This window comes from Shewanella sp. GJ50-10, from assembly GCF_055808815.1.
Genome location: NZ_JBVVSS010000001.1, coordinates 1,903,157 through 2,133,842, shown reverse-complemented (window position 1 = coordinate 2,133,842; position 230,686 = coordinate 1,903,157). Strand labels below are relative to the sequence as shown.

Genomic DNA, 230,686 nt, shown 5'->3' with positions numbered 1-230,686 from the left:
GAATTAATTCTATGGAAGGATTAAGAATAAAAACCAAAGGTTGATCAATCATGTTTAAATCGCTTTCAGTAAAAATATTTGTGGGGATGTTTGCTGGCTTGTTTATTGGAACCTTATTCCAATACGGCTTCGCAAATGATGGTTTTGTTAATGGGACTTTGGTGGATATTGCTGCAGGTATCGGCAGTATGTTTGTTCAGATGATTATGATGTTGGTTGTGCCACTGGTTTTCTTCAGTATCGTAACGGGCATTATCGAATTAAATGATCTTAAATCTTTTGGTCGCTTAGGCAGTAAAACCTTCGTGTTGTATTTATTAAATACCGTGATAGCGATTATTGTAGCTATTGCATTGTCAGTTTGGTTTGCACCAGGCGCGGGTTTATCACTCACTGGCGATAAAAATGCAGAGTTGGTCACCACAGAGTTACCAGGCTTTTTAGGTATGATTGTGGATATCATTCCACGTAACCCTATCCAAGCTTTTGCCGAAGGCAACATGCTACAAATTATCTTTATGGCACTGATGACAGGCGGCGTAATTAAAGCGCTAGGCGATACAGTTAAGCCTACTATTACCTTTTTTCAGCAAGGTAATAAAATCATGTTAAAGATGATCACTGTGGTTATGGGATTAGCGCCTTACGGTGTATTCGCATTAATGATTCAATTAGCCGCAACTTTTGTTCCTGAAGCCTTTATGAGTGTATTAAGTTACATGGTATTGGTGATTGGCTTACTCGCATTTTGGGCGCTTGTTGTATACCCAACCATTATTGGTTTAACGACTTCAACCTCAGCCACTGATTTCCGTCGCCATACTCGTGAGCAGTTCTTGTTTGCACTGTCTACTGCAAGTTCGAATGCGACAATTCCTGTTACGATGCGCACATTAATTGAAAAGATTGGTGTTAAGAAAAGTATTGCTGGTTTTGGAGTACCAATGGGCGCCACCATGAACATGAGCGGCGCTGCTATTTACATTACTGTGGGTATATTCTTCGTTGGTAATGCTTTTGGTAACCCAATTGAGATGAATCAATTGCCGGTTTTGGCTTTCACTGTGTTTTTATTATCGATTGGCGCTGGCGGCGTGCCTGGTGGCGGAATTGTGATGATAGGTGTACTTATACATCAACTTGGCCTTCCGATTGAAGCGATTGCAATTGTGGCAGCGCTTGATCGCATCATTGATATGTTCTGTACCAGCACCAATGTAGTGGGTGATGCTGCTGTTGTGACTATGGTTGATCATAGCGAACAAGTATTGGTTCAAGAGCAAGGAGTTAAGCAACAAGCGGGTAACTCTGCGCTGGCTTAAACAAACTAACCTGAACTTTGGTTAAGCGATATATTAACCAGAATTCAAGTTAAATATATACACGGTTTATAAAAAGCGGCTTAAGCCGCTTTTTTATTTTTGGAAGATCGTTTTAAGTATCTGCATTTAATGGATGTTACTTAGCCAGTTCAGCATGAGTATGGTTTGGCTGTGTAAGGTTTTTATTTTGCAGGTAATGTTGGATAAGCCCTTTAGATAAAATCATAATGGTCATGACTTGATACAGTATTCCTGACCATGACATCAAATATATTGATAGCATTAAGTTCAAGCCATTACTGGCCAGCATTGCGACTCTTAATTGACTTCCTGCAAAGTAGAACAAGCTAAAGCTCATAACGACAGCAGCAGCCACGGCGCACCATTCACTCCAATGCTCAGCCCACAGTAAACCTTGTATAAGAGCTACCGAACTAAACACTATTGTCATGATTGAACGTGAGAATAATCGCGAAAATAATGCTGAGTTAAATGGCATTATGGTCGTATTTTGTTTATTCATGCTTTGACAACAGCGAAAGCGAATAACATTGACGAGTTGGTTCGCCATGCCTAAAAAACTACCTAATAAGCCTAAATGAATTGCCGTTAATATTGCGGCTATCATATTGCCGTGAATAAATTTGCAGTCTTGTTTTTGAGTGTTTGCCCACCAGCCAATCGCCATTGAGACAAATCCAAGCAGTTGAACAAAGAACAGTTGATTTAAAGCAAACTCAGGCACGCACAATAATCCGAAAAAATTTGAAGGTGCGTATTGTCTATATTTTCACCGCCAAAACAATGATCCCATCGAGGTTTATGCATATTGGAGGTGTTAAACGCTAAAAACAGCATTAATTGATCAGGTTAGGTGGTTAGTCTGTTGCTCAAATGTTTATTTGCGGGGTTTTTAATGTTGCTGGTGGCTTGCTATCAAACTAGCTTGTTATCCAGATTTTTTACTGCTTGAGATCAACGACAGCTCACTTGAGGAATGTCTTGCCAGCAAGTGGTGTATTGGGGAGTAAGCAAATCTCGGCGCATATGCCATTTACCGCTAATGCCCTGTGCAGCAACAAATACTGAGTCAGTACCGTAACGTTGATTAAGGGTGTCGCAAACTTGCATCAAAGCGGGATCTTTAGGTGGAGTAAATAAATCGCCTTGCAAATGCTGAACTGGCGATAAGTCGACCAATCCCACCCCGATTTTGTAATAACGAGTTCTAGGGTTAAATAACTGGCTACCGATACGTGTAGCATGACCTATTAACTCACAACTGTCATTTGTTGGTGAAGCGCAGCGATAGTGGTACTTAAAACCATTAGGTTGTTCATCATAGGGCGAGTTCTTGGCAAAAATCAGTAAGCTACTGGCAGCTGAACCTTGTTTTCTTGCTTTTGCTGCGGCAATCGCGGCATGTTTACTCAAGGCTTGAAGTAAAGATTCTTTATCTGTGATACGTTCGCCAACACTACGGGTTGAAAAGATTTGTTGTTTATCTGTGCGAGCGCTATCCCAGCCTTTACATTGCTCACCGTTAAGTTCGCGTACTGTGCGCTCTATTTCAATGCTAAAACTTTTTCGCGCAAGCCCGGGTTGAAGCTTAGACAGTGCCAGTGCATTGTGGATCCCCATTTGTTGCAGTTTTTTACCAATGCGAGAGCCAATTCCCCATACATCAGTGACTTGCATGCTGGCTAAAATATTGTGCCGCTGTTGGACAGAATCGATATAACACACGCCGTTATAACCACTGAGCTTTTTTGCCGCATGGTTAGCCACTTTGGCCAAAGTTAAGGTTTCACCTATGCCCACACAAACGGGTAAGCGAGTCTCTTTCCATACCGCACGGCGAATGTGCGCAGCATGGGTAAGCAGGCAGGGAATGGCCGGATAGCTTTGCTTGAAGGATAAAAAGGATTCGTCGATGGAATATATGTGTTGCTCGGGGGCAAAACGGCCAATCACCTCCATCATACTGTTAGAAAGTGAGCCATATAATTCATAGTTAGACGAGAGTGCGATGACTCCAAGCTTTTGACAGAGGTCTTTTACTTCAAAGAAAGGGCCAAACTTACCAATGCCTAAGGCTTTTGCTTGGCGATTAGCTGCGACAATACAGCCATCGTTGTTGGATAACACGACAATAGGGCGTCCACGCCATTCAGGTCTAAAGACTTGCTCAGCACTGCAATAAAAAGAATTGGCATCGACTAAAGCGTACATCAATTAATTACCTGCAAGTATCGGGCTTTGACGATGACAACGGATAGATCGGATCACCACACCTTCAACGCTAAAATTATCGTGTTCTTGGATTAAGACACTATTGTGATTGTCGTTGGCTGAAAGTAATAATCGACGTTTAGTATCAATTAACTTACAGACAAAGTTGCCGTTATAGTTGGCCACGATGACATCATGGTTTTCAACACTGACATGGCGATCCACAATCAAAATGTCTTTATCAAATATCCCTATTTTTTCCATTGAGTCTCCGCTAGCTTGACCTATAAAGGTGGCACTTGGGTGTTCAATTAATAGCTCATCTAAACTTAATGGTAGCTGTCGATACTCGGCGGCAGGGGATTCAAATCCAGTGATCCCAGCGCTAGCCAAAATAGGAATGACATTCATAAATTTCACATTCTAAAGAAACTGTATATTTATACAGTATTATAGTGATCCCCGTAAAATTGGCAATATTTTCCGTTTATTCGTGCAAATGTTAGACAGTTCGCTGGTTGTTTGTTCGCAATTGAAATAAGGAAAATTTAGAACGCCTTTAGTGAATATAGAAAGTTAACTACTTGTTCAGCTTAGGTTTAGCAAAAGTAGGTAAAATAATCATCAAGTTAGCTTATTAACAAAGCGTGATTGTGTTGAAAGGCAGTTTGACGCAATTCTTTAGCGGAAATGTTTAGAAAATTTTTTAGCGCAACAGAATAGCGAGAACATGATTAGTGGGAACATGGCTAGTGGGAACAAGCAGCAATAAGTGACGAACTAGGTTCAGACGAAAGCTAAAAGCTAGAAAAAATAGAATTTACTGGCATATAAAGGTAACTAACTTAATTTGGAGTTAGATAAAGTAGTAACAGTAAACCACAACACTTGCATACAAGAATCGACGTAAAAGGAAAACAATATGAAAAGATTAATGATGGTCGCCATGTTTGCTTTTTTCTCTGTGGCAGCTAATGCCAGCTACTCAACTCAACAATCAGTGGTTATCCAAATCGATCAGGCTAGAGCCAATATTGAATCAGCGGTAAGTTGCTCAATTGTCTACTCTCATACGCCTATGGCGACAGAAGCTGACTTTTACAAAGGCGTCGTCTATGAGAGCTACTCTAATCTTGTTGAGCAATTAGTGTTAACGGGTCAATCGGAAACTCAAGCAAGACAAATGGCTATGGAGCAGGTAGTTTCACAAGCACAGCACATGGAAAAACTACTCGATAATGAAAGAGCAGGTGGTAAGGCACAGTTTACTCAACTGTTAAAGCAAACTGCAGTACAAAATCAGTGTGTTCATTATGCCAACCTTTGATGCTAGTTAAGGCTGCTCTCAATAGCGATGTATTGAACATGGTGATGTTTGATTAATTTAGCATCGTTATGAGCAATTATTAAACACATAACGATGACCGGGCATAGTAACTTGATTAATGCCACTCTACTTAGTTTGTCTATGTTGATAGATGATTGAATTAATGACTCAAACGTTGCCATTGCTGGATAAGTCCAACCAAATGAAATAAACCAATGACAAGACAAATCAATCAACTCCACATCCAAAACTCTGGAGTTCTCCCCAGCGGATTGCTGACAAAGTAAAAACCTGCTAAACCACGCAGTAAATAAATAGCGGTAATTAACACCAGTATGAGTCTAACTAGCGGCAACTTAATGATTAGTCCAGCGGCAGATAAGGCATAACAAGACCACACGCAAAGCACAGTGAATATCACTAAAGTTATTATCGTCGGTTGTAATTGACCTTGCGCAGCCATTAATGCCATCTGTTCTCCTGCACCAAAAAAGCGATACCATGAAGCGCCAAAATAAATACAGCCTAAATGTAAAAAGGCGGCGGTCGCGCTGAGTATTGCGCCAATCAGTAAGCTTGTGTTCATAAAGAATGCATTCCGTTTGCGTGTGTTGATAAGACTTATGATAAAGAGGATTAAAAACGTCAGCTAAAATGGTTAGTTCAAGCTTTAATGTAAGGAAGCAACGACTTTATGTTGCTGAAAGCCCCTAATGATAGTGTCGTTTACTTGTAATAAAGGGATTCCTTGACCACCGAGTGCTTCGTAGCGCTCATTTGCCTCAAAAGATTTTTCAATATCGTAGTCGACAAATGCAATGTTATTGTCATTAAAGAAGGCGCGCGCTTTTTTGCAGTAGCCACACCAATCCGTTGAGTACATGACCACGACATTACTTTCAGCGTAAGCTGCGTTGACAGGTTTGTCCGTTAAGGCATCCCAGTTTTGATATACGGCATAAAGCACTAATAAAACAAATAGCTTTTTCAATTTACACCTTCCATGGAGTATCTGAATAATAGGTAGTGGGTTGAGTTTTTAGCTTCCAACATTCAACTTTCGACTTTCGACTTTCAGCAGTAGCAAAGGCTAATATAGTCATTAAACCCGCGGTAGCTTACCAATAAACACTAAATAAACAACAAATAAATCAGTTATTAATGCTTAATATTGGCGATAGGAGCAGGTCATTGTAAAAAACGCTGATTGTTATCAATAATGCACTGGCTGACGGCTGACGGCTGACGGCTTGCGGGTTATTGTCTCTATTAACGAGCCAACACTCATCATAAATGGAGCAATAGCATAGCTCTATCGTAATTAAATTATCTACAGCTAGAATGTCGTCAACCTTATCGCCACGATAAATGATAGGATTTATTGATTTCTGGGCAGGTAAGACTGTCTTTCCTACATGAGATTGCACGATTGTTTTAAAAATATCGAGTCACGCCACTTTGAAAGGTATTGTTTGCCGTGCTTTATTTTGGCGTACTTAATGATGGCAGGACCAGTGCCATTGTTAGAAATAATATATTTAAACAAGTCATTATCATGGCTTCGGGCAATTTCAACACTAGGCCATACTGACGCACGGGCATAGGCTCGATCGACAGAAGCGGAATAGATTGAAGTGAATGTCGTCACTATGCCGATGACTAACGCTGAGAAAGCGACAATCATTTCAGGGTTTTGATACCAAGGTTTTTTATCCAGCTGCTGCAGTAATTGCTGATTTAGGCGTTCAATTTGCTGTTGATTATTAGATAATTGTTGTTGGATATCTTGGTCATTGTTTTGCTGAGTACCACTTCCCATGTAGTTCAATCCCACTCTTGTTTTTATAAATTAACTTTCTTAAATGATTCTACAGATGTTAATGAGTTGTGATGAATTAATCAAATTGAATTCCTGTGAACTAATTTATAAAGGCCTAATAAAAACTCCAATAAAATCAGATGTGTGATGAACCGCAAATTAGCCTGTGACACTTTGTCGCACTGTGGAACTTTCTGGTTGAGCCCTGTTAGAAATTTGAGAAAGATGGCCTAAACCAATAATAAATGGGCGTCACAATGAAATTTCACACTAGCGTTTTAGCAGCATTAATAGCAACCATTCTTACTCCACAACTGGCGTTAGCAGAACACTCAACACAAGAACAATTAAAAAATTGTGATGGTGAAAAATGCGATGATTATATTGTGGTAACAGGAGAGTTGATGCGTGAGCCGACTAAGGTCACCACAGATCCTAAAAAACCACGTTTACCGTTACCTGCTTATGATGGTGCAGGTTTTTTAAAAACTATTCCAGGTTTTAGCATTAGTCGTAAAGGTGGTGCTGGTGGCGATCCTTCATTAAGAGGCATGGGCGGTTCAAGAGTCAGTATTGTGGATGATGGTCAACACGTTTACGGTACTTGTGGAGGGCGGATGGATCCGCCTACAGCCTATATCTATCCTGAAGCTTATGATGCTATTACTGTGATTAAAGGGCCGCAAACAGTTAAATATGGCCCTGTAGGCTCAGCTGGCACCGTTTTGTTTGAAAAAGACCGCCATAGCTTTTCTGAAAAAGACATAGAAGGGCGCCTTAGCATGACAGGCGGGAGTTTTGGCCGTGAAGATTATTTGGTCGAAATGAAAGCGGGTACCGAGACCCATTATATTGATTTTGATATGAATAAATCTAAAAGCGATCATTATGAAGATGGAGATGGCAACACAGTACAGTCAAGCTATGACCGCAGTAATGTCAATGTCGCACTCGGTTGGACACCGGATGAAGATACTGTGGTTGAATTATCATATGGCACATCTAGCGGTGAAGCAGAATATGCCGATAGAGCAAACAAAGCCCGTGTTATCGACAATGAAAATATCACATTATTAGCAAAAAGAGATGTTAACTCTTCATGGCTGAATAATGTCGAGTTTCAAGCTTATACCAACGAAAACGATCACGTGATGGACCAATTTGATCAAGGTGTTAATTCGGGTACCAATGTCCGCCGTGAAACATCTGGTGGTCATTTATGGTTTGACCTTGCCCTAAGTGAAAGTTGGGAAACGGTTGTGGGTATTGATTACATGGACAGTCGTCATGAAGGTAGAAGCATAGATCAAGAAGTTGATAACGGCCTTGATGATTTGCTAGCTAAACCTTTTAAGCAGAATATGAGTTATCAAAACCTAGGACTGTTTATTGAAGCGAATTACAGCTTAGATTATCAGTCGAGCCAAGGAAAAATCTTGACTGGATTAAGAATGGATCAATGGGATACAGAATTGCATGTTGGCCAGCAGGGGCAACGTGACGATGACTTGTTTAGTGGCTTTATTCGTTATGAGCACACATCTGGTAATAGCCAATACTATGTTGGTGCTGGTCGTGCTGAGCGTATTCCAGATTACTGGGAGTTCATGAAAGCGGATGATAGCAACATGTCTAACAAGGCATTTGACTTAGAACCAGAGAAAACGACTCAACTCGATGTAGGCTGGATTTATCAAAATGAATTTGAAATCTCGACGGCATTTTACTACGGCAAAGTCGATGACTACATTTTGATTGATTCAAATACCACTAAAACCTCTGCATATAATGTAGATGCCACCATTTGGGGCGGTGAAGTCGGCGTGTTATATCCATTTAATGAGCAATGGTCAGCGCAAACGACGGTGAGTTATAGTCATGGAGATAATGATACCGCTGATACACCTCTAGGCCAGATATCGCCGCTAGAAGGGCGTGTGTCACTAAACTACGAATCGAATAATTGGACAGCAGGACTGTTTTGGCGTTTAGTGGCATCACAAGATCGAGTGGCCATTGGTCAAGGCAATATTTCAGGCCAAGATTTAGCAGAAAGCAGTGGTTTCGGAACTTTATCGGTTAATGGCTCTTGGAAACATGATGATTTATTGGTGAGCTTCGGAGTAGAAAACTTATTTGATATTACCTATGCAGAGCATGTTAGTCGCTCTGGCGCAGGTAATGATATTCCGGGCAGCGATCCAATGTTTCAAGTGAATGAACCAGGGCGTACAGCTTGGATAAAAATGGACTACACCTTTTAAGTATAACTAACTTAAATATATCAATCAGGATAAAAAATACAGATTGCAGAACACCCATTATTGCTCTGCAATCGTATGTATTTGAACAAAATTAGGACAGTAGTTAGATTAATACGTAAGGAATTTCTTAATTAGAAATAGAGACATGGAAATCATAAAAACGTCAGTTAAAGCACTTACTTCGTTGAATGAGCCTAATATAAGCATAAGTAACATAGTCGCCCCTGAAAATGTTACTAAAACAAACTTTAATCATCCTCTACATTTACTGAGGGGGCTAGCTATCATTGCTATTGTCGGCGCGCATGCGTGGTCTTTTATGATTTTTTGGACTGGGAGTTTGGATTCATTGGGGCTTGAAGTACTATTTTCAGTCACTGAAATGCTATTTCACGGTTCGACATTGTATTTTGCGCTGATCTCAGGGGTGTTATTTAGCTTAGTGCTAGCTAAGCGTTCATGGAAGCAGTTTTATCTTAGTAAGTTGTTCAATGTGGTTTTGCCTTATATTACGATGTCGCTGTTTTATTTCTCGCTCTATAATGGCTGGCAAAGTGATCTTGGATTACAAGAGTTCTTCCTGAGTTTATGGTTAGGCAAAGCCTCTATTCATATGTGGTACATTCCGGTTTTAATGAGCTTATACCTATTAACCCCTTTGCTTTGGGAAATAGTGACTAGCCCCAAATTGAAGTGGGTTGCTTTACTATTGATAGTGATCCCATTATTTATTTCCCGTAGTCCTTTCCCTGATTTTATAAAACTTCAAACGTTTATCTATTTTGTTGGTGCTTATACCACTGGTATTTTTGTTGGTTGTCATTTACAGCAAGTCTTACATTGGATAGGGCAACATATTATCAAGCTATATTGTGTACTTTTCGGGTTATGTGTAACCATTATTATTAGCTATTATTTTGATTATATTGATATTGGCTGGTTCTCGGTAAGGCAGTCACTGATTTATATGCAAAAGCTAATAATTAGCGGCGTGGCATTATATGGATTGCATAGGCTTTTTGGCAATACAGATGACAAACATGCTAAAACCACAATAAATCAGAAAGTTTATCAAGACGTATATTCAGAAAGAAAACAAACGTTAACTCACTCGATGGTATGGAAAGTGATAGGGCGTCTAGGTGATATGGCATTTTCTATCTATTTTTTACATGTATTTTTCATGGGGTGGATAATTTACGCTGCGCAAAACTGGTTAATAACGGATAGAAATGCTTTAGAGATAGCGCTATATGGTCTAGTCAGTTTAATTGGGTCAATTGTTTTAAGTATCATTATTTCAATGATTGCACAAAAGCTAATATCGAAACATTCACGTAAAATAATCGGTGCATAATTTTTAAAACTATCAACTATGGCAAGCTATAACTGAGTAATGTATGAATCCAGAGCTACGACAACACATAATAAGTGTGTGTGATAAAAAAATATTACAAAAAGGTGAGTCAGTTGGATTGTCTTTTTACGCTTTTTTTGCAAATAAAAATGATAACCCAAAGTTGCTGATGCAAGCTGCGACTTGGTGGATTGAAACTCATCAATTAGATCATTTTGAAAAGGCTTACAAAATTAAAAAGATGATTGAAATTGAGTATTAGAAGCGAGCGGCTTCTTAAACTTAGACCCCTAAGCATGGGAAGCATAAATGTAAGGGGTTTTAACGCGAGTTAGTTGAAGTCGATATGATTCAAATGTTAAATGAGAAACCTAAGTTAATGGCGCTGAATTGATAAGCGGCCAGTGTTATTTTTGATGAGTTTTAGTTCTGAGTAAACATGACAACAAATTAACTCTTAGCTTATTTCCTGAAAGTTTTTACTACATTCTGTTTAATCATCATTGATACCTTAACCTTAGTGTTAAAACTTTCTATCAAATCATCGAGTCAAGTCTAATATTTAAGTAGTTTTGCGTTCAACTTGTTCATTAATCGACAGTTTGTGACATAATACATCAATTTTTTTGAGTTGTTTGGAATTGATTATGACTAGAATATTGATAGTTGGAACAATGTGCTTAACCCTAAGCGGCTGTGACATCATTGAAGATATTATTCACCCACCATCTAATACACCTGATGCAGAAATCGATTCTGGATTTAAAGATGAAGCTAGGCAGCTTGGCTTATCAGATAATGTTATTGAACGCTTATGTGTCGCAACTAAAAAAATTGAAACTCACTGTATAAATAGCGTGGATAGTGATGGTACACGCGAAGTTAAAGTTCAATATATTATGGATGAAGCTGTTATCAAAAACGGTAACGCAAAAAGCTACAATGTCAGTACTGTAGTGTTTCATTTAAGTACTGTTAAAGCATCATCAAAAGTCTATTTTGAAAATACCCGTACTTATAAGCAAAATGGTGGCTTTACTTACACTTGGGAAGAACCTGAAGATTTTGCAACGGCAAATATTGTCCTTTCTAGTGATTCTGAAAACCCAATAGTGTTAACCAATAATACAAGTGTCGAAGAAGTATCAGCAGATGAATTAGCCGAAATAGCCTTTATTGAGCTTAGCAATGATGATTTTAAAAGAGTTACTGCAGCGGAAATTATGGATGATGCGACATTGGTCCAATTTCCGTCTTTGATATATTATTTAACAGCAGATGATGAAAGTGCGGCAGAAGATAACTCATTTGCTATGTACACTGGTGGCCAAAGTAATATCATCGGTAACTTTGGTGGTGTAATTGCTGATGCAATTGAAGAAGTATGGTTTTAATTAGAATTCACTCCATTATAAACGGCCTTAATGGCCGTTTTTTATTTGGAATCTCACTGGCTGTAATGAAAAGAGAATTATGAGATTAGATAAGTTTGTACTTCGCAGCTGTTCTCTAGACAAGTCTGCCGTTAAAGATGTGATTGAGACGGGGCTAGTGACTGTCAATGGCCTGGTTGTTCGTGATTGTCGGTTTCAGGTACACGAAAATAACCAAATAAAAATGCAACAAGAGGTACTAACTCCTAGGCCATTTCGGTACTTAATGTTTCATAAACCGATAAATACCATTTGTTCGAATGTCGACGGTGACTATCCTTCAATACTGAATCAAATTGATATTAAAAATAAAGATGAATTACATATAGCTGGTCGCTTAGATGCCGATACAACAGGGCTTGTATTCATTACCGACGATGGACGTTGGTCATTTAATATCATGCGACCAGAGTTATCATGTGAAAAAACTTATCGCGTAAACCTATCAAAACCAATTGATGAAGGTCTTATCAACCAGTTTCAACAAGGTTTAATGTTAGCTGGTGAGACTAAGATAACTAAACCTGCAAAATTAGCCCTGTGCACCGATAATCAGAATGTAATGGAGTTGAATCCTCAGCTTAAAAATCAGGTGTGGTTAACGATTACAGAAGGTCGATACCACCAAGTCAAAAGAATGTTTTTTTCGGTAGGAAATCGAGTGAATCAATTGCATCGACAGCAAATAGGCTCGGTGGCACTTGATATTCCCGAAGGGCAATGGCGTTTTTTGACGCAACAAGAAGTTAAATCGCTCAGTTACTGAGTTAAATTTAAGCAAGCGCAATTAAAATCTATAAATAAGTTATCTAGATTATGTAAAGACTCTAGCCTAAGGTATTATCTTTGATACAGCCTTAATCACTGACTTACTGAGTCAATGACTGTCTTTAAATAAGCATCACTAAAACGATCTCTAAACAACAAGCCGATGAAAATAGAAATAACCGAAATTTTAAGTGTCGATAGTACAGATATTGATACCAGTATCGCATGTACAGATTGCAAAGCCTGTTGCTGCAAACTAGAAGTGATCCTTATATCTGATACTGGTGTGCCTGAAGAATATATCGGTGAAGATCAATGGGGCGGTGAAGTCATGCAGAGACTAGATGATGGTTGGTGTGTTGCAGTTGATAGAGAAACCTTGATGTGTACTATTTATGAAAATAGACCATGGGTGTGTCGTGAATTTGAAATGGGTTCGTACGAATGTGTCGAAGAGAGAAAGCAGCTGTAATGCTTGAGAACTGATAGATTATTATTACGTATTTTTGTATCTATTTTACCTTCCTCATATACTCATTTATCAAGTTTTAAAATATTAAAGTATTCAACTTTTCTCTGTAATGCTAAATCTCAAACAGAAATTATTTCACCCTAACTAACAAATCTAAAGGCAAAGGATATGTCTGCAAAAGTAATATTATTTGATTGGGGTGGCACCCTAATGATCAATTTTTCGGATTCAGATGGCAAAATGTGTGAATGGAAAACCGTTGCTGAGGTTGATGGTGCAATACAAACACTCAGTAATTTACGACAATGTGGATATCAGATTTACTTGGCAACAGGTGCTGATGATTCAACTGAAGGTGAAATTGTTAATGCTTTAGAGCGTGTAAAACTTGCGGAATATTTTAGCGGTATTTTTTGTAAATCAAATCTTGGGATACCTAAAGGCACAGCTGAGTATTTTACTCAAATTTGCGCAGCGTTAAATATTGATTACCTTAATGTGATCATGGTGGGGGATTCATTAGAAAGAGATTTTGAACCAGCTATCACCGCAGGGGTTAAGGCTATTTGGTTTAACCCTAAAGTATTAAAAACGCCTAATAAGCCATGCATTTCAATCTCTTAGTTAACTGAGTTACTATCTATAGTCGATTAACTCGCCAAATCATTTATCTTAAACAGTAACTTGGCAATCAATAAAAGTTTATAAATTTTAACAAAGGATATGTGAAAACTAATGAATGGAATGCAATTTTTTATCGAACTGTTGGATAAGTTAGTATGGCCAATGGTGTTTATCTTTAGTGTAATCACTCTTCAAAAACCATTGTCAGCCTTAATTCCTTTAGCGAAAAAGCTTAAATTCAAAGATTTCGAAGTGGAGTTTGGCCAAGATTTAAAAGCGGTATCTAAAAAGGCAGAAGGCGCATTTCCTGAACTTGAAATTGATAGAAAGTCAGTTTTAATAGCATCGGTTGAAAACCTGCCCAGCTCTTCGATTTTAGAAGCGTGGAGTGAAGTCGATAAAGCTGCCGAGAACCTTATTAGCACTAAATTACCGAATGTGATTCTAGATTCAAATACACGCTATAAAGATATTGAAGAAACATTGGTTAGTGAAAATATTATTGATACCAAAAAGGCAAAGTTATTCAGCGAATTACGTGTACTTCGCAATAAAGTCGCCCACGCTAAAGGTTATGAAGTGGGTAAGGTTGAAGCCATACAATATATTGAACTTTGCTTCGTGATGGTTGATCACTTGAATCATCTAAAACAGCGTTAATACCGCTTTAATGAAGCTAAGTTAAATAAAGGCAGGTTTAATCATGACAAGTCTAATTAAAATCAGGTTTAAATAGAAAATGCCATACCAACTCGTAGCTCCAAGCCCTGAACATATCAAACTTTTAATGACTTGGTTTCCTGATCAAGACAGCTTGTTCCAATGGGGCGGTCCAGTCTTTAGTTTTCCCTTTAGTGCCGATTCATTCAAACGAGATCTTAACCTAGCTAATTTATCTTCATTCACACTTACCGATGAAAGTGATTCTTTACTGGGATTCGGTCAATATTACCAAAGATTAGATAAGTGTCATTTAGCCAGAATTGCAGTTTCTCCAGTAATGCGAGGAAAGGGAATTGGCCAAGTGTTACTTCAACGATTAATAAATAGCGGCTTAACACAATTAAGCTTAACTAGTGCTTCTTTATTTGTGCTAGCAGACAATAAAAAAGCGATTAAAGCTTATGAGTCATTTGGTTTTATTGAGACCCAATACCCAGAAAGTATTGGGCTACCAAACTGTTTATATATGACTAAAAACAACGCTTTATAAAAAAGGCTAGCTAAATAAATAGCAATCTAACTTTCTTTCAAATCCAAGAAGTAACTTCTTGGTTGATATTTGAGTAGACAAATATGTTAGCTTATTTGTAGAGCAGATAGGGAAGACCTTCTATCTATATTAGTTTTGGATAATGTTTTCAAGGAGCTTAAAATGAATGATGTAACACATGGCTTTTCTATTGGTATCGAGAGAGTAAACAGTGATATTTTCCTTTCTTTAAAAGCAAAAGGTACGTTAACCCATCAAGATTATCTGGCTATCACTCCCATAATTGATTCAGCATTATCAGAAGTTAAACACCCGAAAGTAAATGTTTTTATTGATGGTATTGAGCTTGACGGTTGGGAAGCAAGGGCGGCTTGGGATGACTTGAAACTTGGTTTAAAGCACGGTAATGAATTTGAAAAAATTGCGATTTATGGCAATAAAGGCTGGCAAGAATTTGCTGGTAAAGTCGCTAAATGGTTCATTCATGGAGAATCTAAATATTTTGAAGATAAAGCAGAAGCACTAGCTTGGTTGACAGAGTGATTTGACTAAACCTAGTAATTCGAAAAGCTTCATCCAGTAAAACTCATTGCTTTTAATGCCGATAAATAACGTTATCGGCATTAACTAATTAATGTATAATATACTAATTATTTCAATTAGATAAGATTATGCATAACGATAAGCCACCGGTATATCCACTATTTGATTCTGCTGAATTTATCCTGTCTGGTAATAGTTATATCAATCAACATATCACCACTATATCACTGAAAAAAGTACCAGATGCAGGTCTTATTATAGAGCATTGCTCAGACTGGCTATTTGAACAAAGGCAATCTGAAAACAACTATAAAGCTTATCGGAGTGAGCTGACCACATTCCTTCATTGGTGCTTTGATGTTGTCAGTTTATCGCCAATTCAAATAACCCGTAAGGATATGGCTCGCTATATTAATTATTGCGAGAACCCACCTTTAGAATTAGTGGGTTACTTTAATGTCGCTCAGTTTAAAACTGATAAACAATCAGGTGTTAGATATCCTAATTCTACCTGGAGACCATTTGTTGGGAAGAAAAAACTAGGTGAAAAACTTCCTTATAGCTTAAGTGACAATGCACTCAAAACTAAAGTAGCCATTTTGTCTTCATTTTATGGCTACTTAAATAGTGAAGAATACACCGAACGTAATCCAGCACAGCTTTGGTTAAAGCACAGTCGTTTTGCGCAAAATCGTAAATATGTAAAGAATGAAGATGATAATAATCATGCATTTACTAAGTTGCAGTGGTCATATGTCGTAAGCACTGTATCGGATTTGGCAGATAAAGAACCTGCTAAACATCAGCGAAGCCTGTTCTTAATTAATATTATGTACAGCTGTTATTTACGTATTTCAGAAATAAGCGGTCGTGCAGGTTACTCTCCGATGATGAGCCAGTTTAGAAAAGACGTGCATAATGGAATTTGGTATTTTTATGTACCTTTTTCAAAAAGTGGTAAAGCGAGAAACATTGCAATATCGTCCTCATTGTTGGATGGCTTAAAAAGATATCGTAGGTTTTTGGGCCTAAGCGAATTACCAAGTTTGAATGAACAGCACCCGATATTCATTAGACATAAAGCCGCAGCTCACGGTCGTGAAGCTGGAGTGGTAAATGCAAATCTTGGTATAAGACAAATACGTGAAGAGATCGACACCTTAATTAACCTAGCTGCAGACAATGCTTTAGCTGATGGATTTGAGCATGATAGTGAACTCATGCGGCAGCTAACTGCGCACAATATCAGGCATACCGGTATTACGCATGATATTAATATTAATCAAAGACCATTATCACATGTCCAAGCTGATGCTGGTCATGAAAGTATTGATACCACATCGCAATATCTGCATACCACACAAACAGAACGACATCAGAGTGCCGCTAACAAACCTTTAGATCATCTAGCGTAAAACATAAGCGCTTGTACGTGAAATCTGAGAAACAACCAAGGTGTTGAGCTTCAGATTTCACGTACAAGCACCATTTAAAATAGACTTTTGTTACTCTGATAGCTGAAACTGTTTAATTATCCTTAAATGCAACCTAAACCAATACCTGATCATGGTTATTTATAACTACGCACAATGTATATTATGTTAAATAGAGTTTCATCTAATTATAAGATAAACCTAAAATTCTAATCCTCACCTCTAATTTAATGACTGAAAGAAATACATAACCTATTTTGAAACTTGGAACTTGAAATTTGATTTGATGAGTTTATTTTCTAAGATGGTTTAATGCAGCTTAACTTCTGTTTTAGTGAACTATTCTCAATGAACTTTCGATAAGATTATATTCCGCGAGTTGAAATAATTTAGTTTGCTTCGCTAGCTTTACATCAATTGAAATTAGTTAATTCTTTATCCAGTTTAATAGCTATAGTTCATAACCTAACTAAATATAAAATTAGGAACAATAATTACCTAATGCATCATTTGAATCATATAACATTTACTCTATTTGATTCTTTAGTCGTTACTCTATCAATGAATTTGAACATCACTCACTAAAACGCATGATTAGTTGCTACACAATCTATTGATAGATTTGATTGCTGTAAGCGATTAAATCCATTTAACTTTGTGCCAGTTTAAAAATGCTATTAACTATTTATGGTTGTATGACTCATTGTATATTAGAGTTTTTTTGGTTATTACGAGTGCACTTTGTTTGATTAACTAGCTTGAAACATCGATATTAACTGCTCATCTATCATATCTGAAGATGTATTGTTTAGCGTTATCGGTTCATCGCAATGTACTCGTTTGTTACAAGACAATAAGCATAATTGCCACAATTGTTTTTTGGTTTCTATATCTAAGCTTTTCACGTCTGCTACGCAAAGATGGCCACTTTGGATTAATGAGGCCATTTTGTCTAACGGAATGGATATGTTTAATTTAGTCATGATAATTACCTCAATATTCATTTGAGGTAATTATAACTTAATGAGAATGATTATCAACACGATTTATAGTAATTTAGATTGCTATGTTCGCTTTTAGTGATTATCTGCTAAAAAATCAAACCAAGTAGATTTTACTTCGCCGTTTAATTCGAAACTTATGATTGTTCGCCAAACCATATAATCACTGCTACATGAGCCGTATATAGCTTGGCCTGAAAAGGACTTCGAGTCATCTGATGTTAATTTAACGGGAATAATGCCCATAAACATATCTCTACCTTCTATTCTTACATCAACATTAGTTACAGCTTCTGAAAAGTTAAGCTTAACCTGTAAAGGTTTTTCACTAGGGGCAAAAACAGGATCGATAAGCAATGAAACGGTCATATTATGTACATTTTGTTTACACTCTCCTTCACTAAATTGGCATAAGGTCTCATCGACAATTCTGCCTGGACTATTAGATTCTTTAACTTGTGAATCGCATCCTACTAAATTAGCAATAAAAAATAACAAGAAAACAGACTTTGTTAAAAAGTGCACAAATAATAACCTCATGATTCAAATTGATAACATTATCTTTAGGAAATTGATCTGGATCAAGTTTACTCGGGCTCCCTGAGTATCTTTTTTGACACAGCTCAAGTATCATTGCATTGCCTCATGATAGATATAAAAAACATGAGGTAACACCTTGACAACGCGTTAAAAAGCAACTTCATTTTGGTTTGTTTTTTCAACTATTGTCGCCTAAACAGGTAAAGTTCCGCTTTACTATAATTAAAAGTAAAAGTAATAAGCCGTGGAAGCATTATGATGAATCATTCCCAGCCTACAGGCGCTGATTACAACTACACTATTGTTCGCCAATTCGCATTAACCACAGTTTTGTGGGGAATCGTTGGTATGGCAGTAGGTGTATTGATTGCGGCCCAGTTGATCTGGCCACAACTAAACTTCGAAACCTCATGGTTAACGTATAGTCGTCTTAGACCACTACATACGAATGCCGTGATTTTCGCGTTTGGTACTTCAGCCCTTTTCGCAACATCCTACTATATCGTACAACGCACCTGTCAAACCCGTTTATTTGCACCTAAATTAGCTGCATTTACATTCTGGGGTTGGCAAGCCATTATCCTCTCTGCTGCAATCACCTTACCTATGGGGTTCACCTCAGGTAAAGAGTATGCTGAATTAGAGTGGCCTATTGATATTGCAATCACCATTGTTTGGGTTGCTTATGCAGTAGTGTTCTTTGGCACAATCATTAAACGAACAACATCGCATATTTACGTTGCGAACTGGTTCTTTGGTGCTTTCATTATCACGGTAGCAGTGCTGCACATTGTTAACTCAATGGCCGTACCTGTCAGCTTATTCAAATCATATTCCATGTACTCTGGCGCAGTTGATGCCATGGTGCAGTGGTGGTATGGACATAATGCGGTTGGTTTCTTATTAACTGCAGGTTTCTTAGGGATGATGTACTACTTCGTACCTAAGCAAGCTGGTCGCCCTGTTTATTCATATCGTTTATCAATTGTTCACTTTTGGGCATTGATTGCGTTATACATTTGGGCTGGTCCTCATCACCTTCATTACACAGCTTTACCTGATTGGACTCAGACTCTAGGTATGGTGATGTCATTAATCTTATTTGCCCCTTCTTGGGGTGGCATGATTAACGGTATTATGACCTTATCTGGCGCTTGGCATAAGCTACGTACAGACCCTGTTCTACGTTTCTTAGTTGTTTCATTGTCTTTCTACGGTATGTCTACCTTCGAAGGGCCAATGATGGCAATTAAAACCGTTAACGCCTTATCGCATTATACTGATTGGACTGTTGGTCATGTTCACTCTGGTGCTTTAGGTTGGGTTGCGATGGTTTCTATCGGTTCTCTATATCACCTTATCCCTGTTTTATTCGGTCATTGCCGTATGTACAGCACTAATTTAGTGAATGTTCATTTCTGGTTAGCGACAATTGGTACTGTGTTATACATCGTAGCAATGTGGATTTCTGGTGTGATGCAAGGTCTGATGTGGCGTGCAGTTAACTCTGACGGTACATTAACTTACAGTTTTGTTGAGAGTTTAGAAGCGTCTTATCCTTTCTACTTTGTTCGCTTTATTGGTGGTGTGTTCTTCTTAACTGGTATGTTTATTATGGCGTACAACGTCATCCGTACTGTTAATGCACCTAAAGATTCTTTACCACCATTAACTGAAGAAAAAGCATAAGGAGCAGAACGATGAAATTTAATCATGAATTAATCGAGAAAAACATCGGTCTGCTAGGTATCTTCACTGTAATCGCGATTAGTTTCGGCGGTTTAGTTCAGATTACCCCGCTACTTTTCTCTAAAGATACAACTGAACCAGTTGAAGGGTTAATCCCGTACAATGCTTTACAGATTGAAGGGCGTGACATCTATGTCCGTGAGGGTTGTTATAACTGTCACAGCCAAATGATCCGTCCTTTACGTGCTGAAACTGAGCGCTATGGTCATTACTCTGTAGCTGGTGAATCAGTATGGGATCACCCATTCCAATGGGGTTCTAAACGTACTGGTCCTGACTTAGCCCGTGTTGGTGGACGTTACAGTGATAAGTGGCATGAAGTTCACTTAATTAACCCACGTGATGTTGTACCACAGTCTAATATGCCTGCTTACCCTTGGTTAGCAAACAACAAGTTAGACGGAAAGCTCACTGGTAATAAGATGCAAATCTTAAGCAATTTCCATCCGGATCATAATATGTATACCGAAGAAGAAATTGCTGGTGCGCAGGCTGCTGTAGAAGGCAAGACTGAATTAGAAGCGTTAATCGCTTATCTTCAGTCACTTGGCCACGCACTGAAATAAGGAGGCAATTATGGATTACGGAACGTTACAAGGCATTCTTACCATTATTGTTATGGTCGTATTTGCCGGTATATTTTACTGGGCTTACAGCTCTAAAAGTAAACCTAAATTTGATGAAGCTGCTAACCTGATTTTTTCTGAAGATGAAATCGCTAAGCAAACTAACCATTCAGGAGATAACAAGTAATGAGTATCTTTTGGAATGTTTGGATTATTTTTCCAACTTTGTTAGTAATTGCAGGTTGTTTCTTCCTTTTACGTGCTTGTTCAAAAAACAAGACCGGAATTGAAGAAGGCGAATCAATGGGTCACACCTTTGACGGTATTGAAGAATTAAATAACCCGCTTCCTAAGTGGTGGGCTTATATGTTCTACATCAGTATTGTCTTTGGTTTAATCTATCTTGCACTTTACCCAGGTCTTGGAAGCTACCAAGGTTTATTTGGTTGGACTAGTTCTAATCAAAGTGTCGGTTATGAACAAGGTATTAAAGAAGACTCTAAAGCGGCGGTTGAGTTAGCTAAAGCTGAGAATCGTTTATCACAGTATGACCGTGAAGTTGCTGCTGCTGATGAAAAATATGGCCCTATCTTTGCTGCATATCTAGCGACTCCGCTAGAAGAGCTAGTTAAAGATGAAGAAGCTCTTAAAGTAGGTGGTCGTTTATTCCTGCAAAATTGTGCTCAGTGTCATGGTTCAGATGCCCGCGGTAGTATTGGTTTCCCTAACTTAACTGATGGTAATTGGTTATATGGTGGCGAACTTGCCACTATTAAAACTTCAATTATGAACGGTCGTAACGGTATGATGCCGCCTAAAGGTGGTTTACCAATCGAAGACAGTGAAATTCAAGGTTTAGCTGAATACGTATTTAAATTATCAGGTCGTGATCATGACGCTACTCTCGCAGCGCAAGGTCAAGCTTCATTCATGAAAGGTTGTTTTGCTTGTCATGGTATGGACGGAACCGGTAATAAATTTATGGGTGCACCTAATTTAACTGACGATGCTTGGTTATATGGCAGCAGTCGTTTGCAGGTTATGCAATCAATTGCAAACGGACGAGCAGGTGTAATGCCTGCATGGGACGATATACTCGGTGAAGAAAAAGTTCACGTGATATCTGCGTACGTTTATAGCTTATCAAACAAATAGTTACAACACGGTAACATCAAAGGCTTCGTGAAAACGAAGCCTTTTTTTAAGTGATTCTTAAGCCTTTTCGAGTTAAAATATCACAATAATAATTCTTAATATTTAGGACCGTTTTATGTCTGCTCCTCTTCCCTGGTATAAACATTTTTGGCCTTGGTTTATTGTCGTTTTACTTCTTGTTGTGGTCATAAAAAGTATGGTTGCAATGAGCATCGCAATTGATAACGCAGACTCGCTTGTTTCAGATGATTATTATAAAGAAGGTAAAGCCATCAATATGGATTTACGTAAAATCAAACAAGCTAAAAATTTAGGTATGCAGTTTTTGGTTGAAGTTGATGATCATGAATTAAAGATTACTCAGCATGGCGGACCTGAATATCGCGCGGCATTAAAAGTCGATTTTATTCACCCTACTTTAGAAGAAAAAGATTTCAGTATTAACGCGACTGCAGATGGAACTGGTGCGTATCGTATCGGATTATCTGATGCCATTTCTGGAGCTTGGAATGTGCGCTTAGAAGGTTTTGATGCCAGTTGGAGAATCCAGCAACGTATTGAAATTACAGACGATGTAGAATACTGGTTAAATTAATTTTTCATGCGAAGTTGCTTTCATTGTAATGAACCCGTACTAACGGGAAATGAGTTTACAACTGTTATTAATAATCAGGAGCAGCTTATGTGCTGCCCTGGTTGTCAGGCTGTCTCTCAAGCTATTATCGATTCAGGTTTAAGTAGTTATTATCAATTCCGTAGTGAACCTGGCAGTAAACAAACTGCGTTAGTTCCCAGCGAATTAGCTCAGTATTCAGCATATGATTTGCCTGAAATCCAACAAGATTTGGTTTACTCAAAAGATAATGAGAAAACCCTTTCAGTGTCAATTGAAGGGATAACATGTGCAGCTTGTGCGTGGCTAATCGAACATAAATTAAAGCCAATTTCAGGCGTTAATAAAATCGCTGTAAACTCGACAACTCAACGTGCTTTAGTTAGTTGGGACGACTCCCAAATAAAACTCAGTGAAATATTATCAACTATAAGCCGTATTGGTTATCAAGCTGCGCCGTACCAAGTTGATGAACAAGAAAAACAAAGTAAAGTAGAAAGTAGAAAGTTTTTGTTAAGACTCGGTTTAGCGGGCTTTGCGACTATGCAAGTTATGATGTTCGCCCTTGCCCTTTACTCTGACTATTTTGTAATTCACGATACTGAAATGCGTGATTATTTTCGCTGGGTCAGTATGACTTTAGCTGCACCAGTTGTTTTTTATTCCGCTCAGCCATTTTATTTTAGTGCCGTTCGAAGTTTACTTGGCGGCAAGATAAATATGGATTTATCTGTGTCTCTGGCTATATGTGGCGCTTATATTGCGAGTTGTATTGCGACGATAAATGGCACAGGTGAAGTGTATTTCGAGTCCGTCACCATGTTTACCTTCTTTTTGTTATTGGGTAGATTCTTCGAGCAAAAAGCCAAGCAAACTGCCTCTGTAAGTTCGAGTAACTTACACAAATTAATTCCTCTTACTGCAAATCTAAAAACCACTACGCAAATAGACTCAAACAGCGATTTAATAGAAGAAATTACTGAAATACCTGCTAAACGTCTTAAAGTTGGCGACATCATATTAATTAAACCCGGTGAAGTTGTTGCAGCTGATGGCATCATTCTAGAAGGTAAATCAGGCTTAAATGAATCAATGTTAACTGGCGAGCAAATGCCGTTAATTAAGTACCAACAAGACATGGTTTATGCTGGAACTATCAATGTCGACCAGCCTTTAACTGTCGAAGTTACCGCTCTAGGGCAAGATCAACTCGTCGCAGAAATTATCCGTTTACAAGAAGTCGCCTCAAATACAAAACCTAAAATTGCTTTAATGGTTGATAAATCGGCAAGCTACTTTTCAACGGCAATTATCGCTATAGCAGCAATTACATATTTTGCCTGGTTGTTTATCTCTCCTGCCGACGCTTTTTGGGTAATGCTGTCAGTGTTAGTTGCTACCTGCCCTTGTGCATTAGCACTTGCTACGCCAACTGCAATTACTTGTTCAACTGCAATTTTTACAAAGCTAGGCATAATAGTTCAAAAACCAGGTGTGTTTGAAAAACTTCCTCTATTGGAGCACGTGGTTTTTGATAAAACAGGAACGTTGACTTGCGGGACAGTCTCTATCGAAAAAACAATCATTTTCGACAATGATTATACAGAAAGAGAACTTCTGCAATATGCTGCTGCATTAGAGTTGGGTTCACTTCACCCAATTGCTCATGCATTTTCAGTATTTTACAGTAAGCATGTTGTTGCATCAGAGATTTCCCATCACGTAGGTTTAGGCATTTCTGCAAAGATAGAAGAGAAAACAGTTAAAATTGGTAACGCACAGTTTATTGGTTTAGATGCTTCACAGTGTAAAGGTCAATTACTTTGGTTATCGATTGATGGTTTAGTAACTGCATGCTTTATTCTGCAAGATTTAATAAGGTCAGATAGTCAGCAAACGGTAACGGATCTGCAAACAGCAGGCATACAAGTCAGTATGGCGAGTGGCGATACGAGCGAGCATGTCAATGACATTGCGCAGCAATTAAATATTCAACACGCTTATTCTGGTTTAAGTCCTAACGATAAACTTGAATTAATTAATACCTTACAGAAAAAACAACATGTAGCTATGTTTGGTGACGGGATTAATGATGCTCCAGTGCTTGCTGGTGCAAATTTATCTGTCGCTATGGGCAGTGGCAGTGCTATTGCAAAAAATAGTGCAGATTTAATTTTGTTGGGCGATCATCTATCAAAATTTAATCAAGCGATTAACCTTGCTAAACTAACTAATAAAATAATAAAACAAAACTTAATCTGGGCATTTGCTTACAACATCATTATTCTTCCTTTAGCTGTAACAGGTCATGTAGTGCCATATATAGCAGCGATTGGTATGTCTATTAGCTCTATTATCGTTGTTTCAAATAGTCTCCGCCTGCTAAGGGTAAAAATATGAGTATCATCTACGTTTTAATTCCTATTGCCATGCTGTTTGTGGTTGTCGCCGTGGCGGTTTTCTTTTGGGCAGTAAAATCAGAACAATTTGACGATTTAGATAGACAAAGTGTTTCTATATTATTTGATGAAGACAACACTGCGCCAGATTCGAATATACAATCAAAAGACCAAGCAAATACCTTAAATGAAGAGCCTGTTTTAAATAACACATCTACCAATAAGCCAAATAACCTTGATTGAATTTAATGTTTGGGGGGCTTTCCTTGTAGGTTTAATGGGCGCAGCACATTGTTTTGGTATGTGTGGCGGCCTAATCGGTGCTTTTGCTACGAACTTGCCTGCAACATCTTCTAATCGTTTAGCCAATCAGTTGAGCTTTTTACTTAGCTATAATTTAGGTCGGATCCTAAGTTATACCATTGCCGGTGCACTAGCAGGTGCCAGTAGTGCAGCGTTAGGTTATATGTTTGACCTAGATTCTTACCTTATTGGTTTAAGAATTTTTGCTGGAGTTATGATGATAATTACCGGTTTATACATTGCTCAGATTTGGTTCGGTGTTGTTCATATTGAAAAACTCGGAAAAGGCCTTTGGACAGTATTAAAGCCGCTAGCAAACAAATTGTTACCTATTAAAACCCAATTTCAAGCAACTATTGCTGGAATGATTTGGGGATGGTTACCCTGTGGATTAGTCTACAGTACTTTAACTTGGTCGGTAGCTGCTGGAGATGCATTAAACGGTGCTATGGTAATGTTAGCTTTTGGTTTAGGTACCTTACCAGCTCTATTAAGTGCAGGATTAACCGCAAAAAAATTGGCAGGATGGGTTCAAAAAAAGCAAGTACGACTATTAAGTGGGATCTTGATTGTAGTATTTGGCTTACAAACTATTTATATCGCCATCATGCAGCTAAACTAGCTGTAGCATTGTTATTAGTTTAACATGGTACGGTAGTAATTAATTGAGAGTATATATGCCTACAGATCAAACGAAACAGCTTCGCGCATCTACTGGTGGTTGTGCAATTCATTGTCATGATTGCAGTATGGAATCGCTTTGCATTCCTTTTACGTTAGATAGTAACGAGCTCGATAGACTTGATGATATTATCGAACGAAAAAAGCCTGTTCAAAAAGGTGATCAGATATTTAAATCTGGTGATCCTCTCAAATCTTTATTCGCTATCCGTTCAGGTACCATAAAAAGTTTTACTATTACTGAGCAAGGTGATGAACAAATTACTGGCTTTCATTTAGCCGGTGACGTCATTGGTTTTGACGGCATTCACTCTCAAATTCATCAAAGTTTCGCCCAAGCTCTTGAAACAGCAATGGTTTGTGAAATTCCTTTTGATACCTTAGATACGCTTTCAGGCACTATGCCCAAATTAAGACAGCAAATTATGCGCTTAATGAGTAATGAAATCATGGGCGATCAAGAAATGATTTTATTATTATCTAAGAAAAATGCCGAAGAACGTTTAGCCGCTTTTATCAACAACCTTGCTAATCGTTTTGGAAGTCGTGGTTTTTCTCCACATGAGTTCAGACTCACGATGACCCGTGGAGACATTGGAAATTACCTTGGATTAACTGTCGAAACAATCAGTCGTTTATTAGGTCGTTTCCAAAAAGCAGGTTTAATTGAAGTTAAAGGCAAATACATCACCATCGTTGATAATGTTGCACTAAGCCAACTTGCAGGCAACTCTAGAATCGCAACTTAATGAGTTAATTTGGATTTTATGATCTAACGCAACGACATCACCTTGGATAAAAGTGATAGTTATATAAAAACAGCTTGGAGGTTTTATGAAGGATTATAATAAAATTTTGGTAGTCATTAACCCAATGACTGACAATCAACCTGCTCTTGCTAGAGCCGTTGAACTTGCTTCCAAGTCCAATGCATCAATAACAGCTTTTCTCACCATATTCGACTTCTCATATGAAATGACATCTATTCTTTCTAGCCATGAAAGAGAAGCTATGCGCCAAGGTGTCATTGACCAGCGAGAAACTTGGTTAACAGAAGCTATTGCGCCATACATGAAAAATGGTTTAACTATTGATACGAAAGTGGTGTGGCATAACAGACCATTTGAAAGTGTTATTAAATATGCCATTGAGCAAGAAGTCGATTTATTAGTAAAAAGTACACACGAACACGATAAATTAAAGTCGATTATCTTTACTCCAACTGACTGGCACTTGCTGCGTAAAGCCCCTATTCCTGTATTAATGGTTAAAGATCACGATTGGCCAGTAGCAGGGAAAATCTTGTGTGCTGTAAATGTTGCATCAGAAGATGATGAGCATTCAACATTAAATACTAGAATTATCGAAAGTGCATTGAATCTTGCAGCCAAGTTTTCAGCTCAAATTCATTTAGTAAATGGGTACCCTGGTACACCAGTAAATCTAGCAATCGAACTACCTGAATTTGATGCTGCAAGTTATAACGATACAGTGCGAATGCAGCATGAACAGCGTATTCAATATTTAGCTAACAGTTTCAATATTCCATTAGAAAACTGTCATGTTGAAGAAGGCTTACCTGAAGATGTTATTCCTGAATTAGCGCTCAAACTCGATGCTGAACTGGTGATATTAGGCACTGTTGGACGTACCGGTTTTTCAGCTGCATTAATCGGCAACACAGCTGAACATGTAATTGATAGTATCAATTGTGATTTGCTTGCTGTTAAACCTGAGGGTTATAAATCACCACTTGAAGACTAAAGTCTTTACCAGCGGCTAGAATGCTGGAATAATACGCGCCCTGAAACGATAGTTACTGGGCGCTTTTTAATGTCTGATATGCAACAGCAAGAAAAACTTTTGGCAGATCGCCAAGTAAAATTAGAAAAGAAATTACGTCATGATGTAGGTCGTGCGATAGGTGACTATCAAATGATTGAAGATGGTGACGTCATTATGTGTTGCCTTTCCGGCGGTAAAGACAGTTATGCAATGCTCGACATTTTGTTGAACTTGCAAAAACGCGCACCAATCAAATTTGAGATTGTGGCTGTTAACTTAGATCAGAAACAACCTGGTTTCCCAGAAGATATCTTGCCAGCTTACCTTGATACTTTGTCTGTGCCTTATCATATTTTAGAAAAAGACACTTATTCAATCGTCAAAGATAAAATTCCTGAAGGTAAAACTACCTGCTCGTTATGCTCTCGCCTTCGTCGTGGTACATTGTATGGTTTTGCACAGCGTATTGGAGCAACAAAAATTGCTTTGGGTCATCATAGAGATGACATTATCGAAACGTTATTTTTAAATATGTTCTTCGGTGGCAAAATGAAAGCAATGCCACCAAAGCTGTTATCTGATGACGGTGCTAACATGGTGATTAGACCGTTAGCTTACTGCAAAGAAAAAGATATTGCTGAATATGCTGAACTTAAGAAGTTTCCTATCATTCCTTGTAATTTATGTGGCTCACAAGAAAATCTAAAACGCGGCGCAGTAAAAGATATGCTCAATCAGTGGGATGTAGAATTCCCTGGACGCATAGAAACAATATTTACAGCAATGCAAAACACTTCTCCTTCACAGGGGGTTGATAGAAATGTATTTGATTTCTTAGCACTACAACGAGATGCTGATGCGCCTCTTTCTGGTGATGTAGCCGAATCTGACTTACCCGCTTTTGATTTTTTAGATACGACGAATAACGGACATATCAATTTGGATGACGCGGCTAAGATTGATATTGTGGCCACTTATAAGCCTTAAAAATGTAGATTCATTAATTTGAACCTAGTAAAAAGCCCTCAATAGAGGGCTTTTTTGTTTAAGCATATGCATAGTTACAAAACGTACGGACTCACAATACTTGGCTTTACATTGAACTTAAGTATTTGTAAGTTTTGAAGTTGCTCAGATGTCAGCTGAAGTTGGTTTTTTATTGCCTGCGTCTTACCATCAATCTCTACAGTAACAAATTGCTCAGACTCAGCAAAACTAAAGGTTAGCCCTGAAATAGGCTTTCTAAAGTATTTCATTGGAAAACCTTGTTGGCCATCGAGTAACGCATCCATATCATTTTTAACAGCAATAAGTGTGTCGTGTTTATATTCTTGCTGAGTTGTTTTGGCACGGACTTGCATTGCTACGCCACACTGGGATGCATCACCTTTTACTTCAATGTTTAATAAACCTCTATCTGATTTTAACTGCGCATCATATGGAAGATATAAACGTTGTTGCTTATCAAAGGTCAGAGGAAATTCATCTTTCTCAGTGGTAATGTTACCTGAAAGCATTTTACAGTTATCAGTTTTCGGTACGCTAAAAGCTATTTCAACCAGTTGATAATTGTTTTTATTGACTTGTTTTAACCTTTCATAAAATCCTGCATATGGAATAGAAACAGAATCGGCAATGACGGTTGGGCTTAGTAGCAAAGCTGCTACTAGCGTTGAAACATTTTTAAAATTCATTTTATAACCCTGCTAAATACGCCTTATTTTGGCGTAACATCTCTAGTAGTTCATCTATGTAAGCATCTTTTCGTTCAGAATAGTGAATTAATCCAAAGACTAACTCTTCAGCTGAAGGCTCTTTGTTTTGTGAACGTAAATCAGCTCTGATTGAACGTAACAAACTGTATGCTGAATTGGTATTGAGGTTCAACATATACGCAGCGATCGAATCCTCTGGAGTATCAAAAGATGCAACCTCATGGTTCAAACCGGGCTTTCTAGAGAGAGGGACAAGTCCGCACCCTTTAGAGAAACACCATTGACCAAAATAGTTATTACCTTCTTTGGCGAACCTTGAACTACCCCAACCTGTTTCATTCGCTGCTTGTATCAACACCATTTTTGCAGGTACCGTATCTACTCTTTCAAGTAGTGGAGAAAGGGTCGTTGTATTGAAGTTTTTGACAGAGTATTTATATTTTGTTGTTAGTTGCTCAAGTTTAAAAATTTCAGCATCCGTTAAGTTCTGTTTATTCTCTAGATTAACCAGTATGACTTTTAAAAAGTTTCTTTCATTTTGAATTAGCGCGTTTTGATGATTAACTGCTGGGGCCAGGTAATCAAAAAAAACTTGTTTTTTAGTTGGAATATCACTGATATCTGTAAAGTTCGGAACGGCGTCTTCTTCTATTACATTTTCTTGGATTTCAGGTGTCAAAATTAATATTTTTTCCAGCGTAGGCACTAACCAAACACGGATTAAAATAATACCGATAATAATAAAACCTAAACCAAGGGTAAACTTACCTACTCTACCTGTTCTCAAGTACGAACCTTCCTTTCTAAAAGTTTGAATAATTATACCGAGTTATTACACTAAAAGCAGTGTAGTGTTTATGGTATTATTTTAAAGGATGCCTGATAAGCATCGAATCATAGTTAATTTGTATTATCACTATAGTAGTTTCAAAAGTCATCAAGAGTATGAAAGGAATCAAAAAATGATGAACCCAGAGTTTAGCCAATTAGATCACGTTGTCGCATTAGGTGGTGGTCATGGTTTAGGTCGAGTATTAGCATCGTTATCTTTTTTAGGTCCTAAATTAACAGGTATTGTCACGACAACAGATAACGGTGGTTCAACTGGTCGTATAAGGGAAGACGAAACCACGATAGCTTGGGGGGATTTAAGAAACTGTTTATCTCAACTCGCTCACAGACCTTCTATTGGCACTATGTTGTTTGATCATCGGTTTAATGGTGATAATGAACTTAATGGTCATAATCTTGGCAATATAATCTTATATGCTCTTGAGCAGCTTTGTGTCAGACCTTTAGAAGCAATAAAACTCATTCGAACAATTCTGAAGATTGATACTAGAATCATTCCAATGTCTGAAGAGCCGACTCATTTAACTGCTTTGAATATTGAAGGAAAAACAATATTTGGTGAAACCAATGTCGATGGTATGAATGAAATCCCAAGCTCTTTAGGGCTTGAGCCACAAGTTAGTGCTACGTGTGAAGCCATAGAGGCTATCAAGAAAGCGCAATTAATTATCATAGGACCTGGAAGTTTCCTAACGAGTGTACTCCCCCCATTGCTACTACCTGCAATTGCAGATGCCATTTCACAATCAAATGCTCAAATTATCTTTATCGAAAATTTGACTAAGGAAGGTTGTGCCGCGAATAAAATATCACTTGAAGAAAAAGTTAATTGGATTAATCAATTAGTTGGTAGAAAAGCGATTAATAATGTTATCAGTCATGGTAAAAGCATAGATATTGGCGAGTTTGTAAGTAATTTCCCTTTAGTTAGTGACCATCATGCTGGTTTGCATCATAAACAGGCATTGGCTGATGCGATTGCATCAACAATTCAAGTATCAAAATAAGTTATAAAATAAAAATGCCGCATCGTTTAGACAAGCGGCATTTTTATCAGCAATCAAGCACTTGTTATTTCTAACTTAGAGTACTTTTGCAATGGCTTTACAAATAACAGGGATGTTTTGTTTCGTCATCCCTGCAACACTTATTCTGCCCGAACCTACAATGTAAACTGCAAACTCTTCTTTCAATCGATTGACCTGTTCTTTATTTAAACCCGAGAAACTAAACATTCCGTTTTGGCGCGATATGAAACTGAAATCTTGCTCAACGCCTTCTGACTTTAATGTCTCTACAAATAAGGTACGCATTTCAGCGATACGTTGTCGCATTTCAGTTAATTCAGCTTCCCACTCTTGACGAAGAGTATCGTCAGATAAAATTGTACTTACGATTAAGCCACCGTGTGCAGGTGGATTTGAATAGGTAGCGCGAATAGTCTTTTTGATTTGGCTAAAGCTTTTTTGCGCTGCAGTTTCGTCTGCCGCTACAATTGTCACTGCACCAATACGTTCATTGTATAAACCAAAGTTTTTAGAAAATGAATTTGCGATTAATAGTTCAGGTACTTTAGCCGCAACAATTCGTAAACCTTGTGCATCTTCTTCAATACCTGCCCCAAAACCTTGATAAGCGAAATCAAACAAAGGAACTAATTCTTTGTCTGCGCATAACTGGCCAACAATTTCCCACTGGGATGCATTTAGATCAATTCCCGTTGGGTTATGACAGCAACCATGTAATAACACTAAATCGCCAGCTTTCGCTCCTTGTAAGTCTGTTATCATTGCATCAAAATCCATTTCATGGGTTTCTGCTTTATAATAACCGTACTCTTTTATTTCTAAACCCGCAGTTTGAAAAATGTTTTGATGGTTTGCCCAAGTTGGGTTACTTACCCATAGGGTTTTAGAATCGGTATTTCTAACAAGAAATTCAGCTGCAACTCTTAAAGAGCCTGTTCCGCCAGGGGCTTGAGCTGTAAATGCTCGTTTATCACCAATAATCTCACTGTCTTGTCCAAACAGTAAGGTTTGAACAACAGCGTTGTATTGTTCAACACCTTCAATACCTAAATAGTTTTTTGTTTTCTCAGCTTCTAATAATATTGCTTCAGCTTTTTTTACAGATTTAAGCACAGGGGTTTGCCCTGCTTCATCTTTATAAATACCAACACCTAAGTTGACCTTTTCTTTACGAATGTCTTTTTTAAATGCGTCTGTTAAACCTAAGATAGGATCGGCTGGAGCTTGAGGGACCTGAGAAAATATCATTACTTCTTTCCTTCGTATGAAGTGAACCACTATTTTATGGTATTTATACCACTGAATAACGCTTTGAAATAGTGACTTTTGGTAATGATGGAAGAATTAGTTCACAGTTTGAACATTTACTAAAAAACTAACCCCTAAAATGAATAATCAATAACTTATAAACCATTCACCATGATACAAATAGAGGTTTGACTGCTTTTGCTTATAGTTTGATTAACTGTGTAATTCGTTTATCACTTTTAAATTGCTCTAGTCGTTTCTAGCTATTAATAAGTAGATAAAATTAAAATTTTATCTAGATCCAAAATAATGCTGCCTAAGGCTAGACATGAATTAGCACACCCTATTTTAAAACGACGAGGGATTTTACTTTTCTTCTATGAATCATTTCTATAAATTCAGATACAAAAAAGCCCCAACTTTCGTTGAGGCTTTTTCGCACCATACTCTTAATACAATAAGTCGTATGTAAGCTCTTCATGGAAGAATAATGGTACCCGAGGCCAGACTTGAACTGGCACGCCCTATTTAAAACGACGAGGGATTTTGCTTTTATTCTGTGAATCATTTCTATAAATTTCAGATACAAAAAAGCCCCAACTTTCGTTGAGGCTTTTTCGCACCATACTCTTAATACAATAAGTCGTATGTAAGCTCTTCATGGAAGAATAATGGTACCCGAGGCCAGACTTGAACTGGCACGCCTATTAAGCGAGGGATTTTAAATCCCTTGTGTCTACCGATTCCACCACTCGGGCATAAGTGTTGTTTTAACCGTCCTGCTTAAATAGCATTACAATTAAACAAAATTGTGGAGGCGCGACCCGGAGTCGAACCGAGGTCGACGGATTTGCAATCCGCAGCATAGCCATTCTGCCATCGCGCCGTTGTTTGATTGGAGCGACATATCGGGTTCGAACCGATGACCTATACCTTGGCAAGGTATCGCTCTACCAACTGAGCTAATGTCGCATATCAAACAAAACACTTAGATAAAACTGTTAACCAACTTGTCTCTGAGTGCGGAATGGAATTCTACCGTTTTACGCAAATGTGTCAATGCGCAATTACACTATTTTAAAGCTTTACGAACTGTTTGATGTATTAATCAACGTATTGCGCAATTTATATCTATTTATCAATTAAAACAAATAAAAAAGCACTTCAGTTGAAGTGCTTTTTTGAACAACTAAGATAATAGTTAGTTTATGCTTCAGGTAAAGACAAAGTCGTTAGACCAAGCATCTTCTGCATTACACCAACAACTTGGCAGCTATAACCAAACTCGTTGTCGTACCAAACATATAAGATTGCACGTTTACCATCAGCAATTGTTGCTTGAGAGTCAACAACACCAGCATAACGTGAACCTACTAAGTCGCTAGATACAATTTCAGTTGAATCCGTGTAATCCACTTGGTTCTTAAGCTCAGATGTTAATGCGATATCTTTAAGATATTCGTTTAATTCATCGCGATTAGTTTCACCGTTTAGGTTAACGCTAATAATTGCCATTGAAACGTTTGGTGTTGGAACGCGAATAGCGTTGCCAGTTAACTTACCTTCCATTACAGGTAATGCTTTAGCTACAGCTTTTGCAGCACCTGTTTCAGTGATTACCATGTTTAATGGTGCACTGCGTCCACGACGATCAGCACTATGATAGTTATCAATTAAGTTTTGGTCGTTAGTGTATGAATGAATAGTTTCTACATGACCGTTTTCAATACCGTATTTATCATTGACAGCTTTAAGTACCGGCGTAATCGCATTAGTTGTACAGCTAGCTGCTGAAACAATCATATCTTCAGGTAAAATATCGTTTTCGTTTACGCCGTAAACAACATTCTTAATCGCACCTTTAGCAGGAGCAGTTAACAATACTTTACTTGCGCCTTTACTCTTAAGGTGAAGACCTAAACCATCTTCATCTTTCCAAATACCGGTATTATCTACCACTAAAGCATCATTGATACCGTATTGGGTATAATCGACTTGATCAGGTGAGTTAGCGTAAATAATTTGAATGTAAGTACCGTTGGCAATAATTGCGTTATTTTCTTCATCAACTTCTACAGAACCATTAAATGGTCCGTGAACTGAATCACGACGAAGTAAACTCGCACGTTTTTCTAAATCACCTTTTTTACCGCCACGTAATACAATAGCGCGTAAACATAGTTTGTTGCTTTTACCAGTCTTTTCAATCATTAGACGAGCTAATAAACGACCAATACGCCCGAAGCCATAAAGAACAACATCTTTAGAATCAACGTCATCACCAAAGTTTAAGCCTTGTTCTAGCTCTTTGGTCATGTATGCTTGAATTTCTGATGCATCAGCATTGTCACGCCAGTAATTAATGGCTAATTTGCCTATATCCACTTTACAGTGCTTTACTGATAACTTACTTAATGCTTCAACGAATGGAAAGCTTTCACGTAGACGTAGTTTTTCGCCGATGTGACGACGAACAAGTCGATGCGCTTTAATAATTTCAATTGTAGATGCGTTTAAAAGTGGTTTACCATAAACTAAGACTTCAACGCCTTGATTACGATAAAGTTTACCAAGTAAAGGCTGCATAGCCTCAGCCATTTCGAAACGTTCTTGCCAACTTTGTAGGTGTTTATCAGCGCTCATTAAAAAGATCCTTTATCTCATATTTCAGCATATGTTTGCAGAAAGGTTTGAGTAACAAAAAGAAAAGACCAATAATCATTATTTGGTAGGGATATCCCCTTTTGGTCGGCGACATTGTAATGAAATTTCCACTTTTTCGCCAGTAAGAAATTTTTAGTAAACCTGTAATTTTATTAGATAAAATGCCATTTTGGAGCCTGTTTTGAATAAAAGTTTAGTAATAATTACATCATTTTCCGTATTTGCTGCTTTATTCGGCTTATTTGGTTGTGATGTTGGCCGAAATAGTGCCAGCATATGTAAAAAAATCCTGAACTTTGTGCGGATTTACATAAAGATAGTTGGTGTTTAGTGGAAAAAGGTGACTTAATCCGTAGTCGTTATCAATTGAAGCTGATTGATAGCCCATCAGGTAAGCAACTTTATGACCAATTAATTAAACTTGAGTCCTATAGTAACTGCATTGAATTGGCGGCCGGTGTAAAACATATAATAAATACTCACCGCACCGAGGATAGAGAACGAGCTTATGCGGTAAGCACTCAAAACTTAGCCCAATTACAAGAGTACACCAAAGACAACCCTGATATTTATCTTGCCTATTACCGTTGGACTAAATTTAATGACTTCCCTTCACGCGATATCGTTATAAAAACCGAACAAGCCGGGGAGCTAACAGAAACCTTTATGATTGCCCAAGTAGCCTCTCACTATATAAAAACAGATTTAGCCAAAGCTAAGTTACTTTATATTCAATTACTCTCGGACGTTAAAGCAAAAGATATTGATTCTGATTGGCTGCTCGCACTGGCGACCATTTATCGCAGAGAACAAAATTCGGAAAACGAATACCTGTTAACTAAAGCAAATACTTTAATGAGTATCAACACCGCCTCAGAAGATAAATTACTCGCATTAATAGCTAATGATAGTGAACTAGCAAAACAATTGGATATAGACGCTGCAGAACTTGTTAAACAACTAAATAACGGCAAGTTCGATACAAGTGAAATTAAATTAAGATTTGAATAAACAAACCATCGCTTGTTGGCTACACTGAAACTCAATTAATTAACAAGTTTCAATGTATTGCACTTTCAAAAAAGACGTTCAAAAGTGTGAGTTGTCGTATTTTGTAAATAAAATACATATATTTTAGCTTTTATTGCCGTTTTGAGGCTTTTTTACTTGACGAAAATCGTTAATTTGGTAATTTTACTACCATATGATTTACGTAACAGATTTATAATCACTTGAGGGATATGCAATGACTATCCGTGTAGCAATTAACGGCTATGGCCGTATCGGTAGAAATGTTTTACGTGCGCTTTATGAAAGCGAAAAGGATTACCCAATTGAAATCGTTGCTCTAAACGATTTGGGTGATGCTTCAATCAATGCTCACCTTACCAAATATGATTCAGTACATGGTCGTTTCAACGCTAAAGTTGATCATGATGATGAAGCTATCTATGTTAATGGCGATAAAATCCTGACTTTCCAAGAAAGAGACCCTTCTAAATTACCTTGGGCAGAATTAAACGTTGATGTTGTTTATGAATGTACAGGTATCTTCACTTCTAAAGAAGCAGTACAACCTCATTTAACTGCCGGTGCTAAGAAAGTTATCATTTCAGCTCCTGGTAAAAATGTTGATGCTACCGTTGTATACGGCGTGAATAATGAAGTATTAACTAGCGACATGACTGTGATTTCAAATGCTTCATGTACAACCAATTGTTTAGCTCCTTTTGCAAAACCGCTTAATGACTCAGTTGGTATTGAATCTGGTTTAATGACAACCATTCATGCTTACACCAATGACCAACGTCTATCAGATGTTTATCACACTGATTTACGTCGTGCTCGTGCAGCAGCGATGTCAATGATCCCAACACAAACTGGCGCAGCTGCAGCTGTAGGTCTTGTGGTTCCTGAACTTCAAGGTAAGTTTGATGGGTTAGCTGTTCGTGTACCTACAGTTAACGTATCACTTGTGGATTTAACTTTCCAAGCTTCTCGTGACACAACGGTTGAAGAGATTAACAAAATCGTAGCTGATGCAGCAAAAACTTCACCATTGAATGAAGCCCTTGCTATTAATGTTGAACCTTTAGTTTCTATTGATTTCAACCATAATGCATTTTCTTCAAACTTTGACGCCACTCAAACACGCGTTAATGGCCGACTAGTTAAAGTTATGGCTTGGTATGATAACGAATGGGGTTTCAGTAACCGCATGTTAGATAATACAGTTGCATTAATGACAGCAAAATAATTTGTTTTAATTGATAAAGTTGAAACACTAAAAAGCCCTGCACTAGCAGGGCTTTTTGTTTGTTAATTTTGCAATAAAATTACGCGTTACCCTTCACTTTCATATTTAAGGTTTTAGCAAAATTAAGCATTCTGTTTAATGGTACTAGAGCATCATCACGCAAAGCATCATCTACAAACACTTCATGATCAGTTTTATCTGTTGCAGTTAGTGAGGCTTCAATAGCTTGTAATCCATTCATCGCCATCCAAGGACAATGGGCACAGCTTTTACAAGTTGCACCATTACCACCCGTTGGTGCTTCAATTAATGTTTTACCAGGTGCTGCTTGCTGCATTTTATAAAAAATACCGCGATCAGTTGCGACAATGAATTCTTGATTATCCATTGTTTGCGCAGCTTTTATTAATTGGCTAGTTGATCCGACTGCATCAGCCAGTGCGACGACATTGGCTGGTGACTCAGGGTGAACCAAAATAGCAGCTTCTGGATGCTGAATTTTTAGCTCTCTTAAGGCTTTTGCTTTAAATTCGTCATGAACAATACAATCGCCCTGCCACATCAACATATCTGCGCCAGTTTCTTTAGCAATGTAACTACCTAGATGACGGTCTGGACCCCAAATAATTTTTTTACCTTCGCTATCTAGATGTTCAACAATCTCTAGCGCAATACTAGACGTCACCACCCAGTCAGCGCGGGCTTTAACAGCGGCAGAGGTATTGGCATAGACAACCACTGTATGATCAGGATGGGCGTCGCAGAACTCTGAAAACTTGTCGATAGGACAGCCAATGTCTAATGAACATGTTGCTTCTAAAGTTGGCATCAATACTGTTTTTTCAGGGCTTAAAATCTTAGATGTTTCGCCCATAAACTTAACGCCAGCAACAATTAATTTTTTTGCTGGATGATCACGGCCAAAGCGCGCCATTTCTAATGAGTCCGAAACACAACCACCGGTTTCTTCAGCTAGCGCTTGGATTTCAGGATCTGTGTAATAGTGTGCAACTAAAACAGCATCTTGGTCGATTAACAGCTGTTTAATTCTTGCTTTTGAAGCCGCTTTTTCAGCATCTGACAATAAAGCAGGTTTTGCAGGAAAAGGATATTCGATAGATTCGATATTCGGTGCCGAAGTGATCATTATGGTTCCGAGAAGTTACAACGTCCGGCGATTATACAAAAACGCTTAACAAAATTAAAGGACGCATTAGCGTCCTTTATATTGTTAAAACATTAGCAAGATTGATTTAGCGCATTGCTAATAACATTTCTTGTGGCTGCTCTAAATATTGCTTCCATAAATTACAGAAACGAGCAATGGTTCCGCCATCGATAACGCGGTGATCACCAGACCAACTAACTTGCATTATTTTGCGAGCTTCTACTTCACCGTTAGCATTAAAGCGCGGTAAGGTTTGTAATTTACCTAAAGCGACAATGGCAACTTCTGGTTTATTGATAATAGGAGTCGCAACCGTTCCTCCCAAAGCACCAATATTTGAAATTGAAATTGATCCACCTTTTAAATCAGCAGGGCTGACTCTACCGCTTCTTGCTGCTGTAGTGAGACGGGTAATTTCTGCTGCTACTTCTAAAATCGATTTATTTTGTACATCTTTCACATTAGGTACTAATAAACCCACTTTTGAGTCCACAGCCATGCCGATATTATGGCTAGCTTTATAGGTAAGCTCAGTACAATCTGCATTGACTTGGCTATTTAGTACTGGGAATTCATTAATGGCTAATGACATCGCTTTCATAAAGAAAGGCATCATAGTCAATTTCACTTCATCAGATGAGTAGCGTTGCTTCATTTCAGCACGTAATGCAACTAACTCAGTTAAATCGAATTCTTCACAATAAGTAAAATGTGGGATTGTCGAAACTGACTCAACCATCATTTTAGCCATAACAGCTTTAACGCCTTTTATTGGCTCAACTCTGTCAGATGCTGTCACTACATTGCTTGAAGTATTCGATACTGCAGAAGTACTTGCCGCTTGTGCATTCACATTGGATTGTGATTGAGAAGCGACTGGCTGAGTTGCTGTATTGCCATTGGCAAAGTTTTCGATATCTTCTTTGTAAACTCGGCCGTTCTTACCTGTACCTGGTACATTGGCAATGTTGATATCTAAACTACGTGCTAAACGGCGTACTGCAGGACTTGCTAATGCTTTACCCTGTGCCACTGGCTCAGCTGTAATTGACGTTGCTGTATCAGTGCTTACTTCATTAACTGATTGAGTTACTTCTGCCACGTGTCCAGCTGATTCCACTTCAATAGCAAATAGTGGTTCATGGACTTTTGCAAGCTGACCTTTACGATAATGTAATTTTACGATTTTACCGTTTTTAATCGCAGGTATTTGAACAAGTGCCTTATCAGTCATCACATCTGCAATCGGTTGATCTTCAACAACCATATCGCCTTCTGCGACTAACCACTCAACTAATTCACATTCGACAATACCTTCACCAATATCAGGTAACAAAAACTCTTCGATAGCATTAGTATTAACGTTTGTAGTTGGTTGATTGACTATTTCAGCAGGCTCTTCAACTGAGTCAGCAACAACTGATTCAGATTCTGTTGTAACAGCTGTTGTTGCATCAAGTTCTACCGCGTACAAAGGTGCATGTACTTGCGCAATTTCACCTTTAGCATAATAAAGCTTTGTGATAACACCTGCGTGAGGTGCAGGAATTTGCACTAATGCTTTATCTGTCATCACGTCAGCAATTGGTTGGTCTTCAACGACAACGTCGCCTTCTTTTACCATCCAATCTACGAGTTCACATTCCACGACGCCTTCACCAATATCAGGCAAAATAAAATCTTTAATCATATCTTGCTCCTAGAAATTGACTGAAGCTTTAATTGCTTCGTAGGTTTTAAGTTCATCAGGCATATATTCTTTTTCAAGAATAAGTGGATAAGGTGTATCTAAACCACACACGCGACTAATTGGAGATTCTAAATGTAAGAAGCACTCTTCTTGAATTGTCGCTGCAATTTCACCTGCAAAACCACCTGTTAAAGGCGCTTCGTGGTTAATCAATAGACGACCTGTTTTCTTAACTGAGGTAGCTACTGTATCAATGTCCCAAGGAGCAAGCGTTCTTAAATCGACAATTTCACATGATATACCGTCTTTTTCAGCCATTTTAGCTGCTTTTTCAAGTATTTCCATCTGAGCGCCCCAACCCAGTAATGTTATATCATTACCAGTCTTAACGACTTCAGCCTTACCAATTTCTATTTCAAAATCACCGGCTGGAACTTCACCTACAGATGCACGATATAGGCGTTTTGGTTCAAAGAAAATAACAGGATTCGGATCGCGAATTGAAGCTAGTAATAACCCTTTAGCTTGTTCTGGATTACGAGGAATAACCACCTTCAAACCCGGTGTTTGTGTAAAGTAAGCTTCAGGCGATTGTGAGTGGTAATGACCACCCGCAATCCCGCCGCCATATGGCGTTCTGAATGTTAAACCACCAACATTGAACTGATTACCACTGCGGTATCTGAACTTTGCCGTTTCATTCACTATTTGGTCAAATGCTGGAAAGATATAATCAGCAAATTGGATTTCAGCTACGGCTGTCATGCCATTTGAAGCCAGTCCGTTAGCAAAACCTGCAATGCCTTGTTCGGTTAGTGGCGTATTGAAACAACGTTCACGACCGAATTTTTCCTGTAAACCTGAAGTTGCGCGGAACACTCCGCCAAAATGCCCAACATCTTCGCCAAACACTACCATTCTTTCATCAGCAGTCATTGCAATTGCAAGTGCATCATTGATGGCGTGTAACATATTCATTTCAGCCACAATTATATTCTCCCTGCGCTTTTAGGATAAGACTTTGGATATTTTTTAATATGTTGTTTTAGCTCTGCAAGCTGCTTTTCTAACACAAGTGTAGGCTTATTCAATACGTCTGTAATCAAACCATCTATGTGCGGTAAAGGTACTTTCTCAGCTACTTTAACGGCGCTAAGTACTTCTTCACGGTATTTTTCATAACGTGCTGCATCATCAGCTTCGTTTAACCAATCTTTGTTGATCATCCAAAGCTTAAAGCGCTTAACTGGGTCATGTTGCTCCCACTTAGCTTCTTCTTCTTTAGAACGATAACCTGATGGATCATCCGATGATGAGTGAGCACCTAAACGATAAGTCATCGCTTCGATTAACACTGGTGCGTTATGCTCTAGCGCGTGGGCACGAGCTTGCTGAGTCGCTGCAAGTACAGCTAACATGTCATTACCGTCAACACGAATTGTATGCATACCGTAACCTACACCGCGACTAGCAATGCCATTACCTGCAAATTGTTCTTCTGTTGGAGTAGAAATCGCATATCCATTATTTCGACAAAAGAAGATAGTCGGTGATTTAAGCACTGCAGCCATATTTAGGCCCGCGTGGAAATCACCTTCAGAAGCTGCGCCCTCACCAAAGTAACAAATGGCTACGTTACGCTTGCCTTGTAACTTAAATGCATGGGCAACGCCGGTTGCTTGTGGGATTTGAGTTGCAAGTGGTGATGAAATAGTTTGGTAATTAAGTTCATTACTACCGTAATGAATTGGCATTTGACGGCCTTTACCTAAATCTTTTTCATTACTGAACATTTGATTCATAAATTGTTCAGTTGTGAAGCCACGGTAACGCAAAGAAGCATGTTCACGGTATTGAGCTAAGATAACGTCTCCATCATCTAATGCTGCTGTGCTACCAATAATAGATGCTTCTTCACCAGTACAAGTCATGTAAAAACTAATACGGCCTTGTCTTTGAGCACTGAGCATGCGCTCGTCTAATACTCGGGTAAAAACACAAGTATCATGAATTTTTTCTGCTAATGCTTTATCGATTACTGGCATAACAGCATTTTCGTATGTAGTGCCATCTGCTTGCAGAATTTTTAAAATAGGAATGTGCAAGGAAGCTTTGTCTAAGAAGCTGACACGATGCACTGTTTCATTATTCAGTGGTGCGTTGCTCATATTGTGCTCTTATTATGTGAGGCCTTATAAAATAAAGCTTAATTATTATATGCGAACGAACATTACGTTAACGTAAACTTGCGATCAACTAATGTTCATTCCATCTGGTGAATAACCTTTCACTAATTTTGTATATCTAGCTTTACAAATTAGTGAATATCTTCGTTAGGCGCTGGTATCAAACATAATACCGTGCGTTGTCCTACAGGTACATTTTCATTTGGAAAAACGATAGCTTCATACGGGTATTCGATTTTAATTTCTTTACCACCCTCTGTTGCTAAAGTCTGCCCTTGTTCGAAACCAGTAAAGTTCACAGTTGATTTAGGAAAAGAGAAAGTAAAATCATCGAAGTGTTTATTGACTGAACGAGAGACTTTATACAAATTAACTTTATTACTATCGAATACTTCTAGCTCAATATTTTGTTGAGTTATCAATTGATTCAACATTTTACGAGTGTTAGCGAATTTCTTCATATCATTTTGACCGAAAGGCATCACTTTACCCAGTTCAACGGTAAATGCATCAGCTTGGAACTGCTCTGAAGAATAATAGCTAAATGTTGTTGTTGGTTCATGGTGGAACAAAATAGTATCCACATCACAGCCTGCTAAAAACATAATTTGTTGCTGACTGAAACTTCTACCTGGTCTATAAGGATAAATAGCGAATTTCTCGTGTTTAGATGGCTTTATCGCAGTATGTAAATCGTAATGAATACGTTGAGACTCTTCATTGTCTAAGAAAAAGTCACGTACATAATCTTCTAGATTTTTAGCCCGTATTCTTTCTTTGTTACATAAGCCCTCACCCATTGAATGAGCGCCGCTAAATAGACGATTCATATTTTCTTCTACAAATCGTGTTTCAGTTAAAATTGATTCAGGGTTACCAATTAAAAACAAAACCCGATGCGCAGTTTGTATCTTTTCTTCTAGCAATGCTTGAATAAGTTCGTTACAAATTTCTATCGGCGCAGTCTCATTACCATGCACAGCACACGATAAGACAATATCTTTGGTTGAACCAGCATGTGGGGTAAAACTGATGACACCGTTATCTATTATTTTTACTGTTGTTTGATTAGATAAGGTGAAACTGTGTTGGGAAATGTGTTTATCGATGTTAGCTAACGTAAAAGCTAGAAAATCTTTTTCATCCATTAATTGTTGAAACACGAAGACTCCTTGAAAGACGGTTAAAACTGATTTGGTTTCAATCACAAGTGTTGATTCTAACACAACTGAGGGAAGCTAACGTTAAGAGACAATTACCATAGTGTAAATCTTTACTTGCATTCTGTTTCAGAATAAATATAATTTTAGCCATCTAGACTTCTTTATGGATATATTATGACATTAGCGACATTTGGTGCAGGCTGTTTTTGGGGTGTTGAATACTTTTTTAAACAAGTAGAAGGCGTTCTTGATGCAAAATGTGGTTACATGGGTGGTAAAGATCAGTTTCAAACATACGAAGAAGTTAAAGCAGGTCAAACAGGTCATGCAGAAGTTGTTCAAATAGAGTTTGATGAAAAGGTTGTGTCTTATGAAACCTTACTGGCTGTTTTTTGGCAAAACCATAACCCTACTACCTTGAACAAGCAAGGTGATGATGTTGGTCATCAATATAGAAGTGCCATATTCTTTCACGATGTAAATCAACAACAACTTGCACAAGATTCAAAACAGCAACTCACAGAGAGTGGTAAATGGGGTGTGCGCCAAATTGTAACTGAAATTGTGCCGTTACAACAATTTCATCAAGCGGAAGAATATCATCAAAACTATATAGAAAAGAATGACTTACCTAGCTGCCACATAAGCTACTAGAATATGAACACGGTTAAGGCACTTTTAAAGGTGCCTTTTGTTTACAGAATCGATTAATACAATCTATATCTTAGACTCTTCTGCGCTTTACCCCATCCTTTAAATTCCCTACAATCCATGCAAATTGCTAAAGGCATGAATACGGAGAAATACAATAATGAGTCAAGCTCGTCATATTAACCTACTTATCTTAGGTTCAGGTCCTGCTGGTTATACTGCTGCAGTTTATGCTGCTCGTGCTAATTTAAAGCCAGTAATGATTACCGGTATGCAACAAGGTGGTCAATTAACCACGACGACTGAAGTTGAAAACTGGCCTGGTGATGCTGAAGGCTTAACTGGCCCTGCGTTAATGGAAAGAATGCAGCAACACGCTGAAAAATTCGATACCGAAATCATTTTCGATCATATTAATGAAGTGGATTTCAGTGAACGTCCTTATAAATTAAAAGGCGATAATGGCGAATTTACTTGTGATGCATTGATCATTGCAACTGGTGCATCAGCCAAATATTTAGGCTTACCTTCCGAAGAAGCATTTATGGGTCGTGGTGTCTCAGCTTGTGCTACTTGTGATGGTTTCTTCTACCGTAACCAAAAAGTAGCCGTAGTTGGCGGCGGTAACACCGCAGTTGAAGAAGCACTTTACTTAAGTAACATCGCATCAGAAGTTCACTTAATTCACCGTCGTGATACTTTCCGCTCAGAAAAGATTTTAATTAATCGACTTATGGACAAAGTAGCAAACGGAAATATTATCCTTCACTTAGATCAAACTCTTGATGAAGTGACAGGTGATAACATGGGTGTTACTGGTTTGAATATGAAGAGTACTAAAGATGGGTCAATTTCGTCTCTAGACGTTGCAGGTGTATTCATTGCCATCGGCCATAGTCCAAATACAGGTATTTTTGACGGTCAGCTTGATATGAATTACGGCTACATTACCGTTAACAGTGGTCTGCAAGGTAATGCGACACAAACAAGTGTAGAAGGTATTTATGCTTGCGGTGACGTAATGGATCAACATTATCGTCAAGCAATTACATCAGCTGGGTCTGGTTGTATGGCTGCTCTAGATGCTGAACGATTCTTAGATGCACAGTAAGATTATTCTAAGTTTAATGTTAGAGGCATGAATAGTTTCATTTAGCCGAACATAATTAAACTTAATAAAATTAAAGCCAGCATTAGCTGGCTTTTTCATTTTAGTTTTTAAGTAATTAGTTTGAGTTATTTGTAAGACTTAAAAACGTTGAGTACAAAACCACATCGACGTCCCCTTCAACATCTGGATGTAATATCGTTTCTATATATTCCATACCAAGTTTTTTCATAATACCAATTGATGCAGTGTTAAGTTCATCCGCTATCGCTGAAAATTTAATAATGTCTGGGTGTTGTTCTACAATATGCTCAATAACTGCTTTAGCACTTTCAGTAGCAAAACCCTTACCCCATGCAGTTTGCTTAAAACGCCAACCAATCTCTAAGTTTTTAAATTGTGGCTTGTCTGTAAAGAAATCCATTGGCCTGATTAGAATCCATCCCAAAAAATAATCTTCTTTATTGAATACTTTCCACAATCCCCAACACTTTTCGGAATTTAAATAACTTGCGAGTCGTGGAATAAAAACTTGATCAATTTCTTTGCGTGTTGTTTTTCTACCGCCATTGATATATTTCATGACAGCTGGATCCTGATCTAATTCAAAAAGTAAATCAGCATCATTGAGTGTCATGAGTGAGATGTTAAGGCGGGAAGTTGAGATTACAGTCATAAAATTATTCCGTTAATAATGACGATTTAATAATGTCAGACGTTACAGCATATTTAAAAATAAATGATAGGCATAAAAAAAGGAACCCGAAGGCTCCTTTTTTAAAGCATTTTAACTAATTACTTAGCTAAAGCTTCTTTTGCTTTTTCAACTAAAGTTGTAAATACAACTTTGTCGAATACAGCGATGTCAGCCAAAATCTTACGATCGATTTCGATTGATGCTTTTTTAAGGCCGTTAATGAAACGACTATAAGAAAGACCATTTTGACGAGAAGCCGCATTGATACGTGCAATCCAAAGTTGACGGAATTGACGTTTCTTTTGACGACGGTCACGGTAAGCATATTGACCAGCTTTAGTTACTGCTTGAACAGCAACGCGGTAAGTACGTGAGCGAGCTCCGTAATAACCTTTGGCTAATTTAAGTACTTTCTTGTGACGAGCACGAGCGGTTACACCACGCTTAACTCTAGGCATTGTTCATATCTCCTTTAATTAAGCGTATGGTAGTTGACGTGCGATTGCTGGCACATCAGACTTTGCAACTAAACATTTAGCACGTAAGTGACGTTTACGCTTAGTGCTCTTCTTTGTCAAAATATGACGTAAGTGTGCTTGTTTACGCTTGAAACCATTAGCGGTTTTTCTGAAGCGCTTTTGAACACCCTTATCTGTTTTCATTTTAGGCATTGCTAAAACTCCGCATTGGGACATTAATAAAACGTAAGGCGAGCAAAACCCTCAAAAGGACTTTGCTACTTTTTAGTGGGTTGCCCTACTATTTCTTTTTAGGTGCGAGGACCATAACTGCTTGTCGACCTTCCATTTTCGGGAAAGATTCAACAACAGCATATGTTTCCAAATCTGCTTTGATACGGTTCAAAAGATCCATACCTAAGCTTTGGTGTGCCATTTCGCGACCACGGAAACGCAGCGTAATTTTCGCTTTGTCCCCATCTTCAAGAAAACGAATCAGGTTGCGTAGTTTTACCTGATAGTCGTTTTCATCAGTGCCAGGACGGAATTTTATTTCCTTCAGCTGGACCTGTTTCTGCTTCTTCTTTTGTTCCTTTTGGGCTTTAGCCTTATCAAAAAGGAACTTACCGTAGTCCATTATGCGACAGACAGGTGGCTCAGCATTAGGACTGATTTCAACCAGGTCTACACCTGCTTCATCAGCTAATTCCTGTGCCTGTGAAATACTAACGATTCCAACTGCCTCACCATTGATATCCGATAATCGAACTTCTGGTACGCCAGTGATTTCATCGTTAATACGATTAGGGGCTGGCTGTCGCCCTGCTGCTCTCTTGATCTTTATGACCTATTCCTCCAACAATAATAGACTACGGCTAGAAATTTGTTCTTGTATCTTGGCAGCGAAATCATTGATTTTCATCTTGCCTAAATCGATACCGTCACGTGTTCTTACCGCAACTTCCTTATTTTCCATTTCTTGATCGCCTACGACCAATAAATAAGGTACACGCTTTAACGTATGTTCACGTATTTTAAAGCCTATTTTCTCATTCCTCAAGTCTTTAGATGCACGAATGCCACTTTCTTTGAAAGTTTTAACAATTTCGTCAACATAATCAGACTGTTTATCAGTAATATTCATAACAATTACTTGCTGTGGTGCAAGCCATGTTGGGAATTTACCTGCATATTCTTCAATAAGAATACCTAAGAAACGTTCAAGAGACCCTAAAATCGCTCTATGGATCATAACTGGTGTCTGACGCGTGTTGTCTTCAGCAACGTAAGTTGCCCCTAAACGAGATGGTAATGCGTAATCTAATTGCACAGTACCACACTGCCATGCACGGTCTAAACAGTCATGAAGTGTAAATTCAATTTTTGGACCGTAGAAGGCACCTTCTCCCGGTAAAATTTCAAATTCTATTTCATTTGCAACAAGTGCTTGTTTAAGTGCTTCTTCAGCTCTATCCCACATATCGTCATCACCAATACGCTTTTCTGGGCGAGTTGATAATTTAACTACGATATTGTTGAAACCAAAGCTACCATAAGTGTCATATACCATTTGGATACATTCACTTACTTGCTCTTGAACTTGGGCATCGGTACAGAATACATGGGCGTCATCTTGGGTAAAGCCACGTACACGCATTAAACCATGTAAAGAACCTGATGGCTCATTACGGTGACAACAACCAAACTCCGCCATTTTAAGCGGTAAATCACGGTAAGACTTTAACCCTTGGTTAAAGATTTGCACGTGACCAGGACAGTTCATTGGTTTAATTGCATATTCACGGTTTTCACTATTAGTTGTGAACATCGCATCCGCATATTTGTCCCAGTGCCCAGAGCGTTCCCACAAGTTACGATCCATCATCAATGGACCTTTAACTTCTTGGTAAGTGTATTGGCCTAATTTTTGGCGAATAAACTTCTCTAACTCAAGGTATAAGCTCCAACCGTCGTTATGCCAGAAAACCATTCCTGGTGCTTCTTCTTGCATATGGTAAAGGTCTAACTGCTTACCAATTTTACGGTGGTCACGTTTAGCCGCTTCTTCTAGACGGTTTAAGTGTACTTTTAATGCTTTTTTATCAGCCCATGCTGTGCCGTAAACACGTTGCAGCATTTTGTTGTCTGAATTACCACGCCAATATGCACCAGCAACACTCATTAATTTAAAGTGCTGACAGAACTTCATGTTTGGTACATGAGGTCCACGACACATATCGATATATTCTTCGTGGTGGTATAAAGCTGGAGTCGCATCTTTACTGATGTTTTCATCTAAGATCGCGATTTTGTATTCTTCGCCACGTGATTCAAACGTATCACGCGCTTCTTGCCAAGAAACAACGTTCTTAACAACACTATAATTTGTTTTTGCAAGCGCAGTCATACGCTTCTCAAGTGCATCAATATCATCTTGAGTTAATTTGTGGTCTAAGTCGATGTCATAGTAAAAACCATTATCGATAACAGGACCAATAGCCATTTTTGTTTCAGGCCACATTTGCTTAATAGCATGGCCTAATAAATGTGCACAAGAATGGCGAAGGATTTCAACACCCTCTTCATCTTTAGCCGTAATGATAGAAAGTTCTGAATCAGTGGTGATTAAGTCACAAGCGTCAACAAGCTCGCCATTTACGCGACCAGCGATACACGCTTTCGCTAAACCAGGACCGATGTCAGCAGCGACATCTAAAGTAGAAACAGAATCTGCAAACTCACGTTTGCTGCCATCAGGCAATGTAATAATTGGCATTTAATTTCCTTATCCAGTGGTGACCCACACGTAGGGCCACTTGGTAATAAATAATAAATAAAAGAAATGCCACCGAACTACAGACATTACAGGAGTCTGAGCTGATAGTGGCATGAACTTGCATTGTATGTGAAAAGGCCTTTTGCAAGCAAGGGATGTACATATCTAAATCAGATTTAACTGCACATTATTGGTTTATTTAAGCCATTGATAACCATAAAACAGTTAAAAGAAAGTTTGATTGAGCTTAAATATCAAATACAGATGTTCTTTGACACCGACAAGACTCAACTATAATCACTAATGTGATTAAAAGACCCGTAACAAAATAATGGATTAAGGCTGTGATTAAACTATTTATAAGGAGTTATATATGAATTTAGTTAGCCGCGTTATTAGCTGTCCCCATTGTGGACATAATCAGCATGTGCACATTGATACAAGCTTGGGTGATCAAGAGTATTATGATGATTGCCGAATTTGTTGCAATTCAATCCACATGAGATTGCAGGTCAATGACTCTAATAGAACCATTCAACTGTTTATTGATTCAGATAACGAGCAGCTGTATTAACTGCTCGTTGCATGAACAAAGGTAATATTTAAATTAGATTAGTTATTGTTGAGCATTTTTTTAGCTAGAACACGTTCAACAGTATCAACGATAACTTGAGTTTGACTGTCGATTTCTATATTGATTTTATCGCCAACTTTGCTGTCACTTAAGTTGGTTAGTTTTAGTGTCTCTGGAATGAGGTGAAGCATAAATCTGTCATCATTAATTTCACCAACAGTTAAGCTGCAGCCATTTACACCGACAAAACCTTTATAAAAAATATAATCCATCCACTTGGTTGGAATACTCAGTGTTAAATTGTAATGACTATCTGTTTCACTCACTTCAACTACAGTTGCCATAGCATGAACGTGGCCTGATAAAATGTGGCCACCAATTTCTTTTCCAAAAGTTAATGAGCGTTCTATATTGACTTTGTTACCTGGCTCAACAAAATTTAAGTTTGTGACCTCTAACGTCTCTTCCATTACGTCGAAATAAACACTATTATTCGCAAGTTTAGTGACAGTTAAACATACGCCATTATTTGCAACACTTGCACCGGTTTCTAAACCTTGTTGCAGCTCTTCTGGAATTTTGACTTCAAACGTTTTTAAACCGCTTTGCTCTTTAATCGAAACCACATCGCATGTGGCTTGCACGATACCAGTAAACATATTTTCACTCGTTAGTTAAAAGGTTTTCTAATGAATCACACAGGCTTTCAAGCCAAAAAATTAATTCAACTGGCATTACCAGTATTAATTGCACAAGTTACCCAAACAATGATGGGCTTTATTGACACCGTAATGGCAGGCCGAGTCAGTGCTGTTGATATGGCTGCCGTCGCAATCGGTACCAGTTTATGGTTACCAGCCTTACTTTTTGTACAGGGTCTTATTCTCGCATTTACACCAGTATTTGCCCACCATCATGGTGCTAATAACCCTAAAGCAATACAACCACTAATGTCACAAGCATTCTATATTGCCATATTCGGTACTATCGGTGTTCTGCTGTTCCTCTCATTTGCGAAAACAATTTTTGCAATGATGGAACTGGATCCTGAATTAGCAGATTTAAGTGCGGGATATCTACATGGATTTATGTGGGGCGTTCCTGCTTTCATTTTATATCAAATATTGCGTGGCTGTGCAGAAGGTATTTCTTATACCTTACCTACTATGGTAATTGGTTTTGTAGGTCTTGCTGTAAACATTCCTGCAAACTATATCTTCATTTATGGACACTTTGGTATGCCAGCTATGGGCGGCGCGGGTTGTGGTGTCGCTACGGCACTTGTTTTTTGGGCAATGTTAATTGCCATGATGATCTATATGCAATTCCACAAAAAGTTTGATGAAATAGCACCGTTCAGTCGTTTAAACAAACCTAACTGGAAAACAATCTGGCAAATGACTAAACACGGTATGCCGATTGCTATGGCATTATTTTTTGAGGTGAGTTTATTCGCTGTTATTGCGCTATTACTCGCCCCGCTTGGCGCGACGGTTGTTGCTGGACACCAAATTGCACTGAATTTTTCATCTATTGTGTTTATGTTGCCACTATCTATTGGTATCGCAGTATCAATCCGAGTGGGATATTACTTAGGGCAAGACAAATTAGAGATAAGCAATTTAGTGACAAAAATAGGCTTATTTATTGCTTTCTCTTTAGCGGTATTTACCGCCGTTATTACTGTACTTTTCAAAACCCAAATTGCTTTACTTTATAACAACAACCCTGAGGTTGTGGCTTTAGCAGGTAGTTTAATGTTCTTAGCTGCATTGTATCAATTATCTGATTCAATTCAGGTTGTTGCTGCAGGTGCATTACGTGGCTACAAAGATACTCAAAGTGCATTTTATATCACTCTAATCTCGTATTGGGCTATCGGTATGACTTTAGGTTACACATTAGCAAGAACAGACATCATCGTTCCTGCAATGGGGGCTCATGGTTTTTGGATAGGTTTAATTGCTGGTTTAACGAGTGCTGCAGTGTTGTTTGCAATTAGACTTCGCTATATTCAAACTTCAGGCAAACTAAAAGCTGTGATTTCAGACAATCATCATTAAGTGGTTGATGTGGATCAAGTTCGATTCACAGCTCCAAAATACTGACTAACAGCATATAAGCTACGCATTATTAAGCTTATATGCTGTAATTAACTCCAAAATGAACAGCAAATCACCACTCAATCATTTTTTTGTCATTTTTGCTTGCATCAATCACGGTATACCGTAATATATCGCTCGTTCCAAAGATTACATGAATTTGTTTTCTTTAAACGATACAACTGTAGCTCAGCTGGTTAGAGCACCACCTTGACATGGTGGGGGTCGGTGGTTCGAATCCACTCAGTTGTACCATCTCTTTAGAGATTGATTTAGATATACAACTGTAGCTCAGTTGGTTAGAGCACTACCTTGACATGGTAGGGGTCGGTGGTTCGAATCCACTCAGTTGTACCAAATCATTCTTAACATTAAACCAGCTGAAGCTGGTTTTTTTGTGCCTAAATCTAAACAAACTGCTCACTAAATAAAAGCTCCTAGTGTTTTCAAATAGTAGCGGAAAGACTTAAAGAAAAAAGCGACACTTATCAAAGGATCGCTTTTACTTTACTGAATCAATTCTCAGTTACTCACTATCATAACCATTAGGATTAGTAGATTGCCAGCGCCAGGTATCTACCATCATTTGTTCTAACGTCCGACTCGCCTGCCAGTTGAGTTCTTTATTCGCTTTTTGCGCGTTAGCCCAAAAAGCTGGTAAATCACCGGCTCGACGAGGACTAACTTCATATGGAATTTTATTATCAACGGCTTGTTCGAATGCATTGACGATTTCAAAGACAGACACACCATTACCAGTACCTAAGTTGAATGCTTCAACCCCCGTGAAGTCTGTATTGGTATTTAACCAATTCATAGCCGCAACATGACCTTCCGCTAAATCCATTACATGTAAGTAATCACGCTCACAGGTACCATCTTTAGTTGGGTAATCTGAACCGAAAATACTCAGTTTTTCGCGTTTACCCACCATGACTTGTGCAACATAAGGTAATAGATTGTTTGGAATACCTTTAGGGGATTCACCAATTTGGCCACTTTCATGGGCGCCAATAGGGTTGAAATAACGCAATGACACGCCTCTAAATGCAGGATTTGATGTCGCAGTATCAGCCATAATTCGCTCAACCATCACTTTAGTTGCACCATAAGGACTTGAAGGAGTGCCTAGTTTCATCGACTCAACATAAGGCACGTCATTCTCTTCACCATAAACAGTGGCTGATGAGCTAAATATAAAATTGTTGACTTGATGTTCGGCCATTGCTTCAAGTAAGCACACTGAGCCGTGAACATTGTTCTGGTAATATTCTAAAGGAATTTGAGCCGACTCTCCTACCGCTTTTAACGCAGCAAAATGTATCACCGTATCAATGCTATGATCTTTGAATACTGAAGATAGTTGTGTTTTATCACGAACATCACCTTGCACGAACAACACTGATTTTCCCGTTAAGGTTTCTACTCTTTTGATGGATTCAATATTTGAGTTAAACAAATTATCGAAAACAACCACACTGCAGTTGTTTTCTAATAATGATAGAACAGTGTGCGAGCCGATATACCCTGCACCACCTGTAACCAAAACATTCATTGCTATTCCTTTTAAATTTACCCTACTTAGGCCTTAGCTATAGCCTATCTATTCAGCGCGTTCTTGAAAGCTATTTAATTTCATTAGTCACTATAACAATTCAAAATGTCATTCAATTGTCTTTTATCGCTTCGAAATTACTCATAGATGACTTCCTGAGAAATGGAGTTTACAAGTAATTAACATTTGTATGTCTATTTCAATAAAACAAAGGCTTATTCGCTGACGGTTATTATATGTTTTAAATTGATTTACGTAAAACGAATTGAGTTAACTTACTAATATTTAATGATAATCAACATTTAAAAACAAGATTAACCATCAGACACAAAAAATTACACATTGAAACAGTAAGGGTTTAACAATCCCTGTAACATGACCGTATAATAATATTAACTAATTTTGTCATGGGCAAAGCCTATGATTAGCTTCAACAAGAGGAAGTGTCGTGGCTACTGCAAAGCAAATTATTCTACCTATAGGCATCATAGGTGTTGGCGTACTCATTACTGGGCTTTTGGTTTCAATGCAAAAACCGCCAGAAGAGAAACCGCCTGTAGATAATACTCCTTTAGTTTCAGTTGAAACCATTAACTACAAACCAATGAAGTTTACTGTAAGTTCTTACGGTGTGGTAAACGCTAAATACCACACTGAGCTAGTGGCACAAGTCAGTGGTGAAATCACTTATCTATCCGATGCTTTTGTCAAAGGTGGCTTCATTAAAAAAGGAGACGTACTCGCAAGGATTGACCCAAGTGATTACGAGTCAGCTTTATTAGATGCCCAAGCGAATCTTGCTTCAGCTAAAGCCACGTTAGTCCAAGAAAAAGCAAATGCACAAGTTGCAGAGCGTGAATGGGCTGAGATTACAGATAGTAAACCAAGCGATTTAAGTTTACGTAAACCCCAACTTGCACAAGAAATTGCCAAACTTAAAAGTGCTGAAGCAGGATTGCTTCGCGCCCAGCGCAATCTTGAACGAGCCATCATCAAGGCACCATATGATGCATTAATTGGCAGTAGAAGTATTGGCTTAGGTGCATACGTCAGTAACGGTTCGCCAATAGGTTTAGTTTATAACACTGATAAAGCTGAAGTACGTTTACCACTAGCTGATAAAGAAATGCAGTATTTAGATCGTAAAGGTGCAAATGCAGAGGTCACCTTAGTCGGTAATTTTGCAGGTGAAAAACAAGAATGGATCGGCACCATAGTCCGCAGTGAAGGCGTGATCGACAGCAAAAGTCGCATGACTTACCTCGTAGCTGAAATTGATGATCCATATGGACTGAAAAAAGATCATAAAGAATTACGTTATGGCACGTACGTAACCGCACATATTGGCGGAACTCATGCAGGCCAAGTTGCAGTCGTGCCCCGTCACCTTATTGTTAATGGTTTAGTTGCCACAATGGATGAGGATAAAAAGTTACGTTACTTGCCAGTTAATATCATCAGACAAGATGGCAGTAATGTGATTATTTCAAGCGGTTTGGAAAATGGTATGAATATCATTACTTCAGCACTGGATTACCCTGTTGAAGGCATGACCGTAGCTTTACCTGAAGACAAAATTCTCCAAAAAGAGCCTAAAGTAGGTGTTGATTCAGACACTGCTATCGCCATGGAAGACAAGGAATAAATCATGGAAGATACTAATAAAGGCTTAATTGCGTGGTTTGCGCGCAACAGCGTTGCCGCAAATCTATTAATGATCATTATTTTACTTGGTGGTTTACTCACAGCTAACACTATTCGTAAGCAATTTTTCCCTGCAGTTGAAATAAACTGGATTGAATTTAGTGCAGTTTACCCGGGCGCAGCTCCGCAGGAAGTTGAAGAAGGTATTACGGTAAAAATTGAACAAGCATTAGAAACAGTTCAGGGGTTACAGCGTGTAATTACCTATTCAAATCGAAATCAGGCAAACGGCTATTTCCGCATTGAAGATTCCTACGATCCGCAAATTGTGCTCGATGAAGTTAAATCTGAAATTGGTTCGGTATCGACCTTCCCTGCTGGAATGGAATTTCCAAAAGTTGAGCGAATTAAAATTCGTCAAGAGGTGATGTATTTAAGCCTATATGGCGACTTATCTCAGCGCCAATTAAAAGATTTAGGCGAAAAAATCCATAAAGAAATCATGCAACTTCCTAACGTTAATATTGCAGATTTCTATGGCGGATTAAATTATGAAATTAGCGTAGAAGTCAGTAAAGATAGACTCCGTGAGTTTGGTCTTAACTTTAATGATGTTGCAGAAGCCGTTCGCGGCTATTCACGTAATATGTCTGCAGGACAAATCAAAGCTGAAAATGGTTACATTAACTTGCGGGTTGAAAACCAAGCTTACGTTGGTTATGAATTTGAAGATTTACCGCTTCTAACATTAGATGATGGTACCAATCTATTGTTAGGTGATGTTGCCACTGTAAATGATGGGTTTGAAGAAGGGATTCAATACTCAAAGTTTAATGGCCAAAATGCAGTAACCTTTTTTGTCGGCGCAGCTAAAAATCAAAGTATTACTGATGTTGCAGATACGATGAAAGACTATATCGCAAAGAAACAAGCCTTATTACCTGAAGGCGTAACCCTAGAGCCATGGGTTGATATGACCTATTACCTTGATGGTCGTCTTGATTTAATGCTAGATAGCATGAAAACCGGTGCTGTATTGGTATTTTTCATGCTAGCGTTATTTCTACGCGTTAGGTTAGCCTTTTGGGTCATGATGGGGCTTCCTGTTTGTTTCCTCGGTACCCTACTCTTTATGCCAATGGCATTCATTGATGTGACAATTAACGTCATCAGCTTATTTGCGTTTATTTTGGTACTCGGTATTGTCGTCGATGATGCCATTGTTATGGGTGAAAGTGCCCACACCGAATGCCAAGAAAATGGCCAAAATATTGATAGTGTTATTCGTGGCGTGAAACGAGTTGCCATGCCAGCAACGTTTGGTGTTCTGACCACCATTGCTGCTTTCTTACCTATCACTTTAGATGACGGCCCTTCGTCAGCATTTGGCCAAGCTATTGGTTTTGTGGTTATCTTATGCCTGCTATTTTCATTGGTCGAATCTAAATTGATTTTGCCTTCACATTTAGCCCATATGAACAAACCTAAGGTTGTCCAACCTGGTTCTAAAAACCCATTAGACTGGCTACGTAACGGGGTTAACTTTGTTCAAGGAAAAATCGAAAAAAATCTAACTTGGTTTATTGGCAATATTTACAAACCAAGCCTGACACTTGCCGTTAAATATCGCTATGCCGTTATATCAACCTTCGTCATGCTAATTGTTATTTGTGCAGCTTTATATATCAGTGGATTGGTTCGTTTTATAGGCCAGCCTAAAATCCCACATGATTTCCCACGCATTAGTCTCGAGATGAATGTCGATGCAGCAGAAACAGCAACACTTGATGCCGCCCATGCGATTGAAAAGGCATTAAGAGATGTTGAAACGCAACTAGAAGATAAATACGGTCAAGGCATGATTGCGGAACTGCAAGTTGAACTTCAGGGACGAACTCGCGCTGAAGTGAGAACTAAACTAGTAGATCCGAAATTAAGGCCAATTAACACCTTTGAAGTGGCTGAAATGTGGCGACAAGCCATGCCAAAAATTCCTGGTGTTAAGTCATTTGAAGTTCAAGACAGTCTATTCGGCGGCGGTCGTGATGACGGTGACATCAGCTTTAGGTTAGAAGGAAACGATGATGCACAGCTTATTGCAGCATCCCAAGCGCTAAAAGAGAAACTAAACACCCTTAAAGGTGTTAGTGATGTCAACGATAGCCGTCAGTCATCAGCTAAAGAAGTGCAATTTAACTTAAAACCTCTAGCTCACAGTTTAGGGTTAACCCTTGCCAATATTGCATCCCAAGTAGGTAATAGTTTTTACGGGCTTGAAGCTCAACGCATTATTCGTAATGGTGAAGAGATAAAAGTCATGCTTCGATACCCAGAGGAGCAGCGTAATTCAATTGCACTTGTGCAAGAGGTTTTGATCAAGACTCCACAAGGCGCTGAGTTACCTTTATCTGAAGTTGCCAACATTGAAGTGGTTCAAGGTGTAAATAGTATCCGCCGTGAAAATGGTAATCGTACTATTAACGTATGGGCATCGGTTGATGCTGAACAAGCTGAGCCTTTCAAATTAGCCAAAGATATTCGTGATAACTTTATGCCAGAGTTATTAACTAAGTATCCACGAGTAAAAAGTGAAGTTTCAGGTAATATTCAAGAGCAACTAGACAGTGCAGACACTCAACTTAGAGACTTTATCATCTCAATGTTAGTCATTTACAGCCTGCTAGCAATACCGCTTAAATCATATATCCAACCGTTTATGATCATGTCGGTTATTCCGTTCGGTGTGATTGGCTCAATGCTTGGACATATCATTTTAGGCATCGATTTAAGTGCCCTATCGGTATTTGGCATTATTGCTGCGGCTGGTGTAGTGGTAAATGACTCATTAGTCATGGTCGACTATGTCAATAATTCCCGCAAGCGTGGTATACCGTTAAACGAAGCTGTTATTAATGCAGGATGTCGTCGATTCAGAGCCATTATGTTGACTTCGTTAACGACATTTATTGGTTTAATGCCGATTATGACTGAAACCAGTATGCAAGCGCAGATGGTTATCCCAATGGCTGTATCATTAGCATTTGGTGTACTGTTTGCCACTGTCGTAACTTTATGCCTAATCCCTTGCCTATATATTGCTATTGAAGATATGCGCAAAATAGTCCGTAGTATTTGGAGAATGTATGTCCCAGAAACTAAGGAAGAAATACAGGCAGGCATAACGACACAAACGCCACATGGCATGAACTAAGTTAGTGCTAATCAGTTCATACAGTTAGTTAAATGTAATAGATAACACAAAAAGTGAAACGAAAGTTTCGCTTTTTTTATGTCTGGTTATATTGAATAATTTGATGTTGTAAATGTAAGCAGTAGTCGAGGGGTATACTAAATTGACTATTTGATTAGGCTATCCTAAGAATGTCATAAACAAAAGCTATTATGATAAACCGATAAATACATTAAGCTAATATCTAATCGAGTTATCGAATCAAACTGTATCATCGAAATATTCCATTTCTTATTGATTAGCTTTTATTAGTTACTGGTATTTATCAATTATTTTTTATCCATTATTTTTTATCCATTACCTCAAACATTCATGCAAAGGGAACAATCGTGTTCAGAAATCACAAGCTCACAAGATTATTATTAGCTACAAGTGGACTGCTTTTTTCTTTATCCATTTTTGCAGCAAACAAGTCATCAATTCCAACTCAAAAAGATGATGTACAATCAAACCAGCAATATGTATTACTGGTGTCTATCGATGGTTATCGCCACGATTATAATGATTTACATTCCCCAAAAAACATCAATCAGTTTGCAGATAAAGCTGCGACAGTAAAGTCCTTCATCCCATCTTTTCCAACAGTCACATTTCCTAATCATTTAACTTTAGTGACTGGGCTTTATCCGGCTAATCACGGGATAATTTCTAATCGCTTTTATAATCCAATACTAGAACGTGACTACGCTATGAGTATTCATGATGCTGTGACAGACGGACAGTTTTATCAAGGCACACCGTTATGGTCTTTAGCTCGCCAACAAGGTTTGAAATCAGCCACGTATTTTTGGCCAGGCTCGGAAGCAGAAATAGCCGGTTTTAGACCAAACTACTGGTTAAAATATGATGGAAGAACACCAAACGAAGAGCGAGTTCAGCAGGTAATTGATTGGTTTAATTTACCAGTAGACGAGCGACCACAATTTGTTACTTTGTATTTTTCTGATGTAGATAGTGCTGGCCATCACCATGGCCCTGAAGCACAACAAACTTACGATGCAGTTCAATATATAGATAAAATGATTGGGGATCTGTTAACTGGTATAGATGCCCTTCCATTTGATGTTAATGTCATCATCACGTCAGATCATGGCATGGCTAAAGTTGATGAATTCGATCGTATGTATACTGATAAACTTATTGCAGAAAATGAACAACTTATAGAAAAGTTTACCTTCAACAACGATGCAGCATTTTCCTTAGTTACAGCGACAGGCAAAAACAAAACAGCAGATTTATTAGCACTGAAGTTGTTAGTCGATAAAGTTGAAGGTCTCGAGTTTTATTTACAGAAAGATGTTCCAGCACATTTGCACTTTACAGATAATCCATCTATCGGTGATGCCATTATCATTAGTAATAACCACTATATTACTAGTTCCGACGCAAGACCGGGCGTTATTGGTAAACATGGCTATGACCCAAGAGTTATTACAGATATGAATACCGTTTTATATGCGCAAGGGCCTGCATTTAAAAACAAAGCATTAGTAGAAAAAGCTGAAAACATACATCTATATCCACTAATGGCTCAAATTTTAGGCTTAACCATCACAGAAGAAATTGACGGTGACTTATCAGTACTCAATCCCCTACTAAGTCCACAACTCACTGACAAGTAAGCTTGATAGTAGATATGATTAACTTATTATTGGAAATTAAATAATCATGCTCAAGCTTGCCTAGCAAAATAAAGGAAGACTCTTCACTTTTTTGCTAAGTTTAGTGTTAAAAATAAAGCCAGAAGAACATATTGTCTTCTGGCTTTTTTGTCATAATCTAAGGTGGCTATTTGAAAAGAATTACGATTTTTCCGAAGCCATAATTTTATGGTATAGCTTGTCTTTCATATCTACACGGTGTTGCTTTAAATCATGTATAGATTCATCTGATATTGGAGAATCTTTTAATTCAAGTTCACGAATTTGTTGATCTAGCTTGTCATATTGTTTCAACACTTCGGCAAACTCAGCATCGCTGTTATTAAGGGATGTAATGGTATCTAAGTGATCTGGAAATTCATTTCTAAGAGAGTGATTTTCACCTAACATAAAAGCCTCTTTTTTGTTGATTAATCAGTAATACACGAATAAAAACACATCTGTTTAAGTAGCAATTGAAAGCTTATATAAAATGTAGATCAACCAGATTAAAATACAAGCACTTTTTTACTTCACAAGCCAGTTAGAAAAGTCCAATTGACATAGATAACCAGCAGAGAGTTCGTAGCGACGTTTCTAATCAAACATATGTCTAAATCATAAAGAAAAAACAGTTCGAATTTTATAAAACTTGCATATAAACCAAAGAATCACTGTAAAATAGATAACTTATCTCTTTTAGCTAATATTTCATTTGGTCTTAATATGTTGCCTATCGAACAATCTCCTTTCAAAAAAGTTACCATTATAGGGAACGCAAATGGCGACTGGGCAGCGGCTAAACACGGTTATACTATTATTTTCAATGGTACAGTGGCTACTGGTAACCAAATAATCAATGTGTGTAATGGACCTTATGCGGGATCAACTGAAGATTTTGTTGTTACAGGTGAACACAGCCAATGGTTAACTCAGCAATTATCCCGCGTCGCAAAAGAGCTTGAAACAAAGCTCCAATGCTGGCCTTCGTCAGGCCTAGTGTGCTTTGCATTATTCAGCCAATTAGGTATCGAATTATCTCTGTCAAGAATGTCTTTGCTACCAAGCTTAAATCGAGGCGGTGCGCTAACGGAATCAGAACATTTACCTTGTGTTGTTCATAATTGGCTAGGCGAACGTAGAATAGCAATTGAATATCATTTGAATGCTAAAGAAAAAAACATTGAAGGTGCAAATAGCCTAGCAGATTGGCCAGAATTACTACTTACTGAGGAATCTTCATCCTCTAAATCAACTCTTGAACAGACTAAAGAACAAAACAGAGCGCAAATAAAACCACGTAGTTCAATGAGCTGTGACAATTTAGATCCCTTTACACTATTTATTCGTTTGTCAGAGCAGAAGCACAAGACAGAATCTGGGCTACAAAACTTAGTTTTATTAAGTCAACTGCAACTATCGACTTGGTTAAATGATTTATCTCAGCAAAAGTTACTTGTTATAGAGCAGCTTTTGTTTAATCAACATCCTCAAACAACGACAGGTTTTTGGTACCTATCGGATAATGAAGCTTCAGCCTATTTAGATCCAATTAGGTTTAAATTAGCATTGTGTCAGCAACACCTACTTGGCTATAACTAATCTGTTTTATTTAATTCTTTAAGTATTTTCAAGACTAAATCCAACTATCAACACCAAAGCCTTATTTATCATTACTGTATTCTCTGCTAAAACTATTATTACAAGGAATTGTGGTTACAACCTATTTTAAAAGGAAGATTTAATGAAATGGCTGCCAAATTTGTCACTAGTAGCACTAACAACTATTACAGCACTCTCTATTAGCTCATCTATAAATTATGCCTATGCTGAACAGCCTAAGTTAATAGTTCAGATAACGGTTGATCAACTTCGTGGAGATTTACTGCCTCGTTATCAACAACACTTTTCAGATGAGGGTTTTGGTTTTTTAATCAACGAAGGTATCTATTACAAAGAAGCTCATCATCAACATGCCATTACTGAAACCGTAGTTGGGCATACCACATTAGCAACAGGCGCTCATCCTTCTGCACACGGTATGGTGAGTAACTTATGGTTTGATAAACAACTACAACAGCCTATTTATAATGTGCAAGATAAAGCTCACCCACTATTAAGCGCTAATGCTGCTGTAGACGCTAAAAATGAGATTGATCCCACACAAAAAGCCAGTAAGGTTGAAGGACGTTCGCCAAAAAATATTATGGCAACTACATTCAGTGATGAACTAACCGCAAGCAATAATGGCCAATCTAAAGTGTTTGCTGTTTCAGTTAAAGATCGAGGTGCGATTACACTCGCAGGTCACACAGGGAAAGCTTTTTGGTTTTCAAAGTCAGCTGGCGAATTTGTTAGTAGTGATTATTACTTTGGCCAATATCCTCAATGGGTAACGAATTGGAATAAACAAAATCCAATTTCTCAGTACGCCGATACTCAATGGACACTGACTAAAAACAAAGACCAATATATATTTGGCGACAATAAAGCCCATGACTGGAAAACAAAGTTACCAGGTTATGGTGTTACCTTCCCGCACAATTTTGGCCCTAGTGATAACCCTTACTTCAGTACATTTTTAACCGTCAGTCCCATTGGTGATGAAATGACGGCTAACTTTGCCAAACAAGTCATTATTGAAAACAAACTAGGCCAACGCCAAATCAATTCAAGCAAACAAAACAGCAATCCTGTCACTGATTACCTATCAATAAGTTTTTCATCTACAGATTATGTCGGTCACATTTTTGGCCCGTCGAGTCTAGAAGCTGAAGAAAACTTATTAAGGCTTGATCGCACCTTAGCTTCCCTATTTGAATTTATTGATAACAAAGTCGGTTTGGATAACACACTAATAGTATTGTCTGCAGATCATGGCGCACCTGAAGCGCCTGGGTATTTAACTCAATTTGGAATTAAAGCTGAGCATTTTGATTTATCCTCCCTTGAAACAAATAAGGAGATTCAATTACTTAAATCAAAATGGAATATTAAAGGTAACCTGTTTGCCAATGCTTGGCAGCCATATATCAATTTAGACCATGATAAATTGGTTAAACAAAAGGTCTCTTTAGCACAAGCATCTAACGAAGTAGCACAAGTGCTAAATAGTGTTGCAGGCATTCACCGTGCCTACAGTTTTGACAAGCTTTTAAACGGTAATGTACCTAAAGATGAAATTACTCAAAAGGTTCAAAATAGCTTTTATCCCAGTCGCTCGGGTGATATTTATTTAGTATTTGAACCTAATGTGTTTGTTGCAGATTTTGATGGATTAAACGTTGCATCTGTACACGGTTCGCCTTGGCGGTATGACACCCATGTTCCTATCATTTTTGCAGGCTTTAGACTCAAACCACAAGTAGTCAATAGACCAGTAGCCACTGTTGATTTAGCACCGACCTTAAGCGCGATTGTTAATATCAATGCCCCTTCCAGTGCTGCTGGTTACCCATTAAAGGAAGTGATCAAATAACAATCTAGTTTTAATGATTCTTTTAACACATTTCTGACTACGGTATTTAACGGCTGAATTTATTCAGCCGTTTTTGTGCTTAATAACTATTGTTCACAGTACTCAATAAATTAACAGTAAATTTTAATATTGATATTTTCATAAGTGCGAATCCATTTTTCTCAAATAGACACAGCTTAGGTGTTGGATAATTGTTAATTAGACCTTAGACTGGGGTTAATTAATTAAAAATGCAGTTTTAATATGAAATTCAATCAGCTAGTTACCATTATATGTATAACCGTGCTTTCTTTTTGTTATCACAAAAGGGCTTATTCTGCTGATTATGTCGGTGTCGAACAATGTGTAGACTGCCACCAGCAAGAGTATAACGATTGGAAAACTTCACACCACAACATGTCTATGAGACATGCCACTGCAGAATCTGTTTTAGGTGACTTTAACAATGCAACATTGGTTGTAAACACACAAACCCATCGTTTCTTCAAAAAAGGCACCGATTATTGGGTTAGTACTAAAGGACCTGATGGCCAGTTTCATGACTATCAAATCAGTTATACCTTCGGATATGAGCCATTACAGCAATATATGGTCAAATTTCCTGACGGACGTGTACAACTGATTCCACTAGCTTGGGACAGTCGTGATAAATCACAAGGCGGTCAAGTTTGGTTTCACCTTTACCCTGATATGGACATTCATGATGAATTTTTTTGGACCAATAATGGACAAAATTGGAATTACATGTGCGCAGATTGTCATTCCACAAACATCAATAAAAACTATGACGGTAAAACAAATAGCTATGATACGACTTGGTCTGAAATCAATGTCGCTTGCGAAGCTTGTCATGGGCCTGCAAGTGACCATATTAAGTGGTCAAAACAACCAAGCGAACAAAACAGTAATATGGGGTTTAATCGTAACTTAAAACCCAAAGTTAACTCTTGGGAATTTAATAAAGGACAAAAGATACTCCAACCTAAGCAGTTATCAGACTCAGACCAATTGAACACTTGTGGTCAATGTCATAGTCGTAGAGCGCAATTAAATAATAATCATGACCATGTAAAATCCGATTTTTATGATAAATACATGCTTAACGCCATCACTCCAGAATTGTATTATCCTGACGGCCAAATTTATGATGAAGTTTTTGTATTAGGATCATTCAAGCAGTCTAAGATGCACAAAGCTGGCGTCGTATGTACTGACTGTCATAATCCTCACAGTAATAAACTAGTAGCACCTAAAGAAGCTATTTGCTTTAAGTGTCATGTCCCTAATGAATATACATCGGCTAAACATAGCCAACATCAAGATGGCAGTGAAGCCTCATTATGTGTCACTTGCCATATGCCCAAAACAACTTATATGGAAATCGACCCAAGAGCCGATCATAGCTTTCAAATACCAAGACCAGACATCAGCCAGCAAATTGGTACACCAAATGTTTGTACAAGTTGCCACACCAAAGAAACCAATCAATGGGCTATTAATGCACTAGCGAAACAGTTTCCTAATTCTAGTTACCAACAAAGCGATCATTTCGCGATAGCATTTGCACAAGCTGGCGCAGGAATACCAACTAGTGGTGACTCGCTGTCTTACATTGCTCAAAATAGTCTCGAAGCTAACATTATTCGTGCTTCTGCTCTTTCAAGAATGGATAGATTCCCTGGTCAAAATGCCATGGTTGCAATAATGCGCGGGATAAAACATCAAGACCCTCAAATTAGAATAGGCGCCGTTGCAGGTTCTGCAGCTTACCCATTTGAAGATCGCTGGCAAATTATCAGCCCATTATTACAAGATCCTGTTTTTGCCGTTAGAACAGAAACTGCAGGCGCATTAGTTATTAATTGGCTAAATATGAATGCTAGCCAACAAGCATTGTTGACCCCTGCTTTAAATGAATACATCGAAATTCAGCAATTTAATTCTGACAGAGGTTTTGGGTTAATGAACCTCGCTAATATCCACCGTGCTAAAGGTGAAGTTAAACTAGCAGAACAGACTTATTTAAAAGCGATAAAGGTTGAACCCATTTTTGCCACCAGTTATGTCAATCTCGCTGATTTATATCGACAACTTGGTGATGATGAAAAAGCACTAGCGCTACTAAAGAAAGGAATTAAAAACCAACCTCGATCAGCAACATTACGTTATAGCGCAGGTTTAAACTTATATAGGCAACAGCAACTTAATGGTGCAATTGATTACTTCACTCAAGCAACTGAAGTTGAATCAACTAACGCTCAATATTGGTACGTTTTAGGCTTAGCCCAAGAAAAAATAAATGTTAGTAAAGCAATGGTATCCATATCGAAAGCTTATGATGTGGGTAGAAACCCTCAACACCTTTATGCCTTATGTGAATTTAAAATTAAGTATCGCGCCCCAACAACTCAAGCGTGTTTAGATAAACTCGCTAAAATTGTTCCGCCGCAGGTTATAAAACAGCTTACAGGTGGTTAAAGGCAGGTTTAAAATCACAATTTATGCTATTAAAACTTTGCCCATGAACTTCTACTTCGATTATAAGGGCAAAGTTATTTTATTGATTTGTTTGCGAGCTAACTTTTAACCACTGAAACTAAGAAAATTGTTTCCATTAAAATATTAACTAATCAGAACAGTTTTCAAATACAATAAAATGTGTGTTTACAGCTATTCAATAATTGCATTTCCACAAAATGCAATCCACATTACGAAAACTGCAATAAGCGACTGTTTAATTTGACCTAGCACAGGATTCAGAATTAAAACGCCAACACATCACTGCTCACTAAATTAGCGTTTTTTGATTAAAATCAAACCAACAATCATTGTTTCGAATAAAATCCAATCAAGTGTTTTAATATTGATTCAAATCAATATGACCATTTTTTTACTCTTTATATTGTGTTGACGCAGTTTAATCCTCCAACATGGAAAAGGTTAAAACATGGATACACATGCAGCTTTATATCAGCGGTGTAAAACCCGCCTAGAACAATTAAAACAAACAGCGCCTCGTCAAACCGTAACACTCGATGAAAAACTAAAAGAAAACGGTATTACGAGACGTGAGTTTATGACCTGGAGCGCATCCGTTACCGCTCTACTTGCACTACCACTTCCATTTACAAGTTTAGTTTCCGAAGCCGCCGAGCTTGCAGATAGAGTCCCCCTTATTTGGTTACATATGGCCGAGTGTACTGGTTGCTCTGAATCCCTTATACGTACCGACACTCCAAATCTTGATAGCTTGATATTTGATCATATTTCCTTGGAATATCATGAAACCTTGATGGCCGCATCAGGTTGGCAAGCGGAAGAAAACCTAGAACACGCAATGGAAGCCTATAAAGGTAACTATCTTTTGGCAGTTGAAGGCGCTATTCCAACAGCAAATAACGGTGCATTTTTAACCGTGGGTTGTAAAGGCCATACAGGTCTACATATCGTTAAAGAAGCTGCAGAAGGCGCTGCCGCAATTATCTCAGTAGGTACTTGCGCAGCATTCGGCGGTGTTCAAGCTGCTGCGCCAAACCCTACAGGCGCGAAAGGCGTTCAAGATGTGATTAATAAACCAGTCATTAATTTAGGTGGCTGTCCTCCAAGTGAAAAGAACATTGTTGGTACATTAATGTACTTCATCATGTTCGGAAAACTCCCAGCTTTAGATATGTTTAACCGACCTAAATGGGCTTATGGCGCACGAGTTCACGATAACTGTGAAAGACGTGGACGTTTTGATGCTGGTGAGTTTGTAGAAACCTTTGGCGATCAAGGCGCAAAAGATGGTTACTGCCTTTATAAAGTAGGTTGTAAAGGCCCTTACACTTACAACAATTGCCCAACAGAGCGCTTTAATCATCACACTAGCTGGCCAGTATTAGCAGGTCATGGATGCATTGGCTGTTCAGAGCCTAACTTCTGGGACGATATGGCTGATTTTGAGAAACCATTAGGCAGACAACTATTACATGGGGTAGATGCTACAGCAGATACCATTGGTGCAGTCATACTCGGTGCGACTGTTGTTGGTATCGGTGCACATGCCGTTGCAAGTCTTTTTGCTAAGCCTTTAGAGGAATAACCCATGAACAAACGTGTCGTAATTGATCCTATTACTCGAATTGAAGGCCATCTGCGTGTTGAAGTCGAGGTTGATGAAAATAATGTCATTAAAAAGGCTTGGTCATCTTCAACCCTTTGGCGTGGTATCGAAGTTATTTTAAAAGGCCGTACACCAATGGATGTTGGTCTAATCGTACAACGCATTTGTGGTGTTTGTACCTATTCTCATTATCGCTGTGGTACTGAAGCTGTTGAAAACGCGCTAGGCGTTAAAATTCCTCTTAATGCCAAATATTTGCGTTCGTTAATGCAAACATCATTGTATATGCATGACCATATTGTTCATTTCTACCATTTACATGGATTAGATTGGGTCGATGTGGTTTCTGCGCTAAGCGCAGATCCTGCACTCGCTGCCCAAGAAGCACTTAAATATACTGCTAATCCTATTGCAGCTGGTGAAGGTGACTTACGTGCAGCGCAAGAGCGTGTAAAAGGCTTAGTTGATACCGGTAAATTAGGCCCATTTGCTAATGCTTACTGGGGCAATAGAACCTATAAATTCACACCAGAACAAAATCTAATCGCGTTATCTCATTATCTTAAAGCACTTGAAGTTCAGCGCATCGCAGCGGAAATGCTTGCAATATTCGGTGGTAAGTCCCCTCACCCTCAGTCTTTAGTTGTCGGTGGTGTGACATCGGTACGTGACATGCTTAGCCCTGCACGATTGCAAGAATGGAAACAAAAGCACGCAATAGTTCAAGACTTTATTTTACGGGCTTATAAAGCCGATATCGTCATGGCAGCTGCCGCATTTGGTACAGAACCGAGTGTGCTTGGCGGAGTCAATGTTAAAAACTTCATGGCAACCAATGATTTCGTATTAGCTGATGGTCAATACATGTTCGATCAAGGCGTTATCATGAACGGCGATTTAGCTGGCGTTAGCGATATTGACCCTGACTCGATTAAAGAAGATGTCACTCATGCATGGTATGACGCTGATGAAGCACAACATCCATATGAAGGTACTACCGTGCCAAACTATACCGGTTTTGTTGAACGCGATACGGTTTACGGCAAGTTACCTACAGTTGATGGCGACGGCAAATATTCTTGGGTCAAATCACCACGATACAAAGACGAACCCGTTGAAGTTGGACCGCTAGCATCATTATTAGTGAGTTACGCCCGCGGCAATAAGGTCGTCGTTGATTCAGTTAATGGTTTACTTGAAGCAACTGGATTACCCATTGAAGCTTTATTTACCACATTGGGACGTACAGCCGCTCGCATGCTTCAAACCGTGATTGTTGCTGAAGAAGGTTTAAAAACCTTTGATGCAATGCTGGTGAACATGCAATCAGATGAAAGCACCTTTGTTACTCCCGAAATTGATTCCAGCAAAGATTATGTGGGACATGCCATGATTGAAGCGCCGCGCGGGATGCTAAGCCATTGGATTAGGATCAAGGGCGGTAAAATTGAAAACTACCAAGCCATCGTACCGACCACATGGAATGCTGGACCTGTAGATGTAAATGGCAAAGTGGGTCCTTATGAAGCATCTCTCATTGGTTTAGAGCTTGAAGATCCAAGTAAACCGCTAGAGGTCATTCGTATTATTCACTCTTTTGATCCATGTATGGCTTGCGCCGTTCATGTCATGGATTACAAAGGCACCAGTTTAGGTGAGTTTAAAATCGATCCCAACGGATTTTAACCAATTAGCCAATCAAAGAGGAATTAATTATGACTCAGGTTGCTACCCACCATAGAGAATTGATTTTCTCGCCTGCTATCCGGATTTTTCACTGGATAAGGGCGTTATCAATCGTGGTGCTTATTGCTACTGGATTTTATATTTCTTGGCCATTTTTAGTGGCGCCAGAATCATCTGATGTATTAGTACAAGGATGGATCAGATTTGCCCATATTATTTTTGGCTTTGCATTAACCAGCATTACTATTATCCGTTTTTACTTGTTTTTCTTTAGTAAAAGCTCGATAGAAAGACGTTCAATGAAAGATGTTCTGAGTATTAAAAGCTGGGTTACCCAGATTAAGTCTTACATCTGGATGGGGCATCTAGACAAAGCAGGTGTATATGGTCCATTGCAGTTTGTTACCTATGTGGCCATTTCGTTTGTGGCCTTATTTATGTGCATTACTGGTTTAGTACTCTATGCCAATGTCTATCATGAAGGTTTTGGCGGATTAATTTGGGATGTTTCTGCGTGGTTTACTGCTTTAATGGGCGGTTTAGCACAGGTTAGGATCTGGCACCACATTCTCACTTGGGTATTCATTGCGTTTATGGTGATCCACGTTTATATGGCCGTTTGGTCAGGTATTCGATTTAAACATAACTCTGTTGATTCAATCGTATCAGGCTATGACTACCACAAGGATCATTAAACTTTGTCTACTACCCTACTTATCGGGATAGGTAACGTATTGTACGCCGATGAAGGTATCGGCGTACATTTCGTTAATTATATCCAAGAAAAATATCAGTTTTCTCATCCGACTGATCAATTAGATTTACTGGATGGCGGCACATTAGCCCAAGGCCTCATTCCAATCCTATGTAAATACGACAATCTAATTGTGGTCGATACCGTTAATAGTCCAGGCGTTAGCCCTGGTGAAGTGTATTCATTTAATTTTGACCAAGCGCCACCAGAAATCGATTGGCAAGGCAGTGCTCATGAAGTTGAAATGCTGCAAACCCTTATCATGATGGAAATGGTTGGCGATAGACCAAACACCCATGTTGTTGGAGTAACACCTACAGTAATCGAACCAATGACACTAGGGCTTACTGCAACAATCCAAGCAGCCGTCCCTACTATGGAAAAAGTATTGCTCAAGCACCTTAAAGAACGAGGCTTTAGTTACCAGCAACAAGCAGAAGTTGATATCAACGCACTTATCCCTGATTCATATAAACGCGGGAACTTACAATATGCCTAAAATCAGTTTTAATTTTCATTGTTATCGCGACATTCCCTTATATGCAGATCTCTGTAATCTTTATCTCGCTGATAACCGTTTTGACTTTACCGTTGGTCACCTCATTAATAATGACCAACACACTAAACATGCCCAGTTTGAACAAGTGCATACTTATTTTTTAGAAGTTGAAGGTTTAGAGGCCGAACTCAGTGCACTAGCAGACGAAATTGCGGCAAAATTTCTCTACTCGATTTGGCTTAAAAGCGCAGAAGTCATAACTATTGAGCATAGAGTCGGCACTAAAACTTGTTTACAACATCAAGTGGTGAATCAACAGTTCTGCAGTGAATGTGAACCTAAGTTGTCAGATATAAGTACAGTCTACGATATCTCTGAAACCTGTCCACAATGCTTTGGTCAACAAAAGCTACAAGGCTATGAACTTGGTTTTAAACAGCAAGATATATGTGACATTGTCGACAGAATAACTCAAGGAGAAGAAGTTTGTTTAGGTCAAACAGATAATCAAATTTACCTGAGTCTTAAACCAATTGTTCAGACAAAATCCTCTCAAGCTTTTGAAGGTCAAACAAGCTCATTACAACAAGTATTGGTTAGCCATCCACAAGTCATCACTTCATCATTTGTTGTCAATAAACAGCAAGCATTAGCCTTATCTAGTTATGAAAAACCATTTATCAAACTCGCACCGATTAAAAATTTCAATACTGGCACTGAACTTAACAGCACTGAACTTAACGATAATGAGCTTAAGGGCAGCGAACTTAACAGCTGTGAACTTAAGAATAGACAGTTAACGGCCAGTTATTACGATGTCACTTTTGCTGATAGTCGTCTGCTCATTAAAATAGCTGCATTACTAAAACATCAACAAATTAACTGGTTATTCATCAATAAACCCGACACAAATACCAGCAATAATTTAACAGTGACATGGTTGAACAATGCTTGGGTTCAAACTAAAACTCTGAGTGATATAACCTTTGAAGCACCAATGCCGAAGCACGATAACAATCGCTACCTTCAATATGATGTTTCATACAAAAAAAATGTGCTCTCTTGTATCAAAAATAACCATGACGAAACCTATAGTACTAGTCATATAGCAAGTAAACCGCTACCAGGTATTGATGCTGCAACATGTGCAATGCACTCAGGTTTATTAAGTACTGGCTGTATTACAAGTGCTAAGGGCTTTTTTGAAGCCACATCAACACTAAAAAGACTCGCTTGTATTTACTGCTCAAGTGAGCAATCAAGTTCTGTGATTACACAAAATGATCAAGGCGATATTAGCTCATTCCTACAATTACCGCTCCTCCCTCAAAGCGGAGCTGAATTGATTAAAGAGTTAACCTCTTCTGATAAAAGTACCATCTTCAAAAAATACTACGACGCTTTTCCAGACACCTTAGCGCAAGTTACAGAGTTCAATCTTGCACCTAATGATCTTCTCGATAGTTTACGAACATTTCTGGCTTATGCTGCGTTAATCGTGCTCCCGACTGAAGAATTAGCTTCTAGCGGTCACAATTCGGTAAATTTATCGACGCAGGAACTAGCAGATAAATTCCACGCATTAGCTCAAACCTATCAAGGTAACAATGCTCCTAGAGTCGACTTTCCATTGTGTGCTATCAATAGCGACGACGATTCGGCCATTCATAGCCGTTCTATCAACTGGAAAAAAACACTGGCTAGTTTAATGAGCTTCAAATTGGCTGGGGCAAATCCAGCTATTTTAGCTTTCGGCTTTTTCGACTCATTTACTGATTATTTAAGTAATTGGATCGATCACCTAGAGCAGCAACAAGGCATAGACGCTGTTGTTTTAGCGGGTAGCGATTTCAGTTATGAGGTATTCGCCAACCGATTATGTATTCGACTAGGTAAAAACTATCCATTAGTGGTCAATAGACAACTTGACTTGGATGGAGCCAACATCGCGATTGGCGGTATGTACCTTGCTAAGCGTCGTCGTTAGGAGCAGTTTATGACAATACATAGTGGTTATCGTCAACAAGTTATTCTGAATATTAACGGTATCGTACAAGGTGTTGGCTTTAGGCCATTTGTTTATCGTCTTGCCACTCAGTCAAATTTGTATGGTTCTGTATTAAATAATCAACAAGGAGTGTGTATTCATCTGCAAGGGATGAATACTGACATAAATAAAGTTGTCCACCAGCTTAAAGTTAATCCACCGCCTCTAGCGCGTATTGATAAGCTATTAATTAAAGAAGAAGCCATAGATTATTCATTAAACGATTTTGTTATTGAAACCAGCAGTAGCCATGAAGATGCAATAGTGTCGATATCTGCTGATAAAAGTGTTTGCGGAGATTGCTTAGTTGAAATGCGCAATCCTAAAAATCGTCATTATCAATATCCATTTACTAACTGTACTAATTGCGGCCCGCGCTATAGCATTATAAATAACTTACCTTATGACCGTTTCAATACCTCAATGGCAGATTTTGTCATGTGTGATGAATGCGCCCATGCCTATAACGATCCTCTTAATCGGCGCTATCACGCTCAACCTGTAAGTTGCCCCAAATGTGGCCCGCAACTGAGTTATGTTCAAAGTAATTCTCAACAAGAAAAAGCATCAACCGTTAATGGTGATATCAGTACTAAGCAAATTATCCATCAGATCGTAAATGATTTGAATCAAGGAAAAATCTTGGCAATTAAAGGGCTTGGTGGCTTTCATATTGTCTGTGATGCAACGAACGATGCGGTAGTTAAGCAGCTAAGGCAGCGTAAACAACGTAAAGCCAAACCCTTTGCAGTAATGGCTACTGACTTAGCTAATGCTAAACAAATGGTTGAAGGGACAGCTAAAGAGTGGCAAATCATCAACTCGGCCGAAAAGCCTATTACGTTAATGCGTAAACGGTCAGATATTAAAATTAATTTAAGCCCTGCCATTGCTCCTGAGCTTGATACATTAGGTGTGTTTTTACCCTATACACCATTACATCACTTATTACTTGAAGCATTCAAAAAACCAATCGTTGCAACAAGTGCAAATGTATCCGGATTGCCCATCATCATCGATGGTAACGAAATCAAACAACAACTTGCACATGTCGTTGACGGTATAGTGGATCATAACCGCCCTATCGTTAACGCGTGTGATGATAGCGTTGTACAGGTTATCGATGAAAAAATACAAGTAATACGCCTAGCTAGGGGCTATGCACCACTGAGTATTCCACTTACGAATAAATTACAGCATCAACTCCTCGCCGTTGGTGCTCAGCAAAAGAACACTCAGTGTTTTGCCTTCAATGAAAGTGCATTTGTGAGCCCGCATATTGGCGATTTACATAATCTTGAAACCAGTGAATACTTTGAACAAACTCTAGCCACATTTAACCGTTTGTATCAGTTTAATGCTGAGCAAATCATCGCTGATAAACATCCTGAATATACCTCTAGTCAGTGGGCCCAAACGCAATCCATTAAGCAACACTTACCACTTGCCAACATACAACATCATTATGCCCACGTATTAAGCATTCTTGCAGTTAACAACTATCAACAACCAGTATTAGCATTTAGCTTTGATGGAACTGGACTCGGGGATAATGGTGAGCTTTGGGGCAGTGAATGTATGCTTGCTGATGCACATCGATATGAAATTAAGTCACATTTTAAATCATTCAAACTGATTGGCGGCGAACAAGCGATAAAACAGCCAGTGCGAATATTATTAGCCCTGTTATTTGAAACCATGTCTGTTGCTGAAATTATGTCACTGCCAATTAATGCCATACAGCAAATGGATAGCTCTACGGTTAACAACTTATTTAATATGTGGACGAATAACAGCGCCTGTATTGAATGTCGATCAGTTGGTCGCATATTCGATGCCGTAGCTGTGGCGCTTAATTTAATCAATCAAAATGATTTTGAAGCACAAGCCGGTATGCTTATTTCAACTCACGCCAATCAAGCGGTGGCTTCAAATAATCAGCAACCCATTTCGAATAATGACGCTACAAACACCTTAAGTTTAATACCAGATATCAAACTCAACAGTCATGAAATTGATAAAGCCGCTAAAGATGCCCACATTCAGGTATTCGAGCCCGCCAATCTTGTCAACCAACTCATTACCCGATTAATTCAAAATAAATCAGAAACATGCACCCAAGGTTTACCACAGTTGACTAATCAATTGTGCTTGGAGTTTATCGACAGTATTAGCCAAACGGTAGCGAATGTAGCCGAGAGATTTCCTAGTCATAAAATCGTGTTATGCGGTGGAGTATTTCAAAACAAACTCTTGTATGAGATGACGTTACGCAAACTTTCTAAGCTAGGTAATGCCAATGGCAACGGCAACGGCAACCAATTTGGATTAGAAGACCGGATATTACCAAGCAGATTAGTACCGATTAACGATGCAGGTATATCCCTTGGACAAATTTGGTATGCATACCAACAGCTAAATAGATCACAAACACAGCATTAAGGCATTAAAGAGTTTCACTTTGCTGATGTTAATCAAAGAATCAATTAAAACCCATGTTAATACTGAATAAGTACAGGTTAAATCGGTTTTTAAAGGAGTATAAAAATGTGCCAAGATTGTGGATGTTCATTAACGGATCACTCAAGCCTACATTCGAATCCTCAACTGAACGATACTAAAACCTTATCCGTCATACATAAGATTTTGGATAAAAATGATCATGAAGCGCAACATAATCGCGAGCACTTTGAAGCGAATAACGTCCGTGCGTTTAACCTTATGAGTAGCCCAGGCAGTGGCAAAACTACACTGCTTGAGCACTTACACGAATACTTACCTAAAAAATACGCTGTGATTGAAGGCGACCTAGAAACATCAAGAGACGCCGATAGATTGATTGCTAAGGGCATTGAAGCCTATCAAGTACAAACAGGCTCAGCTTGTCACTTAGATGCCTTTATGGTGCATCAAGCGCTGCATCACATTGATTTAAAACCTATCGATGTTTGTTTTGTAGAAAATGTGGGTAATTTGGTGTGTCCAGCCAGTTATGATGTAGGTACCCACCACAACATCGTCTTATTATCTGTCCCTGAAGGCGATGACAAAATTGAAAAATACCCTGTCATGTTCCGCCGTGCTGATTTAGTCCTGATTACAAAAATGGATTTAGCTGAGCATTTTGACTTCTCATTAGTTGAATGTCGTAAACAACTTGAGAAGTTAAATCCTGAAGTCACCTTAATGCCCGTTTCAGTTAAAGATCCACAATCAATTACCGCTGTCGCTAATTGGATCCAAAAACACCAAGGGGAAAAATGATATGTGTTTATCTGTTCCTTCTCAAGTTACTGAGCTACATGAAGATGCCACTGTCACAGTCAATACATTAGGTGTTAAAAGGCGTGTGAGCAGTCATCTTATGACAGATCCTTTAGCCATTGGTGACTTTGTTCTTATACACATCGGTTTTGTCATGAATAAAATTGATGAGGTTGAAGCCAATTTAAGTTTAGAGCTCTACAAGGAAATTGTGGAGAAACTCGAGCTTGAGGAGCAGGTTTAATGGAACTCACCGACTTATATCAACAATTCAGAAACCCTGACACAATAAGGGCTTTATCTGAATCGATTAATAGTTTGGCTTCTGAAATTGATTCAAATATAAATATTATGGAAGTATGTGGCGGACATACCCATACGATCATGAAGTATGGGCTTAATCAACTTCTGCCAGATAATATCAAATTTATTCATGGGCCAGGTTGTCCTGTATGTATCATGCCAAAAGAACGAATAGATCATGCTGCTACCCTAGCCCAACTCCCCAAAGTCATCTTGTTGACATTAGGCGACATGATCAGAGTACCCGGCTCTAAAGGTAACCTTGCTAAGTTTCGTGCAAAAGGGGCTGATATCAGACCGCTTTACGATCCAATGGATGCATTAACTATTGCTAAAGAGAATCCAGACAAAAAAGTTATCTTTTTTGCCATAGGTTTTGAAACATCGACCCCCATGACTGCTGTGCTGATTGACCAAGCTGAAAAACAGCAAATCAACAACTTACTATTTCACATTAATCATGTACTAGTACCTCCCGCTATTGATGCTGTTATGGCTGATACCAAGAGTAAAGTTAATGCCTTTATTGGTCCGGCTCATGTCAGCGTCATAAGCGGCGCTAAGATTTACAGACCAGCCGTCGAACAGTATCAAACCCCTGTCGTTGTATCTGGGTTTGAACCAGTAGATGTAATGGAGTCGATACTTCGAATTATTAAACAAAAACATGCAGACATTGCAGAGCTTGATATTCAGTACAGCCGTGCTGTTACAGAAGAAGGCAACCTGACAGCCCAATCGTTAATTAATCAATACCTAACGATTAGAGATACCTTTAGATGGCGCGGATTAGGTCCTATCCCTAATTCAGCTTTGAAGTTAAAACCAGAATTAGCTCATCGCGATGCTGAAATCATCTACATGACAGCACTTCCTACGGCTGAAATTGACGATCATAAAGCCTGTCAATGCGGTGATATCTTACGCGGCTTGTCGAGTCCACCAGATTGTAAGGTATTTGGCCGAGGTTGCAGTCCTGAAACCCCGTTAGGTAGTTGTATGGTGAGTTCAGAAGGTGCGTGTAACGCTTATTATCGATATGCAGGAGTAAACCATGTCCATCCATAAGTTTGATCAAGTTCAACTCAGTCATGGTGGTGGCGGCAAAGAAATGAATAGCCTGATTAACGATATGTTCTTCAAAGCATTTTCAAACCCTATTCTAACCTCACAAGAAGATGCTGCGCATTTACAACTATCAGGTGCAACTGCCTTTACTACAGATTCATTTACCGTAGAGCCTTTATTTTTTGCTGGTGGCAATATTGGCAAATTAGCCATCGCAGGCACAGTTAATGATCTCGCGATGATGGGCGCAATCCCAGAATACTTAAGTTGTAGTTTTATCATTGAAGAAGGCTTTGCAATAAAGGACTTACAAACCATCGTCACCAGTATGGCCGATGAAATGCAACTTAGCGGCGCTCATATTGTGTGCGGCGATACCAAAGTGGTACCTAAAGGCTGCGCAGATGGTATTTTTATCAATACATCAGGTGTTGGCAAAATTATAAAACAAGATATATCGGTTAAGAATCTACAAGCCGATGACGTCATTATCGTATCAAGGGATATCGGAAGACACGGCGCTGCAATTTTAATGGCACGTGACAGCTTATCGTTAGATTCTGAATTAACCAGTGATTGCGCCACTTTATGGCCAATCGTCGAGCAATTAATTGCAGCCAATATTGATATCCATGCCATGCGCGATGCAACTCGTGGGGGCTTATCTGCGGTATTAAACGAATGGGCTAGCGCATCCGACGTTGGAATTAATGTTGATGAAAAAGCAATTCCAGTCTCTTCTGAGGTACAAGGCCTATGCGAACTCTATGGATTTGAGCCTTTCGATTTAGCTAATGAAGGGACATTTATTATCGCCCTACCTCGCGCAGCCGCTGACAAAGCATTAGAAATAATGACTCAATACTGTCATTGCGATCATGCCGCGGTCATCGGCTATGTAACTGAAGAACACAACGGCAAAGTTATCTTGAATACTCCTTGGGGGAGTAGTCGTTATTTAGATATTCCTCAAGGTGAACTACTGCCAAGGATTTGCTAATGCATGAGTACTCAATTGTTATGTCTTTAATGGAGCAAATAGAACAATTAGCTAAAGATAATAACGCAACTGAAATTGTCAGAGTTGATATCAAGGTCGGCGTATTAAGTGGTGTAGAACCACATTTACTACAAAATGCATTTGATACTTTTAAGCTTGAAACCATTTGCCATCAAGCCTTATTAAATATGCAGCTGCAACCATTAGTGATTGAGTGCCGACATTGCCAAGCTCGCTCAGAATTAACTGAACGAAATGTCATCTGTCCCAACTGTAAAAGTCATGATACTCGGGTTATTGACGGTGAGGACATGATGTTGATGCAGTTAGAAATGAATGCAAACTGAGTTATAAACAGAATTTTTTAAGCCGCTTGTTTTTTAAACAAGCATAGAACGAATGTCGTTAAGAAACACAGATTACGATTTGTAAGATTAAAACAATTTATCAATAAACTATTTTTACAAAAGGAAACTATCATGAAAGCAAAACTAACAGCACTACTTTTAGCTGCAGCCCCAACACTCGCATTAGCACATGAAGGACACGGTGGTGTTGGCATATTTCATCACATGTATGAATTAGCGCCTGCAATTGCATTAGTGGCGATTGTGGCCTTTATCTTCTATAAAAAATCTAAGTAATGTTCTTAAATTAAAACCATAGAATAAATAAAGCCCTCAAGTGAGGGCTTTATTAATTGTTTCTATTTTATTTGTAATGCTGTTTGAAATGGTCAGTTAAGCTTTTAACGCCGTATCTATCATAACTTGCGCTTGACTGATAATCTCGTTTAAATGTTCTTCACTGATAAAACTTTCAGCATAGATTTTAAATAATGCTTCAGTACCCGATGGGCGTGCAGCAAACCAGCCATTTTCAGTGGTTACTTTAATGCCACCAATAGCAGCATTATTACCTGGAGCATGAGATAAAATCGCAGTGATATTTTCACCAGCTAAGGTTTTATCAGTAAAGCTATCTGACGATAACTTTTCAAATTTGGCTTTTTTCTTCAAGCTGATTGGGCTATCGATTCTCGTATAAAAGCTTTCACCGAATTGCTCTGTCAGTTCAACATATCTTTGTGCTGGAGTTTTACCTGTGACAGCTAAAATTTCTGCGGCAAGTAACGCCAAAATAAAACCATCTTTGTCAGTACACCAAGTGCTACCGTCTTTATTTAGAAACGCAGCGCCTGCACTTTCTTCGCCACCAAAAGCAATAGAACTATCAGCTAAACCTTCTACAAACCACTTAAAGCCAACTGGAACCTCTAAGCAATGGCGATCATGGGACTGACAAATTCTATCTATGATTGCACTAGACACTAGGGTTTTACCTATCGCTAAATCAGCTGACCAATCCTTACGATAAGTCAGTAAATAATCAATAGCGACTGCTAAGTAATGATTAGGGTTCATTAAGCCAAAACCTGGACAAACGATACCATGACGGTCGTAGTCAGGATCGTTACCTACACACACATCATAGTTTTCGCTGTGAGCAAGTAGACCAGCCATTGCATAAGGAGACGAACAATCCATGCGGATTTTGCCATCTTTATCTAAAGTCATAAACCCAAATGATGGGTCTACTTTGTTATTTACAAGGGTAATGTTTAGACCATGTTGTTTAGCAATATGCGACCAATAATAAATACCTGAACCGCCTAGCGGATCGACACCGATTTTGATGTTTGCTTTTGCTATCGCTTCTAAATCAATAACATTTGAAAGTGACTTAACATAAGGAGCAATAAAATCGACTTCATCAATCCAACCAGAATCAACCGCCACACCATAGTTAACTTTTTGTACGCCAGATAATTGATTTGCTAGATATTGGTTTGCATTGGCTTCTATTTGTTTAGTAATTTCAGCTTCTGCGGGGCCGCCATGAGGAGGATTATATTTAATCCCGCCATCTTGGGGTGGATTATGCGAAGGCGTAATAATCAATCCATCGGTTAATAAGGCAGTATTAGATCTGTTAGCAGCAATAATGGCTTGAGACACGACTGGAGTCGGGGTAAATCCATCATTTTGCTGAACTTTAACAGCAACTTGATTGGCAGTTAGCACTTCAAGTACCGACATATAAGCCGCATAAGACAAGGCGTGAGTATCAAAGCCTACAATCATAGGACCAGTAATACCCGCTTGCTCACGATAATCAACAACGGCCTGGGTAATTGCCCAAATGTGGTTTTGATTGAAACTTGCTTTTAACGAACTGCCGCGATGTCCAGATGTGCCAAAAGTCACCTTTTGCAGAACATCGTCAACGTTGGGAGTAATGCGATAATAGTGACTCATCAATTTTGGTAAATTGATCAAATCCGTTTGTAATGCCACCTTTCCTGCTCGATTGTGAATCGCCACGCTTAATCTCCCTATAAAAATTTAAATTCTTTCAGCTATCGATTTTGCCAGCTCTTCATTACAACCTAATTGCAACAACACTTCTGATAAAATCGTACGCTTTTTAGCGGTATTATTATTGGTGGTTACCCAATAACCGCTATCTCCAATTTCTTTTGGATTAGCCGATTGACTCGCCGATAAAAGTTCAGCTTTTGAGCGGGCAAAATACAAACGACCACGACCCTGAATTTTTAAAATTTGATCAAATGTCGCTGGCGTTAATACTGATAGTGATTCCAGCAAGTACATAAAGCGCCCTACTGCACCTTTCTGTTGAGACAACATATGCTCGTGAACAACATCTTTAAAATTCGCCGCTGTGACTTCTGTGACTTGCTCAGGTTCAACAACTTCCGTTTCAGCAAGGTCGTTATGTTCAGCTAGGTTTGACTCTTCTACAATTTCTTCAGTTACAGTTTCATGAGCAGCTTCTAAACTTGGGTGACTAATAGCAAGGGGTTCCGCTGGCTCAGCAGTGTCAACAGAGAGGTCTAACAATCGACGTAAAATATCTGATGCGCTTTCGCCAATACGTTCGGTTTTACTTGCAATATAACGATAGAGTTCTTCGTCTACCTCAATATATTTCATATTAGTCTGCTTCCTTAGGTCTTTGAACGAATACCACCTAATACTTGTTATTCTTTATATGCAACTGTCGAATCGTTGATATTGAATAATGGCGGTTTAAGGATCGATTTTGATCGATCAAAATATTACTCACAGTCTACCCATGTGTCGCAGTAGGTTAAAGAGCAAAAGTCACTAAATCTTTCAATTTAAGTCAATTTCATTAAATCATTTAACGAGTGGATTGATTAATGAACATAAGTTCTAAGGATAATTAGCGCCTCCTATTGAAATCATATCTATTTTGCAGGCAAAATCACCGCCTCATTGATTATGACAACGGAAGACAAGCCATGCATTATGTTTCTTCAGGCGAAGGCCAACCGGTAATTTTAATTCACGGGTTATTTGGAAATCTCGATAACCTTAAAAATCTTGCCAATGCATTAGAAGAAAATCATCAAGTTATCCGTGTTGATTTACCAAACCATGGTAAAAGTGATCACTGGCAGCATATGGACTATCCAAGCCTTGCAGAAGAGTGCGTTAAACTATTGCATGAACTTAATTTAACCCAAGCCCACTTTGTTGGTCATTCCATGGGCGGCAAAGTTGCTATGGCATTAGCGTTAATCCATCCAGAAATGGTTACCAGCCTTGTCGTTGCAGATATTGCCCCCGTAGCATACAGCCCACGCCACCAAAAAGTATTTGCCGGATTGACTAGCATGCCTATGGAGCAAGTCACATCACGAAAATTTGCACTTGACCATCTCACTAATGCTGACATTGATGTTGGGACATCACAATTTTTATTAAAAAATTTACAACGCACCGATACAGGGTTTGAGTGGAAAATGAACCTTGATGGTCTCATCGAAAACTACTCACACATAATCGGTTGGGAAATGCCAGATTCTGTTTACCCAAAGCCATGTTTTTTTATCCGCGGTGGAGAGTCAGAATATGTTTTAGCTGAACATACCAATGCGATAATGAATCAATTTCCTAAGGTCAGCGCTAAAACAATTAATGGCACAGGTCATTGGTTACATGCGCAAAAACCAGAAATATTTAATCGTCTTGTGGTTGAGTTCATCGATAAGCACTCAAGTTAACTCTTGGTACATTTAATTAAACAAACCAACTGCGTAAATTTTTAAAAATGAACTAAGCAGATATAGCCCACGTATCATCATTGTGGTATATTCCCGCCCTCTTTTAGCCTTAAAAGTAAAACTGAAGGTAAAAACATGTTGAATCAATACATGGATCAAATTGAGACTCTCGGTCTAAACTTGTTTTTTGCTTTAATTTTTTCTTTATCGGCATGGCGATTCACGATGTACTCAAACAAGGTAAAGTGCCTAAGTTTGGTCGATATATCGTTTGGTTAGTATTATTCCTTGGCTGTGCCGGGTTTGTAGCAAAAGGTATTATTCAGATGACCTGGGAAGGCTCAGGCATCGGTTAAACAAAACGATGGCAAAAGAATCAACAGACAGAACAACGATTGACCTGTTTGCTTCTGAAAAACGTCGTGGACGTCCAAGAAGCAATCCCTTAAGTCGGGAACAGCAGCTAAAAATCAACAAGCGTAACCAGATCCAACGTGATCGCGCTAATGGATTAAAACGAATAGAGTTAAAGGTGTCACAAGTTTTGTATGACGCCTTGAACGAACAAGCATTGGCCAGTAACATCAGCCGTAGCCAGTTAATCGAATTAATCCTGCAACAACAAATCGACAACTGAACCATATTTTATAATTCGCAAAGCGAACTAGATATTTAAAGGATAGCAAATGGCAACTGTAGGTCTTTTTTTCGGTAGTGACACTGGTAATACCGAGGCTGTAGCCAAAATGATCCAGAAGAAACTGGGTAAGCAAATGGTTGATGTAAAAGACATCGCCAAGAGCACTAAAGAACAAATCGCTGAATTCGATTTAATTCTATTCGGTATCCCAACTTGGTATTACGGTGAAGCACAATGTGATTGGGATGATTTTTTCCCAGAACTTGAGCAAGTAGACTTTACTGACAAGTTAGTAGCGATATTTGGTTGTGGTGACCAAGAAGATTATGCTGAATACTTCCTTGATGCCATGGGCATGGTAGGTGACATCGTTTCTGCACGTGGCGGCATTATTATTGGTCATTGGCCAACCGAAGGTTACGACTTTGAAGCTTCTAAAGGCTTAGTCGATGATAAGCACTTTATTGGCTTAGGTATCGATGAAGATCGTCAACCAGAACTCACAGAAGAGCGTGTAGACGCTTGGGTTAAGCAAATCTACGAAGAAATGTGCTTAGCAGAGTTAGAAGACTAATATTTGTCAGTGCTCTACTTTTAAGTAGCATTAGCAAATAACAAAAAGCGGCATTAGCCGCTTTTTTTGAATCCGTATTTTAACGAGAAAAAATTAATTTATTTGCACTAGCTATATCGTTAACTTCGCTTGATTCCTTTATAAATAAAACCTGTTGAGGCAAAACCGAATGGCATCTGAAACACAAACAGTATCTTCGTTTCATTCACCACATTGGGATATATTCTGTGTTGTTGTCGATAATTATGGCGACATAGGTGTAACTTGGCGTCTTGCTAAACAATTGGCCGCTGAATATCACATTGACATCAATCTATGGGTTGATGACCTTAATAGCTTTTCACATATTTTACCTGAACTAGATAAATCATTAGCTCAACAACGCTTTTATGGTGTGAATATATTTAAATGGAACCAACCTCTAGATATAAACTATAAGCCGGGAGCCGTCTTAATTGAGGCTTTCGCCTGTGAATTACCATCACAGGTCACTTCGTTAATCGATTCATTGCATCAAAAGCAAAAGGCAAATGATAGCATTACTAAGCCACCAGTTTGGTTAAATCTAGAATACTTGTCAGCGGAAGATTGGGTTGATGGATGTCATGGCTTACCTTCTATGCAAGCAAGTGGAATTAAAAAACATTTTTATTTCCCTGGATTTACATCGAAAAGTGGCGGTCTTATATGTGAGTCTGAATTGTTTAGGCAGCGTGATGAATGGCAATCTAATGCCAATAACAAATTAGCATTGTTTAAAAAGCTTGGGTTATCAGGTATCGCAGTAACAGATTTTGTTATTAGCGTTTTTAGTTATGAAACCACTGCCCTAACTGCACTATGCAAACATTGGATTCAGTGTAATCTAGCGTCACAAAAAACAACACCAGCAAGTCAACGTATTCATGCATTATTCCCTGTAGGTAAAAGCTTAAGCAGTATCCTTGATTTACTAGACGTGCCACTAGAATCAATAAAAGCTGGGCAACAGTTTTGTGTAGGTAATTTAGTCATTCATATAATACCAATGACAGATCAAACTCAGTTCGATCGACTGTTATGGAGTTGCGATTTCAATATTGTTCGTGGTGAGGACTCATTTCTACGCGCGCAATGGGCTGCAAAACCCTTTATTTGGCATATATACCCGCAAGAAGATGATTATCATCTAGTAAAATTACAGGCTTTTGTTAATATCTACAGCCTGAAACTTGAAAATGATGTCGCAAATACTTGGTCTAAAACCAATTTTGCTTTCAATCAACAAGACTCCAATGTTGTAGAACATTGGCAACAACTCATTTCAGCCCAATCGACTATAGAGCAACATGCGAAACATTGGCCGATTGATGCTAAAAAGAATGCAGATCTCGCTTCTCGACTGGTTGAATTTGTAAAAACCAGCTAAGATACTGCGCAATTAAAAATTAATACCTAAAATATAGGAATAAAGTAATGAAAACTGCTCATGAACTCCGTCCTGGTAACGTGATCATGTTAGATGGCAGCCCATGGGTTGTTCAGAAAACTGAAACAACTCGCTCTGGCCGTAACGCTGCAATCGTTAAGATGAAGCTTAAAAACGTTCTTCAAGATTCTACCACTGAAACCACCTTTAAAGGTGAGGACAAAATGGAAGATATCATCCTAGAACGTCTTGCATGTACTTATTCTTACTATGCTGATCCTATGTATGTATTCATGGATGCAGAGTACAATCAATACGATGTTGAAGCTGACAACTTAGGTGATGCTGGTGCTTATATCGTTGATGGTATGGAAGAAGAATGTTCAGTGACTTTCTATGAAGGTAAAGCGATTTCTGTTGAACTGCCTGTCACTATCGTTCGTGAAGTAACATACACTGAGCCAGCTGCTCGTGGTGACACTTCAGGTAAAGTAATGAAGCCTGCAACCATTACTGGTGGCGGTACTGTTACTGTTGCTGAATTCGTTAAAATTGGCGACAAAATCGAAATCGATACTCGTACAAACGAATTCAAAAAGCGCGTTTAATCACCCGACTTTTTATCGCTATAGCGAAAAAGACAAAAAGCCAGCTATTGCTGGCTTTTTTTATATTTTTTAATTGCTTAAACATAATTAATCAATAACAGAGACTTGTACTTCAAACTCTCACCTCAAAAGCGTTATAAACTAATTAACATCCTCCAACCGAAGCTTTCAACTATTTAAGCACAACCTCGAACTCACCTGCAGAATAAAATCCTAAATAAACAATGAAATCTACTAAATAAACCTTTTATCTACTCAACAAATTCGTTATTGTTCGCAGACTTAAGACGTATTAGTAATGTTGAGGCAAGTATGCGCCCTATAATCAAATCCAATAAACTCGATAGCGTTTGCTATGACATCCGTGGCCCAGTTCATAAAGAAGCTCGTCGCCTAGAAGATGAAGGTCACCGTATTTTAAAATTAAATATCGGCAACCCTGCCCCATTTGGATTTGAAGCACCTGAAGAAATTGTACGTGATGTCATTTTAAATTTGCCAAGCGCACAAGGTTATTGTGAATCAAAGGGCTTATTCTCCGCCCGTAAAGCCATTGTGCAGCACTATCAAGCACAAGGTATTCACGGTATCGATATCGAAGACGTGTATATCGGTAACGGCGCGTCTGAACTTATTTGTATGGCGCTGCAAGGCTTACTTAACACTGATGATGAAGTATTAATACCATCGCCTGATTACCCTTTATGGACTGCTGCGGCAAACCTAGCTGGTGGTAAAGCTGTGCATTACCGCTGCGATGAAGAATCAGACTGGTTTCCAGATTTAGAAGATATAAAAAGTAAAATTACACCACGTACTCGCGGCATAGTGATTATTAACCCTAATAATCCGACCGGTGCGGTTTACAGTAAAGAATTATTGTTAGACGTGATTGAGCTTTGTCGTCAGCACGACATCATTTTATTTGCTGATGAGATATACGATAAGATTTTATACGATGATGCCGTACACACCCATGCAGCGTCGTTATCTGATGATATTTTAACAGTCACCTTTAATGGTTTATCAAAGGCCTATCGCGCTGCAGGTTTTCGTGTGGGTTGGATGGTTCTTAGCGGTAACTTAAAATCTGCAGCTAATTATATTGAAGGCTTGGACATGTTGGCTTCAATGCGTTTGTGTTCAAACGTACCTAATCAACACGCGATTCAAACCGCATTAGGTGGTTATCAGAGTATTAATGAGTTAATCCTGCCTAACGGTCGTTTAACGGCTCAACGTGACGTGTGTTTCGATGCACTAAATAGTATCCCAGGTGTCAGTGTTAAAAAACCTAAAGGTGCTTTATACGCTTTCCCTAAACTGGATATGAAAAAGTTCAATCTACGCGATGATGAACGTTTAGTGTTAGATTTGCTCAAATCACAAAAGATTCTACTGGTTCAAGGTACTGCTTTTAATTGGCCAGAACCTGATCATGTGCGTGTGGTGTTTTTACCCCACAAAGAAGATTTATCCAAAGCATTAACGGACTTTGGTAACTTTTTAGAAGATTACTCTCAGTAGTGTTTTAAAAACTAATAAAATATTTATCAGATAAAAAAGCCACTGACTTCAGTGGCTTTTTTATTGATACTTAATCAAACAGAAAATTCCCAAGCACCAGTTACCTAAACATTCTGTACTGTTACAGCAAAGGGCTAAACAGATAAAACACTTGCTCAATGACACGTTTATACATTGGCCGTTGCTCCCATTCTTCAGCTGTCAAAATATCTGAATCATCCATATAACTTTGTAGCAATATCCCCAACCTAGAAGCAAACTTCACATCATCAACAGCCAAGGTTAATTCAAAATTGAGCCATAAACTGCGCATATCCATATTAACGGTGCCAATAAGGCAATGTTCATCATCTATCAAAATAGATTTGGTATGCAGTAAGCCACCTTTAAATTGATGAATGCTCACACCTGCATTTAATAACTCAGTAAAAAATGAACTACTGGCCCACTTAACCATGGTTGAATCATTTTTACGGGGAATAATGATATTGACGTCAACACCACGTAGAGAAGCTGTCACCAACGCATCTAATAGCTGCTCACTTGGTACAAAATACGGCGTTGTAATTACTATCTTGTGCTGCGCTTGATATAAGCTTTGCAATAGTACCTGATGAATGACTTCTTCAGGCATTCCAGGGCCAGAAGGAATAGTCTGAACTAAAGATGATGTATCAGAGCAATGCGCTTCTGGTGGCATAGCCGGCATAATGCGCTGATTGGTTTCAACTTCCCAATCCCATGCGCTTACGGTATTCATAACTGGTACTACAGGGCCAGTTATTCTAACCATCATATCAATCCACTCACCTACACCATCTGATTGTTTAAAACATTTAGGATCAACTAAATTCATTGAGCCTGTATAGCCAATGGTATTATCGATAACCACTATTTTACGATGTAATCTTAAATCCATTCTGCGAAAGAACATTCTTAATGGACTAACAATTAATGCTGCAACAACATTAATTCCAGCAGACTTCATATCCGCTGGCCAATGTGATTTAAAAAATTGACGACTTCCTGCAGCATCTAATAACAGTTTAATTGCAACACCACGTTTAGCTGCATTAATTAAGGCTAATGCCACTTCATCAGCTAAACCACCTGGGTGCCATATATAAAACTCAATATCTATTGAAGTTTTAGCAGCATTAATATCGTCAATTAATGAGTTTAGTATTTGTTCAGGTGTGTGTTGCAATACCAATTCATTAGCCATCAATGATGGGATGTTTAACTGCGCATCGCATAGTTTACTAATAGAACGTGCATATTCACTTTGGCGTTTAGGCTGATGGGCATTGTGATGGTATAGAGCTGAAAACCATTCGGCATAAGGTTTGTACATACCTTTAGAGCGACTAGAGCGAGCTTTACCAAGGTGTAATTCACCAAATAGCATGTACGCTATAACACCGACAAAAGGTAAAAAGTAGATAATCAACAACCAAGAGAATGAAACACCCACGCTGCGCCTTTTAATCACAATACGTGTAGCAACACCGCCCAATATTAACCAATAAAGGAAAACACCGAGCACTGCCATAATCTGGGTTATTTGATCCATAGGTATTTGATTCGCCCTAAGCTTTATAGTGAATAAGCGATAAATAAATAGTAAAGTCTGATTGTACTGAATTATCCATCAAACGTCATAAATAGCGTCGTTCGTGAAATAGTTTTAATGTTGGGCTTAAAATAATAACTTTAGCAAACAGCTATGTTATAGATAACACTTTTAAAGAGGGTATTTTGCAGATTAAACATTTTAAGTACCCTTTTATCCTGTTGCTGGTTAGTGGATTACTATTGGCTTATAACAGCATCATTTCTAATTTTAATGGTAAGCCAGAGGTAATGATGAGTGAACAACCGCCTTTTTTTGTATCTCAATGCTCTTCGTCATCAAACTCTGTAGCAATTGATCGTAACGGAATGTTAAATATTGCGGTTTGGAATATTTACAAACAAAAAAAGGTCGATTGGCAACCTGTCTTAACAAATCTAACGCAACAAAATGATCTTGTGCTGCTTCAAGAAGCTAAGCTAAACCGAAATTTTCAACAATATCTTGAAGATAATCAATTTCATGTGCTCATGGCCAAAGGTTTTAAGTTAATGAATGTGCCTATGGGAGTAATGAACCTATCTACAGAACCTGCTAATGAGGCTTGTGCATATCAAACTACCGAGCCGTTAATCCGTTTTGCTAAATCAACCTTAGTGAGTCGATACCCGCTATCTTCTGGCGAGCAACTATTAGTGATTAATTTGCATGGCGTCAATTTTGATGTTCGATTAACCAGTTTCGAGGCACAGTTTAAGCAAATCCTGCATAAAGTGACGATACATCGTGGACCTGTGATCCTCGCGGGAGATTTCAATACATGGCGCGACGGAAGACTAGATATTGTAAAACAATTGGCTCATGGTTTAAGGCTTGAGGAAGCTCAATACAAAGTTGATTTTAGAAAGCGTGTATTCGGCTTGCCATTAGACCACCTTTATTATCGTGGTTTAACCTTAATCGATGCCAACTCAGATAAAACAACTGCATCCGATCACAATCCCATTCAAACCCAATTTAAACTAAAGTAATGGCAATGCCCGTTCTGCAACTGCCATTATCTATAATGTGCAGAACAGTCCTTAGTCAACAAGTTGCTTTAAAACAAGATTAACAATTAAAATACTTTGAAACAGACTAAGCGAGGTTCATTACAAGTAAAGCGGTAAAAGTCTTCTTCACGATCTTGCTCACCAACAAACGCCATCAAAGCTTTTTTGTCTGTACCTTTCACTAACTCTCTAATTTGCGCTAATCGCTCTGTAAATTTGGTTAGTACATTAACTTGCCAGCCTTGAGTATTAATTTCGACATAATACGGTCTAAGGTTTTTTTCTTTCCTTCACTTTGTTGCCACCAGCCAGCTGACAATTTTATTTTTATTTTGTTGTCGTCTATTTCTGGCTTATCCCAAGACAAGGTGCTAAAAAATATTTTTGTTTCAGCTTGCTCAGTCTGAAAGCGAAATTTTTGTTTGCCAACGGGGTTATTGATCTTTTGAAAAACACCTTGGTACTGATTACCACTGATACCTTCGAAGGTTAATTCTCGATCTCGATCAAACGGGAAATTAAAATATTGGTCAACTATGGTTTGAAATGAACTGGTGAGATAGTTTTGTTTCGCTTTCTTTGGACTTGAATTTGAAGCGGTTAATCCCCCTGCCTGAAACTCTCTTTGATCATCCTTTACTGGCGCATTAACAGGTTTAATTGATTTTGCAGCCACGAGATTAAAACGATTTGGATAAGCTAAAGGAAAACCTTCATCCGTTGATATACGGCCAGTCTTAGCTTGCTCACGTATTTTTGAGGTTGCTTTAGCGTAGCAATTTATTAGATGTTCAGTGTTTTTACCGGTTTTAAAGTATGGCTTACGTAGATTAACCGCTTTTTTATAAGAACAAGGAATTAAACTCACGCCGCATTCGTCGCATTCAAAGCTATAGGACTTTACATTGTCTAATAAATACAAATCTTCATTTGTAACCAGTTTATTTAGCTCAACACAACGGGCATCATCCATCTTGGCACTCTTCTAATAATCCAATAAGTTAGAGTAAAACTAAGCAATTCCAAGATCAAATTTTAGTTATAAAATATTGAATAAAAACAAATTGATTATCTGGCGATTCAAGATTAACTAAAGTAATGTTATAGCTATAGTAGGATTAATACATTCCGTATTCAGCGAGTATCGACTCTCTAGGGGACGCAAATGAAACCAAGTACATTTATGGCATGGATCACCCGAATGCCACTTCTCGAACGATGGGCATTAATGCATTGTTTTCAAAAAGAGAACGTTTCAGAGCATTGTCATCAAGTTGCCGTAATAGCCCACTTATTAGTTGTGATTAAAAACAAACGCTTTGGCGGCAATTTAAACCCTGAAAAAGCAGCAACCATTGCCCTTTACCATGAAGTATCAGAAACCAAACTTCAGGATATTAATTCAAATACCAAGTATCACAGCCCTGAATTTACTAAAGCATTTAAAAAACTTGAAGATTTAGCTGAAAAAGAATGCCTAGCGTCACTGCCAGCTGATTTACGAGAAGAAATGGAACCATTACTGGTTCAATCAGAAGTCGACCCAGAGTATAAAGCGATTGTTAAAGCGGCTGACATATTACAAGCTTATGTAAAAACGATGAATGAGCTCAGGTTTAATAACGATGAGTTTCATCATGTTAAAGACAATCTTGATAAAAAGCTTAATGAAATACAGCAACAATTACCTGAAGTAAAATGCTTCATTGATATCTTTTTAGATAGCTGTACTTCTACTTTAGATAAATTGACTGAAAACGATCCGCATATTTAAACGCGCAACCATTTTGATTAATCACTGAGACACAGTTAGCCGCCTTTGATGAAGGAACTAAAATGCCAGATACGATTTCTTTTAAAAAACCTGATAATGAACAAGTCCATAATCCTTGGCATGACAGACGTTTAGGTGAAGATAAGCTGAGACGTAATGATCATCGTAGCCCTTTCCAGCGAGATCGCGCTCGAATTTTGCATTCTGCAGCATTCAGACGTTTACAGGCTAAAACTCAAGTTCATGGTATTGGCATGAACGACTTTTTTAGAACAAGGCTGACCCACTCATTAGAAGTATCACAAATTGGAACTGGTATTGCCGCGCAGCTGAAACGTAAATATCCTGAAATCAATGATCTATTAGACTCAATGAGTTTAATAGAATCCTTATGTTTAGCTCATGATATAGGTCATCCGCCTTTCGGTCATGGCGGCGAAGTAGCACTCAATTACATGATGCGCAATCACGGTGGATTCGAAGGTAACGGACAAACCTTTAGGATTCTCGCAAGGCTTGAACCCTATACTGAGTATTGGGGAATGAACCTAACTCGACGAACTTTATTAGGGATCCTTAAGTACCCTGCTCTATATAACCAATTACATGTTGATTTAGGCCAGCAAGAAATTAAAAACCATCGTCAACTCAAACCCTCTGAGTGGCCGCCAGTTAAAAGTTTATTCAATGATGATAAAGATATTTATGATTGGGTATTAGCAGGTTTATCAACGAGCGATCGTAATCGCTTTATCAGTTCAAAACCTAGCCCCACTGACTCATATCCACATCATCGAACACAATTTAAATCATTCGATTGCTCCATTATGGAACTAGCCGATGACATTGCGTACGCTGTACACGATTTAGAAGACGCCATAGTCATGGGGATTGTCACTCCAGCACAATGGCAGCGTGATGTCGCTATGCATTTATCGGAAAGCGAAGACCCATGGCTCAGTAATGAATTTAAAACCATTGCTGATAAGTTATTCTCCCATCAGCATCACTTGCGCAAAGATGCAATTGGCACCTTAGTAAACGGATTTGTTACCGACATCATCATTACTGAAGACCAGCCATTTGAAGAGCCACTACTGAGATACAATGCAACGCTACAACCTGCTTTTGCAAATGCATTGGATACCCTTAAAAAATTCGTGTTTAAGTATGTAATTCGCAAGCCTGAAATACAAATGCTTGAATACAAAGGTCAGCAAATCGTGATGGAGTTATTCGAAGCTTTTGAGTCAGATCCATTGCGCTTATTACCGCTCAATACTCAAGAACGGTGGCAGCACGCTAAAGACAATAATTTAAACGAGATGCGCATCATCGCAGATTATATTTCGGGAATGACAGATGAATTTGCAGGACGCCTCCATCAGCAACTTTTCGGTCCTAAATCAGCTGGGATATTTGAGATAAGCCTAGAGAGATAGTCACTCCATAACTCACAAGGTATAAGGGCAAGCATTTGCCATTATTAATGACTACAAGTGCCTACAACGTAAGATAAAGTGAAGCGATATCGCTTCACTTTATTCTGGTTTCATCACGATAAACTACGTAATAATTAATTTATCTTCAAAACGGCCTTGTTCTACTTTCAGTTGATTTAACTGTAATCAAACTTTAAACAATCTGAATTAAGTTTAATATGTGATCAACACGATAATTACCTGTCTAACATCGTAATAAAATTACCAATAACACCCAAAGCGTGCAGTTGATCACGATAATAATGCCTCCAAAGAGGTAATTTTATAACGAAGATTAAGAATTCTTATAGATAAACAAACTCACATATAAGAGTCGTTACCTAAAGCTGTTTAGTTAACTATTTTTTAAGGAAGTGATTATGACTGTCACCAACACAGAGCAACTTAACCAACTTGTTGACCGAGTCGCTAAAGCGCAAAAAGAATTTGCTAACTTCAGCCAAGAACAAGTCGACAAAATATTTCGAGCTGCTGCGCTCGCAGCCACTGACGCACGTATTTCACTCGCTAAGATGGCTGCATCAGAAACAAATATGGGCTTATTAGAAGATAAAGTGATTAAGAATCACTTTGCATCTGAATACATCTACAACAAATACAAAGATGATAAAACCTGCGGAATAATTGGCGAAGATGTGACTTTCGGAACCATCACAATTGCTGAACCCGTTGGAATTATTTGCGGGATTGTACCTACTACAAACCCTACATCGACTGCGATTTTTAAAGCCTTAATTAGCCTTAAAACCCGTAATGGCATCATCTTCTCGCCTCACCCTCGAGCTAAGCAATCAACAACAACAGCTGCACGCATAGTACTTGAAGCTGCAATTGAAGCTGGTGCACCTAAAGACATTATCGGTTGGATCGATGAGCCTTCGGTTGCTCTGTCTAATCAACTAATGACTCATGAAAAAATTAACTTAATCCTCGCCACTGGTGGCCCAGGTATGGTTAAGGCTGCATATTCATCAGGTAAACCAGCTATTGGCGTTGGCGCAGGTAATACACCTATTGTGATTGATGAAACCGCTGATATTAAGCGAGCTGTTAGTTCAATCTTAATGTCAAAGACATTCGATTACGGCGTAGTGTGCGCATCTGAGCAAGCTGTAGTAGTCGTTGATAGCATATACGAGCAAGTGAAAGAACGTTTTGCAACTCATGGCGGTTACATGTTGTCGGTTGCAGAAACTCAAGCAATGCAAGATGTGATACTTAAAAATGGCAACTTAAATGCTGACATCGTAGGTCAAAGCGCAGCGACAATTGCTGCAATGGCCGGTATTGATGTACCTAGCTGGACCAAAGTATTAATCGGGGAAGTAACCGAGATTAGTGATGCAGAAGCTTTTGCGCACGAAAAACTTTCTCCTTTACTTGGAATGTATCGCGCAACTGACTTTAATGATGCCATGGATAAAGCTGAAGCTTTAGTGACTTTAGGTGGTATTGGCCATACGTCAGGTTTGTACACAGACCAAGATGGACAAAGTGAACGGGTTAAAGCCTTTGGTTTTAGAATGAAAACCGCCCGTATCTTAATTAATACCCCAGCATCTCAAGGTGGTATTGGTGACTTATACAACTTTAAACTTGCCCCATCGTTAACCTTAGGTTGCGGCTCTTGGGGTGGTAATTCAATCTCAGAAAATGTTGGACCAAGTCATTTAATCAATAAGAAAACTGTCGCTAAAAGGGCTGAGAATATGTTGTGGCATAAACTTCCATCATCTATTTATTTCCGTCGTGGCAGTTTGCCGATTGCTCTTGAAGAGTTAGAAACCAAAAAACGTGCGTTAATTGTTACCGACAAATACCTATTTAATAATGGATATTGCGACGAAACAATCAAGATTTTAAAAGCTCAAGGTTTAGAAACTGAAGTCTTTTACGAAGTAGAAGCCGACCCTACCTTAGCTATCGTAAAACAAGGGGCAAAAGTAGCTCAAAGCTTCCAACCTGATGTCATCATCGCTTTAGGTGGTGGTTCACCAATGGATGCAGCAAAAATCATTTGGGTGTTATACGAACATCCAGAAGTGGATTTTGCTGACTTAGCACTCCGTTTTATGGACATTCGTAAACGTATCTACAAATTCCCAAAACTCGGCGTTAAAGCGCAAATGGTAGCAATCCCTACAACATCTGGTACAGGTTCAGAAGTTACTCCATTTGCGGTCGTAACAGATGAAGTCACCGGTATGAAGTACCCTATTGCCGATTATCAATTAACACCAAACATCGCCATTGTTGATCCTAACCTTGTGATGGATATGCCTAAATCATTAACGGCATTTGGTGGTATTGATGCTGTCACTCACGCACTTGAAGCCTACGTAAGTGTCATGGCGAACGAGTTTAGCGATGGTCAAGCACTACAGGCATTAGACTTGCTTGTCGAATATTTACCAGCGGCTTACGAGCAAGGCGCAAATGCTCCAGTTGCACGTGAAAAAGTGCACAACGGCGCAACGATTGCTGGTATTGCATTTGCCAATGCTTTCTTAGGCATTTGTCATTCGCTTGCACATAAACTTGGCGCAGAGTTCCACTTGGCACATGGTTTAGCTAATGCACTGCTTATCAGTAATGTAATTAGATTTAATGCGACTGATATGCCTACCAAACAGGCATCATTTAGCCAGTATGACCGCCCTAAAGCATTGTGCCGTTACGCAACGATTGCCGAACACTTGAAAATTGAAGGCGTAGATTCTGCTAAATCAGATAATGACAAAGTCGAGTTGTTAATTGCTAAAATTGATCAACTTAAGTCTGTGGTGGGTATCCCAGCATCTATTCAAGAAGCTGGTGTTAACGAAGCTGATTTCTTAGCCAAATTGGATGAATTAGCAGAACACGCATTTGATGATCAATGTACTGGTGCTAACCCGCGATACCCATTAATTAAAGAGCTTAAACAAATCTTATTAGACAGCTTTTATGGTACTGAATATCAAGATAAGTAAGTTTACTTATTAGTTCAGTTATTCATGAGTAAATAAGATGTATTTTCAAACGCTAATCATTCATCTGAATTGATTAGCGTTTTTTTATCTCGCTAAGAAAAACGCCTAAATAACGCTGCTGCTTTAGCTTTAAGTAGTTAGTTACGAGCAAGCAGTTGTACTTAAGTTATAACAAACAAGCTATTGCTGTTCACTTTCCCTTCTGATTTACTTACAGCTGATTATTAAATTCAAGAAGTGAACATTTAATGAAGCGTCGAATATTTCTAAAATCCATTTTAGCTGGCAGTGCAATGACTTCTTTAGCAATTGGTGTCACTTGGATTGTAATCGACGCTGAAACTGAACCATTAACGATTGAATCGACACTTGTGAAAATAGAAAAGCTAAAACAAGTCCTTCAAAAGGAACAACAAGCTACAGCAATTAAAACGACTGGCATTTGGGATTTACAACAAATTCTGGCTCACTGTGCTCAAAGTGTTGAATACTCATTAACTGGCTATCCTGAACATAAATCCGAAGTATTTAAACAAACTGTCGGCAGTGTAGCTTTTTCAGCCTTTGCAGCTAAAGGAAAAATGACTCACAAATTAAGTGAAGCAATACCTGGCGCACCGCAACTATTAATAAAAGAAACTCAAGATAATGTTGAGATATTGATTCAATTAGATCGATTTAAACAATCATTACTGGATTTTGAATCTTATACTGGCGAACTAAAGCCCCATTTTGCTTATGGAGTGCTTACTAAAAATGAATACGCCATGGCTCATGCAATGCACTTTAATAATCATTTATTAGAAATCACAACCTAATAAGCACTTTAATACAGTAATTTAATTCAGTAATTTAATACAGTAATCTGACCGTTATTCAGCCGATACATGCAATTTCATTTCGACCATAGACGCTTCAAAACCTACTTTTTCATAAGCTTTTATTGCTGCATCATTTTGTGCATATACATCGAGGTAAAAATCTAATACTCCTTGGTTTCTACTCCAATGGATCAATTTATCCATGATGAGTTTATTTATCCCTAGCCCGCGATGTTGTGGCGCAACATACATAAAACCTAAGTAACCATGTTCAGCATGCTGTAATGATTTTTTTGATGCTCTGATTTGTACATAACCAGTAGCAATAATTGAATTGATATCTTCTGCGACCATTAAGTAACTGTTTTCTTGAGTTAATAGGCTATCTAAATCGTAATAAGTGGCAGCAACACTTTTAATTACTGAATTAAATGGCCTTTCCGCCTCGACCACTTGTTGCTCAAGATTGAGTAAAACACTTTTATCTGCCAACGTCGCTTGTCTGAAAGTAATGCTTTCTAAGCTAGTTTCTAATCGATTCAATTTTATGCCTTACAGTTAATTTAAAGTCTTAGATTGATGTGTATGATTGATAGCTAATGCACTAACCAAACTATTAGGGTTATCTATGCCCAGATATACTGTTTCAACATCATTGTTATTTAGTTGGTAGCTTATACAGATGTTAGGATTACCACTGAAGTTAAAACGTTTTATATTTGGACCACGTCGAATATAGCCCGAGCTTAACTTAATCATTGTAATGTCACTAATGGGAATTGATAAACAATTAAAAACTCCGTAGCGGACATATAAGAATTTGCTATCGATACTGATGGGACGACGCGACATCGCAAGGTATTCAGCCACAAAGAACACCAAACTTAAACAAGTAACGATTGTTATCACATTCGCTGCAAATGCAGACCAAACAAAATGGATGACAAGATGCATCAAAGGTATTTCAAAACAGATCATCAATATAAAACCAAGCGCGTTTGACTGATTAGCTTCTTTTAAATGATAACTAAAATGCTGCTCACCTCGATATGCTGACGGTTTTATAAACCGACTACAAAATACAAAACTCCAAACCCGTGTTTCAAACTTCAAAAGACTGGCCAACACTCCATTGCCAACTAACTTTTTTATCGGTTTCCCAATGGCAATATCAGGATCATTATTCCTAAGAATTGCTTGCCTAATCGCAAAAATAACGCAACTAATCACACTTAATTCGATAAAGACAAACCCGAACAATAATATATAACGTAGTTCAGTTAAATGTGGCCATATCACTTGGTGTTGTTTAGGAATAATGTAGCTACCTATAACAACAAACAATGCGAAGTAACTAAGTGATTTTAATAGCGCTAGCTTTTTGGGATTAATACACACAATGCAAATAATAGGTAAAGTAATTGCCATATCAATCAATAACAACCAATCACTTTTCGCTTCGCCATAGTCTTTCAGCCATAAATCATGGTTAAAGAAATACCACCAAACTATGCTAAATACTATTAAGCATATTAGTGGCATTTTACTCATTAGCTTTGTCGTACTTGATTCCATGAATATCCTTATTCAAAAGTTTAATTTTTGAGTCGCTAGTGGTGAGTAATTAGTAGTAATAAATTAGTGTGAAAAATGAGTGACTAGGTTCTCTTTAAGTACATGAAGCAATCAGTGGCTTGCTTCATTCCATCTACAATATAATCTTTAGTATATTGTTCTATCACTTCAAATCCCTTATTTGTAAATAAGCGGCCTAAATCTTCAGCTTGATAATAGTACATGTGTACCCTATCACCTGCAGCTGATTCTTGAGTCATCGAGTTTTGGTAATCGCCTGCCATAAAACTGATAAACAATATGCTGTTTTGTGCCAGCAATTGCGGCAAGTCATCGATAAATTGATTCAATGCCTGTTGGTTTAAATAGGGAACACTAAAAGCGCATACAGCAACTTTGAACAAGTCACCTTTAGACTGCTCCTTCAATGCCAAAACCTCTCGCATATCTAAAACATCATAATGATGCTGTGGGTTATTTACACTAGCAAGCTTGACCATATTTGGCGCCAGATCGAAACCATGGATTTTAATAGGCAAAGATACTCTGTCAGGGTTTCGCCAATTTGTAAGGTAACGACTGACATTTCCAGGGCCGCAACCGACCTCTAGCACTGGTATATTTTTTATGGATTTATTAATCTTATTGCTTTTATTATCCTTAGCATCAGTAACTTGTATCTTAACAATATACTCACATAACTTATCCAGACTGTGACTATATAAACTGCAGTCCATATATTTATCTTGATACTGTTGCGCCATTTTATTAAAAGTGGCGACAGTTTCTTGCACCTTTTCCATAAGAGATACATTCCACAGTTATCTTAAATTCTATCAGACGTTAAATAGCCAATATTATTAACGTCATCATTCATAGTTACTCTACTAAAAAAAGTAATAAAAAAACCACCCGAAGGTGGTTTTGTTTGTTTTGACTAAGCTAGCATTTAAAGAGCGCTAATTGCATCTTTACATAATTGAGTAATACGTTCCCAATCACCTTGTTCCATTGCATCCGTTGGCGCAATCCAACTGCCACCGATACAATCAACGTTTGGTAATGCTAAATAATTTTTGTAGCTTGATGGCGTGATACCACCAGTAGGACAAAAACGAATATTAGCTAATGGGCCAGAAAATGCTTTTAGCGCATTCACACCGCCAGAGGCTTCAGCTGGGAAGAATTTGAAATGGGTGTAGCCCAATTCCATTCCAACCATAACTTCAGAAATACTTGCTACACCAGGAATTAAAGGCACATTACCTTTTTTCGCAGTTTCAAGTAGTCCCTTTGTAGCGCCTGGAGTAATAATAAATTGTGAACCCGCATCAATTGCTTGTTGTAGATGTAGTTCATTTAAAATTGTACCTGCACCCACAATTGCTTCTGGTACTTCTTTAGCAATTAATTTGATTGCTTCTAAAGCACACTCTGTGCGCAAAGTTATCTCTAAAACACTTATTCCACCTGCTACCAATGCTTTCGCTAACGGTACAGCATGCTCAATTTTATTGATAACCATTACAGGAACAATCGGACTGCGTTTAAAAATATCTTGTGGCTGTATTGTCCAGTTATTCTCAAGCATTCGTTAATCTTCCTTAAAATTAGTAAATTTCGTCAATGGCACTGGTACTGCGAGCGCCTGTTTCAGGACTACTTAAACTATTACGTAAAGCACCAAATAGTTCGCGTCCCATGCCATAACTTGAATGATGTAAATCCACTTTACCGGCAACACGTGCTGCTAAGGTTGCTTCATCCACAAGTAAACTTAATTCGCCAGTATCAGCATTAACACGGATTAAATCGCCATCTTCTACTTTGGCAATGATTCCACCATCTAATGCTTCTGGAGTTAAATGAATTGCTGCTGGTACTTTACCTGACGCACCTGACATACGGCCGTCAGTGACCAATGCAACTTTGAAACCTTTGTCTTGTAAGGTACCAAGATACGGAGTTAGCTTATGTAACTCAGGCATACCGTTAGCTTTAGGACCTTGTCCTTTCACGACAACAACACAATCTCTATCTAACTCACCTGCTTTGAAAATCGCATCAAGTTTGTTTTGATCGTCAATAACAACTGCAGGGCCTTCAACGATGCGGTTAGCACTCGGCACAGCTGAGACTTTAATCACTGCTCGACCTAAATTACCTTTAAGTAATTTTAAGCCGCCATTATTTTGAAAAGGCGTATCAACATTAGTTAATACTTCTTTATCTAAACTGTCAGTCGGTCCATCAACCCAAGTTAATTTTCCATCAAGTATGCGTGGCTCTTGGGTATATTTTCGTAAACCAAAACCAGCAACCGTATTAACATCCTCATGGATAAGGCCTGCATCCAGTAATTCTTTAACTAAAAATGCCATGCCGCCAGCAGCGTGGAAATGGTTAATATCAGCGTGACCATTTGGATACACTTTTGCCATTAATGGCACACAATCTGATAAGTCAGAGAAGTCATCCCAGTTCACAATAATGCCTGCTGCACGTGCCGCTGCAACAATATGCATGGTCAGGTTAGTTGAGCCACCCGTGGCGAGAATACCAACAATGCCATTAACTACTGACTTTTCATTAACCACTTCACCGATTGGGGTATACTGAGTACCCATTTCGGTTAAACGACACACTTGTTTAGCAGCCATAGCGGTTAATTCATCACGTAGTGGATCGTCAGGATTTACAAATGAAGAGCCAGGAAGCTGAAGCCCCATTATTTCTAACATCAACTGGTTTGAGTTTGCAGTACCATAGAAAGTACAAGTACCCGCACTGTGATACGAGCTAGATTCAGCCTCTAATAAAGCAGCGCGATCAACTTTACCTTGGGCAAATTGCTGACGAACACGGGCTTTTTCTTTGTTTGGAATACCAGACTTCATTGGACCTGCTGGTACAAACATCATTGGTAAGTGACCAAAACTTAACGCACCAATCAAAAGACCTGGAACGATTTTGTCACAAATACCCAGTAATAATGCACCATCAAACATATTGTGAGATAAACCCACAGCTGTAGACATTGCAATCACTTCACGGCTAAGTAAGCTTAATTCCATGCCTGGCTGACCTTGAGTTACACCATCACACATTGCTGGCACACCTGCAGCAACTTGCGCAACGCTACCCACTTCCTGACAAGCTTTCTTTAAAAAGTTCGGATAGTCTTCATATGGCTGATGCGCTGAAAGCATGTCATTAAACGCAGTGACAATGCCAATATTGGCTTTAGTCAACTGACGTAGAGCATCTTTATCAGCGGGCTGACACGCTGCAAAGCCATGGGCTAAATTGCCACAGCTTAACGCACTACGATGAACGCCTTTTGCGCTGGCATCGTTAAGTGCCTGTAAATATTTTTTACGAGAATCTTTGCTGCGTTCGATTATTCTATCAGTAACAGCTTGAACTACTGAGTGCATAATGGACTCCTTTAAGCGCTATAGAACACATCAACGGGCGTTTTACGCTGCGCTAATACGGCTCTGATAGGCATTTCGTTCACATCGTCATTTTGTAGCGCTTGGCGATATACGGATAATTTAGACTCACCTACAAGGTGAAGATAAACTTGGCGACTGTTTAAAATTGCTGCCTTCGATAACGTTATACGTGCATGAGGTGCTGTTGTAGGATTAACAGCAGCGCATAAAGCATCAGTCGTAAATGCATTATCTAGCTCTTCACTACACGGGAACCACGAACATGTGTGTCCATCGGTACCCATACCTAGTACCACTACATCGAATGGTTTAGGAAAATTAGCTAAAGATTCAATCGTCATATCACAGCCCTTCTCAGGACTTTCAAACATATTTTTTAAACCACGGAATTTGGCACTTGCAGCGCGATTTTGTAATAAATGTTCACGAACTAAACGTTCATTTGAATCATTATCTTCAGCATCGACCCAACGTTCATCGGCTAAAGTGATATACACATCACTCCAATCAATGGCTTTGTTACTTAATAACTTAAATAACTTCAGCGGCGTAGAACCACCTGAAACCACAAGGCTTGCTTTGCCACGGCTATCAACAGCATCTTGTAACTGACTTGCAATTTTTTCAGCCAATTTAGCTTCTAAATCAGCTGGCGTATCAAACGACTTAAATACAGATTCTTTAATCATCATAAATCCTTACTCGTCCCAAGAACGGCCGTCTTTAGTGATAAGTGCTACTGAAGCCACAGGGCCCCATGTACCAGCAGGATAAGGCTTTGGTTTTTCGCCGCCGTTTTCCCAAGAATTCATGATGCCATCAACCCAGGTCCATGCTTCTTCAACTTCATCACGACGAACGAATAAAGCTTGGTTGCCAATCATGGCTTCTAATAGCAAACGCTCATAAGCATCAGCAATACGTTCATTTTTGAAAGTATCAGTAAAACTTAAATCAAGTTTAGTCGTTTGAATGCGCTGCTTCTCTTCAAGACCCGGCACTTTATTCATCATTTGGATTTCTACACCTTCATGGGGCTGCAGACGGATAGTTAACTTATTCGGTGGTAAGTTACGCATACTATCGCGGTAGAGATTTAAAGGTGGGTTTTTGAAATAAACAACAATTTCAGAACTCTTAAATGGCATACGTTTACCGCTACGTAAGTAGAAAGGTACGCCAGCCCAGCGCCAGTTGTCGATATCGACTCGAAGAGCTACAAAAGTTTCAGTGTTAGATTTTACGTTAGCGCCTTCTTCCTCTAAATAACCAGGAACTGGGCTACCTTTTAAGAAACCTGCGGTGTATTGACCGCGAACTGTATTCTCAAATACGTTATAAGGAGTAATTGGACGTAATGATTTAAGTACTTTTACTTTTTCATCACGAATGCTGTCAGCATCTAAATTAACTGGAGGGTCCATAGCTACAAGCGTTAACACTTGCAATAAATGGTTTTGGATCATGTCTCGCATTTGGCCAGCAGTATCAAAGTAACCCCAGCGGCCTTCAATACCCACTTCTTCGGCTACAGTGATTTGTACATGATCAATAGTTCGGTTATCCCACTTCGATGCAAATAAAGAGTTTGCAAAACGAAGCGCAATCAAATTTTGTACTGTTTCTTTACCTAAGTAATGATCGATACGATAAACCTGATTCTCATTAAAGTATTCTGACACCTTGTCGTTAATCACTTTAGATGATTCAAGACAAGTACCGATTGGCTTTTCTAGCACAATACGAGTATCAGAGTGAATAAGGTTTTGTTCGTTAAGACAGCGACAGATATCGCCAAAGATTGAAGGAGGTGTAGCAAAGTAACTGACCATGACACGCTTTGTAGGCTCTAACAAGTCATGGAATGCTTTATAACCATCAGCTTCAGTAAAATTAGTGCCGATGTAATGGCAACGAGCAATAAATCTTTCTAGGGTTTCTTCACACAACTCGTCTTTAACAAACGTGTTCAATGCTTTCTGTACTAAGGCGATAAACTCTTCTTGAGTGAAGGCATCTTTGGCGACCCCAATCACTTTTGTATCTTTATCTAGCAGGTTTGCTTTATCGAGTTGATAAAGTGAAGGCAGTAATTTACGTCTCGCGAGATCGCCCTTCGTACCAAAAAGTACAAAATCGCAAGCCTTAGCCCCTGATGATGAGTTACTCATTGCTTTACATACTCCTTTATATTGTGTGCCCATTGGCTATTATTTTGTGCTGCCGATGATTTAAAACACACTTTTGTTGTAATATAACAACAGAATTAGATTTGTGCATCTTTAATTTGAAAAAATTCGTTTGTCTTGTATCTAGCCTTTTTAACATAAAACCTGCTAGTATTTTGGTGATTAAATTACTGTACTATCTCTTTATAGTTACAGAATAACGCTGTAAAGTGACTACAAAACGTTTATAGAAGTACGAAAATTACTTCATTTACTATTAAAATGTAATTTATGATATAAAATTACATCATCCATTTTAGCGGACAATTGCTTATGAATACCCTTGAAAAGGTGCAAAAAAGCCTTACACAATTTAGTAAGTCAGAGCGTAAAGTGGCAGAAGTTATCTTATCTTCTCCACAAACAGCTATTCACTCTAGTATAGCTACGCTCGCGAAAATGGCTGACGTCAGTGAGCCAACGGTAAATCGCTTTTGTCGTCGTTTAGATACTAAGGGTTTCCCTGATTTTAAATTACATCTAGCACAAAGTCTTGCTAACGGAACACCTTATGTTAGCCGTCACGTAGAAGAAGATGATTCACCAGAATCTTACACCACAAAAATCTTCGAATCTTCAATGGCATCCCTTGATACAGCTCGCCAAAGCTTGGATGTAGTTGCTGTAAATAAAGCGGTCGATATTCTTACCCAAGCTAAAACAATTTCTTTTTTTGGACTCGGTGCATCCTCATCGGTCGCACACGATGCACAAAATAAATTCTTCAGATTTAACGTGCCTGTCATTTGTTTTGATGATGTGTTGATGCAACGTATGAGCTGCATCGGTTGTGATGAAGGCGATGTCGTTGTTTTAATATCACATACAGGTCGTACTAAATCACTGATTGAAATAGCCCGAATAGCCCGTGAAAACGGCGCTGCGGTTATTGGTATTACCGCTCGTAACTCTCCTCTTTCTCACGAATGTACTCTCCCAGTGACTATGGAAGTCCCAGAAGACACTGACATGTATTTACCAATGGCATCACGTCTTGCACAGCTAGTAACTATAGACGTACTTGCCACTGGCTTCACACTTCGTCGAGGCCCACGTTTCCGTGATAATTTGAAGCGAGTTAAAGAAGTATTGAAAGAATCTCGTGTAAACAAAGACCTTACTATTTAAATATTGCTTTAAAATGACAGGTCTAAAAAGCCGAACAGTATTGACTGTTCGGCTTTTTTTATTCTAAAGATCGATTCTGTCACAAAAATAAAACACAAAAAGCGATCATTTTGTTTGTAACTTTCCTACATAATGGCGAAATCTCTGTTAATATAGTTTCATTATTTGTACCGAATTCTTTTTCTTTAAATTAACGGAGTATCTTATGTTCCGCAGAACTAAAATCGTTACTACACTTGGCCCAGCAACTGACCGTGATGACAATTTACGTAAAATCATCGCAGCGGGTGCAAATGTGGTACGTCTTAACTTCTCACATGGTTCACCAGAAGATCATCTTAAACGTGCAACAGACGCTCGTAACATCGCTAAAGAGTTAGGTGTTCATGTTGCAGTATTAGGGGATTTACAAGGCCCCAAAATCCGCGTTTCTACTTTCAAAGATAACAAAAAAATTCAATTGAATTTAGGCGATACCTTTGTTTTAGATGCGGCGCTTGGTAAAGGCGAAGGCGACGAAAAGCAAGTTGGTATTGATTACAAAGAATTACCAAATGATGTTGCTATCGGCGATATCCTTATGCTTGATGACGGTCGCGTTCAGCTACGAGTTGATTCAGTAGATGGTCAAAAGGTTTTCACCACAGTGACTGTTGCTGGACCTTTATCAAACAATAAAGGCATCAATAAGCAAGGTGGTGGTTTAACCGCTCCTGCATTAACAGAAAAAGACAAAGCAGACATTTTAACTGCTGCGCAAATTCAAGTTGATTACCTAGCTGTTTCTTTCCCACGTACAGGTGCAGATCTAGATTTAGCACGTAAACTTGCGGAAGATGCTGGTAGCTTCGCGTTAATCGTATCTAAAGTAGAGCGTGCTGAAGCTGTTGGAACTGATGAAGCAATGGATGATGTGATTAAAGCATCTGACGCTGTAATGGTTGCTCGTGGTGACTTAGGTGTTGAAATTGGTGATGCTGCTTTAGTTGCAGTTCAAAAGAAACTTATCAAGCGTTCTCGTCAACTTAACAAAGTTGTTATTACAGCTACGCAGATGATGGAATCTATGATTTCAAGCCCTATGCCTACTCGTGCAGAAGTCATGGACGTTGCTAACGCCGTTCTTGATGGGACCGATGCAGTGATGCTTTCAGCTGAAACTGCTGCAGGTGACTTCCCTGAAGAAACCGTACTAGCCATGAGCAACGTATGTAAAGGTGCTGAACAACATCCATCAGTGATGTCTTCTAAACATAGACTTGACCAAAAGTTTAACTCTATTGAAGAAACAATCGCCCTTTCGACTATGTATGCTGCTAACCACCTAGAAGGCGTTAAAGCGATCATTAGCTTAACTGAATCTGGTGAGACAACTAAGTTAATGTCTCGCATCAGCTCTGCATTGCCAATCTTTGCTTTATCTCGTCACCAGAAGACTTTAGCGAAATTAGCTTTATTCCGCGGTGTTATGCCTGTTCAGTTTGACTCTACTGCTGTCGCTGCTGATGCGTTAGCAACAGAAGCACTTAAAGCTGTAGCAAAAGCTGGTTACCTAAAATCAGGTGACATGGTATTAATGACTAAAGGTGATGCTATGGAAACTGTTGGCGGCACTAACACTTGTAAGGTATTAGTCGTAGCTTAAAGTGTTGATACTTTGCCTTTAACTTTAAACCTGGTTGTTCACAGTTTAACAGTTATAAAAAAACCACCTCATTGAGGTGGTTTTTTATTGGGTGTGTTTTAAATAATCTTTAGGCTAAGTCATTTGATGCAACTAAGCCCGAATAAAAACTAACGTGCAATTACAACGTGTAATCTAAGATAGCAATTATAAAGACTCAAAATCATTAACGTGTATTGCCTCTAAACGTTTAGCGTCGGCATCAATCAACAAATCATATTCTTGTTGATCAATAGTATTGTTTGCTAATGCTTCACTAAATGTCGCTAACGCAGGTAGTTTTGGTGTTAACTCACCTGCCTTCTGCGCTTTTCTAATCCGAGCGTATAATGGCTTACAGTTAAGTTTTGCAAGAAATGCATTTTCAACTTCAGCTATACCACTCTTATCACCTTCAAAATCAGCACATAAGAAAGTGATACGATCGCGGGCTGGAGAAGTCTGCAGGAAGTTTTCAGCTAACGTCGTAGCCTGTTTATCCGTTGGTGCATTGAAATGATTTCCAATCGGGAAAATAATAACTTTAAGTAAAATCCCCACCATTCTATTAGGAAAGTTACGAGCAGCCTCTTCTAATGCTTTAGCAGCAAGGTGTAAGCGCTCAGTCATCACATAATGAACAATGGATAAATCATCTTGTTGACGGCCATTATCTTCAAATTGTTTTAACGTAGCGGACGCAAGATAAAGTTGGCTTAATACATCGCCCATTCTAGCGGAGATCATTTCTTTGCGTTTTAAATCGCCGCCCATAATAAGCATTGATAAATCGGTCATTATGGCTAAAGCAGACGAAAGACGACTCATATCCTTGTAGTACTGTTGAGTTGTGCCGCTAACCGGTGATGTATTGGTTTTACTTGCCGTTAATGCATTAAAAAACGCCATCACACCATTTCTAGCAGCGTAACCCATGTGACCCATTAATAGAGAATCAAAACGGTTTATAGCCGCCTTTTGATCTTCCATTGCTGCTGTTTCCATTTCAGCAAGCACATATGGATGACAGCGGGTGGCACCTTGACCAAAAATCATCAATGATCGAGTCAAAATGTTAGCACCTTCAACCGTAATTGAAATTGGGCTAGACATGTATGCATGGCCTAAATAGTTTTTAGCACCAAGCTGGATACCTTTACCAGACTGAATGTCCATTGCATCTTCAACCACATCACGACCAAGTTCTGTCATGTGATATTTCGCAATAGCTGTAACAACAGACGGTTTAACTTTTAAGTCGATACCGGTTGTCGTTAAGCAGCGAGCGGCTTCAAGTTGATAAGTGTTAGCAATAATACGTGCTAAAGCTTCTTGAACACCTTCAAACTTACCAATCGGCATACCAAATTGTTGTCGAACATAACTGTAAGCAGTGGTTGTTTTGGTTGCCATTTGCGCTGATGCAGTAGCTAAAGCAGGTAATGAAATTCCACGGCCAGCAGACAAACATTCAACCAGCATACGCCAGCCTTTACCCGCAAACTGAGGGCCGCCAATAATCCAATCTAGCGGAATAAACACGTCTTTACCGCTTGTGGTACCGTTCATAAACGCCATCATCAATGGGTTGTGACGACGACCGATTTCAACACCTTGATGATCTGTCGGAATTAACGCACAAGTGATACCGATGTTTTCTTCATCACCCAATAAGCCATCAGGGTCACGCATTTGGAATGCTAAGCCAAGTACTGTAGCAACAGGTGCTAGCGTAATATAACGTTTGTCCCAGGTTAAGCTTAAACCTAAGGTATCTTCACCGTTAAACTCACGGCGACAAACAACGCCTACATCTGGAATAGCGCCCGCATCTGAACCTGCTTCTGGACCTGTTAATGCAAAACAAGGTAACTCTTCACCCACAGCTAATGGCGGTAACCATCGATCTTTTTGCTCTTGTGTACCATAGTGAGTCAGTAACTCGCCAGGACCTAAAGAGTTTGGCACCATTACAGTCACAGCCGCACTAATACTTCGAGTAGCAATTTTACTCACAATCGTAGAATTGGCATATGCAGAAAACTCTCGGCCGCCAAACTTCTTAGGAATGATTAAGGCAAAAAAGCCTTCTTTTTTAAAGTAATTCCATAACTCTGGCGGTAAGTCTTTAAGATTATGAACAATGTCATAATCATCAATCATAGTGAGTGCTGTCATCACTTGATTATTGATAAAGTCTTGCTCTTCAGCTGATAAGGTTGGCTTGCCGTAATTATGTAGGGTATTCCAATTAGGATTGCCTCTAAATAATTCACCTTCCCACCAAACATCACCCGCTTCCATTGCTTCTTTTTCAGTGCTAGAAAGTGGCGGTAATACTTTCTTAAAGAAACTAAAAACAGGACGCGTGATAAAACGCATCCTTAAATTACGCACACCAAATAGCACGATTAGTGCTATTAATACTAGTATTAGGACAGTCATGTTAATCCCTTATTCCTTTGCTAAAATGGGTACTGATACGCCAGCAGCCATATAGGGTATTACTTTACGTATAATTGCTTCTGTATCGTTGTGTTCACCATAATCCGCTGCAGCAATCTCATTTAATGCATCAGCAGAAGCCATAGTGAAAACAATTGTTCCTAAGGTAAAGTGTAGACGCCAAAACATTTCAGCTGGAGGAATATGTGGCGCACTTGCTGACACAGCTTTTACAAACGCTTCAAGGTATTGACCATAATGCGTGGTAATAAACCATCTTAAATGGCCTTGGCTTTCAATATAGCCACGACCTAGTAATTGTAAAAATATTGTCGTGCCACCATGTCGAACTTGGTTTAACTCTAACAAAGGCTTAATTAGTGATGAAAATATTTCATTCAAATTTGCCAGTTCTGGATTTTTAAATAACCGTTGTATTTCAGCAGCTGCACTTGGCATGAACACATCTAAGTATCTTGCAAGTACGGCTCGAATTAGTTCTTTCTTTGAACCAAAATGATAGTTAACAGAAGCTAGATTGACTTCCGCTTTACTAGTTATTAATCTTAACGATGTTTCTGAAAAGCCTCTTTCGGCAAATAATTTTTCAGCGGCATCAAGAATTCTTGTTTTTGTATCTGTTCTGCTTGCCATTCCATGACCCATTTCAATTTAAAACACTCGTTTAAATTAAACATTGAGCGCACAGTTGTCAATCTTATTTACCTAAGTCGCACTAAAGAAACCATATGATTCATACCATCACAGCTAGATAGTTTAACAAAAATGCAATAAACGCCTTATTTATGTAAACTGACGCCGACATTAAAATAAGGAAACCTGTAAGATGAAACAGCCTTTTAAACAGCCGTCTACAATTGCTCTTATTATTTCAATTGCATTAGGGCTTACAGCTTGTCAGCAAGTTGAAGAAGAAATCATCGTTTCAACAGCAAAAGGAAGTGACACAACAAATCCATCAGCTGTTATTGATGGCTCCCCTATTGACTCGAAGTCAGCGATCAAATTTATAAACAATGCAGAAGCCGAGCTTGCAAAACTTTCCGTAGAAGGCGCAAGAACAGAATGGGTTTACAGTAATTTTATTACTGAAGACACAGCAGCGCTATCAGCTGCAATTGGTGAAAAAATAACTGCTCGTTCAGTGAGTTTTGCAACAGAAGCTGCTCAATATGCCAATGTAGAATTGGATCCTATAAATGCACGAAAGCTGCACATACTACGCAGTAGTCTAGTGTTACCTGCACCATTAGATCCGATTAAAAATGCTGAATTAGCTCAAATAAGCTCTGAATTAAATGGCTTATACGGTAAAGGTAAGTATTGCTTTGACGATGCTCGGTGTTTAACACAGCCTGAGCTTTCTGCATTAATGGCTGAATCTAAAGATCCTGCGGTGTTGCTTGAAGCTTGGCAAGGCTGGCGTGAAATAGCTAAGCCTATGCGCCCGCTATTTGAACGTGAAGTTGAACTTGCTAATGAAGGAGCAAGGGATCTTGGTTTTGCTGACTTGTCTGAATTATGGCGAAGTCAGTACGATATGAAGCCAGATGATTTTTCAGCTGAGTTAGATCGATTATGGAGCGATATCAAACCTTTATATGATTCATTACACTGCTACGTACGTGGCGAACTGAATGAACAATACGGTGATGATGTTGCGCCTAAACAAGGCCCTATTCCAGCACATTTACTTGGTAATATGTGGGCACAGCAATGGGGAACCATATATAATTCGGTTGCTCCCGCTGATGCCGATCCAGGTTATGATGTCACCGCCCTGTTGGCTCAAAACAATTATGATGAAATCAAAATGGTAGAACAAGCAGAAAGCTTTTTCTCATCACTCGGTTTTGATGAGTTACCAGACACATTTTGGACTCGCTCCCTTTTTGTACAACCTAAAGATCGCGATGTAGTATGCCATGCTTCAGCTTGGGATTTAGATAACCAAGATGATATTCGTATTAAGATGTGTATCCAAAAAACGGCTGAAGATTTTACTGTTATTCATCACGAATTAGGCCACAACTATTACCAGAGAGCTTATAAAAACCAACCTCACCTGTTTAAAGGTTCGGCCAATGATGGTTTCCATGAAGCCATTGGCGATACTATCGCACTATCAATTACACCAAGTTATCTAAAACAAATTGGCTTACTTTCTGAAGTTCCAGATGAATCAAAAGATATTGGCTTATTACTCAAGCAAGCATTAGATAAAATTGCCTTTATGCCTTTTGGCTTAATGATTGATCAGTGGCGCTGGAAAGTATTCAATGGTGAAATTTCACCAGAGCAATACAACCAAGCATGGTGGGATTTACGCGAAAAATATCAAGGTGTCGCAGCTCCTATTGAAAGAACAGAAGCAGATTTTGATCCAGGCGCTAAATATCATGTTCCAGGCAATGTGCCATACACTCGCTACTTTTTAGCTCATGTACTTCAATTTCAATTCCACAAGTCCTTATGCGATATTGCGGGCAATGAAGGGCCAGTTCATCGTTGTAGTATATATGGTAACGAACAAGCTGGAGCTAAATTGAACCAAATGCTGGAATCAGGCTTAAGCCAGCCTTGGCCCGAAGCGTTAAACATTGTGACTGGTACTAAATCAATGGATGCAAAAGCGGTACTTGATTATTTTGCGCCGTTACAGGTTTGGTTAGACCAACAAAACAAAACTGAGAATCGTCAGTGTGGTTGGTAATCAATTAAAGTAATTCATCCAAATATTATATATCGAAGAGCATCTATCTATGAAAATGGATAGGTGTTCTTTAAAAGTTTGTTTATATCCATTATCTCGCAATGAACGTAAGCAACACTAAGCGCGCAACATCAATTTAACACCATCAAAACAACCCGCTAAATGATTATTAACGTCATTAAAGTGGCACCTGTCAATCTTTCCACTAACGTGACCTACCTCACACTAAAATCGCTTTTTGTGACTAAAAAATATGATAATTTACGCCTGTACACAAAGTGAATGGAGTTACTTGTACCGCTATTTGTATTTAATAGTCATAGGCAAAATTTATTATTGAAACTTGTTCATCCATAAAGTTAGTTCCTCTATCTAATTTAATTGAAACAAATCTCTGACTTTTTATTATTTGCCCTATTTAGTACATTCTTCATCATTTTGGTATAGCTTCATGTCGCATGAAGCTGGGAGTGTTTGTGTGAAAAAAGAAATTACGTAAAGCTAAGAAATGGCAGAGCTAAACGCATCCGTAAAGGATCGACACTCAATTACAGCAATCACAAAAACAGCATTCATTTGTTATTTGTCACTATCGCTATTCTTTATTTTGTCATGAGATGATGAGATAAAATCTACGGAATTAGATTTATGCGTAAAATACCAGTTCATATCGCCAACTGACGCAACAATAAGCCCCTAAAAATTAACCCAACAGAAACCAAGAGGCAACACAAACTATACACATAGGTCATTGTCTTAAAATAGTTTTTACTATTTTCTGTGTATTGGTAGGTCATTTCATTTAAATCACATCAATGCTCACATAAGAGAATAAAACTAGGTTATTTTTGCAGAGTTAAATGACAAAGTAATTGATTCAATTGTTTATTATAAAATTTTTCAACTTGTTGAATGACTTTTAGTTTATTAACTCATTTCATACAGTCAGCAGCAATTGTTTAAGTCCATAACCTATCAGTTCGGTTTTCCAGATTCGAAAACCAAGGCATTATATGAAAAAAAGTAGTTACCAAAAACTTCGCAATCAACGTGCAAAGCGTTTAAACAACGAAATCGAACCAAAGGAAAACAACTTACCTACAGTCTTAATCTTTGTTGTATTAGTTTTAGTACTCGTTTATTTTTTAATTTAACCATTTTATGAACAATACCTTTTACTCATAACAGGGTATCTTGCCCAATAATATCAGCCTTTATCTAAGTGCCAAACTTAAATGCTAAGAGTCAAATTAGTTTAATTTATCTAAATCCACTGCCCTTTCTGTTAGTTTCACTTGCGACAACACGCTGTTGATCATTTTTAACTAGCATGACAAATATTGCGCCTGTTCCCCCCTGTTCACGGGTCGCACTATGAAATGCCTGCACTTGCTCTAATTGAACTAACCAAGTATTCACTGCAGATTTCATTAGGGCTGGAAACGGCTTACTTTTAAACCCTTTACCGTGAATGATGAGTAAATTCCGCTCACCTCTTTCATAAGCCAATAAAATGGTATTTATCAGCTCTTCACGCGCCTTAGATAATCTGTAAGCGTGTAAATCTAAGATTGTTTTGGATTTATATTTCCCAAGACGTAAATGACGAAACACTTCCTCTTGAACGCCATTTATTTTATGACTAATAATTTCTTCTGGTGTCACAACGGTCATCATGGCAGGTTCGATTGTTAATTTTTGTAAGTACTCGTTCTGCGCTGCTGCCGCTCTTCTTGCTAGTTGCGCCTCTGTAACAGGCTGATTTTGAATTCTAAAATGATTGTCGCTTTCCTTTAATGGCTTTACATTGGCCATTTCTGCTAAAAATAAATCATTATCTTGTTCTTGCATGAACCACTCCTACACACTTTGTAAAGATTCGTTGCTTTTGATACTGGATAGAATAATTTATAGTGTCATTCATATTATGAACTGCAACGGCATTCATTCATCACTCATTATATTTAAGAGCATTCTATTTGCATGAGCCATATCAAATTATTTTTTATTAGCTTCTTCTCTATCATGAGCTTTTACGTATCTGCCGAGCAATTATCGGATAACGATGTAATCAATGCTAACTATAAAGTCTTCTCTAGTGGATTCGAAAATTTAGATCTTGATAGTATCGACATCATTTACGCTGATGATGCTGTTTATATCTCAGAAACACTAGATAAAGAAATAGTGACAGGTAAAGACGATATTCAAGCGCTTTATAGCGTTTTTTTAAAAAAATCGCTAAGAAGTCAGCTCATATTGATGTTGATTTTAGAATCATCAACAGAGAGCTCAACGAGAAAACCGCGACTGATGTTGGTTACTACCTAGTGCGCTTTCATCCTCGTAAAGAGACCGGTGAACCTACTAGCGTATTTTCTGGAAAATTTGTTTTAGTATCACGCAAAGTGGGCAAGCAACAATGGCAGTTTATTGTTGACTCTAATACCAAAGCTAATCCAGAATTTTATTTCGCAGCAAAACCAGTATCTAACTTATACTATGGTCGTCAATTTAATCCAAAGCTTAATCAATTAGACGAATCAGAACATAATGTTGAATTGGAACTTGAAGAGCATAATGAATCAGATGGCCACAACCATTAACTACGATGCTGATATTCTAAAAACAAAAATGAATAAATGAAAATAGAAAACAAAACCCCATGCCCTTGCGGCTTAGCAAAACAATATCAAGATTGTTGCCAACCCTACCACCTAAAAAGTCAGTCTGCTGATAACGTAGAATCACTCATGCGCTCACGTTACTGCGCATTTGCACTACATCAGTTTGAGTACTTAATTGAAACCCATCATCCTCAATTTTTAAACGGGCTAACCATTAACATGCTTGCACAAGGCGCTGATGATACCCAATGGTTAGGTTTAGACGTCGAACACACATCACAAGATGTTAATGCTCAAACTGGCTCTGTTACATTTAAAGCTTGGTATCTTAATGGTGGCGAGATTGATGCAATATATGAATGTTCACAATTTCAATATTTGGATGGTAAATGGTACTACACTGAGGGAAAACAAAAGGTTGTACAATTGCCCAAACGAAACGATAAATGCATTTGTCATAGTGGCAAAAAATTTAAAGCGTGTTGCATGACAAAGATGGCCTAGTGCTTGGGTTCACTAAACAACTGATGAATTAGTGAATCACTTCATTTTGTTCAAAAATGAACTTTGAAAACTCATTTTCTCGAATAGCTGGACTATACAAATAGCCTTGAGCATGGTGACAGCAGCTATCTTCTAAGAACACTTCCTGCTCTTTAGTTTCAACTCCTTCTGCAGTTAATGAAATATTCAGTGCTTTAGCCATGGCGATGATAGCACTGACAATTTCACGACTTTCATGACTTGTAGTTAAGTCAGAAATAAATGAGCGATCAATTTTCAATTTACTGATTGGAAATTGTTTTAAATAACGCATAGAACTGTAGCCAGTGCCGAAATCATCAATAGCTAGCCCAACACCTAAATCAGCTAACTCTTGGCATAAACGGGTCGCATGACGGATATCACCCATTAATTCAGTTTCAGTAATCTCTAGTATTAAACTTTGTGGCTTTAAGCGGTAACGAGTGACTAAATTCCACACTTGTTCAAATAAATTACCACTGAAAAACTGTCTTGCTGCAACGTTAACATGCATAACGATATCAACGTTTTTGTGTTGCCATAAATTAAGTTGTTTACAAGCAGCCTCAAGCACCCAATCACCAATTGCGTTGATCATGCCAGATTGTTCTGCTATTTCTATAAATGCACCTGGGTATAGCACCCCTTTTTTAGGATGGTGCCAACGGATCAGCGCCTCAGCACCAATAAACTTATGGTTTTTTAAATCCATTAATGGCTGATAGTAAAGCTCAAATTGTCTGCCACGAATTGCAGACATTAAATCACGTTCAATATCGGCATTATTTTTGAAGGTTGCTAATAAATCATCATTAAAAATTTGATAATTCATCATGGCTTTCTTTTTTGCATACTGCAGAGCAATATCAGCACAAGATAAAGGTGAAAACTGATGAGCAACTGCGCTTACATCGACAACCGCAATCGCAGCTTTTGGATCCACTTTCTCACGACCAATCACAGATGGAACTGCCAGCTTTTGATATAGTTTAAAGACTTGCTCTTCAAGAATATCACTCGATGCTATTTCTGGTAGTAAAACCGCAAATTCGTCACTTCCTACACGGGCAACATCAATAGCATCATTGCTTTTCGCAAAATGTTTTAGACGTCTAGCAACTTCAGTGAGTAATGCATCGCCTTGTTCGTGACCGCTAGTATCATTAAAGCGTTTGAAGCCCATCAAATCGATTAGGAACAAAACACCTGAGGTTGCACGATCTAACTGCTGAGTAAAATGAAGACGATTGTGTAATCCGGTTAACGTGCAGTTCCATGCCAAGTTTTCTAACTCATCTTTATGATGTCGTTGCTCTGTAACATCAATACAAGAAACTAAGGCATAATAGTTCCCTTGCTGTGTAACAAAGCGGTTTGCTTGATATTGAGCCCAATATTTGGTGCCATCAATTCTTTCTAATTCAGCTTCACCTTTGACCATTTCACCAGAGATGAGCCTTTGAGTTAACTCATTGGCTAACTCACGTTTACCTCTAAAGAAATCCAGTGTGATTAATTCATTGTCTTGCACTACATTGCGACTTAACCCTGTCATTTTTTCATGGGCAGGATTAATGTATTCAATGATTTGTGTTTTAAGATTAACCAACATGAGTACGTGCTGAGCTTGCTCGGTCGCACTATGAAATAAGGTTAAACGTTCGTCATTATCATAGGCATAACGAGTCGCCAGCGTCAGTGCAAGCTGATCTGCAAACTGGCAAGCAAACTCAATTGTAGGGATGGACAATTCAACATGACTGTCAAATTCAATGCATAACAAACCTTCTATGTGTCCGTTAATGCGAATAGCAACGTCTAGATTAGATTGAATGCCGGATTGCTTATAATATTCTGAAAAGCAGCCGAGTCGTTTATCGGTTGCTGAAATGCTGCTGGCAATATGTCGATAACGACGTATTTCATCGAAATAGCTTTCTGAGGCGAAATGTTCATCTCTTAATTGCTTAATCGCATGACTGATTTCAACGGTAGGAGAGAGGCAGGCAATAACTTTTTGCTCTAATGCTTTATCACGCAAAGAGATAACTGAAACACAAGTAGCATTAAAATATTTTAGTAACAATTTACATGCTAATTCAGAGGTTCGGGTAAAATCCCCTTTCTCTTTAGCGACAGAGTTTACAATTAACTCTAATAAATGTTGTTGCTCACTTTGTTTCATTATTATTCCCAACAAGACAGCTTAGCAATCGGGTTGACCTCATTCTTAGGAGGTATTATCGCTTTAAAGTCAGGGTAAATTAGTTTACCCATTTAAAATTACAGTCAAAACTGCAATATAGGACAGGCAAATTAACCTATTCCAAAAAAAGTAGTAATGTTACTTAGGTTACACTTGCAACAAAAAATTGCAAGATGTAACCATCAAATATACATGATAATCAAAGACTTTACTGTTTAAAGACTATTTTCTAGTTGGAATATCATTTTTTCAGCAGTAAATTCGAATTCGAGAAAAACAGTATAATGCTTTTCTGATTTATCAAAGCTTGTTTTGACACTATCAAAACGTTGTTTTGCTTTATTGATAATACTTTGAGTATCGGCTTCAGCGTTTTCGCCCTCTATCTGAAGTATCAATTGGGTATCTTGCTCGTCAATCACAGTGCCGATATCCACAAATGAGCCGCAGTCATTGCAACTATCACTAACTTGAACTTCTTGCTTAGTAATTGTTTTAATCATCTTAATCGCCTTCCACTGCTTTAAAAGCGTCAGCATAACGTAAAAACTGTAATTAATTGTCTAGCTAGTTCACACAATTAGCAGAACATGATATTCAACAAATGTTACAAGGATAATTTTTAGTGTCTAAATATCAAGCGACTGCATAAAGTTGACTCGCTAAAGTTTCACTTATTTTACGTTGAGTGGTTAATTGATCTAAAAAATGGATTTGATTTATCTCAGAAATTTCAGGTACAGATTGCTTATGTTTAAGTTTGGTTAACTCATCACAGTTAGCCAATACTATTTGCATGTCATCTTGATACTGACCACGTGTGACTATTGCTTCAGGTCGTAGAGCTTGAGTTAAATGGAATTGCGATGCACCACCACGCTGAAATTCCTGTGCATTATTAACTGCTTCTTGTTGTGATAAATCACAAACCAATTGCTGCTTTTTAGGTAACTCAAAAGATTTGTACAGTTTTTCATCAATATTGAGTTCTTTATCTAACTGAAATTGAGACATATCACGTGCATCAATAGAGAGCATAGATAAAAGAAGGCCAAATTCACCACGGCGATCATGTTCAATCGCATCATTTAAGCGATTGCCCAGTTGTAGTTCATTGACTAAAGGAAACTCAATTTGCATATAAAAACATCATTAAATACTGCGATTGTTATTTTATCGACCACTTGAACAAATACTTGAGACTTATTTTCGATTTTGGCTTTACTTATATTTAATTCGTGACTATTATTCTCGCCGCAATTGAGGAGGGGTTCCCGAGTGGCCAAAGGGATCAGACTGTAAATCTGACGGCTCAGCCTTCGAAGGTTCGAATCCTTCTCCCTCCACCATTTGCACCAGTGATAAATATACCGTTTCGTGGAGGGGTTCCCGAGTGGCCAAAGGGATCAGACTGTAAATCTGACGGCTCAGCCTTCGAAGGTTCGAATCCTTCTCCCTCCACCATTTATCGTTATGGTTATCACTAAAAAATTATATTGTTGTGGCCAACAATATAAGCAATTAAGTAAAAGATAGATTAGTAAAAAGATAAGTAAGAAAATGTGGAGGGGTTCCCGAGTGGCCAAAGGGATCAGACTGTAAATCTGACGGCTCAGCCTTCGAAGGTTCGAATCCTTCTCCCTCCACCACTTCTTATTTAACGAATCAGATATTGTTTTAATATCTTAAAATAATTCACTTGCTCAAACTCTCAAACTCTCAAACTCTCAAACTCTCAAACTCTCAAACTCTCAAACTTCAAATTATCTGCTCTTTATAGAGTAATCAGTTAATTCAATTTTAAATCCTAAATATGTTTCATAAAAATTTACACTTGGCATTGTTATATCTATGTTAATTAATGATTTTTCATAGGATTAGGCTTTTATGCCTCTTTAAGCTATGAATAAATAAGACTATGATAATGGCCTCTTTTCTATTAAAGGTTCCATTATGTCTAAACAATGGGTTAATCAGGCTATCGCTAAAATCGAAGCCGACTTCCAAAGAAGCGCTGACACACATTTAATTAAGTTAGACCTCCCACAACTTGATGGCATAGATATATACCTTAAAGATGAAAGCACGCACCCTACGGGCAGTCTTAAGCATCGCCTAGCCCGCTCACTGTTTTTATATGCTTTATCTAATGGTTGGGTAAATGAAAATACCACTATTATAGAATCTTCATCAGGTAGTACTGCGGTTTCAGAAGCCTACTTCTCTCGTTTATTGGGTCTGCCTTTTATTGCTGTTATGCCCTCTTCGACTGCCAAGACCAAAATCGAGCAGATCGAGTTTTATGGCGGGCAATGCCATTTTGTAGACCACAGCAGTAAAATATATGCAGAATCAGAACGTTTAGCAGATGAGTTAAATGGTCACTATATGGATCAGTTTACTTTTGCAGAGCGTGCTACCGATTGGCGTGGCAACAATAACATTGCTGATTCCATTTTTAATCAAATGCAAAAAGAGCCGCATCCAATTCCAGCTTGGATTGTAATGAGCCCAGGTACAGGTGGTACATCAGCCACTATCGGTCGTTATCTTAACTATCAACAACTGGCCACTCAATTATGTGTTGTAGACCCTGAAAACTCGGTTTTCTTTGATTACTTCCATAAACGCGATCATTCAATTACTTGTGAGAATGGCAGTAAAATTGAAGGGATTGGTAGACCAAGAGTTGAGCCTTCCTTTATTGCTGGCGTGGTCGACGAAATGATAAAAATTCCTGATGCCGCCTCCCTTGCCACCATGAACTGGCTAGCTGCGTTAATTGGTCGAAAAGTAGGCCCATCGACAGGGACCAATCTTTACGGCGTGCTGCAATTGGCTTGTAAAATGAAACAACAAGGAAAGAAAGGGTCATTAGTGACGTTATTGTGCGACTCAGGTGAGCGTTACTTAGACACTTATTACAATAATAAATGGATTGCAGATAATATTGGCTCAACTAAACAGTATGACGATTCACTGCTTGAATTTAATGATTCGGGTTGTTTGAATCATTCTAAATAGCTTTTATCGTTCTTTACAAAAAAACCGCTTAAATAGCGTTTTTTTTATGACGAAATATTATCAAATCGCACAATAAGGTAGTCGCCTAATCGATATCTAAATACTTATGTGTTTGAATAGATAAACGCCAATTACGCGCGATGCAGGTTTTCATCGCAAGCTCAGTTGCCCTAGGCTTTTGACTGATGGGTTGAAGACAAATAGTTTTACCCTTGGTATCAATGGGGCTCAATAAGGCATCCAGTTCATCAATATGTTTTTGCGTTGCAATCGGGTGCTTAATTTCATTGGCACGTACCAAGGCTTGCTCAAGCACTTCATAACCGCCCTTCATGTTGACTTTAGGTGACACTGTCACCCAAACATCTTCGTGGCAAATTACTTCAAACGTGCCACTGGTTTCAATCTGAATAACATATCCAGCAGCAATAAAGTCGTTAGTCATGGCAGTCAAATCATATAAACAAGGCTCGCCACCAGTTAATACGATATGTTTTGCAGTAAAACCTTTGGCTTTAAAGGCATCAATTAAGCTTGAGGCATTATGTTCAGCCCAACGACCGATTGTGCCATCAACTTGTATTACTTGTTCTTGAGTCACCTTATTTTCGGCTAACACGTCCCAAGTCTGTTTAGTATCACACCATGAACAACCAACAGGGCAGCCTTGAAGACGCACAAAGAGTGCTGGGACACCAGTAAACGTACCCTCGCCTTGGATTGTTTCAAATACTTCATTTACTGGATAATTCATTAGCTAACCTTTTCTAAATATCACTCAATCAAGGACATGTTGTTAAGTTTACAGCGTTTCAAGTTTTAAGTTGTTGAAATACTGCTCACTTCACGGGCGCATCTCTCGCTTCTCGGGCGCATTTATAGATGATTTTCAATTCAGCTGCAAGTTTTTGCTATCAAGACCTGCAATAAGATAAAATATACTAATATTGATAATTATTTGACTCATAACTGTTTAATTTAACAACTCTGAATGAATACATCCGTCAGCGACCAACAGTTATGAATTTTTACGGTGAAATTAATGTCCAAAGCAATTGTTGTATTTAGTGGTGGCCAAGACTCCACAACCTGTTTAATTCAAGCGATGACACAGTACGATGAAGTTCATGCCATTACCTTTGATTACGGCCAGCGCCATCGTCAAGAAATCGAAATCGCTCAATCATTAGCTAAACAATTAAATATTGCGAGTCATAAAGTCATGGATGTTAGCTTACTCAATGAGTTGGCTATTTCATCTCTTACCAGAGACGCAATTCCAGTTTCCCATGAACTGATGGACAACGGCTTGCCAAGCACTTTTGTGCCAGGACGAAACATTTTATTTTTAACTCTCGCAGGTATCTACGCCTACCAATTAGGCTGCGATGCCATCATCACAGGCGTTTGTGAAACAGACTTTTCTGGCTATCCAGACTGTCGAAATGAGTTCATTAAGTCTATGGAACAATCACTGGTTTTAGGTATGGATAAACCGCTCAAAATTGTGACTCCATTAATGTGGTTAAATAAAGCAGAAACATGGGCTTTGGCAGATAAATACCAATCTCTTAAGTTAGTAACTGAAGAGACATTAACTTGTTATAACGGCATTAAAGGAAATGGTTGTGGTGACTGCCCAGCTTGCCACCTTAGACAACGCGGTTTAGATGATTACCTCAATAATCAGCACACAGTAATGAATGCACTAGAATCAAAATTATAAATGCGCTTATTAACTAACAAGATTCTTAATTAACGAATTAAACGGACTTTATTTATGGCATCAAGAAGCCAGAGCAGCGCAAATACTTACTACTTTGCAATTTTGATTAGCATTGTTTCATGTGTAATGTTTGTCATGGCGATGACACCGCTTGGTGCTAATGATATCGACAATTTTTTAAGTTATCGCTATGACAATATTCAGGCTGGTGAGTATTGGCGGATTATTACAGGCAATCTGCTCCATACTAACTTGTGGCATTTATTAATGAATTTAGCAGGCTTTTGGGTCATTTTGTTTCTTCACGAAACACATTATAAAAACCAGGCCAGCCAATTCATTGCCTTATTCATCAGTTTATGTATTTTGGAAGGATTAGGGCTTTATTGGTTTTTCCCAGAGTTAAAAGGTTATGTTGGCCTTAGCGGTCTGTTGCATGGTCTGTTTACATTCGGCGCTTTACTAGATATCAGAAAAGACTATTTTTCTGGTTACCTTCTTTTGATCGGAGTGTTTGTCAAAGTTGGTTACGAGATGTATTTTGGCGCCAGTGAAAGTGTTAGTGCCATAATCAATGCCAGAGTAGCCACAGAATCACACTTTATTGGTGTTATCAGTGGCTTAATTTGTGGTCTTGTATGGATACCTTTGATTCGATTTATCAAACAGCACAAAAACGCTGGCAATTAGATTATTATCAAAAACTTATATGGTCTATTACATGAAAGGGAGCATTTGCTCCTTTTCATATTTTAATCCTTTTTAACGTATGCCAACATCATCAACAACACAAGCACACCAATCAGCCCTATCGGTAACCAAGTGTTAATTTGCAACACTGTATCCACACTTGAACCAGTATGAATTCCGGTTGAATTGATAAATCGTTCAATTTTATTCAAGCCTAAATAATCACTCCAAATACTGATTAAACCAAGTATCTGAATACATGAGATAATAAACAATATTTGATTTTGACGACGATTAGCTTGCTCAGCTTTTCTTGCATACGCACGCTCAAGATAATCTTTAAAAAAACTCACGTAAGTTTTAGCATGCTCAAGACTGCTTTCAACATTCCACTTACTTTCTATTTTTTGATAAACATCTTCATTGTCTGACTCTATAGCCAATTTAAAGTTTTCATTGTTCATCCGTAATAATTCAATTTTATTGATATATTCATCAATAACATTTCGTTTTGAATTAAGTGTTTTCTTAGAGTCATTAGCCAGAATGTGGCTGTTCAATTTATCTAAAACACGACTATAAAAACTGACATAGTACCAAGTTGATTGAATATGATGTTGAATAGGCGCAAAGCGATAATAACGACCTATATCTTTGGTGATGATTGTGTGGAATCGACTAAAGAAAGCGTAATGAACACAGTCATTATCAATAATGGTGGTGTTATTACCTTTTACTCTTTCAGCTATTGCATTGCAGTTTAGGAACTGTTGTTTAACCGCCTTATTTTGTGGACTTTCATCAACAAAAAAAGTGACATTCCCTGAGTTATTACCAATATAAGCAAGTGGACGAGTGCTTCCACGCAAAGAAATATGGCTGATGCTTTGAATTTTTTTACACACAGCTAAACGCACTGCATTGCCCCACTCGCTTAACTGCGAGTCATCATGCTCTTTGACTAAAAGGTTTCTTAATGTGTTGTAAAAATCTACACCACCTTCAACTAAATTGGTTGCTAAAATTGCCTCAAGTATTTCATCTGGTATAGCTAAATGCAGCTCTACAACAAGTACAAAATTAAAAAACCGCTGGTCGAAAACCAATTCATATGTGGTATTTTTTAAATCAACATATTCACTTATGTCATGTTGACCATTCACTAAAAATCTTTGTTGTGTTAAATCATTTTTAAGTAATTCATTGGAAATTTTAGTGTCTTGCGCACCGTAGATACTTTTATAGTTTGATAAATCTCGGTGTAACTTATTGAATTGTTGTAACCACTCAATTTTGAAGTCATTTTTATCAAAAGTACCAATTAATCGGCCTATACGACTCTTTTTACTGATGAGCTGTTCATACTGCTCAGCATCAACCTCAATAGGCTGAACGCACATAACACGTAATTTAGGCATATCTCGTTCTTATTATTTTAGTGATTGACTGTGAGATTATAAAAATTGTTTCTCAGGGTTCGTTAGATAATCATCTGATAATTGTTCTTTTCGATAATCAATCGTTAACTCTTCACCGATAGCAATCTCGCTAAGTGTCACTAACCTCATTGGGTGATATCTGATCTCAGTATTCGGCGTTCTAGAATGGTTAATGTAACTGTATTTGGTTCTAAAATTTCTGACCAAAAGCGTTTTATTGTTAAGGTAATTACATTCCATAAAAATATAATTTTTATAAGGTTCAATTTGTTGAGCCATTAAATTTTCGATTTTTTCATAATCTTCAATCGACACAACTTGGCCATCAAATAGATAAAGAATTTGCTCGCTGCTCATTGTGCCAGTGGCAAACAAACCAAAACCATGAAGATCACTTTGTTGAATATCCGTTTTCGCTATCGTGTTTAGCGTTGCTGCTTTTACGAAATCTAAATCCTGAGTTTTATCTACCACTTGAGAAGCTGACATATCGTAACCTGATAAATTATTTAACATGTGTAATAACTAGTTAGCTTACTTTAACGGATCAATTGATGCTTTTAAATATCATTAGTTTAGATGCATAAAAAATAACCAGCCTTATTGATAACTGAAATTAAACTAATTTGATTATTTGCTGTTGGTTATTGAGAGTTGACTATTAGCGGATGGGAGTTGGAAATGTGTTGGTAGCTCTAACAGTAAAAAATACTATCCTTTCGTATTTGAATAAATATTAGGCTGCCAAATCTGCATTAGAATTTCTGGATTACCAATAGGTAAAAAACCAAATTGAGCATACAAACCATGGGCATCACTGGTTGCTAGCATCATTCTTCTTAAGCCGGTAATTTCAGGATGACTGACAATAGTCTTAATTAACCATTTACTTAACCCTTTACCTCTATGCTCATCTACAACAAATACGTCCGCCAAGTAAGCAAATGTCGCCTCATCTGTAATGAGTCTGGCAAAACCTACTTGTTGATTACCCTGTGCTAGCACACTAAAACATAACGAGTTTTCGATTGCTTTTTGCAACACGGTAAGCGGAATATTTTTAGCCCAATAGGAAGTTGCAATAAACTGATGAACAACTTTGATATCAATACACGTTTTGTCAGTGGTAATATTGTAGCCATCAATGGCTTTCACATTGTCAGTTTCAAGGTTATTGGTACTTTTCATCATTTCATTACCATTGTATTCCAAAATGCTTCCATTATTTAAAGCTATGCCGTTTGGTATAAGCTAACAAGGCTTTATCATCAAACCGTTGAGAAAGTGATAACCCTGTAATAACACCTTGTTGATCGGCATCAGATCTGTGTTGCCCAAGTTTGAGCTTTCCCTCTATTTCAGTAATGGTGATTTTAAAGCCAATAATCGCTTTCGATAACTTATCTTTGTAATCTTCTGGGATAAAACCTTGTTGCTCTGCATCTGAAGCATCTAACGGTTTTAATAAGTTTGCTTCGTAAGTTTTGACTGTATCAGTCAATATTTTCAACGTGGTCTCTTCATCAGTCAAGGTCACTTCACCTTTAATATGAACAGCTGCATAGTTCCAAGTCGGTACTGCTGGGTAGCTGTTATACCATGTAGGTGATATATAGCCATGTGGGCCTGAAAACACCACCAGTAACTTCTGCATATCCATCGACTTCCAATGGCTATTAGCTTTGGCAAGGTGACCATATAAGGTGCCGAACTCACCTTCCTCACGCTTTAATAGTAATGGTAAATGAGATGCCGTTAAATCTGCGGTTGTTAACACGGCAAAACTAAATTCTTCGATAAAGTCGTGCATCTGCTCAATTGATTCAATCGCCAACTTTTTGGGTATATACATTGTGCTTCCTGCTTATGTTTATTGGTTCGACAAAGACGATTTATATTGCACTTAATTATATAAGTAGGCCTAATTTTTTTGGTGGCCTTAATTCGATTAAAAATGTGCTTTTAACAGCTTGTTAAAATCTAAGGATATCTAGCTTTATTGTCCAATAATGGTCTCAAGATACATTCTTAACCGTTGCTGCAAAGGCAAAATAGCTTCATCACATTGCAGATATTCCACGATTGGCATTAGTTGCCAATATTGACCTTCGTCGCCAAATTGAATTGACTCAATTTCTTGTTGACTTGCCTTTGCTACGAAGAAATATGAAATACCATCTGCCGTTTGGTTAGTTCCACCTTGCTTATATATCAATCTATCTTGAGTTAACGCAATTGAGAATTCTTCATCTAGCTCTCTTAGTACACATTGCTCAGGGCTTTCATTTCCTTCTCGCCCGCCACCTGGGAAGTCCCACAGGTTTGGAAATGGGATTGATGGGATATTGTCTCTGCGATATACCACTAATTGATCATGAAACAACAATGCCAATTTACAACCAGTAAATAATGGCTTCTCAGAAGACTGTTGAACTGCCATCATTGTTATCCTCTAAATAAAAAACCAGTGATAAGCACTGGTTTTATTTATACAGCAATGAAATATTAACACTCAAGATTATCAGGCTATAACAATAAACCCTATAAATGTAATTGCAGCTGCAATTAGTGTGTAAGGTAACTGTGTTACGGCATGACTCACTAAGTTACATCCTGCACCTTGGGCCGCAAGCACGGTCGAATCACTGTAAAAGCAAGCTTGGCTACCAAATGATGATGCAGATAGTAGCGCACCAATTACTAATGGTATATCAGCATTAACAGCTTGAGCCAATGGCATCACAATTGGAATCGACACAGCAAAAATGCCCCAACTTGAACCGGTAGCAAACGCAAGTAATGCCATAGCGACGAATACTACAGCTGGCAATAAAGAAGCTGTCATATAAGGGCTTAAACTTTCGATTACAAATTGCGGTAGCAGAAGTTGGTCGCATACATCTTTAAAGATAAATGCCGCAATAACGGTACCGATTGCAGGCAGCATACTTTTAAAACCATCTATCATTTGTTCCATCATCTCTGCGAACGGCATGAGCTTTTGAACCGCATAATAAGGGATCGTTACCAACATTGTTGCCAATAAGCCGAGCCATACATCAATATCAAAATAAACAGTAAAGCCCACTAACATAACGATAGGCACTAAAAAATTGTGCAGTTTACCTTGGTGATCAGCTGTCTTAAACTCATCTTCCATTGCTTTCACAGCGTAATCATTACTGGTTTGAATGTCTGTAGAGTCATCAACGGGTATTCCTACCCCTTGCTTCGCTTTTAACTCCGCCTTTTTCATTGGTCCAAATAAAGGAATAACTCCCATCACCACTAACGGCACCATAATTACAGCAACCCACGCATAAAGCATGTACGGTATTGCTGACATATAAACCGAAATAGCTTCGCCCGTACCTGCGATACCGTTATCAACTAGCAAGCCACCAAAGAACACAGCCCATGTAGATAGAGGGACAAGTACACAAATAGGCGCTGCAGTTGAATCAACAACGTATGCCAGCATTTCACGGGAAATACGAAACTTATCAGTGACACGTTTCATCGTTTCACCAACGGTTAATGCATTCAAGTAATCGTCGATAAATATCGCGACACCCAACACATAGGTCATCATCAAAGATGACTTAGGTCCTTTAGCGACTTTTAGTGCATTTTTACCAAATGCGAATGCGCCGCCGGTTCTGACCAGTAGTGCGATTAAAGCGCCAAAAGTACCACACACTAAAATGAGCCAACCAATGGTTTCGTCAGCCATCACTTTTAGTGAGATTTCTGAAAAGTTATTTAATGCTTCAGTCGGATCGAGCATTAATAAACCCACAACAGCACCTATCACCAATGCGAGGATAGGTCTTCTTAATAATATTGCTAATATCAAAACAACCACAGGCGGGATCAAGCTGATCGCAGATGGTTCTGTCATGACGTCTTTCCTTGTTTAAAATAGAGTATGAAAATGGATGTGCAAAATAATGTCGTTATGTCATTGAGTCAACATAAATTAAACATGAACAAGAAATAAAATAAAAATTTTTGACAGATAAATCAACTTTGAATAATTCAACATGAATCATTTAAAGAATAATCAATCTCAATAACCACAAACATTAGAAACCAGTTACTTTGGTTACTTTTCAAAACAACAAGATTATAATCCATTCATTGGAACCAATAGCTACTTGCAAGCAACATTTAAAGGTCTCGCATGAACGAACTGACACTAGATAAAATCGATTTTGCGATTCTTACACAACTACAAAGTCACGGCCGATTATCAAACCAAGAACTAGCTTTAAAAGTTGGACTGTCCCCTTCACCTTGTTCTCGTCGAGTTAAAGCATTAGAAGATGCCGGTTTCATTTCGGGTTACGCCACGTTACTCAACGCTGAGCACTTTGATTTAGCATTAACGGTTTATATTCAAATACGCTTAGAAAAACATACAAGTGTAATTTTAGATGCATTTGAAGCGGATATTTCTCGCTATGAAGAAGTGCAAGAATGCAGTTTAATCACAGGCAGCGAAGCAGATTACCACCTTAAAGTGCTGGTTAAAGATATGCAGGATTACAAGTTATTTTTACTAGATAAACTCACCACTAATCCTCATATCGCTGGGGTAAATTCAAGCTTTGTGCTTAAGAAAGTAAAAAGTAGCACTGCGATACCGCTAGGTTAAATGTGCACTAGATCAAACTTTACTATTCAAGGTCTGAAAATATAAAATTGCACAAACTAGCCACACGATGAGCTATAGCCATTTAAATTTTAACTAACCCTATATTCTTGTGATTTAATTTCACTTTTAACCAATAAAGCCATTAGTTATTTCATCGCACTAGACAAACCCGCAATTAATCATTGTTGACGAAAGATCTCAAATCACTACTATTCGCGCTCTTTTATATTTCTAACTCATCAGAGAGTCATAATGAGCGCACAAGCAGACGGACATTTCAGTTCACGTATCGGATTCATCATGGCGGCAGCGGGTTCTGCTGTCGGCGTTGGTAATATTTGGGGTTTCCCAACTCAGGCTGCCACTCACGGCGGCGGCGCTTTTTATTGGTGTACGTTCTGCTTATTGTATTATTAGGGTATCCAATGTTGATGGCTGAACTCATGGTCGGGCGCCATGGACAAACCAACCCTGCTGATGCCATGGCAAAACTTGGACATTCAGCGAAAACAAAAAAGATCGGTAAAGCAATAGGATTCATTTCAATTGTTACCGCGACTTTAATCTGTACCTTCTACAGTATTTTATCTGGCTGGTTTATAAGTTTTGCCATTGCACCAATGGCGCAAATGGCTAATCAACCCCAAATAGCGAGTTGGTTAACTGACTTTTCAGTCTCTCGTAATCTTGTATTTACTCTCGTGTTTATCGCGTTAGTGATATTAGTGATTAGACAAGGGGTTCAAAAAGGTATCGAGCGCTGGTCAAAACGTTTAATGCCAATGTTATTACTGATGCTAGTTGGCGGCGCTGTCTACATACTAAGTCAGCCTGGTGCAATTGAAGGTTTAAAAGTGTTATTGGTACCCGATTTTTCGATGGTATTCCATACTGATGTTTTAGTTGGCGCACTAGGTCAAACCTTCTTTTCTTTGTCAGTGGGTACTGGCGCTATGATGGTGTACGGGGCTTATTTAAATAAGCAAGAAAACATAAGCCAGCTAACAGCATACGTAACTCTTACAGACACTATGGTGGCTTTTCTAGCCGCATTAATGATCATTCCAGCAATGTATGTTGCTCAGCATAATGGTGTACAGATATTTGCAGAAGATGGCAGTTTACTTAACTCAGACACCCTAGTTTTCAGTGTATTACCAGCGTTATTCGATTCTATTGGCGGTGTTAGTCAGTATATTTTAGCTATTGTGTTCTTCGTATTAATGACGATTGCAGGCTTAACATCCGCTATGTCGATTGTCGAAGTTCCGACCAGCTATATAGTTGAAAAAACCTCAATGAGTCGCAGTAAAGCTACCTTAATGGTTGGCGCTGTTATCGCGGTAATTGCCTCAGTAATTGTATTTAACTTTAGCAGTTTATTTGGCTTAATTATTACTCTGACAACAGAGCGTGCACAGCCTTTAATCGCCTTAGGCATTGCTATCTTTATGGGCTGGGTGTGGCATAGAAATGAATTACTTGCGGAAATTGCACAACAAGATGGTGCAAACAAGGACAACTTTTTCTGGCGCATATGGCCTGTTTACGTGAAGTTTATCTGCCCACTATTAATTATCGTCATCATTATGCAACTGTTTAATTAAATAGATAAAAGTCAGTCACTTAACATGTTAAATGCAAACCTGTCATAACCAAAAAACAAAGACAGGTTTGCTTACCAAGACGCCCATCTTAAAAAGGGTTACTTAACCCGTGTACTAATCCATTTAGACATAGGCTTAGCTGAAACGCCATGAACGATTAAACTTATAAACACCGTACAAATTACCGTCATCGCCATGAAGTCTCCGCCAGGTAAATCACGTTCAAGCATAATGATGACAAACACAATTGACGCTAATCCGCGTGGCCCAAACCAACCTAAAAATAGTCGTGAAGGAATATTTTCCCCTTTTCTACCCAAGGCTATAAATATCGGTAACATTCGTACTAAAGTTAAGCTCAGTAAGGCGTAAAGCAGCATCGTCCAAGTAAAGGCTTCAAAAGCTGAACCAATAACGATAGCCCCAAATAACATCCAAGTAAGTAGTGCTAAGATTTCTCCAATACCTTCTGTGGGCAAAATCATTTTATGTTTAACGTCTTTCATCAAGTGACCAAAAAGCAGCCCTCCTGAAAATGCCGCAATGTAGCCACTTCCGTGAAGTTCTTGTGAAATAGCAAAACAGCACAAAGCTAAACTGAGTACTATATTTTGACTCCAGATATCGGTAATCCAGTTCTTATGGTAGCTATATTTTATCAATTTAGCCGCTATAAAACTGGCTGACAGCCCTACCATTAAGCCAATGCCCAACTCTTCAAGTAAATAGGTAAATGCAATATGTGACACTTGCCCTTCTGCAACACTGCCTGCTGCTAGTGCTAAAAAGACGAACAAAATAGGCACACAAATACCGTCATTTAATCCACTTTCAATGTTTAAGCCTTCACGTAATTTAGATGGCACTATTGGACTTGAAACCACAGCCTTACCCAAAGCAGCATCGGTTGCGGCGAGCATGGTTGCTAAAGCTGCAATCTCATAAACGCTTAAATTAGGAAACAGCAGATAACCCACTACGAATCCCAAAGCAATAGCGCCTGGTAAACCATACAAAAGCATGCGAGTAGGAATACTAATATATTTTTTTAATACCGATAAATTACTATTTGATGCATCACAAAATAACACCACAGCCAAGGTTAAATCGGCAAATACTCGCATACCGGTATTGCCAAACTCACCACCTAACCAGCCAAGCACAGAAGGACCCAAAATAAATCCGACCACCACAAATACCATTGGACCCGAAATCATCGAGGTCTCAACGCGGCCTGCAATTAAACTGTAACTAAAAGCAAAAATAGCCAAAATGGCCAACTCTAAATACATTGCTCAATCTCCATATTGAGTTAATGACTCACTTATTGCTGTGATATCAGATTTATTAGGTCATATGACATTATTTACTAAGCATTTTGTAATGTATACGAATTAACAACATTAACATTTTATACCTCATACAGCGTGACCGACTTATTTACTCACTAGTTCGCTGACTTGTCGCTTTTGTTCAATATTAGTCTTTAGGTAACCATTAAAATGAACTCTATAAAATCAACTTAACCCTATTTATGGGGTTAAAAATATCAGAATTAGTAATATGAAAATAGAAATCAGACAGTACCGTGATAAAGATTTGGCAGAAGTCATGTCCGCTTGGGAAAGTGCTTCAAGAATCGCACACCCGTTTATGAACGAGGTTTTTTTGAACAAGAGCGCTACAACATCCCTAACCTCTACTTACCTAATGCTGACACTTGGGTTGCGATTTATGACAATAAAGTCGTGGGATTTATCGCATTGATTGGTAGTGAAGTTGGCGGACTATTTGTTAATACTGACAGTCATGGCAAAGGCTTTGGCAGAGCATTAATGAATAAAGCCGTGCAAATTCATGGCGACTTACAAGTACAGGTCTTTAAGCAGAATGCGCTCGGACGTAAGTTTTACCAATCATACGGTTTTTCATTTGACAGTGAGTTAACATGGCCTGCTACTGGCGATATCATCTACAAATTGAATTACCTAACCCAATAAACAAGTTTTTACGTAAAAACAGGCATTAATTATTAAAGGTCAATTTATGCATTCTTCACCTCTTTCTTTAGCACAACTAGGTTGGCGGCCTTATTTTCAACAACAACTGTCGTTACAAGTGGTCGAATTAATGGCTTCGAGTTCAATTAACGAACGCCTATATATTGGCAGAATTATTGAGCAACATCGCAGTGGTGTTATCGCATTAACAGAAACAGGTGTATTCCAATTAACACAGACACCCATTCAAGCTTCTGAAACCGATAAACTGTGTGTCGGCGACTGGGTTATATTTGATAATGAACAAAGATTTATACGTTTATTAGATAGGCAATCTTTGTTCGAACGTAAAGCACCAGGAAGCAAAGTTGATACTCAGCTTATATCATCTAACGTCGATAGCTTATTTATTGTTTGTTCATTGAACCAAGACTTTAATTTGAGTCGAATAGAACGTTATCTCGCGTTAGCAAAAGAAGCTGAAGTAGAGCCGGTAATTGTACTCACCAAAGCTGATCAATGCCCTACCGTAGATGAAAAACGCGCGCAAGTTCAGTCTCTGGATCCTTTTATGATGGTTCATGCGTTAAATGCGCTAGAACCTGAAGAATTAATTGAGTTGAATGGCTACTGCAAACAGGGCAAGACCATCGCTTTACTTGGTTCATCTGGTGTAGGTAAATCGACTTTGGTAAACGGTCTTATGGGGTTTGAAACACAACTCACTAGCTCGATTAGAGAAGATGACAGTAAAGGTCGTCACACAACCACAGCACGTGCATTAAAAGTAATGCCTCAAGGCGGTCTAATATTAGATACACCGGGTATGCGTGAACTGCAATTGAGTGCTTGTGAGCAAGGGGTAAGTGAAACCTTTAGTGAAATCACCGAACTTGCAAACCAATGTCGATTTGCTGATTGTCAGCATGGCGCCGAGCCCGGCTGCGCGGTTCAACGAGCCATTGCCGATAGCGTTATTACCGAAAGACGTTTTATTAGTTATCAAAAACTTATGCGAGAACAAGCCTTTAATAGTGCAACTTTAGCGCAAAAACGAGCTAAAGATAAAGCATTTGGAAAAATGATTAACTCCATTCAAACAGAGTCACGTTCTCGTAAGAAAGATAACTTTTAACCGATATTTTGGCCTTCAAGTGCTGATAGGACATAACTGAGACAACAAAGATAGGCCTAGTTCAATCGACTTCTCAATCATAAGTTTTAAATAAGAAATACTGTTCGGGACAGCCTTTGAAACCAGGTGCTGTCCCAATAATTTCAAATCCACATTTTTGATAAAAGCTAGGCGCTTGAAATTCCAATGTATCGACTTGTGCGGCCTTGCACCCTTGATGCTTAGCTTCTTGTTCAGCCTTTTCCATTAACTGAAAACCCAAGCCTTGCCCACGGTATTTATCATTAACCCACAGGACATTTATCAAAAACTTATGATAAATAGTCCTCCCTGACAGACCCGCAATAATCGTGTCATTTTGATCCCGAATTACAACTGTCAAAGGTTTAGAAGTTTCATTTCCCATTTGGTTGAAATTAAACTCTCTTACACCATTAACTAAATGATCTACAATCTGTGGTTGCTCTGATTCTAAAACTTGTACCTTCACACCTTTTCCTTATGGTTTAATTTAGCTCATTCAAGGTTCAAATAATTTATTTTAAGCTTTGATTAAATGTCATTTCACCTACTGAATTGATATTTACAAACGAAAAACTAGTGAAATAGAGGATTCTTTTTAACAAAAGTACCTGGAAAAAAAGCATTCGCTAAAGACTGAAAGCATAAAAACCAAACACCAATCAGTAAAAACCAATTCATTTGAAATGATTTAGTTTGCTGTTTATAAATAGTTTTCTTCATATATGTATAGGGCAATACAACTCCTTCATTACTTGCTACTTGATAAACAATTCCTTGAATATGCCACACAGAAACTTCGCTCTTATCAGTTAAAGTACGCGCTAATTTTTGACACTGGCTTTTACTTATCCCAATTGCAGTAAATGTGTCAGGATAAGACTCTATATAAAAGTCATAATAGCGGGTTACTGTATTTGTCTCGTTATTATGTACCGTTTCAGTTTTGCATACAGCACTGTCTATAACGGTTCTAAACTCGTGAATTTTCGCTAACGGTGTAACATTATATTTTGGAATAGCCCACCACAAAAACACAAAATTAATTGAAATGAATGCGATGATAAAAAATAATCTTATCTTTTCGTCACCTTTAGCATCGAACTCAAGAAAATCTATTCGTCTGTAGTAATTCTGTTCATTTTCAAATTCAACTCGCTTTTGTTTAAGTTGCTTTTCTTCAGGAGTGTTCCTACGGAGATCAATTTCTTCAATTAAGTTTTTATATCGTTGTGCATATTTTTCTGAATCAATATTTTCTTTTACATCTAATAACTCTTCCAATGAGTATTTTGAATAATCAATGAGCATTCAACATCCTGTTTAAATTAGTTTTATTATTTTGACTTTCTTTATCTACGTTTAAATTTTTGAATCTGCTTCCGTTCATCATCAGTTAATGCCTGATACCCTCTTGGATATGGCCAACCATAACCCCATCGATACGGAGTCGGAAAATAAGGACTACCACCAAGCCTTACGCCTGCCAGCATGATGTTAGCAATAGAAGGTTCACCAACTGCTGCCACGCATTGTTTCAAACGTTTATCAGATTCAAGTCGCTGCTTAAACGTCCCGCCTTGCCAATAATCATAGTCATGGGCAGTGCAACACGCTAACCACAACTCGTTTTGAGTAAAAGTACCATCAGGAAATACACTACAACCATCTGAGGTAAACGGCTTAATCTCATTGGCATTAACACCTAACGAAACAAACAAAAGCAGCGAAATAAAGATTACACGCATTGATTTTCCACTAGATAAAAATATGAGTTAACCGCGCTATCAAACTTGTTATCAGGGACGTGATATTCAATTAATGCAGCGATGACAAACATCACTACAAAAGTGACAGTAAGTGCAGCAATAACAATGGCGATAAAGCGTAAAAAAGTGGACATATTCTCTCTAAATAATATCGAGCGATTTATTCATCTTTATAAGACGATTTTATTTCTAATATTTGCGGTAAACACTGATTAAATAGTGCGACTAAATCTGGGTCAAAGTGTTTACTAGACTCATCATTAATCAACTGAACCGCATCCTCAACTGACCAAGCTGCTTTATAAGGTCTTTCTGATGTTAGTGCATCAAACACATCGGCAATGGCCACAATACGCCCAACTAACGGAATATCAGTGCCTTTTAGGCGATTAGGATAACCTGTACCATCCCATTTTTCATGATGAGTTAATGCAATTTCTGCGGCTGTGTTCATTAATATTGAATCACCACTAGATAAAATATCTGCGCCAATTTGCACGTGAGTTTGCATGATTTCCCATTCATCTTTATCAAGCTTGCCAGGTTTTAACAGTACATGATCTGGAATACCAATTTTACCAATATCGTGCATGGGGGAAGCCCTAAGTACGAGGCTTGCGTCAACTTCTGATAAGCCCGTAGCTTGGGCAATAACATAAGAATAACGGCTCATACGCTGAACGTGCATACCAGTTTCATTATCTTTATATTCTGCAGCCCGGCCTAAACGGTACACAACCTCTAATTGAGACTGTTCAAGCCGTTTGGTGCGATCGGTTACTTGATCTTCTAACATTTGATGTTGATTATGCAGTGCAAGGTGGGTTTTGATCCGCTGGCGTACAATCATCGAGCTTATAGGTTTGGTAATATAATCAATCGCACCTAAGCCTAAACCTTTACTTTCATCTTGCTCATCTGACATGGCTGTAACAAAAATAACTGGGATATCTCGAGTGCTAAAACCTTGTTTTAGCCTTTTACAAACTTCGTAGCCATCAATGCCCTGCATCATGATGTCGAGTAGAATGATATCTGGTTGATTTCTCGAAGCTAACGCAATGGCTGATTCGCCGTTCAGTGCTGCGATGATTTTATAAGTGTCTTTTAAGGCATGTCTTAATATATCGATATTCTCGACTTGGTCATCAACAATGAGAATGGTACTTCTATCCTTGCTATCCATTACTGTTCCTTAAGAAATTGTTGTTTGAGTCCATTAAACAATGTCATTGCTTGTTCAAAATCATATTGTTCACAAGATTCAAGAACTGCCATTAACTCTTGGGATGAGGTTACATTTCCATTGATTAATGTTTGTAATAGTTCAATCGCATCTGTGTCATTGTTATAAAGTAACTGCTCAAGTTCATTAAACATACTAGTGATTTGTTCGTGACTTAATTGCATCGTTCCAGAAACGGTAGTTCCAGAATCCAATCGGCCTCCCTTCACTGTCATTGCCAATGCATCATTTAAGGTATTTATTAATGATGATATTTGCTGAACAAATACGCCTAATAATGCTGGTGGGACAGTGTTTTTTAAATCAGCTTCGATCTCTAAACACTGCTTAACCAGTTCATTGGCGCCAATACTGCCCAATATGCCTTTAAAGCTATGGATCTGCATAGCAATCGTGGCTTGATCTTCTTTAGATAAATCAGAAATGGGTTTTGCTGCAATGTCAGTTAATATCTGTAAATCGTCAGCGGTTTTTTCAGCAAACTTTTGAGTGATTGATATATACAGCTTGTTGTCGTGATTTAACCTTCCTAAAGCTTGTACGGTATTGAGCCCTGCAAGTTCAAATGAACTCACAATTTGTTGCTGTAAATTTGAAGCGATTGCATTCGAGCTTTCAGGCGCAGAAGATTTAACTTCATTTTGACTCCACTTTAATACCGTCGAATAAAGCTCTTTAACATCAATGGGTTTATTAATGTGATCATTCATCCCTGCAGAAATTGATATATCTCTATCTCCAATTAATGCATTAGCTGTCATTGCAATAATCGGTAAATCTTTGAACTTAGGATTTTCACGTAGTAATTTAGTCGCTGAAATACCATCAAGAATTGGCATTTGAATATCCATTAATACCACATCAAATGCGCTTATATTGAGTTGTTTTATTGCCTCTTCGCCATTCACAGCAATAGTCACTTTCGCCCCTACTTTGGTCAGTAACTCTTTAGCTAACTCCTGATTAGTTTCATTATCTTCTGCTAGTAAAATGCTAATACCTGTTAAATCAAATTTAGATGTGTTTTCAATTTGATTAGACTTAACAATTCGTTTCCCACCAAGTACGGTAGCGATAGAATCAAGTAAAGAAGACGGTGTAATAGGTTTGGTCATAATGTCTGATAACGTTACATCATGGCTATGTCCCGTAATGGTATCTCTATCAAATGCACTTACCATAATGACATGAGGGGCTTGACTCATATCCCCCTGTTGGATTTGTTTTACAAACTCCAATCCATCCATTTCAGGCATTTTCCAGTCAGTAATGATCAAATCGTAATGCTTTTGGTTTAAAGCTAATTTAGCTAATGCTTTTTTGGCTGAGTTTTCAATTTCAGCATTGAAGCCAAATGATTCTATATAAGATTGGATGATCATTAACGACGAAGGGTTATCGTCAACTATCAATACATTTAAATGTTGATCAGCAAAGTGATTTTCATCTTCCTCTTTTATATCTAAATCAATGGCAAAGTCTAACTCGAACCAGAAACTTGAGCCTTGTTGCTCTATTGAGTTAACCCCAATGTTGCCGCCCATCATATCTACTAATTTATTACAGATAGATAAGCCTAGCCCTGTGCCACCATAGTTTCGAGTCGTTGACGAGTCGGCTTGAGTAAAGGGAATAAATAAGGTTTCAATTTGCTCATCTGACATGCCAATGCCACTGTCTTTGACATTAAAGCGAAGAGTTACTTTATCATCAGTTTGCTGCAACGCTTTGATAGATAATGACACTTCACCGTGCTTAGTAAACTTAACGGCATTGTTAAGCAAATTAAGTAGTACTTGCCCAACACGCAACGGGTCACCAATAAGGTTTGCAGGTAAATCAGTATCGAAATCAAATAAGAGTTCTAGCTCTTTTTCACCTGCTTTTAAACTGATGATATTTGAAATATTCTCAAGTACATCAACATATAAATTAAATGGTATGACTTCAATTTCTAACTTTCTTGCTTCAATTTTAGAAAAATCAAGAATGTCATTGATAATCCCCAATAATGAATTTGCAGAGGTTCTTATTTTGTTAACATATTTTTCTTGTTCTTTATTGAGATCAGAATCAAGCATCAAATGTGAGAAACCTTTAATCGCATTCATAGGCGTTCTGATTTCATGGCTCATATTAGCTAAAAAATCAGATTTAGAGCGGTTCGCTTGTTCTGCATCTGTTTGAGCTTCTTTAATCGCATTTTCATATGCTTTTCGCTCTGAAACATCACGAATAGACGCAACAACTTGCAACCCCTCACTGGTTTTAATTGGGCTTAAACTCACTTCAACAGATATTTCCTTTCCATGCTTATTTACTGCTAATAAAGACATACCTGTTCCCATGGGCCTAGATATATTCTCTTTTATAAAGGCATTTCTAAAATTGACATGTTTAGCCCTTATTGCTTCGGGGACTAATATCTCGATAGCTTGCCCAGTTAGTTCTTCAGGTGTGTAGCTAAACAACCTTTCAGCTGCTGAGTTTATTTGGGTTATCTGTCCACTCTCGTTGGTAATTAACATTGCATCTGGTGCTGAGTTAAACATTTCATTCGAGTTAATTAACGCATCATTTAAATCCTCTGAAATTTTCTTCTCAGAAGTTAAATCATTTAACGTACCGATTAAACGTTTGCCTTCGTTGATTTGCACTACATTACGTAAATAGCTGTAAGTTCTTACCTGTCCATTTTCAAGTGGTATGGTTAATTCTGAGCGTTTTCCCTCGCCTGTTAGCATACACAACTCATCTTCCAAACGAACTTGACTGTAATCAGGTAATTTTGTAATTGCAGTAAAAAACTCCTTCGAACTAAGGTCCTCTTTTGTAAAACCAAATAAGCTTGCAAATTCTTCATTACATTCAGTGTAAATAAGATTTTCATCCTGTATTAACACTGGGGTTGGTAACGAGTCCACTACTGCAGTTAAATATGCCTTAATTTGAATAATTTTTAATTCACGCTGTGTCGTTCTGTATTGATAAGCAGAAATAATTAAACTAGAAAGGAATAAAATAATCGCCAATATTTCTGGTGTGTATGAGTCATATTGTTCAATAAAAACGTCGCTTGGCCAAATTGAGACTATTAATTGATCATCAGCAAAATTAAGCGGTAACTTTACCGGTGAGCTATTTTTTAAATCATCAAAAGTGATATTTTTATTATTGGTCAGACGGGATTGATGAAACATAGAAAAGTGAGCACTGTTCACGTCTTCAAAGTATAAATGTAATCCTCTAGGCGTCAGGCTTTGCGCAATAATCCTATTTATCATCGCTTCAAAGTTATACTCAAGAATTAAAAAACCTCTAATATCAGTGATTTTCTCAATTTGATAATCTTTTTGATAAACACTTTTTCTGATGGGAGCCAGTACAACTCCCTGTAACGGTAATTCTTCTTCAGAGACCGTTTCCGAAAAAAGACGATGACTTATAAGGTTATCATTGTAAGCTTCTGACATCGCTTCACGATAAATATTCAGCGATAAAAGATTGAGACCAATGTCATTATGTAACTGACTTGTAGGGTATTGGTACATAACCGGTGCATAAATATCGTAACCCTTTGATTCAACTTTTTTGTTATTGATTAAATCAGATATCCCAATTTTATAATCGTAATGCTGTTCCAACCTAGACTCGAACTCCGCTCTATCTTGTATAATAGGAACATAAAAAATTCGCGTAATGGATGGATACTTATCGATAAATAATGATGAAATCGTATCAAAAACAGCTTCATGCTCATTTTTATTATAATAAGAAATCACTCGCACGTTATTAAACATTGAGGTGAGCGTATCTAATGTTGATTGAATTGAGTTGATATGAGACTCAGCGTTATTTTGCAGTTTGTCCTCCATTCTTATCGTTTCGCTATTGGTTAAATAAGAGTACAAAGCAATCGAACTAATGGTCCCTAACGATAAAATAACTAAAGCAATATACTGACCAAAATGCGTATTTAAGTTTGTTTTTTTAAAATAAGAAAAGTAAATCAAGGTTAACGAGCAAAACATACCTGAAAATAAAATGAAATTAGGCGCAATGGATTTAAAGTCAGTTGGTTCGTAAGCGGCAGTAATGGCTTGCCATAAAATAGCGGTGATAAAAATTATCAGCACCAATAAAGGTGTGGTGTAGTGTGAAGGATCATTCGACTTAGCGCTCAAAGCTATTAATATCACGGCGCCAATGATTAAAAAACTTATACTGGTACTTAACGCCATACCGGTAAAATTATTCCAACCATAAGCTGTCGGCATGCCAAACAAGTAACCCAATAGGGCCACTGAAGATACACCAATGATTAAACAAGCCACAGTCCGATTAATTTCAAGAAAGCGTTTACTTGTCATTTGATAACAAAATAAAAAGAAAGCAGTAAACATAAAACAAAGTGCAGTATTTGGTGCCATTCTGCCAGGGTGAGTCACTAAATCTGTTTGTAAATAATGCTCAGCAAATAATTCATCAATGCCAATATTAGTGCCTAGTAAATATTCAAATAATGAAATAGTAGAAATAGCGCCAATGATACAAGCTATGATTTTTAAGTATTTAACCTGCTGATAGGTCATTAGCAGAAGTCCGCTTACACTCAGCAAGAAACACAATGCTGTATTGAATTGCATTGGTGTCATTGTCGGATTTAATCGTAAAAAAGAATCTGTTTTAGTTAGCCAGCCAAACAGTACGATTGAACTGACTAACACAACCAGTAAGCATAGCCCTTTCATTAATATGACTAACTTATTATTTATATTTTCCATGTCTGACAATCCAAGTTTTCGATAAACAAGGCAATTAACAACATAATTGCTTTTATTAAGCAGAAGCTTCTGATCTTAATCTACATCAATATGAGTGTAACAGACTAATAAAGTTTGTTATTTAAGTGTTGATATCTATATGATAACTGATATCAATTTAGCCAAGATAAATAAACTATCTGATTATTATTTTAGATTAACGGCCGAAGCTACAGAGGTAATCAATGAAGCAAAAATCAGTCTTAGTTGTTGACCCCACAGACAACATTCGTAATGTTTTAATTCGGATGTTACGTGACATGGATTTTGGCCATATCTACCAAGCGCATAATGGTGTAGCTGCGCTCAAAGCCATTAATGACAATGCCGTTGACCTCATCGTATCTGAATGGGAATTGCCTAAAGTCAGCGGCAAAGACTTGTTACTAGCAGTTCGTCGTAATAGAGATACTGCCCATATTCCCTTTATTGTGTGTAGTTCTAGTGTCCAGCAATCGACGGTTGTGGATGCTTTGCGCTCTGGTGTTTCACAGTACATTGCTAAACCATTTAGTTTTAAGGTTTTTCAAGAGCGAATAAACCTCGCTTTCAGTAAACCTTTAAACAGCATGGTTTTTGATGGTGTAAACCAGTCAGATTTAAATTCAAACGTCAAAACCTCACAAGCTGATACAGAATCAAGCAATACTGCTATTGAAGATATTGTTACTGACGGTCAGACGAAAACCGATAGCCTAAACGATCGAGATAGTTTTTCAGTATTAATTGTTGATGACGAAATCAACAACATCGAAATAGCCTCAAAATGCATTAAACCCATCAGTAAAGTTAAAGTGGCGCTCACTGGCGAGAAAGCTCTGCAAATCTGTAAGCAGGCAAAGCCTGATCTTATTCTGTTAGATATTATGATGCCTAATATGGACGGTTATCAGGTTTTTGAGCAATTACAGCAAGATATTAATCTTGCAGAGATTCCAGTCATATTTTTAACCGCAAAATCGGATGATGAAGACATTATCGCTGGATTATCTCTTGGCGCAGTTGATTACGTCACTAAGCCATTTAACATGCAAATCCTTAATATGCGTGTTAAAAACCAACTGCAAGCGGTTAGACATAACCGTCAACTAGATGAGCAAGTCAATGAACACATAAGACAATTTACCCTTAAAGAAAACGTTGAGCGTATTATTTTTAATTATGTTGCCACCCCTCTTACTCATATTGATAACACTGTAGATAGAATAAGCAAACGAGTACTATCGGCTAAACAACTCAAAACAGAGACTGATAATATTCATTATTCCACGATGAAGATTAATCAAGTTGTGAACTCATTAAACACCATTTTGAAATTGGAAGATGGCAGTTTTGAACCTGATATAAAATCAATAGATTTACACGCATTGATCAGTGAAGTTGTGAGTCATCATAGTCGTGAACAAATCAAAAAATCACTCCAAGTTGATAACTATGTTGCATTAGATACCAAAGTAATGGGTGACAAACTGCTGTTTGGAACCATGTTTACGGAACTGTACAGTAACGCTATTGAAGCAACACCGCGAGGAACTCGAATTGCATTTTATGCTTCTGACATTACCGATACTGTTGACATAACAATATTTAGTGCAAGTCATGTAGATCAATCTATTCAAGATAATTTCTTCGATAAATATGTCACTTATGGAAAAAAATTAGGAACGGGATTAGGAACTTACGCTGCGAAGCTAGTGACGGAGGCATGTCATGGTATCATTCAACTAGAAGCTAAAGAAAATGAAACACGTATAACGTTGACCTTGAAAGTAGCCACACGCTAAGGGGTTAAAAATGAAAAGCCAGACTACTGATAAAATATCACTGGCTTTACTATTATTAATCCAATTTTATTGGCTTTATATTATTGGTATCACAAACACGCGCTAAAAATTAATAACCTCGGCAGTGCTTTGATTAAACTCAAATCGATTGATTTTTCCACATTGAGCAACATGATTACTTGATTGATATGGTGTATTACTCTGATTAATGTCAGCTTCCCAACCTTGGCCATTTTTAACAAACGCTTTAACTTCAAAATAGCCTGACACCGTTTGGCTGCAATCCATCACTACATCTAACATCCAATAATGTGCGCCCCAAGTATTTAAAGGCTCAACACCATAACCGTCTGCAGCAACCGTTTTTTCAACGCCCCAGCTCGATGGCCAAGTATTAGTTGTCCAATCTAAAGGAGTACCTTCTGCTTCAGAGCTTTGATTCGTTTCACTTCCGTACCAATCTAGATATGACTCATTTGTTTTCCAAGGTGATGTAGTGTCATTTTTAAGATTATTATGTGATATCGCAATTGCGCATTCAGTGTTACTAACCTGACAATTTTTACCTAAGTTATTATTCGCATAGTCATGATCGATACCGCCTCGGATAAACATATCCTGACCCGATTCTGTTTGAGCTTGAATAAAGATAACAGTGCGTTGTAAATCACCTTCATCAATCACAGTCATCACTTTTGAATCTTGGTGAATCGCAAATGCATCCCATGGTGCTACATTTGCTGCTATCTTACCGTTTGAATCAACAACAATGGTTTCACCGCTACAAGACTGCCCATTAGCTGCAAGCTCTCCTTTTAGCACATTACAATAGGTACCTGCTGCCATATCGGTATTAAGTGATGCGGTTAAATTACCATCTTCTTTGTTTATCGCAACGTGGCCAGAACTCCCGCGGCCAAAAGCAATTTGGTTATTACCATTATCCCACCAATTGGTCGTACTCCAGTTATCTGCTGTGTGGTTTCTAAAATCGACCGCACCAGAGATGTAGCTCCAGCGATGTTCACATTTCCACTGTTCTGCAAAACAGGCTAACTCACCATTGTTATGAACTGACACATTAGGACCACCAGCATCCGTATCACCATGGAAATCATAGCTCGACATCACCTTTGGATAACCGTACGGGTAAGCCAGCATAAATACATTGGCTAAATCATATAGGCGTCCATCTTCAAAAGTAATCACGTTACCGCCACCGCCATGCCCACGCTGATTATCATGATTATCAACAAACACAACTGCAGAGCTACTTGGCATAAAGCCCCAGCCTTCACCAAAGTTACTTAACCAAGCAAGTTTTCCATCACGAAAAGTATCCCCAAGCTTTGTGGTGTACTTAAACTCTGTTACCAACCCTGCGCTAAGGTATTCGTTTGAACTGATCACGTCTTGCCCTTGATCAATCACTTCTTGGAAAATTAAAGGTGAAGAATTTACTCGGGCCATGACACCTTGGATATCTTCAACCGCCATATGTTTTGAGGCATCCAGCCTAAATCCAGCAACACCCAGTGATAACAGTTCATTTAAATATCCAGCGAGCGTTTGCTGCACATATTCATTACTGGTATTAAGATCAGTTAACCCTAACAATTCACAGTTTTGAACTTCCCAGCGATTATTGTAATCATTTAACTCACAACTTGTATGGAAGTCCTGCGGGCTATACATAGGGTAGTTTTTATTACCAAACGTACTTCCTGCAACGCCAGTACCAGAACCCGCTGCCATGTGGTTAATTACGGCATCGACATAGATATCTACCCCAACCGCTTTACAACGATTAACCATATCAACAAATTCACCACGATTACCGCCGCGACTTTCTAGCTGATAACTAACGGGCTGATAACGTGTCCACCATTGACTGCCTTGTATATGTTCGTTAGGTGGAGACACTTGTACTGCCGCATATCCTTTCGGGCCTAGATAGGTTTCACATTCGGTAGCGACATCTTGCCAGCTCCATTCAAATAAATGCACGAAAGTGGTCGGTTGAGATGCTGCCTGAGCGCAATTTATTGTCCCCATCAGTAAACCGGCACTGAGTAGACTGGTTGAAAATTTCATTCTGTGTTCCCCAAGATAAAATGGTCATTGTTATTTTTTTGTTAATGCATATTTATCATTGCTCACTTTTTAAGCTTAGGCTTGTTTAAAATGATTGAATACGTATGCAATAAAACAAGGATTTAATGTATATAAGGAAATACTTAACCAATTCAGATTGTTAATTTACAACGCTTTAAATAACACTGACTGAACTGCTATTTGAGCTGTGTAAATGAGAAACACTGGAGGTAATGAGAATGCTGATATGCTTGAGGATAAAATGATATGTATAAAATGAAATCTATTAAAACGATATAAATAGCTAATTTAAATGAATATCACTCGAAAAGTCTGAAATTTTATTGGTTTTTTGATAGGTGTGAGTAACAGGAATAAAAGCCTTGATGTGAGGCTTTCCTGCGCGTTCAGAAGCCTTCAATCCATACAAGGTATATATTATCACCTGCACGCTAATGACAAAGTTCTTCAAAGCTTAAAGCACGTCCCCGTAACTTTGAAGAATAACGGCGATTAAATTCACTATCAACCGCTTAGCAGGCCGAAAATTTAACACCTTCCCCCTATTGCCGCAGCTTACGTAGCTGATCAATATTAACGTAAATATCGTTATCAGTTTTATTCATCAAAAAATTCAGTTAAGCCGCTATGACTTGACGCAGAATTTCATCAATCACCTGTTTGTGCGTTACTCCATCAGCAATAGCGTCATAGCTGCAAACTAAATGGTGACGTAATACACTATGGACAACACTGCAAAAATCATCTGGATATGCTAACGGTTTACGCGTTGCCATCACAATTGCAACAATAATCACATCAGCTAAGCTTGTTTATTTGATACAAGGTTTATTATTGATAGTTATAGCTACGGCACTGAACAGTGTAATACCTAACGCATCAGCAACTAAGTCAGCCATATCAAAAGTTCGCGTCGTAATAAATATTTGGCTGATTTCCTCAAACAAAACAAAAAGACTCACTACGAAAACCCCATAATATATACGGAACTTGATAGGTTTATTAACCGATGGTTCTACGCATTTAAAGTTTGGTTTTGAGTTTAAATAAAACCGCTGATGGTGTAAGAAAATGTCTAAATAGCTAAATTTACTGGCAAATAATGCAATAGCGGCGAGTAAGCCAAACAAGATGAAGTGACCAATTTTATCGCCATAAGGAATGAACTGAACGATATCGAATAAAACATTGTTGCCACCCATATTAGCAAGATAAATCACCGAACTAATAAATATGATAAAACTCACGGCAATACAAAGTGAAATGTAGCGGACGAATTTATTCATTCCCTGGCCTGTTGGTAATCCTTTAGCTAAAAAGATTACAACAGACTAAACAAAATCGGCAAGTTAACTAATATTTAAAACAATTATTTACTAGTTTTTAAACACGAATAAATAAAAACAGTTAGTCATTAAGTGCTAGTTCAACAGCCGCTTTAGCATGAATAGTCGCAGTGTCATATAAGTTGATATTGGTGTCGGATTGATTAATCAACAATGCTATTTCAGTACATCCTAAAATTATTGCTTCTGCGCCTTGTTCGAATAACTTATCGATAACCGCCAAGTAGGCAAATTTTGAATCAGTTATTATTTTACCTTTACACAGTTCATCATAAATAACCTTATGTATCATTTTCTGTTCAGAAGCACTTGGAACGATAACGTTTATACCGTATTTATCCTGTAAACGCCCCTTATAGAAATCCTGCTGCATGGTAAACTCTGTACCCAGAAGACCAATGGTTGTAATTCCATCAATTTTTAATTGCTCAGCAGTGGCATCAGCAATATGAAGAATGGGCATAGCCGTTTTTTCCGCGATTTCGTCGTAGACGTTATGCATTGTATTAGTACAAATTAACAGAAAATCGGCTCCGGCTTTTTCAACATTAGCTGCAGCATCTGCAAGAATATTTGCCGCCCCCTTCCAATCGCCTTGGTGTTGTAACTTTTCTATTTCATCAAAATCAACACTAAACATGACTATTTTGGCAGAGTGCAGACCACCAAGTTGCTGATTAATACCTTCATTAAGCGCTTTATAATAACTGGCTGTCGATTCCCAACTCATGCCACCTAACATGCCGATTGTTTTCATCGTTGCTCCTCGATTTCTCTATTTCTAAAAGGCAAATAACATCTTATCTCTAACACAGAATGATACACATGAACTTAATACTCAATCATCTATCAGCTGGATGGCTGACTCCATCATATAAGGTAACATCTGATATTTTTAATGGATTAACCCCATCTAAACAGCCTATATTAAAACCAAACTGATTAGGGTTTGAGCGACGTTGATGATGAGTATAAATACCACAATGTCGGCAAAAATAATGCTTCGCTGTCATGGTGTTAAATTGATAGCAACTTAATGATTCTTGTCCTTGAATAAAGCGAATATCATCTAAAGAAACAGAAGCAACGATGGCTCCCCGTCTGCGGCACATACTACAATCACAGCGCCGAACATCGACTAAACCATTAGGTAATGACAACTCCAATTGTACTGCACCGCAGTGACAACTAGCTTGATGCTTTGAGAGTATTTTTACCCCATCAACTTCCGTTAATATAATCATTCCACATCCTTGATAAGTCACTTGAAAGCACTTAATAAGCCACTTTAAAATTTACTTGGAAAATTGCACTTGGATAAAACAAATGCTTTGGTCAATCAAAGAATAACTTAACATGGTTTTTAGGCTACCTAGCCAAATCAAGGTCATTAAAAAAGGAGCCTAAGCTCCTTTTTTATCTCTATTTATGCAGGCTGTTTACCTAGATATTTTATTCTAGATACTGAGTTTCTGCTTACTGCTTATAAACTTTACCGCCCTTCATCACAAAGTCGACATCCAGCAACTCTTCGATATTGTTAAGTGGGCTACCATCAGTAGCAATAATGTCAGCATATTTACCAACTTCAATCGTGCCTAACTTATCAGACATATCAATTAAATCAGCAGCGTTAACTGTTGCCGATTTTAAAATATCACTATTGCTCATACCCGCTTGATGCATTAACACTGCTTCTTGTGCGTTTATACCGTGCTTAGATACACCTGTATCGGTTCCAAAAGCGATTTTGACTCCAGCTTTATAGGACTTTTCAAAGTTAGCTAGCATATCAGCGCCAACTCGAATGGCTTTAGCTTTAATCGGTTTAGACATAAAGTCAGAGGTTTCAGCCATATCAACCACTGTGGCTCCCGCTAACAATGTCGGCACTAAATAGGCGCCTGTTTGTTTGAACAGTTTTATGGTTTCATCATCGGTGTAACTGCCATGTTCAACGCTATCAACGCCTGCACGAAGCGCGGCATTGATCCCCGCAGTTGCATGGGCATGGCTAGCCACTTTACGCCCTAACCCATGGGCAGTTTCAACAATCTCTTTAAGCTCTAAATCTGTCATTTGTTGTCCAGTACCTGTATCGGTATCAGACAATACCCCGCCAGTTGAGGCGACTTTAATCGCATCAGCGCCGTACTTAATTGCTTGCCTTGTCATTTTGCGGCACTCGTATGGTCCATCACAAAGGGTTTTCGGTGATTTCATTGCTAACAAATCCGGCGCCATACCATCGGCATCTAAATGGCCACCAGTAATAGAGATACCAGCTGCAGCAATAATACGCGGCCCTTCAATCCAACCCTTTTCAACGCCATCACGTAAAGCATACATTTGCTCAGGCTCGCTCAATAAATCACGTACCGTTGTAAAACCCGACATCAGGGTGATTTTTGCGTAATGAACACTTTTCATTGCCACATCCGCATCGGATAGCTTTACCGTATCTTTTGTGTTATCTGGCCCTAACTCCATTTGTAAATGCACATGCATATCCATTAAACCCGGCATCACAAAGCTATCGGACAAATCAATTAACTTGGCATCTTTAGCAATGGTTTTAGCAGCAACGAAGCCTTTTTTAACTGCAATAATTTCACCATCTTTAATCACTACAGTTTGTTTAGTGAGTGGCGCTTTACCCGGAATAGTCAGTAATTCACCTGCGTGGATGACTTTAGTATCTGCCATTGCAGTGTTTGATAGCAGACTACTCAATACACTGGCCAGCATGATTGCACCTAAGCGAGTCCGTTTAGCTAATGGATATTTTAATTGACGAGTGGTTAGATTTGTAAAAGGGCTTAGAGTCATGATTTGGGTCTTATAGTTATGTATTTATCGGCTTAATATACCGTAAAAACCACCAATGTAAATCTTGATTCACATAACTTTATTGTTAATACATGTTATGTTAATTTATTCAATCCAATAAAAGTGACCCACTAATCAAACAATAAAGGGTTATCAAACCTTCACAAATCGCAAACGTTCTATTTTATAGTCAAGGAATACTCATGAACAAAGGCATTTATCTGGTGTTACTGTTGACGCCAATGGCAGCAGCCGTTAGCACTACAATGGCATTAGCCGACAACTCGTCAGCTACACAGTCAAGCAACGTATCAACCTCCTCTAGCGCCATCAACTCATTACAACTAGAAGATATTTTCACTCTTGAATATGCCTCTAACCTCGAAATAAATAACGATGGTGATGAAGTGTATTTTGTGCGTAATTTCATGGATATTCACAGTGATAAAAAGCTAGGTAATATTTGGAAAGTCGATAAGCAAAAACGTTTAACACCAGTAACTAATGGCTTACATGTTGATTTTTCACCAACTTTATCACCTGATAACAGCAAATTAGCTTATATATCGACAGCCAGTGGCTCACCACAAATACATATGAAGTGGCTAGAAACCGGTGATGTTGGCCAAATGAGTCATTTTAGTCAGTCACCTGGTAACCTAACTTGGTCACCTGATGGCAAAAGTATTGCGTTTACCAAGTTTGTTCCAAGTAAACCTAAATCTGTGGTGTCGCTTCCAGGCAAACCTCAAAATGCAGAATGGGCAAAACCAGCCGTCTTTATTGATGATATGTATTATCGATTTGATGGGGCTGGTTTCACTAAGCCAGGTAACAGCCATATCTTTGTCATGTCAGCAGATGGCGGCGCCGCGAGACAAATCACTCACGGACAATTTGATCATCGCAGTAATCTCAGTTGGTCAAAAGACGGCAAACAACTAATTTACGCAACGAACACCCGAGAAGATAAAGAGCTTGAATGGACAGATAGCAATATCTTCAGCATCAATGTTAAATCTCAGCAAGTCACTCAATTAACCGATCGCCTCGGACCAGATAATGCCCCTAATGTATCACCTAATGGTAAGTACATTGCCTACCTTGGTTACGATCAACATCATATGAACTACGAAAACACCATGCTATACGTCATGGACATTGATGGCAGTAATAAACGTGCGATAACAACAGACTTAGATCGCTCAATTAACAGCATTCAATGGGCTGACAACAGTAAAGCGGTTTATATGAGTTACCACGACAAAGGTGAAACCTATGTGGCATATCAACCACTCAGTGGCAAACGTAAAATCGTTGCTCAAAACCTTGGAGGCTTAGCATTTGGTCGTCCTTATACTGGTAGTGAATTTGATGTAGCTGAAAATGGCACTATTGCTTTTACATACTCAAACCCACAGCGCCCTGCTGACATTGCCATCAGCCGTAAAGGAAAGACTCAACAGTTAACTGATTTAAACAGTGATGCCCTTGATTACAAAACATTGGCAAATATTAAAGAAATTAATGTTAAGTCATCCTATGACGGTCGCAACATACAAGCCTGGGTAGCGTACCCACCGGGATATGAGGCAGATAAAAAAGCGGGTAAAACATTCCCACTGATTTTAGAAATTCACGGCGGCCCTGTTACTAATTATGGCCCTCACTTTTCGGCTGAAGTACAGCTAATGGCAGCAAGTGGTTATGTGGTGGTCTATGCTAACCCTCGTGGCAGCGACAGTTACGGTAAAGAGTTTGCTCAGACCATCCATAATAATTACCCAAGCCAAGATTATGATGACTTAATGTCCGTGGTTGATGGCGTGATTGCTCAGGATGCCATTAACGAAGATGCACTATTCGTTACTGGCGGCTCGGGTGGCGGCGTGTTAACCGCATGGATTGTAGGTCACACAGACAGGTTTAAAGCCGCAGTCGTGGCAAAGCCGGTTATTAACTGGTTTAGCTTCGTGTTAACCACTGACATCTACCCGTTTGTGGTTAAAAACTGGTTTGAGAAAATGCCTTGGGAAGATACTGAACACTACATGAAGTTATCGCCAATCAGCTATGTTGGTAATGTCACTACCCCAACTATGTTACTTACCGGCGAGGCGGACCAACGCACCCCAATCGCAGAAACTGAGCAATTTTACCAAGCGCTCAAACTGCGCAATATTGATACCGCTATGGTGAGGATACCTGATGCCCCACACGGTATTTACAAACGTCCAAGTAACTTGATGTCGAAAGTTGCTCATATCCTTTGGTGGTTTGATCAATATCAGCAGCCAAATGATTAACACACGTTAAAATACAAAAAGCCAGAGCATCGACTCTGGCTTTTTATTAGCAAGCTAAAATTAATTTATTCTCAATCGCTAACTTTTATACTCCCCGTTAGCATCCGTTCATGTTCTGCTCATATTCAACCCGCTAAAATGCAGTTATTGCTACTTATTAAGCCATGTTGTCAGTACATTTTATTTTGTATGGAGCTGAAAATGTTGAACTATAAAACCTTTTATCATCAAACAATCCAAAAGTTAAAAACGAGCTTGCCCTTATTTGTGCTAACAAGCCTTATTATTGTTAGCACAGGTTGCACTACGGTTGTTCGCACCCCACCAGCACACAAAGTAGTACATCATGCTCCCGTTAAAAAAGTCGTGGTTGTACAACCTGTTAAAAGAGCCAATGTGGTTGTAGTAAGAAAATACCGTTAAAATTTTTTTAACGGTTTTAAAAGCTTATAAGTAAAATTATATTCTGTATTTCTCAAGTATTAGTTGGCTAATACGCTTAGTTAATTGTTAAATAAAAAACACTGAGAGTGGTTTGTATTACTGCAAGCTTCTCTGAGTTCTGTTTATTCTATTGATTGCTATGTCTGTCATTTTCACTTGCAAGCATACTCTTTGCGCGATGATTAAGGCTTGAAATATTACTGGTTCCAGTTAATTCAAAATCACTGGGTATAACGTTAAGCACTCTTTAGTTTTTCGACACTTACACTCTCTCAAGTTCTACATCAAGATAACGATACTATACCTGTGTTAGCTTTCATTTCGTCAAAGTGAATAGCATTGACCTGATACGATATTCCGCCCATTAGTTATAGGCCTACCAGTTTGACTTTGATTGGTTTTTAACAGGAGATATTGAGGCGATATAAATTTTAGACATAAAAAAAGACGTCCTAAGACGTCTTAATTTAAGAATGTGGCGGTGACGGAGAGATTCGAACTCTCGAAGGGTTGCCCCTTACACACTTTCCAGGCGTGCTCCTTCAGCCACTCGGACACGTCACCATTTTCATGCTTGGCATTTTACGTGAGAGCAACACGGTTGACGATACTGAGTTCAATTAAGTATTGATATCAAGATGTTCGTGAACGGACGGTACTTTACGCAAATGCGCATTTGGGGTCAAGGGAAAATCCCCTATTCCAGTCCTATTGCGCATTTGCTGTCCAAAACCTTGAAATATAATGTCTGTCGTTGCAAATATAAAACGTGTGTAATGTTGCTAGGTCATTGTCCTCAGGCTAAAAACACAGGCTTATATTCGGACAAAAGCTACGCCATTAAGGTTGGAAATAAGCCTTTCAGCCCTGCTGCTATGACTTCAATACCAATTGATAGCATCAGTAGACCCATTAAACGGGTTATGACGTTAATACCCGTAGTACCTAGTACTTTAAAAATTACCGGCGCTAACCTAAATAGTCCCCAGCTCATTAATCCAAATACAATTACCGTGACTGACATGCCAATCATATCAATCATTGAGTCATGAGTAGAAGCATAAACAATCACTGAACTAATGGCACCAGGTCCTGCCATTAAAGGCAATGCAAGTGGCACGACAGCCACAGACTCCATACCGGAAGCTTCACGATCTTCTTCTTGGTTACGCTTTACTGGGCTTAATTTACCTTGCAACATCGACATAGCAATAATTGCAATCAAGCTACCACCTGCAATTCTAAATGCCGATAATGAAATGCTGAACATGTTGAGAATGTGCTGACCGATAAATATCGTCACCACTAAAATTACTACCACAGCAAAGTTCGCGACCTTACCTGTATGGTTACGCTCAACTTCAGTCTGGTGACTGGTTAAGCTAACAAATACAGGCAATAGTCCTACAGGGTTGATAATAGCCACTAAGCTTAGAAAAAACTTAACGTAAAGCATTAAATCCACAAGAAAACCCTCAAATTATATGTTTTGTGGTGCAAAAAATAATCGCGCAACTTTACTGATTTTTTGCTTTTTATCAAATGAGATTTTTTAAAACTTTGAGCCAGTTAATAATAAATCTAATCCATGATTCATTTTGTTTGTTCGGGTTAGATTAACTTATGAAAAAGCATGCTTCCCATCACATTTTATCGGCAAATGAATGTCTTAAAAAAACATTTAAATTTAATAAATGAAAGTTAATTTCATAAACTGCTCAAATTGAATATTTCTCAGCCCATATGTGGCAACATTTGTTATAATGCTGTCTCATTCTGAATATAAATTACTGTTTGTACTTTATTTAAGTAAAATAAAAACAGTTAATTGAGGTTTCCCATGGGTAAACGAAATAGAATTAGCCTTAAAAACGGCCAACGTAAAATTACAGGCTCTAGAAGAAGGTTAGCTTATTTTCTGTGGATAACAAAAACCGGCCATAAATGTCCGCCTACTGAGCTTAAACTTGCTGACGACAATAACTAATTGCGTTTAGCTTGCTAGACTAAAATCAATTCGTTTTTCAACAGTTATTAAAATCAGACATAAAAAAAGAGATGCTATCAAGCATCTCTTTTTTAACTTACCGCTAATCAGCGATTTCGATTACTTCTGCTCAGTCCAACGATCCATCCAACCTAGTACGTTTTTGTACCATTGCTGTAGGTTATCTTGGTTAAGGATCCAGTGATTTTCATCTGGGAACATTAACAGTTCAGATGGGATACCATTACGTTGCATGTAAGTGAATGCAGCTAAACCTTGACCATAAGGGACACGGTAATCTTTTTCACCGTGGATCACTAACATTGGCGTTTTCCAGTTTTCAACATAGTTTACTGGGTTAAACTTCTCATATAGCTCTTTGTTTTCAGTGTAAGTGCCACCAAACTCATATTCAGGGAACCAAAGTTCTTCTGTTACATGATACATAGAGCGCATGTCGAACAAACCAGCGTGGTTAACTAAACATTGGAAACCGTCACTCCAATTACCTTGGAACCAGTTCATCATGTAGCCACCGTACGAACCACCTAATGCACAAGCGTTTTCAGTATCTAACCACTTTTGTTGCTGACCGACTGCTGCTAAGCCTTTTTGTAAATCTTCTAAAGGCTTGCCGCCCCAATCTTTAGAGATTGAATCAGTAAATGCTTGACCGTAACCAGTAGAACCATGGAAATCGACCATTACGACACCATAACCAGCACCAGCCCAAAGCTGTGCATTCCAGCGACCACTAAATGAGTTGCCAAATGAACCTTGCGGGCCACCGTGAACTAAATATGCGACTGGGTACTTTTTACCAGACTCGTAGTTAGCAGGTTTAATCCAGTAACCATGTACAGTCTCGTTGTTCCAACCTTTGAAGTTAAACTGTTGGAATTCACCAAATTGAATTTCAGCTAGCTTTTCTTCATTGACGTTGGTTAAACGCGTGAGGTTCTCACCTTCTAAACTGATTGTGTATAAGTCACCTGGTTCAACAAGTGATTTATTACTGAAGATAATGCTTGAGTCAGTCACGGCAACTAAACTATTGCTACCGTCATTATAAATAGGACGTACATCGCCAAACTGGGTATTCACTTCAAAGATGCTAACTTGGCCAACATCTTGAGCTGTGACATATAAAGTACGGCCATCATCACTAAAAGTCAGTGAGTGTGGGCTGCGATCCCAAAGTGGAGCGACTTCTTTTTCAGCGCCAGTTACAGTGTCACGCAGCATAATGCGGTAACGATCTGCTTCAAAGCCAGGCTTACTCATTGCAAGGTAAGCTAATTGACGACCATCTTTAGAGTAAGTTGGCTGTGCATCCCAAGCTAAATTCTCTTCCGTTAAGTTTTCTGCATCGCCGCCAGTAACAGGGACTTTCCACAAATCGTAGTTCGTCGTCCAAGCTTGGTCTTTACTTGGCGCTTTTGCGCTATAAACGATGTGTTTGCCATCAGCGGTGAAAGTGACTTCTTCCATGCCAGAAAACGGTTTTGGCGGCGTTTCTGTATCTAAACCCAAAGTGACGTCAACCACTTCGGTGACTTGCTTGCCATTTAACTGACCAACAAATAAGTGATTACGAGCATGATCTTCCCAAGTATCCCAATGGCGAACCATCAATTGCTTGTATTCACGACCTGTGGTCTTTTTATTCTCTTCAGCTTCAATGCGATCCACTGTACACGCTAAGTCTTTACAGTCTGGGAAAACACGCATGTTCATGACAACTTGTTTGCCGTCATTAGAAATCTTATAGCCGTTCACATCTAACGGTAAGTCTGTTACTTGCAGTGCTTCACCACCAGACAAAGACAAGTTATACAGCTGGCTAGAGCCATTACGTGCTGCTAAAAAGTAAATTGATTTGTCATCAACGCTAAAATTAACGTCGTGCTCGGTACCTTTATGGGAGGTAATTTGAACTGGCTTTGCATTTTTGTTGCTTAAGTCCAGCAAGTATAAATCTGAACTGCTTTCGCCATCGGCATCTATATTTTTAACAGCATAAACTAATTGTTTGCCGTCATTAGAAACGGCTGCAGAATGTAGCTTATTTAAGTTAACCAATTGCTGAACATTAAAAGGGGTTTTAGTTGGCTCGGCTGCTTGAACTGACAGTGCCAGTCCTGCTGCACCAAGCGCGAGTAATAGCGATGATTTTTTCATGGGATGGAGTTCTCTTGTTATTTTTTGTTGTTAATAGCAATCACGCTACTTTTAAAATCTATCCTATTCTTCAAACCTCATCACACTTTGGTGCGATGCTGTTAGATATCAGTTATTCAACTGAAATGACTCTGTTTAAAAAATACTGCTAAGCACATTACCCAAACAAAAACGCTCAGGCAATAGAGCAGTTCAAAAAAATGAAGCATTCTATTTCTGAGCGTTATTTTTTAGTCACTTTGTGCGTTTTGAAGACGATTAAGCCAGCAAGTTTTAAATAACTTAACCCTCCCTTTACAAAGGAAGGGTTAAATAAAGCGACTATTAGCCTTTAGCATTAGCAATGTTCACTTTCCAAATTGCTGGGCCTGTTTCATGGGCATTAACACCTAGGGTATCGACAGCTACCGTTACTGGCATATCTTGTACATCAAACTCGTAAATCGCTTCCATACCCAAATCTTCGAATGCCACAACGCGTGACTTCTTAATTGCTTTAGATACAAGGTAAGCTGCACCGCCGACTGCCATTAAGTAAACCGCTTTGTGTTTCTTAATTGACTCAACCGTTTGTGGGCCGCGCTCAGATTTACCAATCATGCCCATTAAACCGGTTTTTTCGAGCATTAGATCAGTGAATTTGTCCATACGAGTCGCAGTTGTTGGGCCTGCTGGGCCGACAACTTCGCTGCCTACTGGATCAACTGGGCCAACGTAGTAAATAAACTTACCCGTAAAGTCGACGCCTTCAGGCAAACCTTCGCCAGATTCAATTAAGGTTTGAATACGCTTATGGGCAGCATCGCGGCCTGTTAACATTTTACCGTTAAGCAATAAGGTGTCGCCGCTTTTCCATGTTTCGATTTCAGCTTGTGTGACGTTATCAAGGTCAACACGATGAGTATTCTCACCTGCTTCACGAGTAATTTCAGGCCAATCAGACAATGATGGAGGTGATAAATCCGCTGGACCTGTGCCGTCTAGGTGAAAATGAACGTGACGAGTTGCAGCGCAGTTCGGGATCATAACTACAGGCTTTGACGCTGCATGAGTCGGAACAGATTTAACTTTAATATCAAGTACAGTAGTTAAACCACCTAAGCCTTGTGCACCAATACCCGTGCTATTAGCACGTTCAAAAATATCTAAACGTAGCTTTTCTTCCGTTGTTTCGGCGCCGCGCTCCATTAACTCATGAATATCGACAGGATCCATCAATGACTCTTTTGCCAATACTGCCGCTTTTTCAGCAGTGCCGCCAATACCTATACCTAGCATTCCTGGAGGACACCAGCCCGCGCCCATTGTTGGTAAGGTTTTTTCTACCCACGCTGCGATATCATCAGACGGATTTAACATGACCATTTTAGATTTGTTTTCTGATCCGCCGCCTTTAGCTGCGATCATCACTTCAATATGGTTACCTGGCACCATATCGATATGAACTACTGATGGTGTGTTATCACGGGTATTTTTACGCGTACCAGCAGGATCTGCCACAATTGACGCACGTAATGGATTATCTGGATTGGTATAAGCTTGACGAACACCTTCATCAACCATTTCCTGAACCGTCATGTCAGTTTTATCCCACTGAACTGCCATACCAATTTTAACGAAAGTGGTCACGATCCCAGTGTCCTGACATAAAGGACGTTTACCTTCAGCCGACATACGTGAATTAATCAGAATTTGTGCAATTGCATCTTTTGCAGCTGCACTTTCTTCGCGATCGTAGGCTTTAGCCATCGCATCGACGAAATCTTTCGGGTGGTAATAAGAGATATACTGCAAAGAGTCAGCAATACTTTCGATAAAATCAGCTTGTTTTATCACGACATTCGCAGAAGAATTTGTAGACATATAGGGGCGCTCCAGCAGCCTTTGCGGCATAACTTGTTTTATTTTTATATGAATGCAGTCTTATCGTTTATAAATAACGCTAAACTTTAAAAAGCATTCAATTAGCTATTAATCCTTTCAGGGACAATATGATACTCTTTCCAACCTTTTTGGGCTACATCACTTTTTAAATAGGCTATAAAATGCGTAACTTGGGTCATCAATCTCTTGCTGTTACTTCACTCAACTGGGATGTTGATACTCATAGCGTTTTTAGTGTTTTTTGTCAGCAACCTTGGGCAATGCTACTAGATTCAACTAATAGCGAACATCAAGATGCCAATGTCGACATTATTGTGTTCAATCCTATCGCAACGGTTGTCAGTGACAGTAATAACACCGATTACAGTTTCCATGGTGATAATGCAGACAGCAATAGCCATGATTTTGTACCCGATGCTTATTCATCAGTGTTTGAGCTACTACAACAACTTCAATCGCATTTATTTCCGGTAAAACACACATGTGAGTTGCCTTTTAGTGGCGGGCTTATCGGTAGCTTTAATTATGATTTAGGTAGAGTAATTGAAAATCTGCCTCAGCAAGCAATGAAAGATATTCAACTTGCGGATGTGAATGTTGGCTTTTACGATTTTGCCTTAATTTTTAATCATGCAGAACAGAGCTGGTTTGCAGTACATTATTTAGGTCAGCAAGCACTTGAGGCCGAACTAGAACACGTGGTTAACCTGTTAGCTGATAAAGGTATGATTAAATCAGGCACAGCGTCATTAAATGAGTTGAATACTATTGATGCCAATTTAAAAAATAGCCAACCAAATGATAAAATAACCAAGCAAACCGTCAATTTCAAATTAACCTCAGCTTGGCGAAATCAAACATCTAAAGCACAGTACAGCGCCCGATTTGAAAAAGTTCAGCACTATTTGCATCAAGGCGATTGCTATCAAATAAATTTAACACAAAGGTTTGACGCTGATTATCAAGGCTGTGAATGGCAGGCTTACTGCGCCCTTTCTGATGCTAACAAAGCGCCCTTTTCTGCATTCATTCGTTTAGAAAATCATTGTATTTTATCAATATCACCTGAGCGATTTATTCAGCTTAACGGCAGTAAAATATCAACTAAACCCATTAAAGGGACTCTGCCCCGTGGTAAGACACCTAAGCAAGATAAGCTTAATGCACAGCGTTTAAGAACCTCTGAAAAAGATTTAGCTGAAAATGTAATGATTGTAGATCTGCTTCGAAATGACATCAGTAAAGTGGCCACTGCAGGTTCTGTTAACGTACCTAAACTGTTCGATATTGAAAGTTTTCCAGCAGTGCATCACCTAGTGAGTACTGTTGAAGCCACAATGGCAGATCAATATGACGCAATCGACTTATTAAAAGCGGCGTTTCCTGGCGGCTCTATTACTGGCGCACCCAAAATCCGCGCCATGGAAATCATAGAAGAGTTAGAGCCTTCAAGACGATGCATTTATTGCGGCAGTATTGGTTATATCAGCCAAGATGGCCACATGGATACGAGTATCACCATCCGCACTCTAGTGACTGAGAATAACACGCTATATTGCTGGGCTGGCGGCGGCATTGTTGCTGACTCTAATGTTGATGCTGAATATCAAGAATCGTTTGATAAAGTGAGCAAAATCTTACCTGTACTTGAGCAAGTGAATCGCTAGCACGGCTTTAGCAAGTTAACAGCTGAACACCGCTCCTTCATTGCTAACAGATGAGAGCGGCATACTAGAGGGACAAACTCGATCAACAAAAGCTTAGGCATGACATCACCTCTTAAGCTTAGATTGCTCTTAAGTTTAGAGTGTCTGCTTTAACTTTGAATTTAACTTTGAATTTAACTTTGAATTTCACATAGTAAACCCTGTCATTCTTGGTGGGTATATCTAGGCATTTTAGTCTCCTCAAAGTGATGAGGAGGTGTCTACTAAACTGGGGGAAGAGCAAAGTTCCGCTTTAATGGCTTGTTATGTTTTCAGTGCGTCAGACCTCAACAAAGAGAAGACTTTGAGATCATGGTACGAACCTTTCCAAAATCCATGCTGTCTCAGTAAGCCGTCACATTTGAAATCTAGTTTTTCAAGCACCACTTCTGATGCTTTATTGCCAATCATGACGTAAGCCTCAATTTTATTAACGTATTTAGGGCATTTTTCTGAGAACGCAAATTCAATCACCTTTTTTACTGCTTCAGTAGCATAGCCTTTGCCCCATGAATCTCTATTGAATTCGTAACCGATTACAGCAACATGGTTGTTTTCCTTGAAACGATTAATGCCGCATCCACCAATAAACTTGCTCGTTGTTTTATCTCTTATTGCCCACCTCACCGACTTGTTTTCTTTAAATCCAGTTAAGTCAGCATTAATCAAGTCAATCGCTTCTTTCTCTGTAGCGAAAGACAGATCATAGAATTCAGTAACCTCAGGATCAGAAAACAACTCTAAAATCGGCTTTGAGTCATCATGTGATTGCTGATTTAGTAGTAGCCTTTCTGTTTCAATTGTTGGAAATATACTCATAGTATCCAGGAAATATAACGTCTAATTCAGCTGCGCCGTAGGCGTCTGCTGGAATTTCTTGTTAGCATTACATTACCACCTGAACTGTATGGTTTTTGAATTTTATCTCTTGAGTCGAAAACCCATGGTTTTTTGCAAATGCTTTAATTTTATTCTTGTCGTCGTCACTACATTCAACCCCAAAACAAACATATGCTAGTGCTTTACCAAAATTAAGCTTGAAAGGAGAATTACTATCATCCTGTACGTAGAAACGATATTCGTTTTCGTAAGACCAAACAGATTGCTTTTTGAAATAAAGGTCTTTAAAACGTGTATTAAGGAATTGTCTGGTATATTGGTTAACACCAAATTCGATAACTTTATCTAGTTCAAAGTAATAAGGCTCAAACCCTATATTTCTAAGCAGTTTTTCATCAATATATTGAACTGAATTACTAAATGCTGTGTGTTCGGTTGTTTGACTTTTAAACTCTTGTATTAGTCTCGACTTATCAAACATTAAACAGCATCCAGTATGCTTTTCACCATAAAAATGCCACATCGGCGAGTTCGCAAATCCACGTTTAATACAACCAAGATCAATATATCTATTTATTGGCGAAGTATGGTCGGTAAGAACGTCTTCAGTGAAACACGAGATTTTTGAAATTCTCTTACTCTCTTTACTTATTGCACTACTTATTTCATCCCACTCTTTTACTGATATTTTATTTACTCCAGGAACGTATGAAAGCTCCCAATCAGAAAACTCCTTAGGGTCGTTTACATTGCTCATTGGGCTGAGCCATATTTGACCACTTTCAAGCATGCTCAGTGCTTTCTCAACACTAGTGTAATGATGTAATAGAGTTCCTTGCTCTGTATGTCCTATCGACAAACTCATACTCCTACTTGAAGTGCTAACAGCTTATTAGCGAGAATTCCGATAAACACCCTTAGGCACTTTACCTAAACTTAATCACTATCAGCTTTATTTATTAATAATTTTAATAAGTTATCAGTAAGATTTCTGTGAAGCAATGACCATTTCGCGGCGATAACGAGAATGTAGATAATCGAGAATTCTTTTGGGTCGTTATGTAAACCTTCTCAAAAATAAAATTCCGATTTTTCAATAGTATAAGTGTATTCGTTTAGTGAAACCGAGAGCTTATTGCTTTTACATAACGAGAAGCAATTACTATATTTTAAGTATACCTGTTTATCTGCACAGTTATCTGTAACGCTAATGCTTGTTTATTTAATAGCAATCTTCACACATTCGATTGACAGGTTTATTTATTCAATCACTAATGACAGAACGCATTTCTGGTAAATTAATATTTACAATTCCAAGATGAGCGGAAATAATAACGGCCTTATTGATTTTCTTTTGAGTGAATATGTCTAACAGCAACAAAGTCGCAATCTTTTCTAAAGCTGAGCAGATATGCCAAGCCAATGGCGTTAAGTTTACTGCAAAAAGGCAAAACGTTTTTGGTGTGCTTTTAGACTCAACAATGCCTTTATCTGCTTATGATATTGTTGATAAATATCGTGAAACTTATCAAGAAACATTGGCTCCCATGTCAGTTTATCGCATGCTTGATGTCCTAATCGAGTTGTCGTTAGTACATAAACTATCATCAGAAAATAAATATCTCGCCTGCTCTCATATCACTTGCGATCATAAACACGAAATACCACAATTTTTGATTTGTAATAGTTGCGGCAAAGTAGCAGAAAAAGGCATTCAAAAAAGTGTGATTGAAGCGCTGAAGAACAGTATTGAGCAAGCTGAGTTTCAACTAATTAACTCGCAAATCGAATTACAATGCTTGTGTAAAGATTGCGCTAAAACAACTTAAGTTTAGGGATCAGCTTTAAAGACACACTTACTGAATACTAAGCTCTCTAAAGCGCGGTGAAAAACGCACTTTCTCTCACTATCCAAGCATAAAAAGCTCGCTTATCTCCCAATAAGCGAACTTTAATTTCACACTAACTAAAACTAAAACTAAAACTAAAAATTTAAATATATAGTTCTATTCACTATACAACTTTGTTAGATATTGTTTTGCCGCTTGATGCCAAGTAAATCTTACTTCACTGGCAGACTGCCTCATGGCTAAATACTCATCAGGGTTGTCATTGTGCAGTGATAAGGCATTGTTTAGCACTAACAAAAGTTGCTCTGATTGATGTTGTAAATTGTTACCCTCAAACAACCAGCCATTTTGCTTATCTGCAATGGTATCTCTAAGGCCGCCGACACCATGAGCAATACACACTTGGCCGTGCTTCATGGCTAATAACTGACTAATGCCACACGGCTCGAAGCTGCTGGGCATCATAAATACCTCACCACTTTGATACAAAGCAGTCGATAACCCGTCATCGTAACCATTGAGAAACACAAAGTTGTCGTTAATGGCGGCCACTTTTTGAAACTCAGCGGCTATTTGTTTATCGCCACTCCCCAAGAGGACAAACACTGCTTTGGGTTTAAGTCGCTTTAAGATATCTAGTAAAGCCTGCAAGGTAGAGCCAGAACCAGAATTAGCACCAGCATGAGGTTGGCGCAGTAATAAAACTTTTTGATCGGTTAAGCGCCCTACTGATGTCATTAAAAAGTCACAGGCTGTGCTTGGCTTTAACTGTTTAGCCATTAATATTTGTAAGCGACTTAACGCAATTTGATCGACACTCTTTACCCATTCTGATTTACCGAGCCATTTAATGACTGCTTGCTGGGCATCTTCAAAAACTTGGTTAATTTGTTTGCTCGTTACAGGCTTTATTTCTTTTATCTGCTCAGCTTTAGTGTTTTTCTGGCTGTTTAATTGTTCATACACACAGCCATTGAGAATACCGACAATATCGCCACGATGGTGTTTATCTTGCAGCGACCCTTCTAATCCCTCGCCGCCAAAAAATCCGTTTTGGTGATCGGATGGCATTAATACTTCATTGGCATAAGTGGGCGAAACTAAGTGGACTTTATCACTAAGCTCAATACCCATTTTCATTGGATTAACACAATGCGGATAGCGAGGATCGCATATTTGGGCTTTTTGCTCTTGAGTCAACAATCGAGATAATTCAGGAAACCATGCTGTAAATGACGACACGTCATCTCGAATGGGCCGAATACCCTGCAGTGCCAAATTATGAATGGAAAACACACAAGGAATATCTTTAAGGGCAGCATATTCAGGTGCGAAAGCGCGCAGCATAACTAACATACCAGCGTGCCAGTCATGCATATGTAAAGTATCAACGGGTGTTATCACGCCATCAACATATGCCTGTGCGACCGCTAAGTTAAACAAAGCAAACTTGCTGGCATCTTCTGCGAAAGGTCGATCTGCACTTCCTTCGGTATACACTTGATTATCATGGCTATTAAATAAATGATGGTCGAATAAATAAACTGAGCTGGTTAACTCAATACTTTTAGCTTCCGAACTGTTAGCTTGCAAGCTTTTATCTTGCGAGTCATTAGCGCTTAAATATGGCGCAGGCATTTTGTAGACATCGATTGATTCGAGGTTGGCGCCAAACTTAACTTCTACTTTGGCAATGAACTCTGCATTATTGTCTTTGGCGATAAAACCATAATTAGGCATGGCGACATCTACACAAACATCAACTTTGGAAAGCGCAGGTGGTAAGTCCCGAATTACGTCTGCCATGCCGCCAACTTTAGCGCCTTTTATTGCGTCGTTTTCTGCTGCGATCATCAACACTTTTTTCACGTTGCTTGTTACCTTTTCAATATTAAATTTGGAACTCATTACTTGATAGCGATATCTAAACAAACAAGCGGCTAGTTAAGTTCAATAACCGCTCGTTGAGTTAGATTTACTCGTAACCTACTGGCAGTCCGAGCATTTTACGGGTCACTAAAGTAATACCCTTTTCAGAGACTCTGAAACCTCGGGCTAAATCCTGTTCTCGGCTATAACCAATTTCCATGCCTTCAGGAATAACACAGCCACGATCGATAATCGCATTTTGAATTTTGCAGTTTTTAAGCACCACCACATCAGGAAGCAGCACTGAGTCTTTTACAAACGAGTACGAACACACCCGCACTTCATCAAATAACACGCTGCGTTTAACTTTGGCACCAGAGATAATACAGCCACCAGAGACTATCGAATCCACCGCCATGCCGCGGCGATCGTCATCATCAAAAACAAATTTAGCCGGCGGTAATTGTTCTTGATAAGTCCAAATTGGCCATTTAGCGTCATAAAGATTTAAAGCTGGTGTTGGTGATAACAGTTCCATATTGGCCTGAAAAAATGAATCTAAGGTGCCCACATCACGCCAATAAGCAGGTTCATCAGGGACGGCACTGGTAAATGGGAAAGCGAACACATTGGCATGTTCAATAATCGATGGAATGATATCTTTGCCAAAGTCTCTGTCAGAGTTTGCGTTGTCAGCGTCTTTACGCAGTTGCTCGAACAAAAACTTAGTGTTGAACACATAGTTGCCCATTGAAGCTAAGCAAAACTCTTCATTACCCGGAATCGATTTAGGCAGTTCAGGTTTTTCTTCAAAGCCAATAACCCTTTTGTCTTCGTTAACTTCCATCACCCCAAATGCCCCTGCAGCTTCAGGAATTGGGGTTTCTAAGCAGCACACTGTCATGTCAGCGCCAGATTCCGCATGCGCGGCTAACAATCCAGCGTAGTCCATGCGATACACGTGATCGCCTGATAAAATCATCACGTACTTAGGGATTTCATGACGAATAATATCGATATTTTGAAATACCGCATCGGCGGTTCCTTCGTACCAATTACCCGATGTTTGCTGGGATGCTGGTAAGATTTCAACCGACTCACCAAGTTCTTTTTTAAAATGTCCCCAACCACGACTGACATGGCGAATTAATGAGTGAGATTTGTATTGCGTCACAACACCTACTCGGCGAATGCCTGAGTTAATGCAGTTCGATAACGGGAAATCGATAATGCGGAATTTACCCCCGAAATACAGCGCTGGTTTGGCACGCCAATCGGTTAGCTCGTGTAAACGAGAACCTCGTCCACCAGCTAAAATAAGTGCATAGGTATCACGGGTAAGATTACTAATATAACGAACATTCGACATAGATATTAACTCCTAACTTTACGACTTTAGCTACTGCAATCGATAACTACTTGGCTAACCAAATTTCGTCACGGTATGCACTAATAGTGTTGTCACTTGAAAAACGTCCGCTTGCGGCAGTATTTCGGATACTCATTTGCGTCCAATGTTGCTGGTCAGCATAGGCTTGTGACACCTTGTCTTGGGCGACTTTATAAGCTTCAAAATCTGCGGCGATCATCCATTGATCAAAAGGATCTTCGATAGCATGAATAATGCTGTCGAATATTCCCGGTTCCACTAGGTTGAAATGACCACTCTTAAGCATTACTAAAACTTGATTAAGTGCGGTCGACTGTTGAATAAACTGTTGAGGGTTATAGTTAGTTTTAAGCTGGCTGACTTGCTCAGCATTGAGGCCAAATAAGAAGAAATTGTCTTCACCTACTTCTTCAAGCATTTCGATGTTGGCGCCATCGAGTGTGCCGATAGTCATTGCACCATTCATCATGAACTTCATGTTGCCAGTGCCTGACGCCTCTTTACCCGCTGTTGAAATTTGTTCAGACAAATCAGTGCCCGGACAGATCTTTTCCATGGCACTGACGTTGTAATTAGGCAAGAAAGCGAAGCGAAGGTATGGCGTGACAACAGGATCTGAGTTGACCATGTGAGCCACATTGTTAGCCAATTTAATGATCTGTTTTGCCATCGCATAACCCGGGGCTGCTTTACCACCGATGAGTACACAACGAGGTTGTAAACCTTCAGTGTCACCAGCGACAATGCGTTGATACAGGTGTATCACATGCATGATATTTAATAATTGGCGTTTATATTCATGTATGCGTTTAACTTGCACATCGAACATCATTTCTGGATCGAACGCCACGTCACACTCTTCTAATACCAGTTTGGCTAAATCGGCTTTATTGTCGTATTTAACTTGCTGCCATTGCTTCATAAACGCTTTGTCGTCGGTAAAGGCATTTAATGCGGTTAGCTGAGTTAAATCCGTTACCCATTTATCGCCCAAACGGCGATTTAATAACTCTGCTAAACGCGGGTTACAGTGGGCAAGCCAACGTCTTGGGGTCACACCATTAGTTTTGTTATTAAACTTTTGCGGCCAAAGTTGGTAAAAGTCTTTGAACAAACCTTTTTTCAATAACTCGGTGTGCAGACCTGCGACTCCATTAACCGAAAAGCTGGCGACGATGGCCAAATATGCCATACGAATATGTGGCTCAGGGCCTTCTTCAATAATCGACATACCTGCTAATTTGTCATTATCTCCCGGCCAATGATGGGCAACATCTTCTAAGTATCGAGCGTTGATTTCGTAAATGATTTCTAAAATACGCGGCAACATGTTACCCAACATACGTACAGGCCAGCGCTCTAACGCTTCAGGTAATAAAGTATGGTTAGTGTAGGCAACGCTTTTTGAGGTAATGTCCCATGCTTCATCCCAACCTAAGCCATAACTATCCATTAATAAGCGCATCATTTCAGGTACGGCGATACTAGGATGGGTATCGTTTAATTGCATGACGTTTAGTTCACTGAAACGGCTAAAGTCCAGTCCAAATTCGCTAACATATCGCTGTAAAATGTCTTGTAGACTGGCAGATGATAAGAAGTACTGTTGTCTTAACCTTAACTCCTTACCGTTTTCACTGGCATCATTGGGGTATAGCACCATGGTAATTTGTTCAGCTAGATTTTTACGAGCTACCGCTTCGGTATAATCGCCGTCATTAAACTCTGCTAAATCAAAGTCCTCTGTGGCTTCAGCTTTCCATAAACGTAGGGTATTAATACGGCCATTTCTAAAGCCTGGTACCGGCATATCATGAGGTACGGCTTTGACATCTTGGGTGTCTGTCCAAACATAATGACGATGACCTTGCGGGTCGACATAGGATTCAGTGTGTCCGAAAAATGGCACTGTGATAGCGTGGTTTGCCATACGTACTTCCCACGGATTCCCTTCACGTAGCCAGCGATCAGGTTGCTCGACTTGATAGCCATCAACCAGTTTTTGTTTAAACATGCCGTATTCATAACGAATACCGTAACCCACAACTGATAAATCAAGACTTGCGCAACTGTCTAAAAAGCACGCTGCTAATCGGCCTAAACCACCATTACCTAAACCGGCATCTAACTCTGCTTCTTGCAGTGTTTCTAGTTGTGCAGAATATTCAGTTAATGCCTTATTGGTTTCTTCAGTTAAGTCTAAACTCAGTAATGCATTACCAAGGGTTCGACCCATTAAAAACTCTAACGAAAGATAAGCTACTTGCTTTTGCTGGTATTTATTATCTTTTACTCTTGTTTCTCGCCATTGGGGCAATAACTGAGATTTAACGGTCGATGCTAATGCGCTGTACATGTTATTTACGGCAAGTTCATCACGACATAATGCGCTATGAAACTGACGCTCAAAGGTTGCAGCCAAAGTGTCACAAGGGTCGCAATCATTGGTTTTAGCTTTTACGCTTGCTGTTTTAGTTTTCGCAGCAGGCTCTGTTTTAGCTCGTGATGCTGACTTTTTTACTTTAACTGCGCTGTCTATAGCAGCATTATTATTAGTGGCACTATCAGCAACATTAGCAGCGTTATTGTTGGCTACATCACTGGCTGCAGTTTTTCCTTTGGTGACTGGCATCGATAAACTCCTCTATTAAACCTGTTTAATTTCAATTCTTTGCTTATATTAAAAACGTGAATAAAACTTAAAATCTTGAATAATATTTAAACTAACCATTAGCTAATGTCGTTTTTAGTTCTAGTGCTCATCATTAGGTTTATTGCATGCGTGAAATAGCATCAGGCTTCTACCAAGTAAGGTCAGCTGATGACTACAGGCGTAACTGGGTTCAATGGTTTCATTATTAAGCTCATCATCTAATGCGGTAATCGCTACTTTCACTTTGCTTTGTGCAAGTAAACTTTCAATATCTGCATTATCGAGTTGTTGGGTGTTAATCAGTGGCTGCCATTGGTTGAATCCATCAATGACAGGTAAAACAAATTGTTGTGACTGCTCGTCGGCATTGAGTAACAGCAATAACGCTTGGGGGTGTTGATAAGGCGGTAAAGTTTCGCACGTCAGCACGACTGCCAATGTTCGCGCTTCAAATTCACTCCACTGTCGTTTAGCCATAGGCTCACCATGACGGCTATACCAAATAAAGCCATTGTCATATTGATCTTCAGGCTGGTGAATAAACTCACTGTGACATAAGGCTGGGAATCGCTTACGTAACTTAATCAACTCCGTGGTAAATTCCACCAGCGGCCAATCAATATTTTGCCAATCAATCCAACAAATACGGTTATCTTGGCAGTAGGCATTATTGTTACCTTGCTGACTGTGACCCATTTCATCGCCGCTTAATATCATTGGCACACCTTGGGACAACATTAAGGTGGTTAATAGATTTCGCTGTTGGCGAGAACGGATTTTAAGGATTTCACTATTATCTGTTTGACCTTCTGCGCCGTAGTTACAGCTGAGATTTTCATGGTGACCGTCTCGGTTATCTTCGCCATTAGCAAGGTTATGACGCTGCTCGAAACTCACCACATCATTCAAGGTAAAACCGTCGTGGCTGGTAATGAAATTGATACTGGCTGAAGGACTCCGTCCATGATGCTCAAAAAAATCACCTGAGCCGTGAAAACGGCGAGCAAACTCCGGTAGCATGCCATTATCACCACGCCAAAATCGGCGCATGGTGTCACGGTAACGGTCATTCCATTCACTAAATGCAATGGGATAATTACCCAATTGATATCCACCTGGGCCTATATCCCAAGGCTCTACAATGAGTTTCACCTGACACAAAACAGGATCTTGAGAAAGTGCATCAAAAAAGCCACAGCCGGGATCAAAACCATACGTCTCGCGCCCAAGGCAGCTAGCTAAATCGAACCTAAAGCCATCGACTCCCATCACCTCGACCCAATATCGAAGTGAGTCCATGATTAATTGCAGCACTTGTGGGTGATTAGAGTTAAAGGTATTACCGCAGCCGGTATCATTGATGTATAAGCGTTGTTCATTGGACACTAAACGGTAATAACTGGCGTTATCGATACCGCGAAAACTTAATGTAGGCCCGAGTCGATTACCTTCTGCCGTATGGTTATAAACCACATCCAAAATGACTTCGATATTGGCGTCATGAAATGCATCCACCATCTCCCTGAATTCAGTGATGGTGTCACCACTTAAATAACTTGGGTTAGGCGCGAAAAAGCCAATGCTGTTATAGCCCCAGTAATTACTCAGCTGTTTTTCAACTAAAAAGGGTTCATTAAAAAAGCTTTGGATCGGTAGTAACTCAATACAGTTAACTCCAAGTTGGGTTAAGTACTGAATGGAACTCTTTGAGGCTAAACCTGCAAAAGTGCCTTTAATATCATCATCTACCTCATGGTTTAACACGCTAAAACCTTTAACATGGGTTTCGTAAATGATGCTTTGCTCAAGGGGGATATTGAGGCGTTTGATTGGCTTTTGTTTTAAAGCGCGATCGTCAATGACCACACATTTAGGCATGTACTGAGCGTTATCAATTTCACAGAAGGACAAATCAGAATCAGCACTGGATAACTCATAGCCATAATTGGCATCGTTCGGCTCGAGTTCACCCAGTAATTGCTTGGCATAAGGGTCAAGTAACAACTTATTATGGTTAAAACGATGACCAAGTAATGGCTCGTAAGGGCCATAAACTCGATAGCCGTATAACTGCCCAGCGCTAATTCCTTTAAGATAACCATGCCAAATTTGTCTGGTTTTTGGGTTAAACAAATTTGTTGCTCGTTTAAGCCAAACTCATTAAAAAGGCATAACACCACTTTGGTGGCATTAGCAGAAAACAAGGCAAAATTAACCCCGTTGTCTTCAACTGTTGAGCCTAGCGGATAAGGCTTGCCTGCAAGTGAAACAACATTATCAGTGAATTTATTTGATTGAACATGCTCGATAGACATAATCAGTCCTCTACATGCTCAATATTGCTGTTAACGGCTAGCACTACACAGCTTAATGGCGGAACAGTCATTAAGGCGCTAGATTGCATCCCTTGCCATGGCACGTTTTCGTACTCAATAAAGCTGTTAATGACATCACTGCCTCCATAAAAATTCATATCACTGTTGAGTACTTCGACGTAATTATTGGCGCTTGGTAAACCGACTCGAAAATAATGATGCACTTGTGGCGTCATATTGATGATAAAAATCAAATGGTCATCAGAAGATTTCGCATAGCGAATAAAGCTAAACACGCAGTCTTGAGTGTTATCACAATCAAGCCACTGAAAGCCTGATGTTTGATGGTCAAGCTCATACATACACGGATGTTGTTGATAAAGGTTATTTAAATCTCGTATCCAATCTTGCATTCCTTGATGCGGCGCATATTGTAATAAATGCCAATCAAGACTTTGGTTATGATTCCACTCGTCACGCTGTGCAAACTCTGACCCCATAAAGATGAGTTTTTTACCCGGTTGCCCCCACATCAAGCCAAAATACGCTCGCAATGTGGCAAACTTTTGCCAATCATCACCGGGAATTTTATGTAGTAACGAGCCTTTACCATGCACCACTTCGTCATGGCTTACCGATAGAATGAATTGCTCGGTATAGGCATACACCAAAGCGAATGTCAGTTCGTGATGATGGTGACTGCGATAGATAGGATCCCGTTTTAAATAACTCAAGCTGTCATTCATCCAGCCCATGTTCCATTTAAAACCAAAACCCAAGCCGCCGTTGTCCGTTGAGTTAGTCACTCCAGGCCAAGCCGTGGACTCTTCAGCGATCATGGTGGCACCGGGAAAAGCCGCATAAATACGCTCGTTAAGCAGCTTTAAAAACTCAATAGCTTGAATGTTCTCTCGGCCGCCATATTCATTAGGTAACCATTGGTCTGACTCGCGACTGTAATCCAGGTACAGCATTGACGAAACTGCATCTAAACGTAGTCCGTCAAAATGGAACTCTTCTAACCAATAACAGGCATTACTGAGTAAAAAGCTTTGTACTTCGCCGCGGCCATAATTAAAAATTAATGTATCCCAATCAGGGTGTTCACCTTTACGAGGATCTTCATGTTCATATAAACAGCTGCCATCAAACTTCGATAAACCGTGAGGATCTTTAGGGAAGTGAGCTGGCACCCAATCTAATAGCACCCCAATGTCACGCTGATGACATGCATCGATAAATGCTTTTAACCCAACTGGATCGCCAAATCGATATGTTGAAGCAAACAAACCTACGGGTTGGTAACCCCAAGAGCCATCAAACGGGTATTCACTGATTGGCATTAGTTGTAAGTGGGTAAAACCCATTTCCTCAACATAGGGAATAAGTTCATCAATTAGGTCTTGATAACTAAGGTATTCATCGCCCCATTCACCTTTTCGCTTCCAAGATGCTAACTGCACTTCATAGGTTGACATCGGCGCCTGATGCAATTGCTTTTTCGCCCGCTCCTTTAGCCAGACACTGTCATTCCATTGATAATCATGTTTTGCAGGAATAACCGATGAGTTACCCGGCGCCGATTGCATTTGTACTGCATAGGGATCGGCCTTTTCTATCTGCTCACCGTATTGGTTGGTGATTTGAAATTTGTAGAATTGTCCCGCACTGGCATTAGGTAAAAAAATCTCCCAAATACCATTACTTGGGTGAAAACGCATAACATGCTGTCTGGCATCCCAGTGATTGAAATCACCTACCAAAGCGACTCGCTGTGCATTCGGCGCCCAAACACAAAAATGTACCCCGTCAACGCCTTGGTTATCTTTCCAATTTGCACCTAAAAACTGATAACTTTTTTGCTGTTTACCTTCGGCGAACAAATAGACATCATTTGGGTCAATTAAACTACCAAATTGATATGGGTCGATAATGGTTTCGACACTCATTGGGTAAGTCACTTTCAAGCTATATAAGAAAGGCTTTACCCGCCTTCCCATGACTCCTGCAAAAAGCCCTTGATCGTCAACTTGTGCAAGCGCGGCAATTTTTTTACCGTCTTTTAAACTCATCACTTCAACTGCAATGGCGCCTTTAACAAAACAGCGCACAATTAATGACTTTGCATTTTCCGCTTTATGCATACCTAACAATGAAAACACATCAGTGTAATCACCATTTAAAATAGCGATATCAGTTCCATGATTAAAAAATGGGGCATTAGTCGTCATTGGTTATTGCTCCGTTTAAAAGTTAATTTGTTTTTTGCTAGGACGTGCTACTTAATTCAATCCTTCAGTTTTTGTATTTGTTGACTGTATTCAGGCACTTTGCCATGGCGAGTTTGGTTGATTATCTGCAGCTTTTGCTTCACTTCATCTGATGCCAAAATCTGTTCTAAACTCACTGATAATCGACGTTGCCAATTGGGATATTCTTTCCACGTGCCGGGGATATTTATCGGTTTGGTTTCGTCGATTAAGTCGTCTATTTGCAGGCTATATAGCATCGACTCACCTGATGCCGTTAACGATATCCACGCTGGTAAAAGTTGTTGTAACGTGAGGGATTCAACTGCTGTTTGCGGCATGAGTAATTGTTGTTCTTCAAGCAAATGAACCAGTTGTTGCTTTTCACTTTCACGTTGCTCTAAAGACGTTTGAACTTGCTCGTTATCAATTAATTCAAGTTCATGCCTTAGTGCAATATCATTGCTATTCCACCATGCGGCTAATGTTGGAACATCATGATTTGCTAGCATCATTAAACTATGGGATTTATAGAACTCAGGTGCTGTAAAGCCATGATAATTTTTAGTGAAGTAGAACAATTCATTTGAAAAGATTTTCGCTTTAGATAAATTTTGGACGATCTCTGGCGGAACAATGCCTAAATCCTCACCAATGAGTAAACATTGCGCCCGCTGGCTTTCGAGACACAAAATGGCCAGTAAGGTATCAAGTGGATAATAAACATAAGCACCTTTACCGTTATCAGTCTCTGTTGGCCACCACCATAAGCGCAGTAAGCCCATAACATGATCAATACGTAAACCGCCACAAGACTGCATATTAGTGCGGATTAACGAAATAAAATGTTGGTAATTATTTTGCTGTAGGTTAATTGGATCCAGCGGTGTTAATCCCCAGTTTTGCCCTTGTGGTGCAAAAGGATCTGGCGGCGCACCGATACTAGCTTGCTGACAAAAATAGTCGCTGTTTCGCTGTACCTCAGCACCATTAGGTGATGCCCCAACAGCCATATCCCTGACAAGTCCAATTAGCATGCCAACTGACTTCGCTTTTAATTGGCATAATGCGAGTTGCTCAGAAGCAATAAATTGCAGATAACAGATAAAATCTGCCTCTGAGCCCGTATCAATGCCGCCTGAGCAATTCTTTAACTGATCAATTTGATGGGCGACAAACTGAGCTAACCCTTGCCCTTGTTGCTGTTTAAATTGACTAAATTGTTTATAGCGCTTTGTTTGATCTAATTCGTTCTTGCTGATAAATGCGTTAAAAAGCAAACGGTAAATCGCATATTTAACATCATAAACAGCAGCATAATTAAGTAAGCTATTGTTAGTTAAATGTGCTTTTTTGTCTTGGAAATCATGAGACTCTATTTGATCAGCAAGACAGCTATATTCATCAACGGATTCTATATGGATATATAAAGGATTTAACCAACGGCGATCATCCGGGCTATAAGGGCTGACATTATTAGGTAAATCTAGGGCATGCAGAGGATTAAGTAATATAAAATCAGCGCCTTGTTCGGCCGAATAACTAATGAGTTTTTGTAGATCGTTAAAATCCCCTATTCCCCATTGCGTATCACTCTTGATGCTATATAACTGAGTACTTATTCCCCAAGGTTTGTGGGCTTTGCTTTCACTACACAAGGAATTGCTACTGAAATCGTGAGAGCTGATGCTTTTAGTCGCGATATTTCTAGTAACGATATTGTCAGTACAATTACTAGTATTACCAATATTGTCACTATTAATACTGTCACTATTTAAGTTACCGCAGTATGCGCTTCGAGGAGCAAGCATATATTGGCCTGTGTGAGTATGAACAAAATTGTCAGACTCAACGGACAAGCTAATTTGATGGTAGCCCAAGCCAACAGGAATATTGGATAGTTGGCTTAAAGTGTATTGGAATTTAAAATAATGACAGTCACCAACACGGTAATCCCCAACGACAGTTAATTGATTACTATGGATCTGAAAACGATAGATATCATTGAGCTCAGTCACTAATTCGAAACGAAGATTTCCGTCAAAAGTGTCGGGAAGATACACCTCAACACTTGGTGCATCCACATAACTCCATTGAAATTGACGTAGTGGAGTTAACCAAGGTTTTACGTCTAGCTCATAAATACGTTGTTCAATATAAGAGTCAGACAATAAATCAGCATCAGATTGGCGCTGCAAGCCTAAATAGTCCAAGCACATCGACTTAAGAATTCCATTTCTATCTTCAGGGCTGATCTGAACATTGTTGCCAAAGCAATCAATGAACTCTGCCCCTACGCCTTGCAAATACAGTAACTTCTCCAGTCCCATATTTGTCTTCCTCGCGAATAACATATCTGGTTAATAACTCAGCAGTAACCATGCCAGTAGAACATCACAGTTTAACTACAGTGATATTTCATTCTAGTGACAAAATATATTATTAAAATTCAGAAGCTTACAAGGAGAGGGTTTAGGCGGGCAAAATTCAACCGTTTGAATGTGTTAATTTAAATTTGTTTTCTCTATATATTTTGGTGCAAAAAACGCACAAACCAAGTGCACCTAACAAGTAAAAGTTCATAAGATACCAATATGACATCATTAAGATTTTTAATTCATACTTTAAAATCAACAATATCGAGATTGAATATGGTAATTTAAACTTTGCTAAATAACCTTTTGAGATCACGTCTCAAATTGAACTATGAATCTAAATATAATTATTAATAATCGATAAGGAGAAAATGACGCTTAATGAACGCAAATCAATTTAATGTGCATTTTACTCTTCAGCGTTTAGCCAGTGAAATCACCTCTGCGCCAATCAATAAAAGCTTACGTAAAGCAGCTGTTTTAGTTCCCTTGATGGAAGTTAATGGTCAACTACAAATATTACTCACTCGACGTGCTCTGCATTTACGGGCACACCCTGGGCAATATAGTTTTCCTGGAGGTAAAGTAGATGATACTGATAACAGTATGGTGGAAACCGCATTAAGAGAAGCGGATGAAGAAATTGGCTTGTCACCTGACAATGTGACCATTGTGGGTAACTTCCCTCCCCATGCGACATTCACAGGCTTTGAAGTCACGCCGATAATCGGGTTAATTAATCAACCCTTCAATATTGTTTTAGATCCAGGTGAAGTAGCTGAAACGTTCTGGGTACCACTGCAATACTTTACTAATGCTAACAACCGCTATACCTTTAGCTTTGTCCGCAACGGCAATGATTTTGACGTACACTATATGCCATATGAAGGTAAGTTTATCTGGGGGGTGACTGCTGCCATTATTGATTTACTTTGCCGTCATATTGAAATATCAGAAAGCTAAAATGAAGTCTTAATCTCCCAGCAGGACATTAGCGAAAACCACCAGTTAATATTAGTTAAACCACATATCGAATATAAAAACCTGCCGCCAATGACACTAATAGTAATAATGGGATATTTACCCAATACTCAATTTTTCTAGCTGTTTGCGCATAATAATTAACAGCTAAGTTAACTAAACTGATCCCAGCACACCACCAAATTAAATACTCAAGTTTAATGGTTAATACAGGGTCCCAATCTAAGCGCACCTCGACACCTTGGCTCAAAAAATAACCTACAGCCCGATCAGGCCTAGCTTCGCCGAATATAACCAAAGCGTAAACCGCCAAAGACCAACCGGCAATGGAAAGGACAGTCAATACAATTTGCAAAATTTTAGTTTTGGACATTTAACCACCTACATCATCAAGATGATAATAAAATATACACTTTCATCATACGCTTACAAGTCTATTTGAAGATCACTTAGAAGATATTTTTAGTTTTTTAAGGATGTTTTAAAGTATTAAAACGCTAATTACGTTAAAAGTTAGCGAATTATCTTGTTATAAGGGGCTTTTCGGCTTGTGAAAAGCCGATATCAAGGTAATATAAAGCACTTATTTATATCATTGATCCATTGGAGAACTAAGCAACAATGAGCATTACATCTGTCGCTTCTGTATTTAAAGGTGACTTCGCGATTGGTTCGCAAGTTACAGTACGTGGTTGGGTTCGCTCACGCCGCGATTCTAAAGCTGGTATTTCTTTCCTAGCTGTTTATGACGGTTCATGTTTTGATCCTATTCAAGGCGTTGTTCCGAATAATTTAGATAATTATACTGAAGAAGTGCTTAAGCTTACTGCTGGTTGTTCAGTGATCATGACTGGTGAAGTCGTTGAGTCTCCAGGCAAAGGCCAAGCATACGAAATGCAAGTGACCAAAGTTGAAGTAACAGGTTTTGTTGAAGATCCTGATACTTACCCAATGGCTGCTAAGCGTCACTCAATTGAGTACCTTCGCGAACTTGCTCATTTACGTCCGCGCACAAACATCATTGGTGCTGTTGCCCGTGTTCGTAACTGTCTATCTCAAGCTATTCACCGTTTTTATAACGAACAAGGTTACATCTGGGTTTCTACCCCGCTAATCACAGCTTCAGATACTGAAGGTGCTGGTGAAATGTTCCGTGTATCGACTTTAGATATGGAAAACTTACCACGCACTGATAAAGGCGAAGTTGATTTTGCTGAAGACTTTTTCGGTAAAGAATCTTTCTTAACGGTTTCTGGTCAGTTAAACGCAGAAACTTATGCTTGTGCTCTTTCTAAAGTATATACCTTTGGTCCTACTTTCCGCGCTGAAAACTCTAACACGAGTCGTCATTTAGCTGAGTTCTGGATGGTTGAACCTGAAATTGCTTTCGCAGATTTAGATGATGCAGCAAAACTTGCTGAAGACATGCTTAAGTACTGTTTCCGCGCTGTTTTAGAAGAACGTCGTGACGATTTAGAATTCTTTGCACAACGTGTTGAGAAAACTGCTATCGAGCGTTTAGAAGCATTCGTAACCAGTGATTTCGCACAAATCGATTACACTGATGCAATTGAAATTCTTAAAGCTTGTGACAAGAAATTTGAGTTTGATGTTGAATGGGGTATCGACTTACATTCAGAGCATGAACGCTACCTTGCTGAAGAACATTTTAAAGCACCTGTTGTTGTTAAAAACTACCCGAAAGACATTAAAGCATTCTACATGCGCTTAAATGACGACGGTAAAACAGTGGCAGCAATGGATGTACTTGCTCCTGGTATTGGTGAAATCATCGGCGGCGCACAACGCGAAGAACGTTTAGATGTACTTGATGCACGTTTAGCTGAAATGGAATTAGACCAAGAAGATTACTGGTGGTACCGTGACTTACGTCGTTATGGCACAGTCCCTCACGCTGGTTTTGGTTTAGGTTTTGAGCGTTTAGTTTCTTACGTGACTGGCGTAAGCAATATCCGTGACGTGATCCCATTCCCACGTGCACCAAAATCTGCAAACTTCTAATCTATTGCCGATAAAGGCAATCGTTAGTTAGATAATAAAAAACGCGCATTAAGCGCGTTTTTTTATGTCGAAAAATTAAATGCTTATTGATTCAATTTATTTCATTACAAAAATCAGATTATAAGCAACCAAAATACAAAAGCCCCTACTTACGAATATTGGTAACTTGAATCCATTTCACTCAATGATGAATAACGAACAAATATTTCGTAGTTTATAATCGATTAACAATACAGTTAACCATTCAGGTTCAAGTATTCACCATCTTGATAGGCAGGTTAACTGCATAGTCTCAATAAATGCCATATAATGATTGTTATAACTAAATCAATCATATCGAGCGAATAATGGAAGTCGAACTACTTGAAATTCGTAACTTTATCCGTCAATACCCGCCTTTCGATCTATTGCCAGAAAAAGCATTAATCGAAGTATCAAAGAGTATCGAAATTTCATACTACCGCGCAGATAGCATGGTGATTGATTTTGAAGATAATATTCATGACCTTTATATGATCCGCAGTGGTGATGTTGAGATATATCGCCGCAGTGGCGAGTTATATAATCGTTTAGATCAAGGTGAATTATTCGGACAAATGGGCCTACTGACAAATAACAAGGTTCGTTATCCAGCAAAAGCACTAAAAGATACCTTACTTTACTGTATCCCAGAAAAACTATTTGAAGCCTTTTGCGAACGCTATGATGTATTTGCAGATTTTGTTGAAGTTGAAGGCAGTGTTAGGCTTCAGCAAGCAGTTGAAGATAACAGCGATGATGCCAATTCGTTAACCACCTCAAAGGTTAAGACCATCTTGAGTGGCGAACCTGTAATGCTTTCTATGACAACTTCTATTAAAGATGTCGCGCGGATTATGTCTGAGGATAATGTATCTGCAGCTATTATCAATGACCCTAACCTCGCCGATGAAGGCGGTAATAGTTTTGTCGGAATTATCACTGTTCGGGATCTGTGCGCCAAGGTTATTGCTGAAGGTTTAGACGTTGAAACGCCAGTTGGTGAAGTAATGTCGACTGAGCTAATTTCGCTGGATCACAATGCCTATATATTTGAAGCCATGTTGCTTATGCTTCGTTATAACGTGCATCACCTGCCTATTTTAAAAAACAAACAGCCTATTGGGTTAATTGAAGTTACAGACATCATTCGTTATGAGTCTCAAAACAGCTTGCTAATTGTCAGTAGTATTTTCCAGCAAAACAGTATTGATGATTTAATCTTATTGTCGAGTCAAATTAAAGATTGTTTTGTGCGCATGGTTAATGAGGATGCCAATTCTCATATGGTTGGCCGCGCAATGTCTGAAATTGGCAGGAGCTTTAAACAAAGACTATTAGAGCTGGCTGAAGAACAGTTTGGTCCACCACCAGTGCCTTATTGTTTTCTAGCCCTTGGTTCTATGGCTCGTGACGAACAGCTTATCGTTACTGACCAAGACAATGCGATAATCCTTGATAATGACTATCAAGAGTCACTACATGGTGAGTACTTTGCCCAGTTGTCCAAATTCGTCTGCGATGGATTAGCAGCTTGTGGTTATACCTATTGTACTGGCGACATCATGGCCACAAACCCTGAATACCGAAAAACACAAACAGAATGGGAAGAATGCTTTTCAGATTGGATTGAGCATCCAAATGGTCAAGCCTTGCTAAATTGCTCCATTTTCTTTGATCTATACGGAGTTTACGGCCGCCCTAAATGGGCCGAACAATTAAACGCATTTATTTTAAGAAAAGCCAAAAAGAACAATCGCTTTTTGGCGTGCCTTGCCCGAAACGCTTTGAATCGCACACCACCATTAGGCTTCTTTAAAGACTTTGTGATGGAAAAAGATGGACGTCATAACAATTCGATTAACTTAAAACGTCGTGGTACAGCGCCCCTAGCGGATTTAATTCGCGTACATGCGTTGGCAATCGGCTCACAATCTCAGAACTCATTCGATCGTCTTGAAGATATTATTGAAGCGGGTATTTTGCCCCCTTCAAAAGGTAAAGACTTGCAGCATGCCATGGAGTTTATTTCGTTAGTGCGCATACGCCATCAAGCATTAGACATTGAAGCGGAGCAAGAACCCGATAACAATATCGAACCTGAAAATATGTCTGACTTTGAAAGACGAAACCTTAAAGATGCATTTTTGGTACTAAGTAGTGCACAGAACTTTTTAAAATTCCGCTACAGTGCAAACAGTATGCAGGGGTAAACCATGCACCATTTTAGCAATCAAGAAGTTTTGAACTGGAAAGCGTTTTTAGAAATAAAAGCCAAGGAAAGCAAAGATAAACGGCTAACCCATTTTTATAATGCCAGCACTTATCATGACGAAACCAAAGTTAAAGATATTGAATTTGTCGCTTTGGATTTTGAAACCACTGGTTTAGATGCTGATCAAAATAGTATTATCAGTATTGGCTTAGTGCCCTTCACGCTTCAGCGCATCGCTCTAAGAAGAGCTAAGCACTGGTTTGTAACGCCTGAAGATAAATTACAAGAAGACTCTATTGTCATTCATGGAATTACCCATTCAGACTTAAAAGGCGCACCAGATCTATTACGTATTTTAGAGCAACTGCTAGATGAGTTAGCAGGTAAAATCGTCGTTGTGCATTACCGCAGAATTGAACGTGATTTTTTTGATGCCGCGCTGCGTACATTGATCAATGAAGGCATAGTGTTTCCCGTTATTGATACCATGCAAATTGAAGCTGAAGTCCTTCAGTCAAAACCTAAAAGCTTTTTAGACTGGTTTAAACACAAGCGCCCAGAATCAATTAGATTGGGCGGTAGTCGCATGCGATATAATTTACCGACCTATCCACCCCATGATGCGTTAACCGATGCTATTGCCACTGCTGAGCTGCTTCAAGCGCAGATCTATCATCACTTTAGCCCTGATACACCAATCAAAAAACTGTGGCTGTAATCTTTAACTTTTAATCCAGTTATAAAAAAACCGAGCAATACCTGATGTATTACTCGGTTTTTTAATATAAGACTTAAAGATTAACGCGCGCGTCCCTCTGTTCTCAGCCCCATAATTAAACTGACACACATCACCAGCAAAATAACGGTAAATGGTAAGGCTGTTGAAATTGCCCCAGCTTGTAATGCTTCAATGGCTTCTGTGCCACCAACCCATACAAGTACTGCTGCAATTGCTCCTTCAATTAACGCCCAAAATACACGTTGCGGTGCAGGTGCATCGACTTTACCACCAGAAGTAATGCTATCAATAACCAGTGATCCAGAATCCGACGACGTTACGAAGAATATTAATACTAATACCACTGCTAACATCGATAAGATATTACCTAGAGGCAGTTGGTCAAACACTTGGAACATGGCTAAAGGCACTTCAGTTAAGCCTTTCTCACCTAACGAACCAATGTTATTCACTACTTGGTCAATACCAACGCCGCCAAATACTGACATCCACAGAATGGTCACAACTGTTGGTGCAATCAATACTGCTGTCATGAACTCACGAATAGTACGCCCACGTGAAATACGCGCGATAAACATACCAACAAATGGGGACCATGAAATCCACCATGCCCAGTAGAATACAGTCCAGCCGTGCATCCAAGCTTCGTCTTCACGACCTACTGGATTACTTAACGGAATAATATTTTTGATGTAACCCATGATGGTCGTAGGAATAGTTCCCATCGCCACTGCAAAACTGACTAGCGCAACAAACACCACTAATATTAATGCCAGTAGCATATTGATGTTACTGATGACTTTTACACCACCATCAATACCACGAACCACAGAAATAACTGCAATTAACGTCACAGCAAAAATAATCGCAATTTGAAGACCAAGGCTATTATCCATACCAAATACATGATGGAAACCACTGGCAGCTTGTTGAGCCCCCAAACCTAAAGACGTTGCTAAACCAAATAAGGTCGCGATAACTGCTAGAATATCAACAACATGACCAGGCCAGCCCCAAGTGCGATCACCCAATATTGGGTAAAACACTGAACGCATTGATAATGGTAAACCTTTATTATAAGCAAAGAATGCTAACGATAAAGACACTACGCCGTAGATAGCCCATGGGTGAAGTCCCCAGTGGAACATTGTTGCACCCAATGCCAACTCTGCAGCTTCAGGTGTATTAGCAGTGACATTTAGCGGGGTTTCATACCACCCAGTAAAATAAGCGACTGGTTCAGCAACAGCCCAAAACATCAAGCCAATACCCATACCTGCGGCAAACAACATCGCTACCCAAGATAGTCTTGAATAATCAGTTTTTGCTTCATCGCCACCTAATCGAATTTTACCGAAAGGCGAAATAATCATCGCTAAACAAAATAAAACAAAAATATTAGCCGACCACATGAATAAACCATCAAAAGCTCCGATGATTTTCCATTTTATGCCATCTAATACCGACTTTGATGTTTCAGGGTCAACTAACAATAAGGCGACAATGAACAATCCAATTAAGGAAGCGCTGATCCCAAAAACGGGGTTGTGAACATCAAACCCCCACTTTTGAATGTTGTCTTGACCGACGGTGTAATCAGTATTATCGATACTGTATTTATCTTTATTTGTATTCATTAATCCTCGTTTAGAAGAATTTTCATCCGTAAAATGTAAATACATTTTACGTTATTAAGGGATATTTTGCAGCCGATGCTGTAAAGCAATCACGTTTCACATCACTTTTTAGAGTAAAAGTTAGATATTCTTAACAAAAGAGGTTATTCAAAAAGCAGATTTGTTGGGTAAATAAACGATAGTTCAATTAAGCCCCAGTAACGATATTAATAATGTTATGCAATAAAAAGGCTTAGCATTTAAACTAAGCCTTAATGAAACTTCATAAACATACAATGGAATATTGCCTTTGTATTGTCCGTTAACTATTAAGAATTATTTGTTCACGTAGCTTTTTGACTTCATCACGTAAAGAAGCTGCTTGCTCAAATTCCAGATCTCTTGCGTGCTGATGCATTTGTTTTTCAAGAACATCAATTTGCTTAGATAAATCTGCAACACTTTGAACTTTGCCCGAACTCTTGTCGTATTCAGCCTCTTTTTCAGCGACTTTACCAAAAGCGGTGTATTGATGTTTACTGTTACCGCGATGGGGATCGCCTAAATCCATCACGTCCGTGACTTTTTTAGTGACTCCTCGCGGCGTTTGGCCAAGTTTAACGTTGTGGGCATGTTGCTTCTCACGACGTCTCTCGGTTTCGCCAATGGCCTTTTCCATTGATTTAGTAATCTTATCAGCATAAAGAATAACTTTACCGTTAACGTTACGTGCAGCTCGACCAATGGTTTGAATAAGTGAACGCTCAGAACGTAAAAAGCCTTCTTTGTCTGCATCTAAAATACACACTAACGACACTTCAGGCATATCCAAGCCTTCACGTAGCAAGTTGATGCCAACCAGTACATCAAAGTGGCCTAACCTTAAATCTCGAATCACCTCAACACGCTCAACAGTATCAATATCAGAGTGTAAATAACGAACTTTAACGCCATGCTCGTCGAGATACTCAGTTAAATCTTCAGACATTCTTTTGGTTAACGTGGTAATAAGTACCCTTTCATTTACGGCAACACGTTTGGGAATTTCAGAAAGTAAGTCATCCACCTGAATGGCAACGGGTCTTATTTCAATTTCTGGATCTAATAAGCCAGTTGGCCTAACTACCTGCTCCGCTATTTCACCATCGCTTTGTTCAAATTCATAATCACTAGGTGTTGCTGATACAAAAATGGTTTGTGGCATTAACTGCTCAAACTCTTCAAATTTAAGCGGTCTGTTATCTAAAGCTGACGGTAAACGAAAGCCATATTCCACTAATGTGGTTTTACGGCTACGGTCACCTTTATACATGGCACCAATTTGCGGCACCGTCACATGGGATTCATCAATGATAAGTAAACCATTGGCAGGCAAGTAATCTAATAAGGTAGGAGGCCCATCGCCTTCAGCGCGGCCGGATAGATAGCGAGAGTAGTTTTCAATACCAGAGCAATAGCCTAGCTCAACCATCATCTCGATATCATATTGCACACGTTCAGATATTCGCTGTGCTTCAATAAGCTTATTGTTATCTAGTAACTCTTGACGGCGTTCACGTAACTCTTCTTTAATATGCTCGGTTGCCTCAATGATTTTCTCTCTAGGAGTAACATAGTGGCTCTTAGGGTAAACAGTTGTACGTGCTAAGCGGCGAGTCACCTGACCCGTTAACGGGTCGAACTCACTTAACTGCTCAACCTCGTCATCAAATAATTCAACCCTGACGGCATCACGTTCAGATTCGGCTGGGAATATATCAATCACTTCACCGCGCACGCGGAATGTACCACGCTGCAAATCAATATCATTGCGGGTGTACTGTAACTCTCCGAGACGAGTGATAATGTCGCGCTGTCCCATGATATCGCCTTGACGAAGGTGCAATAACATTTTCATATAAAGCTCAGGATCGCCTAAACCATAAATAGCTGATACAGAGGCAATCAATACTACATCTTTACGTTCTAATAATGCTTTCGTCGCTGAAAGGCGCATTTGTTCAATATGGGCATTTACTGAGGCATCTTTTTCAATGAAAGTGTTAGATGCTGGAACATAGGCTTCTGGCTGATAATAGTCATAATAAGAAACGAAGTACTCAACTGCATTATTAGGAAAGAACTCTTTCATTTCACCATAGAGCTGCGCAGCTAAAGTTTTGTTGGGCGCCATAATAATGGTTGGGCGCCCTAATGTTTGAATCAAATTAGCTACAGTAAATGTTTTACCTGAGCCCGTCACACCGAGCAAAGTTTGTTTGGCGACACCAGCTTCGAGCCCATCCACTAATTGTTTTATCGCGGTAGGTTGATCTCCTGCTGGAGAGTATTCTGAAACAAGATTAAAAACTGATTCTGTCACGACAAACATCCTTAAAAAGTTGATGAATCATTTTATACCGAACAGGTAAAACAATGCGACTTTCTTCATTTATAAAATACAGTCGGTCATAGAATCATCATTAGCACCTATACAAGTTTAAGAGCTCAACGATTTATGGGAATCTGATTTTTTCAACAGTTATACATCAGTTCGCTGCTTTATCCACCAGCAAAGTTTTGGCTCTAAATTCAAACAAACAATCTATTGGGTATGACTTTAAAACAACAGAGCTTAAATAAGTTGATCTGTTTTCGCTTAGCGCCATAACAGCGCTTTATTACAATTTGACGAATGAAAAATGAAATAATGCTACAACAGTCACAAAATGTTTAATTTGACTATAAAACCGCCAAAAACCTCTATTCTATGGCAATTTAATACACAATAGACCTTTCACTTAGACAACATTCGACATCACTAAATAAACAGGCTAATCAAAAATCTATTGCATTTTATAACATACTAAAAATAAACAATATTTTCGATTTGTTGATTCTGGACAATTTTTAACTTCCACTCAATGGATATAAGGGCTTCAGAGGGTATTTCATGAGTAACTCACAGGCTTATCCACAGATTTAGTGGATAAGTCACTCTAGCCCAATATTACTGGGCTATAGAGGTAAACAGAAATTAATAAAACAGTAAAAAAAGTTACATGAAATAAAATTACATTTGTAAGTCTGACTACGTAATTGCATCTGAATGATTCATTTCTTTGTAACCGTCACTGCTAGTTAACCCGCTAATTTGATCATTTCAACCTGTTAGGATCTTAGTAAGGATTTAAACAAGAACCTACATCATATCTATAGAGCTTAAATTAAAGTGAAGATTATATAGTTAAAGCTAACCAAGCTTGATTCACTCAGACTCTTTTAAATAAGTACCGACTATATATATGTCAGTCTTAGTTGATTAACGATCCATCGACGCGACAGAAAGCCTCTTAATTCACTAGTCGCTAGTCGCTATTTGATTATTAGTCATAAAGAAAACAACGCATAGATAACGTCATCGACTTATTCATTAGTCGATACTTATTATCGACACTCTTAGCATTAAACTTTTTATGTGCTTTTGCCAAACGCTTCTCCACATCAGAAAAAACAAGATAATGTACTAATGCTTAAGTGCACCCTTTACTATATGTATCTAATGAGAAGCTACATCGGTGAAATGTGCTCAATAAAGGCATTTAATCGTAATAAGTAAATCAATAAACTTGAAAGATTGACATGAATGCAGTTATTAATTAATTCGTTAGTAATCAGATTGCTTGCGAAAAAACAGTCATTTTGTCGTTTTATAAGCCACGATGGGTATTAGATGACCAGTTAACATCAATTTTTCAATTTTTTTTATATCTCGAGTTGACTGATTGTTCAGGGCGTTTTACTATGCGCTCCGTTCTCAGCAATACATTGCTAAAACGATTCCCCTGTAGTTCAGTTGGTAGAACGGCGGACTGTTAATCCGTATGTCACTGGTTCGAGTCCAGTCTGGGGAGCCAATTTAGTATAGTTAGTTGAAAATAAAGATAAAATGAAATTCCCCTGTAGTTCAGTTGGTAGAACGGCGGACTGTTAATCCGTATGTCACTGGTTCGAGTCCAGTCCGGGGAGCCAATTTTATCTTAGTTTTAATCGATTCCCCTGTAGTTCAGTTGGTAGAACGGCGGACTGTTAATCCGTATGTCACTGGTTCGAGTCCAGTCTGGGGAGCCAATTAAAACACAATATAATGAAGTATCGATTCCCCTGTAGTTCAGTTGGTAGAACGGCGGACTGTTAATCCGTATGTCACTGGTTCAAGTCCAGTCTGGGGAGCCACTTCTTATATAAATCTTCAAATCCCCTGTAGTTCAGTTGGTAGAACGGCGGACTGTTAATCCGTATGTCACTGGTTCGAGTCCAGTCTGGGGAGCCAAGATTTTGACGCTTGGTCAATTTTATTCTTTCCTCTGATATCTATCTTATTTAAATTCCCTTATACTTTCTCAAAAATTACACTACAATTTTCAGTGTTAACTCCTTTATTTGTTATAGATTTTTAGTTTTTTGCCGTTATATTCAAACATATAATGACGTAAGACTTTTACAGGAAACGGACTCTTCATGGGCTTATCAAAATCATTTCAATTAGTTCTGTTTGTGATTTTTGGACTACTTCTTTATCGGATTTATGATCTGGAAAATAAGGAAATGCAACGCCAAGGTGCACTGGCCATTCAAAATTATAGTCAGCATGTTGATCAAATGACCGAATGGAATGAAGATGGCGAAGCCTTATACAAAGAATTATCGAAAACGTTCACCTTTAAATTTTTTCAATATATTCACACAAATGACAGTGAGCTCAATTTCACGTTTGGCAGCTTAGCGAAAAGTGATGACGAATTTGAAGATAAAATCTTTAAAATAGAGTTAAGCCATACCAAGTCTTTCCCTGAAGGTCGATTACAAGTTAGGTTAAGCACTCAGTCAGTTATTTCGACTAGCTTTGTTAATTTGGAAAAAGCAGCAACCCTAACAATCTTTGCTTATTTAATCATAATGATAAGTTTCGCTGTTTTAATGGCTATTCACCGCCGTGGAATTAAATACGCCTGTGATTATATAGAGCAAGTTCCCAACTTAAGCTTTCAAGCTGTTGAAACCTCTCGTCTTAGAGGCTCTTTAAAACCTATCGGTTTCGCTTTAGAAAAAAGCCGCATGGAATTAAAAACCAGCATCGACAATTTTCACAAAGAGAATAACTTACTCGCAAAAGCTGCAAACCAAGACCCAGTAACAGGATTTTCCACTCGCCGTCGCTTTAATGAACACATAAAAAAAATAAGCCAATCAGATAAAAAACAATTTGGCGTATTGGCGATTATCAAAGCAGCTGAACTATCTAGTATTAATCAATTACAAGGCCGTGAAGCTGGCGATGATTATTTAGGCCAAATAGCAGCATGTATTCGCCGTGCGGCGGCAAAGTTCGGTGTTAATGAATATTATCGAGTATCAAGCAGTGACTTTGCTCTATTCATTCAAGATATAACGGTCAAAGAAGCTGAAAAGTTTTTAATAGTTTTAAAAGGCTATTTAGATGAATACGCCCAAACAATAGAACCAGACAGCATTGCTCATAGTGGCATGGTGCCATTTGAAAGCAATAGTGACACCCATGCATTGCTAACACTAGCAGATACTGCTGTGAGCATAGCCCAAACCTCAGGCCCGAACCGTTACCATATCCTTGAAAAATTCTCGGGAAATGAACAGCTAGGTGACGATCACTGGAAAGTCACTATTAATGAATTGATTAACCGCAAAGGGCTTAAGTTTTTCCAGCAACCAATTCTGCCATGCAACAATCATGTTGATGTATATCGTGAACTCTACGCACGTTTCTTTAATACAGAAGGCTCAAACCTACCCACAGCAAGCGTTATAGCGATGTCAGAACGTCACGGTTTAAACGTTGATTTAGACAAAATGATTGTGGTTCACACATTGCAGTTACTTAATGCAAACCCAAGTTTAACGGGCAACTTTGGTGTCAATATAAGTGCATCCTCAGCGCTTCAAGAAGTCTTTGTATCTTGGCTTAGAGACATTCTATCTAGCCATCGCACTACTTCTGCAAGACTTGTATTTGAAGTAAATGAATCTGGAATGCAAAAAAATGTTACCGCCAGTCGCCGTTTTGTTCATGAAATGCATAAAGTCGGGGCTAAAGTTGCTATCCAACAATTTGGTTTAGGTTTCTCCTCGTTTAAATTTTTCCGCGAAGTAAAACCTGATGTCATCAAACTAGACAGCAGCTATAGTGAAGGGATTGATCAAGACAATAACAACAAGTTCTTTGTCAGAATGATTGTTGATATTTCACGCCGTATTGGCATAAAAGTCATCGCTACCGGTGTCGAAAGACAAGATGAAAAACTCACATTAGAAAAAATGTTGGTGGATGGACTCCAAGGATATTACATTGCTAGACCTGAAATTATCGCTAAAACAGATAAATAAATAATCAATGTAAGATCAATCTTCCAAAATCGGGTTATTATTTACATAACCCTTTTTTTATCCGTTGTTTCTCAAGCTTAAACCTTAGATAATATACATAATCTCAAATAGAAAAGTGTAGTAATGACAGACTATCTCTTACTGTTAATCGGCACAGTACTGGTTAACAATTTCGTTTTAGTAAAATTTCTTGGCTTATGCCCTTTTATGGGGGTATCTAGCAAACTTGCCTCCGCTATCGGAATGTCGATGGCTACCACGTTTGTATTGACCCTTGCGTCCATTTTAAGTTACCTAACTAACGAGTTTTTACTCCAGCCTTTCGATTTAACTTACCTGCGCACAATGAGCTTTATTCTTGTTATTGCGGTAGTAGTGCAATTTACTGAAATGCTAGTGCAAAAAACCAGTGCTTCTTTACACAGAGCATTAGGTATTTATCTTCCTTTGATCACCACAAACTGTGCCGTGTTAGGTGTCGCGTTACTAAACGTCAATGAAGACCACAACTTTATTCAATCTGCGGTATATGGCTTCGGCGCTGCAGTTGGATTTTCGTTAGTTTTAGTATTGTTCTCCGCGATGCGTGAAAGACTCGCAGCTGCTGATGTACCCTTGCCTTTTAAAGGTGGTGCTATTGCGATGATAACTGCTGGTTTAATGTCTCTTGCCTTTATGGGATTCGCGGGGCTAGTTAAATAGTCATGTCGAGTATTGCAATTGCTGTCTTAGTGCTGACAATCCTAGCACTCATTTTTGGCTTAATTCTTGGTTATGCTTCAATTAAATTTAAAGTTGAAGGCAACCCTATTATTGATCAAGTTGAAGCATTATTACCTCAAACTCAATGCGGTCAATGTGGTTACCCTGGCTGCAGACCTTACGCTGAAGCTATTGCTAATGGCGATAACATCAACAAGTGTCCACCAGGCGGCACAGCCACAATGGAAAAACTTGCTGGCCTAATGGGTGTTGACCCTGAGCCATTAAATGAAGTCGCGCAAGAAAGTGTTAAAAAAGTTGCCTACATACGTGAAGATGAATGTATTGGCTGCACTAAGTGTATCCAAGCATGCCCAGTCGATGCCATATTAGGTGCAGGCAAACTCATGCACACAGTTATTACCAAAGACTGTACAGGTTGTGACTTATGCGTAGAGCCATGTCCTGTAGACTGTATAGACATGATCCCAGTAGAACAAAATCTTAAAAATTGGGATTGGAAATTGGCCAGTATTCCTGTGACAGTCGTAGAAGATAAAACAGTCACGATTAACGTGAGCAAAAAAGATATTGAAGTAAAAGAGGATTCTCAGTGCTAACTTTATTAGAACAAATTGATAAAGGAACTTTATGGCACTCTCCTGGAGGGATCCATCCGCCGCAATTAAAATCATTATCAAATCAGACATCCACTGCCCATATTGCGCCTGCCAAGCATTATCGTATTCCGTTACCACAAGTTGGTGACTGCGCAAGGCTGAGTATTAACGTCGGAGATAAAGTCGCTAAAGGCCAGAAGTTAACTGATGGCGAAGGCTTTATGTATCTACCAGTGCACTCGCCTGTTTCAGGGGTAGTGACTGAAATCAGTTTACAAGCAAGTAACCACGCATCTGGTTTATCTACCCTGACCTGCATTATTGATACTGACGAATTAGATGCGCAAATCGAGTATCAATCATCGACTTTAGCTGAATTATCTAATCAGCAAATATTAGAAAAAATAAAACAAGCAGGTATTGCTGGCATGGGCGGAGCGACCTTTCCAAGCCATATTAAACTGAACCCTGCTAGTGAAATTGATTTAGTCATTATCAATGGCGTTGAATGCGAGCCTTACATCACTTCAGATGATGTATTAATGCGTGAAAATGCATTAGAAATATTGAAAGGCATTCAGGTCATTAATCAACTGCTTACACCGCAACGCATTATTGTCGCAATCGAAGACAATAAACCTGAAGCTTGCGCATCAATGCAGCACTGTTTAAACCAATTTGAAGACTTACAAAACATTGTAAAAATCACTGTTATTCCGACCAAATACCCTTCTGGTGGTGAAAAGCAACTAATACAGATCATTACTGGACGTGAAGTGCCAACGGGTAGCATTCCCGCTCAGCAAGGCATTGTGGTGCACAATGTGGGCACCGCATATGCTATTCAAGATGCAGTGCTGCACGGTAAACCGCTAATAGAACGTTTAGTAACATTAACTGGCGAACAAATAAAACAACCGGGTAATTACTGGCTGCCAATAGGCACCAGCGTTGAACACGCTTTGTCTGAAGTTGGCTTTTCTGCCGGTGATAATCAGAAAGTCATCATCGGTGGCCCTATGATGGGTTATGCCCTGCCAGATAATAATGTACCAGTGTTAAAAGGCACTAACTGCATTCTTGCACCTAGTGTTCATGAAATAGCGCCTGAAGTTGATGAAAAAGCATGTATTCGATGTGGCGAATGTGCCGTTGTTTGCCCTGCGTTGTTATTGCCTCAGCAATTATTTTGGCATGCAAAAGCTGAAGAATACGACAAAGCAGCTAGCTTTAACTTAAAGGACTGCATTGAATGCGGGTGTTGTAGTTTTGTCTGCCCAAGTGACATTCCACTAGTAGAGTATTATCGAATAGCGAAGTCTGCATTAAAAAATGAAGCAGAAGAGAAACAACAAGCTGAACAAGCCAAAGTTCGTTTCGAAGCACGCTTAAAACGTTTAGATGATGAAAAACGTGCACGCGAAGAAAAATCCAAATTAGCAGCAGAAAAACGTAAAGCCGCAGCCAATGCTAGTAGCAATAAAAATACCGTTGCTGAAGCCATGGCACGTGTCGCAGCCAAAAAACAAGCAGCTGAGCAAGCTAAACAACAAGAACCTGCAAACGGAAAATCAGCAGCAGTTAAAGCAGCTATTGAGCGTGCTAAAGCTAAAAAGCTTGCCAGTCAATCAAGTGAAACTGCTGATTCTGTTAATGACAAGCCGACGTCTGACAATCAAGTTCAACCAGCTGCAAATGATAAAAAAGCTCAAATAGCCGCTGCTGTTGCACGGGCAAAAGCTAAGAAATTAGCTCAGAAAAATACTGATTCAAATATCGATGAAGATGTTAGTAACACTGCTGCTGATACTGTTGTTGAGGCAGTTATTGATACAGGCACTGATCCTTCTAGCACTGAACCTGTTGATGACAAAAAGGCAAAAATAGCCGCAGCTGTCGCGCGTGCTAAAGCTAAGAAATTAGCTCAGAAAAATGCTGATTCGAATATCGATGAAGATGTTAGTAACACTGCTGCTGATACTGTTGTTGATGCAGTTATTGATAGAGGCACTGATGCTTCTAACACTGAACCTGTTGATGACAAGAAGGCAAAAATAGCCGCTGCTGTTGCACGCGCAAAGGCTAAGAAGTTAGCTCAGAAAAATGCTGATTCGAATGTCGATGAAGATGCTAGTAACACCGCTAACGCTGTTGTTGATGCAGTTATTGATACAGGCATTAATACTTCTAGCACTGAACCCGTTGATGACAAGAAGGCAAAAATAGCCGCTGCTGTCGCGCGCGCAAAAGCTAAGAAGTTAGCTCAGAAAAATGCTGATTCGAATGTCAATAAAGATGTGAGTAACACTGATGCTGTTGTTGATACAGGCACTGATGCTTCTAACACTGACCCCGTTACTGAACCCATTGATGAAAAAAAAGCAAAAATAGCCGCAGCTGTCGCGCGGGAAAAGGCTAAGAAGTTAGCACAGAAAAATGCTGATCTTGATTCAGAAAGCGAAAATATAACAGTCATTGCTCCTGTTGATGATAAAAAAGCTAAGATTGCTACCGCTGTTGCTCGAGCTAAAGCGAAAAAATTAGCTCAACAAAACGCTGAAAATGAAACAGTTGCAGAAATAGTGGAAGATAAACTAGCAGAAGATAATCTAGTTAAAGAAAGCCAACCGATAAAAACGATAGAAACACCTGACATCACTCAACCAGTTGATGACAAAAAAGCAAGAATTGCTGCAGCTGTTGCCAAAGCAAAAGCGAAAAAATTGGCAAATCAACAAAAGTTGAGTGAAAAGGAATAATCATGGCATTTAAAATTGCATCATCACCACATGTCAGCACTAGCTTACAAACCAATAAAGTTATGCAACGTGTCGCTTTATGCCTTATTCCTGGTATTTTAGCGCAAGTCTACTTTTTTGGTATGGGCACTTTAGTTCAAATACTCATCGCGGTAATTACGTGTTTAGTCGCTGAAGCTGCAATTATGAAGCTTCGCAATAAATCGATTAAGAATGCCTTATCTGATAACAGCGCCTTAGTCACTGGATTATTAATTGCAGTTGCCATTCCCCCACTCACCCCTTGGTGGATGACGGTCATTGGTTGCAGCTTTGCTATCGTGATCGTAAAACACTTATATGGTGGTTTGGGCAATAATATATTTAATCCCGCCATGGCGGCTTATGTTTTATTACTAGTATCATTCCCACTGCAAATGACTAACTGGGTTGCCCCTATTGAGTTAGCCGCTAATCATGTTGGCATAGTGGCAGCTTTTGCCCATATTTTTGAATTTAGTTCTGCCGGTTTAGATCATTTCAGAATAGCTATTGATGGTCACACCATGGCGACCCCGCTTGATACTTTCAAAACAGATTTATCCATGGGGATGACCAGTAGCGAGAGCTTGCAGCGAAATGTATTTGATGGCATGACAGGTGTCGGCTGGTTTGGGGTGAATTTAGCCTACCTTGCTGGCGGCTTAATTATGCTTAAACTCAAGGTGATCCGCTGGCATATCAGTACCGGTATATTACTGGCCATATTTGTCTGCGCCGGCATCGGTTTCTTACTAAACCCAGATACTCATGCCAGTCCAATGTTGCACTTATTTTCTGGTGGCACCATGTTGTGCGCATTCTTTATCGCAACCGATCCTGTCACCGCGGCGACCAGTACCCGTGGAAGGTTATTATTCGGTGTAATTATCGGTGTACTCATTTTTGTGATTAGAACTTACGGTGGTTACCCTGATGCTGTCGCTTTTGCAGTGTTACTTGCCAATATGTGCGCGCCATTTATTGATTATTATATCCGCCCACGTTCATACGGTCATCGTGCGGGTAATTAAGCCCAAAAGCATTGGTTTCAAACAGGATTAAACATGTTCAATATTATTACTAGAAACGGCCTCATTCTCGCCCTGTTTGCACTGTGCTGTACAGGCTTGGTCGCTTCAGTGAACTTTTTTACTCAAGATCGCATTATCGAGCAACAACGTAAGCAACTCGCAGGTGTATTAGAACAAATCATTCCCACTGATTTGCATGACAATGAATTAACTGAAGATTGTATTCTTGTCACCAATAAAGAGTTTTTGGGTACGGATGAAGCCCTACCTGTGTATATTGCAAAAATGCAGCAACAACCTGTAGCTATTGCAATTGAAGCGATTGCACCAGATGGATACAACGGCGATATAAAAATTATTTTGGGTGTCAATAACGATAATGAGTTGCTGGGAGTGAGAACATTAACCCATCAGGAAACACCTGGCTTGGGTGATAAAATTGAATTGCGCAAATCAGATTGGGTATTAGGTTTTAGCGGATTATCATTTGATGCAGACCCTAAGCCTTTCGCTGTTAAAAAAGACGGTGGAGATATCGATCAGTTTACAGGTGCAACCATCACACCACGCGCCTATGTAAAAGCGATTAATAATGCGCTTACTTTTGTCAGCCAAAACCGAGAAACGCTTTATAACACCGTTAACCATTGTGGACGTGAACATGACTAATTATCGCGAAATAGCATGGCAAGGGCTGTGGAAAAATAACCCAGGCTTAGTACAACTCCTTGGTTTATGCCCACTTCTTGCCGTAACGGCAACAGTAACTAATGCCTTGGGTTTAGGTTTAGCGACCTTAATTGTTTTGGTTGGTTCCAATGTACTGGTTTCTTTAGTGCGCGAATTTGTACCAAAAGAAATTCGAATTCCCGTTTTTGTCATGATCATTGCAGCCCTTGTGACGTGCGTACAATTGCTCATTAACGCCTATGCTTACGGGCTGTATTTATCGTTAGGTATCTTTTTACCACTTATCGTGACTAACTGCGTCATTATTGGCCGAGCTGAAGCATTTGCTTCACGCAATAATGTCACCAGCGCCGCCTATGACGGATTAATGATGGGGTTCGGTTTTACTGCTGTTTTAGTTGTTTTAGGCGGTATGCGTGAATTATTGGGTCAAGGCACATTATTTGATGGCGCCGAATTATTACTCGGTGATTGGGCAAGTTCGCTAACAATTCAAGTATTCAATGTCGACACCCCCTTCTTACTTGCGATGTTACCACCAGGCGCATTTATAGCGATGGGGTTACTTATTGCGCTTAAGAATGTAATCGATACCAAAATTGAACAACGTAAACCTCAGCAAGCGACGGAAACGATCGCCCGCGCTAGGATCACCAAAGTTGGCTAATGTTTAATTAATTTCAAAATAACGAACAAATAAAATGAATAAACAAAAACGCTATGAAATGCTGACAAGGCTTAGGGATAATAACCCTAAGCCAGAAACAGAACTTAACTTTGCATCGCCTTTCGAATTACTCGTTGCAGTAACACTATCAGCGCAAGCAACCGATGTCAGTGTTAACAAAGCGACCGACAAGTTGTTCCCTGTAGCCAATACACCTCAACAGATATTTGATTTAGGTGTTGAAGGACTTAAAACCTACATTAAAACCATAGGTTTATATAACAACAAAGCCATCAATGTCATCAAAGCCTGTAAAATGCTAATAGAGCTTCATGACGGCGAAGTACCACAAAATAGAGAAGCATTAGAAGCATTACCGGGTGTTGGAAGAAAAACGGCTAATGTTGTGCTCAATACCGCTTTTGGCTGGCCTACGATTGCTGTCGATACCCATATTTTCAGAATGGCAAATCGAACCAAATTTGCCATGGGTAAAAATGTCGACCAAGTCGAAGAGAAGATGTTAAAAGTGACACCTGCCGAGTTTAAAGTCGATGTTCATCATTGGTTTATTCTACACGGCCGTTATACCTGCATTGCGAGAAAACCACGCTGTGGTAGCTGTATGATTGAAGATTTGTGTGAATTTAAAGATAAAACAGAATAACGAATTATTTGAACAGTGTTTTTGGTTTAATCATTAAACTTAGATCAAGAGCACTGCTGATTCGTTTATAGTTGCTAATAGAATAGTCTTTATATGAATCGTTTTTAAAAGAATAGCCTTTAAAAGAATAGACTTAAACTAAGATTTCACCTTATCCTTCAGCACAGCCCTCACCTTATTCCAATAAACATTAAACACTTTAGCCCTATCTAATCCGTACTCTTTGTCGTCTTTAGTCTGTCATTCCAAGTTTGGTACTAATAAACATTACATATCGGATAAATGATCTACTAGCTTAATTTTCATGTGTCTGAAAAGTTTGCACTCAATTAGCCTCGCGCTAAAAAACTTGACCTGCTTGAACACTTTATGTGTAAATTAGCTATTGTTTATTCAACTGCCAATTAATTGAATCTTTCATGCGTGATAGTCAATCTCGTGTTTGTATCAATATTAGATGGCATAAAATCAAAGCTAAGGATCGCTAATGACACAAAAACATTATTTTAAAAACTATGCCGCTTTAACGTCATTATCAATCTTAGTTTTCAGCCCAATTCCAGTTAATAGCAACGAACTAGAGCAAAAGGTTAATCAGCTTTGTTCAACATGCCATAGCGTAAATAATCTTGAGCGAAGTTCAGGTTATAGCAAAGAAGATTGGCAATCCATGCTGGGTTATATGGTCAATCTAGATCCCAATACATTAAATTCAGATAAGCTTAGTGGTTATCTTGCAGATGAATACCCAATAAATAACAAACGAGCATCACAGGTTATTAATGGTGATCTTACTTTGAAGTTTAACTACTGGCAGGTTCCAACATTAGGTCAACGAGCACGTGATCCAATACAAGGAAGCGATGGCATAATTTGGTGGGTTGGACAATGGGGCAATATTCTAGGGCGCCTAGATCCAGTATCTGGAGAAATGAAAGAATATACGTTACCAGCGGGAACCTACCCTCACAGTGTTTCGTTAGATAGAGATCTTAACCCTTGGTTCTTAGGAAACAAGAATGGCACTGTGGGCTATTTAGATCTCAATACTGAAAAATTCAAAGTATTTAGTATGCCAGATGAAAATGCGCGTGATCCACATACAGGAGTATTTGATAATAAAGGCATTTTTTGGTTCACCCTTCAGCACAGCAATATGGTTGGTAAGCTAGATCCTGTTAATGGTAATATTCAGTTAGCCTCTTTACCCACTAAAAACTCACGTCCTTATGGCATAAAACTAGACTCAACGGGTACGCCTTGGGTTTCATGTAATGGCTCTAACTGTCTGATTAAAATCAATACAAAATCAATGGAATTAGAAGAAATTAAATTGCCGGGTGAGCAAACTCATACTAGGCGCCTCGCCATTACCGATAACGACATGATTTATTATGTTAACTCAGGCATGGGTAAGCTTGGTAGATACAATCCTAAAACTGGACAAATCTTTGAATGGGATAGTCCCAGTGGCAGCAAAAGTCATCCATATGCGATTGAGTATTCCGGTGAAGCAATTTGGTTTAATGAATCAGCTAAAAGGCCGGAAACCTTAGTCAGATTTGATTTAGAAACAGAAACTATGCAAAGTTGGCAAATCCCAAGCAAAGAAGGAGTTTATTCAGGGCTAATTCGCCATATGAGAATGGGGAACAATGGACTGATTATCCATCAAACGGCTACAAATCAATTAGCTGAAATTACTTGGTCTAAATAATACCTATCTTCAAAATCGGATACCTTGCTTTTATATATTTGATGACTCAAATTAACTAAAGATATAGAAGCAAGTAATGGTCAATTATACGGCTTGTCATTGTCCTATAGAGACCTCTGTTGCTTGACTCCACTGCTTCGGAGATTGACCATACATTCTCTTAAATTCCCGACTAAATTGTGACGAACTTTGATAGCCAACGTCTAATGCCGCACTACTTACATTCATTCCTCCAGCAATATTCATCGCAGCTGTATTCAACCTCATTGATTTAACAAATTGAATCGGTGACATTGAAGTCGCTTGCTTAAATTTACGGTGCAAAACAGCGCGGCTCATCCCAACCTGTGCAGCCATATCATCTATAGTGACAACTTCGTTTAAATGGCTAGATAAGTAATTAATTGATTTCGCAATTTCATTCCCTACTCCGTAAGCATTTCTTGCTGCTACCCCTGCACTGCCTTTTAAAACTGCATAATACAATTCTCTAAGACGCCCATCCGCTAATATCGGAATATCGATGGCTCTATCTGTTAACTGTACCAATCTCAATAAAGAATCTGTAAAAGCATCATCCCAACAAGCCAATGTTAGGCCCTGCGAGATTGAAGCCTTATTGGTTTGGGTAGATGTAACAGCCATCTCTATGGTTAATTCAGTCATTACTTTCGTATCCAAAGAAATCATCACCCCTAATAAAGGCTTATCAGGTGTTGCCTTTGGTGTACCAGCTTCAACAGGCATAGACATAGGACAGCACATATATTGATTTTCATCATAGATAAAATGCTTCCCATCTAATATTGCTTCCTTTTCACCACTAACAATAGCAACAACACAAGGTTGATACATCGCAGGTAAACAACGCATCGACTGACTCACTCGAAAAAACTGAACACCTTTAACTCCAGTATCTATAACGCCATCTTCAACGACTCTAGTTTCAATAATTTGTTTAATTAATTGCTTACTCATATGTCTAATGCTCTTTAATAACCTACCCCAAAACTAGCATTGGTATCCCCTCAACTCAACACAGTGATACAAATAGGCATATTTTAGAGACTATATCGTCTAGTTACCTCTAATTGTGAGAGTTATAGTGGTTGCAACACCAATTAAGGCCAACATTTTTCAGGCCATATAATCTGTACACAATTACTCGGTATTTATATAGAAAATAGCCATCAAGTAATTGTTTTATAGATTTAACACTTAACCACACAATGGTAGGACTTAAGATATGACAACCAAAAATCAATTTGGCCCAAAGGGCTGGACACCAGATCTTTTAGGCTCACTTGCAGGTAAAACTTATGTTATTACTGGTGCAAATAGCGGCGCAGGTTTTCAAGCATCTCGTATATTGCTTACCAAAGGTGCTAAGGTTGTCATGCTCAACCGTAATCAAGTTAAGTCCGATGATGCCATTAATAGATTAAAACAAGAGTTTGGTAAAAAAGCTGATATTAGCTTTATACAGTCAGATCTTGCACAACTGGCCTCAGTCCGCAGCGCAGCTGAAGCAGTATTACAAAATGTCAGTAATATTGATGCTCTTATATGTAATGGCGCTATTGCGCAAATCGCTACGCAAGAATTCACTGTTGATGGTTTTGAAAGTCAACTTGGCGTTAATCACTACGGTCACTTTTTATTATGTGGATTACTGTTTAATCGAATTGAAGAATCAAATGGACGAATAGTCGTGGTGGCAAGCGAAGGTTATAAAATGGGACTAAAATCAATTCAATTTGAAGATATGAATTGGAATAAAAACTATCACCCTAATAAAACATACTGCCACAGCAAGTTGGCACAAATGATGTTTGCCTATCAATTGCAGAACAAAATCACAGCAGAAAATAAGAAAGTAGAAGTTTATGTTTGTCATCCTGGAGCGTCTAACACTTCACTTATCAATGACAAAGTAAGCTTGCTTACGCGAGCTTCGTGGAAAGTAATGATTAAACTTGGACTGGTGCAAACTGCAGAACAAGGTGCGTTTCCTGAAGTTATGTGTGCAACTGAGAAAAACCTTAAGCAACGGGCTTATTATGGCCCTTCAGGAAGATGGAATTGGGTAGGACCTGTCGATGAATGCGAACTTAAACCCTTTGCACTAGAGTCCAATGTCTTAAACAAACTTTGGTTATTATCGGAAAAAGAAACATCATTTAAGTGGTCTTTTTAAAGAAAAAACTAAGAAAATTAAATTTAAGATACAAAAAAACCGCATTAAGCGGTTTTTTTATGGCTATTTGGTCAACGTTATTAAAACAAAGATACAAAAAAAGCACTGAAACAAATTGCGATTACTACTGAGGTACCAAGAGCCATTTTTAATTCTGTTGTCATTGTTATAGTCTCCAAATGAATATAATTTAATTTTAGCGAGTATCAGTAATATTCCCAGTGTTAAGCCACAATTATGTGAACTGAAACAATTATTTTTATGGTTAAAATCAATTTTTTAACTGCAATAGAAATTTGCTATGCTAACAAAAATTACCCTAACAACAATTAAAGAGCACACTATGTCGCAATTACTTCATACTATGATCCGTGTTGGAAACCTTGACCGCAGCATTGAGTTTTACACTCAAGTAATGGGCATGAAATTACTCAGAAAATCTGAGAATGCAGAATACAAATATACCCTTGCTTTTGTAGGGTTTGGCGAAGAATCAACTGGCCAAGCAGTGATTGAATTAACCTACAATTGGGGCACAGACAGCTACGATTTAGGTAATGGTTTTGGTCATCTTGCTATTGGTGAAGAAAACATTTATCAACGTTGTGATGCTATTGCTGCTGCAGGCGGAAAAATAACCCGTGCTCCAGGCCCTGTTGCTGGCGGCACAACCGAAATCGCGTTCGTTGAAGATCCTGACGGTTACAAAATCGAACTAATTCAAAAGAATGCCATGACTGAAGGCTTAGGGTAACCACTGATTTAAGTTGCTATACATTAGCCAATAAAAAAGCCAGCAATTGCTGGCTTTTTTGATGGTGTAAAGTTCGATTAGAACTTCATTGTTACACCAGCGAAGTAAGTACGACCGATTGTGTCGTAAACTTCTGGTACTGTACCACCGTCACTACCGTTAGAAACTCTTGATGGCTCTTCATCAGTGATATTCTTAACACCAGCGCTTAGCATCCAGCTATCGTTGATAAAGTAACTAGCTGAAACATTGTGATAAAGAATTGAATCAACTTTATTGCCAGCACTTAAGTCATCCATTTCACCGATATAACGGTTGAAGTACATTACACTCCAATCATCTTGGCCAGCTTTGATACTAAAGTTATTACGTACTTGAGCGTATGCGCCAAAGTTACCGTCGATAGTATTTGTGTAATCAATGCCATCTTGTTCAAAGTTCAACAAGTAAGTCGTATCGTTGCTGATAGTCCAATCTAAGTTCAGCGCATCGAACGTATAAGCTAAGTTAAAATCAATACCACTTGTATCTTGGTAACCTACGTTAGTTAACGAGTTAGTTAAGTTAGATAAATCACCGTTTGGTCCGATGTTAAATAATTCACAAGTTGATTGGTCGCCAGCGTAACATGCATTAAGACCTGCTTGAGTATCTAAACGAGTAATCGCGTTTTTAACTTTAAAGCGCCAGTAATCAAGTGTTAAAGACATGCCATCAACATAGCTAGGCGAGTAAACTAAACCTGCTGTATAAGACTCTGACTCTTCTGGTTCAAGATCTTCGTCAGATGTGTAGTTAACCAAGATTTGTGGATCTTGCTCATTACCCCAAGGATCTGTTAAGTAGTCGAACGAACCTGAGTTACCACCGTATAGCTCACTCACACTTGGTGCACGGAAACCAGTAGCGGCTACAGTACGGATCATTAAGTCATCAGTCGCTTCATAAGTTAAACCGATTTTCCAAGTTGATGCGTTACCAAATGTTGAGTAATCATCAAAGCGTAATGCGAATTCACCGGTTAGTTTTTCAGTGAATGGTACGCTTACTTCTTGGAAAATAGAGATTACGCTGTAATCACCATCCGTTGGGTCCTGCTGTGCTGCAGTACTGTCACCAGCAATTACGATTGGATCTGGGTTGTAATAACCACTCTCGTAACGGTATTCAGCACCGATTGCGAAAGCAACAGCACCAGCATCTAAGTCAAACAACTCACCCGTAAGGCCTGCAGAGAAGACGTGCTGTTCATTACCACCATCTGCTTCTTCAGTGTAAGCAACGCTGTCTAATAACGCTTGGTCTGTCATTGGCTGACCAGTTAACCATGGGTCTTGATCTGCATAAATTGCGTCAGTCATGATTGATGCATTAATTGAGTTTTCAACCGCTGTTTTAGCTTTGTTTTTACCGTAAGTGTATGAAACATCCCAATCCATACCTGTATTAACATCAATGTAGCCAGCTAAACCAGCAGATACACGTAATGTATCAGTATCTTGAGTGTAAACACGTGGACCTACGTCATTCATACGTTTTCTGTAGTTAACTTGACCTTTATCATCTGCAGTAATACCTGCATCAATCATATCTTGATCAAGTTCGAAACATGTTGCTGGATCATCGCCTGCTTCACATACATCAAGAGTAAGGTTGGCAGGTTGAGGTGCTAATTGTTGGTTAGACTTACGCTTAGTATAAAGAATATCACCTGTAAGGATTAAGTCATTGCCCAACTCTTGAGTCATATTAGCAAATAAGCTGTAACGCTTACTTGGCGTTTGGTAGAAACTATCTTGAGTGTAGTCATAGCCTTCACCACGATCTACCCAGTTACCATTTTCATCTTTAACCATTCCACCTAAAGAACCATCTGGGATGAATGAGCTATCACCAGGAGTGGTCCAGTCACGGTCCGATTGAACAACACCTTTACGCTCAGAGTAGGCAGCACCAATTGTGTAGTTACCGCGTTCAGTGTTGAAACCGTATAGTGCACTGATTTCACCGTTTTCACCGTCGCTCTTGTCAGTCATGCCGCCCTGAACGTCTACCTGAAAACCTTCAAAATCTTTCTTAGTAATGATGTTAACTACACCAGCAATAGCGTCTGAGCCATATACTGCAGAAGCACCATCTTTAAGGATTTCTACTCGTGCAATCATAGCAACTGGGATAGCGTTTAAATCAACAGCACTATCAGCACCAGAGCCAGAGTTAACCATACGGCGGCCATTAAGCAGTACTAGAGTACGTTGTGAACCCATACCACGTAAATCTACTTGGGCTACACCGTCTGAACCGTTGTTGGTACTAGAACCAACTGCAGCACCTGCCATAGAAGTTTGGGCTTGTAGTAACTCATCTACCGTTGTAAAACCTTCCGAACGAATCGCAGCAGCATCAATAACAGTAACTGGCGAAGCAGTTTCCATGTCTTGACGTTGAATACGGGAGCCTGTAACTGCAATTCTTTCTACATTTGCAGATTCTTCTTCAGCATAAGCGCTTACTGAAACAGCTGAAGCAGCAGAAACTGAGGCTAATAACGCCACATTTATGCTGTTGGATATTTTAGATCTTTTAATCATTTGTTGCTCCCTGGTGATATCTTTTCTTATTCTGTTTACGCAATTAAATAAGTATTTAAATTTGCGTTGGACTAGATACTGAATAACCAGAGATATTTCGTCAAACCACTAACTTGTAACTTTTGAACCATTTTTTGTTAATGAATATGCACCACATTTGTAAATCAAAATAAGTGATAAACATCTCAAAACATTATTAATTTAATATTTCAGTTGAATAAACTAGCTAAACACCATTCATGCAGAGTTATTACCTAGTTCACAAATAACATTTTTAAAACTTACCTAAACGCAAAAGTGTGACATAGATCACATAAATATATTGAACCTTGATTATGTTAATTCAAATATCTTCAGTTTTGGTTCAGGTTTTATGTTTTTTACAATTTATAACACTGAAACCTAGGCTAGTACTGAGATAGAGTGATTTAGTATTTATTGATGTTTAATTGTCCAATTAAAATAGCAACAATTAACGGTGATTATTTTACGGCAGTTGTTTTATATAAGGTCTTTTATAAGAGAACATTAAGCAATAAATGCTTACATCACTGAAACAAACAAAGAGCAATACACATTTAATTAACAATTGGTGGTTTTTTAAAAATAACTAAATAAAGTTTAACTTATGATAAATGTTAATATTCTGATTAATTCAAGTTTGAATAGATATTCATTTTATTTAGGCAATAAAAAAGGAAAGACTATGCTTTCCTTATTTATATCATTAACAATTTATTCTGCAGGCTTGATGATATCGAAATGTTGATATGCTCTATCTGTCGCAATCCGTCCTCTTGGCGTACGTTGAATAAAGCCTTGTTGAATAAGAAATGGCTCTAAAACATCTTCAATAGTTTCTCTATCTTCACCAATGGCAGCAGCTAAGTTGTCTAATCCAACTGGGCCGCCCATAAATTTATCAATGATAGCCAGTAATAGTTTTCTGTCTAAATAGTCAAAACCTTCTAAGTCGACATCTAATAAGTCCAATGCCTTTTGTGCGACTTCTTCGGTCACAAAGCCATCGTGCTTCACTTCTGCGTAATCTCGAACGCGTCTAAGAAGACGGTTGGCGATTCTTGGTGTGCCTCGCGAACGTTTTGCGATTTCAAACGCCCCAGCTTCATCAATTGGCAGCTCCATTACTTTCGCTGAACGTTTGACAATAGTGCACAGGTCTTTGACGTTATAAAACTCTAAACGCAGAGGAATACCAAACCTTGCTCGTAGTGGCGATGTTAATGCACCCGCACGAGTGGTAGCGCCAATCAAAGAAAATGGCGGCAAGTCTAGCTTAATAGAACGAGCTGCTGGTCCTTCACCAATCATGATATCTAATTGGTAATCTTCCATCGCAGGGTAAAGGATTTCTTCAACCACAGGACTCAATCGATGAATTTCATCAATAAAGAGTACATCACCGTGTTCAAGGTTAGTCAGTAACGCTGCTAAATCCCCTGCTTTTTCAAGTACTGGACCAGACGTGGATTTAATATTGACGCCCATTTCATTAGCCACAATCATGGCTAATGTTGTTTTACCAAGTCCTGGAGGGCCAAAAATAAGCATATGATCGAGTGCTTCTTCACGCTTTAGCGCTGCCTCAATAAACACTTTTAGCTGAGCACGAGTATCATCTTGCCCAGTATAATCCTCCAACATCTTAGGGCGCATGGCTCTATCAATATGAACTTCTTGTTCAAATTCTTGTGGTTGGATTAAACGATCCGCTTCTATCATTGTGGCCTCTTTATAACATCGACTTCAATGAGGCTTTAATTAACACCTCACTTGTCATTCCTTCGCTATAAGCACTTAATACAGCTTTACTGGCTTGAGCAGGTTTATAACCTAATGCAATCAAGGCAGCAATGGCATCTTCTTCTGCATTATTTTCAACAACTGCCGGCTTATAATTACTTTGTAGAGCAAATTCACGCTCAGAACCAACTGAGGCTTCTAGTAAACTTTTCAACTTATCACGCATTTCAACCACTAAGCGCTCAGCCGTTTTCTTACCAACACCTGGCAATTTGACTAACGTCACTATGTCATCTCGTTCGACACAATTAACAAACTCACTAGCCGTCATGCCCGATAAAATGGTTAACGCAAGTTTAGGGCCTACACCGTTAGTTTTAATTAGAAGGCGAAACAGAGCACGTTCTTGCTTAGTGATAAACCCATAAAGAAGCTGTGCGTCTTCACGCACCACAAAGTGGGTATAGAGCATTGCTGATTGATTGAGCTCTGGAAGCTCATAAAAGCTGGTCATCGGTACTTGTAGCTCATACCCAACGCCATTTACATCTAATACTATTTCAGGTGCTTGTTTTTCAACAACCAGCCCGTTTAATCTTCCTATCATTTATATCGTCCATATGTGCGGCTTTGGGCTTTTCCGCCCATTGCAATTAAACTTTGGAAAGTATGATTATGACAAACTGCGACACCTAAAGCATCGGCGGCATCTGCTTGTGGGGCAGCCGGTAACTTAAATATTTGTTGGATCATATGCTGAACTTGGGTTTTCTGCGCGCGGCCCGTACCCACCACTGCACTTTTAATTTGAGTCGCACTGTATTCAGCAACAGGTAAACCAGCATTCATTGCAGCAACGATTGCAACGCCTCGTGCTTGGCCTAATTTAAGCGCTGAATCGGCATTTTTGGCCATAAATACGCGCTCAATAGCAAATTGATCAGGTTGATACTGTTTAATAATTTCAGTTACACCATCAAAAACCTGTTTCAATCTGGTTGGTAAATCATCTGCAGACGTTCGAATACAACCGCTGCCAAGGTACCTTTGTTGCCTACCCTGACATTGAATGACACCATAACCTGTGATCCGTGAACCTGGATCAATTCCTAAGATGATTGTCATCGCTTTAGGTTTCCTTGGAACAATTATTCAAGGCTTTCCATCACTTCATCTGAGATTTCTGCATTATGATATACCTCTTGAACATCATCATGATCTTCAAGGTTATCAATCAAACGCATAAACTTAGCAGCGGTATCGGCATCGAGCTCGGCCTTAGTACCTGCAATCATGGTAACTTCTGCGTTAATGGCTTCAAAACCACCAGCATCCAGTGCATCTTTTACACTACCAAAAGCATCTGGTGTGGTGAACACATCAAATGCGCCATTTTCATGAGTAACAACATCTTCTGCACCCGCTTCAAGTGCGGCATCCATTAATTCATCTTCATCAACATCAGCATTGTAAGAAATTACCCCTGACTTTGTGAACATATAAGCTACTGAACCATCAGTACCTAAATTGCCACCTGACTTACTAAAAGCATTACGTACACCAGATACGGTTCTATTTTTATTATCTGTCATGGTTTCGACCATCACCGCAGTTCCGCCTGGACCATAACCTTCATAAATAATGGTATCTAGCTGCTGGCCATCAAGTTCACCAGCACCGCGTTTAACAGCACGTTCTACCGTGTCACGGGTCATATTATTTGATAATGCTTTATCGATGGCAGCACGTAAACGTGGATTTGCATCAGGATCAGAACCACCCTCGCGGGCTGAAACGGTTAATTCTCGGATAAACTTACTGAATAGCTTGCCTCGTTTTGCATCTTGAGCAGCTTTACGATGTTTAATGTTGTCCCATTTACTGTGACCAGCCATGGCAACTCCTTGAGTAGATTTCAGTGTTATTTTAGGCTACATAAAAACAGACCGAGGCAAAAGCCTCGGTATGTGGGTTAACGCTTATTGTACAAACCTAACAGGTTTGCAAATGGAGTAGTTAACATTACTCGTCAGCAGCAGGCTTTTCTTGAGGGATAACGCTAATCCCTAAATCAACTAATTGCTGAGGATTGGCAAAGCCAGGCGCATTTGTTAATGGACAAGCCGCGGTAGTTGTTTTCGGGAATGCCATCACATCTCGAATAGAACTAGCCCCTGTCATTAACATGATAATACGGTCTAAACCGAATGCTAAACCTGCGTGTGGCGGTGTACCGTAACGTAATGCTTCTAGTAGGAAACCAAACTTCTCGTTTGCTTCTTTATCATCAATACCAAGAATACGGAAAACTGCACTTTGCATATCAGCATTATGGATACGAACTGAACCACCACCTAACTCACAACCATTTAATACCATGTCGTAAGCATCTGAGATTGCCGCACCAGGATTGGCTTCAAGTTCTTCAGCCGTTACGCCGCGAGGAGCAGTAAATGGATGATGAACAGCGTGGTAACCACCGTTGATTTTTTCAAACATTGGGAAGTCTACAACCCACATTGGGCGCCACTCACCTTCAAGTAATTCGAAATCTTCACCTGCTTTAAGACGCAATGCACCCATAGCTTCAGCGACGACATTTGCTTTGTCTGCGCCGAATAAGATGATGTCACCTGTTTGTGCATTAGTACGTGCAACAATTTGGTTAACGATGTCTTCATTTAAGAATTTAAGTACTGGAGATTGAATACCTTCAATACCTGCACTTAAATCATTAATCTTCATCCATGCTAAACCTTTAGCACCATAGATACCTGCGTACTTGGTGTAATTGTCGATTTGCTTACGAGATAAAGAAGCACCTGTTGGAATACGAAGTGCTGCAACGCGGCCTTCTTCATCATTTGCAGGGCCACTAAACACTGCAAATTCGACATCTTTTACTAAATCTGCAACGTCCACTAACTCAAGTGGGTTACGCAAGTCTGGCTTATCTGAACCATAACGTGCCATAGCTTCTGCATATGACATACGTGGGAACTCGCCTAAATCAACATTCATTAAATCGTTGAATAAACCGCGAACCATAGTTTCAGTTTTTTCCATGACTTGCTCAGCTGACATGAAAGAAGTTTCGATATCAATTTGAGTAAATTCAGGCTGACGATCAGCACGTAAATCTTCATCACGGAAACATTTTACGATTTGGTAATAGCGATCAAAACCAGACATCATCAATAACTGTTTAAACAGCTGTGGAGATTGTGGTAAAGCAAAGAATTGACCTTTATAAGTACGACTTGGTACTAAATAATCACGAGCACCTTCTGGCGTCGCTTTAGTCAAAATAGGCGTTTCGATATCTAAGAAACCGCTATCGTCTAAGAAACGACGAACAGCGCTAGTGACTTTCGAGCGGAATACTAAACGGTCAGCCATTTCAGGGCGACGTAAATCAAGGTAGCGATATTTTAAACGCTGCTCTTCACTGTTGTTTTGATGGTTGTCCATGCTTAAAGGCAGTGGCGCAGAAGTATTGATAATGGTTAGGTCTTGGCCTAACACTTCAATTTCGCCAGTTTTCATTTGTGCATTGATTTGACTGTCAGGTCTTGCACGTACTAAACCTTTAACTTGTACGCAAAACTCACCACGTAAGCTGCTCGCTACTTTGAAAACGTCTTCCAAGTCTGGATCGTAAACAACTTGAACAATCCCTTCTCTGTCACGAAGATCTAAAAATATTACACCACCTAAATCGCGGCTACGGTTAACCCAACCGACTAAGGTGACTTCTTGACCAAGATGAGACTTATTAACGTCTCCACAATAATGACTGCGCATTTATCTCTACCCTTTATTCGGAAATAGGTGTCTAAAAAACTATTTAATTTGGCATTATATTAAAATAATGCAGGCAACTATAGCACTTATAATACGTCAAAAACGTGATTATTAAACGAGTGCTACATTTTTGCATGGAAGTATCAATTAGTTTACTGCAATTGAACAGGCTTTAGGGAAAGTTACCTTTATAACCGAGTAAAAAAACAGCAAATAATAAGATTTAATGTATTTAACTAGATTAAATCCCTTTGGTTAGTTAAAAGCTGTGCTTATCTCCACCTTGCTTTTTCACTTTATACATTTTTTTATCTGCACTTTGCAGTAAAGCAATGGCGTCATCGCCATCATCAGGATAGACGGCAATACCGATACTAGCTGATGCGGTTAAGGTGATTCCATCGACTAAAAACGGGTCAGATAACACCTTAATGATATTATCAGCAACTTTAGCTGCACACTCTGCGCTTTCAACTTTATTAAGTAAGATAACAAACTCATCACCACCAAAACGCGAAACAGTATCTGATTTACGCACAACCGACTTTAATGCCGATGCAATGTGAATTAGCAAACTATCGCCAATATGGTGCCCGTATTGATCATTTACATTTTTGAATTTATCTAAATCAATAAACAACAAAGCAAATTTAACTTGTTCACGTTCATGCGCTTTCACTGCACATGCCAATCTGTCATCTAGTAAACCGCGGTTTGGTAATTGAGTTACCGGATCATGCTCTGCAACAAACTTAATTTTTTTCTCTGCATTTTTACGAAGCGCTATTTCTAATTTAAGGCGTTTATTAGCTAAAAATACCGCAAAGGTAATCACACTAATAATCAGTAAGCCCAGTAAAACAATTTTGAACCATTTTTGATATTTATCGGCTTCCGAACGTAAGTCTACTGCAACCCACTTTTGATACATTTGCTGTTGCTTTGTCTCATCGATAGTTTCGATTGCGCGATTAAGTAATGGAACCAGCTCTTTTAGTTTTGGATAAACTCCAATATGACTTCTTTGTTCAGTTAAATCAGCTACTAAAGCCATTTTTAAATCAGGAAACTCACCTTCGTTTAATGCATAGGCAAGCGTGACAACTTGTTCAATGAATAAATCAACATTACCGGACGAAACGGCTTCTAAGCCTTTTTGTGTACTGTCGACAAGAACAATCTCAAGCCCTGGGAATTGCTGCTGCAACAAGTTAATCAAGTTATAACCTTTTACTACCGCAATCCGTTTACCATTATATTGGCTAAGGTTGAATAACGGTTGTTGGGTCAAACTGGTGGCAATCGCCCACGGTGAAGGCCAATAGCCTTCTGTAAATTCAAGAGAGGGTTCGCGATTTTTATTCTTCGCCATGCTGCCGACTAAATGAATACTACCGTTTTTTAAGTCTTTATTGAGCCTGTCCCAGTTTTGATAAGCAACTGGGATGATGTCAATATTTAATTGGTCAGTGATTATTTCGATGACTTCTTTATTAATGCCAGAAAACTCACCCAATTCATTTTGATATTCCATTGGCGCCCATTGCGTTAAGTAACCCAACTTGATCGCCCCTAAAGAATCTAAGTATTTCTTCTCTTTATTACTGATGTAAATTTGCTTATCTACTGTAGAGAATGTTCTATCAGCTTTATTTAATAGCCACTTCTGTTCAAGTTTAGCCATTTCAAAATCACTGATTAGTTTAAAACCATTGGCAATACGCTCTGCCAGTTCAGCGTCTTCAACTCTTGTGAGGTTATAGATTTGAGTATTGAAATCTAACTCATTAAATTGATAAAAGTCAGACCAAGATTTGTGGTGCAGCAAGTAATGAGCTGTATAGGCACTTGATGCCACAAAACCAGCAATATCCCCATCACGACTTGCTTTAATTAGTTGCTCAACAGAGTCATAATATCTAATTTGCGCGTTAGGAAGGACTTTTCTTAGTTCGATAATATATGGAGATGTTGCAAATAAGCCAATGCGTTTACCATCAATTTCGCTGATGTCTTTAATTTCTTTGTTATAGCTGAAGAAACGGCTTTTGACTGAGTAAAAATGGTTTGCTCGATTTAGTCCTGTATTAATTTCTTCACTTTCAGGGTACCCAATATGTACATCAGCATGACCATCTTTAATGAGTTCAATACTTCCATTCATATCACTTGGGATAAAGTCTATTGCAATACCAGTTTTTTCAGACCATAGACGCCATAAATCGACAAATAACCCATGTGGAAAGCCATCTAAACCAATATCTACAAAAGGTTCAACTTTCATTTGCATCGCAATCAGTATGCCATTAGATTCGCGGCGATAGCCAAACCAACGCTTTTCTACTTCATCAATATGATCTACAGAAATTTGTTTGAAGCCTTCATTAATAGTCGGTAACCATGATTGATTCGAGATTAATACTGCAGGTGCTAAGTCTATTTCATTGATTAAAATTCGCGATGATATATGAAAGTTATTAGCTAATTCGAAGTTAATCGGAATTCCTTGGTTATAACCTTGAATCGTCGCGAATGCGTAGAGCTCACCAGCCACAACAGCATCATATAAGGCTTTTTTAGTTTTAAAATCTTTGAATGTCAGATTGGGTTCTATTGCTAGCAAATCATCTTTATGAGAAGTGCCTTCAATAATCCCTATTTTAAATGGCCTAATACCCTCAACAGTTTTTTTATCTGCGATATCTTTATGAAGGTATAAATAAGAATTGAGTGAGGAAACTTTCTCACCATATGAAAATTGTTGCTGTCTTTCGTCTGTAATCGCCATACCAATATGAAGGTCGGCCTTACTATCAGTTAATGCTTGAAGAGACCCTGTCCATTGCATTGGCTCAAAACGCACTTTAATCCCTGTTACAGAGGACCATTCACGCCATAAATCAACCATCACTCCTGCAGCATTACCATTTTCATCAACAAATTGATAAGGATAAGCATCCTCACTCATTGAAATAGTCAGCGATTGGGGGATCGATGATACAGTGGTTATGGAATTGTTCTCATCTGCCACCACAGGCAACGTCATCAAAATAAACAGTAAATAAGTAAAAATAGTGCTAATTAACTTCAAGCCCGTTCCTTTGTGCTAAGTTTTGAATGAAACATCATTCTATTAGTCGTTATTTGTTTAATTTGTTCTTAACTACTCACCTTTAACCAGTTGTCACTTTGTTAACTGAACATAGGTTTGTTTGTAAATGATTTTAATTTTTTGTTCATCATACCGATTTATATCGGCCATTTAACCAACTAGATTAAATTTTTACCCTAATTTAAGTAAATAAACAAAATAAAACAAAAAATACCAATAGGATACTTGCTGCTATTTGCTAGGATTGGCTAAAATGAAGCTATGATTTTTTCAAGTTACCTCAGATGAACTCTCAACAAGATACAATATACGCAGCAGCAACTGACAAAATATCCGATTTTCAGTTCGATAATCGGGTTGCAGGTGTGTTTAATGACATGATTAGACGGTCAGTGCCGGGTTACACCCAAATCATTAGTACTATTGGTGACTTCGCCGACCGCTATGTTACGCCCAAATCTAATGTTTATGATTTAGGCAGTTCTCTAGGTTCAGCAACATTAAGTATTCGACGTCAAATAGAGCAACGTCAATGCAGAATTATTGCTGTAGATAACAGTGAATCAATGATATCTCGTTGCCAAGAGAATTTATCTGCCTATGTCAGTGATACTGAAGTAGAACTAATTTGTGGTGACATTAGAGATATTGATGTAACCAATGCCTCAATGGTGGTACTTAATTTCACCCTACAATTTCTTCCCGTACACGACAGAGATCAGTTAATTGCTAAAGTTTATCAAGGTTTACTACCTGGTGGCATATTAGTGATCTCAGAAAAATTAAGGTTTGAAGATAATGTTATTCAAACTTTATTAGATGAACAGCATCTAGATTTCAAACGCGCAAATGGATACAGCGAACTAGAAATCAGCCAAAAACGCAGTGCACTTGAAAATGTTATGCGTCCAGACAGTTTATCCATGCACCAACAACGCTTCACTGACAATGGTTTTAGCCATTCCACAGTGTGGTTTCAATGTTTTAATTTCGCATCAATGGTGGCCATCAAGTGATTAGTTTCAGTTCCTTTTACCAACAAATTGCCGATTCTAGCCTACAGCATTGGCTTGAAGAACTTCCTGCAATTCTTGGGAAATGGCAAAGAGAGCACAAACATGGCAACTTGCCAAAATGGGAAAAAGTACTTAATAAACTACATTACCCAACACCGACCCATATAGATTTATACAACGGTGTGACAATTGGCGACGGCAGTCAGCTAACTGCAGGTCAAACTGAAAAATTACAGAACCTGTTAGGGTTATTCCAACCTTGGCGTAAGGGCCCTTTTTATATCCATGGTATTGAAATTGATACCGAGTGGCGCAGTGACTGGAAGTGGGATCGTGTAAAAGAACACATTTCACCACTAGACAACCGCACAGTATTAGATGTGGGTTGTGGCAGTGGTTATCATATGTGGCGCATGTTAGGTGCTGGCGCAAAACGTGTTGTAGGTATTGACCCTTCACCATTATTTTTATGCCAATTTGAAGCTGTTAAGCGTTTAGCGGGTAATGAGCACCCTGTGCATTTATTACCTTTAGGGATTGAAGAATTACCGCCATTAGATACATTCGACACTGTGTTTTCGATGGGTGTGCTATATCACCGTCGCTCACCTATTGATCATATTCTACAATTACGTGACCAACTTAGAATGGGTGGCGAACTTGTATTGGAAACCTTGGTCATAGATGGTGACGAAAATGCGGTTCTAGTACCTGAAGATCGCTATGGAAAAATGAACAATGTTTGGTTTTTGCCATCAGTAGACGCGCTCATGTTATGGTTGAAAAAGTGCGATTTCACCGATATTCGCTGTGTAGATGTAGATATCACCTCAATGGCAGAGCAAAGGTCAACTCAATGGATGAAGAATGAGTCATTAGTTGATTATCTTGACCCAAATGATGTTAGTTTAACGGTCGAAGGTTACCCAGCGCCAAAGCGCGCAACTATCATTGCCATAAAAAACCAACCGAATCACGATCTAGTTTGATGTTATAACCCTATGAAACTAGTATGTTAAAGTAATAAATCTGAAAGATTAGCTTAGATTATAAAAACAGGAATTGTCATGTTAAAGCAGGTAATTATTTTATCCGTCACCGCCGCGTTAATATCAGGCTGTGCATCAACTGAGAAAGTTACGCCAGTTGGAAGTGAAGAACTGAGTGCTAATCTCGCAGCTTCACAAACTGTCATAATCGATGCGATAAACGCACAATGTGAAAACTCAACAGAAATGCAAAATCTAAGCGCTGAAGTAAACGACCTAAAATTACAAATTACTGACGCATTAGCCAAACAATCTAAAAAAATGAATGACGATGCTGCTGCACTTGCTCAATTAAGTGAGCCGCCACAATGTCCTGAATCAGTTGTTTCTGACAAAATCGTTCTAGGTGAAGTTGAGCATGTATTTGTTGACGAGCTTAAAGCGTCATTTGAAACGCGCATTGATACTGGTGCAGAGTCTTCTTCATTAGATGCTAGAAATATCGTGTTGTTTGAACGTAATGGGGTGCAGTGGGTTAGATTTGATGTCATGACTAATGGCGCAGACCAACCTGGTAATACCTTCGAGCATAAAGTTGAACGCTTTGTTCGCATCAAACAAGACTCTGATATGCCAGATGACCGCCGTCCAGTAATCCATGCTCATTTAAAAATAGGTCAATACGCTGCTGAAACTGACTTGAACTTAACAGACCGTAGTCACTTAGAGTTCCCGTTATTACTTGGTCGTAAATTTATGAAAGACATTGCAGTTGTAGATGTTGGACAGATATACGTTCATGGCAAAAAACCACAAACAGAATCGACTAAAGAAGCTAAATAGGAATTCAAATGCATTCTCGTAAGCCGTTTTTTATCTTTGTTGCCCTACTTTTCATTTCAGGGATAACTGCGAGTATTTATCGCAGTGTTGAACATAACGTACCTTTTTTTCCTGGTGAGCAAGTTCAAAGCTGGTCGGTTGAAGCTAAAGTCATGTTTAATGGTACTAATAAACCCGCTGAAGCCTCACTATCACTACCTCAAGACCCTGCTTTTGATGTATTGGCTGAAAACGCAACTTCTGCGGGTTATGGTTTAAATATCTCTGAAGGAGATGATCGCCGAGCAGTATGGTCAATTCGTGAAGCTTCTGGTAGCCAGTCTTTATACTATCGCGTAACGCTAGTACCTACTGGTCAACTTACAGTTTATGCAGATGAAGAACCTGTGACTCCTGAGCCATATTTATGGCAAGTGACGGAGCGTGGTGCTGCTGAACAAATTATAAATCAAGTTTGGGAGCGAAGCGCCAGTAACATTTCATACGCCCAACAGCTAATGGATGTGATTAACGATAGTAATCAATCGCAAAATATGGCGTTATTATTATCAGTTAACTCGCGTACTCAGCTATTTTTGCAAATGCTGCAATCAAAAGGCGTAGCGGCTAAACAAGTCAGCGGCTTAGTGCTTGAAGATCAACGTCGACGCCAACAGTTAAACCCGTATGTTCAGGTTTATCAGGACGGTGAATGGGTTTTATTTGATGTTGAAAACAACAAACAAGGTCGACCAGAAAACTTAGTGCTTTGGCAACGCAACGGCATGTCAGTACTTGATGTGATTGGCGGTAGTAATTCACAAGTTAACTTCTCGATGCTGCAAGAAACACGCTCTGCTTTAGCCACATCAATCGATATGATGATGAATACTGATTCTGATTCATGGGATTTTTCGCTGTACCAGTTACCACTTGAAGAACAAAGCACCTTTAAAGGGATTTTATTAATTCCAATCGGTGTTTTAGTTGTGGTATTCCTGCGCGTGATTATTGGTATTAAAACATCAGGTACCTTTATGCCAGTGCTTATTGCACTCGCATTTATACAAACCACCTTATTAACGGGTTTAATCGGATTCTTGCTAATCGTCGCGTTTGGCTTAATGATCCGTTCATATTTATCACAGCTCAATCTCTTGCTCATATCCCGAATATCCGCGGTGATTATTGTGGTGATATTTATTATTGGACTGTTTACCTTAATTTCGTACAAGCTTGGTTTGAGCGAAGGATTGACCATTACATTCTTCCCAATGATCATTCTTGCTTGGACCATTGAGCGTATGTCTATTCTATGGGAAGAAGAAGGCCCTAAATCGGTATTTATGTCTGGTGGTGGTAGTTTATTTGTTGCGACATTAGCTTATTTAGCAATGAGCAACTCTTGGATTCAACACTGGGTGTTTAACTTCCTAGGTATTCATTTAGTCATTCTGGCAATGGTATTGGTAATGGGTCAGTACACAGGTTACCGCCTAACAGAACTAAAACGCTTTAAGCCTTTGGCAGAGGAAAAGTAATGAAAAATTACGCTTGGCCTTGGGAATTACGCCGTAACGGTGTATTGAATATGAATAAGCGCAATATCGATTACATTGGCAAGTACAATCAGCGTAAATTTTATAAACGCGTCGATGATAAGCTCATTACTAAGCAATTAGCTTTAGCCAATGATATTGCTGTACCTGACTTAATTGGTGTTGTTGAAGAACAACATAAAATTAATGAAATACCACAAATGGTACTAGGCAGAACCGGCTTTGTTATTAAGCCGGCTAAAGGCTCTGGTGGTAAAGGTATTTTAGTAATAACTCATGTTGAAAACGGCCGTTATTACAAACCGAATGGCGATGAAGTCACCCCAAATGAAGTATATCGGCATGTTTCCAATATCTTAAGTGGCCTTTTCTCACTTGGTGGCATTCCAGATGTTGGCTTGGTTGAAGGCTTAATCGAATTTGATCCTGTGTTCGATGGTTTTAGTTACGAAGGTGTACCGGACATTCGCCTTATCGTATTTAAAGGCTATCCGGTCATGGGGATGCTTCGTTGCTCTACTGCTGCATCTGATGGTAAGGCTAATTTACACCAAGGTGCTGTAGGTGTTGGCTTAGATATTGCCACTGGTAAAAGCTTATATGCAGTGCAATTTGATAAGCCGGTGTTAACTCATCCAGATACCAATTATGAACTGTCACAAATCCAAGTGCCTAACTGGGATGTACTATTACATACTGCATCAAGTGCCTATGAAATGTGTGAGTTAGGTTATTTGGGCACAGATATGGTATTAGACAAAGTACGTGGCCCACTACTATTAGAGCTGAATGCTAGACCAGGATTGGCGATTCAAACAGCAAATGGTAAAGGGATTTTAGGTAGACTAAAACATGTAGAAGGTCTTAAAGGACCGACGTTATCAGTGGAAGAACGCGTCGCATATGCCAAAAAACATTTTTGTAGTAATCCTAACTTTTAGTTTATTGGCAACTGCTCCGGCAGTTGCCAACCCGCTAAACCTATTCATTCAACAATGTCTGCGGTATCAGCCGTCTCTAGCTGAATTAGATTTAAATCAGCCTGTTGCTAAACAGGCTGTTCAATTTGAACAACTCACCTTAGGTTTCAACAATTTTAATGACCGATTAAATTATTATCGTGACTTAGCCGCTAACAGCCAGCGCGAAAGTATTTTAATGTGCCAGTTACATTTAGCTGATGAGCTTCAAGCTTTACTGAAAAATCCTACACTTGAACAATTCATTGATAACCTGTCACAATCACATCCACCCTATTCATCTTTAGCTGCAAAACTTAAATCAATTCAAAATAGACAGCTAGACATTAGCACTAAATCCAAACTACATAATGCTCAAGCCACTATAAGAAGAAACCTAAGCAATAATAATGTCGAACTCGTATTTAACGAGCAAGAATGTCAGTTAGCGTCTTCTAAAAATCAAAATCTAGATGTGAGTCTGGCTAAATACCTTATCTTACAACCCAATGAGCAATGTCGTAAAAGTGCTTGGCTTGCTTATCAATCACGAGCCAAATACAAAAATGCAGCCTCGTTAGGCATCATTAAACAGATTAAACAACCCAACGCAGCACAACATCTAGACACTCATTTATTAGATAATGACGCCTTAATTGATTATTTACAGCAACTCACAAGCAATATCGACGTTGCACCGTGGAATATTGGCCAACATCTTGCGAGTTTACCTCACGATAAATACACTGGTTTCACCTCTGCATACGACTTAATGGAACAAACATTCAAACAATTGGAAGATGTCGGTGTTCGTATAGAGACGATAACTTTGGCTGAAATTCCTCATCAAGAAATCAACCAAGAATTTGATAAAGAATTAAACCAAGCAAATAGTGTTGAACAATCTCGTTTAGAGCCTCTGGTATCATCAGACAAAAAAGCTAGTCAAGCTGTCGAAAACCAAATTTATCGAGTATGGCATCAGCAGCGCTTACTCGGCGAGTTATTTATCTCTCAAGCAACTAAAAACTCTGCACACATAATTCGTTATCCCGTGATTGGACATCAGTTTGGCCAAGCCAGTCTCAGTTACGTTAAAACTATATCCAATCGAAGACAGGCCAATCAATTAATCGATGTCATCGCTGAAGCTATCGCCGGTTTAGCTCGAGGCAATAAGTTTTATTTAAACAACAAGCAGGGTCTAGCAGACAATCATTCACTTGGGCAGCTTTGGTTAGCACAATATATACATCGACAATTCGAGCTTAGTTTATCTGAGCGCGAGCAAGCCGCAATCGATTATCGACAGCAATTGCGTGTTTTTCGCTCTAAAGTGATTTTGGACTTTTATCTTGGTAAACAGATAAACCAACAGCCGCTAACATTAGCGTTTCAACAAAGTTTTAATCAAGAGTGGCAAAGTGCTCAAGATCTAACGTTTAGCTTTAATGGCATTGCTAATGAAGGGATAGATTATTATTTACCTCTTTGGCATCAAAGCCTTGTTAGGATCATTTTTGAAGCAAGTAAACCTACAGTAACAGAACGTCAAGTTTTTGATATTTTTGTAGTTAATGAAGAAAATTTAACCCTAAATGAGCAAATGATCATTATACTTACCCCACCCAATGATCCATCATCAATCATCAGGAGAGCCTTCAATGTTGGCCATTCGCAAATTTAAATCTTTATCGTGCCTTGTAGGTTCAAGCATAGTCGGCTTGTCTCTTGTGGTTACTTCAGCGTCTAGTTTCGCTGAACCAAAACCATCAGCAACACCACTAACACATCAACAAGTTCGAAGTGCGATTCAGCTAAACCTTGAACAAAATATGTATACTCTCCCACCGCGTATTCAAGGCCATTACGGCTTAAGAATGTACCGTATGACGGGGGATGAAAAATACACTAACGCTGCACTTATCGATTTAATTACGATTACTGAACGCCAAAATTACTTTGCTTGTAATATTGATAACCCTAAGTTTATAGAACAGCAAGCTGAGCAAGCTATTAGTGTACTAGGTAAAGGACCTCGTGCTAAAGCACGTAAGAAAGCATTAAAGCCTTTTCCGGAGTTTATTTTTTACAGCGATATTTTACTCCGATACGCCAGCCGTATTGATGAGTTAGGTTTTAATGGACCATGTCATCAACAAATGGTCGACGCTTTAAAGGCTTACGATTTAACACCTGGCTTAACCGACCCTAAAATGATTAAATCTTGGGCTGCTCAGCTTATTAATTATGCTTATTGGGCAGAACAGCTTGAAGTTGGTAGCTACGTTGAAGATTACAAAAAAGCCTTTATTGCAGCTTACCCGAATGACAAAGACAGTGAACTAGACAAAAAACAATTCCAAAATAAATTGTATGGCATGACGCACTTTATTTTTGCTGCAAGTGGCTATTACCAACAAGAAGTTAGCGCGAAAGAGTTTAAATGGATCTTAGATTACTTTGATAACAACATCGACCGTATTCTAAAGGACGCAACCGATGACATTATTTCTGAAGTGGGGATCAGTTTTTATTTAACAGGTTTGCGAGATCACCCTGTGATTACAAAGACCCAAAATCATATTGCAGCTTCGTTTGATCCTGAACATCAGATAATTCCATCGCCTAGAGGGAATCCAGATATGGTGATGGGCGAGCACAGAAATGTTCTAGCGATGATGCTTTTAGACTGGCCTGAAACTCTTCACAAAGGCCCTTACCTTGCTGAAACCAAAGCGACAATGAAATACTTGCCTGTTCAAGTAACCCCTAAAAAGACTGATAAAAAGTAAATGACTAAGGGCGTAATGCTTATTACGCCCTCTTTCTTATCAACTAAAACTAGCTTGATTTAATTGTTTAACGATATTATCTATCAGCTTCCCTAAGTAATCCCTGCGTAAACAATAAAAAACAACATCAATAGATAGCAATATGAGCAGAGCAATATGAGCAGAGCAAAGTCAACCTTAGAACAATGGCGTATCCTTCAATCTGTTGTTGATTTTGGTGGCTATGCACAAGCGGCTGAACAGCTCAATAAAAGCCAATCATCACTTAACCATGCAGTGGCAAAACTGCAAAGCCAATTAGGGATCCAATTACTCGAAGTTAAAGGCCGCAAAGCTTACCTAACTGAACAAGGGGAAGTGTTACTGCGCCGCTCTCGTCACTTAACGCAAACGGTTGATGAACTTGAGCAATTAGCCAGTAACTTAGGCGAAGGTTGGGAACCCAATTTAACCATTGCCCGTGAAATTATTTACCCTATGGACTTTTTAGTCGATGCATTGAAAGCATTTTTACCCCATAGCCGTGGGACTCGAGTCACCATCATCGATTCGGTAATTTCAGGAACTCATGAGTTAATTTTAAATAGCACGGCTGATATTGCCATATGTGCGATTCCCGCAAAAGGCCATATTGCAGAACCTATTTGTGAATCAGAGTTATTTCTAGTTTGCTCTCCAGATCATCCTTTAGCTTTGCAAAAGGTTATTGCAGATGATCAAGTTCTCGCACAATACTTACAGCTAGTAATCAAAGACACTGCAATAAATAAAGCCTCAGATACAGGATGGCTTAAAGCAGAGCAACGATGGACTGTTTCAAATTTCCACGAAGCGATAAATATTCTAAAAACAGGCATTGGTTTTTGTTGGGCGCCGGCCTACTTAGTTAAAAATGATATAGCATCATGTGAGCTTAAACGCTTAGAGTTAAAAGGCAGTAAGAGTCGTAAAATACAACTATCTTTACTGATCCCCAATCGCGATAAACAAGGGCCTGCATCAAAGCTACTTGAATCTTTGATACTACTTCAACATGATATAAATCAAAGCCTTGATTAAAAAATATAGAGAGATAAAGACAAAATCACAAAAGGTGGAAGGTTTAGATGAGGCTATACAGCTAAATTGATCCGCGTGTATGCTTGTCCCGACTGTAAATCAGATACGTTGGTATTATTGATTACTTTTTCGGTATCGCTATTTTGCTCGTTCGTTTGGTCAAATGGATAAGTGGGCGTAAAACCCTGCTCACCAAACAATGCTAAATGTTGCGCTAAATCATTAATTTGCTTTGAATCTTCAGTACTTAATATCTGCTCTTGCCGCTCAGCTATTAATTCTTTTTTCGCCTCATTCATTTTCTGAACGGCTTCATTAGCCACTTGAATATCGGCAATTGAAGGTTGAACCGGCGCCATCGCTGCTGCATAAACCTTTTGCATTTTGTTATAAGTCGCTTGGGCATTACCTTCAATCACGCCAACATCAATATTAACCTTTCCTTCAACAGCATAGCGTTTACCGTCAGGGCCTTTCTCGTACGTATATTGAGGAGTTTGAGCAAAACTTCCACCTACTGCTGCGTGGGCTTGTTCATGGGTTTTAACTTCAGAGTCTCGCGCAGAAAGCTCCTTGATCACTTGGGCATCAAGTTGAGCTTGTTGCTCCACTTCTTGCTGCTTAATCGCTTCTTGTTGTTTTTGTTCTGCTTGTGCTTTGTTTTCAGGATTGTTTTCAGCACTGTTTTCAGTACTATCATCAACCTCAGCATTTTGTGCTTCCGTTTGATTATTGCTAACACCTTCAAAGCCTGTCACAGGTTCATTTTCCCCAACATTCTTTGAACGCCCATCATCTTGATTAAACCCATCCATTGCTTTATCAGTTTCTTCCTGACTTCCACCAGCTGATATACCCAGTACTGATATAGCGCCACTTTTCAAATTATATTGCGAAGCGGTTGGATTAAGCGATTCAGGAGTCACTGACTGCTGAGCTGATACGTATGAACTTAGATTAGTCTCCGAAGTAATGTCGACAAAATGAGTTACAGAGTTATTGGTTAGAGGGTGATTTACTTGAGTGTCACTTGCTAAAGAATTATTTACTAGAGAGCTCTTTGTTAAAGAACTATTTGTTGGGAAGGCACTTGTTAGTGTATTCGTGGCTTGTACAGAACCATTATTAGCAGAGTTATTAGCAACACTATTAGCAGTACTATTTACAGCGCTATTAGCACCATGACCTACAACCTTACCTCGAGTTGAGCGAACGTTTTGACTCGAGGTTAGGTTTGTTGCTTGTAAAGAGGTTTGACTCTGAACATTCATAATTATCGATTAAACTGATAAATCGATAATAGTGCCGACATTTTCAGAAGCAACATCAATGACTTCTGCAGATGCTTGCGCTTGAGTCACCGTTTGTTCAGCATCTATCAATGCAGACACTTTATCTGTTGGCTGCGCTGTTTGAGAACTTAAGGTAACTGTATCTTGTTCTATTTTTACAGGTGCTGCTGGTTCTGGTGCAGCAACAGCTGTTGTTGCTTGCGCCAAATCGTTTTGGGCACTTTGTAAACCTTGTATTCCTGAGGTCATTGCTGATGGTATTTGCATGTCATCAATCCTTTTAAATCAAAGCCTAAAACAAAATAATGTGAATTTAGTTCATATTAATATCGTTAAACTTCCTTTATTAAGTGTTTAATTATCATGCAAGACTTATGGTTTGTACAGCAATTGGATACTTGTTATGCGTCATTGTTATAACAAGTGCTAGTACCAGTGACTAATACCAAGTGCTAATACCATGCGCTTTCCCAGTCTTTCCAAACAGGGTTTAAACCATTTAGCTGCATTTTTTCAATAACTTGATTAACACTACGATCGTCACTGATTTCAAATTGATCCAGCTGCGAATTGGGGTTTTGATAACCTCCTGGTTCAGTTGAACTGCCTGCGCTTATATTTGTCACCCCAAGTGGTAGTAAATTGTCTCTGAACTCAGGCGTTTCTCGAGTAGACAAACTAATTTCTAACTGCGCATTGAACAATCTAAATGCACAAATCATTTGCACTAAGCCTTCATCAGTCAGCTCAACTTTTGGGGTTACCCCGCCTGTACAAGGTCTTAGCCTTGGTAGCGATATACTATAGCGAGTGCGCCAATAATGCTTCTCTAAATACCTAAGGTGAAATCCCATCAATAATGCATCTAAACGCCAGTCATCCAGTCCAAGTAAAACCCCTAAACCAATTTTATCAACACCCGCTGCTGCAACGCGCTCCGGAGTAGCTAATCGATATAGAAAGTCTTGTTTTTTTCCGCGAGTATGGTGCTTACGGTACGTATGAGGTTGGTAGGTTTCTTGATAAACCATCACAGCATCAAGACCCAGCGCCACTAATGCTTGATACTCTGATTCAGTTAACGGCTGCACTTCAATTGCAACATAGCTAAATTGTTGCTTTACGATGGGCAATACATGTTTAAAGTACTCAATACCGACTTTGGTTTCATGTTCACCAGACACCAGTAAAATTGAATCAAAACCGCGCTGCTTAATAATATTCATCTCAGCTAATAATTCAGCATCAGAAAGTGTTTTTCGTTTGAGCTTATTACTCATCGAAAAACCACAATAATCACACTCATTAGCACACAGGTTAGACAAATAAAGCGGCAAATATAATCCAATATTGGCGCCAAAACGTTGCCGTGTCAGCTGATAAGCTTTTTGCGCCATTTGTTCAAGATGTGGTTTTGCCGCTGGCGATAATAAAGCCATTAAACTATCGATGTTACCTTGCGAGTGTGAAATAGCATGCTCCACATCAACAGCTGTGGTTGAATATAAGCGCATAGACAATTCATCAAGGTTTAACTGCTTAAATTGTTCAGTAAAACTCATTACTATTCTGACCTTAAAGCTTTAAAAAGTTGGTTAGCGGACTGGTATGCTCTGCTTGTTTCGAAACATTGCCAAGTCCTGCTAAATACGCTTGTCGACCTGCTTTAACCGCGTTTTTAAAACACTCAGCCATAGAAATAGGATCTGCACTACTGGCAATAGCGGTATTTACTAAAACCGCGTCAGCTCCCATTTCCATCGCTCTACACGCTTGCGACGGTGAGCCGATACCTGCATCAACCACAACAGGTATATTCGCTTGCTCAATAATGATTTCTAAAAAGGGCTCAGTAGCTAAACCTTGATTACTACCAATCGGACTACCTAATGGCATGACCGCGGCGCAACCTACTTCTTCCAGTCGATAACATAAAACCGGGTCAGCATGTACATAAGGTAAAACCGTAAAACCTTTACTACAGAGTATTTCTGCCGCTTTTAACGTTTCTACAGCATCTGGCATTAAGTATTTAGGGTCTGGATGTATTTCTAGCTTGATCAACTTTGTAGATAACATTTCGCTGGCAAGTTCGGCTGCAAAAATAGCTTCTTTGGCATTACGTGCTCCTGCAGTATTGGGTAATAACTTAACTCCCATTTGCTGCAATGGCGTCAGTAAGTCATCAAAATCTTTACTGTGATCAATGCGCTTCATTGCTAGCGTCACTAATTGGGATTGAGATGCCGCTATCGCCGCTAACATTGTTTTAGAATCAGTAAATTTCCCTGTTCCAGTAAACAAACGAGATTCGAATTCATGATTGGCAATTGATAGCATGTTACCCCCTGCTACGGCTGAAAATACGTCAATTTTGTCACTTTGCTGGCATTCAATCTGCGCCCAACGACTACGAGGGACAACTTGGTCATTCAGAACCAGTGCCAATGATTTCGGGTTTAAATCTTTTAACTCAACTAACTGCAGCAAGCTTGCGTTGCTTTGAAGTTTTTCAGCTGAACCATTAAATTCTATTGTGATCATAATTTTTCCTAACGTACTTAGAAGGCTGAAAACTGCTTAATTTAAAGCGCAAATACAACAGTTTGGATCTTGTGACATGCCTACATTGCGCCACTGCAGACTATTAGCATTGAATAAATGCAGTCGGCCTTGTAAATCTCGCTTTTGTAATTCATCGCTTTTTAACCAATTTAAGCCGAGTAAAGCTTGCATTGATGCAACGGACAATAATGCTGAAGTAAGCACTCCAGCTTGCGCGCATGACTGATTTACGGCTGAATCTTCTGGATAAAGACATTGATAACAGCCCGCTTCATTGTCAGTATTGTTAAACGATAAGCTGTCAGATCCAGAGCTATTTTTATCATGAGTGACGACATGGTCACCGAAAGAAATTGCCTGAGTAAAATCGAGACAGAATAGCTGCCCATTGGCACCGCTTACTGCGCCACTTATCAGGGCTTTTTTAGAACTGACTGCAAATTGGTTTATCAGTAATCGAGAAGTAAAATTATCAGTGCAATCAAATACCAAATCTGCAGCATTTAATATTGTGTCATCTTGACCTGTAAACCTTTGACATAGTGGTGTTATAACGCAATCAGCATAAGCTTGAGAGAGCTTTTTGGCGGCAACATCAACTTTATTAAGGCCAATATCTTCATTGTGAAACAGCAATTGTCTTGGCAGGTTTGATAGCTCGACTCTATCATCATCCATCAAGGCAATCTGGCCGACGCCAGCTGCTGCAAGTTGATTCGCTACAGCATGACCTAAGCCGCCAATACCAATAATGACCACAGCGCTATTCATTAATTTAAGCTGACCATCTTCGCCCATATCTGGCAGTAACACATGGCTTGAATAACGCATAAATTGAATATCTGATAATTTATTCATGGCTTGACTCGCGCGATAAAGATAAGTCATCACCTTGCCACTGACTTAATAAACGTTTGTATGCTGATGTTGGATAGGCTGCTTCAGTTACCGCTCTTACCACAGCAATACTATCGACTTTGCAGGCTTTTATCTGATCAAGCACCTGCTCATCTATGCCACCAATTGCCACTGTTGGACACACTGATTTAAGCAGAGCTGCGTAACGGGCTAACTTCGTTAAACCTTGAGGGGCTGATGGCATCACCTTAGTGGTCGTTGGGAAAATATGCCCAAGAGCGATATAGGAAGGTTTTAATTGATGGGCAAGTAAGATCTCAAAAACGCTGTGACTCGATAAACCAATCGCAACCCCCGCTTCATTAATGACATCTAGCGGCGCCAGTTCTGCGTCTTCTTGGCCTAAATGAATCCCAAAAGCGCCATGTTTTAAAGCAAGTTGCCAATGATCATTAATAAACACTTGAGCTCGATAATCACGCCCTAAAGTAATCGCTTGTTGAATTTGAGTTTCTATATGCTCATCTAATGTATCGCCAGATTGTTTTATTCTAAGCTGAACGGTTGTGCATTTCGCTTTAAGTAATGCTTCGAGCAAAGCAATATCGTCAACAACGGGATAAACCCCAATATCTTGCTCTAATTTCGCAAAAGCTTTATTTGAACCATGACTTGAACCAATAACTTGATCAGCAGAGTTCGTTAGATTTTTGTCCGAATCACTTGCGTAATAATGACTAACATGAGGATATAGACCAATATCATTTGGCCAACCTGTTTTAGCTAAAGGGCCAGCGCCTTTGCCAAATTGCACACTATCTAATAAGCCTTTTGACACGTACGCTTTCGCCATCACAATTGCATCGTGAAGAACGTACTCATGTGCCATAAAACAAGCAATGGCTGAAGATAATGTACAGCCACTACCGTGATTATTATTAGTTTCAATACGTTTGGATGATAGCCAATAACTTTGATATTGATGTGATTCGCTGACACCTAAAACCTGCTGGCAAACGAATAAATCACTGGCTGTATCTCCTTGCCATTGCTCGGCATCACCGCCTTTTGCAATAAGATTACATTTTAAATCTTTATTTAAAAACGAAGCAGCATCATAAAAACTCGCTTTACCTAAATCGGTTTTTACAGCTGATTTTGCTACTAGCCTAAACAACTCTTGGGCATTGGGCGTCAATAAAGTGATTAAACCTTTAAAAGCGCTAAAATCCAGCTCTGCTTGCTGGTTTAAACCATCACCGCAACTGGCCACCATCACAGGATCGACAATCACAGGCACGGTTTTGTTGGCAATATCTTTGCTTCTAAAGGATTTAAGCCACTTAGCGATAATATCTAGCTGTTGTTGATTGGCAATCAGCCCAATTTTTATTGCTGCAGGAATTAAATCAGCTTCAAGCGCATTTAACTGAGCAATTACCATTGCATCTGATAATGGTTCAACCAAGCTCACTTCCACAGAGCTTTGGGCAGTGACTGTAGTAATCACACTGCAACCGAAACACCCTAAGTCGTTCATCGTAGCCAAGTCTGTTTGAATACCAGCCCCGCCACCACTGTCTGAACCGGCAATGGTCCAGACAATAGGTTTGTTATTACCTTGCATTAGTTGAGACATACTTAGCCCTCAACGTTTTCAAGTTCAGGAGTTTTGTTTACTGAAGTTTCATCTGGTGCAGTTTTAGTGGCGTTTTGATTATCAGAAACAGAATGATAAATAGCTGAGCCTGTAGCTTTGAATTCGGCAGATTTTTGTGCCATTGCCGCATTTACATCTAGTTCGATACTGCTATCTTGTTTTGCTTGGAACTCATTTGCATCAACAATTGAAATAGTCTGTTCAACACCTGTCGATAATGCCTGCTTTTCTTGTTTAGCAGCATACTCTCGAACTTCCTGTGTAATTTTCATTGAACAGAATTTGGGGCCACACATTGAGCAAAAGTGGGCTACTTTGGCCGATTCTTGCGGCAATGATTCATCATGATATGCACGGGCAGTATCGGGGTCTAAGCCAAGGTTATATTGATCTTCCCAGCGAAACTCAAAACGTGCTTTCGACAATGCATTATCACGTATTTGTGCAGCAGGATGCCCTTTTGCGACATCTGCGGCGTGGGCTGCAATTTTATAGGCAATTAAGCCCTGTTTAACATCTTCTTTGTTTGGTAAGCCAAGATGCTCTTTAGGGGTGACATAACACAGCATTGCAACACCATACCAGGCCATTTGGGCTGCGCCGATGCCAGAAGTAAAGTGATCATAACCCGGTGCGATATCCGTTGTTTGTGGGCCTAAAGTATAAAAAGGCGCTTCATCACAGTGGGCTAGTTGTTTTTCCATATTCACTTTAATGAGTTGCATTGGCACATGGCCAGGGCCTTCGATAATGGTTTGCACATCGTATTCCCATGCCACTTTGACCAACTCACCTAAGGTCTCAAGCTCTGCAAATTGCGCTTCATCATTGGCATCTGCAATGCTACCTGGACGCATTCCGTCACCCAGCGATAAAGACACGTCATAAGCCGCACAGATCTCACAGATCTCTTTAAAGTGTTCATACAAAAAACTTTCTTTGTGGTGACTCAAACACCACTTGGCCATAATTGATCCACCGCGAGAAACAATGCCCGTTAAGCGTTTAGCCGTCATTGGGACATAACGCAGTAACACCCCAGCATGAATAGTGAAATAATCAACGCCTTGTTCAGCCTGCTCAATCAAGGTATCGCGAAACACTTCCCAGTTAAGGTCTTCAGCAACACCATTCACTTTTTCTAACGCTTGATAAATTGGCACAGTACCAATTGGTACTGGTGAATTCCTGATTATCCATTCGCGAGTTTCATGAATATAACGGCCTGTAGAGAGATCCATAACCGTATCGGCGCCCCACCGCGTTGACCAAACAAGTTTTTCAACTTCTTCTTCAATCGATGAGGTCACGGCTGAGTTACCGATATTGGCATTCACTTTAACTAAAAAGTTACGTCCAATAATCATAGGTTCAGCTTCTGGATGGTTGATGTTAAGCGGAATTATCGCACGGCCGCGAGCCACTTCATCACGGACAAACTCTGGGGTAATTGGTTGCCCGATCACTGCGCCAAATGCTTCTCCAGCAGCTTTTTGAGTTAATATTTCATCTGTGACTTGCTCTCTTGCCATATTTTCACGTATGGCAATATATTCCATTTCAGGCGTGATGATACCCTGACGAGCATAGTGCATTTGGGTTACACATCTGCCTGTTTTAGCACGTCTTGGTGGCACTAATGCTTCAAAACGTAAATGATCTAAACCATCATCAGCTAAACGTTGCTGAGTAAAGTCTGAACTCACACCAGCGAGCTGCTCGGTATCTTCACGTTCATCAATCCAGCTTTCGCGAAATTTGTTTAAACCTAAACGTACGTTAATTTCAGCATCGGGATCAGAGTACGCCCCCGCGCAATCGTAAACCTTAATAGGTGGATTACTCTCGGTGACAGGAGCATCATCGGTTCCACCTAAAATAGTGTCTGTCTGATGAATTTGGCGCATGCCCACTAATAAATCTTTACGGGAACCAGTAAGATAAATTTTCTCAGAATTAGGATGTTGTAGCGGCTTTAATGTATCAATAAAAGCTTGTGCTTGTTCACGGGTTTGGCGACGATTTGACATTAGCAACCTCAAAAATAATTAAAAAGAGTTGCTTGTCTGGAGAGGTTTGTTGATGACGAGCGAGTTATAAATAACCCTGTAATTTGCTTTGATGATAAAGTTTTAAATAAACCTCTTGTTAGAAGCCTATATAACTTTACGCAATATAAAACTCTTGCTGTTGATGACGGCAAAATTTTAATGGTCGTCAAAACACATCAAATAGTTTTAAACTTTCAATAAATCTGAAAACAGAAAGAAGAAATAGCAAATTAACTGCTTGTTTCCTTCGCAGGTTTTAACCTGATCAGGTTCAACGGATCCCGAATAAACGGTCTCAGCCATAAGGCACTCCGACAAGATGTGAGCAG

General features: G+C 38.9%; 190 protein-coding genes, 14 tRNA genes, 4 pseudogenes and 1 riboswitch. Of the genes and pseudogenes, 112 read left to right on the top strand and 96 right to left on the bottom strand.

The features are described from left to right. The first annotated feature begins 50 nt into the window (after positions 1 to 50). A complete protein-coding gene (locus AC0L4E_RS08925; RefSeq protein WP_473678907.1) occupies positions 51 to 1,322 on the top strand; it encodes a dicarboxylate/amino acid:cation symporter in 1,272 nt (423 codons plus the stop codon). Positions 1,323 to 1,458: 136 nt separating this feature from the next. On the opposite strand, the gene AC0L4E_RS08920 is transcribed toward AC0L4E_RS08925, so the two are convergent. From AC0L4E_RS08920 to AC0L4E_RS08910, 3 genes are all read right to left on the bottom strand, one after another. Next, positions 1,459 to 2,067, bottom strand: a complete 609-nt coding sequence (locus AC0L4E_RS08920; protein ID WP_473678906.1) for a YgjV family protein — start codon at positions 2,065 to 2,067, stop codon at positions 1,459 to 1,461. 230 nt (positions 2,068 to 2,297) lie between these two features. Next, positions 2,298 to 3,554, bottom strand: coding sequence for a Y-family DNA polymerase (locus tag AC0L4E_RS08915; protein WP_473678905.1), 1,257 nt, complete (start codon positions 3,552 to 3,554; stop codon positions 2,298 to 2,300). Positions 3,555 to 3,557: 3 nt separating this feature from the next. Further along, positions 3,558 to 3,965: a LexA family protein gene (locus AC0L4E_RS08910; protein WP_473678904.1), complete on the bottom strand. Its 408-nt coding sequence runs from the start codon at positions 3,963 to 3,965 to the stop codon at positions 3,558 to 3,560. Between the two features lie 511 nt (positions 3,966 to 4,476). Here AC0L4E_RS08910 and AC0L4E_RS08905 point away from each other — a divergent pair. Next, on the top strand, positions 4,477 to 4,881 hold the full coding sequence (locus AC0L4E_RS08905) for a hypothetical protein (RefSeq protein ID WP_473678903.1): 405 nt from the start codon (positions 4,477 to 4,479) through the stop codon (positions 4,879 to 4,881). A gap of 232 nt (positions 4,882 to 5,113) precedes the next feature. On the opposite strand, the gene AC0L4E_RS08900 is transcribed toward AC0L4E_RS08905, so the two are convergent. The 3 genes from AC0L4E_RS08900 to AC0L4E_RS08890 form a co-directional block, all read right to left on the bottom strand. Then, positions 5,114 to 5,467 (bottom strand): hypothetical protein, encoded by a 354-nt coding sequence (locus AC0L4E_RS08900; RefSeq protein ID WP_473678902.1) that lies wholly within the window; start codon positions 5,465 to 5,467, stop codon positions 5,114 to 5,116. Positions 5,468 to 5,551: 84 nt separating this feature from the next. Further along, positions 5,552 to 5,872 carry a glutaredoxin family protein gene (locus AC0L4E_RS08895; protein WP_473678901.1) on the bottom strand — a complete coding sequence of 107 codons (321 nt, stop codon included), beginning with the start codon at positions 5,870 to 5,872 and terminating at the stop codon, positions 5,552 to 5,554. Positions 5,873 to 6,292: 420 nt separating this feature from the next. Further along, positions 6,293 to 6,700 carry a hypothetical protein gene (locus tag AC0L4E_RS08890; RefSeq protein WP_473678900.1) on the bottom strand — a complete coding sequence of 136 codons (408 nt, stop codon included), beginning with the start codon at positions 6,698 to 6,700 and terminating at the stop codon, positions 6,293 to 6,295. Between the two features lie 257 nt (positions 6,701 to 6,957). Between AC0L4E_RS08890 and AC0L4E_RS08885 the strand changes: the two genes are divergently transcribed. From AC0L4E_RS08885 to AC0L4E_RS08835, 11 genes are all read left to right on the top strand, one after another. Then, positions 6,958 to 8,964 (top strand): TonB-dependent copper receptor, encoded by a 2,007-nt coding sequence (locus tag AC0L4E_RS08885; RefSeq protein WP_473678899.1) that lies wholly within the window; start codon positions 6,958 to 6,960, stop codon positions 8,962 to 8,964. Positions 8,965 to 9,109: 145 nt separating this feature from the next. Continuing rightward, the gene (locus AC0L4E_RS08880; RefSeq protein WP_473678898.1) at positions 9,110 to 10,321 is read left to right on the top strand and encodes an acyltransferase; all 1,212 of its coding nucleotides are present in this window, start codon (positions 9,110 to 9,112) and stop codon (positions 10,319 to 10,321) included. A gap of 43 nt (positions 10,322 to 10,364) precedes the next feature. Continuing rightward, a complete protein-coding gene (locus tag AC0L4E_RS08875; RefSeq protein WP_473678897.1) occupies positions 10,365 to 10,583 on the top strand; it encodes a DUF6500 family protein in 219 nt (72 codons plus the stop codon). Between the two features lie 385 nt (positions 10,584 to 10,968). Continuing rightward, the gene (locus tag AC0L4E_RS08870) at positions 10,969 to 11,715 is read left to right on the top strand and encodes a hypothetical protein (protein WP_473678896.1); all 747 of its coding nucleotides are present in this window, start codon (positions 10,969 to 10,971) and stop codon (positions 11,713 to 11,715) included. Positions 11,716 to 11,794: 79 nt separating this feature from the next. Continuing rightward, positions 11,795 to 12,520 carry a pseudouridine synthase gene (locus AC0L4E_RS08865; protein ID WP_473678895.1) on the top strand — a complete coding sequence of 242 codons (726 nt, stop codon included), beginning with the start codon at positions 11,795 to 11,797 and terminating at the stop codon, positions 12,518 to 12,520. A 165-nt stretch (positions 12,521 to 12,685) separates the two neighbouring features. Beyond that, entirely contained in the window at positions 12,686 to 12,994 is a 309-nt protein-coding gene (locus tag AC0L4E_RS08860) for a YkgJ family cysteine cluster protein (RefSeq protein ID WP_473678894.1), read from the top strand. 168 nt (positions 12,995 to 13,162) lie between these two features. Further along, a complete protein-coding gene (locus AC0L4E_RS08855; RefSeq protein WP_473678893.1) occupies positions 13,163 to 13,618 on the top strand; it encodes an HAD family hydrolase in 456 nt (151 codons plus the stop codon). 111 nt (positions 13,619 to 13,729) lie between these two features. After that, positions 13,730 to 14,278 carry a DUF4145 domain-containing protein gene (locus tag AC0L4E_RS08850; RefSeq protein ID WP_473678892.1) on the top strand — a complete coding sequence of 183 codons (549 nt, stop codon included), beginning with the start codon at positions 13,730 to 13,732 and terminating at the stop codon, positions 14,276 to 14,278. A gap of 79 nt (positions 14,279 to 14,357) precedes the next feature. Beyond that, a complete protein-coding gene (locus tag AC0L4E_RS08845; protein ID WP_473678891.1) occupies positions 14,358 to 14,831 on the top strand; it encodes a GNAT family N-acetyltransferase in 474 nt (157 codons plus the stop codon). A 162-nt stretch (positions 14,832 to 14,993) separates the two neighbouring features. Further along, on the top strand, positions 14,994 to 15,374 hold the full coding sequence (locus AC0L4E_RS08840; protein WP_473678890.1) for a SpoIIAA family protein: 381 nt from the start codon (positions 14,994 to 14,996) through the stop codon (positions 15,372 to 15,374). 128 nt (positions 15,375 to 15,502) lie between these two features. Then, on the top strand, positions 15,503 to 16,789 hold the full coding sequence (locus AC0L4E_RS08835) for a tyrosine-type recombinase/integrase (RefSeq protein ID WP_473678889.1): 1,287 nt from the start codon (positions 15,503 to 15,505) through the stop codon (positions 16,787 to 16,789). Between the two features lie 767 nt (positions 16,790 to 17,556). On the opposite strand, the gene AC0L4E_RS08830 is transcribed toward AC0L4E_RS08835, so the two are convergent. Both AC0L4E_RS08830 and AC0L4E_RS08825 read right to left on the bottom strand, forming a co-directional pair. Continuing rightward, on the bottom strand, positions 17,557 to 17,790 hold the full coding sequence (locus AC0L4E_RS08830; RefSeq protein WP_473678888.1) for a hypothetical protein: 234 nt from the start codon (positions 17,788 to 17,790) through the stop codon (positions 17,557 to 17,559). Between the two features lie 93 nt (positions 17,791 to 17,883). Then, positions 17,884 to 18,333 carry a hypothetical protein gene (locus AC0L4E_RS08825; protein WP_473678887.1) on the bottom strand — a complete coding sequence of 150 codons (450 nt, stop codon included), beginning with the start codon at positions 18,331 to 18,333 and terminating at the stop codon, positions 17,884 to 17,886. 270 nt (positions 18,334 to 18,603) lie between these two features. Here AC0L4E_RS08825 and ccoN point away from each other — a divergent pair, with 270 nt between their 5' ends. From ccoN to ttcA, 11 genes are all read left to right on the top strand, one after another. Further along, positions 18,604 to 20,037, top strand: coding sequence for a cytochrome-c oxidase, cbb3-type subunit I (gene ccoN / locus AC0L4E_RS08820; protein ID WP_473678886.1), 1,434 nt, complete (start codon positions 18,604 to 18,606; stop codon positions 20,035 to 20,037). A gap of 11 nt (positions 20,038 to 20,048) precedes the next feature. Next, positions 20,049 to 20,663 carry a cytochrome-c oxidase, cbb3-type subunit II gene (gene ccoO, locus AC0L4E_RS08815; protein WP_299570728.1) on the top strand — a complete coding sequence of 205 codons (615 nt, stop codon included), beginning with the start codon at positions 20,049 to 20,051 and terminating at the stop codon, positions 20,661 to 20,663. 10 nt (positions 20,664 to 20,673) lie between these two features. Continuing rightward, positions 20,674 to 20,850, top strand: a complete 177-nt coding sequence (locus tag AC0L4E_RS08810) for a cbb3-type cytochrome oxidase subunit 3 (RefSeq protein ID WP_473678885.1) — start codon at positions 20,674 to 20,676, stop codon at positions 20,848 to 20,850. Beyond that, the gene (gene ccoP / locus AC0L4E_RS08805) at positions 20,850 to 21,818 is read left to right on the top strand and encodes a cytochrome-c oxidase, cbb3-type subunit III (RefSeq protein ID WP_473678884.1); all 969 of its coding nucleotides are present in this window, start codon (positions 20,850 to 20,852) and stop codon (positions 21,816 to 21,818) included. Before AC0L4E_RS08810 ends, ccoP begins: the two co-directional genes overlap by 1 nt. A 115-nt stretch (positions 21,819 to 21,933) precedes the next feature. Beyond that, on the top strand, positions 21,934 to 22,413 hold the full coding sequence (locus tag AC0L4E_RS08800) for a FixH family protein (protein WP_299570723.1): 480 nt from the start codon (positions 21,934 to 21,936) through the stop codon (positions 22,411 to 22,413). 6 nt (positions 22,414 to 22,419) lie between these two features. Continuing rightward, positions 22,420 to 24,831 carry a heavy metal translocating P-type ATPase gene (locus tag AC0L4E_RS08795; RefSeq protein WP_473678883.1) on the top strand — a complete coding sequence of 804 codons (2,412 nt, stop codon included), beginning with the start codon at positions 22,420 to 22,422 and terminating at the stop codon, positions 24,829 to 24,831. Next, entirely contained in the window at positions 24,828 to 25,073 is a 246-nt protein-coding gene (ccoS, locus tag AC0L4E_RS08790) for a cbb3-type cytochrome oxidase assembly protein CcoS (RefSeq protein ID WP_473678882.1), read from the top strand. The genes AC0L4E_RS08795 and ccoS overlap by 4 nt, the downstream gene beginning before the upstream one ends. Beyond that, positions 25,066 to 25,755, top strand: a complete 690-nt coding sequence (locus tag AC0L4E_RS08785; protein WP_473678881.1) for a sulfite exporter TauE/SafE family protein — start codon at positions 25,066 to 25,068, stop codon at positions 25,753 to 25,755. Before ccoS ends, AC0L4E_RS08785 begins: the two co-directional genes overlap by 8 nt. A 55-nt stretch (positions 25,756 to 25,810) precedes the next feature. Continuing rightward, on the top strand, positions 25,811 to 26,563 hold the full coding sequence (etrA, locus tag AC0L4E_RS08780; protein WP_473678880.1) for an electron transport transcriptional regulator EtrA: 753 nt from the start codon (positions 25,811 to 25,813) through the stop codon (positions 26,561 to 26,563). Positions 26,564 to 26,648: 85 nt separating this feature from the next. Next, entirely contained in the window at positions 26,649 to 27,578 is a 930-nt protein-coding gene (gene uspE, locus AC0L4E_RS08775; RefSeq protein ID WP_473678879.1) for a universal stress protein UspE, read from the top strand. A 69-nt stretch (positions 27,579 to 27,647) separates the two neighbouring features. Further along, complete coding sequence (ttcA, locus tag AC0L4E_RS08770; RefSeq protein ID WP_473678878.1) at positions 27,648 to 28,586, top strand: tRNA 2-thiocytidine(32) synthetase TtcA; 939 nt, start codon at positions 27,648 to 27,650, stop codon at positions 28,584 to 28,586. Between the two features lie 74 nt (positions 28,587 to 28,660). Here the strand turns inward: ttcA and AC0L4E_RS08765 are convergent, their stop codons facing one another. Further along, the gene (locus AC0L4E_RS08765; protein ID WP_473678877.1) at positions 28,661 to 29,293 is read right to left on the bottom strand and encodes a DUF2987 domain-containing protein; all 633 of its coding nucleotides are present in this window, start codon (positions 29,291 to 29,293) and stop codon (positions 28,661 to 28,663) included. A gap of 1 nt (position 29,294) precedes the next feature. Beyond that, complete coding sequence (locus tag AC0L4E_RS08760; protein ID WP_473678876.1) at positions 29,295 to 30,101, bottom strand: glucosaminidase domain-containing protein; 807 nt, start codon at positions 30,099 to 30,101, stop codon at positions 29,295 to 29,297. A gap of 175 nt (positions 30,102 to 30,276) precedes the next feature. Between AC0L4E_RS08760 and yvcK the strand changes: the two genes are divergently transcribed. Beyond that, entirely contained in the window at positions 30,277 to 31,173 is an 897-nt protein-coding gene (gene yvcK, locus AC0L4E_RS08755) for a uridine diphosphate-N-acetylglucosamine-binding protein YvcK (RefSeq protein ID WP_473678875.1), read from the top strand. 75 nt (positions 31,174 to 31,248) lie between these two features. On the opposite strand, the gene AC0L4E_RS08750 is transcribed toward yvcK, so the two are convergent. The 5 genes from AC0L4E_RS08750 to AC0L4E_RS08730 form a co-directional block, all read right to left on the bottom strand. After that, positions 31,249 to 32,442, bottom strand: coding sequence for an amino acid aminotransferase (locus AC0L4E_RS08750; RefSeq protein ID WP_473678874.1), 1,194 nt, complete (start codon positions 32,440 to 32,442; stop codon positions 31,249 to 31,251). Between the two features lie 672 nt (positions 32,443 to 33,114). After that, a tRNA-Leu gene (locus tag AC0L4E_RS08745) sits at positions 33,115 to 33,200 on the bottom strand. A gap of 54 nt (positions 33,201 to 33,254) precedes the next feature. Further along, positions 33,255 to 33,328 (bottom strand) — tRNA-Cys (locus AC0L4E_RS08740). Between the two features lie 10 nt (positions 33,329 to 33,338). Further along, positions 33,339 to 33,414: transfer RNA gene (locus tag AC0L4E_RS08735), tRNA-Gly, on the bottom strand. A 234-nt stretch (positions 33,415 to 33,648) separates the two neighbouring features. Continuing rightward, on the bottom strand, positions 33,649 to 35,085 hold the full coding sequence (locus AC0L4E_RS08730) for a glyceraldehyde-3-phosphate dehydrogenase (protein WP_473678873.1): 1,437 nt from the start codon (positions 35,083 to 35,085) through the stop codon (positions 33,649 to 33,651). 351 nt (positions 35,086 to 35,436) lie between these two features. On the opposite strand from AC0L4E_RS08730, the gene AC0L4E_RS08725 reads away from it, so the two are divergent. Together AC0L4E_RS08725 and gap are read left to right on the top strand one after the other, a co-directional pair. Continuing rightward, complete coding sequence (locus AC0L4E_RS08725) at positions 35,437 to 36,117, top strand: DUF2989 domain-containing protein (protein WP_473678872.1); 681 nt, start codon at positions 35,437 to 35,439, stop codon at positions 36,115 to 36,117. Between the two features lie 235 nt (positions 36,118 to 36,352). Then, positions 36,353 to 37,363, top strand: a complete 1,011-nt coding sequence (gap, locus tag AC0L4E_RS08720; protein ID WP_473678871.1) for a type I glyceraldehyde-3-phosphate dehydrogenase — start codon at positions 36,353 to 36,355, stop codon at positions 37,361 to 37,363. A gap of 79 nt (positions 37,364 to 37,442) precedes the next feature. On the opposite strand, the gene nadA is transcribed toward gap, so the two are convergent. The 5 genes from nadA to astE all read right to left on the bottom strand — a co-directional run bounded on the left by nadA (position 37,443) and on the right by astE (position 43,570). Then, on the bottom strand, positions 37,443 to 38,510 hold the full coding sequence (nadA, locus tag AC0L4E_RS08715; RefSeq protein WP_473678870.1) for a quinolinate synthase NadA: 1,068 nt from the start codon (positions 38,508 to 38,510) through the stop codon (positions 37,443 to 37,445). A gap of 106 nt (positions 38,511 to 38,616) precedes the next feature. Continuing rightward, positions 38,617 to 40,221 (bottom strand): dihydrolipoyllysine-residue acetyltransferase, encoded by a 1,605-nt coding sequence (locus tag AC0L4E_RS08710; RefSeq protein WP_473678869.1) that lies wholly within the window; start codon positions 40,219 to 40,221, stop codon positions 38,617 to 38,619. A gap of 9 nt (positions 40,222 to 40,230) precedes the next feature. Further along, positions 40,231 to 41,208: an alpha-ketoacid dehydrogenase subunit beta gene (locus AC0L4E_RS08705; RefSeq protein ID WP_473678868.1), complete on the bottom strand. Its 978-nt coding sequence runs from the start codon at positions 41,206 to 41,208 to the stop codon at positions 40,231 to 40,233. Between the two features lie 2 nt (positions 41,209 to 41,210). After that, the gene (locus tag AC0L4E_RS08700; protein WP_473678867.1) at positions 41,211 to 42,389 is read right to left on the bottom strand and encodes a thiamine pyrophosphate-dependent dehydrogenase E1 component subunit alpha; all 1,179 of its coding nucleotides are present in this window, start codon (positions 42,387 to 42,389) and stop codon (positions 41,211 to 41,213) included. Between the two features lie 149 nt (positions 42,390 to 42,538). Next, positions 42,539 to 43,570, bottom strand: a complete 1,032-nt coding sequence (gene astE, locus AC0L4E_RS08695) for a succinylglutamate desuccinylase (protein WP_473678866.1) — start codon at positions 43,568 to 43,570, stop codon at positions 42,539 to 42,541. 174 nt (positions 43,571 to 43,744) lie between these two features. Between astE and msrA the strand changes: the two genes are divergently transcribed. Next, positions 43,745 to 44,224, top strand: coding sequence for a peptide-methionine (S)-S-oxide reductase MsrA (gene msrA / locus AC0L4E_RS08690; RefSeq protein ID WP_473678865.1), 480 nt, complete (start codon positions 43,745 to 43,747; stop codon positions 44,222 to 44,224). 157 nt (positions 44,225 to 44,381) lie between these two features. Continuing rightward, positions 44,382 to 45,332, top strand: a complete 951-nt coding sequence (gene trxB, locus AC0L4E_RS08685) for a thioredoxin-disulfide reductase (protein ID WP_473678864.1) — start codon at positions 44,382 to 44,384, stop codon at positions 45,330 to 45,332. 115 nt (positions 45,333 to 45,447) lie between these two features. Here trxB and AC0L4E_RS08680 read toward each other — a convergent pair whose 3' ends face one another. The 5 genes from AC0L4E_RS08680 to thrS form a co-directional block, all read right to left on the bottom strand. Then, positions 45,448 to 46,005 carry a GNAT family N-acetyltransferase gene (locus AC0L4E_RS08680; RefSeq protein WP_473678863.1) on the bottom strand — a complete coding sequence of 186 codons (558 nt, stop codon included), beginning with the start codon at positions 46,003 to 46,005 and terminating at the stop codon, positions 45,448 to 45,450. Between the two features lie 119 nt (positions 46,006 to 46,124). Next, the gene (gene rplT / locus AC0L4E_RS08675; protein WP_012325107.1) at positions 46,125 to 46,484 is read right to left on the bottom strand and encodes a 50S ribosomal protein L20; all 360 of its coding nucleotides are present in this window, start codon (positions 46,482 to 46,484) and stop codon (positions 46,125 to 46,127) included. 18 nt (positions 46,485 to 46,502) lie between these two features. Continuing rightward, on the bottom strand, positions 46,503 to 46,697 hold the full coding sequence (gene rpmI, locus AC0L4E_RS08670) for a 50S ribosomal protein L35 (RefSeq protein WP_055023949.1): 195 nt from the start codon (positions 46,695 to 46,697) through the stop codon (positions 46,503 to 46,505). 88 nt (positions 46,698 to 46,785) lie between these two features. Continuing rightward, on the bottom strand, positions 46,786 to 47,328 hold the full coding sequence (gene infC / locus AC0L4E_RS08665) for a translation initiation factor IF-3 (protein WP_248983241.1): 543 nt from the start codon (positions 47,326 to 47,328) through the stop codon (positions 46,786 to 46,788). A gap of 3 nt (positions 47,329 to 47,331) precedes the next feature. Next, the gene (thrS, locus tag AC0L4E_RS08660; protein ID WP_473678862.1) at positions 47,332 to 49,260 is read right to left on the bottom strand and encodes a threonine--tRNA ligase; all 1,929 of its coding nucleotides are present in this window, start codon (positions 49,258 to 49,260) and stop codon (positions 47,332 to 47,334) included. A 373-nt stretch (positions 49,261 to 49,633) separates the two neighbouring features. Here thrS and AC0L4E_RS08655 point away from each other — a divergent pair, with 373 nt between their 5' ends. Then, positions 49,634 to 49,834 (top strand): CPXCG motif-containing cysteine-rich protein, encoded by a 201-nt coding sequence (locus tag AC0L4E_RS08655; RefSeq protein ID WP_220754440.1) that lies wholly within the window; start codon positions 49,634 to 49,636, stop codon positions 49,832 to 49,834. Between the two features lie 38 nt (positions 49,835 to 49,872). Here the strand turns inward: AC0L4E_RS08655 and AC0L4E_RS08650 are convergent, their stop codons facing one another. Next, a complete protein-coding gene (locus tag AC0L4E_RS08650; protein WP_473678861.1) occupies positions 49,873 to 50,493 on the bottom strand; it encodes a riboflavin synthase subunit alpha in 621 nt (206 codons plus the stop codon). 30 nt (positions 50,494 to 50,523) lie between these two features. Here AC0L4E_RS08650 and AC0L4E_RS08645 point away from each other — a divergent pair, with 30 nt between their 5' ends. From AC0L4E_RS08645 to AC0L4E_RS08635, 3 genes are all read left to right on the top strand, one after another. Beyond that, positions 50,524 to 51,897, top strand: coding sequence for an MATE family efflux transporter (locus tag AC0L4E_RS08645; protein WP_473678860.1), 1,374 nt, complete (start codon positions 50,524 to 50,526; stop codon positions 51,895 to 51,897). Positions 51,898 to 52,114: 217 nt separating this feature from the next. Next, positions 52,115 to 52,191: transfer RNA gene (locus tag AC0L4E_RS08640), tRNA-Val, on the top strand. A 25-nt stretch (positions 52,192 to 52,216) separates the two neighbouring features. Next, positions 52,217 to 52,293 (top strand) — tRNA-Val (locus AC0L4E_RS08635). 169 nt (positions 52,294 to 52,462) lie between these two features. On the opposite strand, the gene galE is transcribed toward AC0L4E_RS08635, so the two are convergent. After that, positions 52,463 to 53,491 carry a UDP-glucose 4-epimerase GalE gene (galE, locus tag AC0L4E_RS08630; RefSeq protein WP_473678859.1) on the bottom strand — a complete coding sequence of 343 codons (1,029 nt, stop codon included), beginning with the start codon at positions 53,489 to 53,491 and terminating at the stop codon, positions 52,463 to 52,465. Between the two features lie 448 nt (positions 53,492 to 53,939). Here galE and AC0L4E_RS08625 point away from each other — a divergent pair, with 448 nt between their 5' ends. The 3 genes from AC0L4E_RS08625 (at position 53,940) to AC0L4E_RS08615 (ending at position 60,007) form a co-directional block, all read left to right on the top strand. Further along, complete coding sequence (locus AC0L4E_RS08625; protein ID WP_473678858.1) at positions 53,940 to 55,136, top strand: efflux RND transporter periplasmic adaptor subunit; 1,197 nt, start codon at positions 53,940 to 53,942, stop codon at positions 55,134 to 55,136. A 3-nt stretch (positions 55,137 to 55,139) separates the two neighbouring features. After that, entirely contained in the window at positions 55,140 to 58,346 is a 3,207-nt protein-coding gene (locus tag AC0L4E_RS08620; protein WP_473678857.1) for an efflux RND transporter permease subunit, read from the top strand. A gap of 368 nt (positions 58,347 to 58,714) precedes the next feature. Continuing rightward, the gene (locus AC0L4E_RS08615; RefSeq protein ID WP_473678856.1) at positions 58,715 to 60,007 is read left to right on the top strand and encodes an alkaline phosphatase family protein; all 1,293 of its coding nucleotides are present in this window, start codon (positions 58,715 to 58,717) and stop codon (positions 60,005 to 60,007) included. Positions 60,008 to 60,187: 180 nt separating this feature from the next. Here AC0L4E_RS08615 and AC0L4E_RS08610 read toward each other — a convergent pair whose 3' ends face one another. Beyond that, positions 60,188 to 60,436: a YdcH family protein gene (locus AC0L4E_RS08610; protein WP_473678855.1), complete on the bottom strand. Its 249-nt coding sequence runs from the start codon at positions 60,434 to 60,436 to the stop codon at positions 60,188 to 60,190. 315 nt (positions 60,437 to 60,751) lie between these two features. On the opposite strand from AC0L4E_RS08610, the gene AC0L4E_RS08605 reads away from it, so the two are divergent. The 15 genes from AC0L4E_RS08605 (at position 60,752) to AC0L4E_RS08535 (ending at position 78,873) form a co-directional block, all read left to right on the top strand. Further along, positions 60,752 to 61,627, top strand: a complete 876-nt coding sequence (locus AC0L4E_RS08605) for a hypothetical protein (protein WP_473678854.1) — start codon at positions 60,752 to 60,754, stop codon at positions 61,625 to 61,627. 142 nt (positions 61,628 to 61,769) lie between these two features. Beyond that, complete coding sequence (locus AC0L4E_RS08600; RefSeq protein WP_473678853.1) at positions 61,770 to 63,503, top strand: alkaline phosphatase family protein; 1,734 nt, start codon at positions 61,770 to 61,772, stop codon at positions 63,501 to 63,503. A gap of 243 nt (positions 63,504 to 63,746) precedes the next feature. Next, entirely contained in the window at positions 63,747 to 65,981 is a 2,235-nt protein-coding gene (locus tag AC0L4E_RS08595; RefSeq protein WP_473678852.1) for a tetratricopeptide repeat protein, read from the top strand. Between the two features lie 469 nt (positions 65,982 to 66,450). Then, entirely contained in the window at positions 66,451 to 67,587 is a 1,137-nt protein-coding gene (gene hyaA / locus AC0L4E_RS08590) for a nickel-dependent hydrogenase small subunit (RefSeq protein ID WP_473678851.1), read from the top strand. Between the two features lie 3 nt (positions 67,588 to 67,590). Next, positions 67,591 to 69,294: a nickel-dependent hydrogenase large subunit gene (gene hyaB / locus AC0L4E_RS08585; protein WP_473678850.1), complete on the top strand. Its 1,704-nt coding sequence runs from the start codon at positions 67,591 to 67,593 to the stop codon at positions 69,292 to 69,294. 29 nt (positions 69,295 to 69,323) lie between these two features. Then, complete coding sequence (cybH, locus tag AC0L4E_RS08580) at positions 69,324 to 69,989, top strand: Ni/Fe-hydrogenase, b-type cytochrome subunit (RefSeq protein WP_473678849.1); 666 nt, start codon at positions 69,324 to 69,326, stop codon at positions 69,987 to 69,989. 3 nt (positions 69,990 to 69,992) lie between these two features. Further along, positions 69,993 to 70,547 (top strand): HyaD/HybD family hydrogenase maturation endopeptidase, encoded by a 555-nt coding sequence (locus AC0L4E_RS08575; protein WP_473678848.1) that lies wholly within the window; start codon positions 69,993 to 69,995, stop codon positions 70,545 to 70,547. Continuing rightward, positions 70,540 to 72,534 (top strand): hypothetical protein, encoded by a 1,995-nt coding sequence (locus AC0L4E_RS08570; RefSeq protein ID WP_473678847.1) that lies wholly within the window; start codon positions 70,540 to 70,542, stop codon positions 72,532 to 72,534. The genes AC0L4E_RS08575 and AC0L4E_RS08570 overlap by 8 nt, the downstream gene beginning before the upstream one ends. A 9-nt stretch (positions 72,535 to 72,543) precedes the next feature. Continuing rightward, positions 72,544 to 75,036: a carbamoyltransferase HypF gene (gene hypF / locus AC0L4E_RS08565; protein WP_473678846.1), complete on the top strand. Its 2,493-nt coding sequence runs from the start codon at positions 72,544 to 72,546 to the stop codon at positions 75,034 to 75,036. 105 nt (positions 75,037 to 75,141) lie between these two features. Further along, positions 75,142 to 75,858, top strand: coding sequence for a hydrogenase nickel incorporation protein HypB (gene hypB / locus AC0L4E_RS08560; RefSeq protein ID WP_473678845.1), 717 nt, complete (start codon positions 75,142 to 75,144; stop codon positions 75,856 to 75,858). A 1-nt stretch (position 75,859) separates the two neighbouring features. After that, positions 75,860 to 76,102, top strand: coding sequence for a HypC/HybG/HupF family hydrogenase formation chaperone (locus AC0L4E_RS08555; RefSeq protein WP_473678844.1), 243 nt, complete (start codon positions 75,860 to 75,862; stop codon positions 76,100 to 76,102). Beyond that, complete coding sequence (hypD, locus tag AC0L4E_RS08550; protein ID WP_473678843.1) at positions 76,102 to 77,229, top strand: hydrogenase formation protein HypD; 1,128 nt, start codon at positions 76,102 to 76,104, stop codon at positions 77,227 to 77,229. Before AC0L4E_RS08555 ends, hypD begins: the two co-directional genes overlap by 1 nt. After that, entirely contained in the window at positions 77,216 to 78,229 is a 1,014-nt protein-coding gene (gene hypE / locus AC0L4E_RS08545) for a hydrogenase expression/formation protein HypE (protein WP_473678842.1), read from the top strand. Before hypD ends, hypE begins: the two co-directional genes overlap by 14 nt. Continuing rightward, complete coding sequence (hypA, locus tag AC0L4E_RS08540) at positions 78,229 to 78,576, top strand: hydrogenase maturation nickel metallochaperone HypA (RefSeq protein ID WP_473678841.1); 348 nt, start codon at positions 78,229 to 78,231, stop codon at positions 78,574 to 78,576. Before hypE ends, hypA begins: the two co-directional genes overlap by 1 nt. A 132-nt stretch (positions 78,577 to 78,708) precedes the next feature. Then, on the top strand, positions 78,709 to 78,873 hold the full coding sequence (locus AC0L4E_RS08535) for a hypothetical protein (protein WP_473678840.1): 165 nt from the start codon (positions 78,709 to 78,711) through the stop codon (positions 78,871 to 78,873). 96 nt (positions 78,874 to 78,969) lie between these two features. Here the strand turns inward: AC0L4E_RS08535 and pgm are convergent, their stop codons facing one another. After that, entirely contained in the window at positions 78,970 to 80,613 is a 1,644-nt protein-coding gene (pgm, locus tag AC0L4E_RS08530) for a phosphoglucomutase (alpha-D-glucose-1,6-bisphosphate-dependent) (RefSeq protein WP_473678839.1), read from the bottom strand. 21 nt (positions 80,614 to 80,634) lie between these two features. Continuing rightward, complete coding sequence (gene seqA, locus AC0L4E_RS08525) at positions 80,635 to 81,246, bottom strand: replication initiation negative regulator SeqA (protein ID WP_473678838.1); 612 nt, start codon at positions 81,244 to 81,246, stop codon at positions 80,635 to 80,637. Between the two features lie 332 nt (positions 81,247 to 81,578). On the opposite strand from seqA, the gene AC0L4E_RS08520 reads away from it, so the two are divergent. The 7 genes and pseudogenes from AC0L4E_RS08520 to AC0L4E_RS08490 all read left to right on the top strand — a co-directional run bounded on the left by AC0L4E_RS08520 (position 81,579) and on the right by AC0L4E_RS08490 (position 87,100). Further along, a complete protein-coding gene (locus AC0L4E_RS08520; RefSeq protein ID WP_473678837.1) occupies positions 81,579 to 82,343 on the top strand; it encodes an alpha/beta fold hydrolase in 765 nt (254 codons plus the stop codon). Positions 82,344 to 82,478: 135 nt separating this feature from the next. Then, positions 82,479 to 82,699, top strand: a pseudogene (locus tag AC0L4E_RS08515) (DUF2788 domain-containing protein). 8 nt (positions 82,700 to 82,707) lie between these two features. After that, the gene (gene ybfE, locus AC0L4E_RS08510) at positions 82,708 to 82,980 is read left to right on the top strand and encodes a LexA regulated protein (RefSeq protein ID WP_055023987.1); all 273 of its coding nucleotides are present in this window, start codon (positions 82,708 to 82,710) and stop codon (positions 82,978 to 82,980) included. Positions 82,981 to 83,029: 49 nt separating this feature from the next. Beyond that, positions 83,030 to 83,557 (top strand): flavodoxin FldA, encoded by a 528-nt coding sequence (fldA, locus tag AC0L4E_RS08505; protein ID WP_285162602.1) that lies wholly within the window; start codon positions 83,030 to 83,032, stop codon positions 83,555 to 83,557. Between the two features lie 169 nt (positions 83,558 to 83,726). After that, positions 83,727 to 84,965, top strand: a complete 1,239-nt coding sequence (gene earP / locus AC0L4E_RS08500; RefSeq protein WP_473678836.1) for an elongation factor P maturation arginine rhamnosyltransferase EarP — start codon at positions 83,727 to 83,729, stop codon at positions 84,963 to 84,965. A 47-nt stretch (positions 84,966 to 85,012) separates the two neighbouring features. After that, entirely contained in the window at positions 85,013 to 85,573 is a 561-nt protein-coding gene (gene efp / locus AC0L4E_RS08495; protein WP_220754467.1) for an elongation factor P, read from the top strand. A gap of 312 nt (positions 85,574 to 85,885) precedes the next feature. Then, the gene (locus AC0L4E_RS08490) at positions 85,886 to 87,100 is read left to right on the top strand and encodes a pyridoxal phosphate-dependent aminotransferase (protein ID WP_248983124.1); all 1,215 of its coding nucleotides are present in this window, start codon (positions 85,886 to 85,888) and stop codon (positions 87,098 to 87,100) included. Between the two features lie 121 nt (positions 87,101 to 87,221). On the opposite strand, the gene cls is transcribed toward AC0L4E_RS08490, so the two are convergent. After that, positions 87,222 to 88,673, bottom strand: a complete 1,452-nt coding sequence (gene cls / locus AC0L4E_RS08485) for a cardiolipin synthase (protein ID WP_473678835.1) — start codon at positions 88,671 to 88,673, stop codon at positions 87,222 to 87,224. A gap of 185 nt (positions 88,674 to 88,858) precedes the next feature. Here cls and AC0L4E_RS08480 point away from each other — a divergent pair, with 185 nt between their 5' ends. After that, a complete protein-coding gene (locus tag AC0L4E_RS08480) occupies positions 88,859 to 89,704 on the top strand; it encodes an endonuclease/exonuclease/phosphatase family protein (protein ID WP_473678834.1) in 846 nt (281 codons plus the stop codon). A gap of 241 nt (positions 89,705 to 89,945) precedes the next feature. Here AC0L4E_RS08480 and AC0L4E_RS08475 read toward each other — a convergent pair whose 3' ends face one another. Beyond that, positions 89,946 to 90,698, bottom strand: coding sequence for a hypothetical protein (locus AC0L4E_RS08475; protein ID WP_473678833.1), 753 nt, complete (start codon positions 90,696 to 90,698; stop codon positions 89,946 to 89,948). Positions 90,699 to 90,890: 192 nt separating this feature from the next. Between AC0L4E_RS08475 and yfbR the strand changes: the two genes are divergently transcribed. The 4 genes from yfbR (at position 90,891) to AC0L4E_RS08455 (ending at position 96,791) form a co-directional block, all read left to right on the top strand. Beyond that, complete coding sequence (yfbR, locus tag AC0L4E_RS08470; protein ID WP_473678832.1) at positions 90,891 to 91,499, top strand: 5'-deoxynucleotidase; 609 nt, start codon at positions 90,891 to 90,893, stop codon at positions 91,497 to 91,499. A gap of 62 nt (positions 91,500 to 91,561) precedes the next feature. Next, positions 91,562 to 92,941 (top strand): anti-phage deoxyguanosine triphosphatase, encoded by a 1,380-nt coding sequence (locus AC0L4E_RS08465; protein WP_473678831.1) that lies wholly within the window; start codon positions 91,562 to 91,564, stop codon positions 92,939 to 92,941. 419 nt (positions 92,942 to 93,360) lie between these two features. Further along, a complete protein-coding gene (gene adhE, locus AC0L4E_RS08460; RefSeq protein ID WP_473678830.1) occupies positions 93,361 to 95,973 on the top strand; it encodes a bifunctional acetaldehyde-CoA/alcohol dehydrogenase in 2,613 nt (870 codons plus the stop codon). A 248-nt stretch (positions 95,974 to 96,221) separates the two neighbouring features. Then, the gene (locus AC0L4E_RS08455; protein ID WP_473678829.1) at positions 96,222 to 96,791 is read left to right on the top strand and encodes a DUF1569 domain-containing protein; all 570 of its coding nucleotides are present in this window, start codon (positions 96,222 to 96,224) and stop codon (positions 96,789 to 96,791) included. Between the two features lie 54 nt (positions 96,792 to 96,845). On the opposite strand, the gene AC0L4E_RS08450 is transcribed toward AC0L4E_RS08455, so the two are convergent. The 7 genes from AC0L4E_RS08450 to zwf form a co-directional block, all read right to left on the bottom strand. After that, positions 96,846 to 97,337 carry a GNAT family N-acetyltransferase gene (locus AC0L4E_RS08450; RefSeq protein WP_473678828.1) on the bottom strand — a complete coding sequence of 164 codons (492 nt, stop codon included), beginning with the start codon at positions 97,335 to 97,337 and terminating at the stop codon, positions 96,846 to 96,848. Between the two features lie 15 nt (positions 97,338 to 97,352). Continuing rightward, positions 97,353 to 98,369 carry a hypothetical protein gene (locus AC0L4E_RS08445; RefSeq protein WP_473678827.1) on the bottom strand — a complete coding sequence of 339 codons (1,017 nt, stop codon included), beginning with the start codon at positions 98,367 to 98,369 and terminating at the stop codon, positions 97,353 to 97,355. A gap of 83 nt (positions 98,370 to 98,452) precedes the next feature. Next, on the bottom strand, positions 98,453 to 99,163 hold the full coding sequence (locus AC0L4E_RS08440) for a class I SAM-dependent DNA methyltransferase (RefSeq protein ID WP_473678826.1): 711 nt from the start codon (positions 99,161 to 99,163) through the stop codon (positions 98,453 to 98,455). A gap of 155 nt (positions 99,164 to 99,318) precedes the next feature. Then, entirely contained in the window at positions 99,319 to 99,960 is a 642-nt protein-coding gene (locus AC0L4E_RS08435) for a bifunctional 4-hydroxy-2-oxoglutarate aldolase/2-dehydro-3-deoxy-phosphogluconate aldolase (protein WP_473678825.1), read from the bottom strand. 19 nt (positions 99,961 to 99,979) lie between these two features. Continuing rightward, a complete protein-coding gene (edd, locus tag AC0L4E_RS08430) occupies positions 99,980 to 101,806 on the bottom strand; it encodes a phosphogluconate dehydratase (RefSeq protein ID WP_473678824.1) in 1,827 nt (608 codons plus the stop codon). Positions 101,807 to 101,817: 11 nt separating this feature from the next. Beyond that, positions 101,818 to 102,516, bottom strand: a complete 699-nt coding sequence (gene pgl, locus AC0L4E_RS08425; RefSeq protein ID WP_473678823.1) for a 6-phosphogluconolactonase — start codon at positions 102,514 to 102,516, stop codon at positions 101,818 to 101,820. Positions 102,517 to 102,525: 9 nt separating this feature from the next. Further along, positions 102,526 to 103,998: a glucose-6-phosphate dehydrogenase gene (gene zwf, locus AC0L4E_RS08420; protein WP_473678822.1), complete on the bottom strand. Its 1,473-nt coding sequence runs from the start codon at positions 103,996 to 103,998 to the stop codon at positions 102,526 to 102,528. Between the two features lie 330 nt (positions 103,999 to 104,328). Here zwf and AC0L4E_RS08415 point away from each other — a divergent pair, with 330 nt between their 5' ends. Both AC0L4E_RS08415 and pyk read left to right on the top strand, forming a co-directional pair. After that, a complete protein-coding gene (locus AC0L4E_RS08415) occupies positions 104,329 to 105,183 on the top strand; it encodes a MurR/RpiR family transcriptional regulator (RefSeq protein WP_076541003.1) in 855 nt (284 codons plus the stop codon). 205 nt (positions 105,184 to 105,388) lie between these two features. Next, positions 105,389 to 106,828, top strand: coding sequence for a pyruvate kinase (pyk, locus tag AC0L4E_RS08410; RefSeq protein WP_473678821.1), 1,440 nt, complete (start codon positions 105,389 to 105,391; stop codon positions 106,826 to 106,828). A 186-nt stretch (positions 106,829 to 107,014) separates the two neighbouring features. Here pyk and AC0L4E_RS08405 read toward each other — a convergent pair whose 3' ends face one another. Next, the gene (locus AC0L4E_RS08405) at positions 107,015 to 109,291 is read right to left on the bottom strand and encodes an acyl-CoA dehydrogenase (RefSeq protein ID WP_473678820.1); all 2,277 of its coding nucleotides are present in this window, start codon (positions 109,289 to 109,291) and stop codon (positions 107,015 to 107,017) included. 9 nt (positions 109,292 to 109,300) lie between these two features. After that, the gene (gene psrA / locus AC0L4E_RS08400; RefSeq protein WP_102527232.1) at positions 109,301 to 109,945 is read right to left on the bottom strand and encodes a TetR family transcriptional repressor PsrA; all 645 of its coding nucleotides are present in this window, start codon (positions 109,943 to 109,945) and stop codon (positions 109,301 to 109,303) included. Positions 109,946 to 110,138: 193 nt separating this feature from the next. On the opposite strand from psrA, the gene AC0L4E_RS08395 reads away from it, so the two are divergent. After that, positions 110,139 to 112,025 carry a M2 family metallopeptidase gene (locus tag AC0L4E_RS08395; RefSeq protein ID WP_473678819.1) on the top strand — a complete coding sequence of 629 codons (1,887 nt, stop codon included), beginning with the start codon at positions 110,139 to 110,141 and terminating at the stop codon, positions 112,023 to 112,025. Positions 112,026 to 113,285: 1,260 nt separating this feature from the next. Here AC0L4E_RS08395 and smrA read toward each other — a convergent pair. Continuing rightward, positions 113,286 to 113,876, bottom strand: coding sequence for a DNA endonuclease SmrA (gene smrA / locus AC0L4E_RS08390; protein WP_473678818.1), 591 nt, complete (start codon positions 113,874 to 113,876; stop codon positions 113,286 to 113,288). 132 nt (positions 113,877 to 114,008) lie between these two features. Between smrA and AC0L4E_RS08385 the strand changes: the two genes are divergently transcribed. The 3 genes from AC0L4E_RS08385 to AC0L4E_RS08375 are packed head-to-tail and all read left to right on the top strand — an operon-like array spanning position 114,009 to position 115,156. Beyond that, positions 114,009 to 114,356 carry a hypothetical protein gene (locus AC0L4E_RS08385; protein WP_473678817.1) on the top strand — a complete coding sequence of 116 codons (348 nt, stop codon included), beginning with the start codon at positions 114,009 to 114,011 and terminating at the stop codon, positions 114,354 to 114,356. Continuing rightward, on the top strand, positions 114,356 to 114,631 hold the full coding sequence (locus AC0L4E_RS08380; protein WP_473678816.1) for a hypothetical protein: 276 nt from the start codon (positions 114,356 to 114,358) through the stop codon (positions 114,629 to 114,631). Before AC0L4E_RS08385 ends, AC0L4E_RS08380 begins: the two co-directional genes overlap by 1 nt. Positions 114,632 to 114,667: 36 nt before the next feature. Continuing rightward, a complete protein-coding gene (locus AC0L4E_RS08375) occupies positions 114,668 to 115,156 on the top strand; it encodes a YchJ family protein (RefSeq protein ID WP_473678815.1) in 489 nt (162 codons plus the stop codon). 28 nt (positions 115,157 to 115,184) lie between these two features. On the opposite strand, the gene AC0L4E_RS08370 is transcribed toward AC0L4E_RS08375, so the two are convergent. The 3 genes from AC0L4E_RS08370 to AC0L4E_RS08360 all read right to left on the bottom strand — a co-directional run bounded on the left by AC0L4E_RS08370 (position 115,185) and on the right by AC0L4E_RS08360 (position 118,523). Then, on the bottom strand, positions 115,185 to 117,362 hold the full coding sequence (locus AC0L4E_RS08370) for a sensor domain-containing phosphodiesterase (RefSeq protein ID WP_473678814.1): 2,178 nt from the start codon (positions 117,360 to 117,362) through the stop codon (positions 115,185 to 115,187). 236 nt (positions 117,363 to 117,598) lie between these two features. Then, positions 117,599 to 117,886, bottom strand: coding sequence for a DUF406 family protein (locus AC0L4E_RS08365; RefSeq protein ID WP_473678813.1), 288 nt, complete (start codon positions 117,884 to 117,886; stop codon positions 117,599 to 117,601). A gap of 133 nt (positions 117,887 to 118,019) precedes the next feature. Continuing rightward, complete coding sequence (locus tag AC0L4E_RS08360; RefSeq protein WP_473678812.1) at positions 118,020 to 118,523, bottom strand: VC2046/SO_2500 family protein; 504 nt, start codon at positions 118,521 to 118,523, stop codon at positions 118,020 to 118,022. Positions 118,524 to 118,647: 124 nt separating this feature from the next. Between AC0L4E_RS08360 and AC0L4E_RS08355 the strand changes: the two genes are divergently transcribed. The 4 genes from AC0L4E_RS08355 to AC0L4E_RS08340 all read left to right on the top strand — a co-directional run bounded on the left by AC0L4E_RS08355 (position 118,648) and on the right by AC0L4E_RS08340 (position 120,407). Continuing rightward, positions 118,648 to 118,732 (top strand) — tRNA-Tyr (locus AC0L4E_RS08355). 30 nt (positions 118,733 to 118,762) lie between these two features. Next, positions 118,763 to 118,847, top strand: a tRNA-Tyr gene (locus tag AC0L4E_RS08350). Positions 118,848 to 118,947: 100 nt separating this feature from the next. Further along, positions 118,948 to 119,032 (top strand) — tRNA-Tyr (locus AC0L4E_RS08345). Between the two features lie 304 nt (positions 119,033 to 119,336). Next, the gene (locus AC0L4E_RS08340; protein ID WP_473678811.1) at positions 119,337 to 120,407 is read left to right on the top strand and encodes a PLP-dependent cysteine synthase family protein; all 1,071 of its coding nucleotides are present in this window, start codon (positions 119,337 to 119,339) and stop codon (positions 120,405 to 120,407) included. Positions 120,408 to 120,492: 85 nt separating this feature from the next. On the opposite strand, the gene queE is transcribed toward AC0L4E_RS08340, so the two are convergent. After that, positions 120,493 to 121,161 (bottom strand): 7-carboxy-7-deazaguanine synthase QueE, encoded by a 669-nt coding sequence (queE, locus tag AC0L4E_RS08335; RefSeq protein WP_473678809.1) that lies wholly within the window; start codon positions 121,159 to 121,161, stop codon positions 120,493 to 120,495. Positions 121,162 to 121,449: 288 nt separating this feature from the next. Between queE and queC the strand changes: the two genes are divergently transcribed. Together queC and rrtA are read left to right on the top strand one after the other, a co-directional pair. Then, positions 121,450 to 122,133, top strand: coding sequence for a 7-cyano-7-deazaguanine synthase QueC (gene queC, locus AC0L4E_RS08330; RefSeq protein ID WP_473678808.1), 684 nt, complete (start codon positions 121,450 to 121,452; stop codon positions 122,131 to 122,133). A gap of 54 nt (positions 122,134 to 122,187) precedes the next feature. Further along, complete coding sequence (gene rrtA / locus AC0L4E_RS08325) at positions 122,188 to 122,823, top strand: rhombosortase (protein WP_473678807.1); 636 nt, start codon at positions 122,188 to 122,190, stop codon at positions 122,821 to 122,823. Between the two features lie 62 nt (positions 122,824 to 122,885). On the opposite strand, the gene AC0L4E_RS08320 is transcribed toward rrtA, so the two are convergent. The 6 genes from AC0L4E_RS08320 to AC0L4E_RS08295 form a co-directional block, all read right to left on the bottom strand. Beyond that, on the bottom strand, positions 122,886 to 124,241 hold the full coding sequence (locus AC0L4E_RS08320; protein ID WP_473678806.1) for a hypothetical protein: 1,356 nt from the start codon (positions 124,239 to 124,241) through the stop codon (positions 122,886 to 122,888). 36 nt (positions 124,242 to 124,277) lie between these two features. Next, positions 124,278 to 124,778, bottom strand: coding sequence for an SET domain-containing protein-lysine N-methyltransferase (locus AC0L4E_RS08315; protein WP_473678805.1), 501 nt, complete (start codon positions 124,776 to 124,778; stop codon positions 124,278 to 124,280). 195 nt (positions 124,779 to 124,973) lie between these two features. After that, complete coding sequence (locus AC0L4E_RS08310; protein WP_473678804.1) at positions 124,974 to 125,453, bottom strand: GNAT family N-acetyltransferase; 480 nt, start codon at positions 125,451 to 125,453, stop codon at positions 124,974 to 124,976. 31 nt (positions 125,454 to 125,484) lie between these two features. Continuing rightward, on the bottom strand, positions 125,485 to 126,114 hold the full coding sequence (locus AC0L4E_RS08305; protein ID WP_473678803.1) for an FMN-binding negative transcriptional regulator: 630 nt from the start codon (positions 126,112 to 126,114) through the stop codon (positions 125,485 to 125,487). Positions 126,115 to 126,258: 144 nt separating this feature from the next. Further along, entirely contained in the window at positions 126,259 to 126,705 is a 447-nt protein-coding gene (locus AC0L4E_RS08300; RefSeq protein ID WP_473678802.1) for an NUDIX hydrolase, read from the bottom strand. Positions 126,706 to 126,783: 78 nt separating this feature from the next. After that, the gene (locus AC0L4E_RS08295) at positions 126,784 to 128,163 is read right to left on the bottom strand and encodes a Na+/H+ antiporter NhaC family protein (RefSeq protein ID WP_473678801.1); all 1,380 of its coding nucleotides are present in this window, start codon (positions 128,161 to 128,163) and stop codon (positions 126,784 to 126,786) included. 282 nt (positions 128,164 to 128,445) lie between these two features. Between AC0L4E_RS08295 and AC0L4E_RS08290 the strand changes: the two genes are divergently transcribed. Both AC0L4E_RS08290 and AC0L4E_RS08285 read left to right on the top strand, forming a co-directional pair. Beyond that, complete coding sequence (locus tag AC0L4E_RS08290) at positions 128,446 to 128,919, top strand: Lrp/AsnC family transcriptional regulator (protein ID WP_473678800.1); 474 nt, start codon at positions 128,446 to 128,448, stop codon at positions 128,917 to 128,919. A 252-nt stretch (positions 128,920 to 129,171) separates the two neighbouring features. Continuing rightward, positions 129,172 to 130,526 (top strand): annotated as a pseudogene (locus AC0L4E_RS08285) (sodium-dependent transporter). Positions 130,527 to 130,624: 98 nt separating this feature from the next. Here the strand turns inward: AC0L4E_RS08285 and AC0L4E_RS08280 are convergent. Further along, positions 130,625 to 131,818 carry a cation:proton antiporter gene (locus AC0L4E_RS08280; protein WP_473678799.1) on the bottom strand — a complete coding sequence of 398 codons (1,194 nt, stop codon included), beginning with the start codon at positions 131,816 to 131,818 and terminating at the stop codon, positions 130,625 to 130,627. A 327-nt stretch (positions 131,819 to 132,145) separates the two neighbouring features. Between AC0L4E_RS08280 and AC0L4E_RS08275 the strand changes: the two genes are divergently transcribed. Then, positions 132,146 to 132,526 carry a GNAT family N-acetyltransferase gene (locus AC0L4E_RS08275; RefSeq protein ID WP_473678798.1) on the top strand — a complete coding sequence of 127 codons (381 nt, stop codon included), beginning with the start codon at positions 132,146 to 132,148 and terminating at the stop codon, positions 132,524 to 132,526. Between the two features lie 46 nt (positions 132,527 to 132,572). Beyond that, the gene (gene rsgA, locus AC0L4E_RS08270) at positions 132,573 to 133,661 is read left to right on the top strand and encodes a ribosome small subunit-dependent GTPase A (RefSeq protein WP_473678797.1); all 1,089 of its coding nucleotides are present in this window, start codon (positions 132,573 to 132,575) and stop codon (positions 133,659 to 133,661) included. Between the two features lie 73 nt (positions 133,662 to 133,734). On the opposite strand, the gene AC0L4E_RS08265 is transcribed toward rsgA, so the two are convergent. The 6 genes from AC0L4E_RS08265 to AC0L4E_RS08240 all read right to left on the bottom strand — a co-directional run bounded on the left by AC0L4E_RS08265 (position 133,735) and on the right by AC0L4E_RS08240 (position 141,481). Then, positions 133,735 to 134,151, bottom strand: coding sequence for a GNAT family N-acetyltransferase (locus AC0L4E_RS08265; protein WP_473678796.1), 417 nt, complete (start codon positions 134,149 to 134,151; stop codon positions 133,735 to 133,737). 107 nt (positions 134,152 to 134,258) lie between these two features. Beyond that, on the bottom strand, positions 134,259 to 134,993 hold the full coding sequence (locus AC0L4E_RS08260) for a hypothetical protein (RefSeq protein WP_473678795.1): 735 nt from the start codon (positions 134,991 to 134,993) through the stop codon (positions 134,259 to 134,261). A gap of 41 nt (positions 134,994 to 135,034) precedes the next feature. Continuing rightward, positions 135,035 to 135,430: a hypothetical protein gene (locus AC0L4E_RS08255; protein WP_473678794.1), complete on the bottom strand. Its 396-nt coding sequence runs from the start codon at positions 135,428 to 135,430 to the stop codon at positions 135,035 to 135,037. Beyond that, positions 135,421 to 135,585, bottom strand: coding sequence for a hypothetical protein (locus tag AC0L4E_RS08250; protein ID WP_473678793.1), 165 nt, complete (start codon positions 135,583 to 135,585; stop codon positions 135,421 to 135,423). The genes AC0L4E_RS08255 and AC0L4E_RS08250 overlap by 10 nt, the downstream gene beginning before the upstream one ends. A 26-nt stretch (positions 135,586 to 135,611) precedes the next feature. Next, a complete protein-coding gene (locus AC0L4E_RS08245) occupies positions 135,612 to 136,637 on the bottom strand; it encodes an HD domain-containing phosphohydrolase (protein WP_473678792.1) in 1,026 nt (341 codons plus the stop codon). After that, positions 136,637 to 141,481, bottom strand: coding sequence for a response regulator (locus AC0L4E_RS08240; RefSeq protein ID WP_473678791.1), 4,845 nt, complete (start codon positions 141,479 to 141,481; stop codon positions 136,637 to 136,639). The genes AC0L4E_RS08245 and AC0L4E_RS08240 overlap by 1 nt, the downstream gene beginning before the upstream one ends. Positions 141,482 to 141,705: 224 nt before the next feature. Here AC0L4E_RS08240 and AC0L4E_RS08235 point away from each other — a divergent pair, with 224 nt between their 5' ends. Then, positions 141,706 to 143,304 (top strand): ATP-binding response regulator, encoded by a 1,599-nt coding sequence (locus AC0L4E_RS08235; RefSeq protein WP_473678790.1) that lies wholly within the window; start codon positions 141,706 to 141,708, stop codon positions 143,302 to 143,304. A 102-nt stretch (positions 143,305 to 143,406) separates the two neighbouring features. On the opposite strand, the gene AC0L4E_RS08230 is transcribed toward AC0L4E_RS08235, so the two are convergent. From AC0L4E_RS08230 to AC0L4E_RS08205, 6 genes are all read right to left on the bottom strand, one after another. Then, positions 143,407 to 145,398: an alpha-amylase gene (locus tag AC0L4E_RS08230; RefSeq protein ID WP_473678789.1), complete on the bottom strand. Its 1,992-nt coding sequence runs from the start codon at positions 145,396 to 145,398 to the stop codon at positions 143,407 to 143,409. Positions 145,399 to 146,036: 638 nt separating this feature from the next. Beyond that, on the bottom strand, positions 146,037 to 146,216 hold the full coding sequence (locus AC0L4E_RS08225) for a hypothetical protein (RefSeq protein ID WP_473678788.1): 180 nt from the start codon (positions 146,214 to 146,216) through the stop codon (positions 146,037 to 146,039). Between the two features lie 15 nt (positions 146,217 to 146,231). Further along, positions 146,232 to 146,705, bottom strand: a complete 474-nt coding sequence (locus tag AC0L4E_RS08220; RefSeq protein WP_473678787.1) for a VanZ family protein — start codon at positions 146,703 to 146,705, stop codon at positions 146,232 to 146,234. A gap of 121 nt (positions 146,706 to 146,826) precedes the next feature. Further along, positions 146,827 to 147,522 (bottom strand): aspartate/glutamate racemase family protein, encoded by a 696-nt coding sequence (locus tag AC0L4E_RS08215; protein ID WP_473678786.1) that lies wholly within the window; start codon positions 147,520 to 147,522, stop codon positions 146,827 to 146,829. Positions 147,523 to 147,607: 85 nt separating this feature from the next. Further along, entirely contained in the window at positions 147,608 to 148,009 is a 402-nt protein-coding gene (locus AC0L4E_RS08210) for a GFA family protein (RefSeq protein ID WP_473678785.1), read from the bottom strand. Between the two features lie 232 nt (positions 148,010 to 148,241). Then, the gene (locus AC0L4E_RS08205) at positions 148,242 to 149,513 is read right to left on the bottom strand and encodes a metal-dependent hydrolase family protein (RefSeq protein ID WP_473681574.1); all 1,272 of its coding nucleotides are present in this window, start codon (positions 149,511 to 149,513) and stop codon (positions 148,242 to 148,244) included. A gap of 347 nt (positions 149,514 to 149,860) precedes the next feature. Here AC0L4E_RS08205 and AC0L4E_RS08200 point away from each other — a divergent pair, with 347 nt between their 5' ends. Continuing rightward, entirely contained in the window at positions 149,861 to 151,900 is a 2,040-nt protein-coding gene (locus tag AC0L4E_RS08200) for a S9 family peptidase (protein ID WP_473681572.1), read from the top strand. 201 nt (positions 151,901 to 152,101) lie between these two features. Further along, positions 152,102 to 152,323 carry a hypothetical protein gene (locus AC0L4E_RS08195; RefSeq protein ID WP_473678784.1) on the top strand — a complete coding sequence of 74 codons (222 nt, stop codon included), beginning with the start codon at positions 152,102 to 152,104 and terminating at the stop codon, positions 152,321 to 152,323. A gap of 497 nt (positions 152,324 to 152,820) precedes the next feature. On the opposite strand, the gene AC0L4E_RS08190 is transcribed toward AC0L4E_RS08195, so the two are convergent. The 4 genes from AC0L4E_RS08190 to AC0L4E_RS08175 all read right to left on the bottom strand — a co-directional run bounded on the left by AC0L4E_RS08190 (position 152,821) and on the right by AC0L4E_RS08175 (position 158,375). Beyond that, a tRNA-Ser gene (locus AC0L4E_RS08190) sits at positions 152,821 to 152,908 on the bottom strand. A gap of 268 nt (positions 152,909 to 153,176) precedes the next feature. After that, entirely contained in the window at positions 153,177 to 153,809 is a 633-nt protein-coding gene (locus tag AC0L4E_RS08185; RefSeq protein ID WP_220754639.1) for a YchE family NAAT transporter, read from the bottom strand. A gap of 642 nt (positions 153,810 to 154,451) precedes the next feature. Next, entirely contained in the window at positions 154,452 to 156,512 is a 2,061-nt protein-coding gene (locus AC0L4E_RS08180) for a dipeptidyl-peptidase 5 (protein WP_473678783.1), read from the bottom strand. 324 nt (positions 156,513 to 156,836) lie between these two features. Further along, positions 156,837 to 158,375, bottom strand: a complete 1,539-nt coding sequence (locus tag AC0L4E_RS08175) for a fumarate hydratase (RefSeq protein WP_473678782.1) — start codon at positions 158,373 to 158,375, stop codon at positions 156,837 to 156,839. 182 nt (positions 158,376 to 158,557) lie between these two features. Here AC0L4E_RS08175 and pabB point away from each other — a divergent pair, with 182 nt between their 5' ends. Next, positions 158,558 to 160,063, top strand: a complete 1,506-nt coding sequence (gene pabB / locus AC0L4E_RS08170; RefSeq protein WP_473678781.1) for an aminodeoxychorismate synthase component I — start codon at positions 158,558 to 158,560, stop codon at positions 160,061 to 160,063. A 303-nt stretch (positions 160,064 to 160,366) separates the two neighbouring features. On the opposite strand, the gene AC0L4E_RS08165 is transcribed toward pabB, so the two are convergent. Together AC0L4E_RS08165 and AC0L4E_RS08160 are read right to left on the bottom strand one after the other, a co-directional pair. Then, on the bottom strand, positions 160,367 to 160,921 hold the full coding sequence (locus AC0L4E_RS08165) for a GNAT family N-acetyltransferase (RefSeq protein ID WP_473678780.1): 555 nt from the start codon (positions 160,919 to 160,921) through the stop codon (positions 160,367 to 160,369). Between the two features lie 67 nt (positions 160,922 to 160,988). Beyond that, a complete protein-coding gene (locus tag AC0L4E_RS08160) occupies positions 160,989 to 161,801 on the bottom strand; it encodes a DUF2971 domain-containing protein (RefSeq protein ID WP_473678779.1) in 813 nt (270 codons plus the stop codon). A 505-nt stretch (positions 161,802 to 162,306) separates the two neighbouring features. On the opposite strand from AC0L4E_RS08160, the gene AC0L4E_RS08155 reads away from it, so the two are divergent. Then, a complete protein-coding gene (locus tag AC0L4E_RS08155) occupies positions 162,307 to 162,771 on the top strand; it encodes a Fur family transcriptional regulator (RefSeq protein WP_473678778.1) in 465 nt (154 codons plus the stop codon). 177 nt (positions 162,772 to 162,948) lie between these two features. On the opposite strand, the gene AC0L4E_RS08150 is transcribed toward AC0L4E_RS08155, so the two are convergent. The 6 genes and pseudogenes from AC0L4E_RS08150 to malQ all read right to left on the bottom strand — a co-directional run bounded on the left by AC0L4E_RS08150 (position 162,949) and on the right by malQ (position 175,598). Beyond that, a complete protein-coding gene (locus AC0L4E_RS08150; protein ID WP_473681570.1) occupies positions 162,949 to 164,646 on the bottom strand; it encodes a glycogen synthase in 1,698 nt (565 codons plus the stop codon). Positions 164,647 to 164,767: 121 nt separating this feature from the next. Continuing rightward, entirely contained in the window at positions 164,768 to 166,030 is a 1,263-nt protein-coding gene (glgC, locus tag AC0L4E_RS08145) for a glucose-1-phosphate adenylyltransferase (RefSeq protein WP_473678777.1), read from the bottom strand. A gap of 46 nt (positions 166,031 to 166,076) precedes the next feature. Continuing rightward, positions 166,077 to 168,683 (bottom strand): glycogen/starch/alpha-glucan phosphorylase, encoded by a 2,607-nt coding sequence (locus AC0L4E_RS08140; protein ID WP_473678776.1) that lies wholly within the window; start codon positions 168,681 to 168,683, stop codon positions 166,077 to 166,079. A 309-nt stretch (positions 168,684 to 168,992) separates the two neighbouring features. Further along, positions 168,993 to 171,019 (bottom strand): annotated as a pseudogene (gene glgX, locus AC0L4E_RS08135) (glycogen debranching protein GlgX); the annotation flags it as partial. Between the two features lie 2 nt (positions 171,020 to 171,021). Next, complete coding sequence (gene glgB / locus AC0L4E_RS08130; protein WP_473678775.1) at positions 171,022 to 173,250, bottom strand: 1,4-alpha-glucan branching protein GlgB; 2,229 nt, start codon at positions 173,248 to 173,250, stop codon at positions 171,022 to 171,024. Between the two features lie 56 nt (positions 173,251 to 173,306). Next, complete coding sequence (gene malQ / locus AC0L4E_RS08125) at positions 173,307 to 175,598, bottom strand: 4-alpha-glucanotransferase (RefSeq protein ID WP_473678774.1); 2,292 nt, start codon at positions 175,596 to 175,598, stop codon at positions 173,307 to 173,309. Between the two features lie 426 nt (positions 175,599 to 176,024). Here malQ and AC0L4E_RS08120 point away from each other — a divergent pair, with 426 nt between their 5' ends. After that, on the top strand, positions 176,025 to 176,606 hold the full coding sequence (locus AC0L4E_RS08120) for a CoA pyrophosphatase (protein WP_473678773.1): 582 nt from the start codon (positions 176,025 to 176,027) through the stop codon (positions 176,604 to 176,606). A 55-nt stretch (positions 176,607 to 176,661) separates the two neighbouring features. Here the strand turns inward: AC0L4E_RS08120 and AC0L4E_RS08115 are convergent, their stop codons facing one another. Beyond that, positions 176,662 to 176,997 (bottom strand): hypothetical protein, encoded by a 336-nt coding sequence (locus AC0L4E_RS08115; protein WP_473678772.1) that lies wholly within the window; start codon positions 176,995 to 176,997, stop codon positions 176,662 to 176,664. Positions 176,998 to 177,245: 248 nt separating this feature from the next. On the opposite strand from AC0L4E_RS08115, the gene asnS reads away from it, so the two are divergent. From asnS to AC0L4E_RS08100, 3 genes are all read left to right on the top strand, one after another. Continuing rightward, on the top strand, positions 177,246 to 178,646 hold the full coding sequence (asnS, locus tag AC0L4E_RS08110) for an asparagine--tRNA ligase (protein ID WP_285162667.1): 1,401 nt from the start codon (positions 177,246 to 177,248) through the stop codon (positions 178,644 to 178,646). A gap of 347 nt (positions 178,647 to 178,993) precedes the next feature. Further along, positions 178,994 to 180,877, top strand: coding sequence for a DUF294 nucleotidyltransferase-like domain-containing protein (locus tag AC0L4E_RS08105; protein WP_473678771.1), 1,884 nt, complete (start codon positions 178,994 to 178,996; stop codon positions 180,875 to 180,877). Between the two features lie 3 nt (positions 180,878 to 180,880). Then, complete coding sequence (locus tag AC0L4E_RS08100; RefSeq protein WP_473678770.1) at positions 180,881 to 181,597, top strand: 3'-5' exonuclease; 717 nt, start codon at positions 180,881 to 180,883, stop codon at positions 181,595 to 181,597. Positions 181,598 to 181,677: 80 nt separating this feature from the next. On the opposite strand, the gene AC0L4E_RS08095 is transcribed toward AC0L4E_RS08100, so the two are convergent. After that, on the bottom strand, positions 181,678 to 183,255 hold the full coding sequence (locus AC0L4E_RS08095) for a BCCT family transporter (RefSeq protein ID WP_473678769.1): 1,578 nt from the start codon (positions 183,253 to 183,255) through the stop codon (positions 181,678 to 181,680). 301 nt (positions 183,256 to 183,556) lie between these two features. Next, a complete protein-coding gene (gene uvrB / locus AC0L4E_RS08090; protein ID WP_473678768.1) occupies positions 183,557 to 185,596 on the bottom strand; it encodes an excinuclease ABC subunit UvrB in 2,040 nt (679 codons plus the stop codon). Between the two features lie 1,458 nt (positions 185,597 to 187,054). Between uvrB and AC0L4E_RS08085 the strand changes: the two genes are divergently transcribed. From AC0L4E_RS08085 to AC0L4E_RS08020, 14 genes are all read left to right on the top strand, one after another. Further along, positions 187,055 to 187,130 (top strand) — tRNA-Asn (locus AC0L4E_RS08085). Positions 187,131 to 187,169: 39 nt separating this feature from the next. Beyond that, positions 187,170 to 187,245: transfer RNA gene (locus AC0L4E_RS08080), tRNA-Asn, on the top strand. Positions 187,246 to 187,268: 23 nt separating this feature from the next. Next, positions 187,269 to 187,344 (top strand) — tRNA-Asn (locus AC0L4E_RS08075). Between the two features lie 29 nt (positions 187,345 to 187,373). Then, positions 187,374 to 187,449 (top strand) — tRNA-Asn (locus AC0L4E_RS08070). Positions 187,450 to 187,470: 21 nt separating this feature from the next. Then, positions 187,471 to 187,546 (top strand) — tRNA-Asn (locus AC0L4E_RS08065). 188 nt (positions 187,547 to 187,734) lie between these two features. Beyond that, on the top strand, positions 187,735 to 189,636 hold the full coding sequence (locus AC0L4E_RS08060) for an EAL domain-containing protein (RefSeq protein WP_473678767.1): 1,902 nt from the start codon (positions 187,735 to 187,737) through the stop codon (positions 189,634 to 189,636). A 123-nt stretch (positions 189,637 to 189,759) separates the two neighbouring features. Next, the gene (gene rsxA / locus AC0L4E_RS08055) at positions 189,760 to 190,338 is read left to right on the top strand and encodes an electron transport complex subunit RsxA (protein WP_473678766.1); all 579 of its coding nucleotides are present in this window, start codon (positions 189,760 to 189,762) and stop codon (positions 190,336 to 190,338) included. Between the two features lie 2 nt (positions 190,339 to 190,340). Next, positions 190,341 to 190,958 carry an electron transport complex subunit RsxB gene (gene rsxB, locus AC0L4E_RS08050; protein WP_473678765.1) on the top strand — a complete coding sequence of 206 codons (618 nt, stop codon included), beginning with the start codon at positions 190,341 to 190,343 and terminating at the stop codon, positions 190,956 to 190,958. Next, positions 190,952 to 193,717 (top strand): electron transport complex subunit RsxC, encoded by a 2,766-nt coding sequence (gene rsxC / locus AC0L4E_RS08045; RefSeq protein WP_473678764.1) that lies wholly within the window; start codon positions 190,952 to 190,954, stop codon positions 193,715 to 193,717. The genes rsxB and rsxC overlap by 7 nt, the downstream gene beginning before the upstream one ends. 2 nt (positions 193,718 to 193,719) lie before the next feature. After that, the gene (gene rsxD, locus AC0L4E_RS08040) at positions 193,720 to 194,769 is read left to right on the top strand and encodes an electron transport complex subunit RsxD (RefSeq protein ID WP_473678763.1); all 1,050 of its coding nucleotides are present in this window, start codon (positions 193,720 to 193,722) and stop codon (positions 194,767 to 194,769) included. 33 nt (positions 194,770 to 194,802) lie between these two features. Continuing rightward, complete coding sequence (gene rsxG, locus AC0L4E_RS08035; protein WP_473678762.1) at positions 194,803 to 195,438, top strand: electron transport complex subunit RsxG; 636 nt, start codon at positions 194,803 to 194,805, stop codon at positions 195,436 to 195,438. Next, positions 195,431 to 196,126 (top strand): electron transport complex subunit E, encoded by a 696-nt coding sequence (locus AC0L4E_RS08030; protein ID WP_473678761.1) that lies wholly within the window; start codon positions 195,431 to 195,433, stop codon positions 196,124 to 196,126. Before rsxG ends, AC0L4E_RS08030 begins: the two co-directional genes overlap by 8 nt. Positions 196,127 to 196,160: 34 nt before the next feature. Next, complete coding sequence (gene nth, locus AC0L4E_RS08025; protein WP_473678760.1) at positions 196,161 to 196,793, top strand: endonuclease III; 633 nt, start codon at positions 196,161 to 196,163, stop codon at positions 196,791 to 196,793. 487 nt (positions 196,794 to 197,280) lie between these two features. Next, positions 197,281 to 198,510: a Vgb family protein gene (locus tag AC0L4E_RS08020; RefSeq protein WP_473678759.1), complete on the top strand. Its 1,230-nt coding sequence runs from the start codon at positions 197,281 to 197,283 to the stop codon at positions 198,508 to 198,510. A gap of 96 nt (positions 198,511 to 198,606) precedes the next feature. Here AC0L4E_RS08020 and AC0L4E_RS08015 read toward each other — a convergent pair whose 3' ends face one another. After that, positions 198,607 to 199,488 (bottom strand): AraC family transcriptional regulator, encoded by an 882-nt coding sequence (locus AC0L4E_RS08015; protein ID WP_473678758.1) that lies wholly within the window; start codon positions 199,486 to 199,488, stop codon positions 198,607 to 198,609. 268 nt (positions 199,489 to 199,756) lie between these two features. Between AC0L4E_RS08015 and AC0L4E_RS08010 the strand changes: the two genes are divergently transcribed. After that, on the top strand, positions 199,757 to 200,707 hold the full coding sequence (locus AC0L4E_RS08010) for an SDR family oxidoreductase (protein ID WP_473678757.1): 951 nt from the start codon (positions 199,757 to 199,759) through the stop codon (positions 200,705 to 200,707). Between the two features lie 343 nt (positions 200,708 to 201,050). Next, positions 201,051 to 201,461 carry a lactoylglutathione lyase gene (gloA, locus tag AC0L4E_RS08005; RefSeq protein ID WP_473681568.1) on the top strand — a complete coding sequence of 137 codons (411 nt, stop codon included), beginning with the start codon at positions 201,051 to 201,053 and terminating at the stop codon, positions 201,459 to 201,461. 77 nt (positions 201,462 to 201,538) lie between these two features. Here the strand turns inward: gloA and AC0L4E_RS08000 are convergent, their stop codons facing one another. From AC0L4E_RS08000 to AC0L4E_RS07970, 7 genes are all read right to left on the bottom strand, one after another. Next, entirely contained in the window at positions 201,539 to 204,052 is a 2,514-nt protein-coding gene (locus AC0L4E_RS08000; RefSeq protein ID WP_473678756.1) for a TonB-dependent receptor, read from the bottom strand. Positions 204,053 to 204,787: 735 nt separating this feature from the next. Beyond that, positions 204,788 to 205,795: a Holliday junction branch migration DNA helicase RuvB gene (gene ruvB / locus AC0L4E_RS07995; RefSeq protein ID WP_473678755.1), complete on the bottom strand. Its 1,008-nt coding sequence runs from the start codon at positions 205,793 to 205,795 to the stop codon at positions 204,788 to 204,790. Positions 205,796 to 205,805: 10 nt separating this feature from the next. Then, positions 205,806 to 206,423 (bottom strand): Holliday junction branch migration protein RuvA, encoded by a 618-nt coding sequence (ruvA, locus tag AC0L4E_RS07990; protein WP_473678754.1) that lies wholly within the window; start codon positions 206,421 to 206,423, stop codon positions 205,806 to 205,808. Then, positions 206,420 to 206,941, bottom strand: a complete 522-nt coding sequence (gene ruvC / locus AC0L4E_RS07985; protein WP_102526060.1) for a crossover junction endodeoxyribonuclease RuvC — start codon at positions 206,939 to 206,941, stop codon at positions 206,420 to 206,422. The genes ruvA and ruvC overlap by 4 nt, the downstream gene beginning before the upstream one ends. Before the next feature lie 23 nt (positions 206,942 to 206,964). Then, complete coding sequence (locus AC0L4E_RS07980) at positions 206,965 to 207,711, bottom strand: YebC/PmpR family DNA-binding transcriptional regulator (RefSeq protein ID WP_473678753.1); 747 nt, start codon at positions 207,709 to 207,711, stop codon at positions 206,965 to 206,967. 127 nt (positions 207,712 to 207,838) lie between these two features. Then, entirely contained in the window at positions 207,839 to 209,620 is a 1,782-nt protein-coding gene (gene aspS / locus AC0L4E_RS07975; protein ID WP_473678752.1) for an aspartate--tRNA ligase, read from the bottom strand. A 259-nt stretch (positions 209,621 to 209,879) separates the two neighbouring features. After that, the gene (locus AC0L4E_RS07970; RefSeq protein WP_473678751.1) at positions 209,880 to 212,711 is read right to left on the bottom strand and encodes a diguanylate cyclase domain-containing protein; all 2,832 of its coding nucleotides are present in this window, start codon (positions 212,709 to 212,711) and stop codon (positions 209,880 to 209,882) included. Between the two features lie 305 nt (positions 212,712 to 213,016). Between AC0L4E_RS07970 and cmoA the strand changes: the two genes are divergently transcribed. The 8 genes from cmoA (at position 213,017) to AC0L4E_RS07930 (ending at position 221,931) form a co-directional block, all read left to right on the top strand. After that, positions 213,017 to 213,748, top strand: a complete 732-nt coding sequence (cmoA, locus tag AC0L4E_RS07965) for a carboxy-S-adenosyl-L-methionine synthase CmoA (RefSeq protein ID WP_473678750.1) — start codon at positions 213,017 to 213,019, stop codon at positions 213,746 to 213,748. Next, positions 213,745 to 214,737 (top strand): tRNA 5-methoxyuridine(34)/uridine 5-oxyacetic acid(34) synthase CmoB, encoded by a 993-nt coding sequence (gene cmoB, locus AC0L4E_RS07960; RefSeq protein ID WP_473678749.1) that lies wholly within the window; start codon positions 213,745 to 213,747, stop codon positions 214,735 to 214,737. The genes cmoA and cmoB overlap by 4 nt, the downstream gene beginning before the upstream one ends. A gap of 78 nt (positions 214,738 to 214,815) precedes the next feature. Next, positions 214,816 to 215,580, top strand: coding sequence for an ATP-dependent zinc protease family protein (locus tag AC0L4E_RS07955; RefSeq protein WP_473678748.1), 765 nt, complete (start codon positions 214,816 to 214,818; stop codon positions 215,578 to 215,580). 8 nt (positions 215,581 to 215,588) lie between these two features. Further along, positions 215,589 to 217,100: an inactive transglutaminase family protein gene (locus AC0L4E_RS07950; protein ID WP_473678747.1), complete on the top strand. Its 1,512-nt coding sequence runs from the start codon at positions 215,589 to 215,591 to the stop codon at positions 217,098 to 217,100. Further along, positions 217,100 to 218,059, top strand: a complete 960-nt coding sequence (locus AC0L4E_RS07945) for an alpha-L-glutamate ligase-like protein (protein WP_220754306.1) — start codon at positions 217,100 to 217,102, stop codon at positions 218,057 to 218,059. Before AC0L4E_RS07950 ends, AC0L4E_RS07945 begins: the two co-directional genes overlap by 1 nt. Continuing rightward, entirely contained in the window at positions 218,022 to 219,764 is a 1,743-nt protein-coding gene (locus tag AC0L4E_RS07940; protein ID WP_473678746.1) for a hypothetical protein, read from the top strand. The genes AC0L4E_RS07945 and AC0L4E_RS07940 overlap by 38 nt, the downstream gene beginning before the upstream one ends. Continuing rightward, a complete protein-coding gene (locus tag AC0L4E_RS07935; protein WP_473678745.1) occupies positions 219,742 to 220,872 on the top strand; it encodes a DUF3541 domain-containing protein in 1,131 nt (376 codons plus the stop codon). Before AC0L4E_RS07940 ends, AC0L4E_RS07935 begins: the two co-directional genes overlap by 23 nt. Positions 220,873 to 221,028: 156 nt before the next feature. Next, on the top strand, positions 221,029 to 221,931 hold the full coding sequence (locus AC0L4E_RS07930) for a LysR family transcriptional regulator (RefSeq protein WP_473678744.1): 903 nt from the start codon (positions 221,029 to 221,031) through the stop codon (positions 221,929 to 221,931). 53 nt (positions 221,932 to 221,984) lie between these two features. Here the strand turns inward: AC0L4E_RS07930 and AC0L4E_RS07925 are convergent, their stop codons facing one another. From AC0L4E_RS07925 to thiC, 8 genes and pseudogenes are all read right to left on the bottom strand, one after another. Then, positions 221,985 to 223,202, bottom strand: a complete 1,218-nt coding sequence (locus AC0L4E_RS07925) for a putative metalloprotease CJM1_0395 family protein (RefSeq protein WP_473678743.1) — start codon at positions 223,200 to 223,202, stop codon at positions 221,985 to 221,987. Positions 223,203 to 223,211: 9 nt separating this feature from the next. Next, positions 223,212 to 223,490, bottom strand: a complete 279-nt coding sequence (locus AC0L4E_RS07920; RefSeq protein ID WP_473678742.1) for a chemotaxis protein — start codon at positions 223,488 to 223,490, stop codon at positions 223,212 to 223,214. Positions 223,491 to 223,675: 185 nt separating this feature from the next. Further along, positions 223,676 to 224,785: a 2-iminoacetate synthase ThiH gene (gene thiH, locus AC0L4E_RS07915; RefSeq protein ID WP_473678741.1), complete on the bottom strand. Its 1,110-nt coding sequence runs from the start codon at positions 224,783 to 224,785 to the stop codon at positions 223,676 to 223,678. A 13-nt stretch (positions 224,786 to 224,798) separates the two neighbouring features. Further along, a complete protein-coding gene (locus AC0L4E_RS07910; protein ID WP_473681566.1) occupies positions 224,799 to 225,563 on the bottom strand; it encodes a thiazole synthase in 765 nt (254 codons plus the stop codon). Between the two features lie 15 nt (positions 225,564 to 225,578). Continuing rightward, positions 225,579 to 225,767: pseudogene (gene thiS / locus AC0L4E_RS07905) on the bottom strand (sulfur carrier protein ThiS); the annotation flags it as partial. 36 nt (positions 225,768 to 225,803) lie between these two features. Then, positions 225,804 to 226,646, bottom strand: a complete 843-nt coding sequence (locus tag AC0L4E_RS07900) for a HesA/MoeB/ThiF family protein (RefSeq protein WP_473678740.1) — start codon at positions 226,644 to 226,646, stop codon at positions 225,804 to 225,806. Next, complete coding sequence (gene thiE, locus AC0L4E_RS07895; RefSeq protein ID WP_473678739.1) at positions 226,639 to 228,285, bottom strand: thiamine phosphate synthase; 1,647 nt, start codon at positions 228,283 to 228,285, stop codon at positions 226,639 to 226,641. The genes AC0L4E_RS07900 and thiE overlap by 8 nt, the downstream gene beginning before the upstream one ends. Before the next feature lie 2 nt (positions 228,286 to 228,287). Next, positions 228,288 to 230,336 carry a phosphomethylpyrimidine synthase ThiC gene (gene thiC, locus AC0L4E_RS07890; RefSeq protein WP_473678738.1) on the bottom strand — a complete coding sequence of 683 codons (2,049 nt, stop codon included), beginning with the start codon at positions 230,334 to 230,336 and terminating at the stop codon, positions 228,288 to 228,290. A gap of 246 nt (positions 230,337 to 230,582) precedes the next feature. Continuing rightward, a riboswitch (TPP riboswitch) is annotated at positions 230,583 to 230,681 on the bottom strand. Positions 230,682 to 230,686 lie beyond the last annotated feature (5 nt).

Excerpts from the sequence above, each read along its gene's own strand:
- AC0L4E_RS08925 (WP_473678907.1), top strand. The coding sequence starts at position 51 with ATGTTTAAATCGCTTTCAGTAAAAATATTTGTGGGGATGTTTGCTGGC.
- AC0L4E_RS08915 (WP_473678905.1), bottom strand. The coding sequence starts at position 3,554 with ATGTACGCTTTAGTCGATGCCAATTCTTTTTATTGCAGTGCTGAGCAA.
- AC0L4E_RS08910 (WP_473678904.1), bottom strand. The coding sequence starts at position 3,965 with ATGAATGTCATTCCTATTTTGGCTAGCGCTGGGATCACTGGATTTGAA.
- AC0L4E_RS08905 (WP_473678903.1), top strand. The coding sequence starts at position 4,477 with ATGAAAAGATTAATGATGGTCGCCATGTTTGCTTTTTTCTCTGTGGCA.
- AC0L4E_RS08900 (WP_473678902.1), bottom strand. The coding sequence starts at position 5,467 with ATGAACACAAGCTTACTGATTGGCGCAATACTCAGCGCGACCGCCGCC.
- AC0L4E_RS08890 (WP_473678900.1), bottom strand. The coding sequence starts at position 6,700 with ATGGGAAGTGGTACTCAGCAAAACAATGACCAAGATATCCAACAACAA.
- AC0L4E_RS08885 (WP_473678899.1), top strand. The coding sequence starts at position 6,958 with ATGAAATTTCACACTAGCGTTTTAGCAGCATTAATAGCAACCATTCTT.
- AC0L4E_RS08880 (WP_473678898.1), top strand. The coding sequence starts at position 9,110 with ATGGAAATCATAAAAACGTCAGTTAAAGCACTTACTTCGTTGAATGAG.
- AC0L4E_RS08875 (WP_473678897.1), top strand. The coding sequence starts at position 10,365 with ATGAATCCAGAGCTACGACAACACATAATAAGTGTGTGTGATAAAAAA.
- AC0L4E_RS08870 (WP_473678896.1), top strand. The coding sequence starts at position 10,969 with ATGACTAGAATATTGATAGTTGGAACAATGTGCTTAACCCTAAGCGGC.
- AC0L4E_RS08865 (WP_473678895.1), top strand. The coding sequence starts at position 11,795 with ATGAGATTAGATAAGTTTGTACTTCGCAGCTGTTCTCTAGACAAGTCT.
- AC0L4E_RS08860 (WP_473678894.1), top strand. The coding sequence starts at position 12,686 with ATGAAAATAGAAATAACCGAAATTTTAAGTGTCGATAGTACAGATATT.
- AC0L4E_RS08855 (WP_473678893.1), top strand. The coding sequence starts at position 13,163 with ATGTCTGCAAAAGTAATATTATTTGATTGGGGTGGCACCCTAATGATC.
- AC0L4E_RS08850 (WP_473678892.1), top strand. The coding sequence starts at position 13,730 with ATGAATGGAATGCAATTTTTTATCGAACTGTTGGATAAGTTAGTATGG.
- AC0L4E_RS08845 (WP_473678891.1), top strand. The coding sequence starts at position 14,358 with ATGCCATACCAACTCGTAGCTCCAAGCCCTGAACATATCAAACTTTTA.
- AC0L4E_RS08840 (WP_473678890.1), top strand. The coding sequence starts at position 14,994 with ATGAATGATGTAACACATGGCTTTTCTATTGGTATCGAGAGAGTAAAC.
- AC0L4E_RS08835 (WP_473678889.1), top strand. The coding sequence starts at position 15,503 with ATGCATAACGATAAGCCACCGGTATATCCACTATTTGATTCTGCTGAA.
- AC0L4E_RS08830 (WP_473678888.1), bottom strand. The coding sequence starts at position 17,790 with ATGACTAAATTAAACATATCCATTCCGTTAGACAAAATGGCCTCATTA.
- ccoN (WP_473678886.1), top strand. The coding sequence starts at position 18,604 with ATGATGAATCATTCCCAGCCTACAGGCGCTGATTACAACTACACTATT.
- ccoO (WP_299570728.1), top strand. The coding sequence starts at position 20,049 with ATGAAATTTAATCATGAATTAATCGAGAAAAACATCGGTCTGCTAGGT.
- AC0L4E_RS08810 (WP_473678885.1), top strand. The coding sequence starts at position 20,674 with ATGGATTACGGAACGTTACAAGGCATTCTTACCATTATTGTTATGGTC.
- ccoP (WP_473678884.1), top strand. The coding sequence starts at position 20,850 with ATGAGTATCTTTTGGAATGTTTGGATTATTTTTCCAACTTTGTTAGTA.
- AC0L4E_RS08800 (WP_299570723.1), top strand. The coding sequence starts at position 21,934 with ATGTCTGCTCCTCTTCCCTGGTATAAACATTTTTGGCCTTGGTTTATT.
- AC0L4E_RS08795 (WP_473678883.1), top strand. The coding sequence starts at position 22,420 with ATGCGAAGTTGCTTTCATTGTAATGAACCCGTACTAACGGGAAATGAG.
- ccoS (WP_473678882.1), top strand. The coding sequence starts at position 24,828 with ATGAGTATCATCTACGTTTTAATTCCTATTGCCATGCTGTTTGTGGTT.
- etrA (WP_473678880.1), top strand. The coding sequence starts at position 25,811 with ATGCCTACAGATCAAACGAAACAGCTTCGCGCATCTACTGGTGGTTGT.
- uspE (WP_473678879.1), top strand. The coding sequence starts at position 26,649 with ATGAAGGATTATAATAAAATTTTGGTAGTCATTAACCCAATGACTGAC.
- ttcA (WP_473678878.1), top strand. The coding sequence starts at position 27,648 with ATGTCTGATATGCAACAGCAAGAAAAACTTTTGGCAGATCGCCAAGTA.
- AC0L4E_RS08765 (WP_473678877.1), bottom strand. The coding sequence starts at position 29,293 with ATGAATTTTAAAAATGTTTCAACGCTAGTAGCAGCTTTGCTACTAAGC.
- yvcK (WP_473678875.1), top strand. The coding sequence starts at position 30,277 with ATGATGAACCCAGAGTTTAGCCAATTAGATCACGTTGTCGCATTAGGT.
- AC0L4E_RS08750 (WP_473678874.1), bottom strand. The coding sequence starts at position 32,442 with ATGATATTTTCTCAGGTCCCTCAAGCTCCAGCCGATCCTATCTTAGGT.
- AC0L4E_RS08730 (WP_473678873.1), bottom strand. The coding sequence starts at position 35,085 with ATGAGCGCTGATAAACACCTACAAAGTTGGCAAGAACGTTTCGAAATG.
- gap (WP_473678871.1), top strand. The coding sequence starts at position 36,353 with ATGACTATCCGTGTAGCAATTAACGGCTATGGCCGTATCGGTAGAAAT.
- nadA (WP_473678870.1), bottom strand. The coding sequence starts at position 38,510 with ATGATCACTTCGGCACCGAATATCGAATCTATCGAATATCCTTTTCCT.
- AC0L4E_RS08710 (WP_473678869.1), bottom strand. The coding sequence starts at position 40,221 with ATGATTAAAGATTTTATTTTGCCTGATATTGGTGAAGGCGTCGTGGAA.
- AC0L4E_RS08700 (WP_473678867.1), bottom strand. The coding sequence starts at position 42,389 with ATGAGCAACGCACCACTGAATAATGAAACAGTGCATCGTGTCAGCTTC.
- msrA (WP_473678865.1), top strand. The coding sequence starts at position 43,745 with ATGACATTAGCGACATTTGGTGCAGGCTGTTTTTGGGGTGTTGAATAC.
- trxB (WP_473678864.1), top strand. The coding sequence starts at position 44,382 with ATGAGTCAAGCTCGTCATATTAACCTACTTATCTTAGGTTCAGGTCCT.
- AC0L4E_RS08680 (WP_473678863.1), bottom strand. The coding sequence starts at position 46,005 with ATGACTGTAATCTCAACTTCCCGCCTTAACATCTCACTCATGACACTC.
- rplT (WP_012325107.1), bottom strand. The coding sequence starts at position 46,484 with ATGCCTAGAGTTAAGCGTGGTGTAACCGCTCGTGCTCGTCACAAGAAA.
- rpmI (WP_055023949.1), bottom strand. The coding sequence starts at position 46,697 with ATGCCTAAAATGAAAACAGATAAGGGTGTTCAAAAGCGCTTCAGAAAA.
- thrS (WP_473678862.1), bottom strand. The coding sequence starts at position 49,260 with ATGCCAATTATTACATTGCCTGATGGCAGCAAACGTGAGTTTGCAGAT.
- AC0L4E_RS08655 (WP_220754440.1), top strand. The coding sequence starts at position 49,634 with ATGAATTTAGTTAGCCGCGTTATTAGCTGTCCCCATTGTGGACATAAT.
- AC0L4E_RS08650 (WP_473678861.1), bottom strand. The coding sequence starts at position 50,493 with ATGTTTACTGGTATCGTGCAAGCCACATGCGATGTGGTTTCGATTAAA.
- AC0L4E_RS08645 (WP_473678860.1), top strand. The coding sequence starts at position 50,524 with ATGAATCACACAGGCTTTCAAGCCAAAAAATTAATTCAACTGGCATTA.
- galE (WP_473678859.1), bottom strand. The coding sequence starts at position 53,491 with ATGAATGTTTTGGTTACAGGTGGTGCAGGGTATATCGGCTCGCACACT.
- AC0L4E_RS08620 (WP_473678857.1), top strand. The coding sequence starts at position 55,140 with ATGGAAGATACTAATAAAGGCTTAATTGCGTGGTTTGCGCGCAACAGC.
- AC0L4E_RS08610 (WP_473678855.1), bottom strand. The coding sequence starts at position 60,436 with ATGTTAGGTGAAAATCACTCTCTTAGAAATGAATTTCCAGATCACTTA.
- AC0L4E_RS08605 (WP_473678854.1), top strand. The coding sequence starts at position 60,752 with ATGTTGCCTATCGAACAATCTCCTTTCAAAAAAGTTACCATTATAGGG.
- AC0L4E_RS08600 (WP_473678853.1), top strand. The coding sequence starts at position 61,770 with ATGAAATGGCTGCCAAATTTGTCACTAGTAGCACTAACAACTATTACA.
- AC0L4E_RS08595 (WP_473678852.1), top strand. The coding sequence starts at position 63,747 with ATGAAATTCAATCAGCTAGTTACCATTATATGTATAACCGTGCTTTCT.
- hyaA (WP_473678851.1), top strand. The coding sequence starts at position 66,451 with ATGGATACACATGCAGCTTTATATCAGCGGTGTAAAACCCGCCTAGAA.
- hyaB (WP_473678850.1), top strand. The coding sequence starts at position 67,591 with ATGAACAAACGTGTCGTAATTGATCCTATTACTCGAATTGAAGGCCAT.
- cybH (WP_473678849.1), top strand. The coding sequence starts at position 69,324 with ATGACTCAGGTTGCTACCCACCATAGAGAATTGATTTTCTCGCCTGCT.
- AC0L4E_RS08570 (WP_473678847.1), top strand. The coding sequence starts at position 70,540 with ATGCCTAAAATCAGTTTTAATTTTCATTGTTATCGCGACATTCCCTTA.
- hypF (WP_473678846.1), top strand. The coding sequence starts at position 72,544 with ATGACAATACATAGTGGTTATCGTCAACAAGTTATTCTGAATATTAAC.
- hypB (WP_473678845.1), top strand. The coding sequence starts at position 75,142 with ATGTGCCAAGATTGTGGATGTTCATTAACGGATCACTCAAGCCTACAT.
- AC0L4E_RS08555 (WP_473678844.1), top strand. The coding sequence starts at position 75,860 with ATGTGTTTATCTGTTCCTTCTCAAGTTACTGAGCTACATGAAGATGCC.
- hypD (WP_473678843.1), top strand. The coding sequence starts at position 76,102 with ATGGAACTCACCGACTTATATCAACAATTCAGAAACCCTGACACAATA.
- hypE (WP_473678842.1), top strand. The coding sequence starts at position 77,216 with ATGTCCATCCATAAGTTTGATCAAGTTCAACTCAGTCATGGTGGTGGC.
- hypA (WP_473678841.1), top strand. The coding sequence starts at position 78,229 with ATGCATGAGTACTCAATTGTTATGTCTTTAATGGAGCAAATAGAACAA.
- AC0L4E_RS08535 (WP_473678840.1), top strand. The coding sequence starts at position 78,709 with ATGAAAGCAAAACTAACAGCACTACTTTTAGCTGCAGCCCCAACACTC.
- seqA (WP_473678838.1), bottom strand. The coding sequence starts at position 81,246 with ATGAAATATATTGAGGTAGACGAAGAACTCTATCGTTATATTGCAAGT.
- AC0L4E_RS08520 (WP_473678837.1), top strand. The coding sequence starts at position 81,579 with ATGCATTATGTTTCTTCAGGCGAAGGCCAACCGGTAATTTTAATTCAC.
- ybfE (WP_055023987.1), top strand. The coding sequence starts at position 82,708 with ATGGCAAAAGAATCAACAGACAGAACAACGATTGACCTGTTTGCTTCT.
- fldA (WP_285162602.1), top strand. The coding sequence starts at position 83,030 with ATGGCAACTGTAGGTCTTTTTTTCGGTAGTGACACTGGTAATACCGAG.
- earP (WP_473678836.1), top strand. The coding sequence starts at position 83,727 with ATGGCATCTGAAACACAAACAGTATCTTCGTTTCATTCACCACATTGG.
- efp (WP_220754467.1), top strand. The coding sequence starts at position 85,013 with ATGAAAACTGCTCATGAACTCCGTCCTGGTAACGTGATCATGTTAGAT.
- AC0L4E_RS08490 (WP_248983124.1), top strand. The coding sequence starts at position 85,886 with ATGCGCCCTATAATCAAATCCAATAAACTCGATAGCGTTTGCTATGAC.
- cls (WP_473678835.1), bottom strand. The coding sequence starts at position 88,673 with ATGGATCAAATAACCCAGATTATGGCAGTGCTCGGTGTTTTCCTTTAT.
- AC0L4E_RS08475 (WP_473678833.1), bottom strand. The coding sequence starts at position 90,698 with ATGGATGATGCCCGTTGTGTTGAGCTAAATAAACTGGTTACAAATGAA.
- yfbR (WP_473678832.1), top strand. The coding sequence starts at position 90,891 with ATGAAACCAAGTACATTTATGGCATGGATCACCCGAATGCCACTTCTC.
- AC0L4E_RS08465 (WP_473678831.1), top strand. The coding sequence starts at position 91,562 with ATGCCAGATACGATTTCTTTTAAAAAACCTGATAATGAACAAGTCCAT.
- adhE (WP_473678830.1), top strand. The coding sequence starts at position 93,361 with ATGACTGTCACCAACACAGAGCAACTTAACCAACTTGTTGACCGAGTC.
- AC0L4E_RS08455 (WP_473678829.1), top strand. The coding sequence starts at position 96,222 with ATGAAGCGTCGAATATTTCTAAAATCCATTTTAGCTGGCAGTGCAATG.
- AC0L4E_RS08445 (WP_473678827.1), bottom strand. The coding sequence starts at position 98,369 with ATGGAATCAAGTACGACAAAGCTAATGAGTAAAATGCCACTAATATGC.
- AC0L4E_RS08435 (WP_473678825.1), bottom strand. The coding sequence starts at position 99,960 with ATGCTTGAGAATAACTGGACAATACAGCCACAAGATATTTTTAAACGC.
- edd (WP_473678824.1), bottom strand. The coding sequence starts at position 101,806 with ATGCACTCAGTAGTTCAAGCTGTTACTGATAGAATAATCGAACGCAGC.
- pgl (WP_473678823.1), bottom strand. The coding sequence starts at position 102,516 with ATGATTAAAGAATCTGTATTTAAGTCGTTTGATACGCCAGCTGATTTA.
- zwf (WP_473678822.1), bottom strand. The coding sequence starts at position 103,998 with ATGAGTAACTCATCATCAGGGGCTAAGGCTTGCGATTTTGTACTTTTT.
- AC0L4E_RS08415 (WP_076541003.1), top strand. The coding sequence starts at position 104,329 with ATGAATACCCTTGAAAAGGTGCAAAAAAGCCTTACACAATTTAGTAAG.
- pyk (WP_473678821.1), top strand. The coding sequence starts at position 105,389 with ATGTTCCGCAGAACTAAAATCGTTACTACACTTGGCCCAGCAACTGAC.
- AC0L4E_RS08405 (WP_473678820.1), bottom strand. The coding sequence starts at position 109,291 with ATGACTGTCCTAATACTAGTATTAATAGCACTAATCGTGCTATTTGGT.
- psrA (WP_102527232.1), bottom strand. The coding sequence starts at position 109,945 with ATGGCAAGCAGAACAGATACAAAAACAAGAATTCTTGATGCCGCTGAA.
- AC0L4E_RS08395 (WP_473678819.1), top strand. The coding sequence starts at position 110,139 with ATGAAACAGCCTTTTAAACAGCCGTCTACAATTGCTCTTATTATTTCA.
- smrA (WP_473678818.1), bottom strand. The coding sequence starts at position 113,876 with ATGCAAGAACAAGATAATGATTTATTTTTAGCAGAAATGGCCAATGTA.
- AC0L4E_RS08385 (WP_473678817.1), top strand. The coding sequence starts at position 114,009 with ATGAGCCATATCAAATTATTTTTTATTAGCTTCTTCTCTATCATGAGC.
- AC0L4E_RS08375 (WP_473678815.1), top strand. The coding sequence starts at position 114,668 with ATGAAAATAGAAAACAAAACCCCATGCCCTTGCGGCTTAGCAAAACAA.
- AC0L4E_RS08370 (WP_473678814.1), bottom strand. The coding sequence starts at position 117,362 with ATGAAACAAAGTGAGCAACAACATTTATTAGAGTTAATTGTAAACTCT.
- AC0L4E_RS08365 (WP_473678813.1), bottom strand. The coding sequence starts at position 117,886 with ATGATTAAAACAATTACTAAGCAAGAAGTTCAAGTTAGTGATAGTTGC.
- AC0L4E_RS08360 (WP_473678812.1), bottom strand. The coding sequence starts at position 118,523 with ATGCAAATTGAGTTTCCTTTAGTCAATGAACTACAACTGGGCAATCGC.
- AC0L4E_RS08340 (WP_473678811.1), top strand. The coding sequence starts at position 119,337 with ATGTCTAAACAATGGGTTAATCAGGCTATCGCTAAAATCGAAGCCGAC.
- queE (WP_473678809.1), bottom strand. The coding sequence starts at position 121,161 with ATGAATTATCCAGTAAATGAAGTATTTGAAACAATCCAAGGCGAGGGT.
- queC (WP_473678808.1), top strand. The coding sequence starts at position 121,450 with ATGTCCAAAGCAATTGTTGTATTTAGTGGTGGCCAAGACTCCACAACC.
- rrtA (WP_473678807.1), top strand. The coding sequence starts at position 122,188 with ATGGCATCAAGAAGCCAGAGCAGCGCAAATACTTACTACTTTGCAATT.
- AC0L4E_RS08320 (WP_473678806.1), bottom strand. The coding sequence starts at position 124,241 with ATGCCTAAATTACGTGTTATGTGCGTTCAGCCTATTGAGGTTGATGCT.
- AC0L4E_RS08315 (WP_473678805.1), bottom strand. The coding sequence starts at position 124,778 with ATGTTAAATAATTTATCAGGTTACGATATGTCAGCTTCTCAAGTGGTA.
- AC0L4E_RS08310 (WP_473678804.1), bottom strand. The coding sequence starts at position 125,453 with ATGATGAAAAGTACCAATAACCTTGAAACTGACAATGTGAAAGCCATT.
- AC0L4E_RS08305 (WP_473678803.1), bottom strand. The coding sequence starts at position 126,114 with ATGTATATACCCAAAAAGTTGGCGATTGAATCAATTGAGCAGATGCAC.
- AC0L4E_RS08300 (WP_473678802.1), bottom strand. The coding sequence starts at position 126,705 with ATGATGGCAGTTCAACAGTCTTCTGAGAAGCCATTATTTACTGGTTGT.
- AC0L4E_RS08295 (WP_473678801.1), bottom strand. The coding sequence starts at position 128,163 with ATGACAGAACCATCTGCGATCAGCTTGATCCCGCCTGTGGTTGTTTTG.
- AC0L4E_RS08290 (WP_473678800.1), top strand. The coding sequence starts at position 128,446 with ATGAACGAACTGACACTAGATAAAATCGATTTTGCGATTCTTACACAA.
- AC0L4E_RS08280 (WP_473678799.1), bottom strand. The coding sequence starts at position 131,818 with ATGTATTTAGAGTTGGCCATTTTGGCTATTTTTGCTTTTAGTTACAGT.
- rsgA (WP_473678797.1), top strand. The coding sequence starts at position 132,573 with ATGCATTCTTCACCTCTTTCTTTAGCACAACTAGGTTGGCGGCCTTAT.
- AC0L4E_RS08260 (WP_473678795.1), bottom strand. The coding sequence starts at position 134,993 with ATGCTCATTGATTATTCAAAATACTCATTGGAAGAGTTATTAGATGTA.
- AC0L4E_RS08255 (WP_473678794.1), bottom strand. The coding sequence starts at position 135,430 with ATGCGTGTAATCTTTATTTCGCTGCTTTTGTTTGTTTCGTTAGGTGTT.
- AC0L4E_RS08250 (WP_473678793.1), bottom strand. The coding sequence starts at position 135,585 with ATGTCCACTTTTTTACGCTTTATCGCCATTGTTATTGCTGCACTTACT.
- AC0L4E_RS08245 (WP_473678792.1), bottom strand. The coding sequence starts at position 136,637 with ATGGATAGCAAGGATAGAAGTACCATTCTCATTGTTGATGACCAAGTC.
- AC0L4E_RS08240 (WP_473678791.1), bottom strand. The coding sequence starts at position 141,481 with ATGGAAAATATAAATAATAAGTTAGTCATATTAATGAAAGGGCTATGC.
- AC0L4E_RS08235 (WP_473678790.1), top strand. The coding sequence starts at position 141,706 with ATGAAGCAAAAATCAGTCTTAGTTGTTGACCCCACAGACAACATTCGT.
- AC0L4E_RS08230 (WP_473678789.1), bottom strand. The coding sequence starts at position 145,398 with ATGAAATTTTCAACCAGTCTACTCAGTGCCGGTTTACTGATGGGGACA.
- AC0L4E_RS08220 (WP_473678787.1), bottom strand. The coding sequence starts at position 146,705 with ATGAATAAATTCGTCCGCTACATTTCACTTTGTATTGCCGTGAGTTTT.
- AC0L4E_RS08215 (WP_473678786.1), bottom strand. The coding sequence starts at position 147,522 with ATGAAAACAATCGGCATGTTAGGTGGCATGAGTTGGGAATCGACAGCC.
- AC0L4E_RS08210 (WP_473678785.1), bottom strand. The coding sequence starts at position 148,009 with ATGATTATATTAACGGAAGTTGATGGGGTAAAAATACTCTCAAAGCAT.
- AC0L4E_RS08205 (WP_473681574.1), bottom strand. The coding sequence starts at position 149,513 with ATGCTGGCCAGTGTATTGAGTAGTCTGCTATCAAACACTGCAATGGCA.
- AC0L4E_RS08200 (WP_473681572.1), top strand. The coding sequence starts at position 149,861 with ATGGCATTAGCCGACAACTCGTCAGCTACACAGTCAAGCAACGTATCA.
- AC0L4E_RS08195 (WP_473678784.1), top strand. The coding sequence starts at position 152,102 with ATGTTGAACTATAAAACCTTTTATCATCAAACAATCCAAAAGTTAAAA.
- AC0L4E_RS08180 (WP_473678783.1), bottom strand. The coding sequence starts at position 156,512 with ATGAAAAAATCATCGCTATTACTCGCGCTTGGTGCAGCAGGACTGGCA.
- AC0L4E_RS08175 (WP_473678782.1), bottom strand. The coding sequence starts at position 158,375 with ATGTCTACAAATTCTTCTGCGAATGTCGTGATAAAACAAGCTGATTTT.
- pabB (WP_473678781.1), top strand. The coding sequence starts at position 158,558 with ATGCGTAACTTGGGTCATCAATCTCTTGCTGTTACTTCACTCAACTGG.
- AC0L4E_RS08165 (WP_473678780.1), bottom strand. The coding sequence starts at position 160,921 with ATGAGTATATTTCCAACAATTGAAACAGAAAGGCTACTACTAAATCAG.
- AC0L4E_RS08155 (WP_473678778.1), top strand. The coding sequence starts at position 162,307 with ATGTCTAACAGCAACAAAGTCGCAATCTTTTCTAAAGCTGAGCAGATA.
- AC0L4E_RS08150 (WP_473681570.1), bottom strand. The coding sequence starts at position 164,646 with ATGATCGCAGCAGAAAACGACGCAATAAAAGGCGCTAAAGTTGGCGGC.
- glgC (WP_473678777.1), bottom strand. The coding sequence starts at position 166,030 with ATGTCGAATGTTCGTTATATTAGTAATCTTACCCGTGATACCTATGCA.
- AC0L4E_RS08140 (WP_473678776.1), bottom strand. The coding sequence starts at position 168,683 with ATGCCAGTCACCAAAGGAAAAACTGCAGCCAGTGATGTAGCCAACAAT.
- glgB (WP_473678775.1), bottom strand. The coding sequence starts at position 173,250 with ATGACGACTAATGCCCCATTTTTTAATCATGGAACTGATATCGCTATT.
- malQ (WP_473678774.1), bottom strand. The coding sequence starts at position 175,598 with ATGGGACTGGAGAAGTTACTGTATTTGCAAGGCGTAGGGGCAGAGTTC.
- AC0L4E_RS08120 (WP_473678773.1), top strand. The coding sequence starts at position 176,025 with ATGAACGCAAATCAATTTAATGTGCATTTTACTCTTCAGCGTTTAGCC.
- AC0L4E_RS08115 (WP_473678772.1), bottom strand. The coding sequence starts at position 176,997 with ATGTCCAAAACTAAAATTTTGCAAATTGTATTGACTGTCCTTTCCATT.
- asnS (WP_285162667.1), top strand. The coding sequence starts at position 177,246 with ATGAGCATTACATCTGTCGCTTCTGTATTTAAAGGTGACTTCGCGATT.
- AC0L4E_RS08105 (WP_473678771.1), top strand. The coding sequence starts at position 178,994 with ATGGAAGTCGAACTACTTGAAATTCGTAACTTTATCCGTCAATACCCG.
- AC0L4E_RS08100 (WP_473678770.1), top strand. The coding sequence starts at position 180,881 with ATGCACCATTTTAGCAATCAAGAAGTTTTGAACTGGAAAGCGTTTTTA.
- AC0L4E_RS08095 (WP_473678769.1), bottom strand. The coding sequence starts at position 183,255 with ATGAATACAAATAAAGATAAATACAGTATCGATAATACTGATTACACC.
- AC0L4E_RS08060 (WP_473678767.1), top strand. The coding sequence starts at position 187,735 with ATGGGCTTATCAAAATCATTTCAATTAGTTCTGTTTGTGATTTTTGGA.
- rsxA (WP_473678766.1), top strand. The coding sequence starts at position 189,760 with ATGACAGACTATCTCTTACTGTTAATCGGCACAGTACTGGTTAACAAT.
- rsxB (WP_473678765.1), top strand. The coding sequence starts at position 190,341 with ATGTCGAGTATTGCAATTGCTGTCTTAGTGCTGACAATCCTAGCACTC.
- rsxD (WP_473678763.1), top strand. The coding sequence starts at position 193,720 with ATGGCATTTAAAATTGCATCATCACCACATGTCAGCACTAGCTTACAA.
- rsxG (WP_473678762.1), top strand. The coding sequence starts at position 194,803 with ATGTTCAATATTATTACTAGAAACGGCCTCATTCTCGCCCTGTTTGCA.
- AC0L4E_RS08030 (WP_473678761.1), top strand. The coding sequence starts at position 195,431 with ATGACTAATTATCGCGAAATAGCATGGCAAGGGCTGTGGAAAAATAAC.
- nth (WP_473678760.1), top strand. The coding sequence starts at position 196,161 with ATGAATAAACAAAAACGCTATGAAATGCTGACAAGGCTTAGGGATAAT.
- AC0L4E_RS08020 (WP_473678759.1), top strand. The coding sequence starts at position 197,281 with ATGACACAAAAACATTATTTTAAAAACTATGCCGCTTTAACGTCATTA.
- AC0L4E_RS08015 (WP_473678758.1), bottom strand. The coding sequence starts at position 199,488 with ATGAGTAAGCAATTAATTAAACAAATTATTGAAACTAGAGTCGTTGAA.
- AC0L4E_RS08010 (WP_473678757.1), top strand. The coding sequence starts at position 199,757 with ATGACAACCAAAAATCAATTTGGCCCAAAGGGCTGGACACCAGATCTT.
- gloA (WP_473681568.1), top strand. The coding sequence starts at position 201,051 with ATGTCGCAATTACTTCATACTATGATCCGTGTTGGAAACCTTGACCGC.
- AC0L4E_RS08000 (WP_473678756.1), bottom strand. The coding sequence starts at position 204,052 with ATGATTAAAAGATCTAAAATATCCAACAGCATAAATGTGGCGTTATTA.
- ruvB (WP_473678755.1), bottom strand. The coding sequence starts at position 205,795 with ATGATAGAAGCGGATCGTTTAATCCAACCACAAGAATTTGAACAAGAA.
- ruvA (WP_473678754.1), bottom strand. The coding sequence starts at position 206,423 with ATGATAGGAAGATTAAACGGGCTGGTTGTTGAAAAACAAGCACCTGAA.
- ruvC (WP_102526060.1), bottom strand. The coding sequence starts at position 206,941 with ATGACAATCATCTTAGGAATTGATCCAGGTTCACGGATCACAGGTTAT.
- AC0L4E_RS07980 (WP_473678753.1), bottom strand. The coding sequence starts at position 207,711 with ATGGCTGGTCACAGTAAATGGGACAACATTAAACATCGTAAAGCTGCT.
- aspS (WP_473678752.1), bottom strand. The coding sequence starts at position 209,620 with ATGCGCAGTCATTATTGTGGAGACGTTAATAAGTCTCATCTTGGTCAA.
- cmoA (WP_473678750.1), top strand. The coding sequence starts at position 213,017 with ATGAACTCTCAACAAGATACAATATACGCAGCAGCAACTGACAAAATA.
- AC0L4E_RS07955 (WP_473678748.1), top strand. The coding sequence starts at position 214,816 with ATGTTAAAGCAGGTAATTATTTTATCCGTCACCGCCGCGTTAATATCA.
- AC0L4E_RS07950 (WP_473678747.1), top strand. The coding sequence starts at position 215,589 with ATGCATTCTCGTAAGCCGTTTTTTATCTTTGTTGCCCTACTTTTCATT.
- AC0L4E_RS07945 (WP_220754306.1), top strand. The coding sequence starts at position 217,100 with ATGAAAAATTACGCTTGGCCTTGGGAATTACGCCGTAACGGTGTATTG.
- AC0L4E_RS07940 (WP_473678746.1), top strand. The coding sequence starts at position 218,022 with ATGCCAAAAAACATTTTTGTAGTAATCCTAACTTTTAGTTTATTGGCA.
- AC0L4E_RS07935 (WP_473678745.1), top strand. The coding sequence starts at position 219,742 with ATGTTGGCCATTCGCAAATTTAAATCTTTATCGTGCCTTGTAGGTTCA.
- AC0L4E_RS07930 (WP_473678744.1), top strand. The coding sequence starts at position 221,029 with ATGAGCAGAGCAAAGTCAACCTTAGAACAATGGCGTATCCTTCAATCT.
- AC0L4E_RS07925 (WP_473678743.1), bottom strand. The coding sequence starts at position 223,202 with ATGAATGTTCAGAGTCAAACCTCTTTACAAGCAACAAACCTAACCTCG.
- AC0L4E_RS07920 (WP_473678742.1), bottom strand. The coding sequence starts at position 223,490 with ATGCAAATACCATCAGCAATGACCTCAGGAATACAAGGTTTACAAAGT.
- thiH (WP_473678741.1), bottom strand. The coding sequence starts at position 224,785 with ATGAGTTTTACTGAACAATTTAAGCAGTTAAACCTTGATGAATTGTCT.
- AC0L4E_RS07910 (WP_473681566.1), bottom strand. The coding sequence starts at position 225,563 with ATGCTATCAATTGCCAATCATGAATTCGAATCTCGTTTGTTTACTGGA.
- AC0L4E_RS07900 (WP_473678740.1), bottom strand. The coding sequence starts at position 226,646 with ATGAATAAATTATCAGATATTCAATTTATGCGTTATTCAAGCCATGTG.
- thiE (WP_473678739.1), bottom strand. The coding sequence starts at position 228,285 with ATGTCTCAACTAATGCAAGGTAATAACAAACCTATTGTCTGGACCATT.
- thiC (WP_473678738.1), bottom strand. The coding sequence starts at position 230,336 with ATGTCAAATCGTCGCCAAACCCGTGAACAAGCACAAGCTTTTATTGAT.